Below are 225,584 nucleotides of genomic sequence, written 5' to 3' on the forward strand. Positions count from 1 at the left end.
CCCTCGGCGTGTCCGTGCGCCGGCTGGCTGCCGGCCGTCGCCGCCGGGTCGCCGTGGAGCTTCTGGCGCAGCTCGGCCCGTTCGGTGTCGGTCATGACCGTGAAGTCGAGCTCGGTCCGGTCGATGCCGGGGAGGGCCTCGACGGCCGAGCTGACCCGGTTCTGGATCTCGTTGCGGAGCGGGCAGCCGGCGACGGTGAGGGCGATGCGCACCGCCACCACCCCCCCGTCGATGGCCACCCCGCGCACCATCCCGAGGTCGACGATGCTGCGGTGCAGCTCGGGGTCCTCGACGGGCCGGAGAGCCTCGATGACGTCGGCTTCGGTGGGCATGGGGGCTCCTGGCGTGAGGGGGAGGAGCGGCGGGGCGGGCCCAGCCGGTATTTCTCCTACGGCGATAGGTAGAATACCGAGGTGGACCAGGCGAGCCTCACCCCGACCGAGTTCTCCTCGGTGGTCACGGCCATCACGTCGGCCTTCGGCGACCCCACCCGCCGGGAGATCTACCTCGCCGCCCGGTCGAGCGCCGAGGGCGTGACCGCCACCGAGGTGGCCCGCCGCTTCGACCTGCACCCGAACGTGGCCCGACACCACCTCGACAAGCTGACCGGCGGGGGCTACCTCGAGGTCCACGTGGCCAAGCCCACCGGGGGTGCCGGGCGCCCGTCGAAGCGCTACCAGGCGACGACCAAGGGCGACCACCTCGACCTGCCCGTCCGCCACGACGACGTGCTCGTCACCCTCCTCGGGCGGGCCCTCGACATGCTCCCCCGGGAGCAGGCCGAGGCCATGGCCGAGGAGGTCGGCCGCGAGTACGGGCGGCTCATGGCCGCGAGCGTCGGCGACCGGACCGACGCCCAGCGTTCCGTGAGCTCGGCGCTGCACACCGTTGCCGACGCGCTCACCGCCCATGGCTTCGCGGCCCACGCCGAGAAGCGGAACAACGAGCTGCGCATCGTGAGTGAGCACTGCCCCTTCGGCGACGCCGTCATGGCCAACCCGGTGATCTGCGCGGTCGACCGGGGCATGATGAAGGGGATGGTGAGCGAGCTCTACGGCGACGGGGCCAGCCTCGCCCTCGAGGCGTCCCTGCCGATGGGCGACGACGTCTGCATCACCGCCGTCGAGGCCTGAGCTCCCCCGGATGGGTCGGACCCGTCTCCACCGCCTGCCAGATTCGACGCTGGACGGCGAGCGTGACGGTGCCCGCCAGCACCAGGCAGCTCACGTTGACGAGGAGCTGCAGGCTCGAGCCCCACACCTCGGAGCGATCACCCAACGCCATCGCCACGCCGACGTTGGCGGCCGCCGGAATCGTGGTGACCGAGACCAGCACGCCCACCAACGCCCCCGCCCGGTCCTCGGTCACGGTGAGCATGCCCGCCACGCCCGCCGCCAGCGCGACGACGACGGAGATCAGGTCGGGGCGGGAGATGAAGGCGGTGAGGCCACGATCGGCGAGGACGAAGTCGTCCTCCACCAGCCCGGCCGCCCGTAGGACCAGGGTGAGCAGCAGCGACGCCACCACGCCGGTGGTGAGGCCCAGCACCAGGGTGAGCGCGGCGCGGACGAGCCGGGCTCGGCGGAACTTCACGAGTGCCACGCAGATGGCGGCGACCGGACCGAAGTCGGGACCGATCACCATGGCCCCCACGATGAGCACCGGGCTGTCGACGATGATGCCGCAGGCGGCGATGATCGCTGCCAACGCCATCAACAGGAAGTACGAAGGCGCAGGCGCCGACTCGTCCCGGGCCCGGGCCTCGACCTCCTCCCAGACCAACGCGTCCGTCCCCAGCCCCGGACTGGCCTCCTCGGCCCGCATGGCCGCATCGGACAACGCCATCTCGGTCGTCTCGACGTTGATCGACCCGTCGTGGTGGAGGCCACAGGAGCGGAGCGCGGCGATGACCCGGTCGGCGCCCTCCCGGACCACGTCAGCGGTGACGAGGTCCCCCGGCGGTTCGACCGCGGCCCCGGGAACCCGGGTCACCACCGCCACGGCGGGATCGGAGGTGAGCAGGTCGACGACCGCGTCCGTCCGATCCGCCGGCACGACCAGGCGCAGATGCAGCACGACCCACCTCCCGGGAGGATCGTAGGCCGGCGAGTTCGGCACGCCTGATGACCACCCTCGACGCGGACCGGGGGATCTGGCCACGATCCGACTCCGTAGGCTGCGGCGATGGTTCGCCACTACCTCGACCACGCGTCGACGGCGCCGCTGCGCCCGGAGGCCCGTGACGCGACGGTGACGTGGCTCCGGGGGGACGACGGCACGGGCCTGGTGGCCGGTGATCCCGGCCGGATCCACAGCGAAGGGCTGCGCGCCAGGGTCGCCGTCGAGCAGGCCCGTGACGAGGTCGCGGCCCTTCTCGGAGCCCGCAGTCGAGAGATCGTGTTCACCGCCGGCGCCACCGAGTCGATCGCCACCGCGACATGGGGGGCGGTGCGCCGCAGCGTCGAGAGCGGTCGGCCACCCCACATCGTGCTGGCCGCCGTCGAGCACTCCGCGGTGCGTCAGTCGGCCGCGACCTTCAGCGCCGCCTTCGGCGGCACCACGACGGTCGTCGGCGTCGACGGTCTCGGACGGGTCGATCCCGACGAGCTGTTGGCCTCCGTCGACGACACCACCACGCTCGTGCACCTGCAGTGGGGCAACCACGAGGTGGCGACGGTGCAGCCGGTCAGTGCCGTGGTCGCCGCCTGCCGGGAACAGGACGTGCTGGTGCACGTCGACGCCGCCCAGGCCGCGGGACGGGTGCCGATCGACGCTCGGGCGCTGGGCGTCGACCTGCTGTCGGCCAGCGGGCACAAGTTCGGCGCGCCCCCCGGCACAGGGGTGCTGTTCATCCGCCGGGGGCTGCGACTGGACCCGCTGCTCCGGGGCGGGGACCAGGAGCGGGCCCGTCGGGCCGGTCTGGAGAACGTGCCGGCCATCGTGGGCCTGGGGGCGACGGCCGCTGCGCTCCTGGCCGCCTCGGCCGACGGTTCGACACGGCTCGCCGCCGAGCGGACCCGGTCGATGGCCCAGACCCGCCGGCTCATCGACGGGCTGGCGGCGATGGACGGCGTCCACCCCTTGGGCGACACGGCCGACGGAGGTCGGCTCCCCCACAACGTCTGCGTCGCCATCGACGGGGTGGAGCCCCAGGCGGTGCTGCTCGGGCTCGACCAGGCCGGCATCGCCGCCCACTCCGGGAGCGCGTGCTCGTCGGAGTCGCTCGAGCCGTCACCGGTGCTCGAGGCGATGGGGGTCGACGCCCACCGGTCCTTGCGGCTCTCGGTGGGGTGGGACACCACGGACGATGACGTGGACGCCGCGCTGGCGGCCGTGCCCGAGGTCGTCGCCCGCCTGCGGGCCCTCGCCTCCTGACGGAGGCGGCGAGGCTAGCGAGAGCCGGTGATGCCGTCGGTCTGCTCACGCAGCTCGAAGATGAGCCGCACCAGCCAGAACCGGAAGTAGCGGCGCAGCGACATGACGGTGAACACCGCCGCCGACGCGAAGGTCAGGGCGATGCCGAAGTTGCCCATCGCGTTGTAGCTCGCGAAGTCGAGGGTGCTCGTCGTGCCCTGGGTGAGGATCCATCCCACGAGGGCGAGGACGACCCCGACGACCATGCCGATGGTCGAGAGGATGACCCACACCCGTTCGGGGTTGGCCTTGCCTCCGGTCACCTTGAGCTCGTCGACCTCGCTCTGGAACTCCTGGAGCCGGGGCGACGGGGTGGTCGGCGTCGAGGTGGCGTCGGTGGCGGTCACGGGTTCTCCTTGGTCAGGCATGGGTGGTGTCGGCGGCGGACCCGAGGTAGGCCTCGGTGAGCTCCTCCGCGATCTCTGCGGGTGGTCCGGTACGGGTGATGCGGCCGTGCAACATGATCGAGGCGACGTCGGAGACGCCGAGCACGGCCTGCGCGAACTGCTCGACCACGAGGATCGACACGCCCTGGGAGGCCAGCTCGGCCACCCGCTCGTAGAGCTCCTCGACGATCAGCGGAGCGAGGCCCATGGACAGCTCGTCGAGCAGCAGGAGGGCGGGGTCGGTGGCCAGCGCCCTCGACATGGCGAGCATCTGCTGCTCGCCGCCCGACATCGTGCCCGCCACCTGCCTGCGGCGCTCCTGGAGGCGGGGGAACTGGGTGAAGGCCTTGTCGGCGACCTCGGAGAACGAGCGCCCGGCGTGGGTGAACATGCGCAGGTTCTCGGTGACGGTGAGGTTCGGGAAGATCCCGCGGCCCTCGGGGACCAGGCACACCCCGGCGCGGGCCAGGCTGTCGCTCGACACCCCGTTCACCTCACGCCCGCTGATGAGCAGCTGGCCCGCCGAGGGGGTGATCTGGCCGCTGCACACCGCCAGCGTCGTGGTCTTGCCGGCGCCGTTGGGTCCGAGGAGGGCGTGGACCTGCCCGGCCTCCACGGTCAGGTCGAGGCCGTGGAGCACGTCGATGGTGCCGTAGCCGCCCCGCACGCCGCGCAGCTCGAGGATGGGGGTCATGCCACCGACTCCTCGGCGAGGGCGCCCAGGTAGGCCGCCTGCACGGTCGGGTCCTTCTGTACCTCGGCAGGCGTGCCGGTGGCGATGACCCGCCCGAAGTCGAGGACGTAGATGTACTCGCAGGTGCCCATCACGAACGACATGTCGTGCTCGACGAGCAGGACGGCGAGGCCGTCACCGACGAGGCGCCGCAACAGCGCCGCCATGTCCTCGGTCTCCTCCTCGTTGAGGCCCGAGGACGGCTCGTCGAGCAGGAGCACCTTCGGGTCGGTGGCCAGGGCCCGGGCCAGCTCGACGAGGCGGGCGGTCCCGGTGGGCAGCGTGCCCACCATGAAGTCGGCCACATCGCTGATGCCGACCCGCGCGAGCATCTCGTCGGCCACGGCGGAAGGGTCGAACTTCGACTTGTCCCACGCCCGACGCTGCTCGGCGGCCACGAGCACGTTCTCGCGGGCCGAGAGGCTGCTGAAGGCCTCGAGCTTCTGGAACGTGCGGGCGATGCCGAGCCGGGCGCGCTTGAACGGGCTCTTCCCGGTGATGTCGGCGCCCTCGAGGAAGACCTTGCCGGAGGTGGGCTCCTGGAGCCCCGTCACGACGTTGAAGAAGGTCGTCTTCCCGGCACCGTTGGGCCCGATGAGCCCGGTGACCCGGCCCGCCTCGACCTCCAGGCTGGCGTTCGACACCGCCTGGAGCACCCCGAAGCGCACCACGACGTCCTCGGTCGTCAACAGCGCGGTCATGCCGGGACCTCCGCGGACGACGCCGACCGTGTGCCGTTCCCCCCGGGTGCAGGGCCGTGCCCGTTGCCGCCGACCGGGACCATCGGCGTCTCGTCGACCTCGTCGGCCACGCTGAGCACCCGGTCGAGCTGGGCGATCTTGTCGGGGGTGAAGGCACGGGTGAGGCCGAGGTCGTTGATCTCGTCCTTCTCGATGTTCTGCTCGCGCTCGACGGCCAACCGGAGCTCCTTCTCGATCCGGGCGTCCTTGCGCCACGGCAACAGCCCCGCCAGGTCTCGCCCGGCGTAGAAGACCGCTCCCTCGGGCCGGAAGGCCATGGTGACCGCGGCGAGGCCCGGGCCGATGAGCTCGATCGCCGTCAGCCACGACGGCTTGCCCAACAACTCGTTGATGGCCGGGAACGACGCCAACCCGATGACGGCCATGAAGGCGGCGATCGGGTAGCGGACCCCCTGCACGGCCAGCAGCAGCACGAGCGGCAGGCCGGCGAAGAGCGGGAAGGAGTCGACCCGCAGCGCCCCCGAGGACAGCCCGAGCATGCACCCGGCGAAGCCGGCGACCGCACCGGAGAGGGCGAACACGAGCATCTTCTGGGTCGTGAGGTTCACGCCGATGGTGGCCGACGCCGCAGGGCTGTCGGACATGGCGATCCACCGCCGCGCGAAGCGGGTGAGGCGCATCAACATGAAGCCGAGCATGAAGATGCTGAAGATCAGCGCGAGGAAGATCACGAACGCCTGGCGGTCGCCCGTGTCGGTGCTGATCTGGAATCCGAAGAGCTGGAGGGGCTCGAAGAGGGTGCCGGTCGCCGACGGGTCGATCATGTTCGGGTGGCGCACGATGACCTTGTCGGCGAACTCCGCAAACGCCAAGGTGGCCAAGGCCAGATAGAGGCCCTTCAATCGCAGGGCCGGGAGGGCCACCAACAGCCCGAGGGGCGCGCAGACGGCCATGACGAGCAGGATCCCGATGGGATCGCCGTTCTGGCCCCCGAAGTGGCTGAACAGCACGGCGCCGATGCCGGCGATGGCGAAGTTGGCGAAGCTCACCTGCCCCGCCCAGCCGATGAGCGGCACCAGCGAGAGGGTGATCACGCCGAGGACCATGAAGCCGGCGGCCCGTCCCAGCCACACGTCGGAGCGGGTGCCGAACGTGGTGCCGAACCAAGGGATCCACCCCTGGGCCCACACGAACACGAGGCCGAAGACCACGCCCGAACCGAGGAGCGCCTCCCACGGTTTTGTGAGCCGTTCCGTGCGCTTGGTCAGCTTGGCCTTGCCGGTCTCCAGGCGGGCCTGGGGGAGGAACAACAGGGCGATGAACAAGATGACGGCCGGGATGGCCTCCGACGCGTAGCTCCAGTCCCCGCCGAAGCTGAGGAAGACGCCGGCGAACGCCTTGGCCAGGCCGATGATCAGGCCGCCGGCGATCGTCCACGGAAGGCTCTTGAGCTGCCCGATGGCTGCGGCTGCTGCGGCCACCACGATGAGCAGAGCCAGGTTCTCGACCACGAGGCCGGTCTCGGGGGCGATGAGGATGCCGGCCAGGCCGGCGGTCATGCACCCGAGTGCCCACGACGCCCCGCTGACCCGAGAGGGCTTGGCGCCGGTGAGGCCGGCCAGGCTGCGGCTGTCGACGACGGCCCGCATGGAGATGCCGAGCCGGGTCCGGTAGAGCAGCCAGCGCAGGCCGAGGGCGATGCCGATGGCCACGATCACGGTGATGATGCGGTGCCACGTGGCGGTGACGTCACCGATCTGCACACCGCTCGTGTCGCGGAAGAACTGCGGGAGCGTGCGCCCCGTGGTGGGCTTCCAGATGGTGAGGGTGACGCCCATGAACGCCAGCATCAGGCCGACCGTGACCATGAGCTGGACCACGAGGGTGGCGTCGCGGAGGCGGCGCATGATGAGCCGGTCGAGCCCTATGCCGATGGCGGGGGCGATCACGAACAGGACGATCACCAGCGAGACGGGGACCGGAAGACCCCAGTCGACGCTGAACTGCCAGTAGACGAAGGCCAGGAAGCAGCCGATGGCAGCATGGGCGAAGTTGAAGATGCCGGTGGTGGCGTAGGTGACCACCAGGCCCCCGGCGAGGATGGCGTAGATGCCCCCGAGGGCGACGCCGACCACCAGGAAGGTGGCGATGTTCTTGAAGCTGAGGGGGTTGCCGCCCCAGTTGGCCACGACGATGTAGAGCGTGAACAGGGCCACGCCGACTGCGGCGAACAACTTGGGTGAGACCTTCAACCGCATGCTTCCCCCGGGTTGCGCTCTCGAGTCGGATGGAACGAGCGGCGCGGGGCCGGCGGCGTGCCGCCGGCCCCGGACCGGTGCTGCGTCGTGCTACTGGACCTTCTCGGCCTCGACCGCCGGATCGAGGGTCTGGGTGATGAGGTAGTCGGGGTTGCAGTCGAGCTCGCCCTTCTCCGTGGGGAGCTGGCGGACCCACTCGCCGGCCTCGAGCTGCACGATGACCTGGCAGTCCGAGAAGCCGCCCTTCAGGCTCTTCGGGCCCATCCAGCCGTTGGCGTCGAAGTCACCGAAGCCGTTCAGGACCTCGAGCAGCTTGGCCCGGGTGATGGCGTTCGGACCCTCGGTGGTGACGATCTCGTCCACCGCCTGCTGGAAGGCGACCGCCGCCATCCACGCCTGGGCGCCGAACGAGTCCGGGGTGCCGATGCTGTCCAGGTAGTTGTCGAGCTCCTGGTTCGACCCCTTGTCCTCGAAGGGGAGGAACTGCATCCAGCCGTAGGTGCCGTCGACGTCGGCCCCGGCGTCCTTGAACTTCTGGGTGTAGCAGGCCAGCGAGCACGCCCAGATGTCGATGCCGGTGAGGTTCTGCGCTGCGGCCTCACGTCGCATGTTGATCATCGCCACGTCGTTGGAGCCGTTGTAGATGTAGTTGGCGTTGCCGGCGCTGGCGTTCTGCACCAGCGGGGTGTACGCCGACTGCTCGGCGCGACCCGAGACCTTGAAGGCCCCGATCCAGTCGACGCCGACCTCGGCCTGCGCCGAGATCTGGTAGGTGGCCGACTGCACGGTGGTGGGCAGGTCGCCGGGGACCATGAACAGACCGGTCAGCTCCGGCTGGAGCGTCAGGTAGTACTTGGTCGGCCCGACCATCGCGATGAGCGGCCGCGTGCCCGTCGGCGGCGTGCCGTCGGGGTTGCAGGTCTCGGCGATGCCCTGGATGATGAACGAGTTCGCCGCGCACTGCTCGTTGATGTCGTTGGCCAGCGCGGAGATGTTCGGGATGCCCGTGGGCTGACCCTGCGCGTCGGCGCACGTGTTCATCTCGGTGACGTCGGGGTTGAACAGGGAGTTGCCGCCCACCATCGCCAGCGCGTTGGTGCACGCCTGGATCTGGCCGTTCTTGGCCTCGTCGGGGGTGAGCTTGGAGTCCCAGGTCTCGACCTCGAGGTCACGACAGCCCACGCCGCCGTTCTCGTTCACGAAGCTGGCGAACGCCTCGACGGCGTCGACGTTGCCCTGGAACAGGCCCGGTGCGAGCGGCGAGCCGGTGTCGGCCATGACCTGGATGGTGATGGTGTCGGCGGTGACCCCGGTGTCGGTGGCCTCGAGGGTGACGCCCTCGCACGCCGGGTTGGACGCAGCCGACGTCGTCGCGCTCCCGCCCCCCTCGTTCGTGGTCGTCTCGTCGTCACGGCTGCAGGCCGCCGCGACGAGGCCGAGCACCATGAGCACGGCCAGCCAGCGGTATCGCTTCATTCGTTCCCCCTCGGAGTCGATCCACCCCCCGGTGGATCAGGTCCGGCACCTTAGCCCAAACGCGCGCGCGTGGAGTGGCCCCCGTCACAGTGACGACGATCACGTCGGCGTGGCCGACCGACCCCCACGGTCCTCACTAGCGTTTCGCCGTGCCCATCCACGTCGTCCGCCACGCCCACGCCGGCAAGCGCTCCGAATGGGACGACGACGACCGGCTGCGACCGCTCTCGCCGAGGGGGGTCGCCCAGGCGGCCTGGCTCGCCGACCTCCTCGCCGGCGACGGGATCACCCGAGTGGTGAGCAGCCCTCACACCCGCTGTGTGCAGACGGTGGCCCCGCTCGCGGCAGCACTCGGCCTCGAGGTCGAGACCAGTCCCCGGCTCACCGAGGGCGCCGACTACGACGACGCTCTCGCCGCGGTGATGGAGCTCGAGGCCGACAACGGGATCGCTTGCAGCCACGGCGACGTGATCCCCCAGGTGCTTCGTCGGCTCAAGGCACGGTCGATGGTCGTCGACGGGCCGTTGCTCGACCAGAAGGGTTCGGTCTGGGTACTCGACGTCCGCGACGGTGTGGCCCGCCACGGGCGCTACGTGCCGCCCGGCCTCTGATCGGGCCGTCGAGCCGTCGGCGTCACCAGCGCCGATCGTCAGTCCTACGGCGGTCCGCCCGACGGCGGTGGAGCCGCGTCGAGCGACTGACGCAACCCGGTCACCATCTCCTCCATGAAGGCGGGCACACTGCCGTCGGGCACGGCGGCCAGATCGGCCCGGGCGGCGTCGAGCTCGCCCGCGGTGCGCAGGATGATCGCCCGGAACACCCGGGCGTCCGGGTAGGTCGGGTCGCTGGCGATCGCCTCGTCGAGGCGGGCCCTGGCCCGAAGCTCCAGTTCGGCGGCGGACGCCTCGTCGCCCACGTTGAGCGCGAGCGTGTGCAGCACCCACCCCTGATAGGTGAGCGCCTCGGCGTTGGCCGGCTGGAGCTCGAGCACCCGTTGGTAGGACTCGATGGCCGCCCGGTACGACTCGAGGGCGCCCTGGGCATCGCCGGACTCCAGCAGTTGGGTGGCCTGGCCGGTGAACTGCTGCGCCTCCAGGAGCAGGTCGCGGCTCGACAGCCGGATGTCGCCCGAGGCCTGGCCGCCCGGCGGTCGGTTGCCCGAGGCCCGGGCGACGAGCACCCCGCCGAGCACCGCCACGAGCGTCACGAGCACGACCCACGCCGCGATGCGGGGCCACGAGCGGGGCCGGCGCCGATCCCGGGCGAGGGCCCGGCGCGCCTCGATGCTGCGCAGCACGGCGGCCGCCCGAGCGGTGTAGTCGTCCTTCAGCTCCTCGTAGTCGTCGTCGCCGACGTCGCCGGCGTCGTGCTCGCGCTCGAGGTCGTCGAGCGACGCGAGGAGGAAGTCGCGCTCCTCCTCCAGCGCGGCCAGCGCGTCGGGGTCGAGGCGCCGCCGGGCGGTGGCGTCGCCACGCCGGCCCGACCCCGTCGAACCCCGGCTCGGGGGCGCCCCCGACGTCGACGCAGGGGCGGCACCGGCGCCCCGCGCCGCCCGCCGGGCGGCCGTGCCGGCCGTGGCGGCGGTCGTGGAGGGGCGGCCGGGGGCCTCGGGGTCGGTGGTGCTCACCGCGACGAGCCCTCCCCGTGGCCGTCGCGACCGCCGGCCAGGCCGTCGCGGGCCTCGGCCACGAGGGCGCGATCGTCGTCGGTGGCGGTGGCCGTCTCCCGCGTCCCCCGGCGCAGCACGACGACGAGACCCGCCCCGGCGACGACGACGGCCACGACCGGGATGATCCACACCAGCGAGGCGACGCCGGTGGACGCCGGGGTCAACAAGATGCCGTCGCCGTATCGCGAGACGTAGAACGCCCGGATCTCGTCGTCGGTCTGGCCCTGCTCGATGCGCAGGGCGATGTCGCGGCGCACCTCCTGGGAGGACGGGGCGTTCGACTCCGCGGCCGACTCGCCGCTGCACGTGGGGCACTTGATGGTGCGGGCCAGGTTGGTGACCCGGTCCTGCGCGGTGAGATCACCGGTCGTGCCCTGCGAGCCGAAGGCCAGCAGGGTGACGACGACGACGAACAGCACCGCCCACGGCAGCCAGGTGCGCAGCGGGGATCGAGCGGCGCTCATCGAGCCCCGGCCTCGGCGGCCGCCGCCTCGGCGTCGTCGATCACCTCGTCGAGCGCGTCGGCGGTGACGCCGGTGAACTTGGCCACCACCCGTCCGCTCGGGTCGACCACGTAGGACTCGGGCACGCCGGTGACCCCGAAGTCGAGGGCGATGCGGCCGGTGCCCTCGCCGACGAGGACCGGCCAGTCGCCGCCCTCCTCGGCGAAGAAGTCGCGGATCGCGGCGTCGTCGTCGTCGTAGGCGACGCTGACCACGCTCACGCCGTCGTCGGCGACCTGGTGCTGGTCGGAGAAGCGGACCAGCTCGGGGTGCTCGACGCGACAGGGCACGCACCAGGTGGCGAAGAAGTTCACGACCACCCACTCACCCCGGAACCGGTCGATGTCGTAGGTCTCGCCGTCGAGCGTCGTGCCGACGACGGGCGGCACCGCCCGACCGACGGCGTTGGCGACGGGGACCCGCTCGTCGACGGTCGGGCGGGTGGCGAGGACGCCGACGAACAGCGCCAGCACCACCCCGACGACGATGGCGGCGTTGCGGGCGGTGTGCCGGGGGCGGCCGGTGGTCGCGGCGGGGGCCTCCTCGGTCCGGGGGGACGCGGGCTCGCTCATCGGTCGCCCTCGGGTCCCTCGGCGGGCCGCACCGTCGGCCGACCGGCCGGCGAACCGGCGGACGACGACGACCCGGCCACGACCGGTTCGCCACGGTCACCCGACCAGCCGTCGGCGCCACCCGCTGCGTCGGCGCCACCCTCCTCGTCGGCGTCACCGGGCCGGCGTCGCCGACCGCCCACCGGAGCCGACACGGGGTCGATCGGGTTGCGGCGCCGCCCGGGGAAGACGGCCAGGAGCGTGCCGAGGGCCATGACCCCGCCACCGATCCAGAGCCACACCACCAGGGGTTGGATCGTCACGCGGATCGTCGCCGTCTGGTTCTCGGCGTCGGGGAGGGCGAGCAGGGTGAGGGCGACGTCATGGGTGAGCGTGGTGCGCACCGACGGGGTGCCGATGGCCTGGTCGCCGAAGCGGAACTGGTTGATGGCCGGGCCCCACGGACCCGTGCCGTCGACCAGGATCTGCGCCTGGACGACCGTCTTCTCCGGCCGTTCGTCGACGGTCGTCTCGACGAAGGTGAGGGTGTGACCGGCGAAGGTTGCGGTCTCCCCCGGGGCGAGCGTGAATTCGGCCTGTCGGACGTAGCTGCCGCTGGCCGCCACCGCGACGGCGATCATGATCACCCCGAGGTGCACGATCATCCCCCCGTTGGCCCGCCCGACCAGGCCTCGCCAGCCCTGGCGCCGCGCCGCCAGCACGAGCTGGCGGACCGCGGAGCCGGCGGCGAAGCCGCCGAGGCCGAAGGCGAGGAGCGGCGCGAAGCCACGGGCCCCCGCGAGAACGCCGGCGAGGATGCCGGCCGCACCGGCCCAGGCCGGCCACAGGAGGCGGTGGCGCAGCAGCTCACCGCTGGCCTTGCGCCACGGCAGCACCGGGGCCACGCCCATCAGGAACAGGAGGCTGAGCCCGATGGGGGTGGTCATCCGGTTGAAGTACGGGACGCCGACCGAGATCCGCTCGTCGTTGAAGGCTTCGATGAGCAGCGGGAAGACGGTGCCGAGGAGGACGACGAAGGCGAACGCCGCGAACAGCACGTTGTTGGCCAGGAAGGCGCCCTCCCTCGACAGGGGCGAGTCGATGTGCCCGGGGGCACGGAGCCGGTCGCCCCGCCACCCGATGAGCCCGACGCTGACGATCACGATGAGGGCGAAGAAGCCCAGGATCAGCGGCCCGATGCTCGACTCCGTGAAGGCGTGCACGCTGTCGAGGACGCCCGACCGGGTGATGAACGTGCCGAGGATCGTGAGCGCGAACGTGGCGCACAGCAACGAGAGGTTCCAGACGCGCAGCATCCCGCGACGCTCCTGGACCATGACCGAGTGCAGGTAGGCCGTACCGGTGAGCCACGGGAGGAGCGACGCGTTCTCGACCGGGTCCCAGGCCCAGTAGCCACCCCACCCGAGCACCTCGTAGCTCCACCATGCCCCCAGGATGATCCCGACGGTGAGGAAGCCCCAGGCCACGACCGTCCAGCGGCGCGTGGCGACCAGCCACCCCTCCCCCACCCGTCCCGTGACGAGAGCGGCGATGGCGAACGCGAACGGCACCGTGAAGCCGACGTAGCCGAGGTAGAGCATCGGCGGGTGGAACGCCATGAGGGGGTGGTTCTGCAGCAGCGGGTTCGGCCCGGGGCCGTCGAACCCCGGTGGCGGGTCGAACGACTGGAAGGGGTTGGCCGGACCCATCATCAAGAAGAAGAAGAAGGCGCACACCACGAACATCGTCAGCACCGCCCAGCCGACGAGGGGGTCGGTGAGGCGCCGCCGGAACTTCAGTACGACGATGGAGGTGTAGCCCCCGAGGATGAGAGCCCAGAGGATGATGGAGCCCTCGAGGGCCCCCCAGAGGGTGGCGAAGTTGTAGAGGGCGGGGGTGCGCGACGAGCCGTTCTCGGCCACGTAGAGGACGGTGAAGTCACGGGTGATGAGCGCCCGCTCCATGGCGATCACGCACAGGATCCCGCCGAGCAGCACCAACAGGGCGTAGGCGGTGGAGAGGCGCAGCAGCTCGGGCTTGCGACGCACCAGGCCGTAGGCCAGCGTCAGCGCACCGACCACCGACGCCACGAGGCCCAGCGCCACCCCGGCCGAGCCGATCGCCACGTTCATGGCGTGCCTGCCTGCCCCGTTCCCCCCTCGACGGCCCCCCCGTCCTCGGCGATCCGGAGCCGGTCCTCGTTCTTGGCGTCGTACTCGTTGGTGTGCTTCACCAACATGCGGTCCGACAGGAAGAGCGGCGCGTCGGCGGGCCCGGTCGACCCACCCTCGGCGAAGCGGCCCTCGAGCACGACCGGGATGTCCGGCTGGAACAGCTCCGGAGGGTCGCCCTGGTGGCTGACCGGGACCTCGACGCCGTTGAACGTCACGTCGAACGTGACGCCCTCGTCGACGCGCTGCACACTCGGGCCCACCACCGTGCCCTGGAGACGGAAGCGCTGGGTGCCGAGCTCGCTGCGCTGGGCCACCGCCTCGTCGGCGTTGTAGAAGAACAACGTGGCGTTGCCGAGGGCGTTCACGATCACGAAGCCGGCGACGCCCACGATCACCAGCAGGGCGACGACGACCGGCAGGCGGCGCCGGGAACGGGACCGGCGCGCCTCCGCGGGCGCGAGGCCCGGACCGGCGGTCTCGCCGGGTGCGGCGTCGTCGACGGACGGGCCGGTGCGCGGGGTCAGCTCCACCGACGGTCCTCCGGGGGCACGATGCGGCTCAACCGACGGCCACGGCTCACGATCGTCCACGCGTACACGCCCAGGCCGCCGAGGACGACGATCCAGGCGACGATGACGTAGACCCACATGTCGCTCATCGCGGGCCCTCCGGGTCGGCGGCACCGTGGGCGAGCTCCACCGGTTCGGCGACGACCCCGGGGACGCCGACGTGGGCCTCGGCGCGACGCTCGAGGAGCGCCGCGGTCAGCCCCTGACCCTCGACCTGCTCCTCGAGCCAGGCCAGGCGGAACCGGTGCACCAACAGCCAGGCGAAGTAGAGGCCGAACGTGACGAAGCCGAAGAACAGCGCGAAGAGCATGATGCCCTCGATCGTGGCGCCGGGACCGTCGGCGAAGAGGCTCGCCTCCTGGTGCAGCGTGCGCCACCACTGCACGGACTGGCGGACGATGATCACGTTGGGCACGAGCAGGAGCCCGACCACCGCCGCCCGCTTGGCCCGCACCGGGTAGTCGGCGGGGAGGCGCCGGATGGCGAGGTACCCGAGCAGCAACAGGAACAGCATCGCCGTCGACGTGAGCCGGGCGTCCCACACCCAGAACACGCCCCAGGTCGGTCGTCCCCACAGCATCCCGGTGAGGAGGGTGAGCGCGGTGAACACCGTGGCGATCTCGGCCGAGGCGTACCCGACCAGCTCCCACCACTGCGACTTCTTCCACAGGTACATCACGCTGCCGATGGAGGTGAGGAAGCACCCCAGGTAGGCCAACGTGGCGGACGGCACGTGGATGTAGAGGATGCGCACCGACTCGTCCTGCACCACGTCGGGGGGCGTCCACCAGAACCCGAGCAGGACCAGCACGACGGTGCCGGCCAGGGCCAGGATCCCCAGCACCCGGGTGGCGGGCGACCCGGTCGAGGTCGGCGCCGGTGGCGACGGGGAACGCGTCTCCCCCTGCGTCGTCGGGGGGGCGTTCGACTGAGGGGTCACGATTCCTCCAGCAGGGGCCCGAACCCGAGCACCCCGGCCACGATGTAGAGCAGGGAGAACACAGCAAGTAGACCGACCCAGGGCCAACCGTCGGCCGGGGCGCCGGCGAGTGCCGCCTCGAACGCCCGGGTCGAACCGATCAGCACCGGTGCGAGTACCGGCAACAGTAGGAGCGGCAGCAGGGTTTCGCGAACTCGGAGCCCGGCAGCCAGGACGCCGTAGAGAGTACCGGCGGCAGCGATTCCCGCGGTCGCGACCCCCACGGTGACGAGGAGCAGCGCCCAACCCGAGAACTCGGTCGTGTAGAGCACGGCGACGCCCACCCCGAGGAGGACCTCGAGGACGAGGAGCTGGACGGCCACGGCCGCGGCCTTGCCGAGGAAGATCCCGGCGGGGTCGAGCCCGGAGAGGCGCAGGGCGTCGCTGTTGCCGTCGGCGGCCTCGACGGTGAAGGCCCGTTGCAGCGCCAACAGCGCGCTGAACAGCACCGCCACCCAGTACAGGCCGGCGGTGGCCCGCTCCAAGAGGCCCCGGTCGGGGTCGAGGGCGAACGCGAACAGCACGAGGACGAGGAGGGCGAAGGGGACGATCTGGTTGAGCGCCACCCGCGACCGGGCCTCGAGGCGCAGGTCCTTGCCGGCCACGAGGAGGGCGTCACGCCACATCGGTCTGCTCCGGGGGCGGGGAGCCGTCACGCCGGGGAGGGGGCGTCGGGAGCGCCCCGGCGCGGGCGTCACCGGCGGCGGACGTCACCTGGTCGGTGGCCCCACCGGCGACGGTGACGGTGCGGTCGGCGAGGGCCACGGCCCGGTCGAGCTCGTGGGAGCTCATGACGACGGTCGCGCCGGCGGCCGCCGCGTCACGGACGATCCGGTCGACGAGGTCGCGACCCTCCTGGTCGAGCCCCGCGTGGGGCTCGTCGAGGAGCCACAGCTCGGGGCGCCGGGCGATGAGGCAGGCCAGCGAGGTCCGGCGGCGCTGCCCGGCCGACAACCGCCCGACGGCGACGTCGCGCAGACGACCGTCGAGCCCGAGGCGGGCCATGGCCGCGTCGGCGTCGGACCGGCGGGCCCGGGCGGCCCGGGCCCAGAAGACGACGTTGTCGGCCACGGTGAGGTCGTCGTACAGGCCGGTGGCGTGACCGAGCAGCCCGACCCGGTGACGGACGGCCTTGCGATCGACCACCAGGTCGACACCGAGCACCCGCGCCTCGCCGCGGGTCACCGGGACGAGGCCGGCGAGGACCCGCAGCAGGGTGGTCTTGCCCGCCCCGTTGGGGCCCCGCAGCAGGACGATCTCGCGACGCGCGACGTCGAGGTCGGCGCCGGAGAGGGCCGGGAAGCTCCCGAGGAGCGCGACGGCGCCGCGGAGGCGGACGACGGGTGGTGACCCACCACCCTGCGGCGGCCCGGACTCGGCAGGGTTCTCGGAGGGCTCCATGGGGCGCCACGAGCGTACCGGCCGGCCGCTCCCCGGTCCCAGCCGGCCCGGAGCCGCCCGGGCGCGGACGGCCGAGGCAAGGCCCTCGCTAGGGTGGCCGACCGTGCAGGGATGGCGCGCGCTGGGCGCAGTCGGGCGGGCGCTCATGCGGCTCGGGGTCCTCGTCCTGTTGTTCGTGGCGTTCCAGCTCTGGGGAACCGGGCTGCTCACCGACCGGGCCCAGGACGAGCTGGCCCGCGACTTCGACGCCCAGCTCGAGCAGGCCCAGAGCGTCACCACCCTGCCTCCGGGGACGAGCGCGCCCGGCACGGCCCCGGTCGACCTCCCCGTCCCCGAGCCGGGTCAGGCCATCGGCCGCGTCGTCATCCCCACCGTCGACGTGGACTTCGTGTTCGTCCAGGGGGTGGAGCTGCGGTACCTGCGCGACGGCCCCGGCCACTTCCCCCAGACCCCGCTGCCGGGCCAGCCGGGGAACGCCGCCCTGGCCGGACACCGCACCACCTACGCGGCCCCGTTCCACCGCTTGGACGAGGTGGCGCCGGGTGACGAGGTCACGGTGGAGACGGTGCAGGGCACCTTCACCTATCGGGTCGACGCCCACGAGGCCGGGGACGGTGAGCCGATCGGGCACTTCATCGTGGCGCCCTCGGCCGTGGAGATCCTCGACCAGGACGGGACGAACCGGCTGACCCTCATGGCCTGCCATCCGAAGTACAGCGCCCGCCAGCGGATCGTCGTCACGGCGACCCTCGTGTCGGAGCCGGCCCCCCCGACGCCGCGGCCCGACGCCACGCTCGACGACGCCGTGACCGTCGACGCCGCCGCCGACCCGCTGGCCGGGGGCGACCCGAGCGCCTGGCCCCTCGCCATCGCCTGGTCGCTCGCCGCGATCGTGGCCTGGTTCCTCACCTGGCTGGCCGGTCGCCTCCTCCGGGACCGCCAGGGCGGCTGGGCGTGGGGACTGCCGCCCTACGTCATCGGGGTGCCCGTCGTGGCCGTGCTGCTCTTCATGGCCTTCCAGGACATCGCCCGGCTCCTCCCGGCGGCCTACTGATGCGCCGCGTGGCCCCCGGGCTCCTCACCCCGGTCCTCGTCGGCCTCTTCCTCGCCGGGTGCACCGGGGGGTCGGCGACGGTCGCCACCACCACGACCGCGCCCACGACGACGGTGCCCCCCGGGGCGACGGCCAGCACCCAGCTCCCGCTCGGCGAGGGTCGGGAGCTGTTCGTCTACAACCCCGAGCCCGGGCAGTGCTTCGACCTCCGCGCGACCGAGACCGGGGAACGCCTGGCGCTCCGGGCCGACGCCACCCGTGTCGGCGACGGGGAAGTGGTCGTGCTCCTCGACTGCACCCTGCCGCACCAGTACGAGGTGACCGCCGTGCTCGACGTGCCCTTCGTGACCGGCCGGCCCGGCGACGACGAGCTGACCACCATCGCCAGACGGCTGTGCCCGAACAGCCACGCCGCCTACGTCGGTCTGCCCTACGAGCGCTCCGAGCTCGAGATGGGGTGGATCCTGCCGACGCCGGAGGAGTGGGACCGCGGCCGGACCGTCCTGGCCTGCCTGGTGTTCGATCCCGACGGCCCGACGACGGGAACGGCACAGGGGAGCGCCCGCTAGGTCGCCCGGGAGGTGGGTTCAGCGACCCCCGAAGCGGGGGGCGCGCTTCTCGCCGAAGGCCCGCAGACCCTCGGCGAGGTCATCAGAGGCCCACGCCCGGTCGAACGCCTCGGCGAAGGTGGGCGTGACCTCGACGTCGGGGTCGGCCTCGTTCAGCGCCACCTTCATCGCGGCGAGGGTGAGCGGAGCCAGCGAGGCGACGCCGTCGGCCCACGCCAGGCCGTCGTCGAGGCTGCCGAGGCGCTGGACGAACCCGAGGACATGGGCGCGCTCGCCGGTCACCGGATCGGCGCTCAACAGCAGCTCACGCGCCGCCGACTGGCCGACCAGGGCGACGAGACGGCGCACCGTCCACTGGTCGACCATCAACCCGAGCTTCGCCGCCGGCACCCCGAACCGTGCGGCGGCGGTGGCGGAGCGCAGGTCGCAGGCCATCGCCAGCTGCGTGCCCGCCCCCAGGGCGAAGCCGTCGACGACGGCCAGCGTGGGGAAGGGGGCGTCGCGCAGGCCGCGCAGCACGCGGCTGAGGGTCGCCACGAAGTCGCGGTCCTCGACGTCGCTCAGGTCGGCCCCGGCGCAGAAATGGCCGCCGGCGCCGGTGACCACGAGCACCCGGGTCGTGTCGGGCACCTCGTCGAGGGCCCGCTCGAGCGCCCGGAGGGCGTCGTGGTCGACGGCGTTGCGTCGCTCGGGACGGTCGAGGGTCACCACGGACACGACGTCACCGTGGTCGATGCCGATCATCGGCTCACCCTACGCGCCGAGACCGGGGGGAGGCCGGGGGCGACCGCCCGTGGCACCGCCACCGCGCCGACGCTCGCCCATCCACCACCGACCCCCACCGCGGTCCTACCGTCGCGCGCCATGTCCCTCCTCGTCGTGCTCGCCGCGGTCTCGTCCCTCGTCGCCGTCGCGGCGCTGGTGTGGCTCGTGGTCCGCGTGCGCAGGGACCGTGCCGAGCACGCTGCCCGCCTCCCGGCCGGTGCCGAGACGGCCATCCTCTCGATCGTCGAGGCGGTACCCGACCCGCGCAACCACCTGGCGCTGACCCGTGACCTCACCGGCGAGGTCCGCATCGCCGGCACTCCGCTCGATCCCCACCACCACGACCTGCTGGACCGGGCCTCCTAGCCCGACCGCCCGCCGCGGTCCGGGAGCCGCCGGGGATCGCCGGTCGCGACCAGCACCGCCAACGTGGCCCACGACTGCGGGCGCGCCCCGAGCCCGCGGCCGTCGTCGGCATCCCAGTACTCGGCCCACCCCGAGGCGGTGGCGCCGTCCACGAGCATCGCCGCCAGGTCGGCGGCGGCATCAGCCGAGCCGGACCGCCGTGCCACCTGCCAGCACAGGTAGGTGAGCTGGGGCCAGGCCGGACCCCGCCAGTACGTCCGGGGCGAGAACGCCGGCTCGTCGCGGTGGACGTGGGCCGGGCCGGTGGCCCCGCCGTGGGCGGTCGGGTCGACCATCGCCGACACGGCCGTGTCGACCGCGTCCCGTCGTCGGCTCACCAGCGCCGGGAGGAGCGCGTCGAGGGTACGGCACCGCCCGCTGTCGCGCTCGCTGTCGCCGGCATCGACCCAGGTGGCCGAGCCGGGGTCCCAGCGGGCGTCGAGGGCGTCGACGAGCTCCTCGGCGCGGGTCCGGAGGTGATCGTCACCGGTCACGTCGGCCAGCTCGAGGGCGTTGAAGGCCACCAACGCGTTGAAGCCCGCGGGCGCCACACGGAAGCCGGGGTTGGCCAGCGGCGAACCGTCGTCCGACCGGACGATCGACGCCAGGAGCTCGCCCTTCACCTCGTACCAGCGCCCGGGATCCCATCCGCCGGGGCACCAGTGGTCCCACCGCGGGCAGTCGTCGCCGCCGCTCTCCCAGGGGTGACACAGCGCCACGAGCCCGTCGATCCGCGAGCGCTCCTCGAGCAGGAACGACAGGCCCCGTCGGGCCGGCTCGACGAGCCCCTCGACCCCGACCCCGGCTCGCGCCAGCTCGGCGACGGCATGGCCGTACATCGGGGGCTGGGTGATCGACGAGGCGCCCTCGCACCCCCAGAAGTCGGCGTGGTGGCGGGGGTCGTGCTCGTAGTCGACGTGGGGCACGAAGCCCGAGGCGGCCTGGGTCCGGAACAGGTGCGCCAGCTCCACGACCGCACGGCCGGGCTCGCCGAGCTCGGCCCACACCAGGGCGTGGAAGCACGAGTCCCACAGCCACTGGAACGGGTACACCGTTGCGTTGGGCACCGTGTACGGCTCGCGCCAGTTCGCCTCCAGCACCGCCCGGGCCGATGCCCGCAGACCCTCCGAGGGCCTCTCCCCCGGCCCCTCCGGCCGTTCGCCGACCACCGGTAGCGTGGGCTCGTCGCCGGCGCCGTCGTCCGCTCCGGCCGCCGTCACCACCGACCACCCGTGGAGCCCATGCCCGTCTGCGCGATCGTCTCGTTCCGCCTCGGGGGCACCGACGGGGTGTCCGTGGTGGCGGCCTCGTGGGCCGAGGCGATCGCCGCGATGGGCTTCGAGGTCGTGACCGTGGCCGGCGAGGGCCCGGTCGACCGGTGCGTCCCCCGGCTGGCCATCGGCGCCTTCGCCGACGGGCGGGCCTCCGTCGAGGGGCCCGACTCGGCGGGCCCGGGGGCGATCGCCGAGCTCGAGGACGAGGTCGGCACGGCGCTGGCCGACGCCGACGTGGTGGTGGTCGAGAACCTGGGCACGATCCCGATGAACCTACCGGCCTCCCGCGCCGTCGCCCGGGTGCTCGCCGGAAGGCCGGCGCTGTTCCACCACCACGATCCGGCCTGGCAGCGGGACCGGTACGCGGAGGTCGGCGAGCTCCCCTTCGACGACCCCGCCTGGCGCCACGTCACGATCAACGACCTGACCCGCGCCCAGATGGCGGCGCGCGGGATCACCGCCGTCACGATCCGCAACGGCTTCGACGTGGACGTGACCCTCGGCGACCGCCTCACGGCACGCAGGGCGCTCCGTTTCGGGGCCGACGAGCTGGTGGTCGTGCACCCGGTCCGGGCCATCGCCCGCAAGGACGTCCCCGCGGCGATCGCGATCGCCGAGGCAGTCGGCGCGACCTACTGGCTCACCGGGGCGGCCGAAGAGGGCTACGGGCCCCACCTCGACCGGCTCCTCGCCGAGGCCGCGGCACGGGGGACCCGGGTCCGCCACCACCCCGCCGACGATCCGGCGGCGATGTACGCCGCTGCCGACGCGGTGGCGTTCCCCTCGACGTGGGAAGGGTTCGGCAACCCCCCGGTCGAGGCGGCCATCCACCGGCGACCGGCGGCGGTCGCGCACTACCCGGTGGCCGAGGAGCTGCGGGGCCTCGGCTTCCGCTGGTTCGACCCGTCGCGCCCCGCGGAGCTGGCGGAGTTCCTCCGCGCTCCCGACGACGGGCTGCTCGACCACAACGCCGACGTCGCCAGGACGCACCTGTCGCTCACGGTCATGGCCGACCGGATCCGGGCCCTGTTCGATGAGGCAGGCTGGAGGCCGTGAGCACCGATCCCACCGACCCGGGTGGCGGCGGACCCGCCGACGATCCCGTCCGGGTGCGGCGCGCCCAGCTCCAACGAGTGGCCACCATGGGACAGCGGGTGGGCTACCTGTTCTTCGCCGTGGCGATGGTGGCGTTCTTCTACGGGTTCTTCGTCGACTTCGGGGCCGGGGTGGTCCGGGTCATCGTCGGCGCCATGGTGATCGGCTCGATCTCCCTCGCGCCGGCCATCGTGCTCGGCTACGCGGTGAAGGCCGCCGAGCGCGACGACGTCGAGCAGGGCTTCTGAGCGACCGCCGAGCTCACTCGGGGCGTAGGCCCCGCAGCCCGGCCCAGGCCATCTCGGCGACCTGCGCGGCGAGGTCGTCGGCGTCGAGCTCGATCTCCTTGGCGAGCCACCGCCGGCAGGTGCTCTCGCCCAGACCGACGATCCCGTAGGCCAGCAACCGCCGGCGCTCCTCGGAGAGCCCGTCGACGACGATGAGGTCGGCGATGTTGTCGGCGATCTGGCGCTCGACCTTGCCGGCCTCGGCCATGAACTCCGGGTCGCGGCGCACGTCGCCCGCGAACAGCACCGTGAAGCCGTCGCGCCGCTCGGCCACCCACCCGAACCAGGCCTCGAAGCCGCGCCGCACCTGCTGATGGGGCGAGGGGGCGCCTTCGGTGGCATCCCGGACCCGCTCGCGCAGGTCGTCGCCCACCTCGCGCAGCACTTCGAGGAAGAGCTCGCGCTTGGACCCGAAGTGCTGGTACAGGACCGGCTTGGTGACCCCGGCGGCGTCGGCGATGTCGTTCATCGACGCGCCGTGGTAACCGGCGGCGGCGAAGGTGGCGAGGGCGGTGGCGAGGAGCTGGTGACGGCGTTCGGCCGCGGGAAGGCGGACGTTCATGGGCGGTTGATCACTCGGACCGTGCTAGCAGAAGGTGGGACGGCGCCCGGACTACTCGATGCGCAGACCGGAGATGGCCCGGCTGATGACGAGGCGCTGGATCTCCGAGGTGCCCTCGAAGATCGTGAAGATCTTGGCGTCACGGTGCCAGCGCTCGACCGGGTACTCCCGGGTGTAGCCGTAGCCGCCCAGGATCTGGATGGCCTTCTCGGTCACCCAGACCGCCACCTCGCCGGCCTTGAGCTTCGACATCGAGCCCTCGGCGGCACCGAACTCCTTGCCGCTGGCCGCCATCCACGCGGCGCGGTGCACGAGCAGGCGGGCGGCGTCGATCTCGGTCTTCATGTCGGCGAGGGAGAAGGCGATCGCCTGGTTCATGATGATCGGCCGCCCGAACGCCTGGCGCTCCTGGGCGTAGTCGAGGGCGTACTCGTAGGCGGCGCGGGCGACACCGATGGCCTGGGCGCCCACCGCCGGACGGGTGGCCTCGAAGGTCGCCATCGCCGGCTGCTTGGCACCGGTGTGGCCGGCCTCGCGGGCCCGGGCCAGCTTGGCGTCGAGCTTCTCCTTGCCGCCGAGCAGACACCGGCCCGGCACCCGGACGTCCTCGAGCACGACCTCGGAGGTGTGCGACGCCTTGATGCCGTGCTTCTTGTACTTCTGGCCCATCGACAAGCCCTTCGTACCGGGGGGCACGACGAAGCTGGCCTGGCCGCGACCCCGCAGCTCGGGGTCGACGGCGGCGACGACCACGTGGACATCGGCGATGCCGCCGTTGGTGATCCACGCCTTCGTGCCGTTGAGCACCCACTCGTCGGTGGCCTCGTCGTAGACGGCCCGGGTGCGCAGCGACGACACGTCGGAGCCGGCGTCGGGCTCGCTCACGCAGAACGCGCCGAGCTTCACGTCGTCGGCGGTGCCGTAGCACTGCGGCACCCACTCCACGACCTGCTCGGGGGTGCCGTTGCCGCTGATGCCGGCGGCGGCGAGGCCGGATCCCATGATGGACAGGCCGATGCCGGCGTCGCCCCAGAAGAGCTCCTCGATGGCGATGGGAAGCGTGAGCCCGAGGGGATCGGACATGGCGTTGGCCATGAACTCCCAGCCGTAGAGACCGATGTTGGCGGCCTCCTGGACCACCGGCCAGGGGAACTCCTCACGCTCGTCCCACTCCTCGGCGACGGGGCGGACGACGGAGTCGGCGAAGTCGTGGACCCACTTCTGGATGGTGAGCTGGTCCTCGTTGAAGTCGAGCGAGTACTCGGGCATGGGGCACCTCGTCAGGTGGGGGACGGTTCCGGGCACCTACCCGGTTCGCCCCAAGTTACCCGCTGGTAACAAGCGGGACCACCCGGGCCGTGCGATCGGCTCAGCCGGGGCGCACCTGCGTGCCCGTCGGCGTGTCCTCGACCACCCAGCCCTCGGCGGTGAGCGCGTCACGGATGGCGTCGGCGGCGGCCCAGTCCCGGGCGGCCCGGGCCTCGTCGCGCTGCGCCGCCCGCGCCCGGATCTCCGCGGGCACCGCGTCGGCCGCTCCGTGCAGCTCGAGACCGACGGCCAGGCAGATCTCGCCGATCGCCCGCACGAGCGGGGCCGCGCCCGACGCGTCGCCGGCGTCGAGCGCGGAGTTGGCCCGGGTGACGAGCCCGAACAGCAGCGCCACCGCCGAGGCCGTGTCGAGGTCGTCGTCCATGACGCGCCCGAACTCCACCATCGCCCGGGGGTCGGCGTCGCCGGCGTCGTGGCCGTGCAGGGCCAGGCCGGCGGCCACCGCCCGACGTGCCAGCGCATCGAGACGCTCGAGCGCAGCGGCTGCGTCGCCGGTGGTGGCCGGCGTGACCTCGAGCGGCGACCGGTAGTGGGCCCGCAGCACCAGGAGCCGGTAGGCGCGCGGGTCGGTGCGCTCCACGAGATCGACCAGGGTGGTGAAGTTGCCGGTGCTCTTCGACATCTTCTCGCCGCCGACCTCCACGAAGCCGTTGTGCACCCAGTGGCGGGCGAAGGTGCGTCCGGCGGCGATCGCCTGAGCGCGCTCGTTCTCGTGGTGCGGGAAGGCGAGGTCCTGGCCGCCACCGTGGATGTCGAAGCCCTCCCCGAGCAGATCGAGCGACATGACCACGCACTCGGTGTGCCAGCCGGGGCGCCCCTCGCCCCACGGGGAGGGCCACGACGGCTCGCCGGGCTTGGCCAGCTTCCACAGCGCGAAGTCGATGGGCGAGTGCTTGTGGTCGGCGATGTGGACGCGAGCGCCGGCGCGCAGCGACTCGACGGACTGACGGGCGAGGAGCCCGTAGTCGGCGACGGTCTCTGGCGAGAAGTAGACGCCGTCGGCGGCGACGTAGGCCGCACCCCGCTCGATCAGGTCGGCGACGAGGACCACCATCCGCTCGACGTAGTCCGTGGCGTGGGGATCGTGGTCGGGGCGGTCGACCCCGATGGCCGCCATGGCGTCCCACCAGATGGCCTCGTTCTCGGCGACCACCTCGTCGGTGGTGACACCCAGCTCCGCGGCGCGGGCGATGATCTTGTCGTCGATGTCGGTGATGTTCGACACGTAGGTGACGTCGAGGCCCGTCCAGCGCAGGTAGCGGCGCAGCACATCGAACACCAGCGAGAACCGGCCGTGGCCGAGGTGGGGTGGTCCGTAGACGGTCGGGCCGCAGACGTACATCGACACCTTGCCCGGCTCACGGGTCTCGAGCGGAACGACGGCTCCCCGGGCGGTGTCGAACAGCTCCAGCACGACCGGCACGCTACCGGGCGCCTGCCGGGCCATCAGCGGCTTCGGGGACGACCCAGACGCAGCGGTAGCCTCGGCGGACCTATGAGCGCCTCTGCCCCCACCCCACGAGACAGCTGGACCGTCCCCGAGAAGCCGGCGTTGGATGGGCTCGAGGACCGCTGGGGCACCACCTGGGAGGCCGACGGCACCTACCGCTTCGACCGCACCGCCGGCCGCGACGACGTGTACTCGATCGACACGCCGCCGCCCACGGTGAGCGGCTCGCTGCACGTCGGCCACGTGTTCAGCTACACCCACACCGACACGATCGCCCGCTACCAGCGCATGCGGGGCAAGGCCGTCTTCTACCCGATGGGATGGGACGACAACGGCCTGCCCACCGAGCGCCGGGTGCAGAACTACTACGGGGTCCAGTGCGACCCCGCCCTGCCCTACAACGCCGACTTCGCGATCCCGCCGCCCCTCGCCGAGCTGAGCGCCAAGGAGCGCAAGGCCCACCGCGACGTCCACATCAGCCGGCGCAACTTCATCGAGCTCTGCAACCACCTCACCGGCGAGGACGAGGTCGCCTTCGAGCAGCTGTGGCGCCATCTCGGGCTGTCGGTCGACTGGTCGATGACCTACGCCACCATCGACGAGCGCTCCCAGCGGGTGGCCCAGCGGGCCTTCCTGCGCAGTCTCCAGCGGGGCGAGGCCTACCAGGCCGAAGCGCCGGTGCTGTGGGACGTCGACTTCACGTGCGCGGTGGCCCAGGCCGAGCTCGAGGACCGCGAGGAAGCCGGCGCCTACCACCGGCTCCCCTTCGTCCGCACCGACACCGGCGACCCCGTGCCCATCGAGACCACGCGTCCCGAGCTGTTGGCGGCCTGCGTCGCGCTGGTCGCCCACCCCGACGACGAGCGCTACCAGCCGCTGTTCGGGCGCACCGTGCGCACTCCGCTGTTCGGGGTGGAGGTCGAGGTCCGACCCCACGAGCTGGCCGATCCCGAGAAGGGCTCGGGCATCGCCATGATCTGCACCTTCGGCGACCTCACCGACGTGATCTGGTGGCGCGAGCTGCAGCTGCCCACCCGCTCGATCGTGGCCGAGAACGGTCGCATCGTCGCCGACACCCCCGAGTGGATCGAGGCGGCCGGTGAAGCGGCCGTGGCCGCCTACGCCGAGCTGGCCGGCAAGTCGGTGAAGCAGGCCCAGGCTCGCATCGTCGAGCTGCTGCGGGAGTCCGGTGAGCTCGAGGGCGACCCCAAGCCCATCGTCCACCCGGTGAAGTTCTACGAGAAGGGCGAGCGTCCACTCGAGATCGTGACCAGCCGCCAGTGGTACCTGCGCAACGGCGGCCGCGACGCCGACCTGCGCGACGCGCTGCTCCAGCGGGGCCACGAGCTGCACTGGCACCCCGCGCACATGCGGGTCCGCTACGAGAACTGGGTGAACGGCCTCAACGGCGACTGGTTGGTGAGCCGGCAGCGCTTCTTCGGCGTGCCGTTCCCCCTGTGGTACCCGGTCGACGCCGACGGGAAGCCCGACCACCACCGGCCGATCCTCGCCGACGAGGCGACCCTGCCCGTCGACCCCTCCACCGACGTCCCCCCGGGGTACGACGAGTCGCGACGCGACCGGCCGGGCGGCTTCACCGGCGACCCCGACGTCATGGACACCTGGGCCACCTCGTCGCTCACCCCCCAGATCGCCACCGGGTGGGGCGAGGACGACGACCTCTTCGCCCGCACCTTCCCGATGGACCTGCGCCCCCAGGCCCACGAGATCATCCGCACCTGGCTGTTCTCGACGACCGTGCGGGCCCACCTCGAGCACGACACCCTCCCGTGGCGCAACGCCGCCATCTCCGGGTGGGTGCTCGACCCCGACCGCAAGAAGATGTCGAAGAGCAAGGGCAACGTGGTCACCCCGATGCACCTGCTCGAGCAGTACGGCGCCGACGCGGTGCGCTACTGGGCGGCCAGCGGTCGCCCGGGCACCGACACCGCCTTCGACGAGGGCCAGATGAAGGTCGGGCGACGTCTGTCGATCAAGCTGCTCAACGCCAGCCGCTTCGCCCTCGGCCTGGGCGGTGGCGACGGGGCCGCCCGGATCACCGACCCGTCGGTGGTCACCGAGGCCCTCGACCGGGCGATGCTGGCCCGCCTCGCCGAGCTGGTCGGCGACGCCACCGACGCTTTCGACGCCTATGACTACGCGCGCGCCCTCGAGCGCACCGAGTCGTTCTTCTGGGCGTACTGCGACCAGTACCTCGAGCTGGTGAAGGGCCGCGCCTACGGGGCCCGCGGCGACGAGGCGGCGTGGTCCGCCCAGGCCGCCCTCCAGCTGTCGCTGTCGACCCTGCTGCGCCTGTTCGCGCCGTTCCTGCCGTTCGTGACCGAGGAGGTCTGGTCGTGGTGGCAGGACGGTTCGGTCCACACCGCCCCGTGGCCGGACGGGACCGTGCTCCGCGACGCCGCCGCCGACGGCGACCCGCTCGTCTTCGAGATGGCCGCCGCCGCGCTGGGCGAGGTCCGACGGGCCAAGACCGAGGCCAAGCGCAACCTGAAGTGGCCCGTCGACGCGGTGGTCGTGGCCGACCACGCCGCACGCGTCGACGCGTTGCGGGCCGCCGCCGACGACGTGCGCGACGCCGCCAACGCGGCGTCGGTGACCGTCGAGGTCGCCCAGGACCCCCGGATCCACGTGACGCTCGCCGCCGAGCCCGACGAGGGCTGACCGCCGGCGCGCCGGCGGGTGGCCCTCAGCCGCCGCCGTAGGAGTTCCAGGACAGCAGCTCGGTCGCCGGCCGCCGGGGCGTGACCGCGAAGTCGGTGCCGATCGTGTGGGCGATGGGGAACAGCCCGACCTGGGTCCACCGTTCGTAGGGGATGTCGAGCACCTCGGCGACCTCGCGTTCCTTCGCCACGCTGAGGGTCGTCCACGCCGAGCCGAGGCCGCGGGAGCGCAGGGCGAGCAGGAACGACCAGACGGTGGGCAGCACCGACCCCCAGCGCATGGCCTGCCACACCGCTGCGGTGCGCTCGGCGTGGGCGCCCTCGCCGCCGCCGTCGGTCCGGCCGGCCATGAGCGGCACGCACAGCACCGGGACCTCGTGGAAGTGCTCGCGGAGGTACATGACGCTCTCGGTCATGCGCTGGTCACGGTCGCCGGATCGGTCGACGGTGTCCTCGGGGGCGTCGGTGCGGGGCCGGGCGACGAACTCGTCCATCGCCTGGCGGTAGAGGTCGGCCAGGGCGCTCTTGGCCTCCGGGTCGTCGACGAACACGAACCGGTAGCCCTGCTGGTTCGACCCGCTGGGCGCGTGGACGGCCACCTCCAGGCACTCCTCGACGAGGCGCCGGTCGACCGGCCGGGCGAGGTCGAGGCGCTTGCGCACCGTGGCCGTCGTCATGAGCAGGTCGTCGGGGTCGTGCACCACGAGGGGGCCCTGGAAGAGCTGGCGATGGGCGGCGAGCGTGCCCCAGTGCTCCCAGATCCGGTCGATCGAGCCGTCGGCGTCGAAGCGGAACAGGAAGCCGTAGACGTTGTCGTAGTCGCGGCCCTGGCGCGTCCGGGCGGTGTAGCGGTGCTGGCGGAAGACGAACGGTCCGTCGGAGATGGTGACCACGTCGTGGAACCGGGCGGTGGCGAGGTCGTAGCGGTCCACCCGGCGACCGTTGGGCAGCGGTGGTGCCGGGGCCCGACCGAGCACCAGGGCACCGATCTCGTCGCGACCCCGGAAGACGGTCTGCCCGGGGGCGGACGGGAACTCGCCGAGCCCGTTCCACCACTCGCAGTCCTCGCTGAGCAGCGTCAGCCGATCGAGGTCCCGCGGTCCGGTGAAGAACGCCTCCACGACCCGCTCCCTCGCGACGCGGCCCCCGTCGGCGTGGTGCTCCCCCATCCGCTCCCCTTCCGTTGTCCCCTTCACCCGGACCTCGGCGAGGCTAGGTCCGACGGGCCGCTTCGACCGAGCGCCTCCCGGTCAGCCCTCTCCGGGCGGTTCGACCGGTGGGCCGCCGGAGCGGGGCGGCTCGCTGGTGGGCTCCACCCGGACCTGACCGAAGTTGACCGGGGTGGCCGAACCGGTGAGGGCGTCGGTGAGGCCGGCGTCGTCGAAGGCCGCCTTCAGCCGCAGGCGCAGCTCGCGGAGCACCGACCACTGCGCAGCGGGGCGCACCTTGATCACGAGGCGCATCGTCACGCCCTCCCGGGAGATGGCCTCGACACCCCAGACCTCGGGCTCCTCGAGGACCTGGTCGGACCACGGCGGGTCGGCGGCGAGCCCGTGAGCGGTCTCGGCCATCAGGGCCTTGACCTGCTCGAGGTCGGCGTCGTGGGCGACGACGACGTCGAGCAGCGCCCGGGCCCACTCCTGGCTCTGGTTGCCGACCCGCAGGATCTCGCCGTTGGGGACGTGCCACACGACGCCGTTGACATCGCGCAGGCGGGTCGAGCGCAGGGTGATGCGTTCCACCGTCCCGATGGCGTCGGGCCCGAGGTCGACGACGTCGCCGACGCCGAACTGGTCCTCGACGACGAGGAAGAAGCCGTTCAGGAAGTCCCGGACGATCGTCTGGGCGCCGAAGCCGAGGGCCACGCCGAGGATCCCGGCGGCCGCCAGCAGCGGCCCGAGGGCGATGCCCACCACGTCGAGGACCACGACCGCGGCCACGAAGACCACCGCCACGGTGGTGAGCGACTGGAGCACGGCCGAGATCGTCGAGGTGCGGGCCTCGCTGCGGAGATTCCAGACCTCCGAGCGGGCCAGGACGGCCGGAGTGCGACTGCGACGACGCCGGTCGCGGCGGGTCGGGTCGGCGAGGCGGCCCACCGACCGCCGGACCAGCCAGCGCAGGACACGGTTGGCGATGAAGGCGACGACGAGGACGACGAGGATGGCCAGCGGCTTGGCCAGCACCCAGTCGGCCACCTCGGCCCAGGCCTCGGACCCGGTGGCGTCGAACACCCACTCACACGCCCACGACGGATCCGTCCCGCAGGGGTCGCCGAGCTCGGCGAGGGCGTCGCTGACCGACGTGGTGCTGGTCGTGGCCTGCGCCAGCACGGTGGCGAGGACCGTCATCGTGACCCCGGCGCCCCCGAGGGGCCGCCCGTCTCAGGCCGCCAGGTTCTCGTTGGCGAAGTCCCAGTTGACCAGGCTGTCGAGGACGACGTCGAGGAACTTGGCCCGCGCGTTGCGGTAGTCGATGTAGTAGGCGTGCTCCCACACGTCGATGGTGAGGAGGGCCTTGGCGCCGTGCTTCATCGGCAGGTCGGCGTTGGCGGTCTTCATGACGGCGAGCTTGCCGCCCTCGTCGACCAGCCAGGCCCAGCCGGACCCGAACTGGGTGAGCCCGGCCTCGACGATGGACGAGCGGAAGGCGTCGTAGCCGCCGAGGTCGCTGTTGATGCGCTCGGCGATCTCACCGGTCGGCTGGCCGCCCCCCGACGGGGAGAGGCTGTTCCAGAAGAACGTGTGGTTCCAGGTCTGCGCAGCGTTGTTGAACAGCCCGCCCTCGGCCTTGGCGATGATGTCGGTGAGCGACGCGTTCTCGTCGGCGGTCCCGGCGACGGCCTTGTTGAGGTTGTCGACGTAGGTCTTGTGGTGCTTGCCGTAGTGGTACTCGAGCGTCTCGGCGCTGATGTGGGGCGCCAGCGCGTCCTGGGCGTACGGCAGGGGGGGCAGCTCGAAGGCCATGTGAGGGGTCCCTTCCTCGATCGGTGCGGAGGTCCGTGACCCTATCGGGCCCCACCCCGGAGGTCGCCCCAACCGGGACGCGACGAGGCGGGACCGGCCGGAGCCGGTCCCGCCTCGTCGACGCTCGGGTGGAGGGGTGCTCAGGTCAGCGCAGTCCGGCCTTGCGCGAGCACGCCGGCCAGGCGCCCCAGCCCTGCGAGTCGAGGACGCGCTCGGCGATCTCGATCTGCTGGGCCGGCGTCGCCTGGTAGGCGTAGGGGGCGTAGGCGGTCCCGCCATGGGAGCGCCACGTGCCCGGGTGGAACTGCAGGCCACCCGAGAAGCCGTTGCCGCTGTTCATGGACCAGTTCCCGCTGCTCTCGCACTGGGCGATGGTGTCCCAGACGCCGTTGCCGCCCGAGGTGGTCACCTGGCGGCTGGCCTGCCGGGCGGCGGCCTGGGCGGCGGCCTCGGCAGCGGCCCGCTCGGCGGCGGCCCGGGCCTCGGCCTCGACGGCTGCGAAGTAGTCGAGCGTCCGGGTCTGCTCGTCGGGACTCATCGCGTTCCAGCGGAGGGTGAACTGCTCCTCGGGCGGGAGGGCGGCGATGGCGGCCACGATGTCGGCGGTCTCGACGCGCCGGCGCTCGGCGTCGAAGGCGACGGCGACGGTGCGGTAGCGCTGCGCGGCGGCCTCCTCCGGCGAGAAGGCGGCGGCGACGGCCACGGTGTCGTCGCCGTCGCCGTCGAGGGCGAACGCGGGGAGGGCGACGGCCGCGGTGAGGGCCAGGGCGCCGACGGCGGCGGTCTTGAGGGAGCGGCTGACGCGCCGCTCGGGGGTGGGGGTCATGGTTCGGGGGGCTCCTTCCACGCCGACCATCGGCGTTGGAGTGCAACAAACAGCGGCACACTCTGTTGGGTCCGTCACCGAAATGCAACATTTTCTGCAACATTTCGACCATGACACATGACACGTCCCCGCCGCGGTGGCGCCGGGCCGACGGCCGGGCGGCCCCCCCGATGCGGCGTCACCGGGACAGCACCCCGGGTTGTCCCCAGGCGGCGCACCCTTCTCCGCAGGGGAGCACCACGAGGAGCAGGATCAGCTCACGTAGAGCGGTCGATTGTCCCCAGGCTGTGGAGAAGTCCGGCGGCGGCCAGACCGGAGCGTGCCGCACCCCCGACCAGCGGCCCGCCGAAGATGTCGCCGGCGAGCACCGCCGGCGGAAGTCCGGCGAGACGGCGGGCTCGTTCGGGGCGACACGACACGGGCCGCGCGTAGCGCCACCGCTGGACCTGCACCTCGACGGGCGCGGCGGCCAGGCCGGGGACGGCGGCGAGCAGGTCGCGGGCGACGGCGTCGTCGTCGCGGTCCCACCAGTCGCGACTCGTCACCGGACCGGCGTGCACCGTGACCGCCGGCGAGGGGGAGACGCCCTTCGCCTGGTTGTCGGCCACGAACTCGACCGGCTCGGCGCCGAGGCGCCACGCACCGGGGGCGGGGAGACCCGAGGGGCCGTCGAGCACGGCCAGGACCGCGAGGCAGGGGTCGTAGTCGAGAGCCCGCAGCTCTCGTTCGTCGCCATCGTCGAGGACGACTCCGCCCGCATCGAGCAGAGCGAGGGTCTGCGGGACCGGCGCGGTGAGCACCAGCGCCGGGGCCTCGAGCACTCCGCCGTCGGCGACCTCGGCCCGCCAGCCCGCACCGGACGACACCGCCGTCACCGTGCTGGAGGTGCGCACGTCGAGCCTCTCGGCCAGGTGCTTGGCCACCGCCGTCATCGACGGCGCTCCCCGCCAGCGGGGATGGCCGTCGGCGACGAGACCGCCGTCAGGGAGAAGCCGCCCCTCGAACCAGGGAACGATGACTCCCCGATCCCGCCACCGGTCGACGAGCGGCCCGAGCTCGGGCCCGGGCGTGGTGAAGAACTGGGCCCCGTGGTCGAACACCGCCTCGCCGAGGCGTCGGGTCGCCATCCGACCGCCGACCCCCCGGCCCTTGTCGACCACCACGACCGTGTGACCGGCATCGGCGAGGGCGGTGGCCGCCGTCAACCCGGCGATCCCGGCCCCGACGACGAGAACGTCGCACGACGGCGACTCCTCTCCGGTCACCACGAACACGTCCGGGTTCAGCCGGTGACGGTCGGCGCAGTCACTGCCGCGACCGCGGGCGGCGCGGTGGCCGGGGGGTTCGTCGGGGACGGTCCGAGCGGGAGGGCGGCCGGGCAGGCGCGACCGGCGAGGGTGATCCCGGTCGGGCCGCGACCGACGGTGATCGGGTCGCCCACCACGGTGTCGGAGGTCGTGTCGATCACCGACACCGTGCCGCTGTTGGCATTGGTCACGAAGGCCCGTCCCCCGTCGGCGGTGATGACGATCCTGGCGGGGCCCGAGCCGACGGCGACGGGGCTGCCGATGACCGTGTCGGTCGCGGTGTCGATCACCCGGACCTCGTCGCTACCGAAGACGGCCACGTACAGGCGAGCGTCGTCGGGGGTCAGCGCCAGACCACCGACGTTGGTGCCGACCGGGATCGACCCGATCACCGAGCGGGACGCGGTGCCGATCACCGAGACCGTCGTGCCTGCGTTGTCGTGGCCCACATAGAGGCGGGTGCCGTCGGCGGTGATCGTGGCGGCCGACGGGTTCGGGTCGACGGCGATGCTGTCGGTGACGGTCGCGGTCGCGGTGTCGATGACCGAGACCGAGGCCTCGGCGTTGTTGGTCACCCAGGCGGTGGCACCGTCGGGCGAGACCACCACGTCGATCGGGCCGAGGCCCACATCGATCGTGTCGGTGACTGCCTCGGTCGCGGTGTCGATCACCGACACGGTCGTACCGAACTGGAAGTGGGTGACGTACACCCGAGAGCCGTCCGGAGTGACGGCCACGCCGATCGGGCTGGGTGCGACCGGGATCGTGGCCCGCACCGTCCCGGTGGCCGTGTCCACGACAGAGACGCTGGCCCCGTTCACGCTCGCGACGTAGAGCCGAGCGCCGTCAGGTGTCGCCGCCGCCCTGACCGGTCCGTCGCCGACCGCGATCGGTGCGCCCACCACCGCCGGCACGGCCGGGTCGATCACCGAGAGGTCGGCGCCGTCCTCGTTCATCACGTAGGCACACTCGCCACTGCCCGCGGGCTGGGCCCAGGTCGCGGCCGGGTCCACCGTGACGGCCAGCCCCACCGTGAGTAGGCATGCCGCCGCCATCGCCCTCCGAACGCGGGAGCGCCCCGACCCGAGCTGCCCGTGTCCGATGCGCACCATGATCCGTTCCCCCTGTCTACCTCTCGTCGGCGGAACCCGGCTGGTCCGTGGCGCAGACCCTACGTGGCCGCGATCGCTCGGAGAGCGAACCCCGTCGATCGGTCATAGACGGGGTTCGCGATCACCCGCGGGCCCCGTCACCGTCCTGATCCGACCCGATCCGTCACCCCGGGAGCCGTGCGACCAGCGCAGCGGGGGCCGTCATCCGAAAGGAGTCCTCGACCAGCTCCGCGATCTCCGCCCAGTCGATCGCGGCGACGGTGAGGTCGAGACCGATCCAGCCGGAGGGGCCCCAGTAGGCCGGCACGAAGAACCGGGGATCGTCCAGCAACGCCGCCGCTTCGTCCGGGTCCGGGAGCACCAGCACGGCCCGGTCGAATCGGCCCGAGCCGTGGTCACCCTTGGTGACCGCCCCGTAGATCGAGAAGATCTTCTTGGTGAAGAAGCACGGCCGTCCGTGGGACACCTTCTCCGCCGCACCCGGCAGGGCGAGGCACACGTCGCGCAGCCGGATCAGCCAGGGATCGGCGTCGTCGAACATCAGCGGGTGGGCGATCCCGCAAGCTTCGGCGCGGACAGCGGGCCGGTCAAGGAGTCGAACTCCAGCTACGTCGACAGGCCGGTCGGGCACGAAAGCCCGGTGCCACCCAGCCCGCAGTAGCCGTTGGGCACCTTGTGGAGGTACTGCTGGTGGTAGTCCTCGGCGTAGAAGAACGGCCCGGCCGGGGCAATCTCGGTGGTGATCTGGTCGTAGTGCGCCGCCGTCAGCACCCGCTGGAAGGCGTCCCGGGCGGCCTCGGCCCGAGCCAGCTGGTCGGCGTCGGCGGCGTAGATCGCCGAGCGGTACTGGGTGCCGACGTCGTTGCCCTGACGGTACCCCTGGGTCGGGTCGTGCCCCTCCCAGAAGACCCGCAGCAGCTCGTCGTAGGCGATCACGGCGGGGTCGAACACGACCAGCACCGCTTCGGTGTGACCGGTGCGGCCCGAGCACACCTCTTCGTAGGTGGGGTTGGGGGTGATGCCCCCGGCGTAGCCGACGGCGGTGGTGTGCACGCCGTCGAGTCGCCAGAACATGCGCTCGGCGCCCCAGAAGCAGCCCATCCCGAACTGGGCCACGCCGAACCCCTCCGGGAACGGGGGCACCAGCGGCGTGCCGAGCACGGCGTGGGGGCGGGGGACGACGATGGGGTCACCACGGCCGGGCAGGGCCTTCTCGGGCGTCACCATCTCTGGTTTCCGGAGTCCGAACATGACGCTGAACGCTACCGCCGGCGGCCGCGGGGCCATCGGTCGGGGACCGGCTCGGAGCCCCGCCGATGGCGCCGTAACCTCGGGACGTGAGGATCGAGTCGGTGGAGCTGCGGATCGTGGCGCTCCCGCTCGTCACCCCCTTCGCGACGGCGCACGGCAGGGTGGACGAGCGCCGGTCCGTGCTGGTCCGGGTGGTCGGCGACGACGGCGAGGGATGGGGCGAGTGCGCGGCCCTCCCCGATCCCACCTACAGCGCCGAGTACGTGGAGGGCGCCCTGCTGACCCTCCGCCGCCACCTCGTGCCCCGGCTCTTCGCGGCCGGCCGCGACGACCCGCGGGAGCCGGTCGCCGCCCACGTCGGGGACGTGCTGTCCGGGGTGGTCGGCCATCCGATGGCGAAGGCCGCACTGGAGCTGGCGCTGCTCGACGCCGAGTTGCGGGGGCGTCACCGGTCGCTGGCGGAGCACCTGCTCGGCGACCGCCCGCCGCCCCCGCCGGAGGTCCCGGCCGGCGCCACGCTCGGGTTGTGCGCCTCCCCCGATGCGACCGCCGACGCCGTGGCGACGCTGGTGGCCCGCGGCTACGGACGGGTGAAGATGAAGATCGCCCCGGGTCTCGACCTCGACCACGCCCGCGCCGCCCGCGCCGCCGCCGGACCCGACGCGGTGCTGGTGCTCGACGCCAACGGCGCGTACCGCCTCGACGGCGAGCCGGGGGCGCCCGACGACGCCCGCCGCCTCGGTGCCCTCGACGACCTCGGGATCGCCTGCCTCGAGCAGCCCCTCGGGACCGACGCACTCCTCGACCACGCCGAGCTGGCCCGCCGGCTGGCCACGCCGCTCTGCCTCGACGAGTCGCTGACCTCGGCGGCCGCCACCGCGCAGGCCCTCGACATGGGGGCCTGTTCCGTGGTGTGCGTGAAGGCGCCGCGCTACGGCAGCTGGCTGACGGCGGTCGAGGTGCTCGACCGCTGCGCGGGCACCGGCGTGCCGGCGTGGATCGGCGGGATGCTCGACACCGGCCTCGGACGCGCCGCCAACCTCGTCCTCGCCGACCATCCGGCGTGCACCCTGCCGGGCGACGTCCCGATCACCACCGACGTCGTGCGCGACGACGTCGTCGCGCCGCAGGGACCGGTCGACCCGGACGGCCCCCTGCGTCTCGCGCTGCCCACCGGGCCGGGGCTCGGGGTCGACCTCGACGAGGCCGCCCTGGTCCGCCTCACCACCCACGTCGAGACCATCCGCGCCGACGAGGCCCCATAGGCTCCACGCTCGCCCCGTAGGCTCCGCACCCATGGTGTCGACATGGAGCTGAGCGGCAGGGTCGTGGTCGTCACCGGGTCCTCGAGCGGGATCGGCGAGGCCGTCGTGCGCCTCGCCGCCGAGCGGGGCGCCCGGGTGGTGGTCAACTCCGCTCGCAGCGTCGAGGCGGGCCGGGCCGTCGCGGCGTCGCTGCCCGACGCCCTGTACGTGCAGGGCGACGTCGCCTCGGACGGCGCCGGGGCCGCGTTGGTGGCGGCCACCCTGGAGCGCTTCGGCCGGCTCGACGTGCTGGTCAACAACGCCGGGGTGACGGAGGTGATCCCCCACCACCGCCTCGAGGCGTTGAGCGGCGACCTGTTCCGCCGCCTCTTCGACGTCAACGTCGTCGGTGCGTGGTCGGTCACCGACGCCGCCCTCCCCGCGCTGCGCGACTCGGGCGCCGGCAGCGTCGTGAACATGGCGTCGCTCGCCGGTCTGCGCCAGACCGGGAGCTCGATCCCCTACGCGGTGTCGAAGGCCGCGCTGATCCACCTCACCACGCTGCTCGCCAAGGTGACCGGACCGCTGGTGCGGGTCAACGCCGTCGCCCCCGGCCTGATCGACACCCCGTGGACCGAGGACTGGGACGCGCTCCGCGCCCGGGTGGAGGACGCCGCGCCCCTGCGGCGCACGGGCACGCCCGCCGAGGTGGCGAGGGTCACCCTGGACCTCGCACAGGCCGACTACGTCACCGGGCAGACCGTGGCGGTGGACGGCGGCATGGGGCTCGTGGTCTGAGCCGGCCCGGGCGCCCGCGCCCGGCCCCGGACGCGGGAGGACCCCGGCCGGAGCCGGGGTCCTCGTCGTGACGGCGGTGGCGTTCAGCCGCCGGTGTAGGCCGTCGAGATCCGGTCGGGCCCGAGCTGGGCCGCGGCCACGGTCGGCACCGACGGGTCGACGGTGGCGATGTACTTCGGGTCGCAGGAGAACTCGCCCTGGGCCTCGGGGAGGGCCTGGACGAACGAGGTGCCCTGCATCTGCATCACGACGACGCAGTCCGGCGGCTCGTTGCCGGCCGGGTTGGCCTCGGCGTGGAGGCCGCCACCGGTCCAGCTGGTCACCTTCGAGAGCTCCTCGAGCACGCACGCCCGGGTCAGGTCCGACCCGCACGCCTTGGCGGCGGTGGCCCAGAGGAGGAAGGACGAGGTCGACTGGGCACCGAGCAGCGCCGGCTCGCCGCCGGAGGCCTCGATGACGTCGAGGTACTGCTGCGTGGCCTCGTTCTGGTCGGCCTGCTCGAACGGGACGAAGGCCAGGCGGGTGAACACGTTGTCGGCGTTCCCGCTGGCGTTGGCCGCCGCGAAGCTGGCGTCGTAGAAGTTCGAGTCGGTGATCCAGAGCGGGTCGTAGTCCGCCTGCGCGGCGGCGTCGAGGAAGTTCTGGAAGTTCGGGAGCGGCGACCCGGAGAAGAACACGAACTCCGCGCCGCAGTCCTTCAGCTTCTGGACGTAGGGCGCCCAGACGACGCTGCCCTGGATGGGGTAGGTCTGCTCGCACTCGGGGATGAACTCCCAGCCGGCCTGCGGGTAGGTGTCCAGCGCCTTCTCGGTGGACTCGCGGGTGGCGGCGTAGTCGCCGAACACGGCGGCCGCCTTCTTCACCTGCTCGGGGTACTTCTCGGCGAGGAGGTAGGCCTGGCCGATCGGCGTGAGGTCGACGGGGTTGGGCACCGAGTTGTAGGTGAGCGGACCGTGGGCGACCGTCGAGCTGACGGTGAAGCCGGGGACCTGCGGGAGCTGGCAACCGACGCGGGTCTGCTCGGCGGCGCCGTCGAGGGACCAGCCCTGACCGACCAGCATGAAGACCTGCGAGCAGGCCTCGAGCATGACGTTGGTGGAGTCGAGGATCTTGGCGTCGTAGTAGTTGCCGACCACGGTGCGGCCGTTGATGCCGCCCTGGTCGTTGCACCAGTCGATCATGGCCTCGACGGCCTGCGACATCTGCTTGTTCAGGCCGGGCGCACCGCTGAAGCCGGCGTCGTCGCCGTAGCCGATGGTCACGGTGTCGGCGGTGACGCCCTGTTCGCCGGTGGCGGTGTTGGTGCCCTCGGCGGGACCGCACGGCGACTCGAGGTCGCCGAACCCGTCGGTGGGACCCGACTCGCCGGCCTCGGCCGAGGTCGACGGAGCGGCCTCGTCCTCGGAGCGGCTGCCGCCGCAGGCGGCCAGGAGCAGACCCAGCACGGCGAGGACGCCGAGCCAGCGCAGACGCTTGTGATTCATGGAACCCCCATGTCCGGAGCCGACCACCAGGGCGGCTCCCCGGCACCGGCGGCGGGGGCCACCGGCGGTGAGGCCGCGGAGACGGCCGTCACGGCGAGGCAACCTAGGCCGAGCGCGGCTGTGCCGACAAACCCGGTACGTGATCGGGTCAATGAACCTCGTCAACCAGATGGTCGGATCCCGGGCTCCCGTCGGCCCGCCCGCACCCGACCGTGCCGGCGCCGCCGGGCGCGGGTTCGGCGGATAGGGTCCCCGGCCGTGAGCATCCTCGATCGATTCCGCCTCGACGACAAGGTCGCCGTCGTCACCGGCGCCGGACGGGGGATCGGCGCGGCCAGTGCCCTCACCCTGGCCGAGGCCGGCGCCGACGTCGTCATCATCGCCCGGACCGCCGAGCAGCTCGACGCCGTCGCCGCGCAGGTCGCCGAGCTCGGCCGCCGCGCCGTCGTCGTGCCGGGCGACGTGAACGACCTCGACTTCCTCGCCCGGCTCGCCGAGCGCGCCGTCGACGAGCTCGGTCGGATCGACGTGGTCGTCAACAACGCCGGCGGCGCCCCGCCGAGCCAGTTCACCGAGCTGTCGGCCCGGTCGTTCGAAGCGGCGTTCCACTTCAACGTCACCACCGCGCTCGCCCTCACCCAGGCCGCGCTCCCCCAGCTCGTCGAGCACCACGGCAGCGTGGTCAACATCTCGTCGATGGCCGGCCGGGTGGCCAGCCGGGGCCTGACCTCCTACGGCACGGCCAAGGCGGCCCTCAGCCACCTCACCCGCTACATCGCCACCGAGGTGAACCCCAAGGTGCGCGTCAACGGCATCGCCGTCGGGTCGACGGCCACCTCCGCCCTCGAGACCGTGCTCGAGCTCCCCGAGATCCGCGACGCGATGATCGCCGCCACACCGCTGCGGTTCATCGGCGACCCCACCGACATCGCCCTCGGTGTGCTGTACCTGGCCTCGCCGGCGTCGCGCTACGTCACCGGCAAGATCATCGAGATCGACGGCGGCACGCAGGCCTCGACGCTCGAGCTGCCCTTCCCCGACCTGTAGCGGGGGACCAGGGCCACGGACGTCAGATCGCCACGGTCTCGGTGTCGCGCCCGGAGCGCAGGGTGGTGCCCGGGGTGTCGCCGGTGACGCGGCCCTCGCGGACGATCTCGACGCCGTTCACGATCGTGGAGGTCACCCCGGTCGCCTCGCTGTAGAGGCGCCATCCCCCGCCCGGGAGGTCGCGACGCGGCGCCACCGTGCCCGGCCCCACGGTCGCGGGGTCGAGCACGACGAGGTCGGCGCACCACCCCTCCGCCACGCGACCGCGGCCGGTCAGCCCGTAGAACCGGGCCGGAGCGTCGGTGAAGAGCTGGACCGCCCGCTCGAAACCCATGAGGCCCCGGTTGCGGACCGCCTCGGCCAGGAAGCTGGTGTGGCAGGCGAAGGTCTTCATCATGTCGAGGTGGGCGCCGGCGTCGGAGCCCCCGGCGATGACACGCGGGTCGCTGTCGAGGAGCCGCACCCGCTCGGCCCACGCCTCGTCGTCGGTGCCGATCGAGACGGGCTCGAGCCCGGTGGCGAGGTCGTCGGCGACGACCACGTCGAGCAACGCGTCGATGGCCTCGACGCCGCGCTCCTCGGCGATCGAGGCGATGGTCCGCCCGACCAGGCCCTGCTGCGCAGGGGCCGCCACGTCGACGATCGTGTAGTCGGCGAAGCGGGCGATGGAGTGCGCCGGGCCGGCCGACGCGGCCGACTCGGCGAGGTGCCGGCGGGTGGCGGGGTCGGCGAGCGCCGCCCGACGCTCGCCGTGGGGGAGGTGCAGCACGTCGGCCCACCCGGGCACGATGTCGAGCACGAAGCCGGTCGCGAAGGAGAGGCGCATGCGCATCGGCTCGGGGAGGCACAACCCGACCACCCGACCACCCCGCGAGGCCGCGTGGTCGGAGGCGGCCAGCTTGGCCTCACGCGACTCGCGGGCCTCCTCGCCCGAGGCCACCACCATCACGTTCCAGTTCAGCGAGCGCCGGGCGGCGACGGACATCGCCGTCATCCGCTCGACCTCGACGTCGGTGAAGCGGGCCGCCGCGGCGGGGATGAACTCGAGCGTCGTCCCGGGGTGCGGGGCGACGGCTGCGGCGAGGGCCACGAACTCCGCGTCGGTGGCGAACCGCGACGGCACGGGCTGACCGAGGTGGTCGCTGTGGCTGGCCGAGGAGGTGCTCGAGAAGCCCAGACCGCCGGCGTCGAGGCTCGTGTGGAGCAAGGCCACCATGGCGTCGAGCTGGGCGGGGGTCGCCTCGTGGCCCACGGCGTCCTCCCCCATCACCATCCGGCGCAGCGCGCTGTGGCCGACCAGGAACCCGGCGTTGACCGCCACGCGGCCCTCCAGGCGGTCGAGCCACGAGCCGAAACCGTCCCACTCGAGGTCGAGCCCGGCCTCGAGCGCCTCGACGGGCATCCCCTCGACCCGGGCGAGCATGGGCAGGAGGTACTCGGCGGCGTCCCGGTCCATCGGCGCGATGGAGAAGCCGCAGTTCCCGCCGATCACCGTCGTGACACCGTGCAGCGACGACGGCGTGGCCGCCGGGTCCCACATGATCTGCGGGTCGTAGTGGGTGTGGAGGTCGACGAACCCCGGCGCCACCACCCGGTCGCCGGCGTCGATCTCCGCGGCGGCCGGCTCGTCGACCGTGCCGACGGCCACGATCCGACCGTCGCGAACCCCCACGTCGGCCCGGAACCCGGGCGCCCCGGTGCCGTCGACGACCGTCCCGCCCCGCACCACCAGATCCAGCATCGATCGCACCCCCCTCTTCGCGGGCCGCAGTGCCCACGCGCCCGCCCATCCTCGCGCCGAACGGGCCGGGTCGTCCGCGCCGGAACCGTAGGATCGCCTCCCGTGACCGCTCCCGAGCTCCGCTACCCCCCGGACGACCACGTCCTGGGTGAGCTGGGCATGGAGATCGACCTGAAGGACGACGGGACCCTCGACGGGTTCCTGCCCGTCACCGACGCGATCCGCACGGCGTCGGGCGAGCCCCTCCTCGGCGCGGTCGCCACCATGGTCGACATGATGGGCGGGATGGCATCGATCCGGGCGTGCAGCCCGGACCGCGTCGCCACCGCCGACATGACGCTGCACCTCGTCCCGACCGGCGGCACCGACGAGCTGGTCGGCACGATGCACATCCGGCGGCGGGGTCGACGCACGCTGGTGGTGGAGGTCGAGCTGCGCGGCGACCGGGACCAGCCCGCCGGCCTGGCCACGATCAGCTTCGCCGTGCTGCCCCAACCCCCCGGCGCGCCTGTCCTCCCCGCCGTGGAACCGGGTCGACGAGCCATGCTCCCCGGTGCGGCGGTGGGCTCACGGCCGTTCGCCGAGGCGGTGGGCATCGAGCACACCGGTTCCGGGGTGGTGGAGACCGCCCTGCGCGATCAGGTGCGCAACAGCCTCGGCGCGCTCAACGGCGGCTTCCTCACCGCGGGGATCGACGCGGCCGCGGCCGGCGCCGCCGCGGCGGCGTTCGGGCGGGCGGCCGAGACGGTCGACCTGCACGTCACCTTCCTCGAGCTCGGCCGCATCGGCCCGATCCGGGCCCGAGCCACCCTGCTCGACGACCCCGGCCACGCCGCCTCCACCGGACGGGCGACGGTGACCGTCGAGGTCACCGATCGTGGGCGCGGCGGCGAGGTCCTCACCCGGGCGAGCGCCGTGGCGGTGGCCTCGTGACCGACGCACGCCCCGCGTGGCCCGGCGCCGCCGACGAGCTCCCGCCGGTCGCCGAGCTCGAGGCCCGGGGCATGGGGGTGCCCCTGTACCTGCCCACCACCATGGACGAGCAGCCCGACCCGGCGGGCGGGGTCCAGGTGGTGGCCCGCTTCGAGCCCGGCACCCACCTGCTCGAACCCGACGGCCGCCTGGGCACCGGCATCCTGGCCACGCTCGTCGACAACGTCGGGGGCATGGCCGGCGGGCTCGCCGTGCTCCCCGACTGGATCGTCACCACCAACCTGGCCGTGCGCCGCACGACCGCGCCGCCGCCCGCCGGGAGCGATGGCGCCGTCACGATCCTCGCGAGGGTCCTCCGCCGGGGTCGCTCGACGGTCGTCTGCGCCGTCGACCTGACCGGTGACGACGGCCGGACGCTGGCCGGCGCGGTGATGACCAGCTCCATCCTGACCCCCGAGCTGGGCCCCCCGCCGATCCCCCGTCCGCTGCGTCGTCGGCCCGTCCCCGCCGTCGACGACCCGGCCTACGCCGGCCCACCCGCGGGCTTCTTCGGGCTGCGACCCGGCGACCGGCCGGGCGAGGTGCACCTCGCCGCACCCGCGCGGGTCCGCAACCCGTGGGGCATCGTCCACGGAGGCGCGCTGGCCGTGGCCGTCGACGCCGCCGGGCGCGCCGCCGCGGCCCATCCCACGGGCATCGACGCGGACGCCGACGCCCTCGGCGTGTCGGACCTGGTGATGCACTTCCTGAGCCCCGGCCGCGTCGGCCCGATCGTCGCCGTGGGCGAGCTCGTCGGCAGCCGCGGCGACGACCACCTCGTACGGGTGTCGGTGCGCGACCGGGGCGCCGACGACCGCCTGCTCACGCTGGCGGCCCTCACCGTCCGACCGGTCCGACCGGGCCGAGAGGAGAGCTGAACATGGCGATGTCGTTCGAGGAGGCGGTGGCCTTCGTGACCGGCCCGGGCGGTCCGATGGAGATCGTCGAGGCGACCGTGTGCGGTCACCCGACCAGGGTCTTCGCCACCGCTCCCCGCTCGCTGCGGGACCACTGGGAATCGCTGCGCGACCGCGGCGACGACACCTTCGTCGTCTACGAGGACGAGGAGTGGTCGTACGCAGACGTCCTGGGAGAGATCGACGCCCTGGCCGCCGCGCTGGTCGAGCGCTACGGGATCATCCGCGGCGACCGCGTCGCCATCGCCATGCGCAACCTCCCGGAGTGGATCGTCGCCTACGCGGCGATCACCTCGATCGGGGGCGTGGCGGTGCTGTTGAACGCGTGGTGGACCGGCCCGGAGCTCGAGTACGGCCTGACCGACTCGGGAGCGACGGTGCTCGTGGCCGACGAGGACCGCTACGCACGGGTGGCCGACCGGCTGGCGGAGATCGACGTCGAGGCCGTCGTCGTCCGCTCGGACGCCGTACTCGCCCCGCCTGCCGCTCACCTCCGTGACGTGGTGGTGGCCGGCTCCCGACGACCCGACGTCGACGTCGATCCGGACGACGACGCCACGATCCTCTACACCTCGGGGACCACCGGCCACCCCAAGGGCGCGGTCTCCACCCACCGGGCGGTGCTCACCGGGCTGTTCGGGTTCGCGTGCCGCACGGTCGTCGAGATGCTGCGGCGTGACCCCGGCGAGGCGCCGGCGCACCGTCCTGCGTTCATCCTCGTGGTGCCGCTCTTCCACGTCACGGGGTGCATCCCGGTGATGCTCGGCGCCACGCTGAGCGGCGCCAAGCTCGTGATGCTGCACAAGTGGGACCCCGCCCGGGCGCTCGAGCTGATCGAGCGCGAGCGGGTGACGAACTTCGTCGGGGTGCCGACGATGGCCGCCGACCTCCTCGCCTGCCCGGACTTCGCCACCCGCGACACGTCGTCGCTGCAGAACGTCAGCGGAGGGGGCGCGCCCATGGCGCCCGAGCTGGTGCGCCGCATCGACGGCTCCTTCGCCACGGCGCGGCCGATGCTGGGGTACGGGATGACCGAGACGAACGCCTACGGCCCGAGCAACAGCGGCGACGACTACCTCGCCAAGCCGGCCAGCACCGGCCGGGTGGTCCCCATCATCGAGGTGCGGGTCGTCGACGAGCACGGCGCCGCCCGGACGACCGGTGAGGTCGGCGAGATCTGCTTCCGCGGGGCGAGCCTCTTCCGCGGCTACTGGAACCGGCCCGAGGACACCGAGGCCGCGCTGAAGGACGGGTGGCTGCACACCGGCGACCTCGGCTACGTGGACGACGAGGGCTTCGTGTTCGTCGTCGATCGCCTGAAGGACATGGTGCTCCGCGGCGGTGAGAACGTGTACTGCGCCGAGGTCGAGGCGGCCGTCTACGAGCACCCGGGCGTCCACGAGGCAGCCGTCTTCGGTCTGCCCCACGACCGCCTCGGCGAGGAGGTGGCGTGCGCCGTGCAGCCCCGGGCCGGCGTCTCGATCGACGTCGACGAGCTCACCGACTTCCTTCGGGAGCGCATCGCCGCCTTCATGGTGCCGACGCGCTGGTTCGTCCACGAGGCACCCCTGCCCCGCGGCGCCACCGGGAAGATCCTCAAGCGGGAGCTGCGCGACGACGTGCTCGGGGGCCGGCCGGCCTAGGGGGACGGGACGAAGTAGCCGGCCACGTCGGCCACGATGTGGCACGAGGCCACCGAGCCGACGACCGAGATCTTCCCGCCCGTCCCGACCTTGGCGACGACGAGGTTGGCCCGGGTCTGACCTGCGGCGAAGTTGAGGTTCGAGGCGGTGGGCCGGGTCTCGCCGGTCGGGTGCACGGTGAGCCACCCCGAGGTCGTCGGCGCGGTGACCGTGAGGTTGACGACGACGGCCGTGACGCCGGTCGCGGGCACGCCCCCCACCCCGGTGACCTTCAGCTCGACGGGCTGGTCGGGCGGGACGATCGCCGTCCCGGTCCGCCCCACCCCGCTGCGGGTGTCGAGGATGCGGGCCGGCGGCAGCGCCAGGTGGCGGCCGGCGGTCGCGGTCGCGCTGAAGTAGCCGACGACGTCGGCGATGCAGTGGGTCGAGCCCCGGGCGTTGGCGATGCTGATCTTCCCGCCGGTGCCCACCTTGGCCACCACGAGGTTGGGCACCGTGTCGTTCGGTTCGTAGTTGAGGTTGGAGGCGTTGGGCTGCGTCGCCCCCTTGGGCCAGACGGTCAGCCAGCTCGATGTGTCGGGGGCGGTGGTGGTCATGTTCAGAACGACCGCGTCGACGCCCGTCGCGGGCACCCCGCCCACCCCGGCCACGGTGAGGTCGATCGCCGCCGTGCCGAGCGGTGTCCGGGCGCCGCTGCGGCCCGTGCCGTCACGGGTGTCGAGGATGCGGGACGGTGACAGGGGCGTGTACCGGGTTCCCGCGGCGGTGCCGTAGTAGCCGACCACGTCCACGACGACGTGCGCCGACCCGACGGCGTTGGTGAGCACCACCTTGCCGTCCCCTCCGAGCTTCGTCATCACCAGGTTGGGGACCGTCTGGCCGGCGACGAAGTTCAGGTTCGAGGCGTCCGGGGTGGCGACGCCGCTCGGCGAGACCGTGAGCCAGCTGTCCCGGGTGGCACCGGTGACGGTGACGTTGAGCACGGCCGCGGTGGCGCCGGAAGGCGGGATGCCGCCCTGCCCGGCGACCTGGACGAGCCGGGGGGAGCCGGCCGCCACCGGGGCGAGCGTGCCGCCGGTCCCGTCACGGGTGTCGACGATGCGCGAGGGGACGAGGGAGTTGAACATGGCCGGCGTCGGGGTGACGACGGGCGGGGGCGGGGGCGGGACGACCTGCCCGGGGGTGAGGGCGAACAGGTCGAGCGGGGCGTAGTCGGCCCCCAGGATCTGCCGGGCGTCGGCGTTCAGCCACCTCGTGAGGACGGTGGCGAAGACCTGCCGGAAGTCGCTGGTGGCGATGAGCTGGCGCCCCGGGGTGAGGGCGGTCAGCGAGGGCGGCGTGCCCTTCAGCCCCCCGGCCACGTTCTGGCCGACGAGCAACAGCGAGGAGGCCGTGCCGTGGTCGGTGCCGTTCGAGCCGTTGCGCTCCAGGCGCCGACCGAACTCCGAGAAGGTCATCACGGTGGTCCGGCCGGCGAACGTCGGCGAGAGGGTGGCGAAGAAGGCGCGCAGGCCGGCGTCGAGCTCCGCCATGCGGGCGTCGTGCATCGCGGGCTGGTTGGCGTGGCTGTCGAAGTCGCCGTAGCTCACGCCGAGCACCCGCACCCCGAGGTCGGCGTTGATCAGCCGCGCCGCCAGGGTCATCTCCTTGACCAGCTTCCCGGACGGCAGCTCCGGGCTGTACGAGGGGGCGATCGCCGCGGAGGTCTCGATGAGCAGCGCCCCGTTCCTGGCCAGCGCATCGCCCCAGGCGCCGGTGGTGGTCGAGGCCGATCCGAGGTCGCGCAGCACCTGGTACATCCGCTGGTCGTTGGCGTCGGTGCTCACCCCGAACGCCGGCGAGCTGGAGCCGACGGCGGTGGCCTTGGTCGTCGCGCCGGCGAGGTGGAGCGGGACACCCGAACCGATGCTGATCCCCCTGTAGGGGTCGGGCTGGGTGTTCATGCCGTCGAGCCACCGGCCGAGCCAACCCGACGTGGGCGGCCCACCCGGCGCCCAGGCCTGCATCCAGGTGGCCATCGACGTGAAGTGGCTCAGGTCGGGGTTCGCCAGGCCCACGCCGCGCACGACCGCGACCTTGCCCTGGTCGTAGCGCTCCTTCACGAAGGTGAGGCTCGGATGGAGCCCGAAGCCACCGGCGAGCGGGAGAGCCGTGGTCGCGGGGATGGCCAGCGCACCCCGCTGGGCGTAGTAGGCGCTGTCACCGGTGGGCACCACCATGTTCAGGCCGTCGTTGCCGCCTCCCATGAGCAGCACGACCAGCACGCCGTCGGTCGGGCCGATGGGGGCCGCATCGGCGAAGTCCTCCCAGCCCGGCACCAGGGCGGCCAGGGCCTGGGGTCCCACCACCGCACCGCCCAGCCCGAGGCCGACGGCCTGGAGGAAGCGGCGGCGCCCGACGCCACCGGGTGAGCGGTCGGGAGGGACGGTGAGGTGGGCGAGGGCGTCGGCGGTCTCGATGTCGGGTGGCAGCACGGTGATCTCCCCGCGTCAGGCGAGCTGGAACTCGGGGGTCAGGGGCACGAGCGTCAGGAGGTTCGGCTGGACCGCCCACGACTGGCCGGCGCTGCGCTGTGCGCTCACCCATGCCTCGAGCACCGAACGGGTCCGGGCGCTGGCGCGGTCGACGGCGAAGGTGTCGAAGGCCTGTTGGACGGCCACGGTGGGCGTGGCGCTGAGGGTCGAGGCGAGGACCCCGCGGTCGCGTGCCCGCCACGTGACGTACCGGACGAACCCGGCGCGCGCCGACGCCGCGCTCGTCGAGATCCAGTACCCGTTGGTCCGCCAGCCCGACACGTTGGGCGGGTCGAACGGCTCCTGGCCCATCGACCCCAGCCACCACTGCGGGTTGGCGTCGACGCCGGCGAGGCCGGTCGCCCGCATCACGCCCACCGCGAACTCGATCGGCGAGCGCACGAGGCCTTGGCGGGCGGTGGTCGTCCAGAAGTCGTCGTGGAGGAAGATCGCCCTGAGCAGCGCGCGGATGTCGAGCTGTGATGCGAACGCAGTGGCGATGGTGGTGAGCGTGGCGGACGACGGTTCCGGGCCGACGAGGAAGAGCCACAGCTTGCGGGCCACGAAGCGGGCTGCCAGGGCCCGGGTGGTGGCGTTGGTGAGGAGGTGGTCGATGATGTCGGGCCCGTCCCAGTTCTTCGTCACGCCCATGAAGGTCTTCTGGGTCGTGTCGTGCCACGGGGCGTAGAGCTCGTACTGGCGGGTGGTGTCGTTGATCCGGTGGCCGGTCCAGGCCTTGGCGGCGGCGTCGACGTCGGCCTCGGTGTAGTTGCCGACCCCGATCGTGAAGAGCTCCATGAGCTCCCGGGCGAAGTTCTGGTTCGGCTGGCCGGCTCGGTTGCGCCGGTTGTCGAGGTAGTCGAGCATCGCCGGCTCGATCGCCATCTTCTGGGTGAGGGTGGGGAAGCTCCCGAGCGCCAGCGACCGGTAGAGGCGGTTCTGGCGGACCATCCAGTCCATGTCGAAGACCTTGCCCTGGCCCGAGACGAAGTGGCCGTGCCAGAACAGGGTCATCTTCTCGACGATGGGCGTCGGACTCGTGGCCATCCGGTCGAGCCACCACTGGGTGGCGGCGACCCATTTGGGGTACTGGTCGACGGCCGGGTCGGCGATCGCCGCCGGGGGGTCGTCGGCGGGCGCGCCGGTGGTGGACAGGACGGCGTCGACGAGGTCCACCCGGTCGAGGGCGCCGAGCTCGGCGATGCGGGCCGGGGTGCCGCCGAAGCCGGCGCGGCGCAGGAGGTGGGCGACGTCGGCGGCAGGCGTGGGCATGGAGGCTCCGGTTGGCGGGGTCAGGGCCTTTCCCGGTCCGTATCGACCGATCACGCTCCGCGCTTTATCGATTCACGGAGAGTGGTCGGACGCGGGAGTGTCCGCCCACGGTCACCCGCCCGTGTCGGACGTCAACTCGACCGCCCGGCGGGTGAGGGCCTTGTAGTCGGCCTTGCCGTTGGCCGCCCGGTCGAGGGACGCCAGTGCGTGGACGCGCTTGGGGGCCTTGTAGCCGGCCAGGTGCTCCTTCACCTCGGCGATGACCGCCTGCTCGTCGAGCTCCGCCCCCGGGGAGAGCTCGACCATCGCCACGACGACCTCGCCGAAGCGATCGTCGGGCACGCCGACGCAGACCGCGTCGACGACGTCGGGGTGGCCCTTGACCGCCTCCTCGACCTCCTCGGGGTACACCTTCTCGCCACCGGTGTTGATGCACACCGACCCGCGGCCGAGGAGGCGCAACGTGCCGTCGGCGTCGACGGTGGCGTAGTCACCGGGCACCGACCAACGCGATCCCCCGAGATGGCGGAAGGTCGCCGCCGACTTCTCGGGGTCCTTGTGATAGCCGAGCGGCACCCGCCCCCGCATGGCGATCATCCCGATCTCCCCGCTGCCGGGCACGACCTCGCGGCCGTCCTCGGTGAGCACCTTGGTGTCGTCGCCGAGGGTGAACGACGCCGTGCCGGCCCGGCCCCGCTCGCCGTCCGCGGACGCGACCGACAGCGCCATCCCGACCGCCTCGGAGGACCCCAGGGTGTCGACGCACAGGAGGCGGGGCGCATGGGCCAGGAGCCCCTGCTTCACCGGCGCCGACCACATGACCCCCGACGACGTCATCACCCGCAGCGAGGAGATGTCCCATCGCCCGGGCTCGGCGTCGAGCGCGGCGAGCAGCGGCTTGGCCATGGCGTCACCCACGATGGCGATGCTCTTGACCTGCTCGCGCTCGACGGTGTCGAGGATCTCGACGACCGGGAAGTGGCGATCGACCAGGGTGATCACGGAACCGCCGCTGGACAGCGCCATGAAGGAGCTGAAGGCCCCGGTGCCGTGCATGAGGGGCGCCGCGGTCAGGTGGACCGGGCCCGGCTTCACCAGCGAGGCGGCGACGCCCTCCAGGCCGCCGTCGTCGGGGTGGCGCACCGCCGCCGAGGCGTTGAGCAGGGCGAACAGATCGTCCTGGCGCCACATGACGCCCTTCGGCAGACCCGTCGTGCCGCCCGTGTAGACGAGGTAGAGCTGGTCCGGGCTGCGCCCCCAGCGCGGGAGCGTCGGGCCGTCGTGAGGGGAGGACGCGACGATCTCGTCCCAGTCGGTCGCCCAGGGCGGGCACGGCCCGCTCCCGTCGTCGACCCACACCCAGCGCCGCGGCCCGGGGAGCTCGGCGCGGACCCGGTCCACCCGATCGGCGAACTCCCCGTGGAAGACCACGGTGCCGGCGTCGGCGTTGTCCCACAGGTAGGCGAGCTCGGACGGGGCGTAGCGGTAGTTCGTGTTGACCGGCGCCAGCCCGAGCTTGAACGCCGCGAAGACCGACACGAGGTACTCGGGGGAGGAGTAGAGGTACTGCGCCACGGTCTCCCCGGGCTCGGCCCCCTCCGCCAACAGCCACGCCGCGAGGGCGTCGGCCCGGCGGTCGAACTCACACCAGTCGAGACGCCGTCGGCCCTGCACCAGCGCGGGTGCCTCCGGCAGGGTGGCGGCGACCGTCTCCCACACGTCGGCGAAGTTCCATGCGGTCATGGACGACGATCGTGACACACGGGCGCGAACGGCCGGTCACCCCGGACCGGGCCGTCCGCCCCGCCGAGGCGCCTCCGCGGCGCGGGCCCTCACGAGGAAGCGCTCGACGGCCTCGGCCTGCTCGGCCCTCCAACGGGCCACCAGGTCGTCGCCGCCCCGCGAGACGGCCTCGATCACCGGGGCCAGCCGCTCACGCTGACGCTCGAGCAGGTCGGCGTTGCCGAGGCCGCGCCGGCGACGGAGCTCGAGCTTCAACAACAGCTCCGTGCGCACGTCGCGGAGGTGAGCGACCGGCTCCTCGAGCCAGCGGGCGTCGCTCCGGCGGCCGGCGGCGGTCGGCGCCAGGAGCGTGCGGGTCCGGCCGCCGCCGGGCGCCGTGCCTCGGCGCCGGAGGTGGCCGTCGTCGACCGACCGGTCGATCGCCCGGTAGACGAGCGGTCGACTGAGCGACCAGATCCGTCCGACCTCCCCGCCGGGGGCGAGCGCCGTGCCGACCGCCCAACCGTGCTCGATCCCCTCGACCACCAAGGCCAGGCACACGGGCTGGGCGAGGTCGGCGTCCGTGGGCTTGCGGGGCACCGGGCGATCGTACCGGGCCACGGCGCAGTAGTCAGAAGTTGACTACAGTCGGATCATGCGGACCCGAGGCCTCCCCGTGCTGTTCGTCGCCCTGGCCGCGCTCCTGGTGGCCGTCGGATGCGGGGGCTCGGACACGACGGCGACCGCCCCGGCGACCGGACCGACGGCGCTCGCGGGCGGCGAGGTCACGGTGCTCGCCGCCGCGTCGCTGACCGACGTGATCGGGACCGTCGCCGCCGGGTTCGAGGCCGCCAACGCCGGTGTGACGGTGGCGGCCTCGTTCGCGGCGTCCTCCGCCCTGACCGCCCAGATCCGCGAGGGCGCCCCGGCCGACGTGTTCGCGTCGGCGGACGAGGCGACGATGGACGCGCTGGCGGGCGAGGGCCTCCTGTCCGGGTCGCCCGTCGTGTTCGCCCGCAACCGGATCGCCATCGCCGTCGCCCCCGGCAACCCGCTCGGGATCACCGGGCTGGCCGACCTCGCCGCACCCGGCGTCGTGTACGTCGCCGCCGGGCCCGCCGTCCCCATCACGAGGTACGCCGACGAGGCGCTGGCCGACGCCGAGGTCACCGTCCGGCCCGTGAGCCAGGAGGCCGACGTGCGGGCGGTGCTCGCCAAGGTGGCCGCCGGCGAGGCCGACGCCGGGATCGTGTACAGCACCGACGTGGCCGCGTCCGAGGGAGCCGTGACCGGCGTCGAGCTCACCGAGGTGGGCATCGTGGCGACCTACCCCGCCGCCGCGCTGCGCGAGGCGTCGCGACCCGACCTGGCCGATGCTTTCGTGGCGTTCCTCGCCGGCCCCGTGGGTCAGCGGGCCCTCGCGGACGCCGGCTTCGCCCCTCCCGGGTGACCCGCCGCCCCCGCGTCCGGCGGGTCCCGCTCCCGGTGGCGGTGCTGGCCACGGTGGCGTCGGTGTTCTTCGCGCTGCCCATCGTGGGCCTCGTCGCTCGCGCCCCGTGGGGCGACGCCTGGGCGATCCTCACGGCCCCCGACACCCTCACCGCTCTGCGCCTCTCGCTCTGGACCTCGGGCTGGTCCACCGTCCTGTCGCTCGTCTTCGGCGTCCCCCTGGCGTGGGTGCTGGCCCGCAGCACCGTCCCCGGCCGCGCCGGCCTGCGAGCGCTCTCCACGCTCTCGATGGTGCTCCCGCCGGTGGTGGCCGGCGTCGCCCTCTTCGCCGCCCTCGGTCGACGCGGCATCGTCGGCCAGCACCTCTACGACTGGTTCGGCATCCGGCTTCCGTTCAGCACCGCCGGGGTGGTGCTGGCCCAGACGTTCGTGGCCATGCCGTTCCTCGTCATCACGGTGGACGCCGCGCTCCGCCAGGCCGGCACCGAGGCCGAGGAGGCCGCCCGGACGCTCGGCGGCGGTCCCTGGTACACCTTCCGCCGAGTGACCCTGCCGACCATCCGCCCGGCGCTCGTGGCCGGGGCGGTGCTGGCATGGGCCCGGGCGCTCGGCGAGTTCGGCGCCACGATCACCTTCGCCGGCAGCTTCCCGGGCACCACCCAGACGCTCCCGCTGGCCGTGTACCAGGCGCTGGAGACCGACCCCGGCCAGGCCGTCCTCGTGGCGCTGCTGATGGTGGCCATCTCGTTCACGGTGCTGGTGTCCCTGCGCCACCGCTGGCTCGGCGGAGGGCTCGCCCCCGGCGGGACCAGAGCGTGAACAGCGGGCTCGTCGCCGACGGCGGCCTCCGCGTCGGCACGCTCGACCTGCACGCCGCGATCGGCGTCCGCCCGGGCGAGGTCGTGGCCCTCCTCGGCCCCAACGGCGCCGGCAAGACGACGCTCCTGCGGGTGCTCGCCGGGCTCCTCCCTCTCGATCGCGGGCGCGTCACCCTCGACGACGAGGTGCTCGACGACCCGCTGATCGGCCGGTTCGTCGCGCCGGAACGCCGGCGCCTCGGCGTGGTCCTCCAGCACCTGGCGCTGTTCGAGCACCTCGACGTCCTGGAGAACGTGGCGTTCGGCCTGAGGGCCACGGGGATCCGCCGGGGCGAGGCGCGTCGCCGCGCCCGGGAGTGGCTCGACGTCGTGGGTCTCGCCGAGCGCGGCGGGGAGCGGCCCGGGGTCCTGTCGGGCGGCCAGCGCCAGCGGGTGGCGCTGGCCCGCGCCCTCGCCGCCGAACCCCGGGCGCTGCTCCTGGACGAACCCCTCGCCGCACTCGACGCCTCCACCCGTGTCGACGTGCGCATCGACCTGCGCCGCCACCTCGACGAGACCGGACTGGCGACGCTCCTCGTCACCCACGACCCCGTCGACGCCCACGTGCTGGCCGACAGGGTGGTCGTGCTCGAGGACGGCCGGGTCGTGCAGGAGGGCGCCCTCGCCGACCTCGGCGCCCACCCGGCCACCGACTACGTGGCCGATCTCGCCGGCGTCAACCTGGTGACGGGCGTGCTCGACGGCGACGTGCTCGTCACCCCCGAGGGCGTCCTGGTGCACGGCATCCGGTCCGACACGACGCCCGTCGGCGGACCCGGGCTGGCCGCGCTCGAACCGCGCGCCATCGCCCTCTACCGGGAGCCCCCGACCGGCAGCCCCCGCAACTGCTGGCCGACGCGCATCGCCGGGATCCAGGTCTTCCACGACCGCGCCCGGGTCCGCCTCGACGGTCCTCCCGCCACGACGGCGGAGATCACCGCGGGCGCGCTGGCCGAGCTGGCCCTGGCGCCGGGCGACGGCGTGTTCGCCGTGGCCAAGGCCACGGAGGTGCGGCTGTACCCGGGTTAGGCGTGCGAGGCGGGGCGGCGCTCGTTCAGGCCGTCGGTGTTGTCGTGCATGATCATGCGCTGCACCTCGAGCGAGAAGTTCTTGAGCTCGTCGACGTAGTCGAGCGGCTCGGGCATGCCCTCGATGTGGGGCCAGTCCGACCCGAAGATGATGCGGTCGGCACCCATGAGCTCGACCAGCTCGTGCACGTCGTCCTCCCAGAACGGGTTGATCCAGACGTGCTCGCGGAAGGTCTCCGAGGGCAGCTCGGGGAACCAGCCCGGCATCTTGGCGTGGGTCACGTCGAGCTTCTTCAGCAACGCCCTCAGGAAACCCGAGCCGTTCTCGACCGACGCCACCCGCACGTTGGGGAAGCGCTCGAAGAGCTTGTCGCAGACCAGTGCGGCGAGGAAGTCCTCGATCGGCCGGTCGAACATCGTCGCCATCTTGATGGGCTGCGGGCGGTTGCCGCTGTTGAAGTTGGCCGAGAACCCGGTGTCCTCGGCATAGCCGTTGGAGGAGTAGCCGCTGTCCCCGGCGTGGGCCACGACGGTGATGCCCGCCTCGTTGACCCGGGCCCAGAAGGGGTCGAACATCGGGTCGGCCGGCGAGCGGGGCCCGTCGACGGTGGTGGGGGCGGCGGGCCGCATCACGATGGTGCGCACGTCGCGGTCCAGCGCCCACTCGAGCTCGGCGACCGCCCAGTCGACGTCGACCAACGAGAAGTAGGGCGCCCCGAAGATCCGGTCCCGGTACGCGAAGCCCCAGTCCTCCTCCAGCCATCGGTTGAAGGCGGTGAAGACCATCTGCACGGCGACCGGGTCGTGCTTGAGGAGCTCCTCGTAGATCATGCCGAGCGTGGGGAAGAGCCAGCACTTCTCGAGGCCGTGCTCGTCGAGGGTGGCGATGCGGGCGTCGCGGTCGCGGTACGCGGGGCGGATCGGCTCACGCTGCTTCATGAGCTCGAGCGGGGACTCGCCGCTCGGGTTGCCCCGGAAGTAGTCCTTCAGGATCCCGGGAGGCGACACCGGGTCGAACGTGGGGTTCACGACCGCCCGGCAGACCTTGCCGGCGATGACGTGGTACTTGCGGCCGTTGATCTCGCACCACTCGATGGTGCGGGGCCCGGTGCGGGGATCGAGGTGCCGGGTGAAGGCGTCGAGCGCCTCGTAGTAGTGGTTGTCGGCGTCGAAGCAGGGGTACGCGGGGGCGGTCATGTCACCAACCTACTACGCAACGGGCCGCTCCGACAAGGTTGTGTAGTACGTCTCGGAGGCCTCGGACCAGCGCGCCTGGAGTTCGGTGAAGCGGGCCTTGGCCCTCGCGCCCGCCCAGTCGGCGGGCAGGAGGGTCGAGGGCAGCGCCGGGTCGATGCTGAGCAGGTGGCGCCACTCGTGGGCGAGACGGGTGCGCAACGCGAACGCCTCGCGGTCGTCGACCGGCTCGGCGTCGGCGAAGTCGGCGAGGAACCGTTCGTGGGCCCGAGCCGCCCCCTCGAGGTCCCAGGCACCGGCGACGACCTCGGCGGGCGTCGCCGAACCCGCGGTCGGCGCGGCGGTGAAGAAGACGGCTCCCGCCTCGAGGCCGAGCTCGCCGAGCACGACCCGGGCACCCGCCTCGGCACGAAGGTCGGCCGACACCCAGAGGCTCGGCCCGAGCGACCCGAAGCCCTCGAAGTCGAGGCCCGAGGCGAGCCGGTCGCGGCGGAGGCGGTCGGGCGGGGGGCCGGTCAGGCTCACCAACAGGAAGTGGCCGTCCCATTCGCGGTCGGGCAGGAGGGAGCGGGCGAGCCGATCGCGGGCGGACTGGAGCAGGCGCCGCCCGGCGGGCGACAGGGACCAGCGCGTGTACCGCCCGACCGATTCGCCGACCAGCCACCCGTCGGCGGCCGTCCGGTTGACCGCCTGGCGGGCCGCCCGCTCCTCGACCCCGAGGGCCTCGAGCGCACCGACGAGCGTGGACGTCCAGACGTCGACGCCCCGCGGCATGACGTACTGCCCGAGGATGCCCACGAGCAGCGACCGGGCGCTCGGCCCACCGTCGGCGCGACGGCGCGTGGGCGTCACCACCACGTCGGAGCCGGAACCGGTCATGGGCGCCGATCGTAGGGCGCGCCGCACGCGGCGACGTCCGACCGGCGTGCCTCCCTCGGCGTCGGCGAGCGACACTGGGAAGATGGACGACGGCAGCGACGAGCGGGACCCCGACCCCGAACGGGGCCCCGGCCGGCCGGCGGCGGAGTGGGCCCGCTGGCGTGCAGAGGTGGACCTCGACGAGTACGACACCCGCTGGGAGCGCCTCGCGGCGAGCGGCGTCGATCCCCACGGAGAGGTCGACCTCGTGGTGCGCTACCGGCCCCGGCGCGTGCTCGACGCCGGGTGCGGCACCGGCCGAGTGGCCATCGAGCTCGACCGCCGGGGGATCGAGGTCACCGGCGTGGACCTCGACCCGGACCTCCTGGCCAGGGCCCGCGCACGCGCCCCCTCGCTGCGGTGGATGGAGGCCGACCTCGCCGCACTCGACGACGTCGAGCTCGGCGGCGCCTTCGACGTGGTGGTGGCAGCGGGGAACGTCATCGGCTTCGTCGACGCCGACCGCCGGACCGCCGTCGTGCACGCCTGCGCCCGACGCCTCGCGCCGGGCGGCCGCCTCGTCGCCGGCTTCCAGCTACGGCCCGACTGGCCGACGCTGCAGGCGTACGACGCGTGGTGCACCGAGGGCGGGCTCGTCCTCGAGGACCGTTGGTCGACCTGGGACCGACGACCGATCGGACCCGACCCGGACTACGCGGTGTCGGTCCACCGCAGGGACGGCTGATCGGCGGACGCCGCGAAGTCGTCCGGCGTCACCACCTCGTCGACGAGCCCCCAGTCGAGGGCGGTCGCGGCGTCGATCGTCGCTCCCGTGAGCGCCACCCACGCCGTGCGCTGCCGGCCGATCCGACGCGGCACCGACGCCGTGCCCCCGGCCCCCGGGACGAGGCCCATCCCGACCTCGGGGAGTCGGAACACGGCGTCGTCGCGGGCCTCCACCCGGTGGGCGAACGCCGCCCACTCCATCCCGGCGCCGACGGCAGCCCCGTGGACGTGGGCGACGAGGCGCGGTGAGCACCGCACGAGATCGAGGGCCGGCGACCGGGTCGAGCGCACCAGGTGGGCGGTGACCGGGTCGGGCGCGCTGCCGAACTCGTGGAGGTCGCCCCCGCTGCAGAACGAGGGTCCCACCCCCCACAGGTGGACCTCGGCCACCGTGGGGTCGGCGAGGGCCACGTCCAGCGCGGCGTGCAGGTCGTCGCGGAGGCGGGCGCTCACGGCGTTGCGGGCCTCGGGCCTCGTCAGCGCGACGTCGAGGCGCGACCCGTGGCGGCCGCCTCGTACGAGAGGCCCCCCGCCGGCCCGGGGCAACGCTGCGTCCCGCCCGGCGAGCCACGCCCGGTGGTCGGGGCCCGACTGGAGCATCGAGTAGACGAACGACTCGGCCAGCACCGCGTCCACGAGCGAGAGGTGCTGCCCGGCCCGGAGCAGCTGCACGAGCGCCACCGACGCCGCCGGGGAGCGGGCGATGCCGGACCGCAGCTCGACGAGCGCCGCGTCGACGTCCGCGACGGCCACCGACGACCGGTCCGCACCGTTCCCTCCGGGCGGCTCCCCGGCGAGCACGACGTCGAACGCCACGGCGGGCGGGGGGAGGGTCGAACCGGTGGGAACCCCGACGACGACGGCCGCCGCGAAGGGGATCTCGGCGGCCAGGGCGCCCAGGGCCGCGGCGTCGTCGGCGGTGTCACCGAACCCCACGGCGACCATCGCCGACCCACCGAGGACGCCGACGTCGTCCGCCGCCAAGCGCAGCGCCACCGCGGCCTCGGCCGCGCCGAGCAGCCGCGGCGCCGCCCGGTCAACCATGGACCGCCTCGCCCCCGAAGAAGGTGAACCGGACGTGGTCGCTCGACGGCGCCCGGAGCGCCGCGGCGAGCGGCTGGTGCAGGAGGCAGAGATCCGCCGGGCGGCCGACCTCGACCGTGCGGACGGGCCCGCCGGGGTCGAGCGCAGGGGTCAGGTAGCCGGCCAGCGCCTCGCCGGCGGTGAGCGCCTCGTCGGGCCCGAGGACGACGCCGGCCGCGGTTCGCCGTTCGACCGAGGCCGCCACGGCGGCCCACGGGTCGGCGGAGGCCACCGGGGCGTCGCTGCTCAGCGCGACCGGCACCCCCGCCCGGCGCAGCGATGCCAGCCGGTAGAGGTCCGGGAGGTCGACCGGATCGACGGCGGCGAGGTAGTGGTCGCCCCGCTCGGCGACGAAGGACGGTTGGGTCACGACGGTCACGGGCACGGTGGCCAGGTAGCCGTCGAGGGCGGGGGGCAGCAGCGAGGCGTGCTCGAGCCGGTCGCCACGGCGGGCCCCGGCCTGGCGCAGCGCGGCCACCGCGGCGACGCACTCGGCGCGCGTCACGCAGTGCACGGCCACCGCCCTCCCGCTGTCGTGCACGCGCGCCATGCGCCGCGCCAGCTCGTCGACGTCGAGGCCCCGGTGCTCGTCGACCACCAGCTTCCGGGGGCCGAGGTCGGCCCAGGGGCCGAGACGGTCGTCGTCGGGGCGCCCGAGCACGGTGAGCCGCGCCCGGAGCGTGCCGTCGGCCCGGGCCCCGACGAGCAGGTCGAGCGCGCCGTCGTCGAGCGAGGGCGTGGTGTCGGTGACCCCGGTGATCCCATGGGCCGCCAGGCGCCGCGCCACCTCCGCGAGGTCCGGCGGCGCGGCCCCGACCCGGCCGCGCAGCCACCCGTCGAGGCGGTGGAGCCATCCGGTGGCCGAGCCGTCGTCGGCCCGCTCGACGCCGGCCGGGGGGTCGCCGGCGGCCGCACCGGGACCGGGGGCGGGATCGAGCCCGAGGGCCACCAGGCCGGCCGTCGACACCACCCACGACAGCCCGCTGCGATGCTGCACCCTCACGGGAACGGCCCCGCACGTGGCGTCGAGTCGATCACGGTCCATCGGTCCGTGGTCGTGCTCGTCGTAGCCGGCGACGCGGAGCCACCGCCCCGTGCGGGGCGCGGCGACCGCGGCGGTGAGGTGGCGGTCGACGGCCGCCGGACCGACGAGCGGGCCGAGGTCCACCGAACCCAGCCGGGCCGCCCACGCCAGGAGGTGGAGGTGGTGGTCGTGGAGCCCGGGGAGCAGCGCGCCGCCCCGGGCGTCGATCACGTCGGCGTCGGTGCGGTCCACGAGGGCGTTGTCGTCGACGTCGACGACGCACCCCCCGTCGAGGCGGACCGCCCGCCCGGGGCGGCCGCCGATCTCGGCGTCGACCACGACGACGGCGGTCACGTCGGCACCGGGGCCGGATCGCGGGGAGGGCCGACCCGACGGGCCGCCCACACGGCGGCCCGGGCCACCTCCCGCAGGGCGACGTCGACCAGCAACCCGCCCCCGTCCGCCCGGGCGCGGGCGGCGGCTCCCGCCGCCACCATCCCGGCCAGCGGGTCGGCGACCGCGTCGCCGACGAAGGCGGGCCGACCTCCCGCGACCTCGACGAGGCCTCCGGCTGCCGCCGCGTCGTCGCCGAACCCCACCCGATCGGCCCAGGGGCCGCGGCGGCCGTAGGCGGTGATCGACACCCACACCGCCCCGGGCTTCAGCACCTCGGTGGGCTCGATCCCCATCTGACGAAGGGCCCGGGGCCGCGAACCCTCGATCACGACATCGGCCGTGGACACCAGGGCGCGGAGCTCGTCGTGTCCGGCCGGGGTGGCCAGGTCGATGGTGCGGTGCTCCTTGCGGCCGTTGAGCAGGTCGAAGAAGGCGCGGTTCCCCGCCCGGGCGCCGTCGGGGCGGGTGGTCGACTCCACCTTCACGACCCGCATCCCCGCCTCGGCGAGGAGTCGGCCGCAGAGCGGCCCGGCCCACAACGACGAGAGGTCGACGACGAGCGGTCGAGCGCCGTCGGGATGCCGGGCCTCGGCGACGCGCTCGACGAGGTGGCTCCGTGTGCCGTCGACCGTGCCCCGCTCGGACAGCTGCTCGTCGCCGGCGGTCAGGTCCGCAGGAGTCACCGGGACGGCGGCGACCGCCAGCCCGAGGAGTCGACCCCGATCGACGACCTCCGCGGTGGCGAGATCGCGCACGGCGGCGCCGACCTGCTCCCACGGCACGTCGAACCCCCCGTCGGCGGTCACCGAGAGCCAGGCCGGCAGGAGGTCGACGTCGTCGGGGCGGGGCAGGTTCACCGCCACCCAGCCGTCGGCCGCCGCCAGGAGGCGGCACGACCCTCCGGCCGACACCTGCCCGGCCGCTCGGCGCCCGAGCAGGCGGGACCGTTCGGCGAGCAGGTCCTCGGCGGCCGGGACCCTCGCGACGGCCCCTCCGGTCACCTGCCGCGCGACGAGCGCCGGCTCCGCCAGGGCGGCGTCACCGACCTCGGCCGCCGCGGCGAGGAGCGCAGGCGCCCCCACCGTCGACCGTCAGTCCGCCAGGTCGGCGAGGACCTCGCGGCGCAGCAGCTTCCCCGTGGGGGTGCGGGGCAGGTCGTCGCGGAACACCACGAGCTCAGGGGTCTTCGAGCCGCGGAGGTGCTCACGGGCGAACGCCTGGAGCTCCTCGGCGGTCGGCTCGGCGCCGGGCGCGGCCACCACCACGGCCGCGATGCGCTGGCCCCACTCGTCGTCGGGCACGCCCACCACCACCACGTCGGCGACGCCCGGGTGGCGGGCCAGCACGTCCTCGATCTCGGCGGGGGCGATGTTCTCCCCGCCGCGGATGATCGTGTCGTCGGCGCGGCCCTCGATGAAGAGGTACCCCTCGGCGTCGATCCACCCGCGGTCCTTGGTGGGGAACCAGCCCTCCTCGTCGAGCACGCTGAAGCCGTCGTACTCACCCGACACCTGCTCGCCGCGGAGGAAGACCAGACCGGGCTCGCCGTCGGGCAGCACCTCACCGTCCGGTCCCCGGACCTCGACCTCGATGCCCGGCAGCAGCCGGCCCACCGAGCCGAGGCGCTCGCGGGCGACGGGATCGCCGGCGCGGGCCGCGGCGTGGTCGTCGGGACCGAGCAGGGCGATGGTCGACGACGTCTCGGTGAGCCCGTAGGCGTTGACGAACCCGGTGCCCGCGAAGAGCTCGAGCGCCTGCTCGAGCACGGGGAGCGGCATGCGCGAACCGCCGTAGGACAGGGTGCGCAGGGTGGGCACGTCGGCCGGCGCGCCGCCGAGCTCGGCGACGACCCGGGCCAACATCGTCGGCACGACCATGGCCTGGGTCACCCCGTGGCGACGGATCGTGTCGAGCCAGGCCGCGGCGTCGAAGGCGTCGAGGTAGATGATGCGGCGGCCGGCGTAGACGTTCGACAGGAGGTTGGCCATGCCGGCGATGTGGTACGGCGGCACGGTGACCAGCGCCGACTGCTCCTCCTCGGCCGCCGCGAACTCGACGGTGCCGATCACGTAGGCGGTGAGGTGGCGATGGCGCAGCAGCGCCGCCTTCGGCACGCCGGACGTGCCGGAGGTGTAGAGCACCACCGCGACGTCGTCGGGGTCGACGAAACCGGGGAGCTCGGCCGCCCCCGTCGCCTCGACGCCGAGCAGCTCGCGACGGTCGATCGTGCGGGCGGGGTCTGCACCGGGGACCGGGAGCTCCTCGGCCACCACCAGCGCGCCGGGGTGGGCCTCGACGAGGGGTTGGAGCTGCTCGACGGCGAGTCGGTAGTTGAGGGGGATGAACGGCACCCCTGCCGCGGCGGCGCCGAACAGGGCCACCGGGAACGTGGCGTCGTTGGTGCCGCAGTAGACGAGCGAGTCGTGGCCTCCCGCGGCGATGCGCTCGGCGCACGCCGTGGCCGCCGCTGCGAGGTCGGCATAGGTGAGGACCACGTCGCCGCTGACGACGGCGGGACGGTCGGCCAGCGTCGAGCCGGCCATCTCGAGCAGGAGGCCGAGGTTCACGGACGGACCCCGGTCAGTCGGAGGAGGGCAGGGGCTTCGCGCCCTTGATCGTCAGCGGTCGCCCGTCGACGGCCAGCGGGCCGGGACCGGGCTTGGAGCACAGCACCTCGATGCCGGACTCCTCGTCGGTGTAGCGCTTGCCGACGAGCACCTGGTCGTCGTCGCTCGACGTGGCCGTGTCGGTGCGCTCCGACGCGGGGTCGACGACCGCCTCCCCGGCGCAGGTCAGCTCGACCTCGGTGCCCGGGGGGCGCACGACGACGACCTCCGTCGAGCCCGTCGGGCACGCCAACCGCTGTCCTGCCTTGATCTCCATGTCCCCGTGGCCTTTCTCGCTACCTGTGCGGACGGTACCGGGGCGACCGCCACGACCAGCGGTCGCCCCGAATGGATCTGACACTAACGTCACACACGAGGGTCGGATCCCCGGCGCGGCACCCGAGCCCGTGCCGGGCGCCGACGGCGACCACCTACGATCGGGCGTCGGGCCGATCCGAGGGGGAGCAGATGACCGACCAGACGACGCGCTTCGAGGGCAGGGTGGCGCTGGTGACCGGCGCCGGATCGGGCATCGGGCGCGCCACCGCGGCCCGCCTGGCCGCCGAGGGGGCCTCGGTCCTCGGGGTCGACATCAGCGAGGCCGGCCTGGCCGGCACGGTCGAGCTGATCGGGGCACGGGGCGGCGGGCGCATCGAGACCAGCGTGAACGACGTGAGCCGTCCCGAGGAGTGCCGGGCCGCCGTGGCCACCGCGATCGACGCCTTCGGCCGGCTGGACGTGCTCGGCAACGTGGCGGGGATCGCCCGCAGCGAGCACGTCACGGAGGTGAGCGAGGAGCGGTACCGCCAGATGTTCGGCGTGAACACCGACGGCCCGTTCTTCATGTGCCAGGCCGCCATCCCGCACCTGCTGGAGACCGACGGCAACATCGTCAACATCGCCTCGAACGCCGGGTTGATGGGCCAGGCCTACACGGTCGTGTACTGCATGACGAAGGGGGCGGTCGTCCAGCTCACCCGGGCCCTGGCGATGGAGTTCGCCACGACCGGGATGCGGGTCAACGCCATCGCCCCGGGGGGCGTGGAGAGCAACCTGACGGCGAGCTACGAGATGCCGGCCGAGATCGATTTCGACCTCATGCGCCCCTACATGGGCTTCAGGGGGATGGGTCAGCCCGACGACATCGCCGGGCTCTTCGCCTTCGTCGCCTCCGACGAGGGGCGCAACATCCACGGGGCGATCCTCTCGAGCGACAACGGCATCACCGCCGGTTGAGACCGTGGACGAAGCGACGGCGTCGGCACCGGTCCTCACGTCGAACGTCGACCCGTCGAGCGAGGTCTACGCCACCGACCGCGCTGCGATGGACGCCGCGGTCGCCGAGCTCCGGGAGCTGCGCGCCGTGGCGCGCCTCGGCGGCACCGAGGCCGCCCGGGCCCGCCACACCGAACGGGGCAAGCTGTTGCCGCGCGACCGGGTGGAGGCGTTGCTGGACCCGGGCTCGCCCTTCCTCGAGCTGTCGCCGCTCGCCGCCCACGGCCTCTACGACGGCGAGGCACCGGGCGCCGGGCTGATCACCGGTGTCGGCCGGGTGAGCGGGCGGCTCTGCGTGGTGGTCGCCAACGACGCCACGGTCAAGGGCGGCACCTACTACCCCATGACCGTGAAGAAGCACCTCCGCGCCCAGGAGGTGGCCCTCGACAACCACCTGCCGTGCATCTACCTGGTCGACTCCGGCGGCGCCTATCTGCCCGCCCAGGACGAGGTGTTCCCCGACCGCGACCACTTCGGGCGCATCTTCTACAACCAGGCCACCCTCTCGAAGGCGGGGATCGGCCAGATCTCCGCGGTCATGGGCTCGTGCACGGCGGGCGGCGCCTACGTGCCGGCGATGAGCGACGAGACGGTGATCGTCAGGGACCAGGGCACGATCTTCCTCGGCGGTCCCCCGCTCGTGAAGGCCGCGACCGGCGAGGAGGTCACCGCCGAGGAGCTCGGCGGGGGCGAGCTGCACGCCCGCACGTCGGGGGTGGTCGACCACCTCGCCGAGAACGACCGCCACGCGCTGCGCATCGTCCGGCGGATCGTGGCCACGCTCCCACCCACGCCCACGCCGCCGTGGCCGGTGGAGGTGTCCGAGGAGCCCGTCGTCGACCCGTCGGAGCTGCACGGGGTGGTGCCGGCCGATCCTCGCCGGCCCTACGACCCGCGCGAGGTGATCGCCCGGGTGGTGGACGGGAGCCGCTTCGCCGAGTTCAAGGCGGAGTACGCGACCACGCTCGTCACCGGCTTCGCCCACGTGTGGGGCCACCCGGTGGGGATCGTGGCCAACGACGGCGTGCTGTTCGGCGAGTCGGCGTCGAAGGGCGCCCACTTCGTGGAGCTGTGCGACCGTCGGGGCATCCCGCTGCTGTTCCTGCAGAACATCACCGGGTTCATGGTCGGCCGCGACGTCGAGGCCGCCGGCATCGCCAAGGACGGCGCCAAGATGGTGAACGCCGTCGCCTGCGCGCGGGTGCCGAAGCTGACCGTCGTGGTGGGCGGGTCGTTCGGCGCCGGGAACTACAGCATGTGCGGGCGGGCCTACTCCCCTCGCTTCCTGTGGATGTGGCCGAACGCCCGCATCTCGGTGATGGGCGGTGAGCAGGCCGCCGCGGTGCTCGCCACGGTGCGCCGTGACCAGGTCGAGGCCCGCGGCGACACCTGGGGCGACGACGAGGAGGCGGCGTTCCGGGCGCCGATCCGCGAGCAGTACGAGACCCAGGGGCGCGCCCTCTACTCCACGGCCCGGCTGTGGGACGACGGGATCATCGAGCCCAGCGACACCCGGATGGCGGTCGGGTTGGCGCTGGCCGCCGCGGGCGCCGCCCCCCTCGGACCGCTCGGCTACGCCGTGTTCCGGATGTGAGCTGACGTGTTCGACCGGGTGCTCGTGGCCAACCGGGGGGAGATCGCGGTGCGCGTCCTGCGCACCGTGCGGGCCCTCGGGGCGTCCGGCATCGCCGTGTACTCCGACGCCGACGTCGACGCCCTCCACGTCCACGCCGCCGACGACGCGGTCCGGCTCGGTCCTGCGCCGGCCGCCGAGAGCTACCTCCGCGTCGACGCGCTGGTCGACGCGGCACGGCGCACCGGCGCCCAGGCGCTGCACCCCGGCTACGGCTTCCTGTCCGAGAACGCCGAGCTCGCCGAGGCCTGCGCGTCGGCCGGCATCGCGTTCGTCGGGCCGAGCGCCGCCGTCATCGCGACGATGGGCGACAAGGTCCTCGCGAAGGAGCTGGTCGCCGGTGCGGGCGTGGCCGTCGTCCCGGGCAGCGAGGGCCACGATCTCGACGACGACGCGCTGGCGGCGGCGGCCGAGCGGATCGGGTACCCGGTCCTCGTGAAGCCCGCGGCGGGCGGGGGCGGCAAGGGCATGCGTCGGGTGGACGACCCGGCGGCCCTGGCGGACCATCTCAGGGGTGCTCGGCGCGAGGCCCTCGCGGCGTTCGGCGACGACGGGCTGCTCGTCGAGCGCTTCGTGGACGCGCCCCGCCACATCGAGGTCCAGGTCCTCGGCGACCACCACGGCAACGTCGTCCACCTCGGCGAGCGGGAGTGCAGCCTGCAGCGACGCCACCAGAAGATCGTCGAGGAGTGCCCGTCGCCGCTGCTCGACGCCCCCACCCGCGCCGCCATGGGCGCGGCCGCCGTGGCGGTGGCGCGAGCGTGCGGCTACACGAGCGCCGGGACCGTGGAGTTCATCGTGACCGGCACCCGTCCCCACGAGTTCTTCTTCCTGGAGATGAACACCCGCCTCCAGGTCGAGCACCCGGTGACGGAGATGGTCTACGGGCTCGACCTCGTGGAGGCCCAGCTCCGGGTGGCCGCCGGCGAGGCGCTGCCATTCGGGCAGGGCGATCTGCGGCCCACCGGTCACGCCGTCGAGGCCCGGGTGTACGCCGAGGACCCGGCCCGCGACTTCCTCCCGACGGGCGGGCGCGTCGTCGGGCTGGCCGAGGCGGCCGACCGCCCCGGGGTGCGGGTCGACTCGTCGCTGCGGGTCGGGCTGACCGTGGGCCCGGACTACGACCCCCTCCTCGCCAAGGTGATCGCGCACGCCCACGACCGGGCCGGCGCGCTGCTCCGCCTCGACGGTGCGCTGGCGGCGACGGCCGTCCTCGGCGTCACCACCAACACGGGGTTCCTCCGCGCGCTGCTCGCCGACCCCGACGTCGCCGCCGGTCGCCTCGACACCGACCTCGTGGCCCGTCGCCTGGACGACCTGGTCGCCGACGGACCGCCCGACGCCGTGGTACTGGCGGCGGCACTCGACCGGTTCCACGACCCCTCGCCCGCCGCCGGCCCCTGGGACACGCGCACCGGATGGGCTCTCGGCGGCCATCGGCCGCTCGACGTCACGGTGCACGTCGACGGCGGCGCGCCGACGCGCGTCACCGCCCGCCGCGACGGTCGGGAGTGGATCGTGGCCGTGGACGGCGCCGCGGAGCGGACGGTCGGCGTGGCCGTCGAGGGTGATCGGACGACCGTCACCCTCGACGGTCGCACCACGACGCTGCTCACCGCGACCTCCACCGACGGGGCCCGCTGGTGGGGCGTCGACGGATCGGCGTGGTGGACCCGGGTCGACGAACCGGCCGCGGCCCACGACGACGACCGCACGGGCGCCCACCGAGGCCCGGTGGTGTCCCCCATGCCCGGTGCGCTGACGACGATCGACGTCGCCGAGGGCGACGTCGTCGTCGCAGGGCAGGCCCTCGCCGCTGTCGAGGCCATGAAGATGGAGTTCACCCTGCGTGCCCCCTGCGACGGCACCGTGGCGGCGATCCACGCCCGGGTCGGCGAGCGGGTCGGGCTCGGCCAGCCCGTGGTGACGGTCGACCCCCGGCCGGAGCCGGCCGCCGGGAACACCTGATGGACGTCGACCTGGCCGGAGCGATCGCCGCGGTGGCCGCCGCCGTCCCCGAACGGGAGGCGGTGGTCCACGGGGATCGCCGTCGCACGTACCGGGAGTTCGTCGACGAGGCCAACCGGTTCGCGCGGGTGCTGCACGAGCGCGGCCTGGGCCTGCACCGGGAGCGACCGGAGCTGGCCGGGTACGAGTCGGGCCAGGACCACCTCGCGCTCTACCTGCACAACGGCATCGAGTTCCTGGAGGCCAACGTCGGCGCGTTCGCGGCACGGGTCGCGCCGTTCAACGTCAACTACCGCTACGTCGACGACGAGCTCGTGGCGCTGTTCGCCGACCAGCGGGCCCGCGCCGTGGTGTTCCACTCCACGTTCGCGCCGGTCGTCGAACGGATCGCGGCGCGGCTCCCCCACCTCGAGCACCTGTTCCAGGTCGCCGACGGCTCCGGCGCGGCGCTCGCTCGGGGCGCGGTCTGGTACCACGAGGTGATCGCCGGACTCCCGGCCGACCCGCCGCCGGTCCGACCGTCCCCGGACGACCTCTACGTCCTGTGCACGGGCGGCACGACCGGCACGCCGAAGGGGGTGCTGTGGCGACAGGCCGACCTCTTCGTGGCCGCGCTCGGCGGCATGAGCACGCGCACCCGGGCCGAGTTCACGTCACTCGCCGAGCTGGCCGAGGAGGCCGAGCTCAAGGGCGGCAAGCGCAACCTGGCCACCGCCCCGTTCATGCACGGCGCCGCCCAGTGGACCGCGCTCACCACCCTCACCCACGGCAACACCGTGATCGTGACGCCCGGCACGGGGTCCTTCGACCCTGCCGCGGTGTGGGCCACCGTCGAACGGGAGCGGGTGACGCTGGTGCAGGTGGTGGGCGACTCGTTCGTCCGACCCCTGCTCGACGCACTCGACGACCAGGACGTCGACAGCCTGCGGATCGTGAACAACGGAGGGGCTGTGCTGAGCGTCACCGCCAAGCAACGCATCCTCGAGCGGCTGCCGGGCCGGCTGATCGTCGACGGGCTGGGTTCGTCGGAGGCCGGCCCCATCGGCAACCACATGACCTCCGACGACGCGACCACCACCGAGTTCACCCTCGGGCCGTTCGGGTGCGTCCTGGCCGAGGGCCTCGACCGGGTCCTCGACGAGGGCGATCCGAGCGTGGGGTGGCTCACCACCCGCGGCCGCATCCCGCTCGGGTACCTGAACGACCCCGAGCGCACGGCGCGCACCTTCCCGGTGATCGACGGCGTGCGCTACGCGGTCGCCGGCGACCGGGGCCGCTACCGCCCCGACGGCACGGTCGAGCTGCTCGGTCGTGACGCCGTCACGATCAACACCGGCGGCGAGAAGGTCTTCGCCGAGGAGGTCGAGGAGGCCCTCCTCGCCCATCCGTCGGTGGCGGACGTCGTCGTGTGCGGCCGGCCCTCCGAACGTTGGGGCAACGAGGTGGTGGCCGTCGTGTCGCTGCGGCCGGGGGCGAGCGCCGACCCCGACGACCTGCGCCGCGTCGCCGGCCGCTCGCTGGCCCGCTACAAGCTGCCGAAGCAGATCGTGTTCCGCGACCGCGTGCAGCGCAGCCCGGCCGGCAAGGCCGACTACGCCTGGGCGCGGGCCCAGGCCGAGGCCGCCGACCCGGCTGCGGCGCCGGCTGCCGATCCGTCCGACCGGCGGCGTTGACCGCCCGACCCCGAGGAGCCCCCGTGCGCCGTGCCGTCAGTGGGAAGTGGTTCGAGGAGCTCGAACCGGGACAGGTGCTCGACCACGCCGTCACCCGGACCGTGACCGAGGCCGACAACACGTTCTTCAGCTGCCTGACCATGAACCCCCAGCCGTTGCACCTCGACGCCGAGTTCGCCGCGGAGACGGAGTTCGGCGAGCGCCTGGTCAACTCGATGCTCACCCTGTCCCTGCTCGTCGGGATGACCGTCGCCGAGACGACGCTCGGCACGACCGTGGCCAACCTCGGGTTCACCGAGATCGACCTCCCCCGCCCGGTGCTGATCGGTGACACGTTGTGGGCCGAGACCGAGGTCGTGGCCGTCCGTGCGTCGGCGTCACGCCCCGACGCGGGCGTCGTGACCTTCGAGCACCGGGGCTTCAACCAGCGCGACGAGCTCGTGGTCCGGTGCGTGCGGACCGCGCTGATGCGGCGCAGGCCCACCTGAGCGGAGGCGACGCGGCGCCTGCCCCGGTCAGCTCTTGATCCGGGCCCGGAGGCGGGCCAGGAGGTCGGTGAACGCCGGTTGGCCCATCGACTCGAACTGCGGTCCCACCTCGGCGGCCACGGCGTCGGCCCCCGTGTCGATCCCACCGAGGGACCGCACCGTCGCCTTGGTGCGGCGGACGAGGGCCGGTGGCGCCGCCGCCGCGCCGCCGGCGATCTCGACGGCCCGGGCGAGGAGGTCCCCGTCGTCCACGCACTCCCAGGCCAGCCCGATCTCGGCGGCCCGCCGACCGTCGACGACCTGACCGAAGACCACCATGGCCATCACCGTCTGGTGATCGGTGACGCGCCGCAGGCGCCAGGTGTGGCCGCCCCCGGGGTGGATCCCGATCTGGAGGAAGCGGGTGTCGAAGCGCGCCGAGTCGGCGGCCACGATCACGTCGCACGCCAGCGCCATGTTCATGCCCGCGCCGACGGCCGGGCCGTTGACCGCGGCCACCGTCGGCAGCGGCGACTCGGCGATGCGGAGGAACCCGGCGTAGATCGCCTCGAGCTCGGCGGTGCTCGAGCAGCCGGCCAGGTCGTCCAGGTCACCACCCGCGCAGAACGCCGAGCCGGCACCGGTGACGACGACCGCCCCCACGTCGGGGCGATCCTCGAGGTCGTCCATGGCGGCGACGATCTCGCCGTTGAGGGCGTTGGACACCACGTTGCGTCGGTCGGGGTCGTCGAGGGTGAGGACGGCGACCCGGTCGGCCACGTCCACGGTCAGCAGGCTCATGGCGAGAGTCTCGCCCACCGCGGACGGCCCCGGCATCGGACCGGGGGCCGACCGACGACGGGCGAGGCTCAGGTGTCGGCGACGGCCCGCAGGCCGGCCGTCACGGCCACCGTGGCCGCGGCCAGGAACTCGGGGGTGAGCGGCTCGTTGCGGGCGTAGGCCCGGTGGTGCAGGGGACCGGCCACCAGGCTCCACGCGATCTCGACACGGGGCGGCCGGGACAGCTCGCCGCGCTCGGAGGCCCGGTCGAGGATCTCGCTGAGCAGGGCCAGGCGGGGCGCGAGGAACTTGGCCTCGACCGCCGCCCGCAGCTCGGCGTCGCGTCGCAGCTCGCCGGCGAGGACCCCGGCCAGGTCGTCGCGTCGCACCGACATGGTGCGCGCCATGGCTGCGACCAGCGCGGCGATGTCACCGTCGAACGTGCCGGTGTCGATGGCGACCGGCTCGGGGTGGAGGCCGGCCAGGGCGGCCACGACCAGGTCCTCCTTGGTCGCCCAGCGCCGGTAGAGGGTGGCCGACGACACGCCCGAGCGTTGGATGACGGCGGCCACCGTGAAGCCCGCGTAGCCCTCCTCGGCCAGCACGTCGAGGGTGGCCGACAGGATGGCCTCGTCGGCGGCCTCGCTGCGCTGGCGCCCGGCGCGCGACGTCGTGCGGGCGCTCACCGCCGGCCCTCCGGGCCGGTTCGGGGCCCGTCCACGAGTCGGTGCCCACGACGGCCGTCCACGACCGAGACGGTAGACGCTGGCCTCCCTGTCGAGGTCCGGGACGGCCGATCCCGGCCCAGGACGGCGCGGGACGACGGTCGGATCACACGAAGTACCCTGCAGGCGATTGGCGCCGGTCAGGCCGGCGACGGGACCAGGGAGCGCGCGTGGAGCGACTGAAGATCGACCTCTTGTCACCGGAGCTGTACGGCGGAGACCCCTACCCGACCTACGCCTGGATGCGGGCCAACGAGCCCGTCTACTGGGACGACGTCAACGAGCTCTGGGGCATCGCGCTCTACGACGACATCGTGGCGATCGAGAAGAACAAGGCCGTCTTCGTCAACTCCGACAAGGAGAAGGGCGGCTACCGCCCGAACCTCCCGGCCGACGGCGCCATCATCGGCCTCGACGACCCCATCCACCTGAAGCGCCGCAACCTGGTGTCACGCCGCTTCACGCCCCGGGCGGCGTCGAACTGGGAGGACGACATCCGCGCGAAGGTGAACCGGCTCATCGACGGCGTGGCCGCCAACGGTGGCTCGGCGGAGATCGTCAACGACCTCGCCGCCCCGCTCCCGGCGATGATGATCGGCCGCCTCCTCGGGTTCGACGAGGAGGACTGGCCGAAGCTGAAGCACTGGTCCGAGACGACCATCGCCCTCGGCGGCGGGCCTCGCTACTTCAACGAGGTGGGCATGACGTCCGCCATCGAGTTCGCCGGTGCGGCCGCCGAGCTCTTCGAGACCAAGAAGGGCTGCCCCGCCGACGACGTCCTCAGCCACTACACCACCGCCGAGATCGACGGGTGCCCGATGTCGATCGAGGACGTGATCGCCGACTCGTTGCTCCTCCTCGACGGCGGAGCCGAGACCACCCGCACGGTGATCGCCCGCACCATCCTCGAGCTCATCGACCACCCCGAGGAGCTGGCCAAGCTGCGCGACGGTGCCGACATGGTGGTGGCGGTCGAGGAGATGATCCGGTGGGTCACCCCGATCCACAACATGTGCCGGGTGGCCACGGTCGACACCGAGGTCAACGGGGTGACGATTCCGGCCGGGCACCAGGTGGTGTTGATGTACAGCTCGGCCAACCGGGACGAGGCCCACTTCGACGACCCGGAGCGCTTCGACGTCACCCGTCACCCCAACAACCACATCGCCTTCGGCTTCGGCACCCACTTCTGCATGGGCGCCTCGCTCGCCCGCCTCGAGATCAAGGTCTTCTTCGAGGAGCTGCTGCGGCGCACCTCCGGGTGGCGCCTCGCCGAGGGCACGAGCCCGGTCGACATGCCCAACGCGTTCGTGCGCGGGCTCGAGTCGGCGCAGGTCGAGTTCGACATCGTGGCCTGATGGACGCCCGGGACGACGCCGGCCCGGAGCTGCCCGTCGAGGGCCGCGAGGTCGTCTTCCGCCACATGGACGACCCGGACATGCCGTGGCAGCTGTGCCGGGCGCAGCGCAACGCCGACGGCACCGAGGCCTTCGTGCGCGAGAAGTGGTTCGCGTTCAGCCCCGATCCGCAGTACCTGTCGCTCTACGCCGAGTACGACCCCGGGATGATCGTCCGACGCCACGGGCACTACAGCCCGCACGTGGTGTTCGTGATCGAGGGCGGACTGTGGTTCGGCGACCGGTGGTGCCCCGCCGGGACCCACGTGGAGCTGCCCTTCGGGGCCGCCTTCGGCCCCATCCGGGCCGGTGACGAGGGGGCGCGGCTGTTCGAGGTGATGATGGGCGACCCGCGCTCGTGGGGCGACCGGCCCGAGCTCTACGAGGCCGCCCTCGCCGAGCACGGCGTCACCCCGCTGCCCGACCCGCCCGTGGACTTCCCCGACTGGCTGGCCGACCTGCGCACCCACTGGACCGGCTCCGACGACTGACGCCCGGCTGGCCCGCGATTCTCACCCGCCCCGCTCCCTCGGGTCGTTCGAGCTCGGGTCGTTCGAGCTCGGGTCGGCCGGGGTCGGGTCGGCCGGGGTCGGGTCGGCCGGGGCTCAGGCGGGGCCGGGCCAGAGGGGTTCGGGGGTCTCGAAGCCCACCGGCTGGCCCCAGCGGTTCCGGAACGACACCTCGTGGGCGGGCTGGCGGGTGGCCACCCCCCAGCGGCCGGTCGGGTAGCCGAACGACACGCAGCAGTTCATGTGCCAGCCCTCGTCGGCGGGGACCCCGAGGATCTCCTTCACCTCGGCGTCGTGGAAGGCCAGCACCTGGGTGAGCGAGCTGCCCACACCCTCGGCCCGCGCCGCGAGCTGGGCGCTCCACACCGCCGGGTAGACCGAGCTCCCGCTGGTGTCGTGCTGGGCGAACCCGAAGAGGTAGAGCGGCACGTCCTCGAAGTGGTCGGCCAGCCAGTTCGCCGAGCGCTGCACCGACAACATGGAGACGGACTCCGGGTCGTCGGGGTCGGCGTGGGCGGCGGCCAACCGCTCGGCGTAGATGGTCGTCCACAGCGTGGCCATCGCGGCGCGGTAGAGGGGGCCGAGCCGCGCCTTGACCTCGGGGTCGTCGACGAGCAGGAATCGCCAGTTCTGGGTGTTGCCACCGCTCGGGGCGCGCACGGCGGCGTCGAGGATCCGGGCCTGCACGTCCATCGGGATCGGCTCGGTGGTGACCCGGCGCATCGCCCGGGTGGTGTAGAGGGCTTCGAGGACGTCCATGGTCAGCGCTCCTTCCACGTGGTGTGGACGGCAGTGAGCAGGGCCACCAGTTCGTCGAGCTCGTCGGCGTCGAGCACCGACAGGGCCCTGGCCATGGCGGCGTCGGTGCCCGCTTCGGCCACCTTCCATCGCGCCTCGAAGGTGGCCGGCTCGGCCATCCCCTCGAGGTCCCAGCCGAAGATCGGGGCCATGAAGGCGCTGCGGAAGGCCACGGCCTCCGAGGCGTGCAGCCCTGCGGCGAGCACCGCCCCGCCGTGGTAGGCGCCTCGCAGCTCGCGCAGGGCGTTGACCTGGTGCTGCACGAGGGCCTTCGGTCGGTCGGGCCCGGGCGTCGGGTGGGTGCGCCACCCGGCGAACAGCGACGCCCCCGCCGGCGAGGTGGCGTCGACGACCGTCGTGAGCAGCTCGCCGAGTCGGCCGAGGCCGTCGTGGTCGGCGATGTGGGCGTCGCCGTAGTCGGCGGCGACCTCGGCGAACAGCGCGGCGCCCTCGGCGGGGCTCATCACGGCCCGGCCGGAGTCCCACTGCGTGCGGATCTGGTCGGGGTTCCAGAAGTAGAAGGCGGCGCTCACGACGTCGGCGTCGACGTCGCCGAGCACCCCCCCGCGGCCCAGCACGTAGAAGTCGATGCCCGAGAAGCCGGCCTCCCCGCCCCGGGCGTAGGTGGCGCCGTCGGTCATGAAGGCGCCGCCGAGCTCCTGGATGGCGTCGGCGGTGGCCCGCGATGCGTCCTCTGGTGTCATCGATCCCCCTGGTCGGCCGACGGGGGCGCTCGCCCCCGATCGGCGGCCACCCTACCGAGGGGCGGTGGGCCCGTGAGCCGTCGACGTCGGGCGGGGTTCGGCCGCCGGGTCACGGTGTAGCGTCGCCCCCCGACGTCGATCGGCCCGACACGCGGGCCGCCACGAGGGGGACCGAGCCGATGGCCGACACCGGGCAGGCGATGCCGTTCAAGGGCGAGAAGCAGCGCAGCAAGGTGGTGATGTCACCTGAGGAGGTCGACGCCTTCCTGCAGGAGCGCCGGGCGATGACCATGTCGACGATCTGCGCTGACGGCAGCATCCACTCGATCGCCATGTGGTACGGCTTCCTCGAGGGGGCGGTGGCCATCGAGAGCAAGGCCAAGGCCCAGAAGGTCGTCAACCTGCGGCGCAACCCGAACCTCACGATGATGGTCGAGGACGGCGACACCTACGAGGAGCTCCGGGGCGTGACCCTCGTCGGCAGGGGCGAGATCGTCGAGGAGCCCGATCGGATCTGGGAGCTCGGGGTGAGCGTCTTCGAGCGCTACAACGCCCCGTACACCGAAGAGATGAAGCCGTTCGTGGAGGTCATGCTGCGCAAGCGGGTGGTCGTGAAGCTCCACGTCGACAGGGTGATCTCCTGGGACCACCGCAAGCTCTCCCAGGGCTGATCGGTCCCGGACCGGCCATGCGCGGACACCGGGCACCGCACGACCACGACGAGGCGGGCCCGTGAACCGGCCCACGACGACCGTCACGCTGCCCACCGCCGACGGACCGATGCCGACCGTCCTCGCCGTCCCCGACGGTGAGCCCCGGGGTGGGGTCGTGGTGGTCCAGGAGGCGTTCGGCCTGACCGGCCACATCGAGCGCGTCACGGCGGCGCTGGCCGACGCGGGCCACCTGGCCGTCGCCCCTGCGCTGTTCCACCGGTCCGGCTCCCCGGTGTTCGGCTACGAGGACGTCGCCGACCTCGGTCCGGTGATCATGGCCCTGACCGCGGAGGGGATCACCGCCGACGTCGATGCCGCGCTGGCCGCGCTGGCCGACCGCGGGGTCGGAGCCGCCCGTCAGGGGATCATCGGCTTCTGCATGGGGGGCAGCGTGGCCTGTGCCACCGCCGCCCGCCTCGAGCTCGGCGCGGCGGTGACCTTCTATGGGGGCGGGGTCACGACCGGACGCTTCGGCCTCCCTGCGCTCCTCGACGTCGCCTCTGCGCTGCGCACGCCGTGGCTCGGCCTGTACGGCGACCTCGACGCGCACATCCCGGTCGAGGAGGTCGAGCAGCTGCGGGCCGCCGCGGCCCGGGCGCCGGTCCCCACCGACATCGTCCGGTACGCCGAGGCCGATCACGGCTTCCACTGCGACGAACGGCCGGCGTTCCACCCGGGGTCGTCGGCCGATGCGTGGGCCCGCACCCTCGCCTTCCTGGACCGACACCTCGGCTGAGAGGCCGCGCCGCGCCGGCTGCGCCCCTCGTTGCGTCCGGGACGATCGTGCCGCGGGCCCGTGTCAGACTCCCGCCGGAGGCCGCGACGGACGACGGCCGTCGAACGGGGGCCGCGCCATGAGCCGACACGACACCATCGCCGTGAGGAGGGGGACGAACCGACGACGATCGCGGTGGACGGCCCCGGCGGCGCTGGCCCTGGGGCTCGTCCTGCTGGCCGGTGCGTGCACCGACGACGAGTCGACGGCCCCCGAGGTGCCGGCCACCACCCTGGTGCCCGCCGACGTCGACGTCACCGGGCCGATCACCGGCGGGATCCGCGACGTGGTCTACGTGCCGATGCCCCCGGGGCTCGACGAGGAGTTCGGCTACGTCGAGGAGGAGTACTTCGTCACCGGTGACGCTCCGTCGTACGAGCCGACCGCGCCCCTGACCGAGGACGGCCGGTGGACGCTGACCGAGGGCCCCGAGGCGCCCTACGCCTCACGGGTGGTGGTGCGCCGCCCGGTCGACCCGGCCGACTTCAACGGCACCGTGGTGGTCGAGTGGCTCAACGTGAGCGCGGGCCGCGAGTCCGACCCGGACTTCGGCTTCCTGCACCCGTACCTCATGCGCGAGGGCTACGCCTACGTCTCGGTCTCCGCCCAGGCCGGCGGGATCATGGGCGGCGGGGCGATCCTCGAGGTCCCGGGCGTCGACCCCGAGGCGCTCCTCCCCGCGAAGGAGTGGGACCCCGAACGCTACGCCCCGCTCGACGTGCCCCCCGACGAGCACTCCTACGGGATCTTCACCGACGCCGCCGAGCTGGTGCGGGCCCCCGGGCCCGTCGATCCGCTCGGCGGCCTCCGCCCCGACGAGGTGATCGCCGTGGGCCAGTCGCAGTCGGCCTCCCGTCTCGTGGCCTACGCCAACGGGGTCCAGCCGCTGACCGACGCCTTCGACGGGTTCCTGATCCACAGCCGGAGCGACAGCTCGGCCGGGTTCGGGGAGGAGCCGACCGACGACCCGCCCGACGTCGTCGCCATCCGGGACGACCTCGGCGTCCCTGTCGTCGTCGTGCAGTCCGAGACCGAGGCCATCCGCTCGAACATCCCGGCGGGCGGGCCGCCCGACACCGCCGACGTCCGCATCTGGCAGGTCGCCGGCACCGCCCATGCCGACCAGTCGACCCTCGACCACGGCCGGGCGTCCGGATCGAGGTGGACGACGTCGACCTACGACCCGACCCCCTACTGCGGACGGGTCAACGACGGTCCGATGACGCCCGTCGTGCGCGGAGCGATGGCGGCCCTGCGGGGCTGGGTGGTCGACGGCACGCCTGCGGCGACGGCGCCTCGCATCGAGGTGGCCGAGGGTGCGATCGTGCGCGACGCCGACGGCAACGCCCTCGGCGGGGTGCGCACCCCGGCGGTCGACGCCCCGGTGTCGACGCTGACCGGCGAGGGCAACCCCTCGAGCATCTTCTGCATCCTCTTCGGCCAGGAGATGCCCTTCTCCGCCGAGCGGCTCGCCGCCCTGTACCCCGACGACGCCGCCTACGTGGCGAGGGTGACCGCGTCGGCCGACGCCGCCGTCGCCGCAGGGTTCATGCTCCCGGAGGAGCGCGACGCGATCGTCACCGAGGCCGAGGCCGACGGCGTCCCGACCGGCTGAGCCGCGCCGCCGTCCGGGGCCCGGACCGGCGGGACGGTCGGGATCCGTCCAGGACCTCGCTGGAGGTGACGGAACGGGCGCTGACCGGCCTCAGCGCTCGACCGCGGGGTCGGTGGCGGAGCCGGTGTCGAACGGGCCGAGGTCGATCGGGCCGAGGTCGATCGCCTCGTGGTCGCCGACGGCCGGGTCGGCCTCGGCGATGACCAGCGCGGCGAGGGCGGTGGTGAGCGGGACGGCGAGGACCAACCCGATGCTGCCCACCAGGGTGCGGACGATCTCCACGGCGACGAGCTCGCTGGTGAGGGCCCGCTCCCAGGGCCGGTTGCCCTGGAGGAACACCAACAGCAGCGGCAGGGACGCACCGGCGTAGGCCAGCACCAGCGTGTTGACCACCGAGGCGATGTGGTCGCGGCCCACCCGGACCGCCGAGCGGTAGAGGGCGCGCCGCGTGAGGTCCGGGGAGGTCCGTCGCAGCTCGACGACGGTCGAGACCTGCGTGACGGTGACGTCGTCGAGGACGCCGAGGGCACCGATGACGATGCCGGCCACGAGCAGCGCGCGGAGGTCGATCACCTCGGCGGTGATGCTGAGGGTGATCGCCTCGTCGCCCAGCAGCCCGGTGAAGCCGGCCATGCCCACGAAGACCTGGGCGAGCACGGCCGTGACCGCCAGGCTGACGAGGGTGCCGACGAGGGCGACGGTGGACGACGGGTTCAGACCGTGCGCGAGGTACAGGACCGCGAAGGCGATCACGACCGTGGCGGCGAGGGCGACCGGCAGCGCGGGGTCGCCGCGCAGCAGCGACGGCAGGAGGAACACCATGATCACGGCCAGCGCCACGCCGATGCCGAGCAGCGCCCTGGCTCCCTTCCACCCTGCGAAGGCGACGACGGCCGCGGCGAACAACGCTCCCAGCAGGAGCAGCGGGACGTCGCGTTGCTTGTCGACGTAGCTGTACTGGAACTCCTCGGGCGCCTGCGGGTTGCGGGCCAGCACCACCTCGTCGCCGGCGGCCAGGTCGGGCTTGGAGAGGTCGCTCGCCTGGATCGTGAAGGTCGCCCCGCCGCTTCGCTCGCCGGAGGTGAGCTCGACGGCGACGAACTGGCATTCGGTGGCGGCGCCGACGACCTCGATGCTCAGGCAGTCGTCGACCCGGACCGAGGTGACGGTGGCGTCGACGAACTCGAGCGTGGCGCCGCCGGGGTTCAGCTCGGGCGCCTCGCCCCGCGGCCAGAGCCACGCCATCGCCGCGACGGCCAGCACGGCGACGAGGGCGACCCCGACGGTGAGCCCCCGGCGGAGACGGGCGTCGGTCGACGCATGAGCGGCGTGATGCCCGGACACCGCTCCGAGTATGGCGATCCGGGCCGCCGCGGTGGTCGATGCCCGGCTGGTGCGACGCCGCCCGGGCCACTAATCTGACACTGGCGTCATGTACGAGGGGAGCCCCGGGCCCCGCCGGGCGCGGGCGCAGGGCGCCGGACCGGAGGGTGGAACCGCTCATGACCACGACCGAGCCCGAGCTCTACTACGACCCGTACGACTTCGAGATCGACTCGGACCCGTACCCCGTGTGGAGGCGGCTGCGCGAGGAGCAGCCGCTCTACCGCAACGAGCGCTACGACTTCTGGGCGCTCAGCCGCTTCGCCGACGTCGAGTCCTGCCTGGTCGACTGGCGGACGTACAGCTCGGCGAAGGGCACTCTCCTCGAGCTCATCAAGGCCGACATCGAGCTGCCCGCCGGATCGATCATCTTCGAGGACCCACCGGGCCACGACCTGCACCGCGGCGTGCTCTCACGGGTGTTCACCCCGAAGAAGATGGCGGCCATCGAGCCCAAGGTGCGTGAGTTCTGCGCGCTGACCCTCGACCCGCTGGTCGGGTCGGGCGGCTTCGACTTCATCGCCGACCTGGGTGCGCAGATGCCGATGCGCACCATCGGCATGCTGCTCGGCATCCCCGAGAGCGACCAGGAGGCGCTCCGCGACCGGATCGACGAGGGCCTCCGGCTCGAGGAGGGGAAGGCCCCCGATCCCAACGCGCAGCTCGGGGAGATGGGCGAGGCGTTCGCCGAGTACATCGACTGGCGGGTCGACCACCCCTCCGACGACCTCATGACCGAGTTGCTCCAGGCCGAGTACGTCGACCTCGACGGCGAGCAGCGGCGGCTGACCCGCGACGAGGTCCTCGGGTTCGTCAACCTGCTCGCCGCGGCCGGCAACGAGACGACGACCCGGCTCATCGGTTGGACCGGCAAGGTGCTCGCCGAGCACCCCGACCAGCGCCGCCGCCTGGTGGAGGACCGCTCGCTGGTGCCGAACGCCATCGAGGAGATCCTCCGCTACGAGGCACCGTCGCCCGTGCAGGCCCGCTACGTCACCGCCACCGTCGAGCACCACGGCCAGGAGGTCCCCGAGGGCAGCGTCGTGCTGTTGTTGAACGGGTCGGCGAACCGCGACGACCGCAAGTTCCCGGACGGCGACCGCTTCGACATCGGGCGGCGGATCGACCACCACCTCTCGTTCGGCTACGGGCTCCACTTCTGCCTGGGAGCGGCGCTGGCCCGACTGGAGGGCCGCGTCGCCCTCGACGAGGTGTTGACCCGCTTCCCGTCCTGGGAGGTCGACTGGGACAATGCCGTACAGGCCCGCACCTCCACGGTGCGGGGCTGGGAGCGCCTGCCCGTGCGAACCGGCTGATCCGACGGTCACGGCCGCGGCCGGCGATCCCGAGGATCAGGACAGTCGGAGGGTCAGAGGGTCTCGTAGAGGATGTTCGAGATCACGGCCTCGTCGGTGAAGACCCCGCCGATGTCGGTCTCGAAGTCGGCGAGCTCGCCGGCGTCGTTGACCATCAGGGCGTAGGCGACGGTCCGACCGCTCCTGGTCTCGATGTAGCCCGCCAGGTTCTGTGCGACGAGCACCGGCGGTCCGTCGTCGGCACCGGGGCCCACGGTGGTGCCGGTCTTGGCGAAGACCTTGCCGGCGGCCGGGAGGTCGGTGCCGGTGGTGGCCAGGGAGCCGTTCACCCCGAGGACGGGCAGGGCGTCCTTGAACACCTCGGCGTTCGGGGTACCGGCCATCGCCACGAGGAGGCTGACGATCGCCTCGGGCGTCGCTCTGCTGTCGGGTGAGCCGCTGCCGTTGGTGGGGAAGTCGAACTGGGCGCCGTCGATCCCGAACTCCTCGGTGAGGAACGTGCGCTCGGCGGCGAGTGCCCCGTCGACGGTCCGCTCGCCCTCGGTGAGGCCGAAGAGGCTCAGTGACAGGTTGGCCCCGAGGTTGAGGCTGACCTTCAGGACGAGCTGGGCGTTCTGGGCGTAGGGAGCCGACTCGAAGGCGGCGACCCGGGTGTCGGCGGCCGAGGGCGACGCCGGCGGGAGGGCGGCCGGGTCGTTGGGGGCGATGGACGGAGCGGTGACCGTGACCCCGGCGCGTCGGAGGGCGTCGATGAAGGCGATGCGGGCGAACGTGTCGGGGTCCTCGACCCGGAACGTCTGCACGAACTCCGGGTCGCCGGAGAGAGGGGCCGCGTAGTCGGTGGCGATGCTCCCCTCCACGGTGCCGGAGCAGCCGGCCTGCCCGAGGCACTCGATCAGGCGGAGCGCGCCCTGCTCGGTGATGTCGTCCTCGGTGCCGCCGAGGGCGACGTCGCTCTCGGTGCCCGGTGCGGCGGTGACGACCTGGCCCTCGACCGTGAAGGCCTCGGTTCGGGGGCGGTACTGCACGTCGGCCGGCTGTCCGGTCTCGGTGGGGGTGACCCGCACGTCCACCTGGTTGTCGTTCACGATCATCGGCGTGATCAACAGCTTGCCGTTGGGCACGCGGTACGGCTCGAAGTACCGGGCGTCGACCACCACGTCACCCGACACGGTGTCGATGCCGGCCGCCTTGACCTGGGCGGCGAGCTGGTCGAGGCCGAAGAGCGGGTCCTGAGGGGTGAGCTGGGAGCCACCGAGGTTGTTGGCGTCGTTGTGGTCGAGGTTGGTGAACTCGACCGTGTCGGCGTCGATGCGCCGGCCCCCGAAGGTGAGGTCGCCTCCGGCCACCAGGACCAGGTCACCGCCGAGCGTGCCGGCGACGACCTCGCCCTCCCGGTGCACGGTGGTGGTCTGGCGGGCGTCGGGGCCGAGGGCGGTGAGCGCCGAGCCCACCGAGAAGAGCTTGCGGGTGGAGCCGGTGAAGGCCATCTCCTCGGCGTTGAGCGAGTAGAGGGTCTCGCCGGTCTCGACGTCGCGGGCCAGCAACAGCCAGGTCGCGTCGGCGTAGCGGGGCTTGCCCATCACGTCGAGGATCTCCTGCGGCAGCTCGGCCCCCCCGACCGTGCTGTCCGGGCTCGACGCCTCGTCGCTCGTGCACGCCGCGGCGGCGAGGGCCAGCGCGGCGACGACCGCGAGGAACCATCGACCGGTGCCTCCCGGCCGTCGTGCGGACGGTGCGGTGCGCGGGCGTGCGGCGGTGAGCATCGCCGCACGGTAGTCAGGCCGGACAGGATCGCCCGACGCGGCGGAGAGCGGCTGCTACGTTCGCCGTGCACCCAGGAGGCGGCCCGGGGGTCGGTGACCGCGTGGGTCGGAGGGGGACTCGTGAGCGACGCACCCGGTGGGCCGGACTGGTACCAGGCCAGCGACGGGAAGTGGTACCCCTCGCAGCCGGCGCAGGCTCCCTACGGCGGCGCACCGGCGACCCCGCCGCCGCCGGGCGGGGTCCAGCCGTCGGGCGGCTACCAGGCACCCGCCGCGAACCCGTACGGGCAGCCGCCCACCGGCCAGATGCCGACGCAGGCCCCGTCGAACGGGATGGCGACGACGGCGATGGTGCTCGGCATCGTCGCCCTGGTCACCTTCTGGTTCTGCGGCCTGGGCTCCCTGTTGGGCGTCATCGCCATCGTCCTGGGCGCCCTCGGCATGTCCGCCGCGAAGAAGTTGCCCGGCGAACCGCTGATCGGCCGTGCCAAGGCCGGTCTCATCATGGGCATCGTGTCGGTCGTGCTGAGCGTCATCTTCCTGATCGGATGGTTGGTGCTGATCAACGTGGGCAGCGACAACGACCTGGAGATCAACAGCGACCCGTCGAACGGGATCTGTGACGAGTCGCGGTTCCTGCAGGACCCCGACTGCTGAGGGCCCCGGGCCGGTCCGTGGCCCGTTCAGTAGAGCTCGGGCACGAAGGTCTGGGTGTCCATCGGCGGGCGGACCCGCTTGCCCGTGGACTTCGGACGCACCGGCAGCTCCGGCGGCGGCGGCGTCAGGTCGTCGTAGGGGATCTGGGAGAGCAGGTGGCTGATGCAGTTCAGCCGGGCGTTGCGCTTGATCTCGCCGTCGACCACGAACCAGGGGCTGAGCTTGGTGTCGGTGTAGGCGAACATCTCGTCCTTGGCCCAGGAGTAGTCCTCCCACCGGCTGCGTGACTCGAGGTCCATCGGCGAGAGCTTCCAGTGCTTGGTCGGGTCCTTGAGGCGGGCCTTGAACCGGTGCTCCTGCTCCTTGTCGCTGATGGAGAACCAGTACTTGATGAGGATGATTCCCGAGCGCTGGAGCATCCGCTCGAACTGGGGGCAGGAGCGCATGAACTCCTCCACCTCCTCCTCGGTGGCGAACCCCATCACCCGTTCGACACCGGCGCGGTTGTACCAGGAGCGGTCGAACAGGACGACCTCCCCGGCGGCCGGGAGGTGCTCGACGTAGCGCTGGAAGTACCACTGGGTGCGCTCGCGGTCGCTCGGAATGCCGAGGGCCACCACCCTGATGACCCGTCCGCTCGTGCGCTCGGTGATGCGGGTGATGACCCCGCCCTTCCCGGCGGCGTCGCGCCCTTCGAAGATCACCACGACCCGGAGGCCCTGGGCCTTCACCCACTCCTGGAGCTTCACGAGCTCGATCTGGAGCCGGACCAGCTCGGCCTCGTACACCTCGCTGCGCAGCGCGCCGGAGCTGGTGTAGGCCTCCGGGCCGAACCGCTTCTCGCTCACCTTCGTCTCCGAGCGGCCGTGGTGCGTGCCCCCGTCGTCGTCATCGGACTTCGTCATCGCATCGACGGTAGCAATGCGACCCCGGTCGTCCGTCGATCTGCGCCGAAGCGACGAGTCGACGGGCGGCCCCGGCGGCCCCGACCGCTCAACGCTCGTCGGGGGTGAGCCACCGGTCGACGCCGGGATCCTCCCAGGCCACCAGGCGGTCGAGGAGCGCGTCGGCGTCGCGCTCGATCATCACCAGGGAGCGGTGCTCGGGGCGCAGCAGTCCCGCTTCCGAGGCCCCGTCGAGGAAGTCGAGGAGCGGCGCGAAGTACCCGGCCACATCGAGCACGCCGCAGGGCTTGGCGTGGACGCCGAGCTGGGTCCAGGTGAGCGCCTCGAAGAACTCGTCGAGCGTGCCGAAGCCACCGGGCAGCATCACGAAGGCATCGGCGGCGTCGGCCATGGAGGCCTTACGGCCGTGCATGGTCTCGACGACCTCGAGCTCGGTGAGACCGGGGTGGGCCACCTCGAGCTCGGCCAGGGCCCGGGTGATGACCCCGTGCACCCGGCCGCCGTTGGCCATGGCGGCGTCGGCCAGCACCCCCATGAGGCCGACCTGCCCGCCGCCGTACACGAGCCCGAGGTCGCGCCGGGCGAGCGTCTCGCCGAGCGCCACCGCCGCCTCGGCGAAGGCCGGGTCGGCACCGTGGGCGGAACCGCAGAACACGGCGATCGATCGGAGGGAGGTGTTCGTCGGGGGCACGCAGGCCTTTCGGGGTCGGGACCGGGCCGAACGAGCGTAGAGCGGTCGACCGGGGTCGCCGGCCGGCCCGGGCGCGACCGGCAGGGGTCGGCTCTGGTAGAGAGGGCGGCGTGTCCGTCCGTTACGACGGTGCGGCCCGACCCGCTGCCGACGACCCCCGGAGGGGCATGACCGCCGACCACCACGAACGCCGCCTCTGGTTCGCCCAGAGCTGCGCCGAGCTGCACCGGCGCTTCGCCGACGTCACCGACGGTGAGCCGGCTGACTACATCCCCGAGCTGGCCCGGGTCGATCCCGACCGGTTCGCCATCGCGGCCATGACGGTGCGGGGCGAGGGCGTGGAGGTGGGCGACGCCGACGACCTGTTCACGATCCAGTCGAGCTCGAAGCTCGTGGTGCACGGCCTGGCGCTCGACGCCCACGGGCGCGACGCCGTCCTGCGCCGGGTGGGCGTGGCCCCGACCGGCGACCCGTTCAACGCCATCGAGCTCGACGAGGTGGGCAACCGGGCCCCGAACCCGATGGTGAACGCCGGGGCCATCGCCGTCACCGACATGGTGCCCGGGACCGGGCTCGACGCCCGCCTCGCCGCGGTGCTCGACACGTTCGAGGCGTGGCTCGGCCGGCGGCCGGTCGTCGACGAGGCGGTCTGGGCGTCGGAGCGGGCGACGGGGAACCGCAACCGGGCTCTCGCCTACCTCATGCTCAGCCGGGGCATCATCAGCGACCGGGTGGAGGAGACCCTCGACCTGTACTTCGCCCAGTGCTCGATCCTCGTCACCGTCGGCGACCTCGCCGTGATCGGCGCGACGCTGGCCAACGCCGGCGTGAATCCGCTCACCGGGCAGCGGGCCGTGGGGCGCACGTTCGCCCGCGACCTGCTGACCGTGGCGCTGACGTGCGGCATGTACGACTACGCCGGCGAGTGGGCCTACACGGTGGGCATCCCGGCCAAGAGCGGGGTCGGCGGGGGGATCGTGGGGTCGCTGCCCGACGTCGGCGGGATCGCCGTGTTCTCCCCGCGCCTCGACCGTCACGGGAACAGCGTCCGAGGCATCAAGGTGTTCGAGGAGCTCTCCGAGCGGTTCGACATGCACCTCTTCGACCCCGATCGGCCGTGGCGACGCCGCACCGACGACGGCTGAGCGGCACGCCGGCGCAGACACGCCCGCCCGGCCCCGGGGCGAGCCGGGAGCCACCCCTGGCTCCACGTCGCCCCGGGGCGTCGGGGGTCAGTCGCGTCGCTGGGCGGCGCGCTGCTCGGCCTCGGACACGTCGGCCTGGGCGCGGGCCTTCTCGGCGGCGGCCTCCTTCTCGGCGACCTCGCGCTCGCTGCGGGCCTTCTCCTGCTGGGCCTCGCCCTCGTCGGCCATGGCGTCGTTGCCGGTGACGTTGCCGGCGACCTCCTTGGCCTTGCCCTTCACGTCCTCGACGATGCCGGACAGCCCTGCGGCCGGGCCGCTCTCGTGATCACCCATCGGTGTGCTCCTTCGGTTCGGGGTGTGGAACAGCTCTCCCCTACCCACGCGCCGCGGAATCCGTGCAACCGGTCCGGTGCCAGGACGCGGGCATCGCGCTTCCCGTGGCATCCCGCCGTCTGCGAGAGTTGCCCATGCTCTTCGCCGAATCCCCCGTCGTCCCCTCCCGGAGAGCGCGACGGCTCGCCGGTCTCGCCGCGGCCCTGCTCGTGGCGGCGGGCTGCGGGGCCGACTCGGGACAGGCGGCGGAAGGCGATCCGCCGGAGTCACCGGGGGCGCGACTGGCGGGCCGCTACGCCCACTACGACGTGGTCGCGTACCAGAGCACGGACATGAAGACACTCATCATCAGCTACGGGTTCACCGACCTCGCCGAGCAGGACGGCCAGCTGGTGGCCACCGACTCGTTCTGCAGCTCGGAGCACCGCAGCGACCAGCCGATCAGCGTCGAGCTCTCCGACACCGCGACGCAGGCCATCATCCCGATCCCCACCCCGGTGACGCTCACCGTCACCGACGGCCGGGCGCGGATCTCGCGCCCGGAGACCCCGACGGGCATCGGCGTGGACCTCGTGAACCCGGCTGACGATCCCCTGCCCACCGACCCCTCCGATCCGCGCATCGCCGACGACGACGGCGACGGAAAGCCGGGGGTGACGGCCACCGTGCGCGTCTCGGAGGACCTGAGCGGCGAGATCTACCTGGCCCGCCGGGAGATCTTCGCCTACGTCGTGGACGAGCAGGCCGACGGCTCGCTCACGGGCACGGTGGACGATCGCTCCGAGCAGCTCGTCATCGCCGCCACCGACGACATCTTCCTCACCCAGGCCGAGTGGATCCAGTACGAGGACCGCTCGAAGAGCCCGATCATCCTGATCCCCGTCGAGGGCGACTGGGACTGCGAGCGCCTGATGGCCGAGCGGCCCCGCCTCTTCCCGCCGACCCCCGAGGTCGACTGGTAGCGACGGGGCGACCCCTCGCCCATCCGGGTCCGTCGGCCCGTCGGGCACGGTGGATCGGCAGCCAGAAATCACAGTAATTGTCTGGAATTCTAGCTGTGTTTCGTACGCCTGTTCGGTAGACTGGTGGTATGGCCGAAAAGGGCGACAGCGACACCGAGACGGGCGTGGAGGCGGATGCGGAGGTGGGCACGGACCCGGGCGTGGGCCACGGGAGCGACGACGCGGTCGTGCGGTCGCTGCTGGAGGCCCGGGACCGGCTGGAGGCCCGGCTGTGCGAGGCGCTGGTCCGGTTCTTCTCGACCGGTGGCCACGACGTCGAGGGGTGGCGGTCACCGGTCGGGTGGCTGAAGGCCAACGGCGGGCTCACCGACCGCGAGGCGAAGCGGTTGGCGGTCCGGGCCCTGCGGCTGGGTCGCTGGCCCGAGCTGGCCGGGCTGTGGTTCACCGGTGGGGTGAGCGGGGCGCAGGTCGACACGGTGACGGCGCTGGTCCCCACGCACCTGGTCGACCTGTACGCCGACCACGACGCCGAGGTGTCGCCGTGCCTGGTGGGCCTCGACGCCGCCCGGACGAGGATCGCGGTGCGGGAATGGGTGCTGCGGGCGGAGTCGGTCCTGGCCCCCGATCCCGCCGCCACCGATGCCCCGGCGCCGGTGGATGCCAGGGTGCACCTGTCACGCACGATGGGCGGTCGAGGGATCCTCGACGGCGATCTCGATCCGCTCACCGCGGAGCTGCTGACGAGCGCGTTGCGCGTGCTCGAGCGGCCCGACGAGCCGGGTGGGTTCCGCACCGCCGCCGAGCGGCGCGGCGAGGCGCTGCGGGCCATGACTCGCTTCGTGCTCGACCACCACGACAGCCGCGGCCAGCGACCCGGACGGCAGCACCCCCACGTCGTGGCGGTGATGGATCTGCCCGATCTCTACGCGGCGATGCTGGCCGCGCTCGGGGTGCGCACCGCCGCCGACCTCGACCTGCTGCTCGCCGCCCGCCCCACGTCCCTCGTCGAGGAGGCGCTGCTGCGCCACGCGCTGGTCGCCTCGACGGGCGCCGCCACCGCCCCCGACGGCCACCGCCTCCCCCCGGCGGCGGTGCGCGAGCTCTTCGGCGACGGCACCACCATCGAGCGGCTCGTCACCGCCCGGGGCCGCGTGCTCGACCACGGTCGACGCATCCGCCTCGCCGACGGCGCCCTGCGCGATGCCCTCGTCGTCCGTGACCAGGGCTGCCGGTTCCCCGGCTGTGATGCCTCCGCCGAGTGGATCGACGCTCACCACCTCCGCCGCTGGACCGACGGCGGCCCGACGAGCCTGGCCAACCTGGTCGGGCTGTGCGGCTCCCACCACGGGGTCGTGCACCGCCAGGGATGGGCGCTCACCTGCGCCCGAGACGGCACCCTCACCTTCACCCGCCCCGACGGGATCTCCCTCACGTCCCCACCGCCACGGGCCCGATCGGCGCTGTGTCTCCCGCTCCGGCTCCCACCGCTCGACGAGCTCCTCCCCGAGCCGGTCGGCGCCGGGTCGCTCCCCGGCGACGACGACGGCCGGCCCCTGCACCGCACCGGGGTCCACCACGGCCACCGCTGGCACCTGCACCTCTCGTCCGAGCCCGCCGTGGACGAGGACGCCGCAGCCGCAGCCGCCCGACGTCGGTTCGCCGATCTCGCCCGCGCCGCCTGACGGCACCGGCGGGTCGCTGACCGGTCGACGGATACGCTCCGGCACAGCGACGCGGCGCGTGCCGCGTCGTCCCCCGCCCTCGTAGCTCAGGGGATAGAGCATCGGTTTCCTAAACCGTGTGCCCAGGTTCGAATCCTGGCGGGGGCACAGGATAATCCCAGGTCAGAGCATCACGAGACCTTGCCGGCTAAGTAACTAGGCCGCTTGTCCCATCAAGTGTCCCACTACTTCTGGGCTACGCTCCGAAGATGCCCACGAGACTCGCTCCCGGCATTCGAGAGAAGCGACCCGGCTACTTCGAGGTCCGCGTCTACGGGGGCGTCGATCCGAAGACCGGCAAGGGCCGTCAGGTCACCCGCACCATCCGAGGGTCGGTGAAGGAGGCCAACGAGCTCCGAGCCACCCTGCTCATCGAGGTTGCTCGCACAGGGGCACCTCATCCGCATGGACTCGCCGAGCTCTTCGATGCGGTCCTCGAGCACCTGGAGGCTCTCGGGCGGGAGCCCACGACACTCCACGGCTACCGACGGATGGCCGACCGCATCATCGAGGAGGTGGGCGACAAGCCGCTGCGCAAACTGCGGGCGTCCGACTGTGACCGGTTCTACGCCGCTCTTCTTCGAGGGGGCTCCTCCCCCGCCCGGGTGCGCCGCTACCACGCGTTGCTCCACCGCTCACTCGCTCAGGGCGTTCGGTGGGAGTGGGTGCCGGACAACGTCTCGGATCGTGCATCTCCCCCACCCGAGCCTCGTCGGCAGATGCAGCTCCAATCGATCGAAGCGGTGGCCCGACTCATCCAGGTGGCCGAAGAGAGCAAAGAGCCGGAGCTCGGCGTCGCCTTCCGTGTCCTCGCAGCGATGGGCGGACGGCGGGGCGAGGTGTGCGGACTGCGGTGGAGCGACATCGACTTCGACTCCGGCCTCTGCGCCATCCGGCGGGCCGTGAAGCAGGTCCCTGGCCAGCCGCTCGTGGTGGGCGACGCCAAGAACCACCAGCAGCGGATCGTGCAGCTCGACCGCACCACCCTCGAGAGACTCGACCGACACCATCGAGAGATGCTCGAACGGGCGCAGACCTGCGGCCATGACCTGGCCGAGGACGCCTACGTGCTGTCCGACTCTGCGGACGGCAGCGAGCCATGGAGGCCCTCCCGACTGACCCAGGCGCTGAGGCGGCTGCGCGATCGCGCCGGGTACACCGGTCGCCTGCACGACCTCCGCCACTGGCACGCCTCCCTGCTGCTCAACGCAGGAGAGGCTCCTGTGGTCGTCGCCGAACGACTCGGGCATCGTGATCCCTCCACCACCCACCGGTTCTACGCCCACGCCCTCCCACGAGCGGATGGCCGAGCGGCACAGCTGGTCGACGACGCGCTCCAGCCGCCCGAAAATGCGTGACCACACCTTGCCCGACGTTCCGGGCTCAACGCTGGTCGACCCAGCTCGTCGATGCCCGCAGCGGGGACCCTCGACCTGGTCTCGGGCCGTGATCTCGCAGCCCTTGCAGCGTGGCTGACGAAACGCACTCCGCAGTCGGCGGGATCAGGTCGACAGGCCGGTGATGGACCTGTCGGGCCAGAACGGGCGGTCTTCGATGCTCCCCGGCGAAGTCCAGGTCGCGACCCCCTCCACGTCATGGAGCACACCAGCGCCAAGCTCGACGAGTGCAGCCGGCGGGTGAAGAACGAGACCCTCGGGCATCGAGGACGCAAGGCCGACCTGCTCCATCGGTGCCGTCGTCTCTTGCTCGCCGTGCAGGACCGCCTCGACTCGCTCGGCGAAGCGAAACTCGCGGGGCCGTTGTGCGCTCGTGACCCGCCGGGACAAGGTCAGTGAATCAGCCGATCTCGCCGGAAAAGAAATCTGCGGAGCAGCAGCGCATCGACAAGCAGAAGAAACGAGGCAAGACCGAAGGCCGTCACAACATTCCAGGGCGATGGCAAACGCAGACCACCGAGATAGCCCGCGCCAAAGGCATAGACGACCACTAGAAATGCTGCCGAGAAAGCTCCTATCGAAGCTACCGCAAGAGTCTGCACGAATCCTCGCACGATCAAGCTCGACTTGGGCGGAGACCGCAGATTCGCGGACGCGCTTGCGGTCGTAGATCTTGCAACCCTAGCCATGAATTCGAAAGTTCCGATAGTAGCCATAGACGTCAGCCACCGTGAACAGAGACATCAACAGTTCATCGGGAACGGGGCCGGCAGCAACCTCTTCTAGAAGAACTGCAACTTCCACCATCATTATGGAGTCGAAGCCGAGATCACCTACCAATTGAGAACTACCTTCGACCGACCCCGGTCGAAGGTCGAAGAAGTCCTCAAACCCCCGACAGAAGTCCGCAAGCCCAACCGGTTCAGGCATCTCGCAGCAGGTTCTTGTCGCCATCCATAGCGAGGGCGCCAGGGCGCTTGCCCTCCACTGCTGCGAGCAAGCGTGATTCCTCCAATGTGGCACGGTGCCTGGCCCAACGCTCACGGGTAACCGAAACGGTGATCAGGTCGACGTAGGCGCCATTGACATACTCGTGCTCTGTCAGGCGACCCTCCTCTATCCAAACCTCCCCGAAAGCTGTCTCGAATCGGTTCGCTGAATTCTGGATAGTCGCCCCGTATAGCTTACGAAACGGAAAGACAAGGAACAGATAGTCGATAAAGATCACCATGGATTCAAGCGGCCATGCCACCCCGTGAAAATCCGGAAAGATGTACTGAGCGATGTACGCGTGCCCATTTCGGAAATCGGCCTGGTAGGCCGCAACTATCCCGATGACCTGACCACTGCCATTCCGCACGACAAGGAAGTTGCACAGCACACCCTGAGTGAGGGAGGCTAGCCACTGTTCGGGACTAGGCGTCGTGCCACGGTGTCGATACAGAGTCCCAATCCGTGGATCCAGTTCAGCAAGCCGGAGCGCTTCGTAATCCGAACCAGTGATTGGACGTAGGCTCACATACCTGCCGCGGTAGGGCAATGACTCCGGCTCGTTCCCACCTCGACCGGTTTGTGTCACTTGTCGCCCCTACATGGTCAGTCGTTTCAGAGAGCCGTCTCAGCCTCTGGAGAAATGGGCCCTGCCTCGGCCAACCTCAAGTGTGTCCGTCACCAAGCCCCAGAACAGACATTGCTCCACAGAACGGGCAACGACCCAAATGTGAGGTCACAACCGAACTTGTAGGCATTCCCGGCATTCGACACATGACCATAAGTGTGCATCTCGTACGCGGGCCCGAAGTTGCTGTAGAAGGCCCCCCACATGTCTGCCTTAACTTCCTGCCCATACGATGCGGTGTTCTTGTAGGCTTGATACTCGCAGTTGGTAATGGCCCAGCCCGGAAAGGCACTGTGATAGCAATACGAGTCGCCGTGCAGGACTTGATTACCTATCGCAGAGGCTGACTGCTGAAACTCCCAACCCAAGAATATCTCGGTAGCGGTCACTCCAAACTGTTCAAGAATGACGCTCTTGGAGAAGGCATTATGGACATGAATAGGATTGGCGTTGTGTGCTTCAGCACTGACGTAGCTGTTCGCCACGATGGCCGCCGGCGAAGCAATCGCTCCAATCACCGCCACCGAGCTTGCCAATCGCCCCGCTCGATTCATCCCTGTCCACCCCTTTCCGCCGGCACCTGCGCCCTGCCGCCATCAGGTGGCATTCGCTCCGTCTCTACTTGGTGCGGGGTGAGTGCATCGATCCCGCGGATAATCGCTGCGCAATTCTCGTCAAACTCCCATCGCACCGATGCCCCGGGTTCGCCCCCGTCGGGCACCATCGCGCTTACAGAAATCGGCTCGACTACGACACACTTGTCCCCGTCGCGCTTGGCCTGTCCAATCGCATCACCGATCTTGACCTCTCTCCCGTCGACGTATGCGACGGGGGGTGGTGGCTCTGCAGGGCCACCAGCGAGCACCGGAACGACACCCCCCACCGCTAGACCGACTACCAGCCCACAGATGATGAGGAGTAATGCACGTTTCGCGATCGACATGGGAGCTCCTGAAAAATTGGGTCCCGCATGAGAGGAATTACTTGAACGTCCCGCGCTACCAAGAAAGCGACGACGCTTAACTCCTTTCCTAGACTGACAGACCACCACTCCGAACGCAAGGAAAGCTTCAAAGCTGTTTCTAAGTGGATGCCGAGCCGTGGACCGGAACGATCGTCTGCGTGTCAGGGAACGGACCGAGGCAGCGGTGTCCGCCGTCGGGGACATCGGTCCTGGCCAACTTGGAGTCGCAGCAATCGGCAGATCGCGAACGGGGCCATCCGACCCGAGCCACGACCTGTGGCGGCGTCACGGCTCCGACGCAGGCTTGCGGCTACCGTCAACGAACGAGCGATCGGAGGGTGGGCTCGTGGACGTCGGGGCGCTTTTCGCAGGGCGGGTCAGGGCGGCGCCAGAGACCGTGGCGTTGACCGAGTCCGGTCGGGGGTCGTCGACGTACGCCCATCTCGCAGACCGGGTGCAGGCGGTCGCGCAGGTGCTCGGTTCCCGAACTGGCCCCACCGATGTGGTTTGGAGTCCGGCGACGCGCGGGGATCTTGTGATCCTCGTGCTCGGGGCGGTGATGGCCGGCCGGGCGGTGCATCTCGGGCGGGCCCGCCCCGGCACTGCGGCGCCAGTGGCGCTGGACGTCGGTCGGGGGGACGACGTGGTGGTGCTCGCCGACCAGGCGTGGCGCCAAGAGGTCAGTGGCTTCGCGATCGTGTTGGAGACATCGGGCACCACCGGTCACCCGAAGCAGGTGGTCCACACCGCACGCAGCCTCGGTCACGGCCTGTGGAATACGGCCGCTGTTGAAGACGAACTGCTCCGCCCATCAGAGGCGGCGCCGGGACCGCTGTCCGAGCGGCTCGCCCTGTTGGCTGAACGGTCCCCGCACGGACTGTCGTTCCTGACGGGCCTGGATGAACGCTCGATCGCAGGGCTCACCATGGTGTTCCGCGCCCTCCTCATGGGTGAGCGGCTCGTGATCCCGGCCAGCAGTTCGGCTCCAGACGTGAGCGCCGCTCTCGAACACGACGGCGCCACGAACCTCGGAGTCCCACCGCTCACGGCCCAGCGCCTGGTCCGGGAGTGGGCCCGAGCCGACCGGCCCCCGCCCGGGCTCCTGCATGTCGGTATCGGCGGCTCGGCGATCCTGCCCGCCCTGGCCGAGCAGCTCGAGCGAACGTTCCAGTGCCCGGTGACCTCGGGCTACGGGTCGACCGAGCTCGGGGGGGTGGCCATCATGAGCCGCCCTTGGGACCCGGCCGCTCAGCGCTGGACGACGATCGGGAGACCGCTCGCCGACGTCACTGTCGAGCTGACCGACACCGCCGACGGTGACCGGGAGCTTGTCGTCAACTCACCCGCGCACATGGAGGGGACGATCGGCGCCGACGGTGGATTCGCCCGTTGCGCGGGCGCTCACCGAACCGGGGACCTCGCCCGCATCGAACCCGACGGCACCGTGACCATCACCGGGCGCCTGGGCTACCTCATCCAACGCGGAGCCCAGAAAATCGATCCCGTTACCATCGAGCGAGTCCTCGAAACTCACCCCGACGTCCTCGTCGCCGCCGTCCTCGGTGTCCCCAGCAGGGTGCCCGGCGAAGAAGACATCATCGCCCTCGTGGTGCCTGCTCCGTCGGCCCACGTCGAGGATCTGAACAGCAGACTGCGCGCCCACTGCCGCGCCTCGCTTCCCGCCAGTTCGACACCTCGACGCATCGTGGTGGTCGCAGAGTTGCCCCTTGCGGCCGATTCGACACCTCAACGAGCTGCGCTACTGAGGGTCCACCAGGACCTGTCGGCGTCCTCAGGGGAGGGGCCGACTATGCTCGAAGCCGATCTGTTCGACACCCCTGCGCCGTCGAACTGAACGAATTGGGACCACGCGCCGCCGCCGGTTCGCAGGCTCGCTGCCAGCTCATCGGGGAGCGGATTATTCGCCGCACCGTGACCCTCACCCAGGGATCAGTCCCCCTTCAGATCCGAAGCGCCGACTTCCTCACACGGGCGATGACGTAGCCCAGTCGCGACGCGAGCCGACTCCGGGAGTGGGGTAAGGGAGAGACGGCTACGCGTCGGTGCCGTCCTGACCCTGGGAGACCCAGATGGCACTCGACGAATGGCCGGAGCTGCTCACCGTCACGGAGGCTGCTGAACTACTTCGGATCAGCCGAACGACCGCGTACGCGGAGGCGAAGCGCTACCTGAGCACCGGGGAAGGCCTGCCGGTGATCAGGGTGGGACGAAGCCTGCGCGCCCCACGTGAGCGGCTGCGCCGGCTCATCGAAGGCGCCCCGACCACGAGCAACCGCGGCGAGGCGGCGTGAAGCCGGTAGACGAGACACCGATCCTCGTCCTCACTGAGCCGGCACTCCAGGTCCGCCGTTCGCTGGAGCCGACGGCGTGGCTCGTGCTCGAGGAGCTCGTGCTCCGCTCCGACGCGCTACGCCCGCTTGCGCCTGTCAGGGTCGACGTCCGCTCACTCGCGACTGCGCTCGGCCGCTCGAAGGACGCCGTCGCCCGAGCCCTCCAGATCCTCATCGAGTCCGGTCTCGTCGAACGCCACTCGAGCAGGGACGAGCTGACCGGCCGGTTCGGTGCCGCCAGCTACCGGATCGACCTCCACTCCTCCGGGCTCCGCCGACCACAGCCATCGGACATCGCGGGCCCGACCTCCGTCGCCTCACGCGCCGCCAGACCAACCGCTCATGCCGCTCCCCTAACACCCCGCAACCGCCTCTTCGAACCATGACCCGCCACCGATCCAGCCTTCCCTCCACCTCGCCCTCCCCGGTCCCGGCCATCCCCACGAAAGCACCCCAGGAACCAGTCACGAACTTGCACTCACCAGAGTGCCACGGTCCCGGACCGGGACGGGATCACCGGATCCGGAACAACCAGCTACGGCAAGAGCAACTCGGCCGAGTGGCCCCGTGCCGAGCATCGGGAAGATCCATCTCCAGGGCGAGGGCTACTACCTCGCTGCGGTCGCCGAAGGTGTCGACGAGTACTACCGCGGCGTCGGTGAGGCACCTGGTCGCTGGGTCGGCAGCGCCGCTGACCAGCTCGGGCTCGACCGCGAAGTCACGGCCGACGACCTCCATGCCGTTTGGTCGGGCCTCGACCCGACCACCGGTGAACAGCTCGGCCGATTCGGTGGCCGACGAATCGCCGGCTTCGACCTCACCTTCCGGGCACCGAAGTCGGTGTCCTTGCTCGTCGGGCTCGCTGACGAACCGATCGCCACGCAGGTTCGCGAAGCCCACGAGGCAGCCGTCGACGCTGCTCTGGGCTACGTGGAGCGCGAGGCCGCCCGCTCACGGACCGGGTCGCAGGGCTCCCACCAGATCGAAGTCGAAGGGCTCGTCGCCGCGGCGTTTAGGCATCGCACGAGCCGGGCGGGGGACCCGCACCTTCACACGCACGTCCTGGTGGCCAACATGGCGCGATGCCCTGACGGGCGGTGGCGGACCCTGGATGGCCGGTTGTTGTACCTGCACGCCAAGACCGCCGGCTACCTCTACGAAGCTCACCTGCGCGCCGAACTCACCCAGCGGCTCGGGGTGGACTGGGAGGCGGTCCGCAACGGGATCGCCGATGTGGCCGGCATCCCCAAGACTGTGCTGCGGCACTTCTCGGATCGGCGCCGCCAGATCGAGGAGCACCTCAGCGAGACGGGGTTCCGGTCCGCTCGCGCCGCAGAGCTCGCCGCGCTCGAGACACGGCAAGCCAAGACCGCACCCGACCACGGCCAATCCATGAAGACCCTGTGGACCGAGAAGGCCCTGGACATTGGATGGGACCCACGTGACCTCGGATCGGTCCCGGACTTGGTCCCGAGATCGGTCCCGGAACCGGTCCCGACTTCGCTGTTCGCCCAGCTCCTGGCCCCGGAGGGCTTGACGACCAAGGCATCCACGTTCGACCGCCGCGACGTCCTGCGATCGCTCGCCGAACGGGCACCACGAGGAGCGACCGTGGCCAGCATCGAGACCTTGGCCGACCGATTCCTCACCCATCCCGAAGTCATCCGGCTCGGCAGGTCGTCCGAACCGACCCAATCAGAGGCGATCCGCCGAACGGACGGGACCATCATCCCGGCGCTCAACGGCCAGCGCTGGTCGACCGCAGAACTCATCGCCCTCGAGACCCACCTCGTCGAACGAGCATGCGCCCGCGCCTGCACCGGCGCGGGCGTCGTCCCCACCGACAAGGTGTCGAACGTCCTGCGCGGGCGCCCGACCCTGGGCGCCGAGCAGGCCGAGATGGTCGTGCGACTCTGCCGCAGCGGCAACGGCGTCGACGTCGTCACCGCCGCAGCCGGGACCGGCAAGACCTTCACGCTCGACGCCGCCCATCTCGCCTGGCACCACGCCGGCTACCGGGTCCTCGGCGCCGCTGTCGCCGGCATCGCCGCCCAAGAGCTTCAGAGCTCAGCCGGCATCCCCTCGACCACGCTCGCCAAGTTGCGGATCGAGCTCGACAACGGTGGTCAACATCTCGACCACCGCACCGTGCTCGTCATCGACGAAGCCGGCATGGCCGGAACACGAACTCTCGCCCCCATCCTCGACGCCGCGGACCGGGCCGGCGCCAAAGTCGTCCTCGTCGGTGACCCCCGACAACTCCCCGAGATCGACGCCGGTGGCGTGCTCGCCGGACTTGTCCGACGCCTCGACCCCATCCAGCTCGTCGAGAACCGCCGCCAACGCGACGACTGGGAACGCCACGCGCTCGGCGAGCTCCGCGACGGCGACACCACCCACGCCCTCGCCGCCTACGAGGACCACGACCGCATCGTGACCTGCCGAGCCGCCCCGATCCTCCGCCGGCGCCTCATCAGCGACTGGTGGGCCCTGTACGCCACCGGCGACACCACCGCGATGCTCGCCTACCGCCGAGCCGACGTCGACGAGCTCAACGGCCGCGCCCGAGCCGTCCTGGAGCGAGCCGGCCACCTCACCGGCCCCGAGCTCGTGGTCAACGAGCGACCGTTCCAGGCCGGGGATCAGATCGTCTGTCTCCGCAACGACCGCCGGCTCGGCGTCAACAACGGCACCCGCGCCTCGATCACCCACGTCGACCCTGACCGGCGAACCATCACCATCGCCACCCTCAAGCACCAGGTCACCCTGCCCGCCTACTACCTCGACGGCGGCCACATCGCCCACGGCTACGCCACCACCATCCACAAGGCCCAGGGCGCCACCGTCGACCACGCCCTCCTGCTCGGATCCGACGAGCTCACCCGCGAGAGCGGCTACGTCGCCCTCAGCCGCGGCCGCCACACCAACCGCATCTACATAACGGGCGAACCACCCCGCGGCGTCGACCTCAGCGACGGCCCACCTGAACCCGGACCCGATCCCACCAACGTCCTCCGGCGAGCCCTCCAACGCACCACCGCCAAAGACCTCGCCATCGACACCGGCCAACCCGAACCAGCACCTCCGACCAGAGCGGTCGAGCCGCCGTCAGTCGGATGGGACATCACCGACGACCTCTTCGGTTAGCACCGAAGCGAGAGCACGAGCCACGCAACCAGGCTGCGCTCAGCAAGAGCTCGCTCCCTCCGCTACACCGCCCCTGCGCAACCCTGTCTGAGTCAGTCCCGCCCTCGCCACGGCTGCGCAGCCTCCTCGTCGGAAACTGCCACCTCCTCGTAGAGCGCCGCCGCTTCCTGGTGCCGATGATCCGCCGCCCGCTCAAGAAGCTCCCATGGATCTTGGGGCTCGGGGTTGCGTGGACGTGACCAGAAAACCTCGCTACGCCCAGATCGGGATCGCCGGACCGCCCCAGGTAGATCGAGCAGCAGAGCCCCCGTGGCTCGAAGTGGATCCGACCCCAGGCCTTGAATGGCGAAAATCTTCATTCGCGCCTTGAGAATCGCCGCCAACTCACTGGGGTTGCGGAGCATTCGATAGTTGTTCGTGATCAGCCAGTCGAAGCCCTCCTGGCGAAGCGCGAGCATGAGTGCCCGATCGTCCAACTCGGAGAGCGCTGGATCAATACGCCGAACAGGAATCAGCTCGACATCAACCAGGAACTCCGCCAAAGACGCCAGGATCGGCTCGGGAAAGTTGACATCGAGAGCCATCCGAGTTGGGTTTGCGCCCGCCTCCACCGAGCTAGGCCGCCAGACGATGCTCGAGCTCGATCGCCTCTCTCAATGCCTCCGGGCTTTCGTCCGGGTAGAGCCGACGGATGTCTTCGAGCGTGAACCCTCGGTCGGCCAGCGCAACAACTGAGGACGTCGTGAGCCGTGAGTGCTCAAGGTGTGGCTCCCCGCTCACCTTGCCCGGGACGATCCTGAGATGAGGCATCGGGCGGCGGAGGTCAGGGCCCCACTCGTCGGCGCTGACATCGAACGGGCCGAGCACATCAAGGAGATCGGAGGCCAATGGCCCCTGCCCAGCGAGATCCCGGACCTGGTCCTTCTCCCGGATAATGACCTGTCCCGTTCGGTCTACGCAGAGAGGGCTCGCATGGCCACCCTCGCCGACAGACCAAAGATCTACTCCTTGGGCCTCGAGCTGTACGAGCGCTCTCCGCACCTGACTCATCGGACTCGCCGGCACACGGTCGGCATGCTTCGGATGGCGAAGCCAGTAGACGATCCGAAGGGACATCAGGTCGCCGTACGACCAGAGCTTTGGGCGCTCCTTGGACACCGATGGGGAAACAATTCCCTTACGAGCCCAGTCGTAGACGGTCGAGATGGGAACGCCGGCTAGCGAAGCAGCCCGGTTCGCCTCGTAACAGCCCTCGAAGATGCTGCTGACCCTGTCCACGGGCTGGACGGTAGCCGTCTGGCCCAGCCGGTTCCGAGCTTTCCGGTCGGATGTCCCGTGCCAGCCCGAGAGGTCGCCAGACGATGTGTCCCATCAGAGTGTCCCACTAGTGGGACGCCAACGGCCCGAGATCGGCTAACACCGCCCGACACTAGGTGGACGCACGCAAGGCTCTGAGCAGGGTAAACAGCCCATACGACGACACCGGGCAGCACCAGCCGAACGGACGAGGTCGCATTCCTAAACCGTGTGCCCAGGTTCGAATCCTGGCGGGGGCGCTGCGGATGCGGCTGGTCAGCCGACCGACGAGTCGGCCCAGTCGAGCAGCTGAGGGGCCAGCTCGGGCCAGCGGGCGAAGAGGCCGGCCTCCGGGTCCGCCTCGCGTGCCACCTGGCGGTCGATCCACGCCGTGTCCGGCCAGGGCGGCTCGACCAGGGTGGCGTTCGGCAACAACGCGGCGAGGGACTCACTCGTGGCGCGGGTGTGGTGCATGTCGCTCTCACCGCTGCGGAACACCAGGGTCGGGAGCGTGAAGGCCCGAGCCTCCTCGTCGGGCAGGCCGGGGATCAGGGCGTCGCCGCACGGGCAGTACGCCAGCATCCACCGGTCCATGGTGACGAGGAAGTCGGCCGGGTCGAGGTCGAGGAACCGCCGGCGGTTCCCCGGGTTGCGCTCGAGCACCTCCTGCCATTCGGGGAGCTCGACGACCGCCTCCATCCCTCCGTTCCAGGCCGCCCGGATCGACTCGCCGCAGTAGTGGACACCGAGGGACATGAGCCCGTAGGTGCCCCCGGAGACCCAGAGCATGGCGAGGCCCTTGGCGACGTCGGGGTTGCGCACCGCCGTGAGGAGCGAGACGCGGGCGCCCCCCGAGCCGCCCATGATGACGGCCGGACCGAGTTCGAGCTGGCGCAGCAGCTGGGCGAGCGTGTCGCCCTGCATGCTCGACTCGGTGTCACCCTCGAAGCAGACGCTCGACTCGCCGCAGTTCGGGCGGTCCCAGATCAGCGCCCGCTTCCCGGCCGCGGCCAGGGCCTCGGCCAGCTCGCGCACCCCCGGCGACTCCTTGGTGAAGCGGCCCCCCGGGGTGATGGTCCAGGTCTCCTCCCCGTCCCCGATGAGCTCGTACGCCACGTCCAACCCGTTGACCTCAGCGACTGTCATGTGACCGATGCTACAGTTGACGTCCATGTTAGAAAACCTCTTCGTCGTGGATGCCGACAGCCACTGGTCCGAGACCGCCGATCTGTTCACCAGCCGTGCGCCCGCCTCGGTGAAGGACCGGGTCCCCCACGTCGAGGTCATCGACGGTCAGCCGTCGTGGGTGTTCGACGGCCACCCCCTCGGCATCTACGCCGCCGGCGCGGTGATCGGCCGCGACGGCCACAAGCACAAGGCCATCGAGTCGCTGATGACCTGGGCCCCCGAGGACGCCCACGCCGGCGCCTCCGACCCCGCGGAGCGGATCAAGGTCCTCGACGAGTTCGGCATCGACGCCCAGGTCATCTTCCCGAGCACCATCGGCCTCGGCGGCCAGGACCTCGGCATGATCGAGGACGAGGCCCTGAAGCGGCTCACCATCGAGATCTACAACGACCGCATGGCCGAGATCCAGGCCGAGTCGGACAACCGCCTCCTCCCCATGCCGCTCATGCCCGCCTGGAACGTCGAAGCCTGCGCCTACGAGGCGGCCCGGGTCGCCGGCCTCGGCGCCCGCGGCGTGAACATGACCTCGGACCCCCACGACCTCGGCGCCCCCGACCTCGCCAACCCGGCCTGGGACCCGTTCTGGGAGGTGTGCGCCGACCTGCAGCTCCCGGTGCACTTCCACATCGGGGCCAGCGTGACCGGCATGACCTTCTACGGCCACTACCCCTGGCCGTCGCAGGCCGACGGCACCAAGCTCGCCATCGGCGGCACCCTGTTGTTCATCGGCAACGCCCGGGTGGTCACCAACCTCATCCTGTCCCGCGTGTTCGACCGGTTCCCCAAGCTCCAGGCCGTGTCGGTCGAGAGCGGCGTCGGCTGGATCCCGTTCATCCTCGAGACGCTCGACTACGAGATGGGCGAGAACGCCCCCGACGAGCTCGAGAAGTTCGAGAAGCCGCCGTCGGAGTACTTCCGCACGAACATGTACGCCACCTTCTGGTTCGAGAACAACCGCAACAAGCTCCCGGACCTCATCGACGCCGTCGGCGAGGACCGCATCCTGTTCGAGACCGACTTCCCGCACCCGACCTGCCTCTACCCCGACCCGCTGCAGAGCGTCGAGGCCAAGATGGGCACCCTGGAACCGTCCGTCCAGGCCAAGATCATGGGCGAGAACAGCCGCCGGCTCTACCGGCTCTGAGCCGACCCCGCCCATGAGAGCCATCGGCCACTGGATCGACGGGCACCCCCGGCCGGGCCGTTCCGGGCGGTCGGGACCGGTGTTCGACCCCGCCACCGGGGAACAGACCGGCGAGGTGGCCCTCGCCTCGGCCGCCGAGGTCGACGAGGCCGTGAAGGTCGCCGCGGCGGCGGCCGCCGACTGGGGCGCGGCGTCGCTCAAGACCCGCGCCACGGTCATGTTCCGCTACCGCGAGCTGCTCGACCGCCACCGCGACGAGCTGGCCGCCATCGTGACCAGCGAGCACGGCAAGGTGCTCGACGACGCCGCCAGCGAGCTCGCCCGGGGCATCGAGAACGTCGAGTTCGCGTGCGGCCTCCCCCACCTCCTCCAGGGCGCGCTCAGCACCGAGGTGGCCGGCGGGGTCGACGTACAGACGGTGCTCGAGCCGCTCGGGGTGGTGGCCGGGATCACCCCGTTCAACTTCCCGGCGATGGTGCCGCTGTGGATGGCCGCCAACGCCATCGCGGCCGGCAACTCCTTCGTCCTCAAGCCCTCCGAGAAGGACCCGTCGGCGGCGCTGCGCCTGGCCGAACTGGCCGGCGAGGCCGGTCTGCCCGACGGCGTGCTCACCGTGGTGCAGGGCGACGCCGAGGCCGTCGAGGCGATCCTCGCCCACCCCGACGTCGCGGCCGTCTCCTTCGTCGGCAGCACGCCCGTGGCCCGCCACGTCCACGAGACCGGCACCGCCCACGGCAAGCGGGTCCAGGCCCTCGGCGGCGCCAAGAACCACATGGTCGTCCTCCCCGACGCCGACCTCGACGCCGCCGCCGACGCGGCCGTCAGCGCCGGCTACGGATCGGCCGGGGAACGGTGCATGGCCATCTCCGTGGTCGTCGCGGTCGGCCCGATCGCCGACGCCCTCGTCGAGGCCATCGCCGCCCGCATCCCCGACATCGTCGTCGGGCCGGGCGACGAGCCCGGTTCGATGATGGGACCGCTCGTCACCGCCGCTCACCGGGACCGGGTGCGCGACTACGTCGTCAACGCCCCCGGGGAGGGCGCCCGGGTGGTCGTCGACGGGTCGACGCCACCGCGCCAACAGGGCTTCTTCCTGGGCTGCTCGCTCCTCGACGGGGTCGCGCCCGGCATGCGGGTCTACGACGACGAGATCTTCGGCCCGGTGCTCGGCGTGGTGCGGGCCGCGAACATCGACGAAGCCATCGCCCTCGTGAACGCCACCCCGTACGGCAACGGCGTCGCGCTGTTCACCTCCGACGGCGCGGCCGCTCGCCACTTCCAGCGCCGGGTCCACATCGGCATGGTCGGCATCAACGTCGCCATCCCCGTACCGGTCGCGTCCCACTCCTTCGGCGGGTGGAAGAGCTCGATCTTCGGCGACCACGCCATCTACGGCCCCGACGGCCTGCGCTTCTACACCCGACCGAAGGTCGTCACCTCGCGCTGGCCGACCCCCGGCACGAGCACCATCGACCTCGGGTTCCCCCGCAACGACTGAGGTCCGCCACCGGAGCGTCAGCCGGCGCCCGGCATGTCGTGGGTGAGCTCCACCCGGTCGTCGTAGAAGCTCAGCATCCCCCGGATGGCCTCGCTCTCGGGCAACGGGTCGTCGTAGCTCCACGCGACGTCGGCGACCGTCATCCCGTCGACCACCGCGCTCCAGTACGACGCCGTGCCCTTGTAGGGGCAGAACGAGGTGGTGGCGCTGCGAACCAGCACGTCGGTGCGCACCAGCTCGCGGGCGACGTAGAGGCGCGGCGGGAGCGCCGTCTCGTACACCCCCGTGGTCGACGTGGTGTCGACCAGGACCACGCCGCCCACCGCCACGCGCAGGTGCCGGGAGGTCCGGAGGCACTCGACGCGGTGGTAGGGGTTGCGGGCGTGCAGGAAGGTCTCCTCGTCCTCCTCGAACCAGGCGTCGGCCGCCTCCCACGCCACGGTCACGTGCCCGGGCGCCGCCGGCTCCTGTGTGGAGGCCAACCCGGTGACGTGGCCCTCGGGGAAGGCGTACACCGGAGGGCCACCGCCGCGGTGCACGAGGAGCACCTCCTCGCTGTCGACGACGGTGCGCCCGTCCACCACCGCCCGCACGCGGCGCGGCAGCGGCTCGACGTACACCGTCCCGTCCGGGATCGGGGGCACGAACCGCCCGGCCCGGTGGGCGCTGAGCGGGCCCCGACCCGACGAGAGGCTCACAGCGCCGTGCGGTGGTCGACCGTGCCGGCGTGGGTCATCGCCCGGACCATGGCGTCGACCGAGAACGAGGCGACCAGACGGCCGTCGAGGTCGTACACCCGGCACTCCGAACGGGTCATGCCGTCGCCGGCGAACGTGGACAGGTGGCGGTAGCGCATCCACCGGTCGGCGTGGACGTCGGCGTGCACGGACAACGCGATGGCGTTGATGGCGGTGGACACGGTGCGGTGGGCCTGGTGCTGGTTCACCTCGGCGTGGGGTCGCATGGCGGCGGCGATCGAGAGGTGCCCGGTGAACTGGGCGAGCAGACCGGCGTGGAGCGCCCGGTCGTCGGGGACTTCCCGGAACTTCACCCACGCGTCGATCTCGGGTGGTCCGACCGGCGCGTCGGGGGAGCCGTCGTAGGCGTCGTCGACGATGCGCAGCGCCCGACCGGTGACGGACATGTCGTAGGGAGGGCTCTCGTACGGGCCGGCGGCATCGGGTCCCGGATCCTCGTGGCGGATGAGGTCGGGGGCGGTCTCGTCGAGCAGCAGCGTCCCGGCCGCGCACGTGCGGCCCCCCTGGGTCACCCGCACCCCGACCGCGGTGAAGGTGCGGCCGTGGGTGATCTCGTCGAGCTCGAACTCCAGGGGGCGGCGGGCGTCGCCGGGGCGGGTGAACACCATGTGGGCCGACACCACCCGGCGGCCGCCGCTGTGCCGGGCGGCGGCGACCATCGCCTGGCCGAGCATCTGGCTGCCCTCGACGACCGGGCGGAACGCGTCGAAGCGGCCCGAGCCCAGCCAGCGCCGGTCCCCGTCGTGGTGCACGTCGAGGATCTCGACCAGGTCGACGGCGTCCCCCCAGTTCGGGAAGCCGAGGGTCACGACGCCCCGGGGGTCCTCGGTGTCCCAGTCGTCGACCAGCTCGACGCGCACCCGGTCGTGGTCGAACGACACGAGCCCGGCCAGCGCGACGGCTGCAGCCGACGGCTCGTCGACGCCCCACGCCACATCGCTGCCGTCGGTCCGGGGCGGCGCCTCCGCAGCCCACCCTCGTGCCGACTGACCGGCCTGGCCCGGGGCGATCGTGCCGGCCAGGCTCCACAGCCGGGCCTCGCCCTTGACCGGACAGCTCACCCGCCGACCCTCGTCGACGAGCAGGTCCGCCCGTACGTCCCCGGCCGGGAACCACAGCGTGGGCTCGACGCCGTCCTCCTCCACCCGCACGGTCGCCGTCGACTCGGCGACGAGGGTGTCCCCCCACCAGGCCCGGGCTCGCAGCGCCTGGTCGACGACGACGAGGCGGCGCGCTCCCTCGGCGGTCTCAGCGGGGGACGCAGGCTCCACAGCGCGGGGAACGTAGCACCCGCCACGCGACGCCTGACGGAGCGCCTGTCGACGGTCGCCGTCTGCCGGCGGGGCGCAGGCCGCCCGTTCATCCACTGTGGGCGATGACGGACCTCACCGGAGATGGTGGAGTCGGCATCTCGCCCGGGGACCGACTCCGCGCAACCGCTCCCCCTCGGAGGACTCTGTGTTCGCACTCTCCAGCGCCGGGTGGATCAGTCTCGGCATCCTCGGACTGATCATCTGGGTCGCGCTCGCGTTCTGGCCGGCGCGTGTCGCCGGCCGCAAGGGCCACAGCTTCATCGGCTACTTCATCCTGAGCCTCTTCTTCTTCCCGCTGGCCCTGATCATGGCCTACGTCGTGAAGGACCGGGCCGGCCTGTCGGTCCGGTCCGTCTGAGGAGGTCGGTCATGGGTCTTCGAGATCGACGCGGCGGTGGCGGCGGTGGGCACCACCGCTTCCAGATGCGCACCAAGGTGATGTCGATCGGCGACGACTCGTGGATCGAGGACGAGAACGGATCGAGGATCTACAAGGCCAACGGCAAGGCCCTCCACCTCCGCAAGAAGTTCATCCTCGAGGACGCGAACGGCAACGACCTCGCCGAGATTCAGGAGCGTGTCCTGAGCGTCCGCGACAAGATGGTCATCGAGCGCGACTCTGGCAGCGCCACAGTGCACAAGGCGCTCATCGGGATCCGCGAGCGGTACCAGATCGACGTCGACGGAGGACCGGACCTGAAGGCCCACGGGAACTTCGTGGACCACGAGTACGAGATCGAACGCGACGGCGACACGGTGGCCACCGTCTCCAAGCGATGGTTCCGCGTCCGCGACACCTACGGGATCGAGATCGCCGACGGCGAGGACGACGTGTTGCTGCTGGCCGTCGCCGTCTGCATCGACGCCATGGCGCACGACTGATCCCCGAGGGAGCCGGAGCATCCGTCTCGTGCCGGCACCGATGCCGGTGTGAGACGACCTTCTCGAAGACTCGGGCCGGCGAGGCCGGCTCGCCCGGCCGGCCCGAGCGAACGGTCAGCCGGTGGCGGTGGGGGCTTCACCGAAGCTCGAGGAGAACCGCTCGCACCAGATCACGACCGATCGGATGGTGGTGAGGTCGAGGTCGGCGGGGATCTCGTAGTTCTGGCTCCCGATGTTGCCCTTCAGCCGGCCCAGCTCGACGAGCTCGTCGTAGTCGCCGCTGCCCACCTCGGCGGTGGACAGCACGACCCGCAGGTCCGGGCCGTTGTCGGTGTCGAGGTTCTCGATGCGCAGGACGCGCGATCCGTCGGGCTGCACGACGACGAAGGCGTCGCCCGAGGTGGGATGGTCGACGCTGACGAACGCGCCTGCGGTGACGGCGACAGGAGCGCCGAGCCGCTGAGCCTCGACGAGAGCGGCCTCGTACGGGTCGGTCGGCAACGGTGGCGCCGGCGGCACGACCGGGTCCCCGGCCGGCGGCTCCGCGGGGACATCGGCCGGGGTCGCCTCGACGACGGGGGGCTCGCCCGCCACGACGAGACCGGGGAGCGCCTCGTCGACCTTGTCGTCGATGAAGAGCTTCTGCGGCTGGAACACGACGAGGACGAACGCGGCGGCTACGGCGAACACCACGGTGGCGGCCCCCGCCAGGGCCCAGCGCCGCCGACGTCGGCGGCGGCTCGCGTCTGTCCCGCCGTCGTCCGAGGGCGGGATCGCGGGATACGGCGGGTCGGAGCTGTCGGGGGGGGATGGGGTGTCTGATGCGGAGGTCGTGGTCATGGACTCACCATGCCGGGCCGATCTCTCGCGCGGCCCACGGACTCCGCAACGATGTCGAAACTCCGGGTTCCGCCCGCCACCGTGGAACCCGCCGGGCCTACGGTGGCGCTCGTGGACAAGTCCCCCAACGCCGGCACGGTGCTCGTCGTCGACGACGAGCCGACGGTCCGCGACGTGGTGGCGGAGTATCTGCGCCGGGAGGGCTACGAGGTGCACGCCCTCGGCGACGGATCCGCGGCGACCGATTGGCTGGCGGTCAACACGCCGGATCTCGTCGTCCTCGACGTGATGCTGCCCGGCACCGACGGCCTCACGGTGCTGAAGGAGCTCCGCCGCGGCAGCGACGTCCCCGTGATCCTGCTCACCGCCCGGGTGGAGGAGGTCGACCGCATCCTCGGCCTCGAGCTCGGTGCCGACGACTACGTCGTCAAGCCCTTCTCCCCCCGTGAGGTCGCAGCCCGGGTGCGCTCCGTGCTGCGCCGCACCCAGCCCGTCGCCGCACCCGTCGGGGGCGGAGGGACGGTCGGCGAGGAGCCCGTGCTCGACTTCGGTGCGTTGCGCATCGACCGGCTCGCTCGCGAGGTCGAGGTGGACGACCGCCTCGTGACGCTCACCCCGAAGGAGTTCGACCTCCTCGAGCACCTCGCCTCCTCTCCCCGCCAGGTCTTCTCCCGTCGCCAGCTCCTGACCTCGGTGTGGGACTCCTCCCCCGACTACCAGGACCCGGCCACCGTCACCGTGCACGTCGGCCGGTTGCGCCAGAAGCTCGAGGCCGACGCCGACGAGCCCCGCTGGATCGTCACCGTGTGGGGCGTCGGCTACCGGTTCGAGCCATGAGCGCGCTCCTCGGGGCGGCGGCGTGGAACGAACAGATCGCCGACTACCCGGGCCGGGCGCTCGTCGCCTCCACCGCCCTCCTGGCCGTGGTGGTCGCCGCCGGGCTGGCGGTCCGAGCCATGAACCGTCGGACCCGGTCGCTCCGCGCCCAGCTGCTGACGATCACCCTCGCCGGCCTCGCCCTCGGCACCCTGGCGGCGTTCGCCCTCGCCTACGTCATGGTGCTCGACAGCAGCGACCTGGCCACCGTCGTGTCCGTGCTGATCATCACCTCGGTCTTCGCCACGGGGCTCGTGCTCGTCGCCACCACGCCGCTCAGCCGCGACGTGCGCCATCTCGAGGACGTCGTCGGGCGCATCGAACACGGCGACCGCGAGGCCCGGGCCCTCCTCGACCGCGCCGACGAGCTGGGGCACGTGGGTCGGGCGGTCGACCAGCTCAACGCCCGCCTCGGCGAGCTCGAGGCGACCCGCACCGCACTCGAAGAAGAGCGCAACCTCGTGCTGTCGAACATCAGCCACGACCTGCGCACCCCCCTGGCCGCGCTGCGGGCGGCCATCGAGGCGCTGGCCGACGGCGTCGTCGACGACACCCCTCGCTACTACCGCTCGATGCAGCGCGACGTCGAGGCGCTCACCGTCCTCGTCGACGACCTCTTCCTGTTGGTCCGGGTGGAGAGCGGCCGCCTCGACCTCGCCGTCGAGTCGATCGACCTGGCCGAGATCGCCGACGAGGCCCTGGAAGCCCTGGCTCCCACCGCCGCCGCAGGCGGCATCGACCTGACGCTGCTCACCACCGGCCGCGTGGGGACCACCGGGGACCCGAGTGCGCTGGGGCGCGTCGTACGCAACCTGCTCGACAACGCCATCCGCCATGCCCCGCCGGGATCGAACGTGGAGGTCTCGGTGGGCGCCGATCCGGCCGGGCCGTGGGTGCGGGTCGTCGACGCCGGGCCGGGGTTCCCGCCCGGCTTCGAGGATGCCGCCTTCGACCGGTTCACCCGCGCCGACGCCAGCCGGACCCGCGACACGGGCGGTGCGGGGCTGGGCCTGGCCATCGCCCGAGGCCTGGTCGAGGCCCACGGCGGCGAGGTCTGGGTGGAACCGCCCCCGGGCGGACGAGTCGCCTTCCGGCTCCCGCCGGAGCCGCTCGAACCCCCCGGACCCGAGGCCGACCGGCACCCGTCGTCGACGGAGCGTCACCTCGCGGTGGACTGACCCGGGCTCGGCGGATGAGCCGCCGTCCCGTGTGCGACTGCCGCCCGTCCGCTCGTCCGTGCAGACGAACGATGATGCGCTTGGGGCTGGCCGAGCGGCCGGCGGGCGCTAGCCGGTGAACGCCGGCGTCACCTCGACCGCAGCGGCCGCAGGGGGGGCAGCCGTCGTGGGCGACGGGACCGGCAACGAGACCGTGATCGGGCTCTCGTTGGCGATCGTGGCCCGGACCGCCAGCACGAACGCGGTGACGAAGAAGGTCTCGCCGAGCTCGCCACACGACACCGGCGACTCCACCGTCGGAGGACTGACGAAGATCTCGTCGGCCAGCGCCTGGATCGCCGCGAGCAGCTCCGGAGAGTCCGCGTTGGGTGGTTCGACCTCGGTGCTGCAAGCATTGATGGCCACGGTCCACGCCGCCGCGGCCTCGGGCCCGGCCAGGAGCGCCACCTCGGCGGCCACCTCGTCGATCAACCCCTCCAACCCGCCACCGAACGTCTCATCGAGGATCATGGGGAGCGGGGTGGCCGCCACCGGGTCGACGAGCGTGTAGCCCTCCGGGACACCGACGACCTCGAAGCTCACCTGGTCGATCTCGCCGAGATCGCCGATGGCCGCCGGCGTGCCCAGGATCTCGTCGACCACGATCTCCTCGAACTCCTCGTCCCCGCCGCTGCCCTCGCTGGGGTAGGGGTAGTGGCCCGGGCCGGGGTACGGCGGGAAGTTGATCGGCGTACCGCCCCAGGTGTCGTCCCAGTCGTCCTCGCTCACCTCTTCGGGGACGCAACGCAGCTCGTTGCCGTCGACGTCCTCGATCACCAGCACGACGTCGATCCCACCGTTCTCCACCGTCGGCGCAGGCCCCTCGGGGGTGCCGCCCTCCACCGCCACCGGGAAGGTGGTGAGCTCGAGGACGGCGTCCTCCTCGTTCTTGCCGTAGCCGAAGTACGCCGAGCACGACTCGAAGGTGCCGTCGGTGGTCGGCTCGGCGGCGATCGTGTTGGCGTCGTCGGCGCCGTCGACAGCACCGGCCGTGCTCACCACCACCGGGGCGGCCCCTGCGAACGTCGTCACCGTCGCCGTGGCCACGCCCACCGACGCCAACAGGCCCTTGCTGCGCATGATCGACACGATCGGCTCCCACCCGGCCACCCACCGTGGGCGCGCCGATACGGTCAGGCTAGGGCAGTCGACCGATCCGGTAAAGGATCAGGTCGGATCCGGTCCCGGTTCGGGGTCCATCGGGGGCATCAGCGTCGTGAGCGGCGCCGGCAGGTTCCCCCTGCGCAGGCCCTTCACGAGGTTCTCGCCCAGCTGGGTGCGGCGCCCGTCGGTGTGGAGCCGACCCGGCCATCCCATCAGCTGGTGGTAGGCCGAAGCGGCGAAGATCATGGCGAAGGCCACCCGGTGCCGTCGCCACGCCGGGGCGACGAAGATCTGATCGGCGACCGCTTCGTCGCGCCACCACCGCAGCGCGCCCACCTGGTCCTCGTTGCGCACCGGGAGGTGGAAGAACGCCCCCTTCGAGACCACCGTGCCCGCCGGCACGCACGGGTCGGAGTACCCCACGAGGGTCATCGCCGGTCGGGGCGACGAGAGCTCGGGGAGAGCGACGAACCACATCGGTGGCGTGTGGGGCAGGGCCCGGGGGTTGAACCAGAGCCGGGGGCGGAGCTCCTCGTCGAGGTCGGCCCGCCAGATCTCGAACAGCTCGGCGGTGTCGCCCGGGTCGTCGACCACCGCCCCGTCGGGGTGGTCGCCCCCGACCCAGCTCCGCACCTGCCAGCGCCCTCCGGGCCGGGCCGCCCCCCGCTCGTACCACGCGGGGAAGAGCTGGTCGGGCAGCGGTCGGTCGTTGCCGGCCGGGCTGTCAGGATCGAGACCTCCCCACTCGGCCACGGAGCGGACGCTACCGCCGGCCCCGGTCAGGCGTCGCCGTCGAGGGTCTGTCCCCTTCCGAGCACCACCGGGAACAGCACGTTGTTCTCCTTGTGCACGTGGAGGTGCGTGTCGGCCTCCAGGTCGGCCAGCCCCTCCAGGAGCGCCCGGTAGCTGGCGCAGCCGTCCTCGGGGACGGTGTAGCCCTGGGTCAACGAGCGGAGCTGGGCCAACAGCACCCCGGCGCGGTCGTGGTCGGCCACCATCACCGAGATCGGCCCGTCCGGTTCGGCCGGTCCCATCGCCGGCCGCTCCGCCGCACCGTGGAGCCAACGAATCATCGGGAACAGCACTTGCTCCTCGCGGCGCAGATGCGGTTCGAGGTCGGCGCGGAGCTCGTCGTAGGTGGCCTCCACGAGAGCCAGCTCGGGATGGCGACCGCCGTGCACCCCGGCCACCTTCGCGGCGAGGGCCGACAGACGCGGCATCTCCTCGTGGAGGTACCGATGGTGGGTCGCCTCGATGTGGTCGACGAGGGCTGCGGGATCGAGCAGAGCCCACTCGGGGTGGGGCCCGGGGGCGAGCGCCGTCAGGTCCTCGAGCACGTCGTCGGCGTCGACGCCCTCATCGGCACAGGCGGCACGAAGGTGCTGCGCACCCCCGCAGCAGTAGTCCAGCCCGTGGCGCTCGAGGACCCGGGCCGCCCCCCGCCGTGTGCTGACGAGCTCGGCCAGCGTCGGATCCTCACCGATCTCTTCCACGAGCATCCTCCCGATGTGCGGCCGTCATCACATACTTCAATAGTGTGGGACTCTATGATCTATCCTGACCGGGTGGCAACGTGGGACGACGAGCACGAGGACGGGCGCCGGAGCCAGGACCGGGCCGCAGCCGAGGGGGGCGGACGGACCCCGGCCGGTGAGCGCGCGCCGCATCGCGCCGACGCGCCGGTGCACCCACGGCTGCCCGCCGCCCTGTTGATGCTCGGCGTCGTGGTGCTCCTCGTCGTGATCTCGTTGCTCGGCGCGCTGGGCCAGGGCGGCTGACCGAGGGGCGCCGGCCCCCACCAGCAGCCGACCCACGATCGCCGCCGGATCGCGAGCAGACTTGAGGCCGCGGTCTGATCGGCCGATCAACCCATGGGCGCCGGACGGGCACCCGCAGAGGAGACGATGCCAGTGAGCACCGCCGAGATCACCGTCGCCGTCGTGGCCCTCATCCTGTTCGTCGTCGCCCTGGCGGTGATCTTCGGGATGTTCGTCACGGTCGGGCAGAGCACGGTCGCCGTGGTCACCCAGTTCGGGAAGTACAAGCGCCTGATGCAGCCGGGCCTCAACCTGAAGATCCCGCTGCTCGAGAAGGTGCACCAGCGCATCCCGGTGCAGAACCAGGCCGTCGAGCTGCAGTTCCAGGCCACGACCATCGACCAGGCCAACGTCAACTTCTCGACGATGGTGCTCTACACGGTCGCCGACGCCAGCGAGGAGACCATCACCCGCGTGGCCTTCAAGTTCCTCGACCAGCGCAACTTCATGCAGGCCCTCGTGCGCTCGATCGAAGGAACCATCCGCAGCTACGTGGCCACGAAGCGCCAGGCCGAGATCCTGGGGCTGCGCACCGAGATCGTGCAGCACGTCAAGGAGGAGTTCGACACCCAGATCGCCGAGTGGGGCTACCACCTGCTCGACCTCCAGGTGAACGACATGAGCTTCGGCGCCGCCATCACCCAGTCGATGGAGCGGGTGGTGGCGTCGAACAACGAGCGCGTCGCCGCCGAGAACGAGGGCGCCGCACTGCTGATCCGCGAGACCAAGAAGGCCGAGGCCGAGGGCGCCGCGATCAAGATCTCGGCGGCCGCCGAGATGGAGGCGGCCCGCCTGCGAGGTCAGGGCGTGGCGGCGTTCCGTCGAGAGGTCGCCCAGGGCATGGCCGAGGCGGCCAAGGCCATGGAGGACGCCCACCTCGACCCCAGCTTCGTGCTCTTCGCGATGTGGACCGAGGCCATCCGCCACTTCGCCGCGGAGGGCGAGGGCAACCTCATCACCCTCGACGGATCGGTCGACGGCATGTCGACGACCATCCGCCAGATGATGGCCGCCGGGCACTTCATCGGGGTCCCCGTCGACGGGGCGGGCGCCGACCCGACGCCCACGCGGTCCGCCTCGCGCTCCTTCGACCTGCCCATCGTCCCGCCCGACCCGGAGGGCTGAACCCCGGGAGGCGGGCATCGCCTCTCCACCCGTGGGAAGCTCGCGAGATGAACGAGCCCCACGACGCCCCGGGCCCGCCCCCGCCGCCCCCGCAGGACGACCGCGGTTCGGCCGGCATGCTGGGCGGGCTGTTCCGTGATCCCTCCACCCTCGCCGCCACCGGCCTGTTGACCGCCTCGATCCTCAACGTGGTCGGCGGGTTCATCAACTTCCTGACCGACCCCGTGGGCGAGGGGATCCGCGGCCGGCTGCTCTCCCTCACCGACGTCGTGGAGATCGGCGACGTGGCCCTCCTGGGCCTGGCCGTCGCCCTCCTCGTGCTCACCGTCGACCCTCCCGGGGGCATCAGCCGCCCTCTGCTGCTCAACGTCACCGCGGCACTGGCCGCGGTGATCGCCGCCTTCGGCATCCTCCGGGCGTTCGTCCTGGTCAGCCAGACCGGCCCCGGCCCCTTCCGGGTCGCCGGGTTCCTCGTCACCATCGGCATCGCCCTCGCAGCGGCCACCGTGTCCTACTGGGCGGCGCGTGAGTCGTTCCTGAAGGAACAACTGCACGGGCGCCACGCCTGACGGGCCGCCTGACTGACAGACCGACACCCCCGAGACTCCGGGAGCGCCGGGCGGTCAGGTGACTCGGGCCGCTCAGGCCTCCGAGGCCTCGAAGGCCAGACCGACCGGGGCCTCCGCGGCGCGGGGCTTGCGGGGGAGGAACGCGAAGGCGGCGATGGCACCGGCCACGGCGAAGCCGGCGGCGGTGAGGCTCCCGGCGCTCATGCCGTCGATGAACGACGAGCGGGCGGCATCGGCGATCGGCACCTGGGCCACCTGAGGAGCCTGGGCGGCGACCGACAACGCCGCGGCCACCGACTCCCTGGCCGCGGCCAGCGCCTCGGCGGGGACGGGGAACGCGGCCACGCCGTTCACCAGCGCGGGGCCGTAGACCGAGGCGAACACGCTGCCGACGACAGCGACGCCGAGCACGCCGCCGAGCTCGCGGGTGAGATCGTTGACGGCCGCACCGGCGCCGGCCTGCTCGCGGGGCAGGGAGCCCATCACCGCCTCGGTCGCCGGGGCGGTGACCAGCGACAGACCGATGGCGAGGAACGCCATCGAGATCACGACCGGACCGAAGTAAGCGCTGTCCACGCCGAGGGTGCTGGCGATGACCAGCCCGAGCGCCAGGCTCAGCAGGCCGGTTCCGACCACGGGTCGGGCCCCGAACCGCAGTGCCAACCGGGCGCCGATCGGGGCGGTCACCCCGGCGAAGATGGCGAAGGGGAGGGTGTGCAGTCCCGCCGACAGCGTCGAGTAGCCCAGGACGAACTGGAAGTACTGGGTGATCATGAAGATGAACCCGAAGAGGCAGAAGAAGGCCACGGCGATCGAGGCGGCGGCGGCGCTGAACCGGGGGATCCGGAAGATGCGCACGTTGATGAGGGGCTTCTCGACGCGCAGCTCCCAGCCGATGAAGGCGGCGAGCAACAGGGCGGAGCCCACGAAACCGCCGATGGTGGCGACCGACGTCCAGCCCCAACGCGGCGCCTCGATCACCGTGAAGACCAGCAGACCGATGGCCCCGATCGAGAGCAGGGTGCCGAGGACGTCGAACCGGTGCGCCTCCGGGTCCCTGGAGGTGGGCAGCAGGATGGCGCCGGCGACGAGGGCGATGATCACGATGGGGACGTTGACGAGGAAGACCGAGCCCCACCAGAAGTGCTCGAGGAGGAATCCACCGGTGATGGGCCCGAAGGCGACGGCGAGGCCGGACACCGCCGACCAGGCGCCGATGGCCTTGGCCCGCTCGCTCGGTTCGGTGAAGACGTTGGTGAGGATGGCCAGCGTCGCCGGGAAGACGAGGGCGGCACCGATGCCCATCGCCCCCCGGGCGAGGATGAGCTGGGTCGACGAGGTGGCGACCGCGCCGAGGACCGAGGTGACGCCGAAGAGCACGAGGCCGACCTGCATGGCGCCCTTGCGCCCGAAGCGGTCGCCGAGCCCGCCGCCGAGCAGCAGCAGCCCGGCGAAGACCAGGGCGTACGCGTCGACGATCCACTGGAGCTCGGAGATCGAGGCGTCGAGCTCCCGGTTGAGGGTGGGAAGGGCCACGTTGACGATGGTGTTGTCGACCACGACGAGGAACACGCTGAGGGCGAGGACCACGAGGATCCACCAACGGCGGCGATGAATGGTGTCAGTGTCCACGGAGGCTCCTCGGGAAATAAGGTACGATGTACCACAACTAAGGTACACTGTATCTCTCCACTGTCAACCCCTCGCTGGAACACGTCCGTGACCCGACCCACCCCGCGTTCAAGACGACACCGCACCCCGTCCGCCGACGTGGAGGCGGCGCTGCTCGCCAGCGCCATCGACCTGCTCGAGACCGAGGGACCCGACGCGCTCACCGTGCGGCGCATCGCCGCCGCCGCCGGCGTGTCGCCCACCGGCGTCTACAACCATTTCGCCGGCAAGAACGGCATCGTCGACGCCATCTTCCAACGGGGCTTCGCCACGCTCACCGAGGCCATGGCCGTGCTGGCCGAGACCCACGACCCCGCCGAGGCGCTCCTGCTCGGTGCCCACCGCTACCGGGCGCTGGCCCTCGAACACCCCACCACCTACGCGGTGATGTTCCTCAAGTCCGTCCCCGGCTTCGAGCCGTCGGAGGAGTCCCACGAGGCCGCCATCAAGTCCTTCGACGGCCTGCTGGCCTGCGTGACCCGTGGCATCGACAGCGGCGCCCTCCGACCCGGCGACCCGGTCGACGTCGCCACCCAGTGGTGGTCGGGCATGCACGGCGCCATCGCCCTCGAGCTGGCCGGCATCGGGTTCGTCGAGGACCGCGACCGGCTCTACGAACAGTTGCTGGCCACCATGCTCCGCGGCCTGGCCACCGACTCCCGCTGATCGGGCCGGCGCCCGAGCCGCCCGCTTCGCCGCCCGTCAGGCCTCGCGGCCCTCGATGGCCAGCCCGACCGGTGCCTCGGCGACGCGCTCCCGGTCGGGCAGGAACACCAGCGCGGCCACCGCCCCGAGCACCGCGAAGCCCGCCGCGGTGAGCGAGCCGGCGGCCATGCCGTCCATGAACGAGGCCCGGGCGGCGTCGGCGATCGGGGTGCGGGCGACCTCGGGCGCCTGGGCGGCCACGGCCAGCGCGGCCGCCACCGACTCCTTGGCCACGTCGAGCACGTCCGCCGGGATGGGGAAGGCGGCCACGCCCCGTCCGAGCGCCGGGCCGAACACCGAGGCGAAGACGCTGCCGACCACGGCCACCCCGAGCACGCCGCCCACCTCCCGGGTCAGGTCGTTCACCGCCGCGCCGGCCCCCGCCTGCTCCTTGGGGAGCGAGCTCATCACCGCCTCGGTGGCCGGGGCGGTGACCAGCGACAGCCCGATCGCCAGGAAGGCCATCGAGACGATGATCGGTCCCCAGTACGCACTGTCGACCTCGACGGTGCTGGCCAGCACGAGCCCCACCGCGAGGCTCGACAACCCCGTGGCCACCACTCGGCGCGGCCCGTGCCGTAGCGCGAGCCGGGCGGCGATCGGCGCGGTGATGCCTGCGAAGACCGCGAAGGGGAGCGTGTGCACCCCGGCCTCGAGCGTCGAGTAGCCGAGGACGAACTGGAAGTACTGGGTGATGATGAAGATGAATCCGAACAGGCAGAAGAACGCCACCGCGATCGAACCGGCGGCGGCGCTGAAGCGGGGGATCCGGAAGATCCGGACGTTGATGAGCGGCTTGTCGACCCGCAGCTCCCACCAGACGAACGCGGCCAGCAGGAGGGCGGAGCCCACGAACCCGGCGATCGTGGCGGGCGCGGTCCACCCCCAGCGGGGCGCCTCGATCACGGTGAGCACCAAGAGCCCGATGGCGGCGATCGACGCGACGGTGCCCACGACGTCGAACCGACCCACGTCCGGGTCGCGGGACGTGGGCAGCACGACGGCCCCGAAGCCCAGGGCGACCACGACGATCGGGACGTTGACCAGGAACACCGAGCCCCACCAGAAGTGCTCGAGCAGGAAGCCGCCGGCGATCGGGCCGAACGCCACCGCCAGACCCGACACCGCCGACCACACGCCGATGGCCTTGGCCCGCTCGGTCGGGTCGGTGAACACGTTGGTCAGGATCGCCAGCGTGGCCGGGAACACCAGCGCCGCCCCGACGCCCATCGCGCCCCGGGCCAGGATCAGCTGGGTGGTCGTGGTCGACAGTGCGCCGAGCACCGACGTCAGTCCGAAGACGACCAGGCCGATCTGCATCGCCCCCTTCCTGCCGAACCGGTCTCCGAGTCCGCCGCCGAGCAGCAGGAGACCGGCGAACACGAGGGCGTAGGCGTCGACGATCCACTGCAGCTGCGAGATCGACGCGTCCAGCTCACGGTTGAGCGTCGGGAGGGCCACGTTCACGATCGTGTTGTCCACCACCACCAGGAACACGCTCGTCGCCAGCACCACGAGGATCAGCCAGCGCCGCCGGTGGATGACCTCGGTGTCCATGCGTGCACCCCTCTGCCGGCCGCCACCCCCGTGGGTCACCGGGCATCGACGATGATGGCACGGCTCACCGGCGCCGGTACCACCGCTCGCGCCGCCCGGCCGGTACCGTCGCCGCGTGGTCGATCTCTCCCTCGGCGCGACGCTCGTCGTCGACGTCGTGGCCTGGGCGCTGATCGGCGTGGTGGTGGGCTACGGCATGCACCGGGTGCCGCTGCGACGGCTCGAGCGCGACACGTGGATCACCCGCCCGCGCCGGTTCGAGCGCGAGGGCCGTCTGTACGAGCGCCTCGGGATCCGCCGCTGGAAGGACCGGACCCCCGAGCTCGGCGGCCTCTTCCGCGGCGGCGTGTCCAAGCGGACCTCGGGAGGGCGCGGCCGCCTGGAGCGCTACGCCGCCGAGACCCGTCGGGCCGAGTACACGCACTGGGCGGTGATGGCCGCGGGCCCGCTCTTCGCGCTGTGGAACCCGTGGTACCTGACGATCGCGATGCTCGTCTACGCGATCGCCGCCAACCTGCCCTGCCTGCTGATCCAGCGCTACAACCGGGCGCGCATCACCAGGATCGCGGTCCGCGCTGCCGTCCGGAACCCCCGACCCGAGGGGGACGGCCGGGCGCCGACGGGCACCTGACGCCCCCGCCAGGTCACCGAGCGACGCCACCACCGGGCCCACGAGGAGCGGGCGAACAGCCCGACGAAGCCGGCGAGCAGGGCGGGGTGGGCGGGGGCCACCCACCAGCGGAACCGACCGACGCGCCGGGTGAGCGCCCGGAACTGCACCGCGAAGGCCGCCCACGCGGCGACGGCGACCAGCACACCCCGGCGGTCACGCCGGCGCAGCGCCGACAGCGGACCGCCGAGGCCGGCGGTCACCCACAGCGCCACGAGGACCGAACGCCACCACGGCACGGCGGCCGACCCGGCCGCCATGTTCTTCGTCCAGCCCTCGACGAGCTGCGCCGGGCCCGACGGATACATCCGGAAGCCCACGAGGTCGCCCCCCGCCCGGGCGGTGACGGCCATCCCCCCGGCCCGGTAGGCACGGGCGAGCGCGATGTCCTCGACGACGTCGGCGGCCACCGAGGCGAAGCCCCCCACCGCGCCGAGCTCGGCCCGACCGGTGACGAGGCACGGTCCGAACGCCGCGTCCGATCCTCCGGCGCGGCCCGGCGTGGCGGCACCCGACCCCATCACGGACACCAGGTTGCAGGGCGCCGACCACTGCTCGTAGCCCGACTCCGGCCGGTGTTCGGGCAATACCGACACCAGGCCGCCGTGGGTGCGGTGCTCGGCCACCAACTCGGCGAGCGCCCCGGGACCCAGGGTGACGTCAGCATCGAGGAGGACCAGGATCGGTGCGGTGGTGGCCGCCACGCCGACCTGGCACGCCCACGGTTTGCCTGCCCAGCCCTCGGGCAGGTCCCCCGCCGGTACCACACGGGCGCCGTGGGCGGCGGCGACGGCGGCGGTGTCGTCGGTCGAGCCGTCGTCGACGACGACGACCTCGTGCGCGGCGGGGAGCTGCGCGGCCACCGACGCCAGCAGCGCGCCGATGGTGGCGCCCTCGTCGCGTGCGGGGACGATCACGGCCACCGACGGCCGCGCCGCGACCGGGCGCAGCGGGATCACCCGGCCGTCGGCCCCGAGCGCGGGCAGGCGCCAACCGAGCCACCACCCGGCCGCCCACCCCGCGACCCAACCGGCGACCGGGACCGCTCCCGCCGCCCGTCGGTTCACGGTCGCCTCACGCCGAGCGGCGGGCCGCGGTGGCGTCGGCGGTCGGAGCGCTCTCCCGCCAGGCCTCACCCAGGGGGACGAGCATGCCGAAGGGCTCGCCGCTGGCGACGTGGTGACGACGGTGCGCCCTCGACAGCCGACGGGCCAGTGCCGAGCGGCGGGCCACGAACGCCCCACCGGGGACACGCCGGTGCACCACGCCGTCGTGGACGAACGCGTAGGTGGCGCCGTAGGCGGTGACCCCGGCCCCGACGGCGAGGAGGCTGCGCAGCTTCGGGTAGCGGGCCCCGATCGCCATGGCCGTCACCGTGCCGGCGGCGAAGGCGACCGGGTAGAGGTCGTTGCGCTCGAACAGCCCGACGCGGGGCTCGTGGTGGCTCTCGTGCCAGGCCAGGCCCGGCCCGTGCATCACCCAGCGGTGCGCGGCGTACGCCACCGGCTCCATGACCACGAAGGCGGCGGCCGCCTCGAGGCCATGGCGAAGCGCCGACCTCACGCCGACACCTCGTCGTCCGTGCGTGCGCCGTCAGGGCGCCCGAGGGCCTTCCAGCGGGCCAGCACCGCGGTGAGCAGGGAGAATCCGAACACGTAGTCCTCCACCGGGATGTCCCACGGGAAGCGGGGGCCCAGGTGTTCATCGGGGTTGTAGAGCACGATCGGCGCCGACAGCTTGGTGAACCAACCGTTGACCAGCACCATGAAGGCGTAGCAGATCCCCATCGCGATCCAGAAGCGGGAGTCCGAGAAGATCCCGCTGCGGAGCCAGAGGCGCTCGTAGAGCACGACGACCACCACCGACGCCAGGGCGAAGAGCGTGTACTCCCCCATCAGGCGTCCTGGGTCCGTCGCCCGGCCGCGGCCCGAGCAGCCAGCCACGGCACCCGGCCGTCGAGCATGTTGCGGACGCTCTCGTAGGACAACAGCGCGCACAGGGGCACGACCACGAAGAAGACGAGCTCGTCGAGGGGCACGCCGAAGGGCAGGACGACACCGGTGACGTACTGATCGTTGAAGAACCAGTGGTCCCGGGCGATGGCCACCGCGTCCCACACGTAGAAGACCACCACCACCGGCCCGAGCGCCCGCAGGGTGCGGACTGGACGGCGGTACACGCGAGCCGAGAAGACCCATTCGAGCGGCAGGGTCACGACCAGACAGGCGGCCATGACGAACAGGTACTGTCCCTTGTCCACGGCCCGTCTCCCGGTCCCATCCTGTCTGCCGGACGAAGGCGAGCGCCCCGTCCGAGGAGTTCCGACGTTGTCCTCTGAAGCCCCCACCGTACGCCCCTGCGCACCGCGAACCGCAGGCGCGGACCCGATGGGCGGTGCCTGATGCGCGTCGTCGTCGTGGGGGCCGGTCTCGGCGGCCTGGCCGCGGCGTGCCACCTGCGCGGCGCCGGGCACGACGTGTTGGTGCTCGAACGGCGGCCCGGCCCCGGCGGGCGCGCCCACGATCTGTCGATCGACGGCTACCGGTTCGACGCCGGTCCCACCGTGTTCACGATGCCCGAGCTGGTCGACGACTGCTTCCACGCCCTCGGGGTCGACCCTGCCGCCTACCTCACCACGCGGCCCGTCGACCCGCTGTACCGCACCACGTTCGCCGACGGGAGCGTGCTGCACGTCCGCCGGGGGCGTGAGGCGATGGCCGCGGAGATCGCCGAGGTCTGCGGTCCGGCCGAGGCCGCCGCCTTCCACCGCTTCGCCGACTGGCTCGGCGAGCTCTACGAGGTGGAGATGCCCAACTTCATCGGGCGCAACTTCGACACGCCGCTGCAGCTGGCCAAGCCGCTCGGACCGGCGTTGCGCCTCCTGCGGATGGGGGGCTTCCGCAAGCTGTCCTCCAAGGTCGCCGACCACTTCAACGACGAACGGCTCCACAAGGTCTTCGGCTTCCAGGCCCTCTACGCGGGTCTGGCCCCCTACGAGGCGCTGGCCGTCTACTGCATCATCACCTACATGGACTCGATCGCCGGGGTGTACCACCCGGAGGGGGGCATGCAGGCCATCCCCACCTCGCTGGCGGCCGCCCTCGTCGACCACGGGGTCGAGTTCCGCTACGACACCCCGATCGACCGGATCATGCTCGCCGAGGGCACCTCGGGGCGGGTGACCGGGGTGCGCACCGAGGACGGCGAGATCGTGGGCGCCGACGCGGTGGTGTGCAACCCCGACCTGCCGGTGGCCTACCGCACCCTGCTCCCCGGCACGCCGATGCCCCGCCAGGCCCGTCGGGGTGCCTATTCACCCTCCTGCATACTCTGGCACGTCGGTCTGCGCGGCACCCCGGGGCCCGAGGCGGCCCACCACAACATCCACTTCGGGGACGACTGGCGGGGCGCCTTCGACGCCCTCCTCGGCCAGGGCGTGAGGATGCCCGACCCGTCGCTCCTGGTGAGCGTGCCCACCGTCGACGAGCCGAGCATGGCCCCCGAGGGCGGCAGCGTGCTGTACGTCCTCGAACCGTGCCCGAACCTCGACGGCCGCGTCGACTGGACCACCGAGCGGGACCGGGCCCGAGACGACCTCTACGAACGGATCGCCGCCCTCGGCTACCCGACCGACATCGCCGTGGAGCGCCTGCTCGACCCGCTCGACTGGGAGCGCGACGGCATGGAGCGCGGCACGCCCTTCGCCCTCGCCCACACGTTCTTCCAGAGCGGGCCGTTCCGACCGAACAACATCACCCGCCACGCCCCGGGCCTCGTGTTCACCGGGTCCGGTACGGTGCCCGGCGTGGGGGTGCCGATGGTGCTGGTGAGCGGGCGACTGGCGGCCGAACGGGTCGCGGCCCTGGCGTGAGCGCGGCGTCCGGGCCGATCACGCTCGAGCAGTCCTACGAGGAGTGCCGACGGCTGAACCGGGCCTACGGCACCACGTACTACTGGGCGACCTACGCGCTGCCCCGCGTCAAGCGACACCACGTCCACGCCCTGTACGGGTTCTGTCGCTTCGCCGACGAGATCGTCGACGACCCGGGGTTCGGCACCGTCGCGCAGCGGGAGGCGGCGCTGACCGGGTTCTCCGACCGCTTCTTCGCCGACCTCGCCGAGGGTCGTTCCGACGACCTGGTCCTGAAGGCCGTGATCCACACCATCAAGGCCTTCGACCTCGACGTCGACCTCTTCGTCCGCTTCCTGCGGTCGATGGCGATGGACCTCACCGTCGAGACCTACGAGACCTGGGCCGACCTCGAGGTCTACGTCGACGGCTCGGCGGCCGTGATCGGCGAGATGATGATGCCCATCCTCGAACCGCCCGACCTCGACCGGGCCCGGGCCGGGGCGCGGGCCCTCGGCATCGCCTTCCAGCTCACCAACTTCCTCCGCGACGTCGGCGAGGACCTCGACCGGGGGCGGGTCTACCTGCCCCAGGAAGACTTGCGGCGCTTCGGCGCCGACCCCCACCGCCGTCGCGTCGACGAGGAGTGGGTCCACCTCATGCGCTTCGAGATCGAGCGCTGCCACCAGCTCTACGCCGACGCCGACCTCGGCATCGCCGACCTGCCGGCGTCGTCGGCTCGGGGCATCTGGGCCGCCCGGCGCCTCTACGGGGGGATCCTCGGCCGGATCGAGGACAACGGTTACGACGTGTTCACCACGCGGGCACGGGTCCCGGCCTGGGAGAAGGCCCGGGTGGTGGCCCTCTCCGCCGCCGGCCGGCCGCCGCGGCCGGCACGACCGCGGTCCTGACGGGGTCGCTAGAAGCCGAGCCCGGTCTTGGTCCCGGCCCCGCGGACCACACCCTCGGAGGGCTGGACCATCACCCAACCCTCACCGGAGAACGACATCTGGAACGTCTCGCCGGACCCCTTGCCGATCAGCGACTTCACGCTCACGTCGCTCTTGATCCCCATCTGCACCCCCTGGGTCCACATGACGACGGCCTGGGGATCGGCGAAGGTGGGCGCCGACGCGACGTCGAGCACGACCGGCGGCCCGTCGCAGCAGATGGCCACGTAACCGGTGCCGGTGAGCACCACGTTGTACATGCCGCCGGCCATCGCCCCGGCGCCGCCGATGGACTTGATGTCGTAGCCGATCGAGGCGCTGAACGCGAGCACGTTGGACCCGTTCACCCAGATGCTGTCGTTGTCGAGGTACATGATCTGGATCTCGGTCGCCTGGTTGGCGAGGAACACCTCGCCGGTGCCGGTCACGTCCATCACCGGCACCCCCTCACCCGTCATCTTGGACTTGAGGTAGCCGCCCATCCCGCCCGAGCCGCCGTGGGAGAAGGAGGCCTCGCCCTGGTAGGCGACCATCGACCCGATCCGGGCCTTGACCGGCCCGTACTGCAGGAAGACCTTGAGCAGCTTCTTGTTCTGGAGCGTGAACGGGTCCGCTCCGGTCGTCTCCTTGAACTCGGTGAAGTCGGCGTGGATCACGGGGATCTCCCTCCGGTCGGGGACGGTCGCGGGGCGCTCGCGGAGCGTAGAGCACCGGTCGCCGGGAGGGGCCGCTACCCCACGCCGAACCACCCGAGGACCGTCTGGACCAGCACCGCCGCGGCCAGCACGGCGATCACGACCACGCAGACCGTGGCCAGCACCCGGAACCAGGGCCGGTTGACGGCGTCGCCCAACACGGACCGGCGGTTGGCGAGGACGAGGATGAAGGCCAGCACCACCGGGGTGATGATCCCGTTGAGGACCTGCATGCCGAGCAGCAGGGAGATCAGGTTGCCGGGGATGAGGGCCACACCGGCCCCCACGACGATGAGCGCCGTGAAGATCCCGAGGAACAGCGGGGCCTCCCGGAACGTGCGCGAGATCGACCGCTCCGCGCCGAGCGCCTCGGCCACGGCGTAGGAGGTGGCCAGCGGGACGACCGCCGCGGCCAGCGCCGACGCCCCGAGCAGACCGATCCCGAACAGGATCTCGGCGCCGGCGCCGGCGACCGGCTCGAGGGCCCGGGCCGCGTCGGCGGCCGAGTCGAGAGGCCCGCTGCCGCCGATCGTCGCCGCCGTGGCGATGATGATGGCCATGCTGACGAGGTTGGCGAGGACCGAGCCCACGATGCTGTCGGTCCGCACCATCCGGTAGTCGTCGGCCCCGGTGCCCCGATCGGCCACCGCCGCGGCCTGGTAGAGCTGCATGTAGGGCGTGACGGTCGTGCCGATCAGGGCGACCACGATGAAGAGGAACGCACCGTCGGCCACGAAGTTCGGGGCCGCCAGGTTGGCCGCCACCTCACCCCAGTCGGGTTCGGCGAGCACCGCGGCGATCGGGTAGGCGACGAACGCCAGCGCCAGCAACAGGAAAGCCCGCTCCGCGTAGCGGTAGTTCCCGAGCACCACCACGCCCCAGATGGCGAGGGCGGCGATCGGGATCGAGACGTACCGCGACACCCCGAAGAGCTCGAAGGCCGCCCCGATCCCGGCGAACTCCGACACGACCAGCCCGAGGTTGGCGACGACGAGGCACACAATGGCGAAGGTGGCCGCCCGCAGCGGGAAGTTCTCACGGATCAGGGCCATGAGGCCCTCACCGGTGAAGGCCCCCAGCCGAGCCGACATCTCCTGGACGACCACCAGCGCCACCGTCACGAGCAGCATCACGAACAGGGCGCGGTAGCCGAACTCCGAGCCGGCCGAGGCGTAGGTGGCCACGCCGCCGGCGTCGTTGCCGGCGTTGGCCGCGATGAGGCCCGGTCCGAGCACGAGCATCCAGAGCTTCCACCGGGCGCGCCGACGCCCCCGCGGTGCGGGGGTGACGTCGGCGGGCGGCCCGGTCTCGCTCATGGTCCGCTCAGGAGAGGAGCCCCGAGAGGCGCCGGCGACGGTCGGGCAGGAGCGCGTCGACGACGTCGTCGGCCAGGATCCTCCCCACCGGGCGCCCGGCGTCCTCGACCACGACGATCGACGAACCCCGGTTCTCGACGAAGGCCTCGACGACGTCGGCGAGCGGCGTGTCCACCGTGACCGTCACCGGCGTCGGCTGGGTCTCGAGGTCGCGGAGGCACTGGTCGGGCTCGGCGACGAAGAGCTGGCCCATCGAGACGTCCTCGACGAGCACCCCGTCCCGGTCGACCACGAGCACGCCGTCGATGTCGCCGAGGTGCACGCGCTGGCCGAGCAACCGGCGCCGTGCCTCGGCCACCGTGGTGTCACCCGGGCACGCCAGGATCGTGGTGGTCATGACCCCGCCGGCGGTGGCCGCGTCGTAGTCGAGCAGGTCGGTGAGGACCTCGGCGACCTCGGTGGGCATGGCCGCGAGGAGGTCGTCACGGGTCTCGGCGTCGAGGTCGCGGAGCGCGTCGGCGGCCTCGTCGGGCTCCATCCGCGCCACGAGCGACGCCGCCCGCTCGGGTTCGGCCTCGCGCAGGAGCGCGCGCAGCTCGTCGGGCTCCATCTCCTCGAGGGCGTCGGCGGCGGTTGCCTCGTCGAGGGCGTCGAGCAGCTCCTGGCGCTGTGAACGCCCGAGCTCCTCGAGGAGGTCGGCCAGCTCGCCGGGTCGCAGGCGCTGGAGCTCCCCGTTGGGCCGGCGCATGCGCACCGGTTCACCGGGCTGCGAGAAGGGCTGGATCGCGGCCCAGTCGATGACCCGGTCCGGATGAGGTTGGGCCCGCCACCGGGCCGGACCGAGCCGGCGCATCAGCGTGCCCAGCCCGACGTCGGCCCCCACCAGGCGGTAGCCGGGTCCGACCCGGGCGAGGAAGAGGTCGGCCGCCCGGAAGACGCGGACGCCGTCGACGTCGACCATCTGGTGGTCGAGCACGTCGTCGGCGAGGCGGACCTCGTTGTCGCGTCGCACGACGTCACGCAGGTCGAAGCGCACGGACCGCAACGTCACGCGACGCGCCGCCATCTCCTCGATCGCCCCGGCCGGCACCCAGGCGAGACGGCGCCCGACCCGTACGACCAGGCCGGTGAGCGGCGGGTAGGGCTCGCCCTCCCACCGCACGACGATGTCGACGAGTCGGCCGACCTCGGCGCCGGAGCTGTGCACCACCGGCGACCCGGCCAACGTGGCCACGGACAGCAGGGACTGGGAGACGGCTTCGAGGGCCAACAGCCGCTGGGTTCGCTGTTGACGGCGCTGACGCAGCGCGCGAGGGGCGTTCAGGGGACTGACCATGTCGGGCCTCCGGGGGTGGGCGGGTGGGCGCCACCACCTCCTCGACCGTCGCGCCCGGGCCGGGGCGGGTCGCAGTCCTCGTCAGGCGGGACGGTGAGGGGCGGGGCAGGAGCGCACCGTGGGACTTGGGGGTTCACACGTGGGCATGTGCCATCACCTCCTCGAGCTGTCGCGACGACCGTTGCGTCGGCCTTCGTGTCTACCACCTGGCCGGCCGAAACGGGCCATGCCCCTTGTCACCCGGAGCGCGAACTCCGGCGGTCCGGCGGGCAGGATTGGTCGGTGCGCCGCTCCCCGATCGTCCTGATCCCCCCGTCGGAGGGCAAGGTGGCGGGCGGTCGGGGCGCGCCCTGGGCCCCCGGGCGTTCCTCCTTCCCCGAGCTCGACGAGCGTCGGGAACAGGTGATGGCCGCCCTGAGAGCGGCGATGAGGCGCCCCGAAGCCGAGCTCGCCACACTGCTCGGCGTGAAGGGCGAGGCCCTCGCGGCCGCCGTGGCCGCCAACCGCGCCGTGGCCGACGCACCCACGATGCCGGCCATCGACCGCTACTCGGGTGTGCTGTACGACGCCCTCGACGCCCCGACGTTGTCGTCGCGGGACCGCGGCCGCCTCCGCCGTCAGGTGGTCGTCGTGTCGGGGCTGCTCGGCCTGGTCGGGCCCGCCGACCCGGTGCCCGACCACAAGCTGAAGATGTCGGCGACGCTCGCCCCTCTGGGCCGCCTCGCCACCTGGTGGCGGGCGCCGCTCACCGAGGCCCTGGCCCCCGTCGTCGACCGTCGGGTGGTGTGGGACCTGCTGCCCGGCGAGCACCGGGCGGCATGGGCGCCGGCGATCGGGGGCCCGGGGGGCCCGGCCCGCACGATCTCGGTGCGGTTCCTCGACGAGACCCCGTCCCGCGACGGGGAGCGGCGGTTCACGTCGGTGAGCCACTGGAACAAGCTGTTGAAGGGGTCGCTGGTCCGTCACGTGCTCGCCCACCAGCTCGTCGACCCGACCGGCCTGGCCGGGTTCGAGCACCCGCAGGGCTACACCTACGACCCCGGGCTCACCGAGGACGACGGCGGGCGGATCACCGCCGTCATGGTGCGCCCCGCCCGCTGACCCGTCAGGTGCGCAGGAGCCGCTCGATGGCCGTCATGGCCTCGGCGAGCTCGTCATCGCCGGCCTCGTCGCTCTCCACGGCCGCGGCCACGACGCAGTGGCGCAGGTGCTCGTCGAGGAGCCCGAGGCCGACGCCCTGCAGCGCCTTGGTGACGGAGGCGATCTGGGTGAGGACGTCGATGCAGTACTTGTCCTCCTCGATCATGCCCTGCAGGCCCCGCACCTGGCCCTCGATGCGCCGCAGGCGGGTGAGGTACTGGTCCTTCGTCAGCGAATAGCCCCTCGTGGTCATCTCCTCAGCCTACCGGGTAGGGTAGGGGGGTATCAGCCGAGCCCCGGAGGCCGACGTGACCACCCGCACCTACCTGGTCCCCGACATCACCTGCGACCACTGCCGCAACGCCATCGAGACGGAGTTCGCCAAGCTCCCCGCGGCCGAGCTCGTCGAGGTCGACCTCAACGCGAAGACGGTCCGGGTCGAGGGCGACGTGGCCGAGGCCGACGGCCGCGCCGCCATCGACGAGGCCGGCTTCGACGTCGCCTCGGTGAGCTGAGCCGCCTCGCGCTCGGCACGACGGGCGTAGGACCACCCCGGCCCGCGGAACACGTGGGAGAGGCGATCCCGCCAGGTCTCGGCCCGAGCCACGTCGGCGAACATCTCGAAGTGCTCGTGGGTGGCGATGCGCAGCGGGTCGAAGGTGTCGATGTTGCGGGTGAGCCCGTAGACCACGCGCTCGTCCTCACGGGCGAAGGTCCCGAAGAACCGGTCCCACACGATGAGGATGCTCCCGTGGTTGCGGTCGAGGTACTGCGGGTTGCTGCCGTGGTGCACCCGGTGGTGCGAGGCCGTGTTCAACACCTCCTCGGCCGGGCCGAGCCGGTCGACGAGCTCGGTGTGGATCCAGTACTGGTACAGCAGGTTCACCCCCCGAGCGGTCTCGATGATCCCCGGGCGGACGCCGGCGAAGGCCATGAGCCCGTAGGGCAGGAACGACCCGAAGTGCTCGGCCACCGGCTGACGCAGCGCGGTGGAGAGGTTGTAGCGCTCGCTCGAGTGGTGCACGACGTGGATGGCCCACAGCCAGCGGCTCTCGTGCATCAGGCGGTGGTTCCAGTAGTAGACGAAGTCCCAGACGGCGATCGCCCCGAGCGTGACCAGGAAGCCGCCGCCGAGGTCGCGGCGGTGCCCGGAGCGCCGCCACACGGCGCGGGCCGAGGTCTGCGCCGTCCACGCCGCACTCCCCGTGACGATGGCGCCGGCGACGGCCACCACCGAGGACGACGACGACACCGTGCGGGCCGCGGACGTCACCCGGGACCTCCGGCGGGCCCTCCGACGGTCCCGGGCCGCGAGGCCGCCGCCGGTCGACGCGGTGCCCGACGCGACCTCGCGGGCGGCGCCGGGCTCGGGGACCACCCCCGGCTCCGTGACGCCGTCACGGCTCAACCGGGCCACCACGTCGGCGACGGTGGTGAGTGCGGCGGCCCCCACGACCGCGCCGACGGCCACCCGGGCGTAGCGACCGCGCCCGGGGGTGATGGGGGCCACCAGCTTGGACATCGCCAGGGGCACGAGGAACGAGCCGACGCCCATCGAGAGGCTGGCGATGGTGTCACGACGCTCGTAGTCGCCGGCGGTCGGCCCACGCTCCTCGGCCCGCCGGCGCAACAGCGCGTGCTCGATCCCCATCGTGGCGAAGAACCCCGGGATGGCAGCGACGACCAGGTCCAACGGAACCACCGACCTTCCGACTCGACGTCAGTGTGCCCGGCCGGCGGGTGGGCGACCAAGTGCGTCAGAGCGTGCCGTCGTCGAGCATGGCCATCACCTCGACGGCCCGCCGACGCACGTCCGGCAGGTCCGCGAGCCGCCGCATCGCCGCCAGCTGGTTGCCCATCCGGTGGTTGTCCCGGAACGCGTCCTCGTGGCGGGCGAGGAAGTCCCAGTAGAGGGTGGTGAACGGGCAGGCGTCGGCACCGACGCGCCGGCGGGGGTCGTACCGGCAGCCCCGGCAGTGGTCGCTCATGCGGTTGAGGTAGGCGCCGCCGGCGGCGTAGGGCTTCGTGGCCATCCGCCCACCGTCGGCGTGGAGGCCCATCCCCACGACGTTCGGCACCATCACCCACTCGGCGCCATCCACGAACGAGGCCCACATCCAGTCGACCACGGCGTCGGGCGACACCCCGGTGAGCAGCGCCAGGTTGGCGAGCACCATCAGCCGTTCGATGTGGTGGACCCACCCGCGGCGGCGCAGGCCCTCGACGGTGGAGGACACGCAGGCCATGTGCGTGCCCTCACCGCGGAGGGCGGGCGGGAGGGCCCGGTCCGCGCCCAGGGCGTTGAGACCCCGGTACTCCGGCATCCAGCGCCGGTACACGCCCCAGACGTACTCGCGCCACCCGATCACCTGGCGGACGAACCCCTCCGCGGAGGCGATCGGCACGCGCCCCGCCCGCCACTGCTCCGTGGCGGCGTCGACCACCTCCCGGGGGTGCAACAGCCCGAGGTTCATCGCCGGGCTCAACGTCGAGTGCGCGAGCTTCCACTCGTCGCGGAGCATCGCGTCCTCGTGGGGCCCGAAGAGCGGGAGCACCTCCTCCGCGAAGTGGGCCAACCGGCGCTGGGCCGCGCCCCGGCTCGTCGGCCACGTGCCGTCGGGAGCGTCGCCCCACAGCTCGGCCGGTCCCCGCTCCAGCTCGTCGAGGACGGCCCGGTCGAGGTCGTCGAGCTCGTCGAGGATCGGCGCCGGCCAGGATCGACCGTCCTTCGGAGGAGGCTCACGGTTCTCGGCATCGAAGTTCCACCGGCCACCGGCCGGGTCGCCGCCGTCCATCAGGTAGCCGAGGCGTCGACGCTGCCACCGGTAGAAGTCCTCCATCCGCAGCGACCGACGCCCGTCGGCCCATTCGCCGAACTCCTCGACCGAGCAGAGGAACTGCTCGTTGGGCACCACCTCGACACCCTCCCCGCGTAGCATCCGTTCGCCGTCGAACGACATCGGTGACATCGCCACGACGCGGGACGGGTGGTGGTCGTGCCGGTGGGCGGCGAGGCCGGCGGGCAGGGTCGGGGCGTGGCGGTGGTCGACCGCGAACCCCTCGTCGCGCAGCTCCTCGACGAAGCGGCGGAGCGCCGTGATCACGAGGTGCAGCCGCTGGCGGTGCCAACGCTTCGCGGTGAGCTTGGCCGTGCTCTCGACGACGAGGACCCGCACGCCCGACGGGCGGGCGTCCCGGAGCGGGCCCACGTCCCGCGAGAGCTGGTCGCCGAGCACCCACACGGTGTCCACGACCCGACGCTAGGGGGCGGGCTCCGGGAGTGCGTGACCGTGCTGGCGGATCCAGGCGTGCATGGCGATCCCGGCCGCCACGCCCACGTTGATCGACCGAGTCGAGCCGTACTGCGCGATGGAGCACACCGTGTCGGCGGTGGCGAGGGCCTCCGGCGACAGCCCCGGGCCCTCCTGGCCGAAGAGGAGGACGCACGCCGGGGGGAGCGGCGTCGACTCGAGCGGCGACGCACCGGGCACGATGTCGATGGCCACGACCGGGAGGCGCTCGGCGGCGGCCCACCCGCCGAGACCGGCGACGTCGATGTGGTGGTGCACGTGGAGGTAGCGGTCCGTGACCATCGCACCCCGGCGGTTCCATCGTCGCCGCCCCACGACGTGCACCCCCGCGGCGTTGAAGGCGTTGGCGGTGCGCACCACGGTCCCGATGTTGAGGTCGTGCTGCCAGTTCTCGATCGCCACGTGGAACGGGTGACGCCGGGTGTCGAGGTCGGCCACGATCGCCGCGTTCGACCAGTAGCGGTAGCGATCGACCACGTTGCGGCGGTCCCCCTCCGCCAACAGAACGGGATCGAGGCGCGGATCGTCCGGCCAGGGCCGCGGGTGGGGCCCGACCCCGACCTCGACCCCGACCTCGGCGGCGGGCCGGTCGTCGGATGGCGCACCGGGACCCCTAGCCTCCCTGTCGATGACCACCACCTCCGATCGTCCGGCCCGGTCGCGCCGACGGGCGCTCGCGACGGTCATCGCCGTCCTCGCGATCATCGCAGCCTCGTGCACGGACGAGGGCGACGACGGCGGCGTCGAGGGTGGGACGATCCCGGAGTCCGGCCCGACCGTGACCGTCCCGACCGTGCCACTCGCCGACCTCGACGACCTGTTGGTCCGACGCGTCGAGCGGGCCGGTCTCGCCGGCGCGGCACTGGTCGTGCAGCAGGACGGCGAGCGGTTGCACACCTTCACCACCGGCGCGGTCGACCCGTCGACCCCCCTCCGCCTGGCCGAGAGCGGGATGTGGATCACCGCGGCCACGATCATGTCGCTCGTCGACGACGGTCTCGTGGGGCTCGACCAACCGGCCGGGACCGTGGTGGCGTTCATGTCCGGCGCGCCGCTCGCAACGGTGACCGTGCGCCAGCTCCTGTCGCAGACCTCAGGGCTCCCGGCCTCGATCGAGTGCCCCACCCCCGCCGCCTGCGACGCGGCCATCGCCACCACGACACTCCTCGGTGAGCCCGGGACCGTCTTCACCCTCAGCCCGGTCGGCTACCACGTGCTCGCCCGCGTCGCCGAAGCGGTCACCGGCCGGGACTGGGAGGCGGTCGCCGACGAACGCATCCTCGGTCCGCTGGGTCTGAACGCCACCCGCTTCACCGAACCACCACGGGAACCGAGCGCGGAGGACCCACCCGATGCGGGCCTCCTCGCCGCCGACGGCGTGACCACCGCCGACGACCTCGGCGGGTTCCTCACGATGATCCTCTCCCGGGGCGAGTCGCCCGAGGGGCGGGTGCTCGAGCAGGCCTCGGTCGAGGAGATGGAGCGCGACCAGACCCCGGCGCTCGACACCAGTGCCGAACCCTGGGTGGGCGCGACCGGGATCCCCACGTACGGGCTCGGCGTCTGGCGCGACCGGCTGCGCGGCGACGGCACTTCGCTGGCGTCGATGGTGAGCGCCCCGAACCGCTTCGGCGTCTACCCGTTGGTCGACCGCACCCGCAACGCATGGGCGGTCGTCGCGATCGACGACGACCCCGTCGCCCCTCTCCAGGCCGTGCGCGACTCGGCGGAGGTCGCCCAGTTGATGGCGGCGGCGATCGACACCGACGGCCGCCCGGTCCGTCGTCCGGGCTCGACCATCCCCCGCTGAGGCGCTCAGCGCTCCGCCAGGAGCGCCGCGCCGCCGGCCTCGTCGAGCAGGAACCGGGCCACGTCGCGACCGAGGCGGGGTGCGTCGGCGACGACCCCCTGCACCCGGTGGCGCACCAGCGTGTGGCCGTCCATCGACGCCAGGAGGGCCTCGACGGCGACCGTGGACCCCTCGACGATCGCATGCGCGCCGGCCGGGAGATCGCAGTCGCCGCCGAGCTCGGCGAGGAAGGCCCGCTCCGCGTCGACCGCCGTCCGGCTCGCGGCGTGCTCGATCGCGGCGAGGAGCTCCCCGGTCGGGACGTCGTCGACCCGGCACTCCACGGCGAGCGCCCCCTGGGCGACCTGCGGGAGCATCACCGCGGGCTCGAGCGTCTCGACCCGGTGACCGGCCAGGTCGAGCCCGAGCCGCTCGACGGCCGCGGCGGCCATCACGATGGCGTCGAAGTCGTCGGCCCGGGCGAGCCGGGTGGCGATGTTGCCTCGCAGGCCGGCGAAGGTGAGGTCCGGGCGCAGCCAGGCCAGCTGGGCCCGGCGCCGTACCGACCCGGTGGCCACGATCGCCCCGGGGACCAGCTCGGCGAGCGTCGACCCGACCAGGACGTCGCGGGGGTCGGCGCGCTCGGGGACCGCCGCGAGGCGGAGCTCGTCCGGGGTGCGGGCGGGCAGGTCCTTCCCCGAGTGCACGGCGAGGTCCGCCCGACCGTCGAGAAGGGCGGCCTGCACCTCCTTGACGAACACCCCCTTGCCGCCCATCTCCCAGATGGGGATGTCGAGTCGGCGGTCGGCGACGGTCTCCACCACCACCGCCTCGACCGTCACGTCGATCCCCCGCGCCGCCCCGGCGCCCACGAGCAGCGCGGCGACGTGGTCGGTCTGCCAGCGGGCCAGCGCGCTGCCGCGCGTCGCAGCCCGCAGGTGGACGGCGCTCACCCCGGAGCTCAGAGCGAGAACAGGTCGCGCAGGGCCTCGGAGAGGCGCTCGCCCCTCGGGCTGCCGGCGGCGTCCTTGAGACCCACGGTGGGCTCGTGGAGGAGTTTGGCCACGATGCCCCTCGTCAGGGCCTCGACGGCCTCGGCCTGACGTTCGTCGAGGTCCCCGAGACGGGAGCGGAACCGCTCGATCTCGGCGACGCGCACCTCGTCCCCACGTTCGTGCAGCGCGCTGACGAGCGGCGCCACCTCGCGAGCGGAGCTGACGGCCACGTAGCGGTCCAGCTCTGCGCCGACGAGCGCCCGCACCGCGTCGACCTCGCGTCGGCGCTCGCTCTGGCCGGCCTCGGCGAAGGCTCGCAGGTCGTCCATGTCGAGCAGGGTGACGCCGGGGAGGTCGGCCGCGGAAGGATCGACGTCACGGGGGACGGCGACGTCGACGACGAGCAGCGAACGGCCGGCACGGGTGGCCATGACCCGGGCGATGTCGGCGTGCTCGAGCAGCATCGAGGTGGCACCGGTGCCGGTGAGGAGCACGTCGACCTCGCTCAGCGAACGGTCGAGGTCGGCGAGGCGGATGGCCCGGCCCCCCACGCGGTCGGCGAGCTCCTCGGCCCGGTCGCGGGTGCGGTTGGCGATGCGCACGTCGTCGATGCCCTTGGCGGCCAGGGCGCGGACCATCCCGTCGCCCATCTCGCCGGCGCCGAGCACCAGCACGGACCGGCCCTCCAGCTCGCCGAGGTGCTCGGCGGCCATGGCGACGGCGGCCGTGGAGACCGAAGCCACGTGGCGACCGATGCCCGTCTCGGTGCGGGCCCGCTTGCCGGTCTCGAGGGCGTGGCGGAACAACAGGTTGAGGCGGCTGCCGGCCACCCCCTCCTCCTGGGCCCGCTCCCAGGCGTGGCGGACCTGGCCGAGGATCTCGGCCTCGCCCACCACCGCGGAGTCGATGCCGGAGGCGACGGCGAACAGGTGGGAGGCGGCGGCCGCCCCGTCGTGGACGTAGAGGTGGTCGGCGAAGGCCTCGGGCGGCAGGAAGGCCATCTCGGAGAGGAAGTTGCGCAGGTCGGCGTAGGCCGGGTGGAACTTCTCGGCGACCGCGTAGACCTCGGTGCGGTTGCAGGTGGACAGCACCACCGCCTCGCTCACGTGATCGCGCGACACGACGTCGTGCAGCGCCTTGGGCAGGCGGGCGTCGTCGATGGTGAGCCGCTCGAGCAGGTCGAGGGGCACGGTGCGGTGGTTCAGGCCGATGACGACGACAGACACGCCTGGAGGCGCTCCTTGGCTTCGGCGAGGCGGCCCTCGCGGATCAGGTCCAGCATTCCCGAATCGAGCGCCCCCTGCCAGTCCAGGCCCTCGGTCGACCTGCCTTCGGCACGGAGCCGTTCCCTCTCCTCCGACAGCACGTCGATCAAGGCGAGGTACTCGACACCGAATTCTGCCGTGAACCGGCGTCGCAACCACGTCGCCAACGCCGGCGACCGGCCTCCTGTGGCGAACGTCACGAGCAGCGGGCCCTGACGGACGCGGCTGGGGAGGGTGAACGCGCAGTTGGCGGGGTCGTCGGCGGAGTTGACCCAGACCCCGTGGGCCTCGCCCTCGACGAAGACCTGCCGGTTGACGGCGGGGTCGCTGGTGGCGGTCACCGCGAGGCGGTAGCCGGCCACCTCGCCGGCCTCGTAGGGGCGCCGGTGGCACGTCACGTCGAGGGCGGCGAGCTCGTCGACGACCTCGGGGGCCACGACGTCGACGACGGCCCGGCAGGCCACCAGCTCGCGGGCCTTCTGGAGGGCGACGGGGCCGCCCCCCACGACCAGGCAGCGTCGGCCGGCGACGACCAGGTTGACCGGGTACAGCGGCTCCTCGACGGGCACGTCAGCGCCGCCCCGTCGGGGGGACGGTCGCCGGACGGGGACCGTCGCCGGCACCGGGATCGTGGTCGGGGTCGGGGTCGGGCCGGTGGCCGTTGGTGCCCCCGACCCCTCCGTCGAGCCCGTCCCGCTGGCGGTAGAAGCTGAGGATCTGGAGCTCGAGGGCGAGGTCGACCTTGCGCAGCAGCGCCGGCGGCTCGACGGTGACGACCGCAGGGGCGAAGTTGAGGATCGAGGTGACGCCGGCGTCGACGAGGCGGTCGGCCACGTCCTGGGCGACGTTGGCGGGGGTGGCGACGATCCCGATGGCGATGCCGTGCCCGGCCACGAGGTCGGGGAGCTCGTCGAGGTGGTGGATCCGGTGGCCGGCGAGCGTCGTGCCCACCTTGGTGCGGTCGGCGTCGACGAGCGCCGCCACCGGGAACCCGCGCTCGCCGAACCCGCCGTAGTTGGCGAGGGCCGCACCGAGGTTGCCCATCCCGACGATGACGACGGGCCAGTCCTTGGTGAGGCCGAGGGCGCGGCTCATCTGGAACAGCAGGTACTCGACGTCGTAGCCCACGCCGCGGGTGCCGTAGGTCCCGAGGTAGGAGAGGTCCTTGCGCACCTTCGCGGCGTTCACGCCGGCCAGCTCGGCGAGGCGCTCGGAGGAGACCGTCGCGACCTGGGCGTCGCGCATCTCGGCGAGGGTGCGCAGGTAGACGGGGAGCCTGGCCACCGTGGCCTCGGGGATGCGACGACGGCTGCGATCCACGGAACCGACGCTACCGACCTCGTGCCCGGGTTCACAAAGTCGCATGGTCCCGGGGCGCCGCCCGCGAAGGGCCCCTCAGCGCAGGACCCGGCGCAGCACCTTGCCGGTCATGCCGACGGGGAGCTGGTCGACCACGGCGAACTCCGAGGGGCACTTGTACCGGGCGAGGTGGTCGCGACAGAACTCCCGCAACTCGGCCGGATCCAGCTCCGCGCCGATGGTGGGCACCACCCACGCCTTGACGGCCTCGCCGGTGGCGTCGTCGGGCACCCCCACCACGGCGGCCGCCTCGACGGCGGGGTGCTCGACGAGCACGTCCTCCACCTCCCCGGGGAACACGTTGAAGCCCGAGACGATGACGAGCTCCTTGGCCCGGTCGACCAGGAAGATGTTCCCGTCCTCGTCGACGACCGCCATGTCGCCGGTGCGCAACCAGCCGTCGGGGGTGAGGGCACGCGCCGTGGCCTCGGGGTCGTTCCAGTAGCCGACGAACACGTTGGGGCCGCGCACCCAGATCTCGCCCGGGTCGTGCTGGAGCGCGGGCTCGCCGTCGACGTCGACGATCCGGATCTCGACGCCGGCCAACGGGACCCCCACCGACCCGGCCGGCGACTCGACCTCGGTGCTCGAGGTGACGACGGGGGAGGTCTCGGTGAGGCCGTAGCCCTCGGCGATGTCGAGGCCGAACCGCTCGAGGCACGCCTCGGCGACGTCGAGGGGGAGCTTCGCGGCGCCCGAGGTCGCCACCCTGACCGTGACGAAGGCGTCATCGGCCACGTCGACGGCGCGGGCCCACGCCGCCCACATCGCCGGTGCGCCGGCCACGTGCGTGACCCGGTGGCGCACGACGAGGCGCGCCGCCTCCTCGGCGTCGAACCGGTCGCACAGCACGACCTTCGTCCCGGTCTGCAGCCCGAGGTGCAGGACCACGTTGAGGCCGAAGACGTGGAACAGGGGCAGGACGCCGAGGCTCACGTCGCCGACGCGGGGCCGCCGGTTCTCGAGCGACGAGATCTGGGCCAGGTTCGACAGGAGGTTGCCGTGGGTGAGCATCGCCGGGCGGGGTGCGCCGGCCGTGCCGGAGGTGAACAACAGCACCGCCAGGTCGTCGGACTCCCGGGGGACGATCGGCACGGGCTCGGCGGCCAGGAGGTCGTCCCACTCGGGGCTCCCGCCGATGACCACGGTGCGCAGGTCGGGGCAGCGGCGGCACTCCATGGCCGCCTCGGCGACGGCCGGGTCGGCCACCAGGAGGACGGCGCCGGTCACCTCGATCTCGTGGGCGAGCGCCGGGGCGGGCGCCAGCGGGTTCAGCGGCACGGTGACCGCACCGAGCCCGACCGCGGCGAGGTGCGCCACGACGAAGGTCACGTCGTTGCCACACGCCACGGCGACCCGGTCGCCGGGCTCGACGCCGAGCCCGGCGAGCCCACGTCGGGCGGCGGCCACCAGGGCTCGCAGCTCACCGAAGGTCGTCTCGACATCGTCGACGACGAGGGCGACGGCCTCCTCAGGGTGCGGTTCGGCGATCGTGGCCAGGTTCACGTGTCCCCCTCGCGCCCGCTCGGGGCGCAACCCCTCGCCGATCCCTCGTCGGCCCGGGAGAGCGTAGTGAACCCGGGGCATCGAGCAGGATTCGGGGCCGGGACGGCCAGACTGTGACGGTGAGTGCCGCCATCGTCACCGAGGGGCTGACCCGCGCCTTCGCCCACGGACGGGCGGTGGACGGCGTCTCGCTGGAGGTCGAGCGGGGGCAGGTGCTCGCGCTGCTCGGCCCCAACGGCGCCGGGAAGACGACGACGGTGCGCCTGCTCGACGGGGTGCTGCTGCCCGACGCCGGCCGGTCCGCCGTCCTCGGCCTCGATCCGGTCACCCAGGGGGAGGAGGTCCGCCGCCGCACCGGTGTGCTCACCGAGAACGCCGGGCTCGACGACCGGCTCACCTCGCTCGAGAACCTCGCGTACGTGGCCCGGGTCCGGGGGTACGGGCGCACCGAGGCCCGGAAGCGCTCCATGGAGCTGCTGGAGCGCTTCGGGATGGCCGACCGGGCCGGGGACCTCACCCAGGGCTTCTCGACGGGGCAGCGCAAGCGGGTGGCCCTGGCCAGAGCGCTGCTGCACGACCCCGAGCTGCTCTTCCTCGACGAACCGACCTCGGGCCTCGACCCCGCCGGCACCCGCGACGTGATCGACCTGATCGGCGAGATGGCCGCCGAGGGACGCACGATCGTCCTGGCCACCCACTTCCTCGGCGAGGCGGGACGCCTCGCCGACCGGATGGCGGTGCTGCACCACGGACGCCTCCGGGCGTTCGGCGCACCCGGGGAGCTCGCCGCCGGCCTCTGGTCGGGGGTCGGCGCCGAGCTCGACCTCGGCGCCGAGGCCACCGCCCCGACCGTCGAGGCCCTGCGGGCGGTGCCGGGGGTCCAGGGCGCCTTCACGCACCCGGGTGGTGCCCGGCTGGTCGTCGACGACCGCGAGGTCCTCCCCCGCGTCGTCGCCACCGCCGTCGGCCTCGGCCTCGACGTCTACGGCGCCGCCGTGCGGACCCCCTCGCTCGAGGACGTGTACTTCGCCATCGAACGACGCATCGCCGACGAGGACGGCGAAGTCGTGACCGACGGCTTCGCACCGCGGGCGGACCCGGACGGCCTGACCGGGTCCCGCCCGCTCGACGGAGCGAACCGGTGACGCCGGTCGACCGCCACGCAGTGGCCACGATCGTCGGCCGCGACCTCCGGGCGGTGAGCCGGTCGAAGGCGATCGTGCTGCCGATGGTCCTCGTCCCGGCCCTGCTGCTGTTGGCGCTGCCGTTCTCGATCGGGCTGATCGCCCGGTCGGTGCCGAGCGACCAGGTCGACACCGCCCTCGACTCCCCGCTCCTCTCGGGCCTCGTCGACCCGATCCTCTCGCTGCCCGAGAAGGAGCAGCTCATCGTCTTGGTGCTCGGCTACCTGCTCCCCCCGTTGCTGCTCGTCATCCCCCTGATGGTGTCGGCGGTGCTGGCCGCCGACGCGTTCGCCGGGGAGAAGGAGCGCCGCACGCTCGAGGTGCTGTTGCACCTCCCGGTGAGCGACCGCGACATGTTCGTGGCCAAGGTCCTGTCGGCGTTCCTCCCTGCGGTGGCGATCACGTGGCTGGGCGCGATCGTGTTCGCGGTCATCGGCAACGTGGTGGCCTGGCCCGTGATGGGGCGCGTCTTCCTGCCCTACGACCAGTTCTTCGTCATGGTCGTGTGGGTCGGCCCCGCGGTGGCGCTGCTCGCCCTGGGACTGCTGGTGGTCGTGTCGTCCCGGGCCAAGACCACCCAGGAGGCCAACCAGCTCGGCGGTGCGGTCATCCTCCCGCTCATCTTCGTCGCCGCCGCGCAGGCCTCGGCGCTGCTCCTGCTCCCGCCGCTGGGCGTGGCGCTGGTGGGCGGGGTGCTGTGGGTCGTCGCCGGGGGGCTGTTGTGGCTCAACAGCCGCCGCTTCACCCGGGACCGACTCGCCGCCCGGGCATGACCCTCCGGCTCAGCGGGCCAGGACGAAGAGCTGGAGCGTGGCCGCGCCGAGGATGACGAGCAACAGGACGCCGAGGGCGATGACGGTTCCGGGCCTCATGGGGTGGCCTCCTCGCCGGCGGCGCGGCGGATCGAGAGGGTGACAGGGGTGACGAAGCCGGGACGATCGGCGCCGTCGAGGGAGCGGATGCTCACGCCGGATCCGGCCCGCAACCCGAGCTCCCGGGCGGCCGAGTCACGGTCGAAAGCCAGGGCGACGAGCCCGTAGGAGTCCGTCACGAGGCCCACCTCCCCGGGGGCTACCCGGGCGAACGTGTCGGCGCGGTGACCGGTGTGGTGGACCCCGTCGACGACGACGGCGACGCGCTCGTCGAACCCTTCGAGCTCCTCGGGTTCGACGTTGAGCTGTGCGTTGCCGTACCGGTCGACCCACAGCACCTCGGCGACGAGCTCGCCGTCCTCGTGACGGCTCAGGGGCACGAGCCCCGGCATCAACGTGACCGGGTCGACCAGCGGCCCGAGGTCGGTGAGCGCCACACCCCGGGCCAGGTGCGCGGCGGCCGGGCCGAACACGTCACGACCGTCGAACGTGGCGGCACCGGTGTCGAGGCGGTGCTCCTCGGAGCGCAGCTCGACGGCGCGGGTGGCACCGCCGCACATCGCCACCGCCGGGGCCAGGAGGCCGTTGTCGGGCCCCACGAGCACCGAGGCGCCCTCGCCGACCTCGACGGCGATCGGGCGGCGGGTGGTGCCCACGGCCGGGTCGACCACGGCGAGCACGACGCCCGGGCAGAGGAACTGGGCGCTGCGGGCGAGGGTGAGGGCCCCGGCCCGCACGTCGTAGGGGTGGATGTCGTGGGTCAGGTCGATCACCGCCACGTCGGGGGCGATCGACCGGATGACCGAGTGGACGACCCCGACGAACTCGTCGACGCGGCCGTAGTCGGACAGGAAGGTGATGGTGTCGTAGCGCGGCGCCATGTCGCCGCCGAGGGTACCGGCCCGCGTCCCCGGTCCCCGATGCCGACGTCGTCAGCCCCGGCCGAGCTCGGCGGAGCGTTCGGTGGCCGCGGCGACGGCTTCGAGGACCGTGGCCCGCAAGCCGCCCGTCTCGAGGACCCGCAGGCCGGCCGCGGTGGTCCCGCCCGGGGAGGTGACCGCGGCGCGCAGCGCCGCGGCGTGCTCGTCGCTCGACTCGAGCAGGCGGGCCGAGCCGAGCAGGGTCTGCACGGCCAGCACCTCGGCCACCTCCCGGCTGAGCCCCACCAGCACGCCGGCCTCGATGAGGGCCTCGGCCATCAGGAAGACGTAGGCGGGACCCGAGCCCGACAGACCGGTGACCGCGTCGAGCTGCGACTCGGCGACCTTCACCGCCACGCCGACGGCCCCGAGGATCGACAGGGCCCACTCGACGTCGTCGGGGTCGGCGCTCGTCCCGCCGGCCACCGCCGAGGCCCCCGCCCCGATCACCGCCGGGGTGTTGGGCATCGCCCTGACGACCGCCACCCCGCCGCCCAGGGCGGCCTCGATCGCCGGGGTCCCGACGCCGGCGGCGATCGACACCACTCGGCGCACGCCCGCCAGCGCCAGCTCGTGGCAGGTCTCGGCGACGTCACCGGGCTTGACGGCCAGGAGGGCGCCGTCGCAGGCCACTGGTCGATCGAGCACGGCCACCCCGGGGAAGGCGGCGCGCAGCGTCGTGCGGCGGTCGTCGAGGCGCTCGACCACGGCGAGGTCGTCGGACGCCGCCCACCCGGCGGCGAGCAGTCCCCCGAGGAGCGCCTCGCCCATCTTCCCGCCGCCGACGATCTGCAGTCGCACCATGGCGCCGACGCTAGTGCTCTGCCAGGAGCCGGTCTCCCGGCAGGGCACTCCCGCTGCGTCGCCGGGCTGGACCGGTCCTCGTGGCGTACGGCATCGACCACGGGGGCCCAGGCGTCGATGGCGTCCGGTCCCGGAGGCCCCGCAGCGCGGGAGCGATGATGCTCGCCGTGCTGCGCCGGACCGGTCGGCGCGGAGACTCGGACCAGATACCCTCGGGGGTATGCAGACCGCAGTGCGCTCCCCGGTGCGGTTCGGAGGCCTGGACCCGTGACGGCGCGTGGAGCGCTCCGGATCCTGATCCCTGCGGCCCTCGTCGGCGCAGGTGTGTGGTGGTTGACGACCAGAGGTGCCATCGGCGCACTGACGGCGGTCACCGCCGCCGGGCTGATCGCCGTGGCGAGGAGAAGAGGCAACCGGACCCGGACCGTCACGGGCCGCAACGGTCCTCCGTCCCCGGACGGCCGTCCGACGCCCGTCGCTCCCCGACAGGACCCGGACGGCGCGGTGTTGGAGCGCCACCGCACCACCGCCGAAGCCGACCTGATGACCGCCTCCGGGGGTGCTCCCCTGTGCCGCATCGGCGAGCAGCCGGGCGCGGGCTCGGTCAAGTACGTCGAGGGCCGATGTGCGGCGTTGGACGAGATCGAGCGCGACCTGCGGCGCCGTCCTGACACGACGGCCCGGGCGACGACGGAACAGGTGCTGGCGAAGTGGGAGGACACCCGGCGCGCCGCGGGGCAGCAAGGGACGGCGTGGGCTGCGTACCGCAGCGGCGGCATCGACGAGCTGCGAAGCCTCGTCGACGACCTCGACGCCCTCGACGACCTCGACGCCCTCGACGCCCTCGATGACCTCGGAGCCCGCTGATCCCGGCGAGCGGCGGATGTCGGACTCCCTATCCGATGAGGAGTTGATCCCACGCCGCGACCATCCCCGCAGAGACCTGAGGGGCGACGGGGAGCGCCGTCCCCGAGGTCGCCCGTGGCGAGCTTCGATCCTCGAGCGGCGTGGGCCCTCCGGGTGGCGGAGACCTCGACCTCTGCCGTGCGAAGGCCCGGGCGCCGACCGTCTTCCCCGATCGGCCGGCGACCCGGGCCGACACCGACCCTAGATCCGGATGACCTCAAAAGCAATGAAAAGTGCTGAAACTACGCCGAATCGCCGGTGAAGCGGGAGGCGAACCCGATTCGCAGCGCCGGGAGGAAGAACCGTTCCACGTACGCGTAGAGCGAACCGAGGATGCGGTCGAGCTCCCCCTCGTCGACGGCATGGACGGGCAACGACCCCTCGAGGAAGACGGCGTCCTCCTCGCCGATGACGAACGCGGCACCGGTCAGTCGGCGGTTGCGGCGCAGGAGGTGCTCGTAGAAGCGGGCGTGGTCCTCCTCGGGGGCCGGCATCACGTAGGTCTCGTAGTGGAGCGTGCGCTGGCGCAGCGTGAACCAGATCGTGAAAACGTCCTTCGACTCGCCGAGGACCCGGACGTACCAGCGCCGCTCCCCCGGCTCGCCCCGCTCCACCGCGGCGACCACCGGGTTCTCGTCGAGCTGGGTGCGCAGCCACGCGTCGATGCGGGCCTCGAGCGCGTCGAGCGTCGGTCCGTCGGCGATCTCGTCGGCCACCGTTCAGCCCCGATCGGGAACGGCGCTCAGCACCGGACGGGCTCGCGAGAGGTGAGATCGGCGTAGAGGCGCCGCAGACGGGCCGCACTGGTGGACCAGGTGTACCGCCGGGCCCGCGACGCGGCGGCCTCCGCCATCAGGGACGCCCGGGCGGAGTCGGCGAGGACCTCACCCACGGCGGCGGCGTAGTCCGCCGGGTCCCGGGTGTCGACGAGCAGGCCGGTGGCGCCGTCGACCACGAGGTTCAACAGGCCCCCGACCGCCGCCGCCACCACCGGCGTGCCGCAGGCCGCCGCCTCGAGGGCCACGAGGCCGAAGGACTCCGACCGGCTCGGCACGACGCACACGTCGGCGGCCCGGTAGTAGGTGGAGAGCAGGTGGTGGGGCTGGGGATCCACGAAGCGCACGCGGTCGGCGAGACCGTGGCGATCGACGAGCTCGAGCGCCGCGGCGAGCTCGGCATCGCCGTCGGCGCCGCTCGGCCCGCCCACCACCACGAGGACGGCGTCGGGATGGGCCGCCGAGAGCGCGGCCAGCGCCTCGATCGCGACCCCGACGCCCTTCAGGGGCTGGATCCGGCCCACGAAGAGCAGCACCGGGTGGGCGCCCAGCCCGAGCGCGGCCCGCGCACCGGCGCGGTCGCCCGGCGAGAAGAAGGCGTGGTCGACTCCGGGTGGCACGATCTCGATCCGCTCGGGTCGGGCGCCGTACAACTCGACGAGCTGTTCGACCTCGGCCTCGCAGTTGGCGAGAATCGCGTCGGAACAGGCGATCACCTCGGTCTCGGCGTCGACCCGTCGATCGGGCTCGGGGTCGCCGGTCTCGGCCTTGACCCGCGCCAGGGTGTGGAACGTGGCGACGAGGGGCAGCGACAGCTCGTGCTTGAGACGGTGCCCGGCCAGGCCCGAGAGCCAGTAGTTGGCGTGGATGGCATCGGGTCCGTCCCGGCGGGCCAGGTGGCGGGCGACGGCGTCGGTGTAGGCGTCGACGACCTCGGGCAGGTGCTCCTTGGCCAGCTCCGACGGACCGGCGTCGATGTGCACCACCCGGAAGCCCGGCTCGACGTCGACCACCTCGGGGAGGTCGTCGGCCCACCGTCGCACGTACACCTCGGTGCGCACGCCGGCCTGGGCGAGCGCCGCCACGAGCTCGCGCACGTAGACGTTCATGCCCCCGGAGTCGCCGGAGCCCGGCTGAGCCAACGGGGAGGTGTGCAGCGACAGGACGGCGAGGGAGCGCACGCTGCCAGGCTACGGGGAGTCGCTGCCAGCGCCGCCCGGGGGCACCCGGCTCACTCGGGTCGTGACGAGAGGGCGCCGTCGACGGTGGCGGCTCCGCTGCGGTAGCGCTCGGCGAGCTCGCCGTTCAGGGCGTCGATCTCACGGTGCAACTGCTGGCGGCGGTCGGACACCCGCCGTTCCAGCGCATCGAGCTCGCCGGCGAGGGCCACGAGCGCGTCGTTGGTCGCCGACGGCAGCTCGGCCACGAGCGCCCCGCCCTGGGTGAGCCGGTCGAGCTCGGCGGCCATCTCCGGGTCGACCGATGACGGCTCGAGGGACCGCGGGAGACGCCCCCCGGCCCCGCCCCGACCGGTCTCGGTGAGCACCTCGGGGAGCTGCTCGACGAGGGTCGCCAGGTCGCGCTCGTCGCCGGCGGCACGGTGCTCGAGCTCGGCACGCACCAGGTCGAGGGGACCCTGGACCAGGCGGCGCAGGTAGGACAGTCCCGTCTCGGTGGTCACGGCGTCGTCTCGGCGGGCCCGGAGCTCGCCGAGGTCGAGACCGGCGAGGTCGTCGTCGCCGCGCTCGGCGCTCAGGTCGGTTTCGGGTGTCATGGGCTCTCCTCTGGCCGACCGCCCGGCACACGGCGAAGGGCCGCAGTGTACGGCACCGGGATCGTCCGGTCGCCGTCCCCCGGCCGGCACGACCCTCGGCACGACCACCGGGACGTCAGGAGGTGTAGTCCCAGAGCATCCACGCCCACAGCGGGCCCGTCACGATCCACGAGTCGAGTCGACGCAGGGCGGGTCCGACGGCGGTGGCGGTGGGGACCAGCGCCGCGGCCACCAACGGGCCGAGCGGCGCGGTGGCGGCGACCAGACCTCCGAAGACCCACGCCGCCGTGGTGTCGAGGACGCCCAGCTGGTACACGGCCACCCCGAAGGTCAGCACCAGCACCGCGGCGATCCCGGCCGCCGGCCCCTCGATGCGGCTGCCCGCTCCCGTCCCCACCAGGTAGTCCCCCATCTCGTAGCCGCTGATCAACAGCAACAGCACGACGAAGGTGGTGACGTCGGTTCGGGCCACGAGCACCGCGGACGCCGCGACCAGCCCCGGAAGGATGCCCGCCCGCACGACGACGCCGCCCAGCCCGAGCACCGCGGGGCGTCCGCCGCCGATGCGGTGGCGGCGCTCGCGATCAGCGAGCACCGCGGCGACGAGCGCCCCGACGACGGCGATCAGCACGACCAGACCCACCAGCGCGATCCCGAACGCCGCCGAGATCGGCAACAGCGCGGCCGACGACGCGGCGGCAGCGCGCACCGCGGTGGCGCGCGCCTCGCGCCAGGCGGCCACCGTCTGGAGCGCGGCGACCGCGGCCACCCCGGCGAAGAGGAGGGCGAGCGGGACCAGGCCCAGGTAGGCGGAGAGCACGGCGACGACGAACCAGACGACGCCGACCCGGCCCCGGGGACCGGTGGGCTGCTCGCCGGCGACGACGCGCTCGATCCACGCCGGCGCCGCGCCGAACGGGTCGGACCGCGACCGTCGACCGGCCGGGGCGGGCGAGGTGCCGTCGTCACGGGCCAGGGCGCGACGGCCCGACCGGGGGGTCATCGCCGCGTCCGTGGCCCCGCCTCCGGGTCGGCTCCCCCCGAGACGGGCGGGAGCACGGCGACCTCGTCGTCCTCGCCGACGGGCTGGCCCGGCTCGGCGGGCTCGCCGTTGCACCAGATCCGGCTGTGCTCCACCACGGCGGCGAAATCGTCGCCGAACCGGACGACGGCCTCGGCCACCACGGCGGCGACGGTGGCGCCGGGGACGTCGGCGCGGGCGGTGCCGGCCGCGTCGCGGGCGCCGGCGAACAGGCGGAGGCGAGGCACCGTCGAAGGTTAGTGGCGCCCTCCTCCCGGGCCCGGCGTCGGTGGTGTCCGACCCGGCCACTACCGTCCTGCGTCGATGACGTCCCTGCTGCTCGTGCGACACGGCCAGTCCGAGTGGAACGCCCTGGGGCGGTGGCAGGGGCGTGCCGACCCCCCGCTCACCGAGCTGGGTCGCCGCCAGGCGTTTCACGCCGCCGCCCGCGTCGGGTCGGTCGACGTCATCTGCGCCTCCCCCCTCCAGCGGGCGCTCGACACCGCCCGGATCATCTCCGAGCAGCTCGGCGTCGGGCCGGTGGTGGTCGACCCCGACCTCGCCGAGCGCGACGCCGGGGAGTGGCAGGGCCTCACGAGGGTCGAGATCGAACAGCAGTGGCCCGGCTACCTCGCCGCCGATCGACGCCCGCCCGGCTACGAGGTCCACGAGACGTTGCTGGCCAGGGCCCGCGGCGCCCTCGACCGCATCCACCACGAGTTCGAGGGCGGCGAGGTGCTCGTCCTCACCCACGGCGGTCTCATCGGCGCAGTGGAGCACGACGCCGGCCTGCCCTGGGAGCGCATGCCCAACCTCGGCGGCCGATGGGTCGCCCACCACGGCGACCACCTCGCGGTCGGCGATCGACTGGTCCTCGTCGACGACGACGAGCTGACCGTCCCGACCCAGATCTGATCGAGGGAGGTGGCCCGGGTGGCCGTCCCGTACAGCGAGTACCCCGTCGACATCGTGCGCAGCAGCCGGCGCCGCAAGACCGTGCAGGCCCAGGTCGTCGACGGTCGCATCAGGGTCCTGGTCCCCGCCCGGCTCACCCGCCGCGAGGTCGACGAGTACGTCACCGACCTCGTGGCGCGACTCGATCGGCGCCGCCGGCCGGCCGACGACGCCGCACTCGTGGCCCGGGCCGCCGAGCTGAGCCGCCGCTACGACCTTCCCCGGGCGGGGTCGGTGCGCTGGGTGGGCAACCAGCGCACCCGGTGGGGCTCGTGCACGGTCGCCACGGGCGACATCCGCCTGTCCGACCGGATGGTCGACTTCCCCCAGTTCGTCGTCGACTACGTCCTCGTGCACGAGCTGGCCCACCTCGTGGAGGCGAACCACTCCCGCCGCTTCCACGAGCTCGTGAACCGTTTCCCCCGCGCCGAGCGGGCCACCGGCTACCTGCTGGCCCGGTCCGACGCGGCGGCCGACGGTCGCCCCGGGGAGGCCGACCCCCTGATCGACTGAGCGGCCGCGGGGCCGGCGGTCAGCCCTCGGACCGGCGCCCCGCCCGCCACGCCGCCTCGGCCCTCCCGAGGGCGGTGACCGGCGGCGTCGCGCTGCGGTACTCCTGGAGGATCCCCCGCCAGCGGTTGCGTCCGCCGAGACGGCCCAGGAGGGCGCTCATCCCCCACACCACCCGGTCGAGGAGCACGAACCCGGCCGGCATGTCGAGCGCGGCGATGACGTCGGCGTTCGGGCCGCGGACGTCGAGGAGGGTGGCCAGCGCCTCACCCACGTAGTCCGTCGTGAACGTGTACTCGTCCACGAGGTAGGCCCGGTACGGGGAGCTGACCACCGCGAAGACCCGGTCGGCGTCGAGACCGTGCCCGGGGTGCAGGAAGCCGGCCGCCTCCATGGCCGCCACGACACCGGGCGCGTCGTGGGCCAGCACGTGGTCGATGGCCGGGGCGAGCCGTTCCCACTCCCCCGGGGCGAAGGCCTTGACGAGCCCGAAGTCGAGGAAGGTCACCGATCCGTCGGCGTGGAAGCGGTAGTTCCCGGGGTGCGGGTCGGCGTTGAACACCCGGTGCTCGTGCAGGGAGCCCTGCACGAACCGGAACACCACCTCCGCCGCCCGCTGGCGGACCGCCGGCGGGGCGTCGGCGCGGAACTCCTCGAAGGTGAGCCCGTCCACCCACTCCGACGTCAGGACCCGCCGGGTGGTCCTCTCGGCCACCACGGCGGGGATGCGGACGAACGGGTGACCGTCGTACCGTGCCGCGAACCCGGCCTGGGCCTCGGCCTCGGCGAGGTAGTCGAGCTCGTCGGCCATCCGGGCTCGCAGCTCGTCGACCAGACCCCGGGTGTCGAGCCCTGGGTACGCGAACGCCGCCGCGAGGGCGTAGAGCCGGTCGGCCTGGTCGAGGTCGCTGGCGATGGCCCGGTCGACCCCCGGGTACTGGACCTTCACCGCGACCTCCCGGCCGTCGGGCATCACCGCCCGGTGGACCTGGCCGATGGAGGCCGCCGCCACCGGCACCCGGTCCCAGTCGAGGAACAGCGACGTGACGTCGGCACCGAGCTCGTCGGCCACCACCTGCTCAGCGAGGCTGGGAGCCATCGGCGGCGCGTTCTGGTGCAGCTGGGCCAGGGCCTCGCGGGCTTCGGGGGGCAGGGCATCCGCGGCGAAGCCGAGCATCTGGCCGAGCTTCATGACCGCGCCCTTCATCTCCCCGAACTCGCGGGCCACGTCGGTGGCGCTGCGCACCGCGAAGCGCTCCTCGAGCTCACGCCGGCGACGTTCGTCGGCGCCGACGCCCCGCACCCGCACCGCTGCGTAGTGGCCGGCCCGCCGGGCCGTCAGGCGGACGATCCGGGCCTGGCGGGCCAGCCGCTCCCGGCGCTCCCGGCGCTCCCGGCCGTGCGGAGCCGACCAGCGATCGAGGGGTCCCGGCGCACCGTCGACCACGGGCCCGCCGGGGGTCCGACCGACGAGGACGATGGAGAGGCCGAAGGGGAGGTCCCGGTGCCGCAGGGCCCACCGCTCCAGCGTCGCGAACCCGGTCAGGACACGATCGACCGCCGGGCTGAACGAGCTGGCCTCCTCGGCGGTGGGCGGCGTGAGGCGGCGCAGCGGGGTGCGCCGGAGGAGCGCCGCGGGCGGCAGCAGGAAGGAGTAGTAGTAGGTGCACCGGTCGACGACGAGACCGGCGTCGCGGGCCGTCCGCCTGAGGCGGGCCGCGGTGTAGCGGCGACGGTGGGCGGCCCACTCGTCGTGGTCGCTCCACAGCCACTCGTAGGCGGGGACGGTGAGCAGGACCGGCGAGCCCGGTCGGCAGACCCGCACGTACTCCTCGAGGGCGGCGACGTCGTCGTCGAGGTGCTCGACGACGTCCATGCTGACGAGCGCCCCGAAGGTGGCGTCCGGGAAGGGAAGGTGCTCGGCGAGGGAGCGCAGCACGCGTGGACGAGGGGAGCGGCGGATGGCGTGGGCGAGGGCACGGGAGGAGAGGTCGGTCCCGATGGCGGCCCGGGCCCCGACGGCTTCGAGCACGTCGAGGGACTCGGAGGTACCGCACCCCACGTCGAGGGCCGTCACGTCGGGGCCGAGTCGGTCGGCGAGGAGCTGTGCGAGCAGCTGCCGTCGGCCCTGGTACCACCAGTGCGACTCGACCGAGGAGGCCATGACCTCGAAGTAGGCGTCGTCGGGTTGCGCGTCGACCCCGTGGGTCACGCCGGGATGGTCGGCCGGGGCGGGTCCGGCGTGGCGCTCGTTCATGTGGGGGCGGTGGCCAGCACGACGCAGTGCGGGTGGGGATAGCCGTGATCGAGTCGCTTCACCATCGTCGTGCACCCGCGCCGCGCGAGCTGGTCGGCGATGGCGCGGGGATCGGCGAAGGCCACGTGGTCGCCCTCGGTGATGCGCAGCACCCGTGTGGCGGCCAGCTCCTGCACGGTGGCCAGGCGGGCCTTCCACACGGGGTACCGGTCGATCTCCTTCACGACCAGCAGGCCACCGGGGGCCAGGACGTCGACGCAGTCGTCGAGGAGCCGGCGGCGTCCCTCGGCGCCGAGGAGGTAGAGCACGTCGGCGATGACGATCGAGCGCCACCCGCCCTCGATCCGGGGCAGGGAGTCGCCCACGACGGCGAAGCGGACGTCGGCCTCGTCGGGGGCGAGGTGGGCGGCTGCCGCGTCGGCGACCGCGATCTTCCCGGCATCGACGTCGATCCCCAGCACGGTCCGGGCCCGGCCGGCGACGGCGAGGTAGCAGCTGAACAGCCCGTGCCCACAGCCCACTTCCAGGATCGACCCGGCGAGGGGGACCTCGAGCTCGAGGTCGGCGAACGGGGCGCTCCACCACCGCAGTCGGGTGTGGAGGCGATCGCCCCGTGGGGCGTCGTCGTACAGCGAGAGCGTCCGTCGCGCCGCCGGCGAGCGGGGCCCCTTCACGGGGCGCTCCCCCCGGCCGGGCCGGCCCCGGGGAGGTCGGCGAAGGTGCCGAGCCTGAACCCCAGCTCGTCGACGGCGGTGCGCACCGTCGCCGATCGGAGGGCGGCGTACTCGTCGTCCCACCGGTAGGACCAGCGGTAGCGGGCCCGGTCCGGGTCGCCGGGGCGTCCGGGGTGGGTGGCCAACTCGGCGGTGGGGGCGCCCGTGGCGGCGAGACGCGAGAGCGCCGCGACCATGGCGGGAAGGTCGAGGTGGCCGGCCTCGTCGAGCCCGGTCGAGGCGCCGGTGCACGCCCACCCCCGCTGGTGGAGGAGGCGTTCGAGGCGGGTGGCGAGACGGGACACGGTGCGCCCGACCACCCCCCGTCCGCTCGACCGGGTGACCCGGACGACGTTGACGCCGTGGCGGTCGCCGAGGTCGAGCACGACGTCGGCGACCATCGGCCAGAGGTGGAGGTTCTGGTGGGTGTCGAGGTGGTCGACGACGACGCCCGCCCCGCGGATCGCCTCGAACTGGGCCTCGAACTCCCGGCGCAGGTCGTCGGGGTCGATCCGCCCGGCGGCGGCACGGGGCAGGAAGACCCGCCAGGACGGCCAGAGGCGGCCGCGGCCGTCGACCAGGGTGGGCACCTCGGCGGCGGACAGGAGGGGGGGGTCCTCGCCCACGGCGGCGAGGTGGGCGCCGCACCCCAGGGCGGGGGCGTCGGCCAACCACGCTGCGGTCGTGGCGAACGCCGGGGCCAACGCGAGCACGGACGTCGACGTGACGATCCCGTGCCGGTGGGCGTCGAGGATCGCGGCGGCGACGCCCTCCGTGAGGCCGTAGTCGTCGGCGTTGACGATCAGCAGCGGCCGCCGGGGAGCCGTCACCGGACCGGCCGGCGCACGGACTCCGGGAGGGGCTCGAGGGCCTCGAGCTCGGTGCGCAGCTGCAGCATCTCGCGGACGATCGCCGCGATCACGGCGTTGGAGGACAGCGTCGAGATCCCCCGCGTGCGGGGGAAGTAGTCGACGCCGAACTGGACGATCGAGAAGCCCATCTTCTGGGCCCGGGCGAGGAGCTCGACATCGATGAACGAGCCCTCGCTGCGCAGCTCGACGTGGTCGAGCACCCGCTGCCGAACCAGCTTGAACGCGAAGTTGACGTCGCGGATGCGCAGGCCGAACATCGCCTGGACGAGGTGGTTGTACGCGTAGCTGTACACCAGTCGGCGAAGACCCTCGCCGGTCCTGTCGAACCGGTAGGCGCTCACGATGTCGGCGTCGTAGATCCGGGCGAGGCGTACGGCCTTGGCGGTCTCGGCCATGTCGAAGGGCAGGTCCGCGTCGGTGTAGAGCACCAGCTCACCCCGGGCGTGCGCGAAGCCGGTGCGCAGCGCTCCGCCGAGGCCGCGGTTCACGGGGTGGTGGACCACGGAGATCCGCGGATCCTCGGCGGCCATGGCGTCGGCCATGGCCCCGGTCGCGTCGGTCGAGGCATCGTCGACGAGGATCAGGTCGTAGGCGCCGATCTCCCCGGCGTCGACGAGCGCGTCACCGGCCTCGAAGCCCGCCGCGACGGCCCGCTCGACGGAGGCCTCCTCGTTCCACATCGGGTAGAAGACCGTGAGGCTCTCGAAGTGAGGTCCCGCGCTCTCGGCCATACGGTCAGGCAACGTAGTAGCCACGGGCGAACGCGAACGCCCACCCGCAGAGCAACAGGGCGCTCACCGGGAGCCAGATGCGCCGGAGCAGCGGACGATCGGCGAGCACCAGCGCGGCTGCGGCGATGCACGGGAACGCCGGGAGCAGGTAGCGGCCCACGCCCTGGAAGTCCTTGCTCCCGAGCAACGGGACGGCGATGATCCCGGCGGCGTAGACCGCATAGCCCCAGCCGATACGCCGCCACACCACGACGAGCAGCGCGACGAAGACCAGGATCAGCACGGCCTGGAGGACGAGGCCGAGCGTGTACAGGGTGTCCTTCCACGCGTCGATCCCGGCGTCGCCACCGAGCCAGGCCTCGACGTAGCCGGGCAGCCGGGTGACGCGCTGGAGGAAGGTCACCTTGAACCAGGTGTGCGGGCCGGTCCCCTGGTCCCACCCCGGCGCCTGCTGGACGGCCTGGAAGGCCAGCGGCTCGTCGAAGGTCCGCCCGAGGTAGGCCATCCACCCGAGGAGGCCGGCGGCGGACAGCAGGACGCCGGCGTCACCGGGGCGCAACGAGGTGAGGTCGACCCGCAGTCCCGTGCCGTCGGCGCGGCGACGCAGCACCTCGCGGCGCATGGCCAGCACGGCCACGAGGCCGAGCACGACGGCGATGCCGGCGGGGCGCGCCGCCGTCGCCACCGCCCCGGCCAGGCCGGCCAGGACGGGGTGGCCCCTCTCGAGCGCGACGAAGGCGAGGAGGGCCGCGAGGAGGAACAGCGCGTCGGCGTAGACCGCCCCGAAGAGGAACCAGGCGTAGGGGTAGACGACGAGCACCACCACGGCGAGCCGGGCGGTCCGGGGGCCGAGGCGGTCGGAGCACCACCGGTGGAACACCACCACCGCTCCGGCGCCGCAGGCGGCGGTGACGAACGTGCCGAGGAGGGGCACGGGCAGGCCGGTGAGGGCGTGCAAGGCCCGCAAGACCATCGGGTAGGCGGGGAAGAAGGCCACCGGCGACTGCTGCAGGGGTCCCGCGTAGCTGTACCCCTGGGTGGCGATGACGTCGTACCAGCCGGCGTCGAAGCGGAACCAACCGCCGAGGAGGTCGGAGCCGGTGTAGACGGGGGGCACGGCGTTGTAGAGGCTCACGACCCCGTCGCGGGCTCCGAACCAGACCACGCCGACGAGCACCACCCACATCCCGGCGAAGAGGGCCAGCGGCTGGCGCCACGACCACTCGGCGCCCCCGACGACCGAGGACCGCGACCCGTCGTTCCCGGGGGGCGGGTCCGACGCCGGCCGGCCGCGGTCCGCGGCGTCGGCGGGTGCCTGGCTCATGGCGTGACGGTACTCGCCGCCCCGGGGCCCGCCGGGGCCCCGGAGGGCCCCACTAGGCTCGCCGTGCCCCTGTAGCCAAGCGGTCAAGGCAGCGGACTTTTAATCCGAAGATCGTGGGTTCGATCCCCACCGGGGGCACCGGCCCCACCTCCGGCCCCGAACCCTCCTCCCCCACGTGAGCCATGTTGTTGCACAAGCAGTTCCGCTTCGAGGCGGCCCACCGCCTCCCCGCCGTCCCCGAGGGGCACAAGTGCGCCCGCCTTCACGGGCACTCCTTCGCCGTCACGGTGTGGGTGGAGGGTGAGGTCGACCCCGACACGGGCTGGGTGATGGACTTCGCCGACATCGCCACCGCCTTCGCGCCGGTGCACGAGCGGCTCGACCACCGCTACCTCAACGAGGTCGACGGCCTGGAGAACCCGACCAGTGAGATCCTGGCGGTGTGGATCTGGGACCGACTCGCCCCTTCGCTCCCCGGCCTCGCCCGCGTCGACGTCCACGAGACGTGCACCTCGGGCTGTCGCTACGACGGCCCCGGCGCCTGACCGGACCGGGTGCCCACCGCCGCCCGCCCGGCCGGCTCGGACTGGTCGTCGTCGCCCTGACGGCCGCGCTCGTCGCCGCGAGCTGCGGGTCGGCGCCGCCCGGCCGTCTCGTCGACGAGGGCGTCCTGCCCGACGGCGCGCCGCTGACCATCCCGGTCGACGCCGGCTACAACGCCGTCGACGTGACCGAGATGGTGACCCTGCTGGTGCGCCACGAACGGCGGCGCCCCCTGCTCGAGTCGATGGTGGCCCGCAGCGACGACCCCGAAGTCCGCGAGGTGGCGCGACGGGTCCTGGCCGACGCCGAGACCGGCGACGCGGTGGCCTTCGAGCTCCTGGAGCGGTGGGGGCAGCCGACCAGCACGGAACTGGGTGGGGGCGACGGCCTCGCCGTGGGGACGGCCGCCCTCGAGGGCATGGGGCCGGCAGAGTTCGACCGGGCCGCCCTCGAGCTCCTGCTCCTCGAGCTGCAGGCCGACGTGGTCGACGGTGCGGTGGCCCGCAACGACGGTCGGGACGACACCGCCCGCCGCCTCGGGAACGACACCGTCGAGCGGGCCCAGCTACGGATCCTGCGGGTCAAGGAGCTCCTCGGCGAGCCGTGACCCGACGGGGTCCGGACCGCGTCAGGCGACCGCCTGGCCGGTGCGGGCCGCCTCGAGGAGCTGCTCCCACTGCTCGGTGGTGATCTCCCCGCTGGCCCGCTGGACGACCCGACCGTCGGCGTCGACGGCGACGAACCCCGGGAAGCCCGCGACGCCGAAGGCCGTCGCCGCGGAGTTCTGCTCGTCGTCGACGAGCGTGGGCACGCTCCACGCCTCGCGGCGGAGCCAGTCACCGGCCGGGTAGTTGGGCCTGGTCGGGTCGTTCGAGGTGGCCACCGCCACGAGCTCCACGTCGGCGGGCATCCCGTTGTCGTCGAGCCACTCCTGGATGCGGGGCACCTCGGCCTGGCAGTGGGGGCACCAGTGCGCCATCGCCATGATGACCTGGGGCTTGCCCTCCGGCCGGACGATGACGCTGGCGCCGTCGAACTGCTCGCCGGTCACCGAGGGGATGGTGGTTCCGACCGCGGGGTCCGAGCCCGTGGCCAGCGCCGGAAGGGCGGCACCCTCCACCTCGACGCTCCCGGCGCTGAGGTCGCCGCTCGGGACGACGGTGCCGCCGCTCGGCGAGGCCTGGCCGCCGCTCGACGAACTGCTCGACCGGGACACGCCGATGGCCACGATCCCGGCGACGAGGACCACCGCCGCCAACCCGATCCACAGCAGGAAGCTGCGGCTCTGGCCGGCCTGGGAGGCCTTGTGGACACGCGACGAGTGTGACGCGGAGCGGGTGGGCTTGTTACTCATGGGAGTCCTCCAGGGAGCGGCCGGGACGGGGGGTCGGTCGGGCCACGGCGAGCAGGGCGATCATGAACGCGCACGCCGAAAGGGCCATGAAAGGCAGCGAGACGAACCCGAACTCCCAGACGTAGCGGGCGGTGCACGGCGTGTCGGCGGTGCAGAACGCGGTCCCCGACTCGGGTGGGTAGGCCTGGATCCAGTGGTTGTAGGCGGCGATGACCGCGCCGATGGCCAGGACCGGGATGGCGTACACGCGGATGCCGCCGTCACGGCGCCACGCGGCGATCGCGAGGATGACCGAGAAGGGGTAGACGGCGATGCGCTGGTACCAGCACAGCTCGCACGGCGGGTAGCCCTGGACCTTCGAGTAGTAGAGCGACCCGACCGTGGTGACCAGCGCGATGACCCAGGCCAGCGGCAGGGCGGCCCGGCCGAGGTCGTCCCACACAGCGCCGAGCGCGCCGTCGGGCTCGCTGCGGCGGGCGATCGCGGCGAGGACGACGACGGCGATCACCCCGATCCAGCAGGCCAGCGCCAGGACCGCGAAGAACGTGGAGAACGCCTCGACCGTCACCGCCTCATCCTTGCACCGCCGTCCCTCGGCTCCCACCCGGGGATCGGGACCTAAGACCCTTTCGGCCATGAGTGCGGAGCCGGGACGATCCGGACGCCGACCGGAGCCCCGGTCTCGTTGTGCCGCCCACCCCCCGAGGAGACCGATGGCCCCGAACGCCGACCGCAACATGTTCACCGTGTTCGCGTCCCTGACCGCCGTGATGGCCTTCCTGATGGCCGCCGTCGGGATCATCGTGGTGGTGAACGACGACGGCAGCAGCGACACCGTGGCCACCGCGGCACCGGTCGCGGTCTCGCTCACCGAGTTCGCCATCACCCCGGACACGATCAACGTGGCGACCGGCGGGAGCCTCGAGGTCACGAACGACGGGTCGATGGCCCACAACCTCGCCGTCGTCGGCGAGGACCTCACCACCCGCGACCTCAACGCCGGGCAGTCGGAGGTCCTCGACCTCTCGACCCTCGCCGAGGGCACCTACGTCGTGGTCTGCACCATCCCCGGCCACGAGGCCGCCGGCATGACCGGCACCCTCGTCGTGAGCGGGAGCGGCGACGGGGGCGGCGAGACGGCCGCCGCGGCGACGACCGGCGGGCACGGGGGGGACGACATCGACTACGAGGCGATGGACGCCGCCATGATCGAGAACACCACCGAGTACCTCGAGGCGTTCGCCGAGTTCGGCACGGGCGTGCCGACCGAGGGCCGGGGCAACCAGCCGCTCGTGCCCGTGGCGGGACCGGACGGCGTGAAGGAGATCAACCTCGAGGCGTCGATCATCGACTGGGAGGTCGAGCCCGGCAAGATCGTGAAGGGCTGGGCCTACAACAACCAGATCCCCGGTCCGGCGATCCGCGTCGAGCCGAACGACCGCATCCGGGTGACGCTGAAGAACAACACCCCGCTCGGCCAGGACATCCACTGGCACGGCGTCTCGACCCCGTTCGCCCAGGACGGCGTGGCCCCGATCACCCAGCCGCTGATCCTGCCGGGCGAGAGCTACACCTATGAGTTCAACGCCCCGCCCCAGCACGAGATGGGCATGTACCACGCCCACAACGGGGCCTCGGTCTCGGTGATCAACGGCCTCTACGGCCAGTTCCAGGTGGGCGACGTACCGCTCCCGCTCGGCAAGTCGGTGAGCGGCGAGGTCGTCCCCGAGGACCTGACCATCACCCAGGCGCTCCCGATGGTCCTCAACGACGCCGGCACGATCGGCCTGAGCCTCAACGGCAAGTCGTTCCCGGCCACCGACCCGATCGTGGCCAACGTCGGCGAGACCACGCAGATCACCTACCACAACGAGGGCCTGCAGTGTCATCCGATGCACCTGCACCGGATCCCGCAGCTCGTGATCCAGAAGGACAGCTGGGTGCTCGACCAGCCGTACTTCGTCGACACGCTCAACGTCTGTCCCGGCGAGCGCTACACGGTGCTGGTGACCCCCCAGGCCGACGACGTGGGCATCTGGGCGTACCACTGCCACATCCTCACCCACGCCGAGACCGAGAAGGGCTTGGCCTACATGGTCACCGTGATGGTCGTGCCTCCGGTGCCGGAGCGGGGCCAGAGCGCCGGTCCACCGGCTTGACCGCGGGGACCTGACGCCGCCCCGGCGTCGCCTTCGGGGGGAGGCGACGTCGGGGCGGTGTCGCGTCCCCGGTCAGACCGGGAAGCGGGACGGGGCGCGGGACGCGCCGGCCTCAGGGGGCCGGGTCGTCGAGGGGGGTGATGCGCCGACCGCTGACCCGCTCGGCGTGGACGGCCACGTAGTAGGGCTTGTCGTGGTCGGACCACGGGGCCAGCTCGAGGGCCTCGGCCCGGGCGAGGTCGGACTCGGTCTCGACGATCCTCGCCCATCCCGTCACCACGACGCTCCACGCCGCCCGTGTCCCGGTGTCGGTCCAGTCGATCTCGAACGAGACCGGCGCTCCCCGCACCGTCGACTCGAACTTCGTGCCCGGTGCGGTGCGGAAGACGATCTGCTCGCCGTCCATGGCGTAGTTGACGGGGAAGATCACCGGGTGGCCGGCGTCGACGACGGCGATCCGCCCGACGTCGGTGGACGCCAACAACTCGAAGCACTCCGAGCGATCCATGACCTCGATGCCGGTTCGGGTGTCGATCAACCGCATCACGGGCCTCCCTGCGTCGCGGGAGCGTCCCGCTCCCCCCATGTTGCCCGTCCGGGGAGGGCGGGGCCAGGGACCGATGGCCCGATCCGACGGGCGCCGCCGACTCGGGACCTTCCGCCCTTCCCCGGGGCGGTCTCGGGGACGAAGCTGTCGGCGAGGGCCAGGGGTCTCGCCGACGGGCGACCGGGTCTTCGGGGAAGGGATCGAGATGGACGTTCGAGAGTTCGATGTCGCCGTCACCACCCGTGGCGACGTGCCCGACGACGCCACCGAGTACGCCGTGACCAAGGTCGCGCAGCTCGGTCGCTACACCACCAAGCCCGTCCTGTTCGCGCAGGTCAAGCTCGTGCAGGAGGCCAACCCGGCCCACGAGCGCCCGGCGCTGGCCGAGGCCACGCTCGACGTCAACGGACGCGTGGTGCGCGCCCACGTGGCCGCCGGTGACCTCATGGAGGCCGCCGACCTCCTCGAGGCCCGCATGCGCCGGAACCTCGTCCGCGAGTCCGAGCGCCACGAGCACGGTCACGAACGGGCGCCGCTCGACGGCGAGTGGCGCCACGGCACCCACCCCGTGAACCGGCCCGTCGTCGTCGATCGCGACGTCGACGAGCGGGAGGTGGTGCGCCACAAGACGTTCGCGCTGACGCCGGTCACCGCCGACGAGGCCGGGCTCGACCTCGAGCTCCTGGGCCACGACTTCTACCTGTTCACCGAGGTCCACTCCGGTCTCGACGCCGTCCTGCACGTCACCGACGAGGGCGGGCTCGAGCTGCAGTTGGCCCGTGACGGCGTCGCACGACCGCCCGACTGCGACGACACCATCGCGCTCGGGTCGGCGGCGCCCGTGCTCACCCTGGCCGAGGCCGAGGAGCGACTCGACGTCGGACACGAACCGCTCGTGTTCTTCGTCGACGCCACCACCGAGCGAGGACAGGTCGTCTACCGCCGCTATGACGGCCACTACGGCCTGATCACCCCGGCCTGATCACCCCGGCCTGAGCCCACGGCAGCCCGGCACCGGTCACGGGGTCGATCGGAGACCTGCGGTAGACACGGGGGATGACGGCGACGGTCGGCGGCTCCGCCGAGCTGGCAGGGCTGACCACCGAGGAGGTGGCCGCCCGCCGGGCCGACGGACGCACCAACGACGTCGAGGACCCCACCAGCCGGACCGTCGCCGACATCGTGAGGTCGAACGTCCTCACGCCGTTCAACTTTCTCCTCGGGAGCCTCCTCGTCGTCATCCTGGCCGTCCGGGAGTACCGGGACGCGCTGTTCGGCATCGTGTTGGTGCTCAACGCCGTCATCGGGATCGTGCAGGAGACGAGGGCCAAGCGGTCGCTCGACCGACTGGCGCTGCTCAACGCCCCACACGCCCTCGTCCGTCGCGACGGCGCGATCGTCGAGATCCCGTCCAAGGAGCTCGTCGAGGACGACCTGGTGGAGCTCCGCCTCGGGGACCAGATCGCCGTCGACGGGCTGGTCCTCGAGGGCAGCGGGCTGGAGATCGACGAGTCGCTGCTCACCGGCGAGGCCGACCCCGTCCCCAAGTCCGTGGGGGACGAGGTGCTCTCGGGCAGCTTCGTGGTCGCCGGGGCCGGTGCCATCCGTACCACCGGCGTGGGCGTCGACGCCTACGCCTTCAAGCTGGCCAGCGAGGCCCGACGGTTCTCGCTGGTGAACAGCGAGCTGCGCGACGGGATCAACCGGGTCATCAAGATGGTGAGCTGGCTGATGATCCCGACGGCCATCCTCCTCGTCACCGCCCAGCTGTCCGCCGACGTCTCCGTCACGGAGGCCGTCCAGGGTTCCGTGGCCGGGCTGGTGGCCATGGTCCCCGAGGGACTCGTGCTCCTCACCAGCATCGCTTTCGCCGTCGGCGCCACCCGCCTCGCTCGCCGCAAGGTCCTCACCCAGGAGTTGGCGGCCATCGAGGGGCTCGCCCGTGTCGACGTCATCTGCCTCGACAAGACCGGCACCCTCACCGAGGGTTCGCTCAGCCTGGCCACCGTCGAGCACCTCGGCCACCACGACGACACCTCGACAGACGCCGGTTCGGTGCTCGCCGCGCTCGGGGCGACCGACGACCACCCGAACCCGAGCCTGGCCGCGATCGTCGCCCACCACGACCACCCGCCGGCGTGGTCGACGACCGAGGTGGTGCCCTTCTCCTCGGCCCGGAAGTGGAGTGCGGCGGCGTTCGCGGACCACGGCGCCTGGCTGCTCGGGGCGCCCGACATCCTGCTCACCCGGGCCGGGGACGACGTCGCGACGACCGCCGGCGGGCGCCTCGACCACTACGCCCGGCGCGGCCGCCGGGTGCTGCTGCTCGCCTCCGCGCCCGGCGGGCTCACGGGCGAGGACCTCCCCCCGGTCCTCGACCCGGTCGCGTTGGTGGTCCTCGACGAACGCCTGCGGGATTCGGCGCCCGACACGATCGCCTACTTCGCCGACCAGGGCGTGGCCGTGAAGGTCATCTCCGGCGACAGCCCCGTGACGGTCGGCGCCGTGGCCGAGCGAGTGGGGGTCCCCGGGGCGGAGCACCCCGTCGACGCCCGCCAGCTCCCCGACGACCCCGACGAGCTCGCCGACGTGATGGACCGCAACGCCGTCTTCGGTCGGGTGACGCCCCAGCAGAAGCGGGCGATGGTCCACGCCCTCCAGCGCCGGGGCCATACCGTGGCGATGACCGGCGACGGCGTCAACGACACCCTGGCGCTCAAGGACGCCGACATCGGGGTGGCCATGGGAGCCGGGTCGGCGGCGGCCCGCGCCGTGGCCCGCTTCGTCCTGCTCGACGACGACTTCGCGGTCTTCCCCTCCGTGGTGGCGGAGGGCCGGCGGGTGATCGCCAACGTCGAACGGGTCGCCAACCTGTTCCTCACCAAGACCTTCTACGCCATGGCGCTGGCTCTCGCCGTCGGTGTCGGCCGGCTCCCCTTCCCGTTCCTGCCGCGCCACTTCACGATCATCTCGGCGCTCACCATCGGCATCCCCGGGTTCTTCCTGGCCCTCGCCCCCAACCCCCGGTTGGCCCGCCCCGGCTTCCTGCGCCGGGTCCTGCGCTTCGCCGTCCCCGCCGGCGTGGTCGCGGCGATCGCCACCTTCGGTGCCTACCTGATCGCCCGGGACGGCTCCGACGCCGACCTGGCCGAGGCCCGCACGGTGGCGGTGATCGTGCTCTTCGTCGTCGCGCTGTGGGTGTTGGCCTTCCTGAGCCGTCCGCTCACGAGCTGGCGCGGTGGCCTCGTGGTGGCGATGGCCGTGCTGTTCGTCGGCGCTCTCGCCATCCCGTGGTTCCGCGACTACTTCGACCTCGTGCTCCCGGATGCCGAGGGGATCGCCGCCGCGGTCGGGGTCGGCGCCGTGGCCGGCGGGCTGTTGCAGATCGGCTGGCAGCTCAGCGGGTGGGCACCACCGCCGGCCGACGACCACACCACCGATCCGGGCTGAGGCCCCCGGGGGGCGGGCCCTACTCGGTCGTCCGGCGGTGGCGCTCGCTCAACCGGGCCGCGTACACCGCCGCCTCCGTGCGCCGCTGCATGCCCATCTTGGCCAACAGGTTGGACACGTAGTTCTTGACGGTCTTCTCGGCGAGGTACATCCGCTCGGCGATCTCACGATTCGTGAGCCCCTCGGCGAGCAGGTCGAGGATGCGCCGCTCCTGGTCGGTGAGGGCCTCGAGGCGGGTGTCGCCCATGGCCCCGCCGCGGAGGCGCTCCAGCACCTGGGCGGTGACGCCCGGGTCGAGCAGCGACTGCCCGGACGCGACGGTGCGCACCGCGTCGACGAGCTCCGACCCCTTGATCTGCTTGAGCACGTAGCCCGACGCGCCCGCCATGATGGCGTCGAAGAGCGCCTCGTCGTCGGCGTAGGACGTGAGCATCAGGCAACGCACCGACGGCAGCCGGCTGCGGATCTCCCGGCACACCGAGACCCCGTCGCCGTCGGGCAACCGGACGTCGAGGACCGCGACGTCGGGGGCCAGCGCCGGCACCCGCCGCAGCGCCTCCTCGGCCGTGCCGGCCTCGCCGACCACCTCGAGATCGCCGTCGGCCTCGAGCAGCTCGCGCAGGCCACGGCGGACGATCTCGTGATCGTCGAGCAGGAAGACACGGGTCGTCACGGCGCCAGTCTGCCCGCTGGGACGACCCCGGCCCGCGATCGCCCCGGCGCGACGCTTTCGGCTGTCTGACGCGACACCGTTACGCTCGGGGCCGTGAGCAGAGCGACCGTCGACGTCAAGGAGCTGCGCCAGCTGCTCGACGCGGTCGTGGCGGTGAACGCCGAGGCGAGCCTTCCAGGGGTACTCCAGCGCATCCTCGAGAGCGCTACGGCGCTGGTCGACGCCCGCTACGGGGCCCTGGGCGTGCTCGATCCGTCCGGCGCCAGGCTGGTCGAGTTCCGCACCATCGGCATGGCCGACGACACCGTCGCCGCCATCGGTGCCGACCCCGAGGGCCTCGGGATCCTCGGACTGCTCGTCGCCGATCCCCGGCCGATCCGTCTCGCCGATCTCAGCGCCCATCCGGAGTCCCACGGGTTCCCTCCGAACCATCCCCCGATGACCACCTTCCTCGGGGTGCCCATCCGGGTGCGGGGCGAGGTCTTCGGCAACCTCTACCTCACCGAGAAGGCCGACGGCCAGCCGTTCACGGAGATCGACGAGGAGCTCGCCGTGGGCCTCGCCGCCACGGCCGGCGTGGCGATCGAGAACTCGAGGCTCCACGAGCGCATCGGAGAGCTGCGGGTGGTCGAGGACCGTGAGCGCATCGCCCGCGACCTCCACGACACCGTCATCCAGCGCCTGTTCGCGACCGGGCTGAGCCTCCAGGGGGCCGCGGCGAGGATCGACGACCCGGCCCTCGCAGGGCGCCTCGAGCAGGCGATCGGCAACCTCGACGACACCGTCCGCCACATCCGCACCACGATCTTCGAGCTGCAACGGCCCCGCCTGCCCGGGCGGAGCCTGCGCCAGGAGCTGCTCGACATCGTCGACGAGGTCGCCGGACCCGCCGGCCTCGTCCGTCAGGTGCGCTTCGACGGGCCCATCGACCTCACGGTGCCCACCGATCTCGGCGACGAGGTGGTGGCGGTCGTGCGCGAGGCGGTCAGCAACGTCGCCCGCCACGCCGGGGCCGACACCGTGACCGTGCAGGTGACGGTGTCCGACGACGAGCTCGAGGTCCGAGTGGACGACGACGGGTGCGGTCCGGGGCCCGGGGCCGGGAACGGCCTGGTCAACCTGCGGCGACGCGCCGAGCAGCACGACGGCTCGTCCGAGCTCGTCGGCGGCGAGCAGGGCGGCTCGACGCTGACGTGGCGGGTCCCGCTCGCGGGTTGACCGTCACCACACCCGTCGACCGCACACCAGGTCGGTCCGGATGGCGGCGAGCTGGTCGCACGAGCGCTTCCCGAAGACCCGCGGCGGTGAGGCGCCGGCCCCACCGTCGTCCAGGACCCTGGACGAGCCCTGCACGAGCACACTCCACGCGATGTCGCCGTCGGATCCGGTACCCGGGCCGTCGGCCTGGAAGGCCACCACCGAGTCGTCGAGCGCCGCCCTGATCCGCTCGCCGGCGAGCGCCGAGACCACGAGATCCTCACCGTCGAGGGCGAAGCGGACCGGGAGGACCACCGGCAGCGCGTCGATGCACAGCGCCAGCCGTCCGACCGACAGGGTGCCCAGCAGGCCGAGGCAGGCCGACCGACCGAGCACCTCGAGACCGTTGGGGTCCACCTCCATGCCCGCCATCCTGAAGGACCGGGGCGGCGCAGGGGCAGGGCCGAACGGCCCGGGCCGGACCCGGCCCACCGACCGCGCGAGAGTGGCGCATGACCCCGCGCAGGCCAGGAGGCGACCCCGGCGCCGACGACGGGGTCGGGCCGGGCGACGGGCGCCGCGAGGAGGTTCGCCTCGAGGTCCCCGCCGAATCCCGCTTCGCCCGCCTCATGCGCATCGCCGTCTCGGCGCTGGCGGTGCGCCGGGGCTTCGACGTCTCGGTGGTGGAGGACCTGCGCATCGCCGTCGACGAGTCGCTGATCCTTTTGCTGCGGGCGGTGCCGTCGGGTGGCGGTGGCGGCACCCCGACCGACGGCGACCCCGTCGAGACGACGATGGTGCTGACGCTGAGGGAGGACGGGGGCGAGATCGACATCGGGCTGAGGGTCGTACCCCCACCGGTCGTCGAACCCGACGACGCAGAAGCCCGCGACGCCCTGTCCAGGTTCACCGAGCTGGTCCCACCCCGGGTGGTGGTCACCGAGGTCGATCCGGCCCGTGGCTACGTCGCCCTCGAGCTGACCCGGGCCTGATGCCGCCCGACGCCGTCCGGGCTCAGCGACCGGTGTGGCCGAAACCGCCGTCGCCCCGCGCCGAGGATCCGAGGTGGTCGACGTCGTCGACCTCGACCAGCACGGCGTGCTCGACGGCCTGCACCACGAGCTGGGCGATGCGTTCGCCGCGGACGACGGTGAACGGTTCGGTCGGGTCGGTGTTCACGAGGAGCACCTTCAGCTCTCCGCGGTAGCCGCTGTCGATCAGCCCCGGCGTGTTCAGGCAGGTGACGCCGTGGCGCAGCGCCAGTCCGCTGCGGGGCTGGACGAACCCGGCGTGGCCCTCGGGGATGGCGACGACGAGACCGGTCGGGACCAGCGCCCGCCCCCCGCCGGGCGCCAGCACGACATCCTCGCTCGCGCAGAGGTCGAGGCCGGCGTCGCCCGGCGTCGCGTAGGTCGGGAGCGGGAGGGAGGGATCGAGGCGCACCACCGGGAGTTCGAGCACCCGGCGATGGTAGGCAGGGCCAGTCGGTAGATTCCTCGGGTGCTCGCCTGGATGGACCTCGAGATGACCGGGCTCGACCCGGCCCGCCACGTGATCGTGGAGATCGCCACGCTCGTCACCGACGACGACCTCACCCTCGTCGCCGAGGGCCCCGACCTCGTGATCCACCAGCCGGCGTCGGCGCTCGCCGCGATGGACGACGTGGTCGTGGCGATGCACACCAAGAGCGGCCTGCTCCCCGCCATCGAGGCCTCGACGGTCTCGCTGGCCGACGCCGGCGCAGCGACGCTGGCCTTCCTTCGCGAGCACATCGCCGAGCCGCGGTCGGTGCCCCTGTGCGGGAACTCGATCGGCACCGACCGGCGCTTCCTCGCCACCCACCTCCCGGAGATCGAGGAGTTCCTGCACTACCGGTCGGTCGACGTGTCGAGCGTGAAGGAGCTGTTGAAGCGCTGGAACCCGGCGCTGCTCGACGACGCCCCCCGCAAGGCCGAGGGCCACCGCGCCCTCGACGACATCCAGGAGAGCGTCAAGGAGCTGCGGTTCTACCGCGACACGTTCTTCCGCCTGCCGGACCCGGCCTGAGGCGAACGGCATCCGACCCGGCCCCGAAGAGTGGTTAGGGTCGAACCCCGTGACCGACGCGCCCGCCCACTCCCACCCGCCCGGACGGATCCCGAAGCAGGAGCAGGAAGAGGCGTCGCCGGAGATCACCGAGGTGGCCAGGGGCATCCTGCGCCTGCAGCTCCCCACCAACTTCACCGGCCTGGGCCACGTGAACACCTACGCCATCGAGGACGGGCGCGGCGTCACCCTCGTCGACCCCGGCCTGCCGTCGCAGGAGTCGTGGGACGCGCTGCTCGACCGCCTGAAGGCGGCCGGCATCCCGCTGGCTCGGGTCCACACCGCCTACGTGACCCACAGCCACCCCGATCACTTCGGTGGCGCCCACCGCCTCGTGGAGGCCGCCGGTTCGGACGTGTTGACCTCGACGATGTTCCGCCGCTGGTCCGACGTGCTCGACCTCGAGGAGACACCGCTCGAGCCCCGCAACCCCGCCGACGAGGGAGAGGCGGTCACCCTCCTCGCCGCCGAGGAGGACCTCGACCCCGCCGCCCTGGCCGAGCTGGAGATCTCCCTCCCGGGGTTCCGCAACTTCCGCCAGCGCCTGCGCAACGCCATCGAGGAGGGCCGCCTCGACGAGCTCGACTGGATGCGGGTGCCCCGCCCGACCATCGCCGTCGACGATCAGGAGGTCGTCCGCCTCGGCGATCGGGACTGGGTGGCGGTCACCACCCCGGGCCACACCCACGACCACCTGTGCATGTGGTCGCCCGAGGACGGGGTGCTGTTGTCCGGCGACCACGTCCTACCCACCATCACCCCCCACATCGGCGGGTTCATGGGTGGCGATCCGCTGGCCGCCTACCTCGCCAACCTGGACAAGGTCGCCGCGCTGGAGGGGATCACCCAGGTGCTGCCCGCCCACGGGCACCCCTTCGCCGACCTGGCCGGACGGTGCGAGGCGATCAAGGACCACCACGCCACCCGCCTGGCGCAGCTGGTCGACGCGTCGGACGAGCTCGGTTGGGCGGCGGTGACCCGGTGGTCGGAGATCCTCTTCTCCCCACGGAGCCGCGGGCCGATGGCCGACAGCGAGACCCACGCCCACCTCGAGCACCTGCGCCTGAGCGGTCGGGCCGAGCGGCGGGAGGTCGACGAGGTCACCGAGTACCACGTCCTGACGTGACGGTCACGGCCGGGGAGCTGTTCCGCGACCGGGCCGTCGTCGCTGCCCTGGCCACGACGCTGGCCGCCACCGCCGCCGCGGTCACCCAGGTCACCGCCCTCGGCATCCTCGTCTACGACCTCACCCGGCGCGACCTCGACCTCGGCTTCCTCGGGCTGGCCGAGTTCCTGCCGGCCATCGCCCTGGTGCTGGTCACCGGCTCGGTGGCCGACCGCTTCGACCGGCGCCGGATCATCTCCGTCGGTCTGGTGGGCGAGATGGCCTGCTCCGCCGGGCTGGCGGCACTGGCCTTCCGGGGGAACACCTCGACGGCCCCGATCTTCGCCCTGGTCGTGGCCTTCGGTGTGGCCCGGGCGTTCCTCGCGCCCGCGACGCGATCGTTGAGCCCCGACAACGCCCCGCCCGGAGGGCTCCCCCGCCTCGTGGCGTTCAACTCCGCGACCTGGCAGGTGGCGCTCATCGGGGGACCGGTCCTCGCCGGTGTGCTCTACGTGGTCGGGCCGGCGTGGCCGTTCGTCGCCTGCATGGGGTTCGCGGCCATCGGGGCGGTGGTGGTGAGCTTCACCCGGCCCACCGAGCACGACCGCCCGGTGGACGTCGCCGGGCCGCCCTCGGTCGACGACCCCGCGTCGGGGGCGCTCGTCGACCTGGCCGACGAGGCCCGCCCGGCCGAGGTCCTCGATCGCCAGGGCGAGGCCGAGGCGGCCCGCGTCCGCCCCGGCGGCGACGCCGAGGAGGGCACCGGGGCGCACGACGGCCCGCCGGTCCAGAGGGCGCCGATCACGCCCCAGGGGCGGTTGCGCCAGGCGGCCGAGGGCCTCGTCGTGATCCGCCGGCGCCCCATCCTGCTCGGGGCGATCTCCCTCGACCTGTTCGCGGTGCTCTTCGGTGGCGCGGTCGCGCTGCTGCCCGCCATCGCCCAGACCCGCCTCGGCGTGGGCGCCGTCGGCCTCGGCTGGCTGCGCGCCGCCGGCGGGATCGGCGCCGCAGCCATGACGTTGTGGCTCACCATCCGCCCGGTCCGGCGCCACGTGGGCCGCACGATGTTCGCGATGGTGGCCCTCTTCGGCGTGGGCACCATCGCCCTCGGGCTGACCACGGTCTATGCGGTGGCGTTCGTGGCCATGCTCGTCCTGAGCGCCGCCGACGCGGTGAGCGTGTTCATCCGCTCGACGATCGTCCCGTTGGTGACCCCGCCGGAGGCCCGCGGGCGGGTGCTGGCCGTCGAGGGGGTGTTCGTCGGGGCGTCGAACGAGCTCGGCGCGTTCGAGTCGGGAGTGGCGGGTGCGCTGCTCGGCACCGCGGCGGCGGTGGTGACCGGGGGCGCCGCCACCCTGGTGGTGGTCGGGATCTGGATGCTGGCCTTCCCCGCCCTGCGACGGATCGACCGCTTCAGCGACCTGCGCACCACCCCTCCCGACCCCCCCTGACGCCAACGTCGAGTCACACCAACTGTTGAGTGCTCAGCTCGCTGAAGCGAGCTGAGCACTCAACAGTTCGGAGATCGAGCCGGAGCCGGAGGCGGAGGCGGAGGCGGAACTGGAGCGCCGGAGCGGGCGGTCAGATGACGGACCACGGGCGGGTCAGGGCCTTGCCGGTCACGCGGCCCTCGTCCGCCATCTTCAGGAGGTGGGCGTGCACCGAGTGGCGGGCCACCGGGTGCAGCGCCGGATCGACATCGGTATAGATGTCCTCGACCAGCACGGGGATCCGGGCGCTCCCACGCGCCGCGAGGGCGTCGTAGACCATCTCCTCACGGGCCAGGCGGTGGTCGATGTACCACTGCAGCAACGGCTTCGGGTCGTCGATCAGGTGGCCGTGGCCGGGGGCGATCGACTTGAGGCGGAGGCCCTTCACCCGCTCGAGCGACTCGAGGTAGGCCGCCATGTCGCCGTCGGGGGGCTTGATGACCACCGTCGAGCCCTGCATGACGTGGTCCCCCGAGAACAGCATCCGTTCCTCCTCCAGAAGGAAGCAGAGGTGGTTGGAGGCGTGACCGGGAGTGTGGTGGGCCGTGAGACGGAACTCGGTGGCCTCTATCTGGTCGCCCTGGCGCAACCGCCGGTCGACCTTCAGGCCGTTCCGGTTGCTCCACGCCGCGATCTCGGCCCCGGTGCGCTCCTTCAGCGCCGCCGCCCCCGGTGAGTGGTCGGGGTGGGTGTGGGTGCACAGGATCCAACGGATCCGGTCGCCCCCGCAGCCGGCGATCGCCTCGAGGTGCTCGGCGCTCTCGGGTCCGGGGTCGATGACGGCGATCTCGTCGATGCCGACCAGGTAGGTGTTGGTGCCCGCGCCGGTCATCATCCCCGGGTTGGGGGCGACGATCCGTCGCACCAGCGGGGAGAGGGCGCGTGCCACGCCGGGCACGAGCGGCGGCGGGGGTGGCGAGGCGTCGTCGGTGGCGGTGTCGGTGTCGGTGTCGGCCATGTCAGCTCGGCTCCCCTTCATCGGTGGCGGTGGAGGACCGGAGGTCGGCCGGGTCGAGTCGTCCGTGCCCGACGAGGCGGTTCATCGGCTCGCCGACCGGGAGCTCGTCGGGCAGCTCGGCGTCGTCGTAGCCGGGATCGCCGGGGAGGGCGATGCGGAAGCCGCCGGCCGGCTCGGCGACGATCCGGGGCAGGATCGCCGGGACCACCTCGACCGCCGCCGCAGCCGTGAGGGCGGCGTCGACGGTGTCGAAGCGATCGAGGGCCTCGAGGCTGCGGATGGTGGGGAAGATGAGCTCGAACTCGCCGGCGTGGTGCCGGGCCAGTGCGTCGCAGGGCCGGATCCAGAGGTTGGCGATCACCTCACGGTCGTCGTGGAGGCCGACCTGGGCCTCGGGGGCGCGCGCCACGAAGAACCGGGTGTCGTAGCGCCGGGGGGCGCCGAGCGGGGTGATCCAGTGGCTGAAGTAGTGGATGGTGTCGACGGCCAGCTGGAGGCCCTCGTCGGTGCACACGTCGACGAGGCGACGCTCACCACGGTCGACCGCCGAGCGGTGGGCGTCGAAGCGTTCAGCGACCCCCGGGTCGTCGAGGCGGATCACGTCGCCGCCCACCTGCCCCTGGGGGCGGGCCAGCAGCAACCCGGCTTCCTCGAAGCACTCTCGCACCGCCGCCACCCAGTAGGCGAGGCCGCCCCGCTCGATGCCCAGCTGGGCGGATGCCGAGGCGTCGCTGCGGCCCTGGCAGACCGCGTCGAGGTCGGCGTGGCGGTCCGCGTCGTCGACGCCGCCGCCGGGGAAGACATAGGCCCCGCCCACGAAGTCGCTGTTCAGGTTGCGACGCAACATGAACACCTCGAGCCCGGCGGCGCCGTCGCGCAGGATCATCACCGTGGCGGCGTCGCGCACCGGCACGTCGTCACCGTGGTCCCACGGTGGGGTGCTCACCGGCCCGGGCCGAGCTCCGGCGGCGGATCACCGGGGCGCGCGGGTCGTGTCGTCACGTCGCCCACGAACTCCACGTCGATGTAGCCGCGACCGGCGCCGACGCGGGACCCGTCCCCCCATCGCCCCAGGAGCCGGTCCCGGAACCGCGCCCGGACCGGCGGCAACAGGAGCACGAGCCCGGCGAGGTCGGTGACGAACCCCGGGACGACGAGCATCGACCCGGCGGCCAGCAGGAGGCCCCCGTCGACCATCTCAGCGGCCGGCACCTCGCCCCGCTGCACCGTGCGCTGCGTGCGGCCCCAGACGCCGAGGCCCTGGCGCTTCACCAGCCAGACGCCGCTGAGGCTCACGGTGAGCAGGAGCGCCAGGGTGGGGAGCAGCCCGATCAGCCCGGACATGGTGACGATGACGTACAGCTCCACGATCGGGAGCACCACGAACAGCGCAACCAGCAACAGGGCCATGGCCTCTGATCCTACCGGCCCTCCCCGAGGTGTCCCCGGGCCGCTCTCGGGGTACCGGCCCTATCCTCACGTCGTGCCCGAGCCGGACGCCACGCCCCGATCCGCGCCGCTCGGGGCCGACCGACCCCCGTCGATCGACGCCCTCGCCCGCTCGTTGCAGGGCACCGGGCTCCCCCATCCGCTCCTGGTCGACGTCGCCCGCGAGGCGGTGGCCGCCGGCGATCCGGGCTCCGCCCGGGCCCGCGCCGAGACCCGGCGACGACGCCTGCTGCAGCCGGTGGTGAACGCCACCGGCGTGCTGTTGCACACCAACCTGGGTCGGGCGCCGCTGGCCCACGACCAGCCCGCCGGGTACGCGAACCTCGAGATGGACCTGGCCACCGGCGAACGGGGGTCGCGCCACGACCACGTCGGCGCGCTGGTGGCCCGGGCCGCCGGCGCCGAGGCGGCCATGGTGGTCAACAACGGGGCAGCCGCGGTGCTGTTGGTGCTGGCCGCCCTCGCCCGGGACCGCGACGTGGTCGTCAGCCGCGGGGAGCTCGTGGAGATCGGCGGAGGTTTCAGGGTGCCGGAGGTCATGGCCACCTCCGGTTGCCGTCTCGTCGAGGTCGGCACGACCAACCGCACCCGCCCGGCCGATGTGGTCGACGCCGTCCACGCCCCGGGGGCCGACGTCGCCGTGCTCCTCCAGGTCCACCAGAGCAACTACCGCATCGTCGGCTTCACCGAGGCGGTCACCACCGCCGAGCTGGCCGCCATCGGGCCGCCGGTCGTGGTCGACCTCGGCTCGGGGCTCCTCGACGAGGCCTGCCCCTGGCTCCCGGGCGGACCGCCCACCTGGCTGAGGGGCGAGCCGGCGGTGCGCCAGACCCTCGAGGCCGGTGCCGACGTCGTGGTGTTCTCGGGCGACAAGCTGCTCGGCGGGCCCCAGGCGGGGATCATCGCCGGTTCGGCCGAGTCGGTGGCCCGCTGCGCACGCCACCCGCTGGCCCGGGCGCTGCGACCGGGCGGCCTGGTGCTCGCCGCGCTCCAGGAGGTGGTCCTCGCCTACCTCCGGCGCGACGCCGACCGGCTGCCGTTCTGGCGCATGGCCACCGCACCGGCCGACGAGCTGCGGGCCCGGGCCGGAGCCGTCGTGGCCGCGACGAGCGGCGTCGGCGAGGTCGAGGACGTCTCGGTCGTGGCCTGCTCGTCGGTCACGGGGGGCGGCACCCTGCCGGGGGTCGAGATCGCGTCGTTCGGGGTGCAGCGCCGCGGTGACCTGCGCCGGGCGCTGCGGGCCCACGAGCCGCCGGTGGTCGCCCGGGTGGAGGAGGGCCGGACCGTCTGCGACCTGCGCACCGTCGACCCCGCCGACGACGACGTGCTCGTGGCGGCGCTGCGGGCCGCGTCCCCGAGCGGCGGATGAGCGACGAGCCTCTCGTCCGCATCGTGGCGACCGCCGGCCACGTGGACCACGGCAAGTCGACGCTGGTGCGGGCGATCACCGGCACCGACCCCGATCGATGGGCCGAGGAGAAGGAGCGGGGTCTCACCATCGACCTCGGCTTCGCCTCGGCCGAGCTGCCGTCGGGCGCGGTGGTGTCGTTCGTGGACGTGCCCGGCCACACCCGGTTCCTGAAGAACATGTTGGCGGGCGTCGGGGCGGTGCCGGCGTGCCTGTTCGTCGTGGCCGCCACCGAGGGGTGGAAGCCCCAGAGCGAGGAGCACCTCCGGATCCTCGAGCTCCTCGGGATCGGCCACGGTGTCGTGGCCCTGACGAAGGTGGGGCTGGTCGACGCCGACCACGTGGCCGTCGCCCGGCTCGAGCTGGCCGATCACCTCGCCGGGACGTTCCTGGCCGGCGCCGAGGTCGTGGAGGTCGACGCGCCCATCGGCATCGGCATCACCGAGCTGCGCACCGCCCTCGACCGGCTCGTCCGGGCCACCCCCGCCGCCGTCGACCGCGGCCGCCCGAGGTTGTGGATCGACCGGTCCTTCGTCGTGAAGGGCGCCGGCACGGTGGTCACCGGCACCCTGGTCGGCGGATCGATGGCCGTCGACGACGAGGTGGTGGTGCAGCCCTCGGGTCGACCGGCCCGCGTGCGGGGGCTCCAGACCCGGCACCTCGACCTCGCCGCGATCGACCCCGGTCAGCGGGCGGCGGTCAACCTCAGCGGGGTCGACCGGACCGCGCTGACTAGGGGCGACGTCCTGGTGCGGCCCGGTCAGTGGCACCTGACCACCCGCGTCGACGCCCGACTCGACGTGCTCGCCACCTTGGACCACCCCGTCTCCCGACGCGGGGCCCACGTGGCCCACCTCGGCGCCGGCGAGTTCGCGGTGCGCCTCCGCGTCCTCGGCGACGACGCCCTCGCCCCGGGCACGACGGGGCTCGTCCGGCTCCACCTCCCGGTGGCGCTGCCGCTCCTGCCCGGTGACCGGTTCGTGTTGCGGGAGTGGGGGCGCGACGAGACGGTGGGAGGCGGCGCCGTGCTCGACGTCGACCCGGTCCTCCCGGCGTCCACCGCCCGACCCGACGGCTCGACCGATCGCCTGGTGGCCGAACGGGGATGGGTCGACATCACCCGCCTCGAGCGCCTCACCGGCGAGCGTCGGGCCCCCGACGTCGGGACCTGGGCGGTCGCCCCCGCGGCGCTGGCCGAGGCCCGCGAGACGGTGCGAGCGGCGATCGACGCCGCCGGGACCCAGGGCCTCGAGGTGACGACGCTCGACGACCGCCACCAGGCGGTGCTGGCGACCCTCGACGGCGTCGAGGTGGTCGCCGGGCGCGCCCGCCCCGCCGGTGGCGCCGCGACGGCCGCCTCGGGGCTCGTCGACCACCCGTGGCTGGCCGAGCTCCGGGCCGCCCCGTTCACCCCTCCGGGCCCCGAGGGCGTCGATCCGACCGACGTCCGGGCCCTGGTCGATCTGGGTCTCGTGGTGCGCGTCGACAAGGTGTGGTTCTCGGCCGACGCCGTGGAGCGCGCCGCCGAGGTGGTGGCCGGGCTCCTGGTCGACGCGCCCGACGGGGTCACGGTGGGCGACGTCCGAGAGGCCCTCGGCTCGACGCGCAAGTACGTCGTGCCGCTCCTCGGCCACCTCGACGCCACCGGCCGCACGCGCCGGCGCGGGGACGCGCGCATCGCCGGGCCCCGCCTCTGAGCTCCTCGACCGGCCGGGCCGAAAAAGGCCCCGGCGCCGGGTCGGACCGAAGTCCGGACCCCGGCGCCGGGTACGCAGCGAGCATCCGTCCCCCCGAACGGATGTCGCAGACCGTCAACCGGTGCGGTGCACCATGAGCTGCTTGCGCTCGAGCTCGTTGAGCCCACCCCAGATCCCGTGGGGTTCACGGATGGCGATGGCGTAGTCGAGGCAGTCGTCACGCACCGAGCAGCCGGCGCAGATCTCCTTGGCGCGGCGCTCGCGCAGGAGCTTGTCCTCCTTGCGCTCGAACTGCGGTGGCGGGAAGAACACCGCCGACTGCGGTCCCCGGCAGGCCGCCTTGAGCTGCCACGTCTCGTCGCTGCGCTGTGCACTCACTTCTCAGGACCCCCTCCACGAGCGAACCTATCGCCGCGCGAAGTCGCCCACAAGGGGTTTGTGCGACTTTTGTCACTCCCCCGGTTCGGGCGTCCGGCGGCGCTCCCGGTAGTCCCGGGCTCCACCCTCCTCGGGCTCGACCTCCAGCACGAGCCCGTCGATGCCGACGACCCGCACCCGGTCGAGCTCCTCGACCGGGGTGGCCCGGTTCGTCGACGCCCGCCAGAGGGCGTCGCGGATCTGGACCACGCCGTCGGGGTTCACCGCCGACACCGCCCGGCCCACCTCGCCGATCATCCACTCCCGTCCGATGGTGGGCGTGGAGAAGCGCGTGCGGACCATCGAGGGCATGCCACCGAGGAAGGCCAACAGGACGCCCACGATGCCCACGAGGAGCGTGACCCAGGACAGGGCCAGCCCGTCGAACAGGAACAGCGACCCGATGGCGAACATCACCACCCCGGCCGCGGTCCAAAAGCGCGGGACACCGGTCTGCACGTCGATGGCGAAGGCCAGCATCGACGCCACGACGAGGGCGAGGGCCCACCCGCGCACCGGCAGCACGGCGAGCCCGTAGCACGCCAGGACGAACGAACCGGCTCCGACGACCCCGGCCACGCCGACGCCGGCGGTGAACAGCTCGAAGATGATGAGGGCGAGACCCACCGCCAACAGCAGGTAGGCGACCGCCGGGCTGGCCGCGGTGTGCATGAGCTGGTCGAGCAGCGAGAGCTGGCTGAACTGGACCTGGGTGAGGGGCTCGCGTCGGGTCTGGTCGTCCTGGGTGACCTCACGGGTCTGCACGCCGGGGATGTTCACGAGGAAGTCCCCGATGGTCGGCGCGGGGAACGACGTGATGCCGAGCTCCTCGGCCTCCTGGGTGCTCACCACCCGGTCGGCGATGGGGCCGAGACGGTCGAGGTCGAGGCCGTCGACGAGCGCCTCGCCGGCGTCGCCGAGCCGCGACCCGGGTGCCATGCCGACGTCGTCGGCGGCACCGACGAGCTGGGCGCCGGGTCCGGTCAGCCCCGACCCGGAGGGGCCGATCCACACGTCGACCCGGACCGACGCGTCCAGCACCTTCTCGAGCAGCTCGCCGAACCGGGCGTCGGACACCACGACCGCGTTCGAGTCGACCTGGAGCACGAGGGCGAGGGCGCCCGCGGCCTCGGCCTCGTCGATGGACGTCGCCACGAAGTCGACCAGGACCGGGTCGAGGAGGCCGTCGATCTCGATGACCGCCACGAAGCCGGCGTCCTCGGCAGGAACGGGATCGTCGGCGGACTGGGCGGCGGCGGGCAGGATCGACGCCACGACCCCGACCACGATCCCGGCGAGGGCCAGGATGCAACCGGTCACCGATAGTCTTCGCACCCGAGGTCCTCCGAGGAGATTGAGTGGATCCTGCGCAGTTCTTCGCAGCATCACGCGTGCTCATCGTGGCCGGGAAGGGGGGCGTCGGCAAAAGCACGGTGAGCGCCGCGGTCGCCCGCAGCGCCGCCCGGGCGGGGCTGTCGACGCTCGTCGTGGAGATCGAGGGGAAGAGCGGGCTGGCGGGACTGTTCGGTCAGCCGGCCTTCGGCTACGACGAAGTGGTGCTCTCGGCGGGCGGCGGGCCGTCCGGAGCGGCCGACGTGCGGGCCCGCGCCCTCACGCCCGACGACGCCCTGCTCGAGTACCTCGCCGACCACGGGCTGTCCCGTGTCAGCCGCCGCCTGCTGTCGGCCGGCGCCCTCGACATGGTGTCGACGGCCGCGCCCGGCATCCGAGACATCCTCGTGCTCGGCAAGGTCAAGCAGATCGAGCGCAACGGCGACGTCGATCTGGTGGTGCTCGACGCACCCGCCGCGGGGCACGCCATCTCGTTCCTGCGCTCGGCCCGTGGACTGGTCGACGCGGTCCGCTCGGGGCCGGTGCGGACCCAGGCCGCCGACGTGCTCGAGATGCTCACCGACCCGGAGCGGTGCCAGGTGATGCTCGTCACCCTCCCCGAGGAGACGCCGGTCAACGAGCTCATCGACACCGCGTTCAGCCTGGAGGACGAGGTCGGCGTGAGCCTCGGGCCGGTCGTCGTGAACGGGCTCTACCCGGCGCATCCCGGGCTCGACCTCGACCCGGAGGAGGCGGCAGCCGCGGCCCGCGTCCCGATCACGCCCGCCGACGCCGGAGCGCTGCGCTCGGCGGCCGCGTTCCGGGCGGCGCGCACCGCGCTCCAGGACGAACAGGTGGCCCGCCTGGCGGCCGCGCTGCCCCTCCCCCAGCTGCACCTCCCGTTCCTGTTCTCGACCGACCTCGGGCCCGCCGACGTCGAGACCCTCGCCGACGCGGTGGCCGAGGGCGTCGACCGGCTCACCCCGCTGGCCCGGTCGTGAGCGCCGGGGGGCCGCCGACGGGCCGGCCGGGAACCCTGCTCGACCTGGTGGTCGGGAAGTCCGTCGTGATCTGCACGGGCTCGGGCGGGGTCGGCAAGACCACCACGGCGGCCGTGCTGGCGATGGAGGCGGCGCGCGAGGGCCGGCGGGCGTGCGTCGTGACGATCGATCCGGCCCGCCGTCTGGCCAACGCCATGGGCCTCGACGGGCTCACCGACGCCCCGACGACGGTGGCCGGCGACTGGCCGGGCGAGCTGTGGGCCCTGATGCTCGACACCAAGACCACCTTCGACGCGCTCGTCACCGAGAACGCCACCGACCCGGAGCAGGCCGAACGGATCCTCGCCAACCGCTTCTACCGCAACATCTCGAGCGCGCTGTCGGGCACCCAGGAGTACATGGCGATGGAGAAGCTCTACGCCCTGCACCACGACGACCGCTTCGACGTGATCGTCGTCGACACCCCGCCCACCCGCAACGCGCTCGACTTCCTCGAGGCCCCCGACCGGCTCACGCGGTTCCTCGACCACCGCCTCTACCGGCTGTTGATCACGCCGACGAGGGGCCTGGCGCGGGCGATGAACGTGGCCGCCCAGGCGTTCCTGCGCACCGTGTCCCGGGTGATCGGCCGGGAGGTCGTCACCGACCTCGTCGAGTTCTTCACCGCCTTCGACGGCATGGAGCAGGGGTTCAAGGACCGCGCCGCACGGGTGGTGGAGCTCTTGCGCGCCGACGAGACGGCGTTCGTGCTCGTCACGGCCCCCCGGCGCGACGTCGTCGAGGAGGCCAGCTACTTCGCCGGCAAGCTCCACGAGGCCGACATCCCCGTGCGGGCGTTGATCGTGAACCGGGTGCACCCCCACTTCACGGCGACCCGCCCGGCCGTCCTACGGGAACGGGCCGACGCCCACGCCGGCACCCCGTTCGGCGAGTTGGTCGCCAACCTGGCCGACTTCGCCACGGTGGCCTCGACCGAGGACGCCCACCTCGCCGGGCTCTCGGCGCGGGTCGCCCCGGCGCCGGTGGTGAGGGTCCCGTTCCTGAGCGACGACGTGCACGACCTCGCCGGCCTCGACCGGATCGCCGGGCACCTGTTCGGCCGCGACGGCTGAGCGAGCTCAGTCGACGGGGTCGAGCAGGGCCGCCTCGGCTTCCTCGACCGTCTCGGTGACGGCCACGATCCGGTCGAATCCGGTGGTGTGGAGCAGACGGGTGAGCGTCGGTCGGCTGCACGCCACCGTCACCTCGCCGTCGGCCTCGCGGGCCCGACGGATGCCGCCGATCAGCGCACCGAGGCCGGAGGAGTCCATGAAGGGGACGTCGGAGAGGTCGATGAGCAGGCGGCGGGCCGACGACAGCTCGGCGAGGGCCTCCCGGAACGACCCCACCGTGTAGGCGTCGAGCTCGCCGACGGGGCGGCACAACGTGTAGCGATCGGTGTGCTCCACGGTGATCTCGAGCAACGGCTTCCTCCCCACAGCGGTTCCGCCCGACAGGCACGGAAGGGTCCGATGGTAGCGGTGCGGCCCGGGGCCGGACCAACGCCGCCGCGGCACCCATCGGTTGGGGGCGCGCCGGACCAGGAACTACCCTCCCGCCCGTGCCCACCGTCCTCCTGGCCACCGACGCCGACTGGATCTTCGACGAGGTCGACGCCGCCCTCGCCTCCGCCGACACCACCGTCTACCGGGTGCGCGCCGGTATCGACGTGCTCGAGGCGATCGACCAGGTCGCCCCCGATCTGGTGATCCTCGACCAACAGATCGGCAACATGGGGGGGATGGCCACCTGCATGGCCATCCGCAACGCCGAGGGCATCGACCGCATCCCCATCACGGCGGTGCTGATGCTGCTGGACCGGGCCCACGACGCCTTCCTGGCCCGGCGCCACGACGCCGACGGCTACCTGGTCAAGCCCCTCGATGCGTTCCGGCTGCGCAGGGCGGCCAGGGTGCTCCTCGACGGCGAGGGCTGGTTCGAGCCCATCGACGAGGTCACCAGCCAGGTGGCCGACCTCACCATCCGCGGCTGAGCACCCGTTTCGCCGGCCCGCCTCCACCTGGGTAGGATCAGCGCCCTCACGGGCTGTAGCGCAGCTTGGTAGCGCGCTTCGTTCGGGACGAAGAGGTCGTGGGTTCGAATCCCGCCAGCCCGACCAGCCGCCCCGCGTCGAGCGGGGCGGTTCCCGTTCCGGGGTCCGCCACCCCGTGCCACAGTGCTGCGATGCACCTCGACGAGCTCCAGGACCTGATGGCGACGCTCTACGGCGACGCCGACGCGGCGCGGGGGATCCCGTCGACGGTGGCGTGGCTGTGCGAGGAGGTGGGTGAGCTCGCCCAGGCGGTGCGCAAGGGCACACCCGACCAGCAGCTCCACGAGCTCGGCGACGTGCTGGCCTGGGTGGCGTCGCTGGCCAACCAGCTCGGCCTGTCGCTCAGCGACGCCGCCGACCGCTACGTCACCGACCCGCCCGGATGAAGCGCCCGCCTCGCAGCCGGCGGGGCGGCGTCAGCGGTTGCGGCGGGCCAGCAGCTCCTCGGCGATCTGCACGGCGTTGAGCGCCGCCCCCTTGCGGAGGTTGTCGCCGGAGAGGAAGAAGGAGAGCCCGTGCTCGACGGTGGGGTCGACCCGGAAGCGTCCGACGAACGTGGGATCGACGCCGGCGGCGCGCAACGGCGTGGGCACGTCGGCCAGCTCGACGCCAGGGGCCTTGAACATGAGCCGGCGGGCGGTCTCGGGGCTGATGGGGCGGGCGAAGCGGGCGTTGACGGCCAGCGAGTGCCCGGTGAACACCGGCACCCGCACGCACGTCGCCGAGACCGCCAGATCGGGCAGGCCCAGGATCTTGCGGCTCTCGTTGCGCAGCTTCTGCTCCTCGTCGGTCTCACCCAATCCGTCGTCGACGAGCGAGCCGGCGAAGGGGATCACGTTGTAGGCGATCGGGGCGACGAACTTGTTGGTCGCCGGGTAGTCGACCGCGGTGCCGGACATGGCGAGCGCCGGGGCTCCGTCGCCGATCTTGCGGATCTGGTCGTCGAGCTCGGCGGTGCCCGCCAGACCGGCGCCCGAGACGGCCTGGTAGGTGGTGGCCACCATGGCGACGAGGCCGGCCTCGACGTCGAGGGGCTTGAGGACCGGCATCGCCACCATCGTCGTGCAGTTGGGGTTCGCCACGATCCGCTTGGGGATCGAATCGAGCGCCGAGGCGTTCACCTCGGGGACGACGAGGGGGACCTCCGGGTCCATGCGCCAGGCCGAGGAGTTGTCGATGACCACCGCACCGGACTCCGCCACACGGGGGGCGAGCTCCCGGGACGACGCACCCCCAGCGGAGAACAGCACGATGTCGAGACCGGCGAAGTCGGCGGTGGCGGCGTCCTCCACGACGACTTCGGTGTCCCCCCACGGAAGGCGTCGGCCCGCGGAGCGCTCGGAGGCGAAGAGGCGCAGCTCGGTGACGGGGAACTGCCGCTCGGCGAGGATCGACCGCATGACGCGGCCGACCTGCCCGGTTGCTCCCACGATCCCGATGCGCATAGGGATCCGAGCCTACCGGGGGCGTCGGCGGCCCTCACCGCGGGTTTCCGCCGTGACGTCGAGGTGTCAGTCGATGAGCGCGGGGCCCTCGTCGAGGCGGAAGCCGTCGTGGAGCACCTGGATGGCCTGCTCGGCCTGCGCGTCGGCCACGACCACCGAGATCCGGATGGCCGAGCTGGCGATCATCAAGATGTTGATGTCGTTGGCGGCCAGCGTCTCGAACACGGTGGCGGCCACGCCAGGATGGGTCTTCATGCCTGCGCCGATGACGCTCACGCGGGCGATGTCGGCGTCGCCGGTCACCTCGCCGGCGCCCATCCCTGCCGCCTCGCGCTCGCAGATCGCCATGGCGGCGGCCAGCTGCTCGTCGGGCACGGTGAAGGAGATGTCGGTCCGGCCGGCGTCGGACGTGTTCTGGACGATCAGGTCGACGCTCACCCCCTCGTCGGCGAGGGCCCGGAAGAGGCGGGCGGCGATGCCGGGACGGTCCTCCACCCCGCCGATCGTGACCTTGGCGTCAGAGGCGTCGTGCACGACCGCCGAGACGATGGCTTGCTCCATGTCGTCGTCCTCCTTGGTGACCAACGTGCCGGGTTCCCACGTGAACGCCGAGCGCACGTGCAGGTCGACCCCGTGGGTGCGGGCGTACTCGACCGAGCGCATGGCGGGCTTCGGACAGCCGTTGGCGGTCATCTCCATCAGCTCGTCGAAGCTGATGGCGGCGAGCTTGCGGGCGCTCGGGACGACCCGGGGGTCGGTGGTGAACACCCCCGAGACGTCGGTGTAGAGCTCGCACACCTCGGCGTCGAGGGCGTGGGCGAGCGCCACCGCGGTGGTGTCCGAGCCGCCACGGCCGAGGAACGTGATGTTGCGTTCCGGGGAGATGCCCTGGGCGCCCCCGACCACCGCCACCGCCCCCCGCCCCAGGGCCTCGCGGACCCGGTCGGGAGCCACGTCGAGGATCTTGGCGTCCATGTGGGTGGAGTCGGTGTGGAAGCCGGCCTGTGAGCCGGTGAACGACTCGGCCACCACCCCGCGGTCCGCCAGCGCCATGCACAACAGGGCCATGGCCTTGCGCTCACCGGCGGTGACGAGCATGTCCATCTCCCGCCCGGGACGGGTGTCGGACACCTCCCGGGCCAGGCGGAGGAGCTCGTCGGTCTCCTTGCCCATCGCCGACACCACGACCACCACCTGGTCGCCCTTCCGCACGGTCCGGGCCACGTGGTCGGCGACGGCGCGCATGCGCTCGGGGTCGCCGACCGAGGTGCCACCGAACTTCTGGACGAGCAGAGCCACGGGCGACCACGCTACCGGCCGCTCCAGGGTGCCCCCGACCCCGTTGCGCGCGGGGATACGGTCGCCCGGATGGCCACATCCGCCCGAGGACGACGCGACGAAGCCCGCCGGCGCGAGACCGCCGCCGCCGACCGGCGTCGGCGGTCACGGCGGCGGCGCACCCAGATCCTCGCCGCCTCGATCGCCGCGCTGGTGCTGCTCTCGACGGTGGCGGCCGGCATCGCCGCCACCCGCGGCACGTCGACCCCCGCCGCCTCGAGCACCAGTACGACGCTCCCCGACCCCGCCGACACCACCCGATCGCCCGACGACTACCCGACCACGGGCGTGGCGCCGGTGGCCGTCGCCCCGGGCGCGGCCCTCACCGGCCCGACGCCGTGCCCTGACGCCTCGTCGCCCCGGACGACGTCGTTCGCCGAGCCGCCACCGATGTGCATCGACACCGGGCGCTTCTACTCGGCGGTGGTGACGACGACCGCCGGGTCGATGACCTTCCAGCTCAACCCACAGCGGGCCCCGGCCTCGGTGAACGCCTTCGTGGTCCTCGCGGGGTACGCCTTCTACGACGGGCAGCCGGTGACCCGCATCGAGCCCACGGCGTGGTTCGAGGTGGGCGGGGCGTTCACCGACGGCTCGACGGCGTCGGCCTTCCCGATCCCCGACGAGGTGCCCGAGGCCGGCCAGATCTTCACGTCGGGGACCATCGCCATGACCGGAGCGGGCACACCGGGCACCAACCAGGGCGCCTTCCTGGTGGCCACCTTCGAGAACGCGCCAGCCATCGACCCGGGCGTCACCGCCTTCGGCGTCATGCTCGACGGCGCCGCCACCCTGGCCGCCATCGATCGGCTCGGCAGCCAGTCCGGCCTGCCGGTCCGCCCGGTGCGGGTCGAGTCCGTGACGATCACCCCCGGCGCACCGATCCCCTCGCCACCACCGGGCTGATCGCGACCGGGCCGGGGTGGGTGTCGCGGTAGCGTCCCGGGCCGATGGGAACCGCGAAGCGAGAACGTCAGAAGGCCGGCCACCAGGCGCGCCTGTCGGCCGAGGCCGCCGCCCGGACCCGGGCCGAGCGGCGCCGCCGCCTCACGATCACCATCGCCCTCGCGGCGTTCGTGGTGGCCGTCGTCGCCGTGCTCACCCTGGTGAACCGGGACGACTCGTCGAACGAGACGGCCTCGACCACCACGTCGACCACCGCCGCCACCGACGCGCTGGTACCACCCGCCCCCGGCCCGGGGGCCTCCATCACCGGCGCGACGCCGTGCCCGGCCACCGACGGCAGCGCCGAGCGCACGACGTCGTTCGCCGAGCCGCCGCCGATGTGCATCGACCCGGCCCGGACCTACACGGCGACCTTCACCACGAGCGTCGGCACCATCACCGCCACGCTCGACACGACGACGACACCCGAGACCACCAACAACTTCGTGGTGCTCGCCCGCTACAAGTTCTACGACGGCTCGGCCATCTTCCGCGCCGACCAGAGCATCGAGATCGTGCAGGGCGGCGCTCCGACGACGAACAGCCCCAGTGACCCGGGACCCGGGTACACGATCCCCGACGAGGGCGGCCCGTTCACGTACCGGCCCGGCCAGCTGGTCATGGCCCGGACCTCACAGCCGAACTCGGCCGGCGCCCAGTTCTTCCTGACCGGTGGCCCGGCCGTGTCGAGCCTCGACGCCCAGGGCACCTACGTGGTGTTCGGCACCACCGACGAGGCCGGCACCGCGCTGGTGACCGCCATGCTGGCCACGGCCGTGGAGAACCCGAACGGTGGAGGGCTCGGCGGCGTGCCCGACCCGCCCGTCGTCATCGAGTCCGTCACGATCTCGGAGTCCTGACGACGCGTCGCCTCGACGGTCCGCACCCCGGTCCGCTGACCGGACGGCGGCTCAGGCGGGCAGGTCGGCGAGGGTGGCCTGGTGGCCGCCGCGGTGCACCGTGACGAGACCGGCGCCGACGGTCCTCCAGGTGCCGTCGGGGTCACGGACGATGCCGCTGCGCTCGGGCAGGCTCACGAGCAGGAGGTCCTGCGGTGCCAGCTCGACCGTGCGACGAACCTTGTCGGGCGACCAGGTGTCGGCCCGCGGGATGACGGCCATGCCCGGCACCAACCCGAGGCCGACGGTGAACGCGCCCCCGCGGGTGTCAACCATCGGGTCGCAGAGCACGTCGGCGCCCGCCCCGCTGCCGACCAGCACCGCGCCGCCCCGCCACGCCTGGACGAGGGCGTCGTAGACGGGGGTGTCCTTGAGCACCGAGCGCAGGTGCATGGGCGAGGTGCCGACCACATAGATGAACCGGGCCGACGCCAGGGCCACGACGTTCTCGGCGACGAGGGCGTCGGCCCGGTTGTACACGGGGACCTCGGTGACCGAGGCGCCCATCGCCCCGAACCACCTCGTCGCCGCCTCGACGGACCGATGGGGGCCCTCGTAGGCGAACCCGGTCGGCAGGACGGCGACCCGGTCACCACCGGACGCCGCCAGCAGCTCGACGTCGAACTCGCACCCTTCCTCGAACTCACCGCCGCCGACGAGGGCCAGCGGGCCGGGGGCCGAGGGGGGGCGGTCGACGGGGGGAGGAGACACGGTGCCAACCTAGCGAGGCCCGAGGGCGCCGACGGCCCACCTCCCCGTCGGTCCGGGGCGGCATTGGATCGGCGAAGCTACCGGTCGGTAACATCCTCGGGCGGCGGCCGACGGAGCCGACCCGGAGGAGGCGTCGACATGACCATCACGCGCATCGGCATCATCGGTTCGGGGATCATGGGGTCCGGCATCGCCGAGGTGGCCGCCAAGGCCGGCGTCGACGTGGTGCTGCGGAGCCGCAAGCGGGAGAGCGCCGACGCGATGGTGGCGTCGCTGGAGAAGTCCCTCGCCCGCCAGGTCGACAAGGGCCGACTGGAAGCCGAGGCCGCCGCGGACACCCTCGCCCGGGTGAGCGCCACCGACGACCTCGGCGCCCTCGCCGACTGCGACCTGGTCCTCGAGTCGGTCGTGGAGGACCTGGTCGTGAAGAAGGCCCTCTTCCGCGAGCTCGACGGCATCGTCAAGGCCTCCGGCATCATCGCCACGAACACCTCCACCCTGCCGGTGGTCGAGATGGCCATGGAGACCGGTCGTCCCGAGAAGGTGTGCGGTGTGCACTTCTTCAACCCCGCGCCGGCGATGAGCCTGGTCGAGATCGTCCGACCCCTGACCGCCAGCGACGAGACCGTCGCCGAGGCCAAGGCCTTCGCCGAGGCGTGCGGCAAGAACGCGGTGGAGGTGAAGGACCGGGCCGGCTTCATCGTGAACGCCCTGCTCTTCCCGTATCTCAACAACGCGGTCCGCATGCTCGAGAACGGCACCGCCTCCCGCGACGACATCGACACCGCCATGAAGGGCGGCTGCAACTTCCCGATGGGGCCGCTCGCCCTGCTCGACCTCGTGGGGCTCGACACGTCGCTGGCCATCCTCGACGCCCTCTACGACGAGTTCCGCGACCCCAACTACGCGGCGATGCCCCTGCTGCGCCGGATGGTGTCGGCCGGCCACCTCGGACGGAAGTCCGGCATCGGCTTCTACGACTACGCCACGTCGTCGTAGAACCGTCGCCGACTCGCCGACCGGGTCATGCGCTCCGAGGGGTAGAACCGGGGGCGTGCCGCTCGAACCGCCCGCCTCGCCCTGGGAGTTCCCGGCTGCCGACACGTGGGGCCCCGACGACCTCGTCGGGATCGGCGCCGACCTCGAACCGGGCACGGTGCTCGCCGCGTACCGGCGGGGCCTGTTCCCCATGCCGCTGTCGCGCCGGCGGGGCATCGCGTGGTGGTCCCCCGACCCGCGCGCGGTGCTCCCCCTCGACGGGCTCAGGGTGTCGCGGTCCCTCCGACGATCGATCGGCCGCTACGAGGTCCGGTTCGACACGGCCTTCGACGCCGTCGTGTCCGCCTGCGCCGACCCCCGTCGGGAGGGCGCATGGATCAGCCCGGACATCCGTCACGCCTACGGCCAGCTGCACCACCTGGGGTGGGCCCATTCCGTCGAGACCTGGGAGCGCGGTCGACTGGTGGGCGGCCTCTACGGCGTCTGCGCCCACGGGTTGTTCGCCGGCGAATCGATGTTCCACCTCGCCACGGACGCCTCGAAGGTGGCCCTGGTGGTCCTGGTGGAACGCCTGCGCGAGATCGGCGTCGTGCTCCTCGACGTGCAGTGGCTCACCCCGCACCTGGCGTCGCTCGGCGCCGTGGAGATCCCCCGACGCGAGTACCTGCGGCGCCTGGCGGAGGCGCTGGAGGTCGACGTGGGCCCGTTCGCCTGACGACCCGCTTCGGGCGCCCGGTCGGCCACGGATGGCGTGCCGACCGACCGAAAGGAGGACCCGGACCCACTGGCCCGAGGCCGGCTCGCCGGGACGACGACCGGCACAGGAAGTTACCGCGCGGTCATCGTTGTGACAGCGCCCGCCATCTTGGGGAACGATTGGGGCATGGACGCCGCACCGACGACCGCCGCCCGCCACGAGCCCGATCGCCCGTGGATGATGCGCACCTACTCCGGCCACTCCACCGCGAAGGCGTCGAACGAGCTCTACCGGACCAACCTGGCCAAGGGCCAGACCGGCCTGTCGATCGCCTTCGACCTCCCCACCCAGACCGGCTACGACCCCGACGACCCCCGCTCACGCGGCGAGGTCGGCAAGGTCGGGGTGCCGGTCGCCCACCTGGGCCACATGGGCCAGCTCCTCGACGGCATCCCCGTCGGGGAGATGAACACGTCGATGACCATCAACGCCACGGCCGCGTGGCTGCTCGGCCTCTACGTCGCCAACGCCACCGAGCAGGGGGTGCCGACCGAGGCCCTGCGGGGCACCACGCAGAACGACATCGTCAAGGAGTACCTGTCGAGGGGCACCTACATCTTCCCGCCTGAACCCTCCAAACGGCTGATCGTCGACATGATCGCCTACTGCGCACGGCACATCCCGAAGTGGAACCCGATGAACGTGTGCAGCTACCACCTCCAGGAGGCCGGGGCGACGCCGGTCCAGGAGCTGGCCTACTCGCTGGCCACCGCCATCGACGTGCTCGACTCGGTCCGGGACTCCGGGCAGGTCGCGTCCGACGACTTCCCGGCCGTCGTGGCCTCCATCTCGTTCTTCGTGAACGCCGGCATCCGCTTCGTCGAGGAGATGTGCAAGATGCGGGCCTTCACCGAGATGTGGGATCGCATCACCCTGGAGCGCTACGGCGTGACCGACCCCAAGGCGCGGCGCTTCCGGTACGGGGTGCAGGTCAACTCCCTCGGCCTCACCGAGGCCCAGCCCGAGAACAACGTCCAACGGATCGTGCTCGAGATGCTGGCCGTGACCCTGTCCAAGGACGCCCGCGCCCGGTCGGTGCAGCTCCCGGCGTGGAACGAGGCGCTGGGCCTACCCCGACCCTGGGACCAGCAGTGGTCGCTGCGCATGCAGCAGGTGCTGGCCTTCGAGACCGACCTGCTCGAGTACGGCGACCTCTTCGCCGGGAGCCAGGTGGTCGAGGCCCGCACCGCCGAGCTGGTCGAGGCAGCGGGCGCCGAGCTCGACGAGGTGCTCGCCCTGGGTGGCGCCTTCCACGCCATCGACGAGCTGAAGGGCCGCCTGGTGGCGTCGAACACCGAACGGGTCCGCCGCATCGAGTCGGGCGAGATGGTGGTCGTGGGCGTCAACCGGTTCACCGAGACCGCCGAGTCGCCCCTCGGCGGTGAGGAGAACATCCTCAAGGTCGACCCCGCCGTGGAAGCCGAGACCGTCGCCGAGCTCGCGCGGTGGCGGGCCGACCGTGACGGTGCCGCCGTCGACGCCGCCCTGGCCGAGCTGCGCCGGGTCGCCGCGACCGATGAGAACCTGATGCCCGCCACGATCGCCCTCGCCCGGGCCGGGGGGACCACCGGGGAGTGGGCCGGCGCGCTGCGCGAGGTGTTCGGCGAGTACCGCGCCCCCACCGGGGTCGGCGCGGCGGTCGGCGTCGGCGGGCTCGGCGAGGGCCTCCGCGCGGTGGCCGAGCGGGTGAAGGCCGCCCCGGGCGGACCCCCGCGGCTCCTGGTGGCCAAGCCGGGTCTCGACGGGCACTCCAACGGCGCCGAGCAGATCGCCGTGGCGGCCCGCGACGCCGGCATGGAGGTCATCTACCAGGGCATCCGGCTCACCCCCGAGCAGATCGCCGCCGTGGCCCGCGACGAGGACGTCGAGGTGGTGGGCCTGTCGATCCTGTCGGGCAGCCACCTCCAGCTCGTCCCCGACGTCGTGGCCCGACTGCGCGCCGAGGGGGTGGACGCCCCCGTCGTGGTGGGGGGCATCATCCCCGAGGAGGACGCCGCGGTGCTGATCGCCGCCGGCGTGGAACGGGTGTACACGCCCAAGGACTTCGAGCTGGGTCGGATCATGGGCGACATCGCCGACCTCGCCCTCGCCGCTCGCTGAACGACAGGGCCGCCGCCAGGGCAAGGAATCGACGGAGCGCTCCCGACGTGAGGTCTCGCGCTCAACTCCCGACGTCGACGACCGAATGGTCTACGTGGATCGCCTGACCGTCAGCGCCGTGCTCGCCGGGGTGCTGGGCCTCACCGCCGGTGTCGCCGCCCTCCTCGGCGCCCCCCTCGTGCTCGCCCTCGTCGCCGGGGCGATGGCCGCCGGCCTGGCCGGGGTGGTGGTCGTCGACGCCGGGCGGCTGGGGGTCTGGCGGGATCGCGCCACCCATGCCGAGGGCGAGGTGGATCGCCTGAAGCGGGCGCTGCACGACGCCGAGGAGGCCCGAGAGGACGCCGAGGCCCGTCTCGAGTGGCGCACCACCTTCACGGCCCGCCGACGCAGCACCGAGGCCAACCGTCTCACGGACGAGACCACGGGCCTGCTGGCCGAGGGCTGGTTCGTCGTCGCTCTGGAGTCACGGCTCGCCACCGCCCGACGCAACCTGCGCCCCGTGGCGGTCGTGATGCTCGAGGTGGTGGTGGGCCTGCGCGGCGGCGCGCCGGAACCGGCCGACCCCCGCCGGGTGACGGCCGCCGTGACCGCCACGATCCGCGAGGCCGACGAGGCGTTCCGGCTGCGAGACGGGGTGTTCGCCCTCCTCCTGGAGGACACCACCGACAGCGGGGCGACGTGGACGGCCGAACGTGTGCGCCTGGCCCTCGCCGAGATCGAGCCCGATGCGGTGTTGTGGGCGGGGGTCGCCTGCTACCCGGCTCACGGCCTCAGCACCGAAGAGGTGCTCGACCGGGTGGACCAGGCGCTCGACAACGCCCGCGAGTGGCGCCAGCACCGCATCGAGGTCGCCAGCGCCGAGGGCTGAGCCACCGGATCTGCGACACTTGCCGGGTTCGCCGCATCGGCGGACCCGACGGCTGGGGGCTCCGATGGGCAAGAGCGGCTCGCGACGCAGTGGCGTCGAGATGAGGCATCCGTGGCCACGTCGCCGACTCGCGCTGGCGGTCACCGCCGTGGCCCTCGTCGTCGCCGCCGGACTCCCGGCCGTCCCCGCGTCAGCCGGTGTGTCCACTCCCGCCGCTGCGGCATTCAGCGTCACCCCGAACACGCTCCTGCTCAACAACCAGCTCGTGACTGCCGCCGGCACCGGCTATCCCGCCGGCACCCAGATCGGGATCGTCCAGTGCAAGACCGACCCGGGTGGCCCGCAGGGCTGCGACCTCTCGAGGCTCGACTACGTCACTTCTGATGGGGCCGGGGCGTTCTCGGTCGGGTATCAGGTCAAGCGAGTGATCAGGGTCGGCACCGACTCGGTCGACTGCGCCACCGCGGGAGCCTGCATCGTGGGCGCAGGGGTCGTGCCCGACGGTGTCCCCGCCGCCAACGCCGCCATCCAGTTCGACCCCTCCCAACCCCTACCGCCGCCGCCATCGCTGGCCGTCGCTCCGAACACGGATCTCGTGGATCGCCAGATCGTGACGGTGACGGGTGGCGGCTTCGACCCGGGGGCGGGCGTCGGGGTCATCCAGTGCCGCACTGGGGCGGGCGGGGCCGAGGACTGCGACTTCAACACCCTCCGCTTCTTCCCCGCCGACCCCGATGGCGGCTTCTCCTCCCCGTTCACGGTCCGTCGCCTCATCCGGGTGGGGACCGAAACCATCGACTGTGCCCAGCCCGACGCGTGCGAGATCGGCGCAGGGCAGGACCCGACGCTCGGCGCCCGGGCCCCGATCTCCTTCGACCCCGATGCCCCCCTCGCCCCACCCCCCGTCGCCAGCGTCACTCCGTCTACCGGCCTGTCGGACGGACAGCGGGTCGACGTGACCGGAGCAGGGTGGGAGCCGAACAGCGGGATCTACGTGATCCAGTGCAAAGTCGGCGGTCCCGATGACGGCAGCTCGTGCGATCTCGACTCGCTCATCACTGCACCCTCGGATGCGACCGGGAGCTTCACCACCACGTTCGAGGTCCAGGCAGTCATCAGCACCCAGTCAGGGCAGGTCGACTGCGCGGCCGCATCCGGCACCTGCATGATCGCCGTCGTGTGGCCACCAGATCCGGGGACAGCGGTCACCACCCCGCTGAGCTTCGGTGACGACCCTCCCCCACCCGACGGCGGACCAGGTAGCCCCCCGGGTTCAACGCCGCTGGTGACCCCCAAGTTTACCGGCTAACGATTGCCAACTTCCGCGTCTTCGTCGAGCTCGGCGAGTACCTCGGCAGTGTCGGCACCGAGGCCCCGAGCCGGGAAGCGGACCCGACCCGGGGTGGCGGACAGGCGGGCGATGACGTCCTGCATGCGAACCCCGTCGACCTCGATCAGCGCCTCCCGGGCCAGCAGGTGGGGGTCGGCGGCCACGTCGGCCTGGCCGTACACCGGCGCTGCCGCGGCCTCCGCGGCCTCGGCCTCGGCCAGCACCTCCTCCAGGGTGCGCTTACCGACCCAGGCGGCAACGAGGTCGTCGACCTCTGTCCGGTGGGCCACACGACCCTCGAAGCTCTGGAACCGCTCGTCGTCGCCTGCCCCCACCAGCGCCATCATCCGCCGGGCCACCGGCTCGGCCGTGGTGGAGATCGCCACCCAGCGACCGTCGGCGCAGCGGTAGGTGCCTCGCGGAACGCTGTACGGGATGCCCGACCCGAGGCGGGGCTGCTCGTAGCCGAGCGTGGCCCACGCCGACGGCAGGGCCCCCATCAGCTGGAGCATCGTCTCGAGCAGGCTCACGTCGACCACCTGGCCCACCCCGGAGTGCACGGCGACCATGGTTGCGAACGCGGCAACGATCGCGGTCACCTCGTCGGTGAGCGCGATGGGCGGGAGCAGGGGCTGGCCGTCGGGCTCGCCGTTCACGGCGGCGAACCCCGAGAGCGCCTCGGCGAGGGTGGCGAAACCGGGGCGGCCCGCGTAGGGACCGGTCTGGCCGAACCCGGTGACCCGGGTGATCACCAGACTGGGGTGCTCGGCGATCAGCTCCTCGGGCACCAACCCCAGCGCCTCGAGCTTGCCCGGCCGCATGTTCTCGACGAGCACGTCGGCAGTGGCCACCAGGCGGCGCAGGTCGCGACGACCGGCATCGGTGGCCAGGTCGAGCACGACGCTGCGCTTGCCCCGCCCGACCAACTTCCAGAACAGGGTCACGTCGTCGTCCGGGTCGCGCCAGCCCATCGACCGGACGGTGTCGCCGGTGCCGGGTCGCTCGACCTTCACCACGTCGGCGCCGAAGTCGGCCAGGTGCCGGGCGCAGCCGGGCCCGGCCAGCACGGTGGAGAGGTCGACGACGCGCAGGTCACCGAGTGCGTCTCGGGGGCCGGCCGACCCGGTCACGAGGGGGCGGCGGACATCGCGAAGCAACGGTCGCCGAGCTCACCGAAGGCGTAGCCGAAGTACATCCCCCCGAACATCCCACGCGTCTGCTCGGTCCAGACGAGGGCTTCGGGCGTTGAGATCCGGTGGAACACCTGGAGGATCCCGCCCTCGTACACCCGGTACTCGGCCCACGCCCCGGGGAAGTCCTTCACGCTGGCCACCTCGACCCAGGGGATCTCCCGGCTGATGCTGATGTGGCGGACCCGGTTGCGATGGGTGTGCCCCGCGAAGTAGCCGCGGATGGCGCGGTGGGCGGCCACGACCTCGATGAGCCGCTCGGAGGAATCGGGGTCGATCCCGAAGTAGGTGTCGGCCCGGGTCGACGAGTCGGGGCTCCACACGTGGTGGTGGCCCATCAAGAGCACGGGCCGGTCGGCCTCGGCGGCGAGGTCGTGCAGCCAGGCGAGCTGCTCGCCGGTGACCCGGCCACCGGCGTGGCCCGCCATGGACGTGTCGAGCAGCGCCACGGTCACCCCGGGCAGGTCGACGCGCTGGGTCGGGATCGCGGCGAGGTCGCCACCGCCGTAGCTCTCGTGGTTGCCCCGCACGTGGGTGAGCAGGTCGCCGAAGGCCTCACCGTAGAAGTCGAGGAAGTCGTGGTACTGCTCCTGGGTCCCGTCGGAGGTCAGGTCGCCCTTGACGATCACGGCGTCGGGCGCGATCTGCTCGATCTCGTGGATGGCACCGCGGTTCATGGTCTCCGGGTACGGCTCGGCGCCGTCGGGGACGCTGAACGTGGGACCCATCTCGAGGCCGTCCATCACGCCGCACTCGGTCTCGCCGAAGTGCACGTCGTTGACGGTGGCGATCGTCGAGAGCCGCTCACCGGGCGGGCGGGCCAACGTGCGGAACACGAATCCGTCGTACTCGTAGACCGTGTCGGGCTCGAGGTCGTCGTAGCGGCGCACCTCGAGCCCGTCGTGGACCACCGCGTGGTCGTCGGCGACGGTCGTCAGCTCCATCGCATCATTGTGGCCCAGCGGTGCCCGACGGCCGCAGGGGTCAGGGCCGGGCGCGTCGCGAGGGCACCGGGCGCGACCACCACCGACCCGAGAACCGCCACCGGGACGGTCCGGCGGCGTGATCGCCGCCGGCGACGACCAGGCGGGGCCAGCCCACCTCGAGCGCCGCGGCGATGGCGACGGCCTCCTCGACCGTGGGCACGGGACGGATCGACCCGACCACCGGGCCCGGTGCGACGGCGTCAGCGCCGGTGTCGGCGTCGGCGTCGGTCACAGCGGCACGTTGCCGTGCTTGCGCTGCGGCAGCTCTTCACGCTTGGACTTGAGCATCTCGAACCCGGCGACCACCTTGCGGCGGGTCTCCGCGGGGTCGATGACGTCGTCGACGAAGCCCCGCTCGGCGGCGACGTAGGGGTTGGCGTAGCGCTCGGTGTAGTCGTCGACGAGCTCGGCCCGCCGCTTCACCGGGTCGGCCGACCCCTCGAGCTCGCGGCGGTACAGGATCTCGACCGCCCCCTGCGGGCCCATCACGGCGAGCTCGGCCGACGGCCACGCGAAGGCGAGGTCGGCGCCGATGGACTTGGAGTTCATGACCACGTACGCCCCGCCGTAGGCCTTGCGGGTGATGACCTGGATGCGGGGCACCGTCGACTCGCAGAAGGCGTACAGCAGCTTGGCGCCGTGGCGGATGATGCCGCCGTACTCCTGGTCGACGCCGGGCAGGAACCCGGGCACGTCGACGAAGGTGAGCAGCGGGATGTTGAAGGCGTCGCAGGTGCGCACGAAGCGGGCGGCCTTCTCCGAGGACTCGATGTCGAGCACGCCTGCGAGGACCATCGGCTGGTTGCCCACCACGCCGACCGGCTGGCCGTCCACCCGGGCGAAGCCGCACACGATGCTGCCCGCCCAACGAGGGAAGTACTCGAAGAAGTCGCCGTCGTCGACCACCGACTCGATGACCTTCTTCATGTCGTAGGGGATGTTGGGGCTGGCCGGCATGAGGTCGACGAGCTCGGGGCACAGGCGGTCGGGCGAGTCGGCGGGGCCGTCGATGGGCGGCATCTCGAGGTTGTTCGACGGCAGGAACCCGAAGAGGTAGCGCACGTCGTCGAGGCAGGACTTCTCGTCGGGCGACACGAACGTGGCCACCCCGGACTTGGTGGCGTGGCTCTTCGCGCCGCCCAGCTCCTCGAGGGTGACCTCCTCGCCGGTCACCGTCTTCACCACGTCGGGCCCGGTGATGAACATGTGGGACGTCTCGTCGACCATGAAGATGAAGTCGGTCATGGCCGGGCTGTAGACGGCGCCGCCGGCGCACGGCCCGAGGATCACCGAGATCTGCGGGGTGACGCCGGAGGCGAGCACGTTGCGGTGGAAGATGCCGCCGTAGCTGGCCAGCGACACCACGCCTTCCTGGATGCGGGCGCCGGCGCCGTCGTTGAGGCCGATGAGCGGCGCCCCGACCGACAGGGCGAGGTCCATGACCTTGTGGATCTTCTCGGCGAACACCTCGCCGAGGGCGCCACCGAAGACCGTGAAGTCCTGGGAGAAGATGAAGACCTTGCGACCGTCGATGGTGCCCCAGCCGGTGACGACGCCGTCGCTGTAGGGCCGCTCCTCGATGCCGCTGTCGTGGGCGCGGTGGCGGGCCAGCATGTCGAGCTCGTGGAACGAGCCCTCGTCGAGGAGGTAGTCGATGCGCTCGCGGGCCAGGAGCTTGCCCTTGGCGTGCTGACGTTCGACCGAGCGATCCGAGCCCGCGTGCAGGGCCTGCTCCTTGCGCTCGCTCAGATCCGCGAGCCGGTCCTGCATGGTTCGTTCCGACATGGCGGGGATCCTACCGACCCCCCGATGGGCCTTCGAACGACGGTGTCGACCGGTACGGTGCGGCCCGTGGACCTGCCGGTGATGCCGCCCGTCTCACCGATGCTGGCCAAGGCCTCCCCCTCGCTGCCCGAGGGCGACGGCTGGTGGTTCGAGCCCAAGTGGGACGGCTTCCGCTGCATCGTCTTCCGCGACCTCGACGAGATCGTGCTGGGCAGCCGCAACGAGAAGCCCCTCACCCGCTACTTCCCGGAGCTGGCCGAGGCCCTGCGGCGCGAGCTGCCGGAGCGGTGCGTGGTCGACGGCGAGATCGTGATCGCCACTCCCGACGGCCTCGATTTCGACGCCCTCCAGCAGCGCATCCACCCCGCCGAGTCGCGGGTGGCCCGTCTGGCCGCCGAGACGCCGGCCAGCTTCGTGGCCTTCGACCTGTTGGCCCTCGGTGACCAGTCCCTCCTCGACTGGCCCATGCGCGACCGCCGTCGCGCCCTCGAGCTGGCCCTCGACGGCGCCCGAACCCCGCTGCACCTCACCCCCGGCACCACCGACCGGGAGGTGGCCGCCGACTGGTTCGTGCGCTTCGAGGGCGCCGGCCTCGACGGGGTGATGGCCAAGGCCCTCGACGGCACGTACACCCCCGACAAGCGCACGCAGACGAAGGTGAAGCACAAGCGGACCTGCGACGCCGTGGTGGCCGGCTACCGGCGGCACAAGAGCGGCGACGGCATCGGGTCGTTGCTGCTGGGTCTGTACGACGACGACGCCACGTTGCACCACGTCGGTGTGGCCACGTCGTTCACGGCGGCCCGCCGGGCCGAGCTCGTCGACGAACTGGCACCGTACGAGGCCGACGCGCTCGTCGGTCACCCGTGGCGCGAGTGGGGCAACGTCGAGGCCCACGGCGACGGCAGCGGGCGCATGCCAGGGGCGCCCAGCCGCTGGAACGCCACCAAGGACATGACGTGGAGCCCGTTGCGCATCGAGCTGGTGGCCGAGGTGGCCTACGAGCACCTCCAGGGCGACCGGTTCCGCCACGCCACCCGACTCGTGCGGTTCCGCCCCGACCGCGACCCCGCGTCATGCACGTACGACCAGCTCGAACAGGTCGTGCCCTACGAGCTGCACCGCATCTTCGCCCTCTGACCTGATCGCCGGCGGGCCCCGCTCGTTCTCAGGTCGGGTGGGGTCGGGCCCGGCTGGGCTGGACCCGGGTCGGCTCGCCCTCCTGCTTCGGGAAGTTCGGCGGCCAGGGGGCGTCGCCGAGCCCGCCGGCCTCGTCGCGAGCGGCCAGATCGAGCAGGGGACGGAGGCTGAAAGCCTGGTCGTCCATCGCCGCCTCGAGGTCGCCGACCTCGGCCCACCGGGCGGGCATGGAGGCGATGGTGAAGTCGCCCAGCTCCACGGCGTGCAGCTCGTCCCAGCGGAAGGGCGCCGACACCCGGGCCTCGGGGTTGTTGCGCACCGAGTACACCGACGCCACCGTCCGGTCCCGGGCGTTCTGGTTGTAGTCGAGGAAGACGCGGTCGCCTCGTTCCTCCTTCCACCACTTCGAGGTGGCCAGGTGGGGGACGCGCCGCTCGACCTCGCGGGCCAGGGCGAGGGCGGCACGGCGCACCTCCAGGAAGTCCCAACGGGCGACGATCCGGACGTTCACGTGGATGCCCCGCGAACCGGAGGTCTTGGGCCACCCCACCAACCCGTGCTCGGTGAGCACGTCGTGCACCACGGCGGCCACCTCGCGGACCGCCGAGAAGGGCACGCCGGGCTGTGGGTCGAGGTCGACGCGCAGCTCGTCGGGGTGGTCGAGGTCGAAGCGCCGCACCGCCCACGGGTTCAGGTCGAGACACCCCAGGTTTGCCGCCCAGATCACGTGGGCGAGGTCGGTCGGGCACAGCTCCTCGGCGGTGCGGCCGCTCGGGAAGGCGACGGTGGCTGTCTGCAGCCACTCCGGCCGGCTCTTCGGTACCCGCTTCTGGAAGAACATCTTCCCCTCTGCGCCGTCGGGGAAGCGCTTCAGCACCGTCGGTCGGAGGTGGACGCCACGCAGCGCCCCCTCACCGACGAGCAGGTAGTGCTCGACGAGGTCGAGCTTGGTCTCCCCACGCGCCGAGAAGAAGACCTTGTCCGGGTTGGTGACCTTCACCTCCCGACCCGACACCTCGACCGTCGTGAACGGGCTGGCCATGCACCGGAGGGTAGGCGCACGGCCGGGACGGGCGCCGGGTCCCGCCGACCGCCGGGGAGCGGATGGGTACCGTTCACGGGCACCAGGTCCTACGCTGGGTCGGTGGGCCCCGCCATCGGGTGCCGCGAACCTCGGAAAGGTCGGACCATGAGTTTGGGCGCACCCGAGATCCTGATCGGTCTCCTCGTCATCGTGTTGCTGTTCGGGGCCACGAAGCTGCCGAAGCTGGCCCGCTCCCTCGGCTCGGCCAAGGGCGAGTTCGAAAAGGGCCTGAAGGACGGCGAGAAGCTGGCCGACGACGCCCCGACCGACCCGAAGGCCTGAGCACGGCCCCGGTCCCCGCGACCCCGGAGAAGGACACCATGAACCTCGGAGCCCCGGAGATCCTGATCGGACTCCTCGTGATCGCCCTGCTGTTCGGGGGCGCCAAGCTGCCGAAGCTGGCCCGCTCCCTCGGCTCGGCCAAGGGCGAGTTCGAAAAGGGCGTCAAGGAGGGCGAGAAGCTCAGCGAAGAGGCGAAGAAGGCCTCGTCGTCCGGCGAGACACCCACCGACACCCCCACCGACACCACCTAGGTCCGTCGGCCCGCGTCCCGCCGCACCCGGGAAACAGCCCGGCCGGGCTCAGGATCGGGCTCGCGCCAGGCGCTCGGCCCGGGCGACGAGGCCCGGCGCCTCGAGCGTGACGGCCAGGTCGGCCAGCGAGTCGTGCGGTCCCGTCCAGGCCAGCTCGGCCACCGAGTCGACGGTCGGGGCGTCGACCTCGATGGTGGCGATGCGCCGGAACAGCACGGCGAGGTCCATCTGGTCGTGGAGCGTCGCGGCCAGCTTGGCGCCCCCGCGCACCGTGATGTCCCAGTCCCCCGCCAGGCTTGGGATCTCCTCGAGGTGGCCGTAGCGGGCCAGCACCGTCGCCGCCGACTTGGCGCCCCACCCGGGAAGACCGGGGAAGCCGTCGGCGCTGTCGCCGACGAGGGCCAGGTAGTCGGGAATCGACGTGGGCGGGACCCCGAACTTCTCCTCGACGCCGGCGGCGTCGTAGATCACGCCCTTGCGACGGTCGAGTTGGACGACGCGGTCGCCGACGACGCACTGCCCGAGGTCCTTGTCGGGGGTGCAGATGAGCACCTGGTCGACCTCCGGGTCGGCGGCCGCGACCACGGCAGCCGCCCCGAGGGCGTCATCGGCCTCGAACTCGACCATCGGGAACACCGTGAAGCCGGCGGCCACCAGCGCCTCCTCGAGCAGCGGGAACTGCGAGAGCAGCTCGGGCGGCATGCCGGCACTGGTCTTGTAGCCGGACCACAGGTCGTTGCGGAACGACTCGATCACGTGGTCGGTGGCGATGCCCACGTGGGTGGCGCCGTCCTCCAACAGCCCGAGCATGGAGCCGAGCACCCCCCGGGTGGCGGCGACCTCACGGCCCCCGGCGGTCACGTGGGACGGCAGGGCGAAGTGGTAGCGGAACAGCTCGTAGGTGCCGTCGACCAGATGGACCCTCATGCGCCGAGCCTTGCACGCGACGAGGTGTTGGCCGGCCGGGTCAGCCGGCGAGGAGCTTGGCCTTCTGGGCCTCGAACTCGGCCTCGGTCAGGATGCCCTGGGCCTTCAGGTCGCCGAGCTTCTGGAGCTGGTCGATGAGGCTGTCGGCGGCTGCGGCCGGCGCGACCGGCGGCGGCGGGGCGGCGGCCGGAGCCACCTGCTGTTCGTAGGCCTGCTCGCGCTGCGCGTAGATCGACGCATCGCGGTCGGCATACTTCTCGGCCTGGCGGCGCTGCACTCGGCCGCTCACCGCCGTGGCGGTCCCGGCGACCACCGCAGTGCGGGCCACACCCCTCAGCAGTCCTGGCATCGGCGTTCTCCTGTCTCGTGGTGGTGGGCGGGGTCAGGCGTCGAGCGCGTCGAGCGCGTCCAGCGCGTCGATGACGTCCTGAGCGGGGATCCGGGCGGTGGCCACCATCTGGCCCCCTGCCCGCAGGGCGGCCCCGACGAAGGGCCTGGCCCAGGTGTTCTCGTAGACGATCAGCACGGCGACGGTGCCCGGTTCGAGGGCATCGGCGGCCTCGGCGAGATCGTCGTCGCCGAGGAGCCCCGACCGGGCCCCCTCGAAGGCCGCGAACGAACTCCCGATCTCGTCGAGGGCGATGCCCGAGAACGTGCCGTCGGCCTCCTTGCGGACGGCCACCAGGTCGTAGACCGCCACGGTCCCCCGGTCGACGAGGTCCATGAGTGCGCCGGCCGTCTCGTCGAGGGGCCCGCTGCCGTCGAACTCGAGCAGGACGAAGTCGATGGGGCCGTGGACGTCGGTCTCGGTCATGGTGGGCGTCGCCCTTTCTCGGCTCGGGGTTCCGGGCTCGCGATCCGTGGACGTCGCCGATCCTAGGAGCACCCGTCAACCACGTCGTCACCCCGATCGGACGAGTCGTGGCGCCCCGGTCGAATTCCGACTTGTTCAGTCGGGTTTCGGCGGATATCGTCCCGGTACCACCCGCCCCCGACCAAGCGAGGTCCGATGTCGATCCTGTCCGAAGTGCTCGACGCCAACGCCGCCTACGTCGAGTCGTTCGGCGAGAAGGCCGGGCTCGCTCTGCCCCCCGCCCGTCGGTTCGCCATCCTCACCTGCATGGACGCCCGCCTCGACCCGGCGAAGTACGCCGGGCTCGCCGAGGGCGACGCCCACGTGATCCGCAACGCCGGGGGACGGGCCAGCGACGACGCCATCCGGTCGTTGGTCATCTCCTACAAGCTCCTCGGCACCCGGGAGTGGTTCGTGATCCATCACACCGACTGCGGGATGGAGTTCTTCACCGACGAGATCATGCGGGGCCTGCTGGCCAGCTCGCTCGAGACCGCCGCCCTCGGACCCGACGGGTTCACCGACGTCGGCACCGGCCCGGGATCCGCCGAGGGGGCCTACGTCGACTGGCTCACGATCTCCGACCAGACCCAGGCCGTCGTCGACGACGTCGAGCGCATCCGCCGCCATCCGCTGGTGCCGGGCGGCATCCCGATCCACGGCTACGTGTACGACGTCCGGTCCGGACGGCTGCTCGAGGTCGAGGCGGCCACAGCCGCCGGCCGAGCGAGCTGAACACGCCGAGCTCCGGTCAGCGGGCTCGACGGCGCGCCGCAGGCGTGCCCACCCCGGCCCACACGGTGCGCCGCACCAGGTCCACCGCCGCCGGTTCGTCGAGGCGGCCGGCGGCCACCCACTCGAGGGCCACCAGCACCACCCCCGACCACGCGTCGGCGGCCCAGGCCGTCGACAGGCCGTCGTCGACCAGCCCGTCGGCCCGGGCGCGATCGATGACCTCGCCGACCTGGTCCAGCAGGGCCTCGAAGGCGGCGTCGACCTCGGTGTCGACCTCCACCCCCACCCGGATCAGCACCCGGTAGGCCACCGATTCGGCCAGGATGACCTCCAGCATCCGGTCGAGAGCGGGCATCGGGGCGACCTCGCCGAGGTCGGCGGCGGCGAGGGCCTCCCGGAGGTGCCCGAGGGCCCGGAGCCACACGGTCTGGCGGAGCTCGTCACGGGTCGGGAAGTGCCGGTGGATGGTGGCCCGGCCGACTCCGGCGGCGGCGGCGACCTCGTCGACGGTGGCGACGGGATCGGCGGCGAAGACCTCCATCGCGGCAGCCAGGATCCGCTCCCGGTTGCGGGCGGCGTCGGCGCGGGGGGCACGCCGGACGACGAGGGGGTCCGGTCGAGGAGCGCGGATGGGAGGCACGGCCCAAACGATACTCGCTTGACTCATTTCGCTCCGTGGAGCAGAATCCGAGACATAGAAGTCTCGTTTCGGAGTGGATCGTGCCCAGCCTCCCCCAACCGACCGCGTCGCCCCCGCGACCTCGCGCCGCCGAGCGTTGGCTCATCCTCGCTTCGGGCGCGGCCTACAGCAGCGAAGCCGTGCTGTTCATGGCCATCACCCTCATGGCACTCACCCACGGACCTTCCGGCGCAGCGATCGCTCTCGTCGCCCAGGCGCTGCCCCGAGCCGTCCTGCTGCCCTGGGGCGGCACGCTGGTCGATCGCGTCGGGCCCACGATCGTGCTGCAACGGGCCGCGGTGGCACGCGTCGTCATCCTCGTGGCGCTGGCCCTGGCCGTCACCCTCGCCGGCATCCCGTCGCTCTGGCTGCTCGCCGCCTTCGGCGGGGTGCTCGGCATGGTCGACGGGGCCGCCTACCCGGCCGCCTTCGCGGCGTCCCCCGCCGTGGTGGAGGACGACCGTCTGGCCCGCACCAACGCCGTGATCGGCGGCGCCGAGAGCATCGGCGACCTCCTGGGCCCGGCCGTCGCCGCCGCCCTCTACGCCTGGACCGGCGCGGCGGTCGTCCTCTGGCTCGTCGTCGGGCTGGGTCTCGTCTCGGCCGCCGCCGCCGACCGCCTCCACCGGGTCGCCCCGGTGGCCCCGGCGCACGGCGCGGCCCGACCGCGCTTCGTCGACGGACTCCGGCTGGCCCGCCGCGACACCGAGGTCTGGCGCCTGCTCGTGGTCCTCGCCGCCATCAGCCTCCTGCTGGCCGGTCCGGTGCTGGTCGGCGGCGCCGTCCTCGCCGAGGAACGTCTCGGCGGCGCCGACAAGCTCGGCCTGTTGCTGGGCGGATTCGGCGCCGGGTCCCTGGTCGGCCTCCTCCTCGCACCATGGCTGTCACGCCGATCCATCCCGCTGGTGATCGGTGGGGGCGCCTCCACGATGGGCGCCACCATGGTGGGCCTCGGCCTGACGGACCACGTCCTCCCCGCCGGCAGCTTGATCGTGGTGATGGGGATCGCCTTCAGCGCCCTGATGATCGTGCTGGAGACCTGGCTGCAGCAGCGCACGCCCGAGGCGTCACGAGGCCGGATCATGGCCATCATGGCGTTCGCGCTCCTCGCCCTCGACCCGCTGTCCTTCGCCCTCGCCGGCCTGCTGCTGCCGCTCGGCACCACGCTCACGTTCGTGCTGCCCGGCGTCGCCACCGTCGCCGTGGGAGCGTGGGCGCTCACGACGCGTCCCCGTGGACCCGAGCCCGACGCGGAGCCGGCACCGACGGTCGACGGACCGGTCGAGGCACCGGCATCACGGCCGCAGTCGGCGGGAACCTAGGAGCGCGGGACCTCGCTCCAGGGGAGCTCCTTGTCGGTGCGCACGTCCCCGGGAAGGCCCAGGACCCGCTCACCGAGGATGTTGCGCATCACCTCGGAGGTGCCGCCCTCGATGGTGTTCGCCCGGCTGCGCAGGAACCGCTGCCCCACCGAGCCGTCGCCCCCTCCGCGCTTCATCGAGTAGGTGCCGTAGAGCATGCCCTCGGACCCGAGCAGCCCCACCGCGAACGCGTAGATCCGCTGGTTCAGCTCGGCCGACATGAGCTTGCCGATCGATCCCTCCGGCCCCGGCGTGCCCACCCGACGCGCCTGTGCGGCGCGCAGGTTCGTGAGCCGCAGCACCTCGGCTTCGATCCAGAGACGGGCGAGCTCGTCGCGGGCCACGGCGTCGCCCCCGTGCTCCCGCCAGACCGCCATGGCCTCGGCGATGGCGCCGCTGCCCTTCGGCGGGGTGCCGCCGCCCAGCGACACGCGCTCGTTCATGAGGGTGGTGAGCGAGACGCCCCACCCCTCGCCGACGTCGCCGAGACGTTCGGCGTCGGGGATGCGCACGTCGGTGAAGTACACCTCGTTGAACTCGGCGTCGCCGGTCATCTGGCGCAGCGGGCGGACCTCGACGCCCGAGGCGTGCATGTCGACCACGAAGTAGGTCATTCCCTTGTGCTTGCGCTGGTCGGGGTCGGAGCGGGCCAGCAGCATCCCGAAGCGGGAGATGTGGGCCAGCGTCGTCCAGACCTTCTGGCCGTTGACGATCCACTCGTCGCCGTCACGCACCGCCCGGGTGGCGAGCGACGCCACGTCGGAGCCGGCGCCGGGCTCGCTGAAGAGCTGGCACCAGACCTCCTCACCGGTGAAGAGGGGACGCAGGTAGCGGTCGCACTGCTCCTCGGACCCGTGACTGAGGACGGTCGGGGCACCCATGCCGTGGCCGATCGGGTTGCGGGCCCAGGCGTTGGGGCCGCCGGCGGCGCCGATCGCCTCGTCGATCTCCTTCTGGAGCACCGGGGAGAGACCCAACCCACCGCGCCCCTCGGGGAAGTTCACCCACGCCAACCCCAGGTCGAACTGGGCGCCCAGGAACTCGACGGGATCGCCCTTCGGGTCGTGGAGGGTGAGGAGCTGGTCGAGACGGTGTCGCACCAGCTCGGCATCGGTCATCGCATCGGTGGCAGTCACGGCCGTCGAGCGTAGTGGGGTGCCCGGCGCCGGGCTCAGTCGCCGAGCCCGGCGCGGAACGCCGTCCAGCTCGGCCACGACTCGGGCACCGTGCCGCGGCCGTAGGACCGGGCCGGCCAGTCGGCGGGTGGCTGGTCGAGCGGGTTGGTGTCGAGGACCTCGCCGTACCAGAGCTCGTGGACGCGTCGCACGAAGTACCACCTCCCGTCCCGGCGCTCGTAGGTGTCGCGGTAGAGGATGGCCTGGCGGATCATGCGCCCGTCCTCCTCGACGTCGGCGCGGCAGTACACGGCCCCGGTGGCGTGGTCGTCGTCGACCAGGTCGATGGCGTGCGTGCCGACGTGGAGCATGGACGCGCCGATCGCCCCGAGCGAGGCGCGGAACGACGCGGCAAGCGCCTCCCGGCCCCTGGCATCGCGACCCACCCGGACGTCGTCGACGAAGAGCTCGACGAGGGCGTCGATGTCGCGGGAGTCGACCGCGACCGCGTAGCGGGCCGCCAGCTGGCGGATCTGCTCGTGCGCCCAGAGCTCGCGGACCATCCGGGGCACGTCGTCGATCGGCTCGGCCATGGGGGCCACCGTAGGTCCGCCCGCTGCGCGGCCGGGGACCGGCGAGACCCGGGGTTCGCGCCGCTCAAGTCCGGCCCCGGAAGGGTCGATGCCGCGTGGACGCCGTCCGATCGATCGGTCCCACCATGCACCTCGGCTCCCTGCCCGTCCGCACCCGACCTTCGCGCCGCCGCCGGATCGCCATGCTGGCCGGACTGGTCGCCCTGGTGCTCGTGGCCGCTGCCTGCCGGCCCGACACCACCGTGTTCCAGGACGTCCGCCAGTCGAACGGGGCGCTCATCGGCATCCAGGGCGCGCACAGCGCCGGCGGGACGATGGGCGTCGACATCGTGCTGGGCGTGGACAACTACAACCCGTGCCACGAGCAGTGGGACGGCACCGCCGGCGTCGCCTACAACGACACCTTCTACGGGGCGTGCGTCGACTCGCGTATGGGTCGGACCAGCTACTACCGGACGGCCGCCTACGGCCCCGGCACCGCCGGGATCGCCGGGGGCGTCGTGTTCGGCGGCGCCGACTGGAACGTCTGCCAGGGCGCGTGGTGGTGTCCGAGCGACGACCCGCTCCTCGTGCACGGGTGGAGCAACAAGGCCACCGGCTGGGCCCTCGAGTTCTACCCGTCGAGCCCGAACGAGGGGGGCGTGCGCATCCAGGGCGGCTTCCCGGCGCGCACCCCCGACGGACGGGCGTGGAGCGGCCCACTCGGCGCGATGCGCCCGGTCCGGGCCGATCAGCCCGGCGCCTTCCGGCTGAGCGGATGGGTCCACGGCGGGCCGTGGCCCGCCGACCGCTGGGAGATCCAGGCCTTCCAGACCGACCCGCTCACCCAGGTCACGTCGGCGTTCTACCCCGAGCAGGGCTTCTCGCTGACCCGCAACGTCGGCAACACGTTCTCCTCCTGGCCCATGCTGACCGGCAACTACAAGCTCTACGTCTGGGACAACGCCACCGGGGAGCACTACGTCATCTACCGCTCGCTCGGCCCGGGATCGTCGATCGTGATCACCCCCGGCGCCCCGTGCTTCGGGCTGGCCGACGCCCGCGACCCCGCCAGCGACGCCCGGCGCTGCTGACGCTCAGCGGGACCGGGCGCGGGCGACGACTGCGGCGACGAAGCGATCGGCGGCCGGCGGGTCGACGGGCAGGAAGAACGACGGCTCGAACAGCTCGGCCTCGAGGAGCACGTCGGATCCGTCGTCGGTGCGCACGAGGTCGAAGCGCTCGTAGAGCAGCTCGCCACCTGGTGCGAGCCAGCCGCGCTCGACGGCGATCGAGCCCACGACCGCCGAGGCCTGCTCCACGACCGCGGCCTCGTGCGGCGAGAGGGACGTCACCGTGATCTCCTCGCGGTAGGCGCCCCCGTGCAGTGCCCCGTCGTCCGCCAGGATCGGTCCCTTGCGGAACGTGTGCGACACGGTGCCGTCGAACAGGACCGCCGATCGCTCACCGGCGCGACCGACGGAACGGGCGTAGGGCTGCACCATCACCACCAGGCCCCGCCCGAGGATGTCGCGCCCGAGGGCCACCGCCGCCGCGGAGCCCACCGGGAAGCGGCCGGTGAGTCGGCTGCCGGCCGACACGCTCGGCTTCAACACCACCTCACCGTTCCCCTCGCCCGCCGCGGCGATCGCCGCGGGAAGCTCGGCGTCGTCGTCGACGAACGTGGTGGGCACCACCGGGACCCCGCGCCCGGCGAGGTCGACGAGGTAGCGCTTGTCGAGGTTCCAGCGGATCAGTCCGGGAGGGTTGTGAACGGTCGGGAGCCCGTCGACGACGCCGAGCCATGCACCGAAGTCGGCGATCCGTTCGCAGTAGTCCCAGGGGCTGCGCACCACGACCAGGTCGAACGCCGCCCACGCGACGTCCGGGTCGTCCCACGCCGCACGGACGACGTCGACCCCGGCACGGGCGAACGCCTCGTCGAGGAGAGGACGATCGACGTCATCGACCAGCACCCTCGCGTCCGAGGTCGTCACCAGCGCCACCCGCACGACCGCCACCGTACCGACGGGCCGCCGCCACCGGGATCGGGGACGACGCGAGCGGGGACGCCCGGAGCACCGGCCCCTAACCTCGGCCCGATGACCACGCTGCCGCCGCCCGCCTCGCCGGCGCCCTCGGCGCCCTTCGGTGCGCACTCGGTGTCGCTGCGGCTCTACCCCCACAACGAGCTGCGCGCGCCGGAGGTCGTCGCCGAGCTGTGCGGGCAGGCGGCCCGAGCCGTCGACGCCGGCTTCGACGGGGTGATGACCAGCGAGCACCACGGAGGGTTCGCCGGCTATCTGCCCAACCCGCTCCAGGTCACCGGATGGCAGCTCGACGCCATGACCGGTGGCTGGGCGGCGCCGTGCCCGCTGCTGCTCCCGCTGCGCCCCGTCGGCCTGTTGGCCGAGGAGGTCGCCTGGCTCGACGCCCGCTTCCCGGGTCGGGTGGGGCTGGGCGTGGGTCCCGGGTCGCTCGAGCTCGACTTCGAGGCCATGGACCTCGACCTCGCCGACGCCGTGCCGTCCTTCGTCCGCGACCTTCCCCGCCTGGCGGACATGCTGAGCGGCCGGGAGCTCGGCCCACTGGCCGGCGACCGCGCCCTCGCCGGGCTGGCCGTCGACGGTCGGTCGATCCCGCTGGTGAGCACGGCCATGAGCCCCGGCGCGGCCCGGCGGGCCGCCTCGGTCGGCGCCGGGGTGATCTACGACGGGGCCAGCCTCACCTCCCGGTTGCGGAGGCTGTCCGAGGCCCACGAGGACGCCGGCGGTGGCGGCCCGCGGGTCCTCGTGCGTCGGGTGTGGCTCGGGGAGCCGCCGGCCGACGCGTTCGCGGCGCAGTCCGACGTCTACCGGGGCTACACGCCGGCCGAGCGCCAACAGCACTGGCAGGGCTCGGGGTGGCTGTGCGACGACGACCCCGACGCCATCGCCGAGGCCTTGGCCGCGGCGCTCCGGGACAGCCGGTCGGACTGCCTCAACCTGCGCATCCACGCCCCGGGGGTGAGCCCCGGGCAGGCCCGCGACCAGATCGCGGCGTTGGGTGAGACCGTCCTCCCCCGACTGCGGAGCCGCCTGACCGCCACCGCGGGGGTCGACCGGTGAAGCTCGCGCTCGACCGGATCGAGGTCGACGGCGGCGGCTCGGTGCGCCTGGCCGGTCCGTGGGGTCGCGACGAGGGGCTCCGGGGCTTCTCGACCACGTTCACCGGACCCGAGCGCTGGCCCGACGGCACCCTCCCGGCCGGAGCGGAAGGGGAACGCTGGAGTTGGAGCGTGGCCGAGGACGGCGGCACGCCGCGGCCGGTCCGCTCGGCGTCCGTGGTGTTCCGGGTCGTCGACGCCCACGGCCCGTTGCGCATGTTCCGCCACGGCTACCAGTCGTGGAGCCCGTGCGGCACGGCCGTGTTCGGCGTCGACCACGACCCGTCCACCGCGCCGGGGTCGTTGGAGCTGCTCAGCGGGGCCCACCAGGCCGACCAACGCCGGGTGGTCGACCCCGAGGAGCTGCGCTCGGAGTGGGTGACCGTGCTCGTCGACGACGATGCCTCGCCGGTGGTCCTGGGCTTCACCGCGGGGACCAGCCACGACGGCACGTTCCGGCTGCGCCACGGTGCCCACGGCCCAGAGCTGTGGTGCGAGGCCTTCCTCGGCGACGCCCTGCTCGGCGTCGACGAGCGCCGGGAGCTCCACGACCTCGTGGTCGCTTCCGGGGCGGACGCCGAAGCGCTCCTGGCGGGGTGGGCCCGACTGGCCGGGGAAGTGGGGGCCGCCCGGGTCGACGCGCCCTTCCAGGTCGGCTGGTGCAGCTGGTACCACTACTTCCACGACGTCACCGAAGCCGACCTCGACGCCAACCTGGCCCTCGCCGACGGGTGGCCCTTCGACGTGTTCCAGCTCGACGACGGCTACCAGTCCGCCATCGGCGACTGGCTGACCACCAACGAGCGCTTCCCGTCGGAGCTCGACGCCATCGCCGGGCGGATCGCCGCCGCGGGGCGGCGACCCGGCATCTGGCTGGCGCCCTTCCTCGCCGCCCCCGACTCCGAGGTGGCCACCCGCCACCCGGACTGGCTGGCCCGCACCGCCGACGGCGATCCGCTCGTCACCATGTTCAACCCCCCCTGGGAAGGGGATCTCCAGGGGTTCATGTACGGGCTCGACACCACCCATCCCGAGGTCGTCGACCACCTCGAGCGCGTGGCCGAGACCCTCGTGGTCGCGGGCTTCTCCTACCTCAAGCTGGACTTCACGTTCGCCCCGTCCTTCGACGGGCGTTGGCACGACCGCGGACGCACCCCGGCCGAGCGGGTCCGTTCGGGCTACGAGGCCGTGCGACGGGGAGCCGACCGGGGGGCGGTCACGGCCGGCGGATCGACGCCGGCCTTCCTGCTCGGCTGCGGGGCGCCGCTGGCTCCCGTGGTCGGCGTGGTGGACGGGAACCGCATCGGCGCCGACGTCGCCCCGTCGTGGCCGGTCGAGGCGTCCACCCAGCCGTTACCCGGCTATCGGGAGAGCCAGCCCTCCACGATGAACGCCTGGCGCAACACCGCCGCCCGGTCCTTCATGCACCGGCGGCTCTGGCTGAACGACCCCGACTGCCTGATGCTGCGCAGCGACGAGACCGAGTTGGGCGTCGACGCCGCCCGCACCTGGGCGACGGCGGTAGCCGTGTCGGGTGGGATGGCGTTGGTGTCCGACGACCTCGCGCTGCTCGGGCCCGACGCCCGGCGGCTCCTCGACGAGACGCTCGAACTCGGTCGGACCGCCGACCGCGCCGCCCGCGAGGGCGAGGTCGCCGTCCCGCTCGGCCTGCTCGACGGCGAGATGCCCGCCGGCATCGCGTCGCCGGCCGGGCACCTGCGCGTCGACCCGGCATCGGGGCGGTCGACGCTCAGACGATGAGCTCGCCCAACTCGCCTCGCACCAGCGTGCGGTAGAGCTCGGCGTAGAGGCCCTCGGCGGCGAGCAGGTCCTCGTGCCGACCGTGCTCGACCAGACGGCCCTCGTCGAGCACGAGGATCTGGTCGGCGTTGGCGATGGTGGACAGCCGGTGGGCGATCACGAGGGCGGTCCGACCCTCGAGCGCGGTGGCCAGCGCCCGCTGCACCAGCGCCTCGTTCTCGCTGTCGAGGTGGCTGGTGGCCTCGTCGAGGATCACGACGGCCGGGTCCTTCACGAGCACGCGGGCGATGGCCAACCGCTGCTTCTCGCCGCCGGAGAGCCGGTAGCCCCGCTCCCCCACGACGGTGTCGTAGCCGTCGGGGAGGGCGGCGATGACGTCGTGGACCTGCGCGGCGCGACAGGCCTGGACGATCTCGTCGTCGGTGGCGTCGGGGCGGGCGTAGCGCAGGTTCGCCGCCACCGTGTCGTGGAAGAGGTGGGGGTCCTGGCTGACCACGCCGACGGCGCCGCGCAGCGAGTCGAGGGTGACGTCGCGCACGTCGTGGCCGTCGATGCGCACCGCGCCACCGGTCACGTCGTAGAGCCGGGGCACGAGGGAGCTGAGCGTCGTCTTGCCGGCCCCCGAGGGCCCGACGAGGGCGACCAGGTCGCCGGGTTCGGCGGTGGCGGTGATCCGGTGGAGCACCTCGACCCCGGCCCTTGCGTCGAGTTCCTCGCCACCGGGACCCTCGAGCGACGCCAGCGACACCTCGCTCGCCGCGGGGTAGCGGAACGTGACGTCGTCGAACTCGATGCGGCCGGTCACCGCCGGCAGGGCGACGGCGTCGGGCCGGTCGGCGATGGGGTTGTCCATGTCGAGGACCTCGAAGACCCGGTCGAAGGACACGAGCGCCGTCATGATGTCGACACGGGCGTTGGACAGCCCGGTGAGCGGCGCGTAGATCTGGGTGACGAGCGCGGCCAGGGCGACCATGGTGCCGAGGGTGATGGTGCCCCTGATGACGAGCTCGCCACCGAGCCAGTAGACGAGCGCCGTGCCGATCGCCCCGACGAGGGTGAGGGCGATGACGAAGGTCCGGCCGTAGAGGGCGCTCTTGATGCCGATGTCACGGACCCGCCCGGCCCGACCCGAGAACTCCTCGGACTCGCGGGTGCGGTGACCGAAGAGCTTGACGAGCAGGGCGCCCGAGACGTTGAAGCGCTCGGTCATCGTGGTGTTCATCGAGGCGTTGAGGTTGAAGCCCTCCCGGGTCATCGACGACAGACGCCGACCGACGCGCTTGGCCGGGACGATGAAGATGGGCAGCACCACGAGGGTGAGCAGGGTGAGGCGCCACTCGAGGAGCAGCATGGCCACGAGGGTCGTCGTGAGGACGATGAAGTTCGACACCACCGACCCGAGCGTGGTGGTGACGGCGCGCTGGGCGCCGATCACGTCGTTGTTGACTCGGCTCATCAACGCGCCGGTCTGGGTGCGGGTGAAGAACGCGATCGGCATGGCCGACACGTGGTCGAAGAGCCGCACCCGCAGGTCGTAGATGAGGCCCTCCCCGATGCGGGCGGAGTAGAAGCGCTCGACGAACGACAACAGGGCCGCTCCGAGCGCGGCGGCGACGATGAAGGCCGCCAGGACGGTGAGCATCGTGCCGTCGGCCTGCGGGATGGCGATGTCGATGATCCGGCGCAGCAGCAGCGCGGGGACCAGGGCGAGCAGGGCCTGGGCGATGATCACGAGGACGAAGGCGACGAGCGCGCCCCGGTAGGGCCGGGCGAAGGCGAGGACCCGGCGGACGGTGCGGCGACCGACCTTCACCCCCTTCACCTGCGAAGCGTCGGATCCCATCAGCATGTGCGGCGACTGGTGCATCATCAGGAGGACGAGGCTATGGCCCGAACGCGCCGCCGACGCCCTGGGGGCGCCGGCGGTGGGTGGTGTGAGGTGGCGGAGAGTGTGGGATTCGAACCCACGGTGAGCCGAAACCCACAACGGCTTTCGAGGCCGCCCCATTCGTCCGCTCTGGCAACTCTCCGTCGGCGACCCTATCGGGGGCCTGCGGGATCGGGCCAGATGGATGACACGCCGCTCAGCGTCGGATCGGGGTGTCGGTGGACGCCTCGATCCGACGCTCCAGCTCGATGATGCGGCTCAGGGCCGCACCCGTGAAGCCCTGTCGGGCGAGCGCTTCGGCCGCCGCCAGCCGCTCGATGTCCTGGCGGGAGTAACGGCGCTGGTTGCCCGACGGGCGGGCGCTCTCCTGCGCAGCGGCGATCTCGAGACGACGAAGGGCCTGGGTCCCGATGCCCAACAGCTCGGCCACGACGCCGACGGTGTACAACGGCTCGGCGGGATCGTCGAGGCGTTCCCGCCAGGAGGGGGCCGCGTCACGCCGCGGCCGACCCGACCCCCTCCCGGCGGCGGTCACGTGCTGGTGACCTCGATCGGCTCGGGCGCCTGACGGTCGCCGCCGGCGCGGCGGACCTCGACGCGGCGGGGCTTGGCGCTCTCGCTGAGCGGGATGCGCAGGCGCAGCACGCCGTCGTGGTACTCCGCATCGACGTGCTCGACGTCGAGCGTGTCACCGAGCATCAGGCGCCGGGTGACCTGGGCCTCGGACCGCTCCCGGACCAGGTACGCCGCGCCCTCGGGGGCGGTGCGGCGGCGATGGGCCGCCACACGCAGCTCGCCCTGCTCGATCTGCAGGTCGATGCTGTCGGGATCGACGCCCGGCAGGTCGAACTCGACGGTGATCACGTCGCCCAGTCGGTAGGCGTCCATGGGAGCGCTGAAGCTGGACGGGGCCTCGAAGAATCGATCCCACTGGCGGAGCGGATCAGTCCTCATCAACATCTCGGAAACCTCCTTCATGTCAGGGAACATCATCGACATCGCAAGGATACCGATGCCATGCGCGATCGACAAGCCCTCACTTGATGGAAGGAAAGCTGTCAGCGTCGGGCGGCGAAGAAGTCGCTCAACACCGTGGCGCACTCGCCGGCCCGCACGTCGGGCACCGTGGCGAACTCGTGGTTCAGCCGGGGGTCGGCGCCGAGGTGGTACAGCGAGCCCAGCGCCCCCGCCTTGAGGTCGCGGGCCCCGAACACCACCCGGGCCAGCCGGGCGTTCACCGCCGCGCCGGCGCACATGGCGCACGGCTCGAGCGTGACGACGAGCGTGGCGTCGGTGAGGCGCCACGTGCCGAGCGCCAGCGCCGCGTCGCGCAGCGCCAGCACCTCGGCGTGGGCCGTGGGGTCGCCGATGAGCTCGCGCTCGTTGTGGCGGGACGCCACCACCCGACCGTCGACGACCACCAGTGCGCCGACCGGGACGTCGCCGTGGTCGATCGCCCGGCGGGCCTCGTCGAGGGCCAGGCCCATCAGCTCGTCGTCGCTCGGCGGGGAGGTCACGACACGGAGGCGGCGGCGAGGTCCATGGCGCCATCTTGGTGCAGGACGGCCGTGCGGAGGCCCGCCGTCTACGCTCCCGACCCATGATCATCGCCGTCATCGCCGTCATGGCCTTCGTGATCGCCGTGGGGATCCTCGTCACCTGGCTGTTCATGCGCGGCAAGGCCACCCCGGGTCCGCCCTCGCTCCCGGAGGAGTGACGCGCACCGTCCCCACCCGGTGAGGCCGGACGGGGACGGGATCGAGCGGAGGGAGTGGGATTCGAACCCACGGTGAGTTTCCCCACACACGCTTTCCAAGCGTGCCGATTCGGCCGCTCTCGCACCCCTCCTGGGGCCCCCGCACGGCCGGGCCGGGCGGGGAACGCAGCCGAGAGGGTATCGTGTGCGTCGGCCCGCTCTCGCGTGTGGCGGTCGGGCCCTGTGCAATCGGAGCCCGCGAACCGGGTCAGGGCCGGAAGGCAGCAGCTCTCACCGGGACCTCCGATGTGCCGCAGGTCGCCTGACCGTCACACGGGGGAGCGGGCCTCGTCGCGGCCGCCCGGGAGACCGGTCGGTAGGCTCGGCCCCGATGGCCTACCAGTCGCTCTACCGCCGCTACCGGCCCCAGCGCTTCGCCGAGGTCCGCGGCCAGGAGCACCTGGTCACGGCGTTGCGCAACGCCGTCGTCGACGAGCGGGTCGGTCACGCCTACCTGTTGAGCGGCCCCCGGGGCACGGGGAAGACCTCCACCGCACGCATCCTGGCCAAGGTGCTCAACTGCGAGCGGCCCGTCGACGGTGAGCCGTGCGGCGAGTGCCCGTCCTGCGTCGCCATCGAGGCCGGCACCAGCTTCGACGTGCACGAGCTCGACGCGGCGTCCAACAACGGGGTCGAGGCCATCCGCGACCTGATCGCCAAGGCCTCGCTCGGCACGCCCGGCCGGACGAAGGTGTACATCCTCGACGAGGTCCACATGCTGTCGACGCCGGCGTCGAACGCGCTCCTGAAGACCCTGGAGGAACCGCCCGAGCACGTCGTCTTCGTACTGGCCACCACCGATCCGCAGAAGGTGCTGCCCACCATCCGCAGCCGCACCCAGCACTTCGAGGTCAACCTGCTCCCCGCCGCCGAGCTCGAGTCGTTGGTCGACGACGTGGTGGCCGACGCCGGGCTCGACGTCGACGCCGAGGGCCGGGCCTACGTCCTGCGCGCCGGTGCCGGCTCGGCCCGGGACACCCTCTCGGCGCTCGAGCGGGTGGTGGCCGCCGGCGGGGCACCCGAGGGCACCGACAGCCTCGACGACCTCGTCGAGGCGGTCTGCGACCGTGACACCGCCGCCGCCCTCCTGGCCGTCGAGGCCGCCATGGCCCGCGGACGCAGCCCCCGGGTGCTGGGCGAGTCCCTCATCGCCCGCCTGCGCGACATCTTCCTCGCCGCCGTGCACGCCGACCTGGCGCGGCTCAGCGACGACGACCGGGCGCGGTGCGAGGACCAGGCCGGCCGCCTCACCGCCGCCGGTGCGACTCGAGCCCTCGAGGTGCTCGGCGACGCGTTCGTCGGCATCCAGGACGCACTCGACCCCCGCATCCCGCTCGAGGTGGCCCTCGTCCGCCTGACCCGGGCCGACGCCGACACCTCCCCCGAGGCCCTCGCCGAGCGGATCTCCCGCCTCGAGTCCGGGATGGTGACACCCCCGACCCGCACGTCACCCGCGCCCGCGCCACCCTCCTCGACGGCAGTCGCGCCCGACGCACCGGCGGCCGAACCGTCGCCGGCCGGGCCGACCCCGCCCCCACCGGCCGGACGACCCGCCGACGGTGCCCGCGACGTCCTGGCCCGCACCCGCGGCGCCACCACGGCACCGGCCCCGCCGACGAGGACGCCGCCCGCCGCCGGCACCCGCGAGCCACCGCCCCCCAGCCGCGCCGCCGGCGCGGCGCCCGCCACCCCGCCCGCCACCCCGCCCGCCGTCGAGGCCCCCGACCCTGCGGTCGCCGTCGCTCCCCCGCCCGACGACATCACCGACCCGACCCCTGTCGCCTCCACCGGGGCGCCGACGGCCCCCGCCCCGGACCTCTCGACGCTCGACGCCGCCTGGACGGCCCACGTGATGGGCGCCCTCCCCCAGCGGGCCCGGGTGCGCTTCGCCGGCGGGCGATGGCTGTCCGTCGACGACACCACGGCCGTCTTCGGCCTCCCGAACCCGGTGCACGCCCAACGCTGCGAGGAGTGCCGCGCCGACGTCGAGGCGGCGCTGGCCGCCCATCTCGGCCGACCCCTGGCCGTGCAGCTCACCGTCGACGGCGACGCCGAGGACCCCTCCGCCCCCCGCCGGGCGCCCACCGCCGTCGACGATCCCTCCGACGTCGACCTCACCGACCTGACCGACGCCACCGACGCCGTCGAGACGGGGATCGACCGGGTGGCCGCGGTCTTCCCCGGCGCCGAGCTCGTCGACCCGCCCGCCGACCGGCTCCTGTGAGCCGACCCGAGACCCCGGAGCACCCCATGTCAGAGTCGTTCGACCTCAACGCCATCCTCGGCCAGGCGATGGAGATGCAACAACAGCTCCTCGCCGCCCAGGCGCAGGCCGCCGAGGCCGAGATCACCGGGAGCGCCGGGGGCGGCGCGGTGGAGGTCACGGTGACCGGCGGCATGGACTTCCGTCAGGTCACGATCCGCCCGGACGCCGTCGACCCCGACGACGTCGCCATGCTCGAGGACCTCGTCCTGGCCGCGCTCAACGACGCCATGAACCAGATCGGGGAGATGCAGCAGAGCTCCCTCGGCGGCCTCGACCTCGGGGGCCTTGGGGGCATCGGGGGTCTCGGCGGCCCCGAGGGCCCGGCCGGCACCGGCCCCGGCGGTGGCTTCAGCCTCGAGGCCCTGATGGGCTCCGAGCCCGTCGAGGCGGAGGTCGTCGAGACCGGGGACGACGAGCCCGGGCCCACCGACCGGTCGTGACCTTCTACGCCGGTCCGGTCCAGGACCTCATCGACGAGCTGGGCCGGCTCCCGGGAGTGGGCCCCAAGTCGGCCCAACGGATCGCCTTCCACCTCCTGAAGACCCCCACGGCCGACGCCCTGCGCCTCGCCACCTCGATCACGGTGGCCAAGGAGCGGGTCACGTTCTGCCCGCGGTGCTTCAACATCGCCGAGGGCGAGGACTGCGGGATCTGCGCCGACCCGCGACGGGAGACGTCGCTGGTGTGCGTCGTCGAGGAGTCACGCGACATCGTGGCCGTGGAGAAGACCGGCGAGTTCCGGGGGCGCTACCACGTCCTGCAGGGCGCGATCAGCCCGATCGAGGGCATCGGCCCGGACCAGTTGCGGGTCAGGGAGCTGCTGGCCCGCATCGAGCCCGAGGGGATCACCGAGGTCATCCTGTGCACCAACCCCAACATCGAGGGTGAGGCGACGGCGATGTACCTGGGGCGGCTCCTGAAGCCGCTCGGGCTCAGGGTCACCCGCATCGCCAGCGGCCTGCCGGTGGGCGGCGACCTCGAGTACGCCGACGAGCTGACGCTGGGCCGCGCCCTGGAAGGACGCCGCGAGATCGAGTGACCCGACGGGTCAGACGGTGCCGAGCAGGATGGCGTCGCCCTGTCCGCCGCCGCCGCACAGCGCGGCGGCGCCCTTGCCCCCGCCGCGGCGCTTGAGCTCCATCAGCAGGTGCAGCGCGAGGCGGTTGCCGGACATCCCGATGGGATGGCCGAGGGCGATGGCCCCGCCGTTGACGTTGGTGACCTCGCCGGTGATGCCGAGGGTGGCCATCGACGCCACGCCGACGGCTGCGAAGGCTTCGTTGAGCTCGAACAGGTCGAGGTCCCCCACGGCCATGCCCGCCCGGGCGAGGGCGGCGTTGATGGCGTTGGCCGGCTGGTCGAGCAACGACGCGTCGGGCCCGGCCACCTGGCCGTAGCCCAGGATCCGGCCGAGGGGCTCACCGCCGAGGCGCTCGGCGGCCGCCTCCGAGCACACCACCACGGCCGACCCGCCGTCGGAGATCTGCGAGGCGTTGCCGGCGGTGATGTTGCCCGCCTTGTCGAACGCCGGGCGCAGCGCGCCGAGGCTGTCGATGGTGGTGCCGGGGCGCACACCCTCGTCCTCGCGGAAGACCACCGGGTCACCCTTGCGCTGGGGGATCTCGACAGGGACGATCTCGTCGTCGAAGAGCCCGTCCTTCTGGGCCTTCGCGGCCCGCTCGTGGCTCAGCGCAGCGAGCTCGTCCTGGGACTCGCGGGACAGACCCTTGGTCGCCGCGTACTTCTCGGTGCCGGCGCCCATGGCGCACTGGTCGATGGCGCAGAAGAGCCCGTCGAACATCATCGAGTCGACCACGGTCTGGTCGCCCATGCGGTAGCCGGCGCGGGCGCCCGGCAGCAGGTAGGGCGCGTTGGTCATCGACTCCATCCCGCCGGCGACGACGATGTCGGCCTCGCCGGTCTGGATCATCATGTCGGCGACGTGGATGGCGTTGAGACCCGACAGGCAGACCTTGTTGATCGTGGTGGCGGGAACGCTCAGGGGCACCCCGCCGGCGACCGCCGCCTGGCGAGCGGTGAGCTGGCCGGCGCCGGCGAGCAGCACCTGGCCCATGATCACGGCGTCGACCTGGTCGGGCTCGACCCCGCCGCGGGCGAGGGCCGCCTTGATGGCGATGCCTCCGAGATCGGTGGCCGCGAAGCCGGCCAACGCTCCGGAGAGCTTGCCGATCGGCGTGCGGGCACCACTGAGAACGACGGATCCGGCCATGGTTTCCCTCCCGAGGGTGACAGGGTCGTCAGTGTAGGGAAGGAATCCCGCCAGGGGCCAAAGACGACCCTCGTCGCCGCGGCGCGGCGCCTCAGCCCAGGTCGGTGCGGTTGCTGCGCATCGATTCGCGCTGCTCCGCCGGGTTCGACGACCAGACGGGGGACTCGGTGGCGGAGCGGGCGGCCCGCTCGATGGCCGAGCGCACCATCCGCGTCACCGGGTCCTCGGTGTCGTCGTCCTCCACCGCGGCGTCGCTGACGCCCGAGGCGGGGACCGGTGGGGCAGGACGGACCGAGGTGGTGACCGACGCCCCGAGGGGCACGACCTCGCGCTCGGCGAGGGCGTCGGCCTCGAGCTCGCCGACGGCCTCGGCCGGAGGCGCCGCCTCGTCGCCGAGGGCGATGGCGGGTTCGCCGTCCTCGGTGAGGTCGACGACGGCGTGGGGGAGGCGAGCGAGGCGTTCGATGACGGACTCCAGTTCGCGTCGGGTGGCCACGAGTCGCTCGATCGTACCGTCGGCGCCCCGGCGGACCTCGTTCGCCTCGTCGAGCATCGCCGTGGCCTCGGCCTGGGCATCGGCCACGAGCCGAGCGGCGTGCTCACGGTCGTTGCGGGCCCGGGTGGCGAGCTCCGACGCCTCGACCTGGGCGCGGGCACGAACCACCTTGGCCTCGGCCTCGGCGCGGCCCTTGACGGCCAGTGCCTCGACCTCGGCGCGGGCGAGGATCGCGTCGGCTTCGGCCCGGGCACGGGCCACCATCGCCTCGGCATCGATCTCGTCGGGCAGGGCCATCGTGAACGCTCCTCGGACCGGGACCCTCCCGTCCCGGACGGACACGAGTGTAGCCACACGACCACGCGCAGTGTTCGATCGGCCCGGCACCCCGGCGCCGACCGCGACCGTCGCCCGCGCCGCCGACGCGGCGGTGGCTGACGACCCCGTCAGCTTCTTGGCGCCGCACGGCCCGCCACCACTACCTTGCCGCCATGCAGCAGATCCTCGACGCCATCCAGGCCGGCGCATCCAGTGACGAGTTCGCCGCCCTCCCGATCCCCGAGTCCTACCGCGCCGTGGTCGTCCGCAAGGACGAACAGGAGATGTTCGCCGGTCTCCCCAGCGCCGAGAAGGACCCCCGCCGCTCCCTGCACGTCCAGGAGATCGCGCTCCCGGAGATCGCCCCCGACGAAGCCGTGATCGCCGTCATGGCCAGCTCCATCAACTTCAACACGGTGTGGAGCGCCATCTTCGAGCCGGTGTCCACCTTCGGCTTCCTCTCCCGGCTCGGGCGCGAGGGCTACTGGGGGGCCCGTCACGACCAGGACTTCCACGCCGTGGGCTCCGACGCCTCCGGCGTCGTGCTCCGCGTCGGTTCGGCCGTGCGGAAGTGGAAGCCGGGCGACAAGGTCGTCGTCCACTGCAACTACGTCGACGACCAGGACCACTCGAGCCACAACGACTCGATGCTGGCCGACAACCAGCGCATCTGGGGCTTCGAGACGAACTACGGCGGTCTCGCCGACCTCTCCGTCGTCAAGGCCAACCAGCTCATGCCGAAGCCGGCCCACCTCACCTGGGAGGAGTCGGCGGTCAACGCGCTGTGCAACTCCACCAGCTACCGGATGCTCGTCAGCGCCAACGCCGCCCCGATGCGCCAGGGCGACGCCGTGCTCGTCTGGGGAGCCACCGGCGGGCTCGGCGGCTACGCCGTGCAGTACGTGCTCAACGGCGGCGGCACTCCCGTCGGCGTCGTCTCCTCGCCCGACAAGGTCGAGCTCTTGAAGGACCTCGGGTGTGAGGCCGTGATCGACCGCAAGGCCGCCGGCTACCGGTTCTGGTCCGACGAGCACACCCAGGACGAGAGCGAGTGGCGCCGCCTCGGGAAGGACATCCGCGGGTTGATCGGCCGCGACGTCGACATCGTCTTCGAGCACCCCGGACGCCAGACCTTCGGGGCCTCCGTCTTCGTCGCCGCCCGGGGCGGCACGATCGTCACCTGCGCGGCGACGAGCGGCTTCATGATCGAGTTCGACAACCGCCACCTCTGGATGAAGCTCAAGCGCATCGTCAGCTCGCACTTCGCCAACTACGCCGAGGCGTGGGAGGCCAACGACCTCATCTGCCAGGGCCGGATCCAACCCATCCTGTCGGCGGTCCACCCTCTCGAGGGGTCCGGCGAGGCCGCCTACCAGGTGCACCGCAACCTCCACGAGGGGAAGATCGCCGTGCTCTGCGCCGCGCCCGAGGAGGGCCTCGGCATCGACGACCCCGAGTTCCGTGCCGAGGTCGGCGAAGATCGCGTCACCGCCTTCCGCCGTCACGGCGCCTGAGACAGGAGACCCCCATGAGCATCAACGTGCGTCGGCCCGGCGAGGACGACCAGCAGACCCAGACCACCCAGTCGGGCCAGACCCGCCCGCTGCTCACCGAGATCGACCACATCGCCATCGCCGTGCCCGACCTCGGCGAGGCCATCGACTACTACCGGGAGACCTTCGGGGCGGTCGTCGACCACCGTGAGGTCGTCGAGAGCGACGGGGTGGAGGAGGCGCTGTTGAAGGTGGCCGAGAGCTACGTCCAGCTCCTCACCCCGACCCGCGACGACTCGACCGTGGCCAAGTGGCTCGAGAAGCGGGGCGGGCCGGGCATCCACCACGTGGGCTACCGGGTGGCCGACTGCGGCGAGGCCCTCGACGCCGTGAAGGCCCAGGGCTTCCGCGTCCTCGACGACGCGCCCCGCCCCGGCTCACGGGGCACGACGGTGGCCTTCATCCACCCGAAGGACGCGCTGGGCACGCTGATCGAGCTCGTCGAGGAGTAGCGCCGCCGATCGGCTCGGGGCGCCCGGGTCGGTCCGGCGGTCAGGTGGTCAGGTGGTCAGGTGGTCAGGGGCACTCGACCCGGACCCAGCGCTCGACCTCGACGGTGGCCGCCGCCACCTCGGCCTGGCGGGGGTAGCCGTCGATGGTGGCCCGGGCCGACGCCGCATCGGGCGCCGCCTGGGTCTCGTCGGCGACGAAGTTCGCGAAGTCGCTCAGGTCGGCGAGCGGGCCCCGCAGCGACTCGGGCCCGGCGGCCGCGGCCTGGTCGTAGAGGGCGGCGTTCAGGCGGGCGTCCACCACGACGCGCTGGCGCTCGTCGGGCCAGCTGTCCAGGTCCCGCGGCAGGAGGTCGGCGACCGGCAGCGCCCGCCGCAACGCGTCGCAGCTCGCCGCCGAGGGCGGCGCACCCGGTTCGGTGGACGGTGGGGGCAGCACCGAGGGCGACGGAGGCCCGGGCACCGAGGACCCGGTGGTCGCCGGCGCCTCCTCCCCGGGCGAGCCGGCGAGGGTCGTCCCCGTCCCGGCACCCGTGGTCGGCACCGCCGAGTCGGTCCCGTCGCCGTCCGAGCACCCCGACGCCACCGTCAGGGCCACGACGACGACGAGCGCGGGGAGCAGGGATCGACGCATCCCTCCGACTGTAGGCACGCCGGGCCCGACCCCCTCCGCCACCCGGGCGGGGTCGGGGGCCCTCGCGGTCACGCCACTACCGTGCCCCGGATGCCCGAGCGCACCTTCACCGTGGTGGAACTGGCCGCCGCCGTCGCCGAGGTCGTGGAGGGCCGGTTCGGCAGCGGCCTGTGGGTCGAGGGCGAGGTGGCCTCGATGAGCCGGAGCCGCCAAGGGCACGTCTACTTCGACCTCGTCGACCGTCCCCCGGAGGGCGGTGCTCCCGTCGCGGCCATCCCCACCGTGCTGTGGTCCTCGGCGCGCGAGCGCGTCAATGCGCTGCTGCGCCGCCACGACAGCATCCGCATCGTCGACGGGGTACGGATCCGGATCGGAGGGCGCATCGAGTTCTACCCACCCAAGGGCCGGCTGCAGCTCCAGATGCAGCAGATAGATCCCACGTACACCCTGGGCCTGTTGGCCGGCGAGCGCGATCGTGTCGTGCGGCTCCTCGAGGCGGAAGGGCTGCTGCACCGCAACAGGGGCCTCGTCCTCGGGCTGTCACCGCGGCGCGTGGGACTCGTGACGGCGGCACGTAGCGCGGCGGAGGCCGACGTGCTGCAGACCCTCCGCGACAGCGGGCTGGCCTGGGAGGTCGTCCACGTCGACACCCGGGTGCAGGGCGTCGGCGCCGAACGCGAGGTCGCAGCGGCGCTGCACACCGTGGTGCGCCACGACGTGGACGTGGTGGCCCTCGTCCGCGGCGGTGGAGCCCGCACCGACCTCGCCGTCTTCGACCACGAGCTCGTCGCGCGCACCATCGCCGGCCTGCCCGTCCCGGTGATCACCGGCATCGGCCACGAGACCGACCAGAGCGTCGCCGACCTCGTCGCCCACCGCAGCGAGCGCACGCCCACCGCCTGCGCGCACGCGCTGGTCGAACACGTCAGGTCCGGAGCGGCCCGCGCCGAGCAGGCCTGGACCGGCATCGCCAGGCTCGCCACCGCGACCCTCGATCGGGCGGACGCCGACGCCGACGGGCGCGCCCGACGCGCCGCCCGGGCCGGGCGCGCCCGGATCGACCTCGCCGAGCACCGCCTCGCCGACGACCAGCGCCGCCTGCGCCGGCGCGCCGCCGACGCGACCTCCTCCGGTGCCGCCCGCCTCGAGCGCCGCGCCGGGCGAGTCGCCGCGGCCTCACGAGCCCACCTCCGTGTGCACGACCAGCGGATGGCCCGGGCCGTCACCGACCTCCGGGCCGGCGGCGCCCGCGCGCTGCTCGGTGCGGAGCACCGGGTCGAGCTGCAGGCCGCACGGGCCGCCGCCCTCGACCCGGGTCGGGCCCTCGCCCGGGGATGGACGATCACCCGGACCGTGACCGGCGCCGTGGTCCGTGGCACCATCGACGTCTCGCCCGGGGATCGCATCGTCACGACGGTCCGCGACGGCACCATCACCTCGGTCGTCGAGGCCGGCCCGGAACCACGAACGGAGAGCGACGCCGATGCCCGCTGAGGCCACCGCCGACGGGGACCACGACGACCTCGCGTACGCCGACGCGGTCGCGGAGCTCGAGGAGATCCTCACCGAGCTCGACCGCGACGACGTCGACGTCGACCGGCTCGCCGAGCAGGTGCAACGGGCGGCGTCGCTGATCACCCTGTGCCGCAGCCGCCTCCAGGCCGCCCGCGTCGAGGTGACCCGCATCGTGGCCGACCTCGACACCCTCGACACCGGCGACACCCCCGACGGCCCTGTGCCCTCCGCCGTCGACGCCGCCTCGCCCGACGGCCCAGGGGCCACCCCGTGAGCGCCGAGCGGCCGACGTCGGCCGTCGCCCCCCCGGCCCTGCTCGCCGTGGCCGGACCGGTCGAGGACCGCCTGCGGGAGATCCTCGCCGAGGAGACGGCCCGGTGGCTCGACGTCGACGGCGACCTCGCCGCCCCGCTCGACGTGCTCACCCGGTTCGTCCTGAACGGCGGCAAACGCCTGCGCCCGGCGTTCTGCCACTGGGCGTTCGTCGGCGCGGGCGGTGACCCCGACGACCCGCTGGTGGTCGACGCCGGTGCCGCGTTCGAACTCCTCCACGCGTTCGCCCTCGTGCACGACGACGTGATGGACGGGTCCCACACGCGACGGGGCGAGCAGACCGTCCACCTCGAGTTCGAGGACCTGCACGGGCGGAGCGACTGGCGGGGCGAGCCGCGTCGCTTCGGCGAGGGGGTGGCGATCCTCGTCGGCGACCTGGCCGACGTGTACGCCGACCGGCTCATGGGAGCGACCCCGCCCCCCACCTTCGCGGTGTGGAGCGAGCTCAAGATCGAGCTCAACGTCGGGCAGTACCTCGACGTCCTCGGCACCGCCCGGCCCGGCACCGACCTCGCCACCGCCCACCGGATCGCCCGCTACAAGTCCGGCAAGTACACGATCGAGCGCCCGTTGCACGTCGGGGCGGCGCTGGCCGGTCGGTTCGACGAGCTCGAAACGGCGCTGTCGGCGTACGGCGCGCCCCTCGGTGAGGCCTTCCAGCTTCGCGACGACATCCTCGGGGTGTTCGGCGACGCCGCCCGCACCGGCAAGCCCGTGGGCGACGACCTGCGCGAGGGCAAGCCCACCCCGCTGCTGGCCACCGCGTTGCAGTGGGCGAGCGGGCCCGACGCCGCCCTGCTCGAACGCGTGGGTGCCGCCGACCTCGACGACGACGAGGTGCGGGCGCTGCAACAGGTGCTGGTCGACTCCGGCGCCAAGGCGCACATCGAGGCCACCATCGGCGACCTCACCGACGTGGCGCTGCACACCCTCGAGCGCTCGCCGCTCCGGCCCGAGGCCGTCGACGCCCTCACCGACCTCGCCCACTACGTCGCCGCCCGCGACCTCTGAGCCGCGCCCGTCTCGAGTCCGAGCCCGTCAGCGCAGCGTTCGGAGCGCCTCCTCGAGGGGCAGGTCGAGGACGCCGATGTCGGCGGCGACGGCGGCCAACCAGTCGGGACGCACCCGGGCGCTGACGACGATGGGCGCCGGAACCTCACTGTCCTCCACCGCGAAGCGCACGAAGTCGAGCGCGTAGTCGGGAGGGCGCACGTCACGCGAGAGCTCGAGCAGCGCATAGGGGTCGGGGGTGACGTCGGGGTCGGGGTCGAGGAGGGTCACGTAGGGCGACGGGGGTTGGTGACCACCCCCGGCCAGGCCCGGGCCGTCGGCCAGGATCGCCCCGTGCACGAGCCGGGGACGCCCACCGGCCACGAGGAGCGCGATCCAGGCCCCGAGGCCCCGTCCGACGACCGTGACCGGGCCGTGGCGCTGGAGCACGGCGTCCACGTCGTAGGTGAGCCCCTCGGGCGTGTACCCGCCACCCCTGGGGACGCCCGACTCGCCGTGCCCGGTGAAGTCGAGCCCGAGCACCGGCCCGGGCCACGCCGCCGTCCAGGCCGGTCGCGTCGCGGGGGTGCGTTCACCGAGACCGTGCAGCAACAGCAGCGGCCGCCCGTCGCCGGGGGCGAGGGTGTGCAGCGCCAGGTGGAGGCGCCCCGACGGCAACCGCTCGGTGGTGCGGCTCACCGGTGGGGCTCCAGGAACTCGAGGACGAGGTCGGCCATCGCCCGGGGCTGCTCGATGTGGAGGAAGTGGCCGATGTCGTCGCAGAACTCGAGGCGCCCACCGGGCGGCAGGTAGGGCTCGACGTCGGCGCGACGGCTGTTCCAGCCCATCGGGTCGTCGGCCACCCCCGAGAGGACCCCGAGGAACGGCATCGGCAGGGCGGCCAGGTGGTCCATCGACCACTGGGGCCGCCAGGGTCCGAACCCGCCGAGGTGCAGCACCGGATCGATCTTCCAGCGCCAGCCGTCGTCGTCACGACGGGCACCGACGGTGACGAGGTACTCGAGCCACGCACGGCTCAGGCGGGGGTTCATCGGGGCCCGGCGGCCGGCCAGCCCCTCGATGGTGTCGGGGCGGCGACGGAGCTCGTTGCGTCGCACCCGGCGGTCGAGCGACGCCTCGAGGTCGGCCCGGCGCATGCGGCGCCGCTCGCGATCGCTGATGTCCGGCGCGGAGTGCTGCGAGGGCAGTCCGTCGAGGTTGACGAAGGCACGGGCCAGCCCGGGGCGGGCGTCGAGCAGGTCGAGCATCTGTCCGCCGCCCTTCGAGTGGCCGACCACACAGATCGGGGCGTCGGTGAGCTCGGCGAGCACCGCGTAGTGGTCGCGCACGTCGGCGGCCCAGCTGTAGAGGTGGGCGTGCTCGGAGTCACCGTGCCCCCGGGCGTCCCACGCCACGACCCGCCAGCCGGCGTCGGCCAGCAGCGGCGCGAACACGTCGAACGTCCGGGAGAAGTCGAACCCTCCGTGGACCAGGGCGAGGAGGGGATCGCCGGGGTCGCCCCACTCGTTCAGCGCCAGGTCGAGGCCGCTCCCGTGCAGCCGACGGGTGCGATCCGGGGCCCGGGCGCCGGGCACGCTCCTCGTCTCCTCGGTGTGGGCCACTCGACGATCGTAGGGGTGCGCCGGGCCGCCGCCGGGCGAGGCGGACGGGAGCGGCCGGTAGCCTCGGACGGCCATGCCCTCCCCCGCCGCCGAGGCCGCCCGGCGCCGCACGTTCGCCATCATCAGCCATCCCGATGCCGGCAAGACGACGCTCACCGAGAAGTTCCTGCTCTACGGCGGCGCGCTCACCGCCGAGGCGGGGGCGGTCAAGGCGCGCTCCGGACGCCGGTCGGCGACGTCGGACTGGATGGCCCTCGAACAGCAGCGCGGCATCTCGATCACGTCGACGGTCCTGCAGTTCCCGTACCGCGACTGCGTCGTCAACCTGCTCGACACGCCCGGCCACCGGGACTTCTCCGAGGACACCTACCGGGTCCTCGCCGCCGCCGACGCCGCGGTGATGGTGCTCGACGCCGCCAAGGGGATCGAGCCCCAGACCCTCAAGCTCTTCGACGTCTGCCGCCAGCGCGAGATGCCCCTGCTCACCTTCGTCAACAAGTGGGACCGGCCCGGACGTGACGCGCTCGAGCTCATCGACGAGATCGAGGACCAGATCGGCCTGGTCGTCACGCCGGTCACCTGGCCGGTCGGCATCGCCGGTGACTTCCGCGGGGTGGTCGACCGTCGCGACGGGCTCTTCACCCGGTTCACCCGCGTGGCCCGGGGCGCCACCGAGGCTCCGGAGGAGGTCGTGTCACCGGACCGCGCCGCGGCCGACGAGGGTGCCGCCTGGGACGCCGCCCAGGACGAGCTCGCGCTGCTCGACGAGGTCGGCGCCGACGTCGACGTCGAGCTGTTCGAGGGTGCGCAGTCCACGCCGGCGTTCTTCGGCTCGGCGCTCACGAACTTCGGGGTCCGCAAGCTGCTCGACGCCGTGATCGACCTCGTCCCCGCCCCCGGCCCCCGGCCCGACGCGGCCGGCGAGCCCCGCCCCCACGACCCCCCCATCTCGGGTTTCGTGTTCAAGGTGGCGGCCAACATGGATCCCTCCCACCGGGACCGCATCGCCTTCCTGCGCGTCTGCTCGGGCCGCTTCGAGCGCGGCATGGTCCTGACCCACGACACCACCGGGAAGCCGTTCACCACGAAGTACGCGCACCAGGTGTTCGGGTCCGAGCGCGAGACCATCGACGAGGCCTTCCCCGGCGACGTGATCGGCCTCGTGAACGCCACCGACGTCCGGGTGGGCGACACCCTGTGGCTCGACGAGCCGGTCACCTTCCCGGTCATCCCGAGCTTCGCGCCCGAGCACTTCAGCGTGGCCCGGGTCCGCGACACCGCCCGGTTCAAGCAGTTCCGCCGGGGCATCGCCCAGCTCGACGAGGAAGGCGTGGTGCAGGTGCTGCGCGACGCCGACCAGGGCGACCAGGCGCCGGTGCTCGCCGCCGTCGGTCCGATGCAGTTCGACGTCGCCACCTACCGCCTCGAGAACGAGTTCGGCGCCCCGGTGGAGCTGTCGCCCACCAGCTACCGCATCGCCCGGCGGACCGACGGGCCGAGCGCCGAGGCCCTCCGGGGCATGAGGGGTGTCCGGGTCCTGGGTCGGGCCGACGGTACGCTCATGGCGCTGTTCGAGAGCCAGTTCTGGCTCGAGCGCCTCGAGCACGACAACCCCGAGCTGGTGCTCGAACGCCTCGTCGCCGAGGGCAGCGCCGGCTGAGACGCCCCCGAGGTACGTGTGTCCGATCCGAACCGGCCCTACCCCCCGGTGGGAGCGCACGGCGGTCCGCCGCGGCCCTCCCGGCCGCCGTGGCTGGCGCCGATGGCGGTGCTGGTGGCGATCGTGGCGCTGTGGGGCGGCTTCGCGCTGGTGTCCGCCGACGGCGGCGGACCGGACACCGCCGGGCCCGACGAGCCGGCCGGCTCGGACGACACCCGGCCCGCCGAGGAGGTGGCCGCCGACACCACCGAAGCGCCCCTGCCCCCGTTCGACGGGTGGGTGGACCCCGCGAGCAGCGGGCGCATGTGGAGCGAGGAGGTCCCCGGCATCCTGACCTTCCGGGGCAATCCGACCCGCTCCTACTACGGCGAGGGTCCCGTCCCCACCGCCCCCCAGGTGCTGTGGACCTACCCCCAGGGCACGATGTGCGGCAACTCGACCGACGGGAGCGGAACGCAGACCTGGTGCGGGACGGGCTGGACCGGCCAGCCCAACGTCCACGAGCAGGACGGACGCACGGTGGTGTCCTT

The 225,584-nt window shown here is 72.7% G+C and carries 228 protein-coding genes, 5 tRNA genes, 1 other RNA gene and 3 pseudogenes (2 of these 237 only partly in view); 107 read left to right on the forward strand and 130 right to left on the reverse strand.

Annotation, left to right across the window (positions count from 1 at the left end; translation table 11 throughout):
• On the reverse strand, positions 1–332 hold the beginning of the coding sequence (locus MUE36_01860; GenBank protein MCU0309673.1) for an Mrp/NBP35 family ATP-binding protein. The gene continues 811 nt to the left of window position 1, outside the view; only the first 332 of its 1,143 coding nucleotides appear in the window; the start codon lies at positions 330–332; the stop codon falls past the left edge of the window.
• Between the two features lie 81 nt (positions 333–413).
• Here MUE36_01860 and MUE36_01865 point away from each other — a divergent pair, with 81 nt between their 5' ends.
• A complete protein-coding gene (locus MUE36_01865; GenBank protein ID MCU0309674.1) occupies positions 414–1,133 on the forward strand; it encodes a helix-turn-helix domain-containing protein in 720 nt (239 codons plus the stop codon).
• Here MUE36_01865 and MUE36_01870 read toward each other — a convergent pair.
• Complete coding sequence (locus MUE36_01870) at positions 1,114–2,076, reverse strand: DUF389 domain-containing protein (protein ID MCU0309675.1); 963 nt, start codon at positions 2,074–2,076, stop codon at positions 1,114–1,116. The genes MUE36_01865 and MUE36_01870 overlap by 20 nt on opposite strands.
• Positions 2,077–2,184: 108 nt before the next feature.
• Here MUE36_01870 and MUE36_01875 point away from each other — a divergent pair, with 108 nt between their 5' ends.
• Positions 2,185–3,375 (forward strand): cysteine desulfurase, encoded by a 1,191-nt coding sequence (locus MUE36_01875; protein MCU0309676.1) that lies wholly within the window; start codon positions 2,185–2,187, stop codon positions 3,373–3,375.
• 14 nt (positions 3,376–3,389) lie between these two features.
• On the opposite strand, the gene MUE36_01880 is transcribed toward MUE36_01875, so the two are convergent.
• From MUE36_01880 to MUE36_01900, 5 genes are all read right to left on the reverse strand, one after another.
• Entirely contained in the window at positions 3,390–3,761 is a 372-nt protein-coding gene (locus MUE36_01880; GenBank protein MCU0309677.1) for a hypothetical protein, read from the reverse strand.
• A gap of 13 nt (positions 3,762–3,774) precedes the next feature.
• Positions 3,775–4,494, reverse strand: coding sequence for an ABC transporter ATP-binding protein (locus tag MUE36_01885; GenBank protein ID MCU0309678.1), 720 nt, complete (start codon positions 4,492–4,494; stop codon positions 3,775–3,777).
• A complete protein-coding gene (locus tag MUE36_01890; GenBank protein ID MCU0309679.1) occupies positions 4,491–5,234 on the reverse strand; it encodes an ABC transporter ATP-binding protein in 744 nt (247 codons plus the stop codon). The genes MUE36_01885 and MUE36_01890 overlap by 4 nt, the downstream gene beginning before the upstream one ends.
• Positions 5,231–7,486 (reverse strand): ABC transporter permease, encoded by a 2,256-nt coding sequence (locus MUE36_01895; protein MCU0309680.1) that lies wholly within the window; start codon positions 7,484–7,486, stop codon positions 5,231–5,233. The genes MUE36_01890 and MUE36_01895 overlap by 4 nt, the downstream gene beginning before the upstream one ends.
• Positions 7,487–7,582: 96 nt before the next feature.
• Positions 7,583–8,968, reverse strand: a complete 1,386-nt coding sequence (locus MUE36_01900) for an ABC transporter substrate-binding protein (protein ID MCU0309681.1) — start codon at positions 8,966–8,968, stop codon at positions 7,583–7,585.
• Between the two features lie 149 nt (positions 8,969–9,117).
• Between MUE36_01900 and MUE36_01905 the strand changes: the two genes are divergently transcribed.
• Positions 9,118–9,579 (forward strand): histidine phosphatase family protein, encoded by a 462-nt coding sequence (locus MUE36_01905; GenBank protein MCU0309682.1) that lies wholly within the window; start codon positions 9,118–9,120, stop codon positions 9,577–9,579.
• Between the two features lie 44 nt (positions 9,580–9,623).
• Here MUE36_01905 and MUE36_01910 read toward each other — a convergent pair whose 3' ends face one another.
• Genes MUE36_01910 through ccmA form a run of 9 tightly spaced genes read right to left on the reverse strand, consistent with a single transcriptional unit; the run spans position 9,624 to position 16,814 of the window.
• Entirely contained in the window at positions 9,624–10,595 is a 972-nt protein-coding gene (locus MUE36_01910; GenBank protein ID MCU0309683.1) for a hypothetical protein, read from the reverse strand.
• Positions 10,592–11,101, reverse strand: a complete 510-nt coding sequence (locus MUE36_01915) for a cytochrome c-type biogenesis protein CcmH (GenBank protein MCU0309684.1) — start codon at positions 11,099–11,101, stop codon at positions 10,592–10,594. Before MUE36_01915 ends, MUE36_01910 begins: the two co-directional genes overlap by 4 nt.
• Positions 11,098–11,712, reverse strand: a complete 615-nt coding sequence (locus tag MUE36_01920; protein MCU0309685.1) for a TlpA family protein disulfide reductase — start codon at positions 11,710–11,712, stop codon at positions 11,098–11,100. The genes MUE36_01915 and MUE36_01920 overlap by 4 nt, the downstream gene beginning before the upstream one ends.
• Entirely contained in the window at positions 11,709–13,823 is a 2,115-nt protein-coding gene (locus MUE36_01925) for a heme lyase CcmF/NrfE family subunit (GenBank protein MCU0309686.1), read from the reverse strand. Before MUE36_01925 ends, MUE36_01920 begins: the two co-directional genes overlap by 4 nt.
• Positions 13,820–14,395 (reverse strand): cytochrome c maturation protein CcmE, encoded by a 576-nt coding sequence (locus MUE36_01930; protein MCU0309687.1) that lies wholly within the window; start codon positions 14,393–14,395, stop codon positions 13,820–13,822. Before MUE36_01930 ends, MUE36_01925 begins: the two co-directional genes overlap by 4 nt.
• Positions 14,386–14,523 (reverse strand): hypothetical protein, encoded by a 138-nt coding sequence (locus MUE36_01935; protein ID MCU0309688.1) that lies wholly within the window; start codon positions 14,521–14,523, stop codon positions 14,386–14,388. Before MUE36_01935 ends, MUE36_01930 begins: the two co-directional genes overlap by 10 nt.
• The gene (ccsA, locus tag MUE36_01940) at positions 14,520–15,374 is read right to left on the reverse strand and encodes a cytochrome c biogenesis protein CcsA (protein ID MCU0309689.1); all 855 of its coding nucleotides are present in this window, start codon (positions 15,372–15,374) and stop codon (positions 14,520–14,522) included. Before ccsA ends, MUE36_01935 begins: the two co-directional genes overlap by 4 nt.
• The gene (locus MUE36_01945) at positions 15,371–16,039 is read right to left on the reverse strand and encodes a heme exporter protein CcmB (protein ID MCU0309690.1); all 669 of its coding nucleotides are present in this window, start codon (positions 16,037–16,039) and stop codon (positions 15,371–15,373) included. Before MUE36_01945 ends, ccsA begins: the two co-directional genes overlap by 4 nt.
• Entirely contained in the window at positions 16,029–16,814 is a 786-nt protein-coding gene (gene ccmA, locus MUE36_01950; GenBank protein MCU0309691.1) for a heme ABC exporter ATP-binding protein CcmA, read from the reverse strand. The genes MUE36_01945 and ccmA overlap by 11 nt, the downstream gene beginning before the upstream one ends.
• 103 nt (positions 16,815–16,917) lie before the next feature.
• On the opposite strand from ccmA, the gene MUE36_01955 reads away from it, so the two are divergent.
• Together MUE36_01955 and MUE36_01960 are read left to right on the forward strand one after the other, a co-directional pair.
• Positions 16,918–17,868, forward strand: coding sequence for a sortase (locus MUE36_01955; GenBank protein MCU0309692.1), 951 nt, complete (start codon positions 16,918–16,920; stop codon positions 17,866–17,868).
• An 8-nt stretch (positions 17,869–17,876) separates the two neighbouring features.
• The gene (locus MUE36_01960) at positions 17,877–18,437 is read left to right on the forward strand and encodes a septum formation family protein (GenBank protein ID MCU0309693.1); all 561 of its coding nucleotides are present in this window, start codon (positions 17,877–17,879) and stop codon (positions 18,435–18,437) included.
• 18 nt (positions 18,438–18,455) lie between these two features.
• Here MUE36_01960 and MUE36_01965 read toward each other — a convergent pair whose 3' ends face one another.
• Entirely contained in the window at positions 18,456–19,181 is a 726-nt protein-coding gene (locus MUE36_01965; protein MCU0309694.1) for an enoyl-CoA hydratase, read from the reverse strand.
• A 120-nt stretch (positions 19,182–19,301) separates the two neighbouring features.
• Here MUE36_01965 and MUE36_01970 point away from each other — a divergent pair, with 120 nt between their 5' ends.
• Positions 19,302–19,568, forward strand: a complete 267-nt coding sequence (locus tag MUE36_01970; protein MCU0309695.1) for a hypothetical protein — start codon at positions 19,302–19,304, stop codon at positions 19,566–19,568.
• On the opposite strand, the gene MUE36_01975 is transcribed toward MUE36_01970, so the two are convergent.
• Positions 19,565–20,707 carry a hypothetical protein gene (locus MUE36_01975; GenBank protein ID MCU0309696.1) on the reverse strand — a complete coding sequence of 381 codons (1,143 nt, stop codon included), beginning with the start codon at positions 20,705–20,707 and terminating at the stop codon, positions 19,565–19,567. The genes MUE36_01970 and MUE36_01975 overlap by 4 nt on opposite strands.
• A gap of 132 nt (positions 20,708–20,839) precedes the next feature.
• Here MUE36_01975 and MUE36_01980 point away from each other — a divergent pair, with 132 nt between their 5' ends.
• Both MUE36_01980 and MUE36_01985 read left to right on the forward strand, forming a co-directional pair.
• A complete protein-coding gene (locus tag MUE36_01980) occupies positions 20,840–21,937 on the forward strand; it encodes a hypothetical protein (protein MCU0309697.1) in 1,098 nt (365 codons plus the stop codon).
• Positions 21,934–22,224, forward strand: coding sequence for a hypothetical protein (locus MUE36_01985; protein ID MCU0309698.1), 291 nt, complete (start codon positions 21,934–21,936; stop codon positions 22,222–22,224). Before MUE36_01980 ends, MUE36_01985 begins: the two co-directional genes overlap by 4 nt.
• A gap of 13 nt (positions 22,225–22,237) precedes the next feature.
• Here MUE36_01985 and MUE36_01990 read toward each other — a convergent pair whose 3' ends face one another.
• The 3 genes from MUE36_01990 to cysS all read right to left on the reverse strand — a co-directional run bounded on the left by MUE36_01990 (position 22,238) and on the right by cysS (position 25,568).
• On the reverse strand, positions 22,238–22,825 hold the full coding sequence (locus MUE36_01990) for a TetR/AcrR family transcriptional regulator (GenBank protein ID MCU0309699.1): 588 nt from the start codon (positions 22,823–22,825) through the stop codon (positions 22,238–22,240).
• Positions 22,826–22,876: 51 nt separating this feature from the next.
• Positions 22,877–24,094, reverse strand: coding sequence for an acyl-CoA dehydrogenase family protein (locus MUE36_01995; protein MCU0309700.1), 1,218 nt, complete (start codon positions 24,092–24,094; stop codon positions 22,877–22,879).
• Positions 24,095–24,194: 100 nt separating this feature from the next.
• Positions 24,195–25,568, reverse strand: coding sequence for a cysteine--tRNA ligase (gene cysS, locus MUE36_02000; GenBank protein ID MCU0309701.1), 1,374 nt, complete (start codon positions 25,566–25,568; stop codon positions 24,195–24,197).
• An 81-nt stretch (positions 25,569–25,649) separates the two neighbouring features.
• Here cysS and valS point away from each other — a divergent pair, with 81 nt between their 5' ends.
• Positions 25,650–28,286, forward strand: a complete 2,637-nt coding sequence (valS, locus tag MUE36_02005; protein MCU0309702.1) for a valine--tRNA ligase — start codon at positions 25,650–25,652, stop codon at positions 28,284–28,286.
• Between the two features lie 25 nt (positions 28,287–28,311).
• Here the strand turns inward: valS and MUE36_02010 are convergent, their stop codons facing one another.
• The 8 genes and pseudogenes from MUE36_02010 to msrA form a co-directional block, all read right to left on the reverse strand.
• The gene (locus MUE36_02010) at positions 28,312–29,454 is read right to left on the reverse strand and encodes a nitroreductase family protein (GenBank protein ID MCU0309703.1); all 1,143 of its coding nucleotides are present in this window, start codon (positions 29,452–29,454) and stop codon (positions 28,312–28,314) included.
• 81 nt (positions 29,455–29,535) lie between these two features.
• Entirely contained in the window at positions 29,536–30,636 is a 1,101-nt protein-coding gene (locus tag MUE36_02015) for a mechanosensitive ion channel family protein (GenBank protein MCU0309704.1), read from the reverse strand.
• A 33-nt stretch (positions 30,637–30,669) separates the two neighbouring features.
• Entirely contained in the window at positions 30,670–31,251 is a 582-nt protein-coding gene (locus MUE36_02020) for a superoxide dismutase (GenBank protein MCU0309705.1), read from the reverse strand.
• 169 nt (positions 31,252–31,420) lie between these two features.
• A pseudogene (locus MUE36_02025) lies at positions 31,421–31,633 on the reverse strand (transglycosylase family protein).
• A gap of 701 nt (positions 31,634–32,334) precedes the next feature.
• On the reverse strand, positions 32,335–33,342 hold the full coding sequence (locus MUE36_02030) for an FAD-dependent oxidoreductase (protein MCU0309706.1): 1,008 nt from the start codon (positions 33,340–33,342) through the stop codon (positions 32,335–32,337).
• A gap of 17 nt (positions 33,343–33,359) precedes the next feature.
• On the reverse strand, positions 33,360–34,340 hold the full coding sequence (locus MUE36_02035) for a hypothetical protein (GenBank protein ID MCU0309707.1): 981 nt from the start codon (positions 34,338–34,340) through the stop codon (positions 33,360–33,362).
• A 319-nt stretch (positions 34,341–34,659) separates the two neighbouring features.
• Positions 34,660–35,037 (reverse strand): MmcQ/YjbR family DNA-binding protein, encoded by a 378-nt coding sequence (locus tag MUE36_02040; protein ID MCU0309708.1) that lies wholly within the window; start codon positions 35,035–35,037, stop codon positions 34,660–34,662.
• A gap of 65 nt (positions 35,038–35,102) precedes the next feature.
• A complete protein-coding gene (msrA, locus tag MUE36_02045) occupies positions 35,103–35,747 on the reverse strand; it encodes a peptide-methionine (S)-S-oxide reductase MsrA (protein ID MCU0309709.1) in 645 nt (214 codons plus the stop codon).
• An 86-nt stretch (positions 35,748–35,833) separates the two neighbouring features.
• Between msrA and MUE36_02050 the strand changes: the two genes are divergently transcribed.
• Both MUE36_02050 and MUE36_02055 read left to right on the forward strand, forming a co-directional pair.
• Positions 35,834–37,012 carry an o-succinylbenzoate synthase gene (locus tag MUE36_02050; GenBank protein ID MCU0309710.1) on the forward strand — a complete coding sequence of 393 codons (1,179 nt, stop codon included), beginning with the start codon at positions 35,834–35,836 and terminating at the stop codon, positions 37,010–37,012.
• A gap of 42 nt (positions 37,013–37,054) precedes the next feature.
• Positions 37,055–37,789: an SDR family oxidoreductase gene (locus MUE36_02055; GenBank protein ID MCU0309711.1), complete on the forward strand. Its 735-nt coding sequence runs from the start codon at positions 37,055–37,057 to the stop codon at positions 37,787–37,789.
• 83 nt (positions 37,790–37,872) lie between these two features.
• On the opposite strand, the gene MUE36_02060 is transcribed toward MUE36_02055, so the two are convergent.
• A complete protein-coding gene (locus MUE36_02060; GenBank protein MCU0309712.1) occupies positions 37,873–39,273 on the reverse strand; it encodes an ABC transporter substrate-binding protein in 1,401 nt (466 codons plus the stop codon).
• A 258-nt stretch (positions 39,274–39,531) separates the two neighbouring features.
• Between MUE36_02060 and MUE36_02065 the strand changes: the two genes are divergently transcribed.
• The gene (locus tag MUE36_02065; GenBank protein MCU0309713.1) at positions 39,532–40,320 is read left to right on the forward strand and encodes an SDR family oxidoreductase; all 789 of its coding nucleotides are present in this window, start codon (positions 39,532–39,534) and stop codon (positions 40,318–40,320) included.
• A 22-nt stretch (positions 40,321–40,342) separates the two neighbouring features.
• Here the strand turns inward: MUE36_02065 and MUE36_02070 are convergent, their stop codons facing one another.
• Positions 40,343–42,061 carry an amidohydrolase family protein gene (locus MUE36_02070; protein MCU0309714.1) on the reverse strand — a complete coding sequence of 573 codons (1,719 nt, stop codon included), beginning with the start codon at positions 42,059–42,061 and terminating at the stop codon, positions 40,343–40,345.
• Positions 42,062–42,163: 102 nt separating this feature from the next.
• Here MUE36_02070 and MUE36_02075 point away from each other — a divergent pair, with 102 nt between their 5' ends.
• The 3 genes from MUE36_02075 to MUE36_02085 are packed head-to-tail and all read left to right on the forward strand — an operon-like array spanning position 42,164 to position 45,593.
• The gene (locus tag MUE36_02075; GenBank protein ID MCU0309715.1) at positions 42,164–42,994 is read left to right on the forward strand and encodes a PaaI family thioesterase; all 831 of its coding nucleotides are present in this window, start codon (positions 42,164–42,166) and stop codon (positions 42,992–42,994) included.
• Positions 42,991–43,911, forward strand: a complete 921-nt coding sequence (locus MUE36_02080; GenBank protein MCU0309716.1) for a hypothetical protein — start codon at positions 42,991–42,993, stop codon at positions 43,909–43,911. The genes MUE36_02075 and MUE36_02080 overlap by 4 nt, the downstream gene beginning before the upstream one ends.
• A gap of 2 nt (positions 43,912–43,913) precedes the next feature.
• Positions 43,914–45,593 (forward strand): acyl--CoA ligase, encoded by a 1,680-nt coding sequence (locus MUE36_02085; GenBank protein ID MCU0309717.1) that lies wholly within the window; start codon positions 43,914–43,916, stop codon positions 45,591–45,593.
• Here the strand turns inward: MUE36_02085 and MUE36_02090 are convergent.
• The 4 genes from MUE36_02090 to MUE36_02105 form a co-directional block, all read right to left on the reverse strand.
• A complete protein-coding gene (locus MUE36_02090) occupies positions 45,590–48,067 on the reverse strand; it encodes a DUF1501 domain-containing protein (protein ID MCU0309718.1) in 2,478 nt (825 codons plus the stop codon). The genes MUE36_02085 and MUE36_02090 overlap by 4 nt on opposite strands.
• Positions 48,068–48,082: 15 nt before the next feature.
• Positions 48,083–49,378, reverse strand: coding sequence for a DUF1800 domain-containing protein (locus MUE36_02095; protein MCU0309719.1), 1,296 nt, complete (start codon positions 49,376–49,378; stop codon positions 48,083–48,085).
• A 111-nt stretch (positions 49,379–49,489) separates the two neighbouring features.
• Entirely contained in the window at positions 49,490–51,121 is a 1,632-nt protein-coding gene (locus MUE36_02100; GenBank protein ID MCU0309720.1) for an AMP-binding protein, read from the reverse strand.
• A 36-nt stretch (positions 51,122–51,157) separates the two neighbouring features.
• On the reverse strand, positions 51,158–51,700 hold the full coding sequence (locus tag MUE36_02105) for a PadR family transcriptional regulator (protein ID MCU0309721.1): 543 nt from the start codon (positions 51,698–51,700) through the stop codon (positions 51,158–51,160).
• Positions 51,701–51,755: 55 nt separating this feature from the next.
• Between MUE36_02105 and modA the strand changes: the two genes are divergently transcribed.
• The 3 genes from modA to MUE36_02120 are packed head-to-tail and all read left to right on the forward strand — an operon-like array spanning position 51,756 to position 54,435.
• Positions 51,756–52,550: a molybdate ABC transporter substrate-binding protein gene (gene modA / locus MUE36_02110; GenBank protein MCU0309722.1), complete on the forward strand. Its 795-nt coding sequence runs from the start codon at positions 51,756–51,758 to the stop codon at positions 52,548–52,550.
• On the forward strand, positions 52,547–53,368 hold the full coding sequence (locus MUE36_02115) for an ABC transporter permease (GenBank protein ID MCU0309723.1): 822 nt from the start codon (positions 52,547–52,549) through the stop codon (positions 53,366–53,368). Before modA ends, MUE36_02115 begins: the two co-directional genes overlap by 4 nt.
• Positions 53,365–54,435 (forward strand): ABC transporter ATP-binding protein, encoded by a 1,071-nt coding sequence (locus tag MUE36_02120; protein MCU0309724.1) that lies wholly within the window; start codon positions 53,365–53,367, stop codon positions 54,433–54,435. Before MUE36_02115 ends, MUE36_02120 begins: the two co-directional genes overlap by 4 nt.
• On the opposite strand, the gene MUE36_02125 is transcribed toward MUE36_02120, so the two are convergent.
• Both MUE36_02125 and MUE36_02130 read right to left on the reverse strand, forming a co-directional pair.
• Entirely contained in the window at positions 54,432–55,631 is a 1,200-nt protein-coding gene (locus tag MUE36_02125) for an amidohydrolase (GenBank protein MCU0309725.1), read from the reverse strand. The two genes, MUE36_02120 and MUE36_02125, sit on opposite strands and share 4 nt — an antisense overlap.
• Positions 55,632–55,643: 12 nt before the next feature.
• Positions 55,644–56,507, reverse strand: coding sequence for a hypothetical protein (locus tag MUE36_02130; GenBank protein MCU0309726.1), 864 nt, complete (start codon positions 56,505–56,507; stop codon positions 55,644–55,646).
• An 82-nt stretch (positions 56,508–56,589) separates the two neighbouring features.
• On the opposite strand from MUE36_02130, the gene MUE36_02135 reads away from it, so the two are divergent.
• Positions 56,590–57,231, forward strand: a complete 642-nt coding sequence (locus MUE36_02135; GenBank protein MCU0309727.1) for a class I SAM-dependent methyltransferase — start codon at positions 56,590–56,592, stop codon at positions 57,229–57,231.
• Here MUE36_02135 and MUE36_02140 read toward each other — a convergent pair.
• The 5 genes from MUE36_02140 to MUE36_02160 are packed head-to-tail and all read right to left on the reverse strand — an operon-like array spanning position 57,198 to position 62,658.
• Positions 57,198–58,316, reverse strand: a complete 1,119-nt coding sequence (locus tag MUE36_02140) for an enoyl-CoA hydratase/isomerase family protein (protein ID MCU0309728.1) — start codon at positions 58,314–58,316, stop codon at positions 57,198–57,200. The two genes, MUE36_02135 and MUE36_02140, sit on opposite strands and share 34 nt — an antisense overlap.
• Positions 58,309–59,733 carry an amidohydrolase family protein gene (locus tag MUE36_02145; GenBank protein MCU0309729.1) on the reverse strand — a complete coding sequence of 475 codons (1,425 nt, stop codon included), beginning with the start codon at positions 59,731–59,733 and terminating at the stop codon, positions 58,309–58,311. Before MUE36_02145 ends, MUE36_02140 begins: the two co-directional genes overlap by 8 nt.
• On the reverse strand, positions 59,730–60,857 hold the full coding sequence (locus MUE36_02150; protein MCU0309730.1) for a CoA transferase: 1,128 nt from the start codon (positions 60,855–60,857) through the stop codon (positions 59,730–59,732). The genes MUE36_02145 and MUE36_02150 overlap by 4 nt, the downstream gene beginning before the upstream one ends.
• A gap of 9 nt (positions 60,858–60,866) precedes the next feature.
• Positions 60,867–62,342 carry an AMP-binding protein gene (locus MUE36_02155; protein ID MCU0309731.1) on the reverse strand — a complete coding sequence of 492 codons (1,476 nt, stop codon included), beginning with the start codon at positions 62,340–62,342 and terminating at the stop codon, positions 60,867–60,869.
• A 13-nt stretch (positions 62,343–62,355) separates the two neighbouring features.
• Positions 62,356–62,658 (reverse strand): hypothetical protein, encoded by a 303-nt coding sequence (locus MUE36_02160; GenBank protein ID MCU0309732.1) that lies wholly within the window; start codon positions 62,656–62,658, stop codon positions 62,356–62,358.
• A gap of 191 nt (positions 62,659–62,849) precedes the next feature.
• Here MUE36_02160 and MUE36_02165 point away from each other — a divergent pair, with 191 nt between their 5' ends.
• Genes MUE36_02165 through MUE36_02185 form a run of 5 tightly spaced genes read left to right on the forward strand, consistent with a single transcriptional unit; the run spans position 62,850 to position 69,418 of the window.
• Entirely contained in the window at positions 62,850–63,617 is a 768-nt protein-coding gene (locus tag MUE36_02165) for an SDR family oxidoreductase (GenBank protein MCU0309733.1), read from the forward strand.
• A 4-nt stretch (positions 63,618–63,621) separates the two neighbouring features.
• Positions 63,622–65,250 carry an acyl-CoA carboxylase subunit beta gene (locus MUE36_02170; GenBank protein ID MCU0309734.1) on the forward strand — a complete coding sequence of 543 codons (1,629 nt, stop codon included), beginning with the start codon at positions 63,622–63,624 and terminating at the stop codon, positions 65,248–65,250.
• Between the two features lie 6 nt (positions 65,251–65,256).
• Complete coding sequence (locus tag MUE36_02175) at positions 65,257–67,257, forward strand: ATP-grasp domain-containing protein (protein ID MCU0309735.1); 2,001 nt, start codon at positions 65,257–65,259, stop codon at positions 67,255–67,257.
• A complete protein-coding gene (locus MUE36_02180) occupies positions 67,257–68,930 on the forward strand; it encodes an AMP-binding protein (protein ID MCU0309736.1) in 1,674 nt (557 codons plus the stop codon). The genes MUE36_02175 and MUE36_02180 overlap by 1 nt, the downstream gene beginning before the upstream one ends.
• Positions 68,931–68,953: 23 nt before the next feature.
• A complete protein-coding gene (locus tag MUE36_02185) occupies positions 68,954–69,418 on the forward strand; it encodes a MaoC family dehydratase (protein MCU0309737.1) in 465 nt (154 codons plus the stop codon).
• Between the two features lie 27 nt (positions 69,419–69,445).
• Here the strand turns inward: MUE36_02185 and MUE36_02190 are convergent, their stop codons facing one another.
• Both MUE36_02190 and MUE36_02195 read right to left on the reverse strand, forming a co-directional pair.
• Positions 69,446–70,198 (reverse strand): enoyl-CoA hydratase-related protein, encoded by a 753-nt coding sequence (locus tag MUE36_02190; protein ID MCU0309738.1) that lies wholly within the window; start codon positions 70,196–70,198, stop codon positions 69,446–69,448.
• Positions 70,199–70,266: 68 nt separating this feature from the next.
• The gene (locus tag MUE36_02195; GenBank protein MCU0309739.1) at positions 70,267–70,863 is read right to left on the reverse strand and encodes a TetR/AcrR family transcriptional regulator; all 597 of its coding nucleotides are present in this window, start codon (positions 70,861–70,863) and stop codon (positions 70,267–70,269) included.
• Positions 70,864–71,072: 209 nt separating this feature from the next.
• Here MUE36_02195 and MUE36_02200 point away from each other — a divergent pair, with 209 nt between their 5' ends.
• Positions 71,073–72,260 carry a cytochrome P450 gene (locus MUE36_02200; protein ID MCU0309740.1) on the forward strand — a complete coding sequence of 396 codons (1,188 nt, stop codon included), beginning with the start codon at positions 71,073–71,075 and terminating at the stop codon, positions 72,258–72,260.
• A complete protein-coding gene (locus MUE36_02205; protein MCU0309741.1) occupies positions 72,260–72,790 on the forward strand; it encodes a hypothetical protein in 531 nt (176 codons plus the stop codon). Before MUE36_02200 ends, MUE36_02205 begins: the two co-directional genes overlap by 1 nt.
• 114 nt (positions 72,791–72,904) lie before the next feature.
• Here the strand turns inward: MUE36_02205 and MUE36_02210 are convergent, their stop codons facing one another.
• Positions 72,905–73,567, reverse strand: a complete 663-nt coding sequence (locus MUE36_02210) for a nitroreductase family protein (protein MCU0309742.1) — start codon at positions 73,565–73,567, stop codon at positions 72,905–72,907.
• Between the two features lie 2 nt (positions 73,568–73,569).
• The gene (locus tag MUE36_02215) at positions 73,570–74,310 is read right to left on the reverse strand and encodes a hypothetical protein (GenBank protein MCU0309743.1); all 741 of its coding nucleotides are present in this window, start codon (positions 74,308–74,310) and stop codon (positions 73,570–73,572) included.
• A gap of 179 nt (positions 74,311–74,489) precedes the next feature.
• Between MUE36_02215 and MUE36_02220 the strand changes: the two genes are divergently transcribed.
• The 3 genes from MUE36_02220 to MUE36_02230 all read left to right on the forward strand — a co-directional run bounded on the left by MUE36_02220 (position 74,490) and on the right by MUE36_02230 (position 77,413).
• Positions 74,490–74,981, forward strand: coding sequence for a TIGR03618 family F420-dependent PPOX class oxidoreductase (locus MUE36_02220; GenBank protein MCU0309744.1), 492 nt, complete (start codon positions 74,490–74,492; stop codon positions 74,979–74,981).
• 61 nt (positions 74,982–75,042) lie between these two features.
• Positions 75,043–75,759, forward strand: coding sequence for a dienelactone hydrolase family protein (locus MUE36_02225; protein MCU0309745.1), 717 nt, complete (start codon positions 75,043–75,045; stop codon positions 75,757–75,759).
• Between the two features lie 118 nt (positions 75,760–75,877).
• Positions 75,878–77,413, forward strand: coding sequence for a hypothetical protein (locus MUE36_02230; GenBank protein ID MCU0309746.1), 1,536 nt, complete (start codon positions 75,878–75,880; stop codon positions 77,411–77,413).
• Positions 77,414–77,503: 90 nt separating this feature from the next.
• Here MUE36_02230 and MUE36_02235 read toward each other — a convergent pair whose 3' ends face one another.
• Positions 77,504–78,757: a YibE/F family protein gene (locus MUE36_02235; GenBank protein MCU0309747.1), complete on the reverse strand. Its 1,254-nt coding sequence runs from the start codon at positions 78,755–78,757 to the stop codon at positions 77,504–77,506.
• Positions 78,758–78,915: 158 nt separating this feature from the next.
• Between MUE36_02235 and MUE36_02240 the strand changes: the two genes are divergently transcribed.
• Positions 78,916–80,112, forward strand: coding sequence for a cytochrome P450 (locus MUE36_02240; GenBank protein ID MCU0309748.1), 1,197 nt, complete (start codon positions 78,916–78,918; stop codon positions 80,110–80,112).
• Positions 80,113–80,165: 53 nt separating this feature from the next.
• Here MUE36_02240 and dacB read toward each other — a convergent pair whose 3' ends face one another.
• A complete protein-coding gene (gene dacB, locus MUE36_02245) occupies positions 80,166–81,878 on the reverse strand; it encodes a D-alanyl-D-alanine carboxypeptidase/D-alanyl-D-alanine-endopeptidase (protein ID MCU0309749.1) in 1,713 nt (570 codons plus the stop codon).
• A 120-nt stretch (positions 81,879–81,998) separates the two neighbouring features.
• On the opposite strand from dacB, the gene MUE36_02250 reads away from it, so the two are divergent.
• Positions 81,999–82,535 (forward strand): DUF4190 domain-containing protein, encoded by a 537-nt coding sequence (locus tag MUE36_02250; GenBank protein MCU0309750.1) that lies wholly within the window; start codon positions 81,999–82,001, stop codon positions 82,533–82,535.
• Positions 82,536–82,561: 26 nt separating this feature from the next.
• On the opposite strand, the gene ppk2 is transcribed toward MUE36_02250, so the two are convergent.
• The gene (gene ppk2, locus MUE36_02255) at positions 82,562–83,440 is read right to left on the reverse strand and encodes a polyphosphate kinase 2 (GenBank protein MCU0309751.1); all 879 of its coding nucleotides are present in this window, start codon (positions 83,438–83,440) and stop codon (positions 82,562–82,564) included.
• 88 nt (positions 83,441–83,528) lie between these two features.
• Positions 83,529–84,095, reverse strand: a complete 567-nt coding sequence (locus MUE36_02260; protein MCU0309752.1) for a TIGR00730 family Rossman fold protein — start codon at positions 84,093–84,095, stop codon at positions 83,529–83,531.
• 146 nt (positions 84,096–84,241) lie between these two features.
• Here MUE36_02260 and glsA point away from each other — a divergent pair, with 146 nt between their 5' ends.
• Entirely contained in the window at positions 84,242–85,276 is a 1,035-nt protein-coding gene (glsA, locus tag MUE36_02265) for a glutaminase A (GenBank protein ID MCU0309753.1), read from the forward strand.
• Positions 85,277–85,363: 87 nt separating this feature from the next.
• Here the strand turns inward: glsA and MUE36_02270 are convergent, their stop codons facing one another.
• Entirely contained in the window at positions 85,364–85,609 is a 246-nt protein-coding gene (locus tag MUE36_02270; GenBank protein MCU0309754.1) for a CsbD family protein, read from the reverse strand.
• A 134-nt stretch (positions 85,610–85,743) separates the two neighbouring features.
• Between MUE36_02270 and MUE36_02275 the strand changes: the two genes are divergently transcribed.
• From MUE36_02275 to MUE36_02300, 6 genes are all read left to right on the forward strand, one after another.
• Positions 85,744–86,571 (forward strand): hypothetical protein, encoded by an 828-nt coding sequence (locus MUE36_02275; GenBank protein ID MCU0309755.1) that lies wholly within the window; start codon positions 85,744–85,746, stop codon positions 86,569–86,571.
• A gap of 128 nt (positions 86,572–86,699) precedes the next feature.
• Positions 86,700–88,253, forward strand: coding sequence for an HNH endonuclease (locus MUE36_02280; protein MCU0309756.1), 1,554 nt, complete (start codon positions 86,700–86,702; stop codon positions 88,251–88,253).
• A gap of 75 nt (positions 88,254–88,328) precedes the next feature.
• Positions 88,329–88,400: transfer RNA gene (locus tag MUE36_02285), tRNA-Arg, on the forward strand.
• A gap of 101 nt (positions 88,401–88,501) precedes the next feature.
• Complete coding sequence (locus MUE36_02290; GenBank protein MCU0309757.1) at positions 88,502–89,650, forward strand: site-specific integrase; 1,149 nt, start codon at positions 88,502–88,504, stop codon at positions 89,648–89,650.
• A gap of 237 nt (positions 89,651–89,887) precedes the next feature.
• On the forward strand, positions 89,888–90,088 hold the full coding sequence (locus tag MUE36_02295) for a hypothetical protein (GenBank protein ID MCU0309758.1): 201 nt from the start codon (positions 89,888–89,890) through the stop codon (positions 90,086–90,088).
• Complete coding sequence (locus MUE36_02300; GenBank protein ID MCU0309759.1) at positions 90,085–90,243, forward strand: hypothetical protein; 159 nt, start codon at positions 90,085–90,087, stop codon at positions 90,241–90,243. The genes MUE36_02295 and MUE36_02300 overlap by 4 nt, the downstream gene beginning before the upstream one ends.
• 368 nt (positions 90,244–90,611) lie before the next feature.
• On the opposite strand, the gene MUE36_02305 is transcribed toward MUE36_02300, so the two are convergent.
• Both MUE36_02305 and MUE36_02310 read right to left on the reverse strand, forming a co-directional pair.
• Positions 90,612–91,070: a GNAT family N-acetyltransferase gene (locus MUE36_02305; protein ID MCU0309760.1), complete on the reverse strand. Its 459-nt coding sequence runs from the start codon at positions 91,068–91,070 to the stop codon at positions 90,612–90,614.
• A 287-nt stretch (positions 91,071–91,357) separates the two neighbouring features.
• Entirely contained in the window at positions 91,358–91,861 is a 504-nt protein-coding gene (locus MUE36_02310) for a hypothetical protein (GenBank protein MCU0309761.1), read from the reverse strand.
• A 756-nt stretch (positions 91,862–92,617) separates the two neighbouring features.
• Between MUE36_02310 and MUE36_02315 the strand changes: the two genes are divergently transcribed.
• The 4 genes from MUE36_02315 (at position 92,618) to MUE36_02330 (ending at position 97,769) form a co-directional block, all read left to right on the forward strand.
• Positions 92,618–94,126, forward strand: coding sequence for a fatty acid--CoA ligase family protein (locus tag MUE36_02315; GenBank protein ID MCU0309762.1), 1,509 nt, complete (start codon positions 92,618–92,620; stop codon positions 94,124–94,126).
• Positions 94,127–94,361: 235 nt separating this feature from the next.
• Positions 94,362–94,583 carry a helix-turn-helix domain-containing protein gene (locus tag MUE36_02320; protein ID MCU0309763.1) on the forward strand — a complete coding sequence of 74 codons (222 nt, stop codon included), beginning with the start codon at positions 94,362–94,364 and terminating at the stop codon, positions 94,581–94,583.
• Entirely contained in the window at positions 94,580–95,008 is a 429-nt protein-coding gene (locus tag MUE36_02325) for a hypothetical protein (protein MCU0309764.1), read from the forward strand. The genes MUE36_02320 and MUE36_02325 overlap by 4 nt, the downstream gene beginning before the upstream one ends.
• A 181-nt stretch (positions 95,009–95,189) precedes the next feature.
• A complete protein-coding gene (locus MUE36_02330; GenBank protein MCU0309765.1) occupies positions 95,190–97,769 on the forward strand; it encodes a relaxase domain-containing protein in 2,580 nt (859 codons plus the stop codon).
• A 92-nt stretch (positions 97,770–97,861) separates the two neighbouring features.
• Here the strand turns inward: MUE36_02330 and MUE36_02335 are convergent, their stop codons facing one another.
• The 3 genes from MUE36_02335 to MUE36_02345 form a co-directional block, all read right to left on the reverse strand.
• A complete protein-coding gene (locus tag MUE36_02335) occupies positions 97,862–98,353 on the reverse strand; it encodes a hypothetical protein (protein ID MCU0309766.1) in 492 nt (163 codons plus the stop codon).
• 31 nt (positions 98,354–98,384) lie between these two features.
• Entirely contained in the window at positions 98,385–99,047 is a 663-nt protein-coding gene (locus MUE36_02340) for a DUF433 domain-containing protein (GenBank protein ID MCU0309767.1), read from the reverse strand.
• A gap of 294 nt (positions 99,048–99,341) precedes the next feature.
• Positions 99,342–100,211 carry a hypothetical protein gene (locus MUE36_02345; protein ID MCU0309768.1) on the reverse strand — a complete coding sequence of 290 codons (870 nt, stop codon included), beginning with the start codon at positions 100,209–100,211 and terminating at the stop codon, positions 99,342–99,344.
• A gap of 25 nt (positions 100,212–100,236) precedes the next feature.
• Between MUE36_02345 and MUE36_02350 the strand changes: the two genes are divergently transcribed.
• Positions 100,237–101,397, forward strand: a complete 1,161-nt coding sequence (locus MUE36_02350) for an amidohydrolase (GenBank protein MCU0309769.1) — start codon at positions 100,237–100,239, stop codon at positions 101,395–101,397.
• Between the two features lie 13 nt (positions 101,398–101,410).
• A complete protein-coding gene (locus MUE36_02355) occupies positions 101,411–102,895 on the forward strand; it encodes a CoA-acylating methylmalonate-semialdehyde dehydrogenase (protein MCU0309770.1) in 1,485 nt (494 codons plus the stop codon).
• A gap of 17 nt (positions 102,896–102,912) precedes the next feature.
• Here MUE36_02355 and MUE36_02360 read toward each other — a convergent pair whose 3' ends face one another.
• Positions 102,913–103,593, reverse strand: a complete 681-nt coding sequence (locus MUE36_02360; GenBank protein MCU0309771.1) for a DUF427 domain-containing protein — start codon at positions 103,591–103,593, stop codon at positions 102,913–102,915.
• Entirely contained in the window at positions 103,590–104,924 is a 1,335-nt protein-coding gene (locus MUE36_02365) for a thioesterase family protein (protein ID MCU0309772.1), read from the reverse strand. Before MUE36_02365 ends, MUE36_02360 begins: the two co-directional genes overlap by 4 nt.
• A 187-nt stretch (positions 104,925–105,111) precedes the next feature.
• On the opposite strand from MUE36_02365, the gene MUE36_02370 reads away from it, so the two are divergent.
• Both MUE36_02370 and MUE36_02375 read left to right on the forward strand, forming a co-directional pair.
• The gene (locus MUE36_02370) at positions 105,112–105,324 is read left to right on the forward strand and encodes a hypothetical protein (GenBank protein ID MCU0309773.1); all 213 of its coding nucleotides are present in this window, start codon (positions 105,112–105,114) and stop codon (positions 105,322–105,324) included.
• Positions 105,325–105,335: 11 nt separating this feature from the next.
• Positions 105,336–105,848 (forward strand): LURP-one-related family protein, encoded by a 513-nt coding sequence (locus MUE36_02375; protein ID MCU0309774.1) that lies wholly within the window; start codon positions 105,336–105,338, stop codon positions 105,846–105,848.
• Positions 105,849–105,962: 114 nt separating this feature from the next.
• On the opposite strand, the gene MUE36_02380 is transcribed toward MUE36_02375, so the two are convergent.
• Positions 105,963–106,541, reverse strand: a complete 579-nt coding sequence (locus MUE36_02380) for a DM13 domain-containing protein (protein MCU0309775.1) — start codon at positions 106,539–106,541, stop codon at positions 105,963–105,965.
• A gap of 258 nt (positions 106,542–106,799) precedes the next feature.
• On the opposite strand from MUE36_02380, the gene MUE36_02385 reads away from it, so the two are divergent.
• The gene (locus tag MUE36_02385) at positions 106,800–107,525 is read left to right on the forward strand and encodes a response regulator transcription factor (GenBank protein MCU0309776.1); all 726 of its coding nucleotides are present in this window, start codon (positions 106,800–106,802) and stop codon (positions 107,523–107,525) included.
• Positions 107,522–108,742 carry a HAMP domain-containing histidine kinase gene (locus MUE36_02390; GenBank protein MCU0309777.1) on the forward strand — a complete coding sequence of 407 codons (1,221 nt, stop codon included), beginning with the start codon at positions 107,522–107,524 and terminating at the stop codon, positions 108,740–108,742. Before MUE36_02385 ends, MUE36_02390 begins: the two co-directional genes overlap by 4 nt.
• A gap of 108 nt (positions 108,743–108,850) precedes the next feature.
• On the opposite strand, the gene MUE36_02395 is transcribed toward MUE36_02390, so the two are convergent.
• From MUE36_02395 to ric, 3 genes are all read right to left on the reverse strand, one after another.
• Positions 108,851–109,861, reverse strand: coding sequence for a hypothetical protein (locus MUE36_02395; protein ID MCU0309778.1), 1,011 nt, complete (start codon positions 109,859–109,861; stop codon positions 108,851–108,853).
• Between the two features lie 87 nt (positions 109,862–109,948).
• Positions 109,949–110,638: a hypothetical protein gene (locus tag MUE36_02400; GenBank protein ID MCU0309779.1), complete on the reverse strand. Its 690-nt coding sequence runs from the start codon at positions 110,636–110,638 to the stop codon at positions 109,949–109,951.
• A gap of 26 nt (positions 110,639–110,664) precedes the next feature.
• Positions 110,665–111,378: an iron-sulfur cluster repair di-iron protein gene (gene ric / locus MUE36_02405; GenBank protein ID MCU0309780.1), complete on the reverse strand. Its 714-nt coding sequence runs from the start codon at positions 111,376–111,378 to the stop codon at positions 110,665–110,667.
• Positions 111,379–111,432: 54 nt separating this feature from the next.
• Here ric and MUE36_02410 point away from each other — a divergent pair, with 54 nt between their 5' ends.
• The 3 genes from MUE36_02410 to MUE36_02420 all read left to right on the forward strand — a co-directional run bounded on the left by MUE36_02410 (position 111,433) and on the right by MUE36_02420 (position 113,396).
• The gene (locus tag MUE36_02410) at positions 111,433–111,663 is read left to right on the forward strand and encodes a hypothetical protein (GenBank protein ID MCU0309781.1); all 231 of its coding nucleotides are present in this window, start codon (positions 111,433–111,435) and stop codon (positions 111,661–111,663) included.
• A gap of 132 nt (positions 111,664–111,795) precedes the next feature.
• Entirely contained in the window at positions 111,796–112,827 is a 1,032-nt protein-coding gene (locus tag MUE36_02415; GenBank protein ID MCU0309782.1) for an SPFH domain-containing protein, read from the forward strand.
• Positions 112,828–112,874: 47 nt separating this feature from the next.
• On the forward strand, positions 112,875–113,396 hold the full coding sequence (locus MUE36_02420) for a hypothetical protein (GenBank protein ID MCU0309783.1): 522 nt from the start codon (positions 112,875–112,877) through the stop codon (positions 113,394–113,396).
• A gap of 72 nt (positions 113,397–113,468) precedes the next feature.
• Here MUE36_02420 and MUE36_02425 read toward each other — a convergent pair whose 3' ends face one another.
• Positions 113,469–115,028, reverse strand: coding sequence for a DHA2 family efflux MFS transporter permease subunit (locus MUE36_02425; protein ID MCU0309784.1), 1,560 nt, complete (start codon positions 115,026–115,028; stop codon positions 113,469–113,471).
• Between the two features lie 87 nt (positions 115,029–115,115).
• Here MUE36_02425 and MUE36_02430 point away from each other — a divergent pair, with 87 nt between their 5' ends.
• Positions 115,116–115,733 carry a TetR/AcrR family transcriptional regulator gene (locus MUE36_02430; GenBank protein ID MCU0309785.1) on the forward strand — a complete coding sequence of 206 codons (618 nt, stop codon included), beginning with the start codon at positions 115,116–115,118 and terminating at the stop codon, positions 115,731–115,733.
• A gap of 36 nt (positions 115,734–115,769) precedes the next feature.
• Here MUE36_02430 and MUE36_02435 read toward each other — a convergent pair whose 3' ends face one another.
• Entirely contained in the window at positions 115,770–117,329 is a 1,560-nt protein-coding gene (locus tag MUE36_02435) for a DHA2 family efflux MFS transporter permease subunit (GenBank protein MCU0309786.1), read from the reverse strand.
• Between the two features lie 115 nt (positions 117,330–117,444).
• On the opposite strand from MUE36_02435, the gene MUE36_02440 reads away from it, so the two are divergent.
• Positions 117,445–117,960, forward strand: coding sequence for a hypothetical protein (locus MUE36_02440; protein MCU0309787.1), 516 nt, complete (start codon positions 117,445–117,447; stop codon positions 117,958–117,960).
• Here the strand turns inward: MUE36_02440 and MUE36_02445 are convergent.
• From MUE36_02445 to MUE36_02460, 4 genes are read right to left on the reverse strand one after another with little or no spacing between them, the layout of a single operon-like run.
• Positions 117,867–119,066 carry a glycosyltransferase family 2 protein gene (locus MUE36_02445; GenBank protein ID MCU0309788.1) on the reverse strand — a complete coding sequence of 400 codons (1,200 nt, stop codon included), beginning with the start codon at positions 119,064–119,066 and terminating at the stop codon, positions 117,867–117,869. The genes MUE36_02440 and MUE36_02445 overlap by 94 nt on opposite strands.
• A 7-nt stretch (positions 119,067–119,073) precedes the next feature.
• The gene (locus MUE36_02450; GenBank protein MCU0309789.1) at positions 119,074–119,562 is read right to left on the reverse strand and encodes a sterol desaturase family protein; all 489 of its coding nucleotides are present in this window, start codon (positions 119,560–119,562) and stop codon (positions 119,074–119,076) included.
• The gene (locus MUE36_02455) at positions 119,559–119,894 is read right to left on the reverse strand and encodes a lycopene cyclase domain-containing protein (GenBank protein ID MCU0309790.1); all 336 of its coding nucleotides are present in this window, start codon (positions 119,892–119,894) and stop codon (positions 119,559–119,561) included. The genes MUE36_02450 and MUE36_02455 overlap by 4 nt, the downstream gene beginning before the upstream one ends.
• A complete protein-coding gene (locus MUE36_02460; protein MCU0309791.1) occupies positions 119,894–120,259 on the reverse strand; it encodes a lycopene cyclase domain-containing protein in 366 nt (121 codons plus the stop codon). Before MUE36_02460 ends, MUE36_02455 begins: the two co-directional genes overlap by 1 nt.
• A 141-nt stretch (positions 120,260–120,400) precedes the next feature.
• On the opposite strand from MUE36_02460, the gene crtI reads away from it, so the two are divergent.
• Together crtI and MUE36_02470 are read left to right on the forward strand one after the other, a co-directional pair.
• A complete protein-coding gene (gene crtI, locus MUE36_02465; protein MCU0309792.1) occupies positions 120,401–121,870 on the forward strand; it encodes a phytoene desaturase family protein in 1,470 nt (489 codons plus the stop codon).
• Positions 121,867–122,760 (forward strand): phytoene/squalene synthase family protein, encoded by an 894-nt coding sequence (locus tag MUE36_02470; GenBank protein MCU0309793.1) that lies wholly within the window; start codon positions 121,867–121,869, stop codon positions 122,758–122,760. The genes crtI and MUE36_02470 overlap by 4 nt, the downstream gene beginning before the upstream one ends.
• A gap of 8 nt (positions 122,761–122,768) precedes the next feature.
• Here MUE36_02470 and MUE36_02475 read toward each other — a convergent pair whose 3' ends face one another.
• The 3 genes from MUE36_02475 to MUE36_02485 form a co-directional block, all read right to left on the reverse strand.
• Positions 122,769–123,455 carry an AIM24 family protein gene (locus MUE36_02475; protein MCU0309794.1) on the reverse strand — a complete coding sequence of 229 codons (687 nt, stop codon included), beginning with the start codon at positions 123,453–123,455 and terminating at the stop codon, positions 122,769–122,771.
• 74 nt (positions 123,456–123,529) lie between these two features.
• Entirely contained in the window at positions 123,530–124,810 is a 1,281-nt protein-coding gene (locus tag MUE36_02480) for an Nramp family divalent metal transporter (GenBank protein MCU0309795.1), read from the reverse strand.
• A 7-nt stretch (positions 124,811–124,817) separates the two neighbouring features.
• Positions 124,818–126,146 (reverse strand): CBS domain-containing protein, encoded by a 1,329-nt coding sequence (locus tag MUE36_02485; protein MCU0309796.1) that lies wholly within the window; start codon positions 126,144–126,146, stop codon positions 124,818–124,820.
• A 282-nt stretch (positions 126,147–126,428) separates the two neighbouring features.
• Between MUE36_02485 and yaaA the strand changes: the two genes are divergently transcribed.
• Positions 126,429–127,247, forward strand: coding sequence for a peroxide stress protein YaaA (yaaA, locus tag MUE36_02490; protein ID MCU0309797.1), 819 nt, complete (start codon positions 126,429–126,431; stop codon positions 127,245–127,247).
• Between the two features lie 4 nt (positions 127,248–127,251).
• Here the strand turns inward: yaaA and MUE36_02495 are convergent, their stop codons facing one another.
• The gene (locus MUE36_02495) at positions 127,252–127,539 is read right to left on the reverse strand and encodes a metal-sensitive transcriptional regulator (GenBank protein ID MCU0309798.1); all 288 of its coding nucleotides are present in this window, start codon (positions 127,537–127,539) and stop codon (positions 127,252–127,254) included.
• 55 nt (positions 127,540–127,594) lie between these two features.
• Here MUE36_02495 and MUE36_02500 point away from each other — a divergent pair, with 55 nt between their 5' ends.
• Positions 127,595–127,801, forward strand: coding sequence for a cation transporter (locus tag MUE36_02500; GenBank protein MCU0309799.1), 207 nt, complete (start codon positions 127,595–127,597; stop codon positions 127,799–127,801).
• 257 nt (positions 127,802–128,058) lie between these two features.
• Here MUE36_02500 and MUE36_02505 read toward each other — a convergent pair.
• The 3 genes and pseudogenes from MUE36_02505 to MUE36_02515 all read right to left on the reverse strand — a co-directional run bounded on the left by MUE36_02505 (position 128,059) and on the right by MUE36_02515 (position 131,098).
• Positions 128,059–128,346: pseudogene (locus MUE36_02505) on the reverse strand (sterol desaturase family protein).
• 697 nt (positions 128,347–129,043) lie between these two features.
• Complete coding sequence (locus MUE36_02510) at positions 129,044–130,537, reverse strand: cryptochrome/photolyase family protein (GenBank protein MCU0309800.1); 1,494 nt, start codon at positions 130,535–130,537, stop codon at positions 129,044–129,046.
• 9 nt (positions 130,538–130,546) lie between these two features.
• Complete coding sequence (locus MUE36_02515; protein MCU0309801.1) at positions 130,547–131,098, reverse strand: RNA methyltransferase; 552 nt, start codon at positions 131,096–131,098, stop codon at positions 130,547–130,549.
• 127 nt (positions 131,099–131,225) lie between these two features.
• Between MUE36_02515 and MUE36_02520 the strand changes: the two genes are divergently transcribed.
• Positions 131,226–132,407: a beta-lactamase family protein gene (locus tag MUE36_02520; GenBank protein ID MCU0309802.1), complete on the forward strand. Its 1,182-nt coding sequence runs from the start codon at positions 131,226–131,228 to the stop codon at positions 132,405–132,407.
• 5 nt (positions 132,408–132,412) lie between these two features.
• Here MUE36_02520 and hemC read toward each other — a convergent pair whose 3' ends face one another.
• From hemC to MUE36_02545, 5 genes are all read right to left on the reverse strand, one after another.
• A complete protein-coding gene (hemC, locus tag MUE36_02525; GenBank protein MCU0309803.1) occupies positions 132,413–133,339 on the reverse strand; it encodes a hydroxymethylbilane synthase in 927 nt (308 codons plus the stop codon).
• Positions 133,340–133,347: 8 nt separating this feature from the next.
• Complete coding sequence (locus MUE36_02530; GenBank protein ID MCU0309804.1) at positions 133,348–134,607, reverse strand: glutamyl-tRNA reductase; 1,260 nt, start codon at positions 134,605–134,607, stop codon at positions 133,348–133,350.
• A complete protein-coding gene (locus tag MUE36_02535) occupies positions 134,583–135,215 on the reverse strand; it encodes a bifunctional precorrin-2 dehydrogenase/sirohydrochlorin ferrochelatase (protein ID MCU0309805.1) in 633 nt (210 codons plus the stop codon). The genes MUE36_02530 and MUE36_02535 overlap by 25 nt, the downstream gene beginning before the upstream one ends.
• 1 nt (position 135,216) lies before the next feature.
• On the reverse strand, positions 135,217–135,966 hold the full coding sequence (locus MUE36_02540) for a redox-sensing transcriptional repressor Rex (protein ID MCU0309806.1): 750 nt from the start codon (positions 135,964–135,966) through the stop codon (positions 135,217–135,219).
• A gap of 75 nt (positions 135,967–136,041) precedes the next feature.
• Complete coding sequence (locus MUE36_02545) at positions 136,042–137,511, reverse strand: AMP-binding protein (protein MCU0309807.1); 1,470 nt, start codon at positions 137,509–137,511, stop codon at positions 136,042–136,044.
• A gap of 119 nt (positions 137,512–137,630) precedes the next feature.
• Between MUE36_02545 and MUE36_02550 the strand changes: the two genes are divergently transcribed.
• Positions 137,631–138,656 carry an ABC transporter ATP-binding protein gene (locus MUE36_02550; protein MCU0309808.1) on the forward strand — a complete coding sequence of 342 codons (1,026 nt, stop codon included), beginning with the start codon at positions 137,631–137,633 and terminating at the stop codon, positions 138,654–138,656.
• Positions 138,653–139,468, forward strand: coding sequence for an ABC transporter permease subunit (locus tag MUE36_02555; protein ID MCU0309809.1), 816 nt, complete (start codon positions 138,653–138,655; stop codon positions 139,466–139,468). Before MUE36_02550 ends, MUE36_02555 begins: the two co-directional genes overlap by 4 nt.
• A gap of 95 nt (positions 139,469–139,563) precedes the next feature.
• Here MUE36_02555 and MUE36_02560 read toward each other — a convergent pair whose 3' ends face one another.
• Positions 139,564–140,448: an SAM-dependent chlorinase/fluorinase gene (locus tag MUE36_02560; GenBank protein MCU0309810.1), complete on the reverse strand. Its 885-nt coding sequence runs from the start codon at positions 140,446–140,448 to the stop codon at positions 139,564–139,566.
• Positions 140,449–140,499: 51 nt separating this feature from the next.
• Entirely contained in the window at positions 140,500–141,291 is a 792-nt protein-coding gene (proC, locus tag MUE36_02565) for a pyrroline-5-carboxylate reductase (protein MCU0309811.1), read from the reverse strand.
• 267 nt (positions 141,292–141,558) lie between these two features.
• On the opposite strand from proC, the gene MUE36_02570 reads away from it, so the two are divergent.
• Positions 141,559–142,158 carry a hypothetical protein gene (locus MUE36_02570; GenBank protein ID MCU0309812.1) on the forward strand — a complete coding sequence of 200 codons (600 nt, stop codon included), beginning with the start codon at positions 141,559–141,561 and terminating at the stop codon, positions 142,156–142,158.
• Between the two features lie 281 nt (positions 142,159–142,439).
• On the opposite strand, the gene MUE36_02575 is transcribed toward MUE36_02570, so the two are convergent.
• The 5 genes from MUE36_02575 to MUE36_02595 form a co-directional block, all read right to left on the reverse strand.
• Complete coding sequence (locus MUE36_02575) at positions 142,440–142,913, reverse strand: YbjN domain-containing protein (protein ID MCU0309813.1); 474 nt, start codon at positions 142,911–142,913, stop codon at positions 142,440–142,442.
• Positions 142,914–142,939: 26 nt separating this feature from the next.
• Positions 142,940–144,154 carry a glycosyltransferase gene (locus tag MUE36_02580; protein ID MCU0309814.1) on the reverse strand — a complete coding sequence of 405 codons (1,215 nt, stop codon included), beginning with the start codon at positions 144,152–144,154 and terminating at the stop codon, positions 142,940–142,942.
• Between the two features lie 50 nt (positions 144,155–144,204).
• Positions 144,205–144,747 carry a hypothetical protein gene (locus tag MUE36_02585; protein ID MCU0309815.1) on the reverse strand — a complete coding sequence of 181 codons (543 nt, stop codon included), beginning with the start codon at positions 144,745–144,747 and terminating at the stop codon, positions 144,205–144,207.
• Positions 144,748–144,862: 115 nt separating this feature from the next.
• Positions 144,863–145,750, reverse strand: a complete 888-nt coding sequence (locus MUE36_02590) for a hypothetical protein (GenBank protein ID MCU0309816.1) — start codon at positions 145,748–145,750, stop codon at positions 144,863–144,865.
• Positions 145,747–146,016, reverse strand: coding sequence for a MoaD/ThiS family protein (locus MUE36_02595; GenBank protein MCU0309817.1), 270 nt, complete (start codon positions 146,014–146,016; stop codon positions 145,747–145,749). The genes MUE36_02590 and MUE36_02595 overlap by 4 nt, the downstream gene beginning before the upstream one ends.
• Before the next feature lie 76 nt (positions 146,017–146,092).
• Between MUE36_02595 and MUE36_02600 the strand changes: the two genes are divergently transcribed.
• Together MUE36_02600 and MUE36_02605 are read left to right on the forward strand one after the other, a co-directional pair.
• The gene (locus MUE36_02600) at positions 146,093–146,683 is read left to right on the forward strand and encodes a histidine phosphatase family protein (GenBank protein MCU0309818.1); all 591 of its coding nucleotides are present in this window, start codon (positions 146,093–146,095) and stop codon (positions 146,681–146,683) included.
• 18 nt (positions 146,684–146,701) lie between these two features.
• The gene (locus MUE36_02605; GenBank protein ID MCU0309819.1) at positions 146,702–147,235 is read left to right on the forward strand and encodes a M48 family metallopeptidase; all 534 of its coding nucleotides are present in this window, start codon (positions 146,702–146,704) and stop codon (positions 147,233–147,235) included.
• 19 nt (positions 147,236–147,254) lie between these two features.
• On the opposite strand, the gene MUE36_02610 is transcribed toward MUE36_02605, so the two are convergent.
• Genes MUE36_02610 through MUE36_02630 form a run of 5 tightly spaced genes read right to left on the reverse strand, consistent with a single transcriptional unit; the run spans position 147,255 to position 153,129 of the window.
• Complete coding sequence (locus MUE36_02610; protein MCU0309820.1) at positions 147,255–149,444, reverse strand: AarF/UbiB family protein; 2,190 nt, start codon at positions 149,442–149,444, stop codon at positions 147,255–147,257.
• A 41-nt stretch (positions 149,445–149,485) separates the two neighbouring features.
• Positions 149,486–150,163, reverse strand: a complete 678-nt coding sequence (locus MUE36_02615) for a class I SAM-dependent methyltransferase (GenBank protein MCU0309821.1) — start codon at positions 150,161–150,163, stop codon at positions 149,486–149,488.
• Positions 150,160–151,032, reverse strand: coding sequence for a ChbG/HpnK family deacetylase (locus MUE36_02620; protein ID MCU0309822.1), 873 nt, complete (start codon positions 151,030–151,032; stop codon positions 150,160–150,162). Before MUE36_02620 ends, MUE36_02615 begins: the two co-directional genes overlap by 4 nt.
• Positions 151,029–151,805 (reverse strand): glycosyltransferase family 2 protein, encoded by a 777-nt coding sequence (locus tag MUE36_02625; GenBank protein MCU0309823.1) that lies wholly within the window; start codon positions 151,803–151,805, stop codon positions 151,029–151,031. The genes MUE36_02620 and MUE36_02625 overlap by 4 nt, the downstream gene beginning before the upstream one ends.
• Positions 151,806–151,809: 4 nt before the next feature.
• A complete protein-coding gene (locus MUE36_02630) occupies positions 151,810–153,129 on the reverse strand; it encodes a hypothetical protein (protein ID MCU0309824.1) in 1,320 nt (439 codons plus the stop codon).
• 65 nt (positions 153,130–153,194) lie between these two features.
• Here MUE36_02630 and MUE36_02635 point away from each other — a divergent pair.
• From MUE36_02635 to MUE36_02645, 3 genes are all read left to right on the forward strand, one after another.
• Positions 153,195–153,267 (forward strand) — tRNA-Lys (locus tag MUE36_02635).
• A gap of 44 nt (positions 153,268–153,311) precedes the next feature.
• Entirely contained in the window at positions 153,312–153,674 is a 363-nt protein-coding gene (queD, locus tag MUE36_02640) for a 6-carboxytetrahydropterin synthase QueD (GenBank protein ID MCU0309825.1), read from the forward strand.
• Complete coding sequence (locus MUE36_02645) at positions 153,635–154,279, forward strand: hypothetical protein (GenBank protein ID MCU0309826.1); 645 nt, start codon at positions 153,635–153,637, stop codon at positions 154,277–154,279. The genes queD and MUE36_02645 overlap by 40 nt, the downstream gene beginning before the upstream one ends.
• A gap of 21 nt (positions 154,280–154,300) precedes the next feature.
• Here MUE36_02645 and MUE36_02650 read toward each other — a convergent pair whose 3' ends face one another.
• The gene (locus MUE36_02650; GenBank protein ID MCU0309827.1) at positions 154,301–155,026 is read right to left on the reverse strand and encodes a TlpA family protein disulfide reductase; all 726 of its coding nucleotides are present in this window, start codon (positions 155,024–155,026) and stop codon (positions 154,301–154,303) included.
• Positions 155,019–155,594: a disulfide bond formation protein B gene (locus MUE36_02655; protein MCU0309828.1), complete on the reverse strand. Its 576-nt coding sequence runs from the start codon at positions 155,592–155,594 to the stop codon at positions 155,019–155,021. The genes MUE36_02650 and MUE36_02655 overlap by 8 nt, the downstream gene beginning before the upstream one ends.
• A 145-nt stretch (positions 155,595–155,739) precedes the next feature.
• Here MUE36_02655 and MUE36_02660 point away from each other — a divergent pair, with 145 nt between their 5' ends.
• Positions 155,740–157,185, forward strand: coding sequence for a multicopper oxidase domain-containing protein (locus MUE36_02660; protein MCU0309829.1), 1,446 nt, complete (start codon positions 155,740–155,742; stop codon positions 157,183–157,185).
• A gap of 112 nt (positions 157,186–157,297) precedes the next feature.
• Here the strand turns inward: MUE36_02660 and MUE36_02665 are convergent, their stop codons facing one another.
• On the reverse strand, positions 157,298–157,729 hold the full coding sequence (locus MUE36_02665) for a pyridoxamine 5'-phosphate oxidase family protein (protein MCU0309830.1): 432 nt from the start codon (positions 157,727–157,729) through the stop codon (positions 157,298–157,300).
• Positions 157,730–157,937: 208 nt separating this feature from the next.
• Here MUE36_02665 and MUE36_02670 point away from each other — a divergent pair, with 208 nt between their 5' ends.
• Together MUE36_02670 and MUE36_02675 are read left to right on the forward strand one after the other, a co-directional pair.
• Positions 157,938–158,714, forward strand: a complete 777-nt coding sequence (locus MUE36_02670; GenBank protein ID MCU0309831.1) for a sigma 54 modulation/S30EA ribosomal C-terminal domain-containing protein — start codon at positions 157,938–157,940, stop codon at positions 158,712–158,714.
• Positions 158,715–158,788: 74 nt separating this feature from the next.
• Positions 158,789–161,182, forward strand: coding sequence for an HAD-IC family P-type ATPase (locus tag MUE36_02675; protein ID MCU0309832.1), 2,394 nt, complete (start codon positions 158,789–158,791; stop codon positions 161,180–161,182).
• Positions 161,183–161,201: 19 nt separating this feature from the next.
• On the opposite strand, the gene MUE36_02680 is transcribed toward MUE36_02675, so the two are convergent.
• Complete coding sequence (locus MUE36_02680) at positions 161,202–161,855, reverse strand: response regulator transcription factor (GenBank protein ID MCU0309833.1); 654 nt, start codon at positions 161,853–161,855, stop codon at positions 161,202–161,204.
• Between the two features lie 93 nt (positions 161,856–161,948).
• On the opposite strand from MUE36_02680, the gene MUE36_02685 reads away from it, so the two are divergent.
• Complete coding sequence (locus MUE36_02685; protein MCU0309834.1) at positions 161,949–163,073, forward strand: GAF domain-containing protein; 1,125 nt, start codon at positions 161,949–161,951, stop codon at positions 163,071–163,073.
• A 3-nt stretch (positions 163,074–163,076) separates the two neighbouring features.
• Here MUE36_02685 and MUE36_02690 read toward each other — a convergent pair whose 3' ends face one another.
• Positions 163,077–163,475 (reverse strand): pyridoxamine 5'-phosphate oxidase family protein, encoded by a 399-nt coding sequence (locus tag MUE36_02690; GenBank protein ID MCU0309835.1) that lies wholly within the window; start codon positions 163,473–163,475, stop codon positions 163,077–163,079.
• Between the two features lie 89 nt (positions 163,476–163,564).
• On the opposite strand from MUE36_02690, the gene MUE36_02695 reads away from it, so the two are divergent.
• Positions 163,565–164,044, forward strand: a complete 480-nt coding sequence (locus MUE36_02695; protein MCU0309836.1) for a hypothetical protein — start codon at positions 163,565–163,567, stop codon at positions 164,042–164,044.
• 22 nt (positions 164,045–164,066) lie between these two features.
• On the opposite strand, the gene dut is transcribed toward MUE36_02695, so the two are convergent.
• Positions 164,067–164,513, reverse strand: coding sequence for a dUTP diphosphatase (dut, locus tag MUE36_02700; GenBank protein MCU0309837.1), 447 nt, complete (start codon positions 164,511–164,513; stop codon positions 164,067–164,069).
• Positions 164,514–164,552: 39 nt separating this feature from the next.
• Between dut and orn the strand changes: the two genes are divergently transcribed.
• From orn to MUE36_02715, 3 genes are read left to right on the forward strand one after another with little or no spacing between them, the layout of a single operon-like run.
• Positions 164,553–165,098, forward strand: coding sequence for an oligoribonuclease (gene orn, locus MUE36_02705; protein MCU0309838.1), 546 nt, complete (start codon positions 164,553–164,555; stop codon positions 165,096–165,098).
• 49 nt (positions 165,099–165,147) lie between these two features.
• Positions 165,148–166,263, forward strand: coding sequence for an MBL fold metallo-hydrolase (locus MUE36_02710; protein ID MCU0309839.1), 1,116 nt, complete (start codon positions 165,148–165,150; stop codon positions 166,261–166,263).
• Positions 166,260–167,693: an MFS transporter gene (locus MUE36_02715; GenBank protein ID MCU0309840.1), complete on the forward strand. Its 1,434-nt coding sequence runs from the start codon at positions 166,260–166,262 to the stop codon at positions 167,691–167,693. The genes MUE36_02710 and MUE36_02715 overlap by 4 nt, the downstream gene beginning before the upstream one ends.
• Positions 167,694–167,823: 130 nt before the next feature.
• On the opposite strand, the gene MUE36_02720 is transcribed toward MUE36_02715, so the two are convergent.
• The 3 genes from MUE36_02720 to MUE36_02730 are packed head-to-tail and all read right to left on the reverse strand — an operon-like array spanning position 167,824 to position 170,100.
• Positions 167,824–168,690 carry an MBL fold metallo-hydrolase gene (locus MUE36_02720; GenBank protein ID MCU0309841.1) on the reverse strand — a complete coding sequence of 289 codons (867 nt, stop codon included), beginning with the start codon at positions 168,688–168,690 and terminating at the stop codon, positions 167,824–167,826.
• 1 nt (position 168,691) lies between these two features.
• Positions 168,692–169,636: an NUDIX domain-containing protein gene (locus MUE36_02725; GenBank protein ID MCU0309842.1), complete on the reverse strand. Its 945-nt coding sequence runs from the start codon at positions 169,634–169,636 to the stop codon at positions 168,692–168,694.
• Positions 169,633–170,100: an FxsA family protein gene (locus MUE36_02730; GenBank protein ID MCU0309843.1), complete on the reverse strand. Its 468-nt coding sequence runs from the start codon at positions 170,098–170,100 to the stop codon at positions 169,633–169,635. Before MUE36_02730 ends, MUE36_02725 begins: the two co-directional genes overlap by 4 nt.
• Positions 170,101–170,173: 73 nt before the next feature.
• On the opposite strand from MUE36_02730, the gene selA reads away from it, so the two are divergent.
• The gene (selA, locus tag MUE36_02735; GenBank protein MCU0309844.1) at positions 170,174–171,508 is read left to right on the forward strand and encodes an L-seryl-tRNA(Sec) selenium transferase; all 1,335 of its coding nucleotides are present in this window, start codon (positions 170,174–170,176) and stop codon (positions 171,506–171,508) included.
• Positions 171,505–173,244 (forward strand): selenocysteine-specific translation elongation factor, encoded by a 1,740-nt coding sequence (gene selB, locus MUE36_02740; protein ID MCU0309845.1) that lies wholly within the window; start codon positions 171,505–171,507, stop codon positions 173,242–173,244. The genes selA and selB overlap by 4 nt, the downstream gene beginning before the upstream one ends.
• A gap of 114 nt (positions 173,245–173,358) precedes the next feature.
• Here selB and MUE36_02745 read toward each other — a convergent pair whose 3' ends face one another.
• Positions 173,359–173,622, reverse strand: a complete 264-nt coding sequence (locus MUE36_02745; GenBank protein ID MCU0309846.1) for a WhiB family transcriptional regulator — start codon at positions 173,620–173,622, stop codon at positions 173,359–173,361.
• A gap of 72 nt (positions 173,623–173,694) precedes the next feature.
• Positions 173,695–174,981, reverse strand: a complete 1,287-nt coding sequence (locus MUE36_02750; protein MCU0309847.1) for a hypothetical protein — start codon at positions 174,979–174,981, stop codon at positions 173,695–173,697.
• A gap of 38 nt (positions 174,982–175,019) precedes the next feature.
• On the opposite strand from MUE36_02750, the gene MUE36_02755 reads away from it, so the two are divergent.
• Together MUE36_02755 and MUE36_02760 are read left to right on the forward strand one after the other, a co-directional pair.
• Positions 175,020–175,994: a hypothetical protein gene (locus tag MUE36_02755; GenBank protein ID MCU0309848.1), complete on the forward strand. Its 975-nt coding sequence runs from the start codon at positions 175,020–175,022 to the stop codon at positions 175,992–175,994.
• Positions 175,991–177,106, forward strand: a complete 1,116-nt coding sequence (locus MUE36_02760; GenBank protein MCU0309849.1) for an ArsA family ATPase — start codon at positions 175,991–175,993, stop codon at positions 177,104–177,106. The genes MUE36_02755 and MUE36_02760 overlap by 4 nt, the downstream gene beginning before the upstream one ends.
• A gap of 6 nt (positions 177,107–177,112) precedes the next feature.
• Here MUE36_02760 and MUE36_02765 read toward each other — a convergent pair whose 3' ends face one another.
• Positions 177,113–177,457 (reverse strand): STAS domain-containing protein, encoded by a 345-nt coding sequence (locus tag MUE36_02765; GenBank protein ID MCU0309850.1) that lies wholly within the window; start codon positions 177,455–177,457, stop codon positions 177,113–177,115.
• Between the two features lie 137 nt (positions 177,458–177,594).
• Here MUE36_02765 and MUE36_02770 point away from each other — a divergent pair, with 137 nt between their 5' ends.
• The 3 genes from MUE36_02770 (at position 177,595) to MUE36_02780 (ending at position 178,472) form a co-directional block, all read left to right on the forward strand.
• Positions 177,595–178,026, forward strand: coding sequence for a response regulator (locus MUE36_02770; protein ID MCU0309851.1), 432 nt, complete (start codon positions 177,595–177,597; stop codon positions 178,024–178,026).
• A gap of 49 nt (positions 178,027–178,075) precedes the next feature.
• Positions 178,076–178,152, forward strand: a tRNA-Pro gene (locus MUE36_02775).
• A 65-nt stretch (positions 178,153–178,217) separates the two neighbouring features.
• The gene (locus MUE36_02780; GenBank protein MCU0309852.1) at positions 178,218–178,472 is read left to right on the forward strand and encodes a pyrophosphohydrolase; all 255 of its coding nucleotides are present in this window, start codon (positions 178,218–178,220) and stop codon (positions 178,470–178,472) included.
• Between the two features lie 30 nt (positions 178,473–178,502).
• Here MUE36_02780 and MUE36_02785 read toward each other — a convergent pair whose 3' ends face one another.
• Both MUE36_02785 and MUE36_02790 read right to left on the reverse strand, forming a co-directional pair.
• The gene (locus MUE36_02785; protein MCU0309853.1) at positions 178,503–179,531 is read right to left on the reverse strand and encodes an aspartate-semialdehyde dehydrogenase; all 1,029 of its coding nucleotides are present in this window, start codon (positions 179,529–179,531) and stop codon (positions 178,503–178,505) included.
• Between the two features lie 66 nt (positions 179,532–179,597).
• A complete protein-coding gene (locus MUE36_02790) occupies positions 179,598–180,830 on the reverse strand; it encodes an aspartate kinase (protein ID MCU0309854.1) in 1,233 nt (410 codons plus the stop codon).
• 69 nt (positions 180,831–180,899) lie between these two features.
• Between MUE36_02790 and MUE36_02795 the strand changes: the two genes are divergently transcribed.
• A complete protein-coding gene (locus tag MUE36_02795) occupies positions 180,900–181,775 on the forward strand; it encodes a peptidylprolyl isomerase (GenBank protein ID MCU0309855.1) in 876 nt (291 codons plus the stop codon).
• A 44-nt stretch (positions 181,776–181,819) separates the two neighbouring features.
• Positions 181,820–182,674, forward strand: coding sequence for a peptidylprolyl isomerase (locus MUE36_02800; protein MCU0309856.1), 855 nt, complete (start codon positions 181,820–181,822; stop codon positions 182,672–182,674).
• Positions 182,675–182,725: 51 nt separating this feature from the next.
• Here the strand turns inward: MUE36_02800 and MUE36_02805 are convergent, their stop codons facing one another.
• Positions 182,726–183,424 carry a Type 1 glutamine amidotransferase-like domain-containing protein gene (locus MUE36_02805; GenBank protein MCU0309857.1) on the reverse strand — a complete coding sequence of 233 codons (699 nt, stop codon included), beginning with the start codon at positions 183,422–183,424 and terminating at the stop codon, positions 182,726–182,728.
• Between the two features lie 138 nt (positions 183,425–183,562).
• Here MUE36_02805 and MUE36_02810 point away from each other — a divergent pair, with 138 nt between their 5' ends.
• From MUE36_02810 to MUE36_02830, 5 genes are all read left to right on the forward strand, one after another.
• Positions 183,563–184,423, forward strand: a complete 861-nt coding sequence (locus MUE36_02810) for a 3-hydroxybutyryl-CoA dehydrogenase (protein MCU0309858.1) — start codon at positions 183,563–183,565, stop codon at positions 184,421–184,423.
• Positions 184,424–184,478: 55 nt separating this feature from the next.
• Positions 184,479–185,138 (forward strand): leucyl/phenylalanyl-tRNA--protein transferase, encoded by a 660-nt coding sequence (gene aat / locus MUE36_02815; GenBank protein ID MCU0309859.1) that lies wholly within the window; start codon positions 184,479–184,481, stop codon positions 185,136–185,138.
• Positions 185,139–185,306: 168 nt separating this feature from the next.
• The gene (locus MUE36_02820; protein MCU0309860.1) at positions 185,307–187,280 is read left to right on the forward strand and encodes a protein meaA; all 1,974 of its coding nucleotides are present in this window, start codon (positions 185,307–185,309) and stop codon (positions 187,278–187,280) included.
• Between the two features lie 94 nt (positions 187,281–187,374).
• Positions 187,375–188,148, forward strand: coding sequence for a diguanylate cyclase (locus MUE36_02825; GenBank protein MCU0309861.1), 774 nt, complete (start codon positions 187,375–187,377; stop codon positions 188,146–188,148).
• A 100-nt stretch (positions 188,149–188,248) separates the two neighbouring features.
• Positions 188,249–189,457 carry a neocarzinostatin apoprotein domain-containing protein gene (locus tag MUE36_02830; GenBank protein ID MCU0309862.1) on the forward strand — a complete coding sequence of 403 codons (1,209 nt, stop codon included), beginning with the start codon at positions 188,249–188,251 and terminating at the stop codon, positions 189,455–189,457.
• Here the strand turns inward: MUE36_02830 and MUE36_02835 are convergent.
• The 4 genes from MUE36_02835 to MUE36_02850 are packed head-to-tail and all read right to left on the reverse strand — an operon-like array spanning position 189,454 to position 193,439.
• Positions 189,454–190,608 (reverse strand): CoA transferase, encoded by a 1,155-nt coding sequence (locus tag MUE36_02835; GenBank protein MCU0309863.1) that lies wholly within the window; start codon positions 190,606–190,608, stop codon positions 189,454–189,456. The genes MUE36_02830 and MUE36_02835 overlap by 4 nt on opposite strands.
• Positions 190,605–191,612: a metallophosphoesterase gene (locus MUE36_02840; protein ID MCU0309864.1), complete on the reverse strand. Its 1,008-nt coding sequence runs from the start codon at positions 191,610–191,612 to the stop codon at positions 190,605–190,607. Before MUE36_02840 ends, MUE36_02835 begins: the two co-directional genes overlap by 4 nt.
• A 40-nt stretch (positions 191,613–191,652) precedes the next feature.
• Positions 191,653–191,886 carry a hypothetical protein gene (locus MUE36_02845; protein MCU0309865.1) on the reverse strand — a complete coding sequence of 78 codons (234 nt, stop codon included), beginning with the start codon at positions 191,884–191,886 and terminating at the stop codon, positions 191,653–191,655.
• A complete protein-coding gene (locus MUE36_02850) occupies positions 191,883–193,439 on the reverse strand; it encodes an acyl-CoA carboxylase subunit beta (GenBank protein ID MCU0309866.1) in 1,557 nt (518 codons plus the stop codon). Before MUE36_02850 ends, MUE36_02845 begins: the two co-directional genes overlap by 4 nt.
• A 66-nt stretch (positions 193,440–193,505) precedes the next feature.
• Here MUE36_02850 and MUE36_02855 point away from each other — a divergent pair, with 66 nt between their 5' ends.
• Positions 193,506–194,579: an ATP-dependent DNA ligase gene (locus MUE36_02855; protein MCU0309867.1), complete on the forward strand. Its 1,074-nt coding sequence runs from the start codon at positions 193,506–193,508 to the stop codon at positions 194,577–194,579.
• A 28-nt stretch (positions 194,580–194,607) separates the two neighbouring features.
• Here MUE36_02855 and MUE36_02860 read toward each other — a convergent pair whose 3' ends face one another.
• Complete coding sequence (locus MUE36_02860) at positions 194,608–195,621, reverse strand: DNA polymerase domain-containing protein (GenBank protein MCU0309868.1); 1,014 nt, start codon at positions 195,619–195,621, stop codon at positions 194,608–194,610.
• A gap of 147 nt (positions 195,622–195,768) precedes the next feature.
• Here MUE36_02860 and tatA point away from each other — a divergent pair, with 147 nt between their 5' ends.
• Both tatA and MUE36_02870 read left to right on the forward strand, forming a co-directional pair.
• Positions 195,769–195,945, forward strand: coding sequence for a twin-arginine translocase TatA/TatE family subunit (gene tatA / locus MUE36_02865; GenBank protein MCU0309869.1), 177 nt, complete (start codon positions 195,769–195,771; stop codon positions 195,943–195,945).
• A 38-nt stretch (positions 195,946–195,983) separates the two neighbouring features.
• The gene (locus MUE36_02870; GenBank protein ID MCU0309870.1) at positions 195,984–196,196 is read left to right on the forward strand and encodes a twin-arginine translocase TatA/TatE family subunit; all 213 of its coding nucleotides are present in this window, start codon (positions 195,984–195,986) and stop codon (positions 196,194–196,196) included.
• A 48-nt stretch (positions 196,197–196,244) separates the two neighbouring features.
• Here the strand turns inward: MUE36_02870 and MUE36_02875 are convergent, their stop codons facing one another.
• Genes MUE36_02875 through MUE36_02885 form a run of 3 tightly spaced genes read right to left on the reverse strand, consistent with a single transcriptional unit; the run spans position 196,245 to position 197,937 of the window.
• A complete protein-coding gene (locus MUE36_02875) occupies positions 196,245–197,123 on the reverse strand; it encodes a flap endonuclease (protein ID MCU0309871.1) in 879 nt (292 codons plus the stop codon).
• Between the two features lie 40 nt (positions 197,124–197,163).
• Positions 197,164–197,472, reverse strand: a complete 309-nt coding sequence (locus MUE36_02880) for an SHOCT domain-containing protein (GenBank protein ID MCU0309872.1) — start codon at positions 197,470–197,472, stop codon at positions 197,164–197,166.
• A gap of 33 nt (positions 197,473–197,505) precedes the next feature.
• Positions 197,506–197,937, reverse strand: a complete 432-nt coding sequence (locus MUE36_02885; GenBank protein MCU0309873.1) for a DUF6325 family protein — start codon at positions 197,935–197,937, stop codon at positions 197,506–197,508.
• A gap of 195 nt (positions 197,938–198,132) precedes the next feature.
• Here MUE36_02885 and MUE36_02890 point away from each other — a divergent pair, with 195 nt between their 5' ends.
• Positions 198,133–198,711, forward strand: a complete 579-nt coding sequence (locus MUE36_02890; GenBank protein ID MCU0309874.1) for a carbonic anhydrase — start codon at positions 198,133–198,135, stop codon at positions 198,709–198,711.
• Positions 198,712–198,727: 16 nt separating this feature from the next.
• Here MUE36_02890 and MUE36_02895 read toward each other — a convergent pair whose 3' ends face one another.
• A complete protein-coding gene (locus tag MUE36_02895) occupies positions 198,728–199,351 on the reverse strand; it encodes a TetR family transcriptional regulator (GenBank protein MCU0309875.1) in 624 nt (207 codons plus the stop codon).
• An 80-nt stretch (positions 199,352–199,431) separates the two neighbouring features.
• Between MUE36_02895 and MUE36_02900 the strand changes: the two genes are divergently transcribed.
• Complete coding sequence (locus tag MUE36_02900; protein MCU0309876.1) at positions 199,432–200,712, forward strand: MFS transporter; 1,281 nt, start codon at positions 199,432–199,434, stop codon at positions 200,710–200,712.
• Here MUE36_02900 and MUE36_02905 read toward each other — a convergent pair.
• Both MUE36_02905 and MUE36_02910 read right to left on the reverse strand, forming a co-directional pair.
• On the reverse strand, positions 200,709–201,887 hold the full coding sequence (locus MUE36_02905) for an acyl-CoA dehydrogenase family protein (protein ID MCU0309877.1): 1,179 nt from the start codon (positions 201,885–201,887) through the stop codon (positions 200,709–200,711). The genes MUE36_02900 and MUE36_02905 overlap by 4 nt on opposite strands.
• Positions 201,888–201,922: 35 nt before the next feature.
• On the reverse strand, positions 201,923–202,459 hold the full coding sequence (locus MUE36_02910) for a nuclear transport factor 2 family protein (protein ID MCU0309878.1): 537 nt from the start codon (positions 202,457–202,459) through the stop codon (positions 201,923–201,925).
• A 95-nt stretch (positions 202,460–202,554) separates the two neighbouring features.
• Between MUE36_02910 and MUE36_02915 the strand changes: the two genes are divergently transcribed.
• On the forward strand, positions 202,555–203,532 hold the full coding sequence (locus MUE36_02915; GenBank protein ID MCU0309879.1) for a hypothetical protein: 978 nt from the start codon (positions 202,555–202,557) through the stop codon (positions 203,530–203,532).
• Positions 203,533–203,535: 3 nt separating this feature from the next.
• On the opposite strand, the gene MUE36_02920 is transcribed toward MUE36_02915, so the two are convergent.
• On the reverse strand, positions 203,536–204,450 hold the full coding sequence (locus MUE36_02920) for a hypothetical protein (GenBank protein ID MCU0309880.1): 915 nt from the start codon (positions 204,448–204,450) through the stop codon (positions 203,536–203,538).
• Positions 204,451–204,540: 90 nt separating this feature from the next.
• On the opposite strand from MUE36_02920, the gene MUE36_02925 reads away from it, so the two are divergent.
• Together MUE36_02925 and MUE36_02930 are read left to right on the forward strand one after the other, a co-directional pair.
• Positions 204,541–205,545, forward strand: a complete 1,005-nt coding sequence (locus MUE36_02925) for an LLM class flavin-dependent oxidoreductase (protein MCU0309881.1) — start codon at positions 204,541–204,543, stop codon at positions 205,543–205,545.
• On the forward strand, positions 205,542–207,344 hold the full coding sequence (locus MUE36_02930; GenBank protein ID MCU0309882.1) for an alpha-galactosidase: 1,803 nt from the start codon (positions 205,542–205,544) through the stop codon (positions 207,342–207,344). The genes MUE36_02925 and MUE36_02930 overlap by 4 nt, the downstream gene beginning before the upstream one ends.
• On the opposite strand, the gene MUE36_02935 is transcribed toward MUE36_02930, so the two are convergent.
• The 6 genes from MUE36_02935 to MUE36_02960 form a co-directional block, all read right to left on the reverse strand.
• Positions 207,334–209,214 (reverse strand): ABC transporter ATP-binding protein/permease, encoded by a 1,881-nt coding sequence (locus tag MUE36_02935; GenBank protein MCU0309883.1) that lies wholly within the window; start codon positions 209,212–209,214, stop codon positions 207,334–207,336. The genes MUE36_02930 and MUE36_02935 overlap by 11 nt on opposite strands.
• Positions 209,215–209,284: 70 nt before the next feature.
• Positions 209,285–209,374: transfer RNA gene (locus tag MUE36_02940), tRNA-Ser, on the reverse strand.
• A 54-nt stretch (positions 209,375–209,428) separates the two neighbouring features.
• The gene (locus tag MUE36_02945) at positions 209,429–209,767 is read right to left on the reverse strand and encodes a MerR family transcriptional regulator (protein ID MCU0309884.1); all 339 of its coding nucleotides are present in this window, start codon (positions 209,765–209,767) and stop codon (positions 209,429–209,431) included.
• Positions 209,764–210,225, reverse strand: a complete 462-nt coding sequence (locus MUE36_02950) for an Hsp20/alpha crystallin family protein (protein ID MCU0309885.1) — start codon at positions 210,223–210,225, stop codon at positions 209,764–209,766. Before MUE36_02950 ends, MUE36_02945 begins: the two co-directional genes overlap by 4 nt.
• A gap of 65 nt (positions 210,226–210,290) precedes the next feature.
• A complete protein-coding gene (gene tadA / locus MUE36_02955) occupies positions 210,291–210,749 on the reverse strand; it encodes a tRNA adenosine(34) deaminase TadA (protein MCU0309886.1) in 459 nt (152 codons plus the stop codon).
• Positions 210,750–210,995: 246 nt separating this feature from the next.
• Positions 210,996–211,080 (reverse strand) — tRNA-Ser (locus MUE36_02960).
• A gap of 80 nt (positions 211,081–211,160) precedes the next feature.
• Between MUE36_02960 and ffs the strand changes: the two genes are divergently transcribed.
• The 4 genes and pseudogenes from ffs to recR all read left to right on the forward strand — a co-directional run bounded on the left by ffs (position 211,161) and on the right by recR (position 214,293).
• Positions 211,161–211,259, forward strand: an RNA gene (gene ffs, locus MUE36_02965) — signal recognition particle sRNA small type.
• 60 nt (positions 211,260–211,319) lie between these two features.
• Positions 211,320–212,330: pseudogene (gene dnaX, locus MUE36_02970) on the forward strand (DNA polymerase III subunit gamma/tau).
• A gap of 908 nt (positions 212,331–213,238) precedes the next feature.
• The gene (locus tag MUE36_02975) at positions 213,239–213,694 is read left to right on the forward strand and encodes a YbaB/EbfC family nucleoid-associated protein (GenBank protein MCU0309887.1); all 456 of its coding nucleotides are present in this window, start codon (positions 213,239–213,241) and stop codon (positions 213,692–213,694) included.
• On the forward strand, positions 213,691–214,293 hold the full coding sequence (gene recR / locus MUE36_02980) for a recombination mediator RecR (GenBank protein MCU0309888.1): 603 nt from the start codon (positions 213,691–213,693) through the stop codon (positions 214,291–214,293). The genes MUE36_02975 and recR overlap by 4 nt, the downstream gene beginning before the upstream one ends.
• Positions 214,294–214,302: 9 nt before the next feature.
• Here recR and MUE36_02985 read toward each other — a convergent pair whose 3' ends face one another.
• Complete coding sequence (locus MUE36_02985) at positions 214,303–215,484, reverse strand: acetyl-CoA C-acetyltransferase (GenBank protein MCU0309889.1); 1,182 nt, start codon at positions 215,482–215,484, stop codon at positions 214,303–214,305.
• Positions 215,485–215,575: 91 nt separating this feature from the next.
• Complete coding sequence (locus tag MUE36_02990) at positions 215,576–216,277, reverse strand: hypothetical protein (protein ID MCU0309890.1); 702 nt, start codon at positions 216,275–216,277, stop codon at positions 215,576–215,578.
• A 194-nt stretch (positions 216,278–216,471) separates the two neighbouring features.
• On the opposite strand from MUE36_02990, the gene ccrA reads away from it, so the two are divergent.
• Together ccrA and mce are read left to right on the forward strand one after the other, a co-directional pair.
• Positions 216,472–217,812 (forward strand): crotonyl-CoA carboxylase/reductase, encoded by a 1,341-nt coding sequence (gene ccrA / locus MUE36_02995; GenBank protein MCU0309891.1) that lies wholly within the window; start codon positions 216,472–216,474, stop codon positions 217,810–217,812.
• A 14-nt stretch (positions 217,813–217,826) separates the two neighbouring features.
• Positions 217,827–218,303, forward strand: coding sequence for a methylmalonyl-CoA epimerase (gene mce / locus MUE36_03000; GenBank protein MCU0309892.1), 477 nt, complete (start codon positions 217,827–217,829; stop codon positions 218,301–218,303).
• Between the two features lie 64 nt (positions 218,304–218,367).
• On the opposite strand, the gene MUE36_03005 is transcribed toward mce, so the two are convergent.
• Positions 218,368–218,934 carry a hypothetical protein gene (locus tag MUE36_03005; protein ID MCU0309893.1) on the reverse strand — a complete coding sequence of 189 codons (567 nt, stop codon included), beginning with the start codon at positions 218,932–218,934 and terminating at the stop codon, positions 218,368–218,370.
• A 90-nt stretch (positions 218,935–219,024) separates the two neighbouring features.
• Here MUE36_03005 and xseA point away from each other — a divergent pair, with 90 nt between their 5' ends.
• From xseA to MUE36_03020, 3 genes are read left to right on the forward strand one after another with little or no spacing between them, the layout of a single operon-like run.
• Positions 219,025–220,428 (forward strand): exodeoxyribonuclease VII large subunit, encoded by a 1,404-nt coding sequence (gene xseA / locus MUE36_03010; GenBank protein ID MCU0309894.1) that lies wholly within the window; start codon positions 219,025–219,027, stop codon positions 220,426–220,428.
• Entirely contained in the window at positions 220,418–220,723 is a 306-nt protein-coding gene (gene xseB, locus MUE36_03015; GenBank protein ID MCU0309895.1) for an exodeoxyribonuclease VII small subunit, read from the forward strand. The genes xseA and xseB overlap by 11 nt, the downstream gene beginning before the upstream one ends.
• A complete protein-coding gene (locus tag MUE36_03020; GenBank protein ID MCU0309896.1) occupies positions 220,720–221,793 on the forward strand; it encodes a polyprenyl synthetase family protein in 1,074 nt (357 codons plus the stop codon). Before xseB ends, MUE36_03020 begins: the two co-directional genes overlap by 4 nt.
• 27 nt (positions 221,794–221,820) lie before the next feature.
• On the opposite strand, the gene MUE36_03025 is transcribed toward MUE36_03020, so the two are convergent.
• On the reverse strand, positions 221,821–222,471 hold the full coding sequence (locus tag MUE36_03025) for an alpha/beta hydrolase (protein MCU0309897.1): 651 nt from the start codon (positions 222,469–222,471) through the stop codon (positions 221,821–221,823).
• Positions 222,468–223,394: an alpha/beta hydrolase gene (locus tag MUE36_03030; GenBank protein MCU0309898.1), complete on the reverse strand. Its 927-nt coding sequence runs from the start codon at positions 223,392–223,394 to the stop codon at positions 222,468–222,470. The genes MUE36_03025 and MUE36_03030 overlap by 4 nt, the downstream gene beginning before the upstream one ends.
• 73 nt (positions 223,395–223,467) lie before the next feature.
• Between MUE36_03030 and MUE36_03035 the strand changes: the two genes are divergently transcribed.
• Both MUE36_03035 and MUE36_03040 read left to right on the forward strand, forming a co-directional pair.
• Positions 223,468–225,054 (forward strand): peptide chain release factor 3, encoded by a 1,587-nt coding sequence (locus MUE36_03035; GenBank protein ID MCU0309899.1) that lies wholly within the window; start codon positions 223,468–223,470, stop codon positions 225,052–225,054.
• Between the two features lie 102 nt (positions 225,055–225,156).
• Positions 225,157–225,584, forward strand: the beginning of a protein-coding gene (locus tag MUE36_03040) for a PQQ-binding-like beta-propeller repeat protein (protein MCU0309900.1). It continues 1,138 nt past the right edge of the window; 428 of the gene's 1,566 nt are visible here — the first part of the coding sequence; it begins with the start codon at positions 225,157–225,159; the stop codon falls past the right edge of the window.

This window comes from Acidimicrobiales bacterium, from assembly GCA_025455885.1.
Lineage (GTDB): Bacteria > Actinomycetota > Acidimicrobiia > Acidimicrobiales > Acidimicrobilacustridaceae > Rhabdothermincola_A.

Coding starts and splice junctions, on each gene's coding strand:
- MUE36_02780 (MCU0309852.1), top strand. CDS start 178,218: ATGCACCTCGACGAGCTCCAGGACCTGATGGCGACGCTCTACGGCGAC.
- MUE36_02670 (MCU0309831.1), top strand. CDS start 157,938: ATGGACGTTCGAGAGTTCGATGTCGCCGTCACCACCCGTGGCGACGTG.
- ccrA (MCU0309891.1), top strand. CDS start 216,472: ATGCAGCAGATCCTCGACGCCATCCAGGCCGGCGCATCCAGTGACGAG.
- MUE36_02270 (MCU0309754.1), bottom strand. CDS start 85,609: ATGGGTGATCACGAGAGCGGCCCGGCCGCAGGGCTGTCCGGCATCGTC.
- MUE36_01990 (MCU0309699.1), bottom strand. CDS start 22,825: ATGAACGTCCGCCTTCCCGCGGCCGAACGCCGTCACCAGCTCCTCGCC.
- MUE36_02275 (MCU0309755.1), top strand. CDS start 85,744: ATGCTCTTCGCCGAATCCCCCGTCGTCCCCTCCCGGAGAGCGCGACGG.
- msrA (MCU0309709.1), bottom strand. CDS start 35,747: ATGTTCGGACTCCGGAAACCAGAGATGGTGACGCCCGAGAAGGCCCTG.
- dacB (MCU0309749.1), bottom strand. CDS start 81,878: ATGCTCACCGCCGCACGCCCGCGCACCGCACCGTCCGCACGACGGCCG.
- MUE36_01890 (MCU0309679.1), bottom strand. CDS start 5,234: ATGACCGCGCTGTTGACGACCGAGGACGTCGTGGTGCGCTTCGGGGTG.
- MUE36_02985 (MCU0309889.1), bottom strand. CDS start 215,484: ATGGCCGGATCCGTCGTTCTCAGTGGTGCCCGCACGCCGATCGGCAAG.
- ppk2 (MCU0309751.1), bottom strand. CDS start 83,440: ATGACGAAGTCCGATGACGACGACGGGGGCACGCACCACGGCCGCTCG.
- MUE36_01995 (MCU0309700.1), bottom strand. CDS start 24,094: ATGCCCGAGTACTCGCTCGACTTCAACGAGGACCAGCTCACCATCCAG.
- MUE36_02485 (MCU0309796.1), bottom strand. CDS start 126,146: ATGGTCAGTCCCCTGAACGCCCCTCGCGCGCTGCGTCAGCGCCGTCAA.
- MUE36_02190 (MCU0309738.1), bottom strand. CDS start 70,198: ATGAGCCTGCTGACCGTGGACGTGGCCGACCGGGTCGCCGTCCTCACC.
- valS (MCU0309702.1), top strand. CDS start 25,650: ATGAGCGCCTCTGCCCCCACCCCACGAGACAGCTGGACCGTCCCCGAG.
- MUE36_02140 (MCU0309728.1), bottom strand. CDS start 58,316: ATGGTTGACCGGGCGGCGCCGCGGCTGCTCGGCGCGGCCGAGGCCGCG.
- MUE36_02935 (MCU0309883.1), bottom strand. CDS start 209,214: ATGATGCACCAGTCGCCGCACATGCTGATGGGATCCGACGCTTCGCAG.
- modA (MCU0309722.1), top strand. CDS start 51,756: ATGCGGACCCGAGGCCTCCCCGTGCTGTTCGTCGCCCTGGCCGCGCTC.
- MUE36_02345 (MCU0309768.1), bottom strand. CDS start 100,211: ATGACAGTCGCTGAGGTCAACGGGTTGGACGTGGCGTACGAGCTCATC.
- MUE36_02820 (MCU0309860.1), top strand. CDS start 185,307: ATGGACGCCGCACCGACGACCGCCGCCCGCCACGAGCCCGATCGCCCG.
- MUE36_02675 (MCU0309832.1), top strand. CDS start 158,789: ATGACGGCGACGGTCGGCGGCTCCGCCGAGCTGGCAGGGCTGACCACC.
- MUE36_02585 (MCU0309815.1), bottom strand. CDS start 144,747: ATGACACCCGAAACCGACCTGAGCGCCGAGCGCGGCGACGACGACCTC.
- MUE36_03005 (MCU0309893.1), bottom strand. CDS start 218,934: ATGCGTCGATCCCTGCTCCCCGCGCTCGTCGTCGTCGTGGCCCTGACG.
- MUE36_01935 (MCU0309688.1), bottom strand. CDS start 14,523: ATGAGCGACATGTGGGTCTACGTCATCGTCGCCTGGATCGTCGTCCTC.
- xseB (MCU0309895.1), top strand. CDS start 220,418: ATGCCCGCTGAGGCCACCGCCGACGGGGACCACGACGACCTCGCGTAC.
- MUE36_02975 (MCU0309887.1), top strand. CDS start 213,239: ATGTCAGAGTCGTTCGACCTCAACGCCATCCTCGGCCAGGCGATGGAG.
- MUE36_02355 (MCU0309770.1), top strand. CDS start 101,411: ATGAGAGCCATCGGCCACTGGATCGACGGGCACCCCCGGCCGGGCCGT.
- MUE36_02870 (MCU0309870.1), top strand. CDS start 195,984: ATGAACCTCGGAGCCCCGGAGATCCTGATCGGACTCCTCGTGATCGCC.
- MUE36_02860 (MCU0309868.1), bottom strand. CDS start 195,621: ATGGCCAGCCCGTTCACGACGGTCGAGGTGTCGGGTCGGGAGGTGAAG.
- MUE36_02165 (MCU0309733.1), top strand. CDS start 62,850: ATGACCGACCAGACGACGCGCTTCGAGGGCAGGGTGGCGCTGGTGACC.
- MUE36_02720 (MCU0309841.1), bottom strand. CDS start 168,690: ATGGCCGACACCGACACCGACACCGCCACCGACGACGCCTCGCCACCC.
- tatA (MCU0309869.1), top strand. CDS start 195,769: ATGAGTTTGGGCGCACCCGAGATCCTGATCGGTCTCCTCGTCATCGTG.
- MUE36_02230 (MCU0309746.1), top strand. CDS start 75,878: ATGAGCCGACACGACACCATCGCCGTGAGGAGGGGGACGAACCGACGA.
- MUE36_02135 (MCU0309727.1), top strand. CDS start 56,590: ATGGACGACGGCAGCGACGAGCGGGACCCCGACCCCGAACGGGGCCCC.
- xseA (MCU0309894.1), top strand. CDS start 219,025: ATGCCCGAGCGCACCTTCACCGTGGTGGAACTGGCCGCCGCCGTCGCC.
- MUE36_02205 (MCU0309741.1), top strand. CDS start 72,260: ATGGACGCCCGGGACGACGCCGGCCCGGAGCTGCCCGTCGAGGGCCGC.
- MUE36_02785 (MCU0309853.1), bottom strand. CDS start 179,531: ATGCGCATCGGGATCGTGGGAGCAACCGGGCAGGTCGGCCGCGTCATG.
- MUE36_01925 (MCU0309686.1), bottom strand. CDS start 13,823: ATGAACGTGGCGATCGGCTCGGCCGGGGTGGCGCTGGGCCTCGTGGCG.
- MUE36_02180 (MCU0309736.1), top strand. CDS start 67,257: ATGGACGTCGACCTGGCCGGAGCGATCGCCGCGGTGGCCGCCGCCGTC.
- MUE36_02040 (MCU0309708.1), bottom strand. CDS start 35,037: ATGTTCGACGACGCCGATCCCTGGCTGATCCGGCTGCGCGACGTGTGC.
- MUE36_02020 (MCU0309705.1), bottom strand. CDS start 31,251: ATGGCCTTCGAGCTGCCCCCCCTGCCGTACGCCCAGGACGCGCTGGCG.
- MUE36_02665 (MCU0309830.1), bottom strand. CDS start 157,729: ATGCGGTTGATCGACACCCGAACCGGCATCGAGGTCATGGATCGCTCG.
- MUE36_02950 (MCU0309885.1), bottom strand. CDS start 210,225: ATGATGTTCCCTGACATGAAGGAGGTTTCCGAGATGTTGATGAGGACT.
- MUE36_02215 (MCU0309743.1), bottom strand. CDS start 74,310: ATGACACCAGAGGACGCATCGCGGGCCACCGCCGACGCCATCCAGGAG.
- selB (MCU0309845.1), top strand. CDS start 171,505: ATGAGCGACGAGCCTCTCGTCCGCATCGTGGCGACCGCCGGCCACGTG.
- MUE36_02015 (MCU0309704.1), bottom strand. CDS start 30,636: ATGACGGTCCTCGCCACCGTGCTGGCGCAGGCCACGACCAGCACCACG.
- MUE36_02085 (MCU0309717.1), top strand. CDS start 43,914: ATGGCGATGTCGTTCGAGGAGGCGGTGGCCTTCGTGACCGGCCCGGGC.
- mce (MCU0309892.1), top strand. CDS start 217,827: ATGAGCATCAACGTGCGTCGGCCCGGCGAGGACGACCAGCAGACCCAG.
- MUE36_02320 (MCU0309763.1), top strand. CDS start 94,362: ATGGCACTCGACGAATGGCCGGAGCTGCTCACCGTCACGGAGGCTGCT.
- MUE36_02600 (MCU0309818.1), top strand. CDS start 146,093: ATGACGTCCCTGCTGCTCGTGCGACACGGCCAGTCCGAGTGGAACGCC.
- MUE36_02910 (MCU0309878.1), bottom strand. CDS start 202,459: ATGGCCGAGCCGATCGACGACGTGCCCCGGATGGTCCGCGAGCTCTGG.
- MUE36_02885 (MCU0309873.1), bottom strand. CDS start 197,937: ATGACCGAGACCGACGTCCACGGCCCCATCGACTTCGTCCTGCTCGAG.
- MUE36_02220 (MCU0309744.1), top strand. CDS start 74,490: ATGGCCGACACCGGGCAGGCGATGCCGTTCAAGGGCGAGAAGCAGCGC.
- MUE36_02830 (MCU0309862.1), top strand. CDS start 188,249: ATGAGGCATCCGTGGCCACGTCGCCGACTCGCGCTGGCGGTCACCGCC.
- MUE36_02420 (MCU0309783.1), top strand. CDS start 112,875: ATGAACGAGCCCCACGACGCCCCGGGCCCGCCCCCGCCGCCCCCGCAG.
- MUE36_02240 (MCU0309748.1), top strand. CDS start 78,916: ATGACCACGACCGAGCCCGAGCTCTACTACGACCCGTACGACTTCGAG.
- MUE36_02925 (MCU0309881.1), top strand. CDS start 204,541: ATGACCACGCTGCCGCCGCCCGCCTCGCCGGCGCCCTCGGCGCCCTTC.
- proC (MCU0309811.1), bottom strand. CDS start 141,291: ATGGTGCGACTGCAGATCGTCGGCGGCGGGAAGATGGGCGAGGCGCTC.
- MUE36_02100 (MCU0309720.1), bottom strand. CDS start 51,121: ATGACCGCATGGAACTTCGCCGACGTGTGGGAGACGGTCGCCGCCACC.
- MUE36_02795 (MCU0309855.1), top strand. CDS start 180,900: ATGGCCACATCCGCCCGAGGACGACGCGACGAAGCCCGCCGGCGCGAG.
- MUE36_02095 (MCU0309719.1), bottom strand. CDS start 49,378: ATGCCCACGCCTGCCGCCGACGTCGCCCACCTCCTGCGCCGCGCCGGC.
- ccmA (MCU0309691.1), bottom strand. CDS start 16,814: ATGGAGCCCTCCGAGAACCCTGCCGAGTCCGGGCCGCCGCAGGGTGGT.
- MUE36_01885 (MCU0309678.1), bottom strand. CDS start 4,494: ATGACCCCCATCCTCGAGCTGCGCGGCGTGCGGGGCGGCTACGGCACC.
- MUE36_02435 (MCU0309786.1), bottom strand. CDS start 117,329: ATGGACACCGAGGTCATCCACCGGCGGCGCTGGCTGATCCTCGTGGTG.
- MUE36_01965 (MCU0309694.1), bottom strand. CDS start 19,181: ATGATCGGCATCGACCACGGTGACGTCGTGTCCGTGGTGACCCTCGAC.
- MUE36_02055 (MCU0309711.1), top strand. CDS start 37,055: ATGGAGCTGAGCGGCAGGGTCGTGGTCGTCACCGGGTCCTCGAGCGGG.
- MUE36_02295 (MCU0309758.1), top strand. CDS start 89,888: ATGGAGCACACCAGCGCCAAGCTCGACGAGTGCAGCCGGCGGGTGAAG.
- MUE36_01915 (MCU0309684.1), bottom strand. CDS start 11,101: ATGAGCGCCGCTCGATCCCCGCTGCGCACCTGGCTGCCGTGGGCGGTG.
- MUE36_02520 (MCU0309802.1), top strand. CDS start 131,226: ATGACCACCACCTCCGATCGTCCGGCCCGGTCGCGCCGACGGGCGCTC.
- MUE36_01920 (MCU0309685.1), bottom strand. CDS start 11,712: ATGAGCGAGCCCGCGTCCCCCCGGACCGAGGAGGCCCCCGCCGCGACC.
- MUE36_02210 (MCU0309742.1), bottom strand. CDS start 73,567: ATGGACGTCCTCGAAGCCCTCTACACCACCCGGGCGATGCGCCGGGTC.
- MUE36_02070 (MCU0309714.1), bottom strand. CDS start 42,061: ATGCTGGATCTGGTGGTGCGGGGCGGGACGGTCGTCGACGGCACCGGG.
- MUE36_02310 (MCU0309761.1), bottom strand. CDS start 91,861: ATGAATCGAGCGGGGCGATTGGCAAGCTCGGTGGCGGTGATTGGAGCG.
- MUE36_02390 (MCU0309777.1), top strand. CDS start 107,522: ATGAGCGCGCTCCTCGGGGCGGCGGCGTGGAACGAACAGATCGCCGAC.
- MUE36_01900 (MCU0309681.1), bottom strand. CDS start 8,968: ATGAAGCGATACCGCTGGCTGGCCGTGCTCATGGTGCTCGGCCTCGTC.
- MUE36_02590 (MCU0309816.1), bottom strand. CDS start 145,750: ATGACCCCCCGGTCGGGCCGTCGCGCCCTGGCCCGTGACGACGGCACC.
- MUE36_02560 (MCU0309810.1), bottom strand. CDS start 140,448: ATGGCGCCGCGCTACGACACCATCACCTTCCTGTCCGACTACGGCCGC.
- MUE36_02035 (MCU0309707.1), bottom strand. CDS start 34,340: ATGAACGAGGACGGCGCCGACCTCTCGGTGATCGACCCGGCCGTGCCG.
- MUE36_02880 (MCU0309872.1), bottom strand. CDS start 197,472: ATGCCAGGACTGCTGAGGGGTGTGGCCCGCACTGCGGTGGTCGCCGGG.
- MUE36_01970 (MCU0309695.1), top strand. CDS start 19,302: ATGTCCCTCCTCGTCGTGCTCGCCGCGGTCTCGTCCCTCGTCGCCGTC.
- queD (MCU0309825.1), top strand. CDS start 153,312: ATGTTGTTGCACAAGCAGTTCCGCTTCGAGGCGGCCCACCGCCTCCCC.
- MUE36_02890 (MCU0309874.1), top strand. CDS start 198,133: ATGTCGATCCTGTCCGAAGTGCTCGACGCCAACGCCGCCTACGTCGAG.
- MUE36_02350 (MCU0309769.1), top strand. CDS start 100,237: ATGTTAGAAAACCTCTTCGTCGTGGATGCCGACAGCCACTGGTCCGAG.
- MUE36_02130 (MCU0309726.1), bottom strand. CDS start 56,507: ATGACCGGTTCCGGCTCCGACGTGGTGGTGACGCCCACGCGCCGTCGC.
- MUE36_02160 (MCU0309732.1), bottom strand. CDS start 62,658: ATGGAGATCAAGGCAGGACAGCGGTTGGCGTGCCCGACGGGCTCGACG.
- MUE36_02850 (MCU0309866.1), bottom strand. CDS start 193,439: ATGTCGGAACGAACCATGCAGGACCGGCTCGCGGATCTGAGCGAGCGC.
- MUE36_02800 (MCU0309856.1), top strand. CDS start 181,820: ATGGGAACCGCGAAGCGAGAACGTCAGAAGGCCGGCCACCAGGCGCGC.
- MUE36_02060 (MCU0309712.1), bottom strand. CDS start 39,273: ATGAATCACAAGCGTCTGCGCTGGCTCGGCGTCCTCGCCGTGCTGGGT.
- MUE36_02495 (MCU0309798.1), bottom strand. CDS start 127,539: ATGACCACGAGGGGCTATTCGCTGACGAAGGACCAGTACCTCACCCGC.
- MUE36_02840 (MCU0309864.1), bottom strand. CDS start 191,612: ATGGAGCTGACGACCGTCGCCGACGACCACGCGGTGGTCCACGACGGG.
- MUE36_02290 (MCU0309757.1), top strand. CDS start 88,502: ATGCCCACGAGACTCGCTCCCGGCATTCGAGAGAAGCGACCCGGCTAC.
- MUE36_02125 (MCU0309725.1), bottom strand. CDS start 55,631: ATGACCGCCCCCGCGTACCCCTGCTTCGACGCCGACAACCACTACTAC.
- MUE36_02375 (MCU0309774.1), top strand. CDS start 105,336: ATGGGTCTTCGAGATCGACGCGGCGGTGGCGGCGGTGGGCACCACCGC.
- MUE36_02455 (MCU0309790.1), bottom strand. CDS start 119,894: ATGGGGGAGTACACGCTCTTCGCCCTGGCGTCGGTGGTGGTCGTCGTG.
- MUE36_02625 (MCU0309823.1), bottom strand. CDS start 151,805: ATGGCCGAGAGCGCGGGACCTCACTTCGAGAGCCTCACGGTCTTCTAC.
- MUE36_02410 (MCU0309781.1), top strand. CDS start 111,433: ATGATCTATCCTGACCGGGTGGCAACGTGGGACGACGAGCACGAGGAC.
- crtI (MCU0309792.1), top strand. CDS start 120,401: ATGCGCGTCGTCGTCGTGGGGGCCGGTCTCGGCGGCCTGGCCGCGGCG.
- MUE36_02630 (MCU0309824.1), bottom strand. CDS start 153,129: ATGAGCCAGGCACCCGCCGACGCCGCGGACCGCGGCCGGCCGGCGTCG.
- MUE36_03035 (MCU0309899.1), top strand. CDS start 223,468: ATGCCCTCCCCCGCCGCCGAGGCCGCCCGGCGCCGCACGTTCGCCATC.
- MUE36_02650 (MCU0309827.1), bottom strand. CDS start 155,026: ATGAGTAACAAGCCCACCCGCTCCGCGTCACACTCGTCGCGTGTCCAC.
- MUE36_01875 (MCU0309676.1), top strand. CDS start 2,185: ATGGTTCGCCACTACCTCGACCACGCGTCGACGGCGCCGCTGCGCCCG.
- MUE36_02280 (MCU0309756.1), top strand. CDS start 86,700: ATGGCCGAAAAGGGCGACAGCGACACCGAGACGGGCGTGGAGGCGGAT.
- MUE36_02990 (MCU0309890.1), bottom strand. CDS start 216,277: ATGGCCCTGCCCGACGAGATCGATGCCGAGGCGATGGTGGCCCGTGCC.
- MUE36_02010 (MCU0309703.1), bottom strand. CDS start 29,454: ATGGGGGAGCACCACGCCGACGGGGGCCGCGTCGCGAGGGAGCGGGTC.
- MUE36_02810 (MCU0309858.1), top strand. CDS start 183,563: ATGACCATCACGCGCATCGGCATCATCGGTTCGGGGATCATGGGGTCC.
- MUE36_02660 (MCU0309829.1), top strand. CDS start 155,740: ATGGCCCCGAACGCCGACCGCAACATGTTCACCGTGTTCGCGTCCCTG.
- MUE36_02695 (MCU0309836.1), top strand. CDS start 163,565: ATGACCCCGCGCAGGCCAGGAGGCGACCCCGGCGCCGACGACGGGGTC.
- MUE36_02395 (MCU0309778.1), bottom strand. CDS start 109,861: ATGCGCAGCAAGGGCCTGTTGGCGTCGGTGGGCGTGGCCACGGCGACG.
- MUE36_01945 (MCU0309690.1), bottom strand. CDS start 16,039: ATGTGGCGTGACGCCCTCCTCGTGGCCGGCAAGGACCTGCGCCTCGAG.
- MUE36_02730 (MCU0309843.1), bottom strand. CDS start 170,100: ATGGCCCTGTTGCTGGTTGCGCTGTTCGTGGTGCTCCCGATCGTGGAG.
- MUE36_02690 (MCU0309835.1), bottom strand. CDS start 163,475: ATGGAGGTGGACCCCAACGGTCTCGAGGTGCTCGGTCGGTCGGCCTGC.
- MUE36_02335 (MCU0309766.1), bottom strand. CDS start 98,353: ATGGCTCTCGATGTCAACTTTCCCGAGCCGATCCTGGCGTCTTTGGCG.
- MUE36_02480 (MCU0309795.1), bottom strand. CDS start 124,810: ATGAGCGAGACCGGGCCGCCCGCCGACGTCACCCCCGCACCGCGGGGG.
- MUE36_02875 (MCU0309871.1), bottom strand. CDS start 197,123: ATGAGGGTCCATCTGGTCGACGGCACCTACGAGCTGTTCCGCTACCAC.